The following is a 229017-nucleotide window of genomic DNA, read 5'->3' on the forward strand; positions in this document are numbered from 1 at the left end:
CGTCCTCCACCTGCACGGTGACGCCGTCGTCGTCGTAGTGCACGCGGACGGAGGCCTGCGCGGAGCCGGCGTGGCGGCGGGTGTTGGTGAGCGCCTCCTGCACGATCCGGTAGGCCGCGTGGTCGACGCTCGGGGGAAGCTCGCGCGGCACCCCGACGACCTGCAGGTCCACCGGCAGCCCCGCCGAACGGTTCTCGTCGAGCAGGTCGTCGAGCCGGGCGAGCCCGGACACCGGGCCGCGGGGCGGCGCCTCGTCCACTCCGCGCAGCACCCCGAGGGTTGCGCGCATCTCGCGGAGCAGTTGCCCGCTCGACTGCTTGATCGCCGCCAGCGCCGAGCGGGCCTGCTCCGGGTCGTCGTCCATGAGGTGCAGTGCCACCCCGGCCTGCACGTTGATGAGCGAGACGTGGTGGCCGAGCGCGTCGTGCAGGTCGCGGGCGATCCGCAGCCGCTCCTCGCTCCCGCGGCGGCGCGCCGCCTCCTCCTCCGTCAGCCGCAGCTGCGCGATCCGCTCCTGACGGGCCCGCCACCACTCGCACGCCGCGATCACGACCGCCAGCGACGACAGCCACCCGCCCGCGCCGAAGAGGGGGAGCGGCTGGCCGGGGTTGCGGAGCAGGTGCACCGCCAGCAGCAGCACGAACGCCGCTGCCGTCACGACGTAGGCGCCGAGCCGGTGGCCGGAGACCACCGAGCTGCACATGGCGACGATCCCGGCCAGGAACACCGGCCCGTAGGGGTAGCCGAGCGCGAGGTAGGCGCACGCGGTGAGCGCCGCGACCCCCAGCGCGGCCGGCGGGTACCACCGCCGTCCGACGAGCGCCGCGGAGCCGGCCAGCACGAGCACGACGCCGAGCGCGTCGAGCGGGCGGGCCTCCGGCTGGCCCCGGGAGGCGCCGAGCGTGCCGACGAGCGTGAACGCGGCGACCGCGAGGGGCATGACGAGCGTGGGCAGCGGACCCGCCCACCAGCCCGGCCGTCCCGCGGAGCGCATGGCGCCCACCGTAGGGCAGCTACCTCCGCCGGCGTATCCGTCCGGGCTGGGCTACTCCGGCGAGCGCACCACCACGGCCGCCCGCGCCCGGACGCGCCGCGCGGCTCCTGCCGCCACGATGGAGCGTCCAGACGAGGGGAGGACCGATGCAGACACCATCCGTGAGCGAGGAGGCCGTTGCCGGAGCCGATCCGGTACCGCCCGCCCGCGCGGGCAGCCGGATGCGGCCGCGCTTGCGCAAGGCCGTGCTGGTGGTCCACATCCTGAGCGCGGGCGCGTGGATCGGCCTCGACGTCATGCTCGGGATGCTGGTCTTCACGGCTCTCTTCACGAGCGACCCGGCCACCGCCGCGCTGTGCTACCAGGTGCTGTCGCTGCTCACCTGGCCGCTCGTGACGTCCGCGCTGGCCTGCCTGCTCAGCGGGGGCGTGCTCGGGCTGGGCACCCACTACGGGCTGGTCCGGTACTGGTGGGTGGCAGTCAAGCTCGCGCTCAACATCGTGCTGGCCCTGTTGGTCTGGTTCGCGCTGCGGCCCGGGCTCGACGCCGCTGCGGAGTACGGGCGGCAGCTGCTGAGCGGGGCGGCCCCGACGGCGGACGTTACCAACCTGGTCTTCCCGCCGATCGTCTCCACCATTGCTCTGGTGGTCGCGACCCTCCTGGCCGTCTACAAGCCGTGGGGCCGAGTACGGAGGTCGTGAGCGCACGTGGCACGTGATGCAAATTGGCACAACGTGTCATGTGGCGTAGAGTGACGTCATGCCGCTCGACTCTGCTTCCTCCGCCGTCCTCGTCACCGGCGCGAGCCGGGGCATCGGCCTCGCCACCGCCCGCCTGCTCGCGCAGCACGGCCACCGCGTCTTCGCCGGCGTACGCAAGCCCGACTCGATCGCCGCGCTCGTGGAGGAGTTCCCGGGCGCCGTCGTTCCGCTGACCGTCGACCTCAACGAGCCCGCGACCTACCGCGCGGCGGCGGGCGAGATCGCTGAGCAGGTAGGCGCGGCCGGACTCGCCGGTCTGGTCAACAACGCCGGCTACGCGGTGCCGGCGCCCCTGGAGTTCCTGCCGCTCGAAGAGCTGCGGGCACAGATGGAGGTCAACCTCGTCGGCCAGCTCGGCGTCACCCAGGCGGTCCTGCCGCTGCTGCGGGCCGCGCGCGGCCGCATCGTCAACGTGTCGTCCATCGGCGGGCTCGTCGCCGGGCCGATGCTCGGCGCGTACCACGTGTCCAAGTTCGGGCTCGAGGCGATGAGCGACTCGCTCCGGCGCGAGCTGCGGCACCTCGGCGTCGACGTCGTGGTCGTCGAGCCGGGCGCCGTCCGCACCGACATCTGGGCCACCGGCCGCAACCACGCCGACGCCCTGCTCGCGGTGCTGCCCTCGCAGGTCACCGAGCTGTACGGGCACCTCGTCGACCGCGTGCGGGCCGAGGCGACAGGCGCAAGCGAGCGTGGAGTGGCGCCCGAGGTCGCCGCGGCCACGATCGTCCGGGCGCTCACGCGGCGCCGGCCGCGGGCCCGCTACCTCGTAGGTCGCGAAGCGCGTGTCGCCCGGGTCGTCTCGCGCTTCCCCGCCCGGTTCGTCGACCGCCTCGTCGCGGCAGCACCCGACCCGGCACGGGCGGCCGTGTGACCCGGCCGTCGCTGCGGGAGCGCAAGGCGCAGCGCACGCGCGAGGCCATCGTGGCGGCCGCCGTCGAGCTCTTCGAGGAGCACGGCTACGACAGCACCTCGGTGGCGCAGATCGCCGAGCGCGCCGAGGTGGGCACCCGCACGTTCTTCCGCTACTTCGCCGACAAGGAGGACGTGCTGTTCGGCGGCCCGGACGCCGACGACGAGGTGCTCACCCTGATCCGCAGCTCGCTGGCCCCGGCCGGCGCCTCCGACTCGCCCCTTTCCGCCGCCGAGCGGTCGGCACGTGCCGTGCTGGACCGGCTGTGCGCGCAGGCCGGGCTGCTCCCGGCCAGGGAGCGGATCGTCGCGGCCACGCCGGCACTGCGGGCCCGGCAACTGCTCAAGCACGACCGGTACGTCACGGTCATCGAGGCCGAGCTTGCGCAGCGGCACGGGCTGCCTCCGGAACGGGCCGGGCTGCTCGGACGGGTGGTTTTCACGTGTGCGGTCCTCGCCTACGAGCGCTGGTGCGCCGACCCCTCCGCCGCAGCGGTGGGGGATCAGCTCGAGCGCACCTTGGCGGAGGCGGCGGCGGTCCTGGCGCCGTTCCAGGCCTAGCTCGAGGAGCCGGCGCTCGGGCCGGGTTCGGCCCAGCGTGTGACCCGCAGTTCATCGCCCACAGCCAGCTTCCCGGGGCGGGTCACCGAGAACTTGGCGCCGAACGTGACGCCTGCCGGGTCGCGGCGGTACTCGGCGAGCGTGCGCAGCGGTTCGGGGCCGGCGCGCTCGCCGGTGTCCTGGTCGATCGTCGTCACCGCGCAGCGCACGGCGAGCTTCGTGTAGCCCAGCTCGGCCCCCCCGACCTCCGCCCTGCGCACCCGGTCCTCGACGTGCGGCTCCGCCCAGCCGCTCAACACGATGTTCGGCCGGAACCGCGCCATCGCCACCGGCTCGCCGCCCCGTAGGGCGATCCGTTCGTTCAGCAGGTCCCACGATCCCCAGCTCGTGACAAGCACGGCCGAGCTGTCGGCGTACCCGGACGTGCCCGGCGTCTCGCCGTCGGTGACCCGGTGGTGGTCGGGGGGCACCCGCACGAGCCTGCTCTCGTGCCCGAGCACGTCCGAGAGCCACTCGGCGACAGCGCTGCCCTGGTCGATGCCGGTGTAGGGCGCGCCGAACAGCTCCACCGGGCGGCGCGGGCCTGTCACCTCGACGGCCACCGCCAGCGGTTCCCGGCTCGGCGCCCGGAGGGTCAGCACCTCACCTGCCGCGTCGATGTCGGGGTGGATCGTCGCGAGCACCGGGTGGCGCCGCTGGGTGCGGAACACCCCCTCCGGGCCCACCACGAGGAAGGACCGGTCGTGGGTGAGGCCGGCCGGCGTGAGCTCGGCCGCCGGGAGGGATATGCCCGCGCAGCCCTTCACGGGATAGCAGCGCAGCTCAGCGACCCGCGCCGCGGCGTCCACCGCGATCACGGGACCTGCGCGTGCACGAGGAACGCGCGCCGCGGCCGGTCGGGTTCTGCCGGCGGGCTGGTTGCCACCTGGACGTCCGCGAAGCCCGCGTCGAGCGCCAGCCGCGCGGCGTCCGCCGAGTCCGCGGGGATCGTCAGGTCGGCGGGCACGAGGTCCCGGAACGCCGGCGAGGGGCGGAAGTCCGCGGCCATCGGGATGCTGAACGCCACCACCCCACCCGGCCGCAGCACCCGCCGCCAGTCGTGCAGCGCGGCCGGGCCGAGGAAGTGCAGCGCCGACGTGCAGAGCACAACGTCCGCGGCGCCGTCGGGGAGCGCGAGCGGCACCGCAGGCGCGACCTGCCACTCGATGCGGCCGTCCGGGTCGGCGGCGCCGGCCTTGGCGATCGCCCGCTCGACCATCCGCGGCGAGATGTCCACGGCGACCACCCGGGCCGGGTCGAGCGCACGCAGGGCGGCGAAGGCGGCCACGCCGGTGCCGGTGGCCACGTCCACCACCAGGCCGGGGGCGTTCGCCGTACCGGGCAGGCCAGCGAGCAGCAGGTCGGTGATCAGCCCGTGGTGCGGGTCGGTGTCGTAGGCGTCGGCGGCGGAGTCGAAGAACGCGGCCGGGGAGTCCACGGCCGGGATGCTAACCGCAGACTGTCGGACCCCTGTGGTGCAGTGGACCGGGAGGTGATGGACGTGTCGTTCGTGCACGGGCACCCGCGCGCGGCCGGCTGGGTGAAGGGTCACCTCCGCAAGCCCACCCGGGCCGAGGAGGGTCAGCTGCCGCTGCTCATGCCGCTCCCGCGTTCGCCCGAGCCGGAGGCGGAGCCCGGCACTCAGTCCTGCACCTCCGCGCCCTTCACCTCTGCGCCGTTCACCTCCGCCAGGAAGTCGGCGATCACCCGCAGCTGAGCGGCGTCGCGCCTGCGCAGCACCGCGTTCAGGTGTTCACCTTGCTCCCGGTAGTGCTCCGCGATCGCGGCCATCGCCTCCGGCACCTGCGTCACCAGCACCTTCCGCCGGTCCGTCGCATCGCGCTCGCGGCGCACGTAGCCGCCGCGTTCGAGGCGGTCGATCACGCCGGTCACGGTGCCGGTGGTCAGGCCGCTCAGCTCGGCGAGCCGCCCGGGGGTGAGCGGGCCGTGCGTCCTGAGCAGCGAGAGGAACTGCGAGTCGCTGCCTCCCAGCCCCAGCTTCTGGGCCACCGCCTGGTTGTGCAGCACGACGCTCGCGATGAACCGGACCGTTGACGCGCCGATCTCCGCGCGCAGCTCGTCGGCGTCCACGCGTCCTCCTTGACAATCACTCGGGCTGCCAAGAGACTTGGAAGCCCGAGATACTTGGCTCTACGAGTGAGGATAGGCGATGACGACGGCATTGGTGATCGGAGCGGGCGTTGCCGGGCCCGTGGCGGCGATGGCCTTGCAGCGGGCAGGCGTCGACGCGACCGTGTACGAAGCGCACCCCGGCACAGCGGACGACGTCGGCGCGTTCCTGACGCTGCAGGTCAACGGGGTGTCGGCGCTGCGGGCCATCGGGGCGGGCGACGCCGTGGCGGGCCTCGGGGTCTCCACGCCGGCCATGAGGTTCCGCAGCGGGAGCGGGAAGTTGCTCGGCGAGGTCAGCACCGGCGCCGCGCTCGCCGACGGCACCGTGGGCGTCACGCTTCGCCGTTCCGATCTCTACCGGGCGCTCTGCGACGAGGCCAAGCGCCGGGGTATCCGCGTCGAGCACAACCGCCCGCTCGTGGACGCGCGCCCGGTGCCCGGCGGTGTGCTCGCGGAGTTCGCCGACGGGAGCACCGCCACGGCGGACCTGCTGGTCGGCGCCGACGGCCTGCGCTCCCGCGTCCGGCAGGCGATCGACCCGGCCGCGGCGCCGGCCCGCTACGTCCCGGTGCTGAACATCGGCGGCTACGCACCGCCGCAGGCCACGGACGCCCGGCCGGGCCAGTACGAGATGGTGTTCGGCAAGCGCGCGTTCTTCGGGTACCTCGTGGCCCCGGACGGCGCGGTGTGGTGGTTCGCCAACCCGCCGCGGCGCGACGAGCCTGCCCCGGGTGAGTTGGCTGCGATGACGACCGCGCAGTGGCGCTCGTGGCTGCTCGACCTGTTCGCCGTCGACAACACGCCTGCCTGCGCGATCATCGAGTCCACGCCGGGCGAGCTGAGCGGCTGGGCCACCTACGACATGCCGTCGGTCCGCCGCTGGCACCGCGACCGGATGATCGTGATCGGCGACGCAGCCCACGCCACGTCGCCGGCGTCGGGGCAGGGTGCGTCGATGGCGATCGAGGACGCCGTCGAACTCGGCCGGTGCCTGCGCGACCTGCCCGAGCCCGAAGCCGCCTTCGCCGCCTACGAGCGGCTGCGCCGGGCGCGGGTGGAGAAGGTCGTCGCGCAGGGCGCCCGGTCCAGCAACTCGAAGGCCGCCGGACCGGTCGCGCGGGTGCTGCGGGACGCGTTCCTGCCGCTCGTGCTGCGCAAGCAGGGAAAGAAGGTGATCGCCTGGCTGCACGAGTACCAGATCGACTGGGAGGCTCCCGTCGGCGTGAGCGCCTAGTCTAGGAGCGCCCTGAACAACTCGGCCCTACTGCGCGCCGCCCAGGCGGGCACCTAGCGGCGTTGGACGGTCGAGCCGATACAACAGCGGTATCGGCCCGACCGTCCGCCTTGCGATGCACCCACCTGGACGCCGCTCGCTACGGGCGGAGTTGTTCAGGACCCTCCTAGCCTGCGACCGTAGCCGCCTGCGGGGCCGGGAAGCCGCCTACTGCCTGCTCGAACGTGTGGGCCACCCGCAGCACGGTGGCGTCGTCGAACTGCTTCCCGACGATCATCATGCCCGTCGGGAGGCCGTTCACCAGGCCGGCGGGCACCGAGCACGCCGGGTGCCCGGACACGTCGAACGGGCAGCAGTTGCTGATCATCTCCAGCGCGCGGCCGATGATCTCCTCCCGCGGGGCGTCCGGCGCCGGGATCACCGACGCCTGGATCGGCGTGGTGGGCATGACCAGCACGTCGTACCGCGACAGCGCCTCGTCGTAGGCCGCGCGCAGCTGCGGGGCGAGGTTGCGGGCCATCGCGTAGTGCCTGCCCTGGTAGCCGTCGATCCCGTAGCGGCCGGCGAGCAGTACGAGCTTGACGGTCTCGGAGAACTGGCTGCCGTCGGCCCGCCACTTGGCGCCGTAGTGCGCGATCAGCTCGGGGTCGTAGAGGCCCTGCCAGCCCCGGCCGTAGCCGATGCCGTCCACCATCTGCCAGGCCGCGCCCTCGGTGGCGATCACGTCCCAGACCTTCGCCCCGTGCAGGTGCCAGGGGATCGACACCTCCTCCGCGGTGAGCCCGGCACCGGTGAGCGTGTCGACAGCGGCGCGGACGGCGTCGTTGACCTCTGGAGCGGAGTTGGCCTGGCCGAAGCCCTCGGTGACCACGCCGATGCGCAGCCCCTCGGCCGAGCGCTCGAGCGCCGCGACGTAGTCGTCGCCCGCGACGTCGGTGGGCTGGCGGGGGTCGTGGCCGTCGTACCCGGCGATCACGCCCAGCACGAGTGCGGCGTCGGCGACCGTGCGCGTCATCGGGCCGACGTGGTCGATGGTCTGCTCGATCGGGAACGCGCCCGTGTAGGGCACGAGCCCGTGGGTGGGCTTGTGCCCGACGATCCCGCTGAACGACGCGGGCATGCGGATCGAGCCGCCCTGGTCGCCGCCCGTGGCAATGTCGACGGCCCCGGACGCGACGAGCGCCGCGCTGCCGCTGGACGACCCGCCCGTCGTCCGGCTGGTGTCCCACGGGTTGAGAACCGGCCCGGTGCGCGAGGTGTGGGAGCCGCCCGAGAAGCAGAGGTCCTCGCAGACGGCCTTGCCGGCGATCGTCGCGCCGGCGGCGAGCATCCGGGAGACGATCGTGGCGTCCCGGGTCGGCACGAATCCCTCGACGGTGGCCGAGCCGTTCATCATCGGGACGCCGGCCACCGCCGTGTTGTCCTTGACGGCGACCGTGCGCCCGGCGAGCGGGCCCGCGCCGCCGTCGGTGACCTCGCAGGTGACGTACCAGGCGTTCAGCGGGTTGTCCTCGCCGGTGGGCCGGGTCCAAACGCGCTCCGGCGCGACGGGGGCCGTCCGGGCGTAGAGCTCCTCGACCGCGTCCCACGATCCGAGCAGGCCGTGCACCATCGGGCCGAACGAGGAGATGTCGGAGTCGCCGAGACCGAGACCGTAACCCTCCGCCACCTTCGTGAGCTCCGACGGGTTGGGGGGCTGGACGGGCATCACGGTCTCCTCTGATCGGAGGGGGGATCGAGTGTCGAAAGAGGACGCTAGCGATCCGCCGACGCAAGCGTCAACGAACAGTGGCGGATCAGCTGCGGCCCGTCACCGTTCAGCTCGCGCGGCTCACGGAGAAGCCGCCCGGCCGCGCCTCCGCGACGAAGAGCGACTGCCGGAACGTCTCGGGGCCGTCGACAGCGACGTCCCCGCGCGGGAAGGCATCGTGCCGGATGCTGCGCAGCTCCCGGGCGATGGCGGCCGGCGTGTCCTCGTCTGCGCGGCGGGCCGCGTGCGCGTAGAGGTGCAGGGCCTCGTAGACCGACTCCGAGATGCTCGACACGGGCGGCGCGAACCTCCCGTACATCTCCCGATAGCGGCGGACGAACGCCTCGTTGGCCTCGCCGGGCAGCTCCTCGAAGTACCCGGACGCACCGAACATGCCTGTGGAGGCGTCGTCACCGATGCGCTCGCGGGTGGGCTCGTCGATGGCGGGGGCGAGCGTGCGGCAGCGGTCGCGCACCCCCATCGCGAGGCACTGCCGCTCGAACTGCACCAGGTCGGCGCCCACGAACGCCGAGAGCACGACGTCGGCGCCGGAGCGGAGGATCTGCTCGATCAGCGGCGTGAAGTCGCGGGTGCCCAGCGGCTGGAAGCTCTCGCCGACCACCGTGCCCGCCTGCTCGGCGAGGACCCGCCGCGCTGCGGTGTGCACCACCCGCGGCCAGATGTAGGCGTTGCCCGCGAGGAACCAGCGGCGGCCGCCCGCCGCCTCCATCACCGGCCCGGCCGCGGCCCGCAGCTGGTCCTCGGGGCGCTCGCCGAGCTGTACCCGCAGCTCACCCCCGATGCCGCCCTCGTTCATGACGGTCTGGACCATCAGCACGCCGGAGTCGCGCAGCTCGTGCGCGGCGCGCGTGAACGTGGCCGACGTCGTGGTGGCCATGATCGTGCGGCACCCGGCCTTCACCAGCCGCCACGCCTCGAGCGCGCCCAGGTCGGGGTCCGTGCCGTCGTCGCCGACCACGAGCCGCACCGGCGTGCCCCGGATGCCGCCGTCGGCGTTGATCTCCTCGACGGCGAGCGCCGCGACGTGCTCCGTGGGCGAGGCGAAGACACTCGCCGGGCCCGACTTGCTGGTGAGCAGGCCGACCGGGTGCGTGCCGGCCAGCTCGCCGTCGGAGACGGCGAAACCGCGGCGGCGCATGAGCCAGTTGAGCCCGGCGCCGTCCAGGTCGGCGATCAGGCGCACGCGCGAACCGATGCCCGCTGAGTCGACGAGCACCCGCAGCCGCCCGCGCCACGGCTGGTCGTGCACGATCTCGATGCGGGACGGCGGGCGCAGCGCGGCGACCCGGCCGAGGATCTCCACGGGCTCGCCCGCGGCACCGAAGATCGGCGCCCGCAGGGTGACAGCGGCGCCCACGACGAGCCGGTCGCACGCGGCGTCGAAGACCCAGCCGGCCCCCGTGCCCGCTCCGAACAGGGCGAACACCGCCCCGGGAGGCGCGTCGACGTGCTGTTCGGCTGTCAGGGCCAGGCCGGCCATCACATGGCTCTGCGGCCTGGACGCTCTCGATCGACGGCGACCGCGGTGGCGCCGTTCTCTACCGCGACCTTGGCCGCGTCGAGCGATCCCTGGAAGAGCTCCTGCAGCTCGCGGATCACGTCCTGAACGGGTCCGGTCGGGTCCACCGAGTAGTAGCGGAAGCGGCCCGTGCGACGCTCGGCGATCAGCCCCGCAGTGCGCAGCACCCGGAGGTGGCTGGACACGGCGGTGCGCCCGACACGCCGGATGTAGGACGACAGCTCGCCCGCGCTCAGCTCGTCGCGCTCCGCGAGCACGCTGAGGATCTCACGGCGCACAGGGTCCGCGAGCGCGTCGTAGGCCAGGTCAGCAGCCACGTCGGTAGTCCCCTCCCCGATACCGCCGAGTCAACGCTCGGAGGCATGCCCGGCTGAGGATAGCGGGTCCACTGCTCCGATGGGTTGCAGCCCGACCACGCTCAGCAAAGACAGCGCCTCGGCCTCCGGTGTATCCGGTGCGGCGGAGTAGACCAGCAGGACCTGGTCGTCACCGTGCACCTCCAGCACATTGCAGTCCAGCGTCAGGTCGCCGAGCTCAGGGTGGCGGATGACCTTGCGGTCGCCGTGCCGCTCGTCTAGCTCGCGCAGCGTCCAGAGCCGCTCGAAGACCGGGCTCGCCGCGCGCAGATCGGCGACGAGCTGGCGCAGCGCGGGATCGTCGGGGTAGCGGGCGGCCGCCCGTCGCAGGTCGGAGACGAGGGCGCGGTCCAGGCGCTCGCGCTCCTCCGTGCCCACCTCGACGCGGCTGCCCGCGCCGATGAAGGCCTGCCGCGCGATATTTCGTTGGCCCGGCGGAATCGCGGACAGGTCGCCCAACAGCGCGGCGGCCATCGGGTTCCACGCGAGCACGTCGGACTTCGCGTCGAGCAGCAGCGCGGGCAGGTCGGTGAACCGGTCCATCAGCCGCAGCACGCTGGGGCGCACCCCGCTGCGGATCCGTCCCGGCAACGGGGGAGCGGCCCCGGCGAGGTGGAACAGGTGCTCGCGCTCGGCGTCGGTGACCCGTAGCGCGCGGGCCAGGGCACTCAGCACGCCCTCCGACGGCCGCGGCCCGCGGCCCTGCTCCAGCCGGGAGAGGTAATCGACCGACACCCCCGCGAGCCCCGCTACCTCCTCGCGGCGCAGGCCCGGCGTGCGGCGGCGCACCCCGGCGGGGAGCCCGACGTCGCCCGGGCGCAGGCGCTCGCGCCAGGTCCGCAAGGTAGTGCCGAGCTCGGTGCGGTCCATCTGCCCAGCATGCCGCCGCGGACGTCGCTCAGCCTGGTACAAGCGGTCCCAGGCTGAGCCGGACCTGGTCGGCGCTACCGCAGGGGGCGCACGGTCGAGGCATGACGGAATCGACGATCGCTCTGGTCACCGGGGCGAACAAGGGGATCGGCGCCACGGTCGTGCGGCGGCTCGCGGCGCTCGGCTGGACGGTGCTGCTGGGCTCTCGAGACCTGGAGCGCGGCGCCGAGACGGCGCGCGCCATGGAGGGTGACGTGGTGGTGCTCGGGCTGGACGTCACGAGCGACGAGTCCGTGGCCGCCGCGGCGAAGGAGGTGGCCGAGCGGTACGGGCGCCTCGACGTGCTGATCAACAACGCCGGAATCACCGGGCGGTGGGTCGACCCGCTCGAGACCGGGCCGGCCGACCTGCTCGCCTGCTACGACACGAACGTCTTCGGCCCGGTACGCGTGACCAGGGCGTTCGTGCCGCTGCTGCGCCGGTCGGCCGCGCCCCGGATCGTCATGGTGTCGAGTGGGAATGGCTCGATCGGCGTCACCAGCGACCCGCAGCGGCTCGAGCACGGGATCGTCTCCCTGACCTACCCGTCGTCGAAGACGGCGCTCAACATGATCACCACGCAGTACGCGAAGGCGCTGCCGGAGTTCCGCATCAATGCCGCCGACCCAGGCTTCACGGCCACGGACCTGAACCATCACAGCGGTCACCAGACGGTGGAGGAGGGCAGCGACGCGATCGTCGCCCTGGCGACGGTAGGGCCGGCCGGCCCGACAGGCACGTTCACGGACCGAAACGGCGAGGTCCCCTGGTAAGCGCCCCTCCCAGACCCCGACTCGCCCGCACCCAGACCCCGACTCGCCCGCACCCAGACCCCGACTCGCCCGCACCCAGACCCCGACTCGCCCGCACCCAGACCCCGACTCGCCCGCACCCAGACCCCGACTCGCGCGCACTTCTGCAGCGACTCGCGGGAGCCCCCGCGAGTCGCGGCGTGAGTGCGCGCGAGTCGCGGCGTGAGTGCGCGCGAGTTGTGGTCGGGGGTCAGGTCGTGGCGAGGAAGTCTGTGAAGACCTCCAGCCACTTCTCGCGGGCGTCCATGTGCGGGCCGTGGCCGGAGCCCGCGAACATCTCCATGCGCACCGAGCCGCCCCCCTCCGCGTACTGCTGAAGCACCGCGCGGATCTGCGCGACCATCGGCTGCGGCGGGAAGGCCTCCATCCCCGGCCAGCCTGGCACCGTGCCGGACGCGCCGAGGGTGCCCATCTCCAGCGGCGAGGTGTCGGCGATGACGAGGTCGGCGCTGCCGTGCGTCCACAGCACCGGCGGCTTGGGGTTGAGGTCGACGATCCCCGACCAGTTGCAGTACTTGGGCGACAGCGCGTTGAGGATGCCGCTGGTGCCGGGGGCGCTGCCCGGCCAGTTGCCCGACGTCCGCACGTCACCGGGGTAGTTCGCCTCGCCGGTCACGGTCTTGAGGATCTCGGCGACGAGCATGTCCTCGCGCTCGCGCGGTTCGCGGTGGGTCGGTGCGAAGTAGAAGGCGTTCATCACGTTGCGGATCGAGAAGGGGCTCTCGCCGGACGCGTCCCCCTCGGCGATGCGCCGCACGACCTCGGGGTTGACGGTGCCGGCACCCGAGCCCGCGAAGTCGGCGAAGCACGGCGCTCCATCGGGGAGCGTTCCGCCGTACCCGTAGGGCGAGACGGGGTCGAGGAACGTCAGCGACGCCACCGGCCGGTCCATCGCGTACCGGGCGATCGCCGCGCCTGCCGTCGACCAGCCCACGAGGTGCGGCGGTTCTTCGATCCCCAGGAACGTGAGCAGCGCGAACAGGTCGTCCGCCCAGTCGGCGAGGCCCCTGGTGGCGTCCAGAGGCGCCGGCTCGGATTCGCCGAAGCACCGCATGTCGGGGGCCAGCACGCGGTACTGCGGCAGGTCCGGCATGAGGTGCTCGAAGAACCGGGCGGTCGAGAGGTTGCCGTGCAGCAGCACCACGGGGGCGCCGTCCGCGGGGCCCGACTCCAGGTAGTGGGTGCGGAGCCGGTCGGTCTGGGCGAACGCGGAGCGGACGCCGGGCAGCAGGGGCACCTCGGTCATGTCCGGATGCTCGCGAGCGGGCGGGCCCCGGTCAATGGGGCACCACCCCACAGACGAGTCCGCCGAGGCGGTGCGGGAACACGTGCCGACATGCCGATTGACATGCTGAGTGCGCACTGATGGGCGGACGTGGAGGTGGCGGGTGTCGGAACGGCTCCGGGTCGCGGTGGTGACGCCGTTGCGCGAAGAGCTCTGCGAGCTGGTGGAGCAGCGGGAACCGCGCGTGGAGATGGTGCGCGACCAGTCGCTGCTCGCACCCGTCCGCTACCCGGCCGACCACCGCGGCGACCCGGCGTTCGTCCGCACCCCGGAGCAGCGGCAGCGCTTCGCCGAGATGATCGCGGGCGCCGACGCGCTCTTCGGGCTCCCCGACGACGACGCGCAGGAGCTGCGAAAGGCCGTTGCCGCCAACCCGGGGCTGCGCTGGGTGCACACGATGGCCGCCGGTGGCGGGGCCCACGTCAAGGCGGCGGGTCTGACGGACGAGGAGCTCAACCGCGTCACGTTCACGACGTCCGCGGGTGTGCACGGCGGTCCGCTGATGGAGTTCGCGCTGTTCGGGCTGCTCGCCGGCGCGAAGAACCTGCCGCGGCTGCAGGCCGACGCGGTGCGGCACGAGTGGCCCGAGCGGTGGCTGATGAACCAGCTCGGCGAGCAGACCGTGCTCGTGCTCGGGCTCGGCGGGATCGGGCGCGAGGTGGCCAGGGTCCTCGACGCCATGGGCACCCGCGTGATCGGCACGAGCCGCCGCGGGGAGCCGGTCGACGGCGTGAGCGAGCTGGTGCACCCCGACGACCTTGCCGAGGTCGTCGGCCGGGTGAACGGGATCGTCGTCACCCTGCCGGGCACCGCCGCCACCGAGAAGCTGGTGAGCGCCGCCGTGCTCGACGCCGTACGGCCCGGCACGACGCTCGTGAACGTCGGGCGGGGGTCCGTGATCGACGAGGACGCGCTGGTGGGCGCGCTGCGTGACGGACGCATCGGTTTCGCGGCGCTCGACGTCGTCGCGGTGGAGCCGCTCGACCGCGACAACCCGCTGTGGGACCTGCCGAACGTTCTGATCAGCCCGCACAACGCGACCCTCACCCCGGCGGAGGAGCAGCGGATCGCGGAGCTGTTCGCAGACAACGCCACCCGGCTCCTGGACGGGCGCGAGCTGCGCAACGTCGTCGACATCGTCGAGTTCTACTGACGAAATTCCCGCTCAGGCGGTCCTGCGTACCCGGCGCCAGATTCGCAACCGGAGGGGCGGGATCGATCAGGGGAAGTGGACGTACTCGTACTCGAAGGGCTTGTCGTTGATGCCGTTCGACGGCGGCGCGATCCAGCCTGCGATCTTGCCCGGCTCGTAGACCGGCCGCATCAGCGACCGGACGTGCACCTTGTCGGCCTCGCTCGGCAGCCAGGAGTCCTTCTTCGCGTCCCACACGTCCGGCCCGACCAGCCCGCCCTTCGGCGTCAGGTGGTGGCCGGCGAAGAGGCCGACCTCGCGGTTGAACCCGACGTGGGGCAGGTAGACGCGGCGGTCGATGCCCGCTTTGTCGAGCACCCGGTTCCAGCGTTTGACGCCGCTCTCGCAGTCGCTGACGTACTCGCGGCGCAGGTCGTGGTTGAGGGCGAGGAGCGCGGGCACCTCATTGGTGGTGATCTCGCCGTCGCGGACGAGGTCGATGTGCGCCGAGTCCTCGGTGAGAACGTGGTCGTCCTTGCGCCGCTCCTCCTGCCAGCGGCCCTTGAGCCCCGCGGAGAAGTAGTTGGCGGCGTTCGTGGACTGCTCGGAGCCGAACAGGTCGAGTGAGACGGAGTAATGGAAGTTGATGTACTTCTGGATCACGTCGAGCGGGATGCCGCCGTGCGGGGCGATGTCCTCGGTGTCGTGCTCGCGCATCAACTCGGCGGTGCGGGCCACCACGCGGTCGACACCCGTGGTGCCGACGAACATGTGGTGCGCCTCCTCCTTGAGCATGAACTCGCAGGTGCGCGACAGCGGGTCGAACGCCGACTCCTTCAGCGTGCCGAGCTGGTACTTCCCGTCGCGGTCGGTGAAGTAGGTGAACATGAAGAACGACAGCCAGTCCGGGGTCTCCTCGTTGAACGCGCCGAGGATGCGCGGGCTGTCGAGGTCACCGGAGTTGCGCTGCAGCAGCGCCTCGGCCTCGTCCCGCCCGTTGCGGCCGAAGTACGCGTGCAGCAGGTACACCATCGCCCAGAGGTGGCGGCCCTCCTCCACATTGACCTGGAAGAGGTTGCGCAGGTCGTACAGCGACGGCGCCGTCTCACCGAGGCGGCGCTGCTGCTCCACCGACGCGGGCTCGGTGTCGCCCTGGATGACGATCAGCCGCTGCAGGTCGGCGCGGTACTCGCCGGGCACCTGCTGCCAGACCGGCTCGCCTTTCTGCTCGCCGAACGCGATCCGCCGGTCGGTGTTGCGCTCGGCGAGGAACACACCCCAGCGGTACTCGTCCATGGCGACGTGGTCGAAGTGGGCCCACCCCTCGCGGCCGACGGCGACGGCGGTACGCAGGTAGACGTCCTCCGTCGGGACCGCGGGGCCCATCGTCTTCCACCAGGTGAGGAAGTTGGGTTGCCAGCTCTCGAGCGCGCGCTGGAGCTTGCGGTCGCCTGCCAGGTCGACGTTGTTCGGGATCTTCTCGCTGTAGTCGATCGACATCTGCCTCACACCCGCTTGTGGTCGAAGTCGGCCTTGCGCCCCGTGCCGTACTTGCGTAGCGCACCATCCGGGCCTGATGCGTTCGGTCGTACGAAGATCCAGTTCTGCCAGGCGGTGAGCCGTCCGAAGATCCGTGTCTCCATCGTCTCCGGGCCGACGAACCGGTGGTTGGCCTCCATGCCGGTGAGGGCGTCGGGGGAGAGCGACGCCCGCTCCTCCAGCATGATCCGGATCTCGTCCTCCCAGTCGATGTCGTCCAGGGCCTCGGTGACGAGCCCCAGCTCCATCGCGTCGGCGGCGCCGATCCGGCGACCGGTCTCCTGACGCAGCTTGGCGACGTGGTCGTCATCGCCGTAGAAACGCGACGCGAGCCGGGAGAGCCTGTTGCTCATCGGGAACGTCCCGAAGTTGCTCTCGCTCAGCACGAGCTGCGCGGGTTCGCCCTCCTGCGCGTCCTGCTCCAGGAACCCCTCGAGCATGTACTGCCGGTCGCAGGCCAGTGCCAGCTCCAGCAGCGCGCCCGCGAAGCATGACCCCGGCTCGATCAGCGCGATCAGCGACCGCGACGTGACGTCGAGCCGCTTGAGCACACGCTTGTAGTAGTGCCGGATCTCGTTGACCAGCCAGTCGTCCTTGGAGCGCTCGGCGATGACCCTCTCGAACGCGAGGGCGTCCTCGACGTCGCCGCGGGTGCGCACCACCCAGGTGCCCAGCTCCAGCTCGTTGGCGCGCAGCCGCAGGATCAGGTCGTCCAGCTCGCGGGTCATGGCGAGCGGCCAGAAGTCGGCGCCCAGCTCGTGCACCCGCTCCACCGTGTCCGGCACGTCGCCCTCGGGCCCGAGAACCGTGATCTCGACGAGCCCCCGCTCGCGGTCGAACCGAGCCTCGACGTGCCGGTAGCGGATGCCGTCGGCGGTCTCCGCACGCTCCAGCGGGGTGAGCGTGACGCCTAGAGCGTCGGCCGGCCGGTTCGAGCGGGCGGCCGCGGCAGCGGCACGCTCGGCCACCTTCTCGTCCCAATGACGCTTGGGAATGACCTCATCCACGAGCTTCCACTCGACGGCCTGCTTGCCGCGGATGCCTTCCGGTCGAGTGGCGAAGACGTCGGCGCGGTCCTTGCGCACCCTGCGCTTGTCGGTGACGCGGGTGAGGCCGCCGGTGCCGGGCAGGACGCCCAACAGCGGTACCTCGGGGAGCGACACGGCGGAGGAGTTGTCGTCGATGAGCAGGATCTCGTCGCACGCCAGCGCCAGCTCGTAGCCGCCGCCCGCCGCCGTTCCGTTGACGGCCGCAAGGTAGGTCTGGCCCGAGTTCGCCGCGGCGTCCTCGATGCCGCCCCGAGTCTCGTTGGTGAACTTGCAGAAGTTCACCTTCCACGGGTGGCTCGACCCGGCGAGCATCCGGATGTTCGCGCCGGCGCAGAAGTTGCGGTCCTTCGCGCTGGTGACGACGACCGCGCGCACCTCGGGGTGCTCGAAGCGCAGCCGCTGCGTGGCGTCGTAGAGCTCGATGTCGACGCCCAGGTCGTAGCTGTTCATCTTCAGCTCGTAGCCGGGCACCAGCCCGCCCGCCTCGTCGACGTCGAGCCGCAGGTAGGCCACGCCGGTCTCGGCACTGCCCTCGAGGTCGAGCGTCCAGTGCCGGTAGGTCGTGGGGTCGGCGTCGAACGAGACCGCAGGGATCGCGGCCTGGTCCGGGTCGGCGGTGACCGTCATGGGACCTCCTCGTGCGACGGACGCGGGCTATGGATGTAACTCTACAAGAATGAGCCGGGACGGCAAGTCGTTGTAGAACGTTGCTTGCCGGCCTGGCGGCGGGCGGCACGCCGCCGGACGGGATCCACCTTCTTGCGGAGCTCGCCCACACCCGTGGGAGAGAACCCGTGGGCGGTCAGCCAGCCCGTCACCGGCTCCGGGCCGGGGTCTCGCGGATCCACTCGGGTGCGGGCACGGTCAGCCCTTGGCCTCGGCCACGTCGGCCGCCGTCCCGGACGGGGGTGGGGAGGCCGTCGCCATCTGCCGCAGCCGGTAGCGCTGGATCTTCCCGGTGGCGGTCTTCGGCAGCTCGTCCAGCTCGATCACCAGGCGCGGCCGTTTGAACGCCGCGAGCCCGGCGCGGCAGAACGCCACCACCTCGTCCGGGTCGACGCTCGCCCCCTGCCGCGCGACGACGTAGGCCACCGGCTTGTCCAGCCCGTCCTCGTCCGGCACGCCGACGACCACGGCCTCGGCCAGCGCCGGGTGCTCCAGCAGCCGGGACTCGACCTCGGAGGGGCTCACCCAGATCCCGCCGACCTTCAGCACGTCGTCGGCGCGGCCCAGGCACGTGTAGCTGCCGTCCTCGCCGCGGACGTACTGGTCGCCGGTGCGCATCCACTCGCCCTGGAACACCGTGCGGTTGACGTCGGTGCGGCACCAGTAGCCCGTGCAGATCGACTCGCCCGCGATGTAGAGCATCCCGGGCTCGCCCGGCCCGTCGATCACCGTCCCGTCGGAGCGGCGCAGCTCCACGCGGTACCCGGGCACCGGGAACCCGGAGCTGCCGGGCACGACCTTGCCCGCCACGTTGGAGATGAAGATGTGCAAGGCCTCGGTCGAGCCGATGCCGTCGAGAATCTCGAAGCCGTACTGGTCGCGCACCCCGTGGAACATCCGGGGCGGGAGCGTCTCACCGGCCGACACCCCGTTGCGGAGGGTCGCGAACGTCTCCCGCGGCAGGTCGGCCGCCATGAGGGGACCCCAGAAGCTCGGGCCGCCGAAGAACAGTGTGACGCCGTGCTCGGCCACGCGGTCGGCGTAGAGCGCGGGGTTGGGCCGCGAGGGCTCCAGCACGGCCGTCGCGCCCGCGGACAGCGGGAAGAACAGCGAGTTGCCGATTCCGTAGGCGAAGAACAGCTTGGCCACCGACAGGCACACGTCATCGGGGCCGACGCCGAGCACCTTGGCGCCGTAGGTCTCGCAGACGTAGCGGATGTCGGTGTGCCGATGCATCGCGCCCTTGGGCGTGCCGGTGGTTCCGGAGGTGTAGAGCCAGAGTGCGGGTGACTCGTCCCACGTGGCGTAGGGCGCTGCGATGGGGGTGCCCTCGCCGGCGGCGAGCAGCTCGGACCAGGTGAGCGCGGCCGGACCGTCGACGTCGGGAGGTGTGTCGCCGGTGACCACCACGTGGCGGAGGTCGGGCGCCTCGGCCGCCGCGGCCGTCACCGACTGGGTGAACTGCGGGCTGCCGACCAGCACCCTGGCCCGGGAGTCGACCACCAGCTTGGCCAGCTCCCCGCCGGTCAGCATCGTCGAGCAGGGCACCGCGACCGCGCCGAGGTACATCGCCCCGAGGATCCCGGCGGCCAGCTCGACGTCGTCGGCCATGCAGAGCACCACTCGCTCCTCGGGCCGCACGCCGATGCCGGCGAGCCCCGCCGCCACCCGCCGGACGGCGGCCGTGAGCTGGGAGTATGTGTGGCTCCCGCCGGGGTGGCGCAGTGCCACCCGCTCTCCGTCGCCCGCCTCGACCCGGCGCTCGGTCAGGTACGCGGCGGCGTTGAACAGTTCCGTCATGGAGCGGCTCCGGTCCGGTATCGGCTGCGTCCGAACTCTACTGCTGGATCATTCCCCGTCAACGGTTTGTAGAAGATCACCGACGGTGTCCGTTCGGTCAGGTCAGAGTTCCCAATCCATGCACGCTTTGCTATGACGGTCTTGCTATGACGGGTCGCCGTGGCGCGGACCATGGCCGGTCCGTGGGCCCTCGACCTGACCGCGTTCAAAGGAGAACAGCGTGATGCAGAGCCGCGGAGCGATCATCCGGCAGGCGCCGGGCAAGTTCGAGGTCGTCGACCTGGAGGTCGACGACCCTCGCGACAACGAAGTGCAGGTCAAGCTGGTGGCATCGGGCCTGTGTCACTCCGACGACCACGTCGCCACCGGGGATATCCCGGTCGGGGTTTACCCGTTCGCCGGCGGTCACGAAGGCGCCGGAATCGTCACCAAGGCGGGTGTCAACACCAAGGGCCTGAAGGAAGGTGACCACGTCGTCTTCTCGTTCCTGCCGGCGTGCGGGCACTGCCGCTGGTGCGCCTCCGGCATGCAGAACCTGTGCGACCTCGGCGCCGGTCTCCTCGCCGGCTCGCGCTGGGGTGATCCCACCGACTTCCGGCTCAAGCTCGCCGACAGCGGCGAGCCCGTCGGCCAGATGTGCGGCGTCTCCACGTTCGTCGAGACCACCACCGTGTCCGCCGACTCGGCCGTCAAGGTCCCCGACGACATCCCGCTCGACAAGGCCTGCCTCGTGGGCTGCGGCGTGGGCACTGGATGGGGTTCGGCCGTGAACTCGGCCGAGGTCGGGCCCGGCCACACCGTGATCGTGATGGGCGTCGGAGGCATCGGGATCAACGCCGTGCAGGGCGCCGCCCACGCCGGCGCGTCCAACGTCATCGCCGTCGACCCGGTCGCGTTCAAGCGGGAGAAGGCGCAGGAGCTGGGCGCGACGCACGCCGTCGCGTCGATGGAGGAAGCCGCGGAGCTGGCCCGCCAGTTCACCAACGGCCAGGGCGCCGACTCGGCCATCGTCACCGTCGGTGTGACGACGGGCGACCACGTGGCGCAGGCGTTCGGCGCCATCCGCAAGGCCGGGACGTGTGTGGTGACGGGGCTCGGCGACATCGGCCAGGTCGGCGTGCCGATCGCGATCTCCGAGCTGACGTTGTTCCAGAAGCGGCTGCAGGGCGCGATGTTCGGCAACTGCAACCCGAACTGGGACATCCTGCACCAGCTGCAGCTCTACCGCGACGGAGTACTGAAGCTCGACGAGCTGGTCACGAACACGTACTCGCTCGAGGAGATCCAGCAGGGCTACCAGGACATGCACGACGGCAAGAACATCCGCGGAGTCATCGTCTACTGAGCGGAGCTCTGCGGAGCGACCAAAAGGTGTCGCCGGAGGTCGGCACGCTCGCGCTGACACGCGTGCTCACGTAGGGATTTGCGAACGTTGTACGCGAACAGCTAACGTTCGCGTACAACGTTCGCGAAGAGAGGCTGCACGTGGAACCAAACCTGCTCGATCCCGAGTTGATCGCCGATCCGCGCGGCGGGTACGGCCGCATGCGCGAGGTGGCACCGGTCCAGCTCGGCCGGATGTTCGACGGCAGCCCCACCTGGTACGTCACAGGTGCCGCGGAGGTCCGCACGGTGCTCGGCGACCCGCGCTTCGTCAACAGCGTGCTGTCCCTCCCCGCGACCGTCGACCGGGGGAGCATGCCGCTGGTGCCCGGCGTGGAGAAGGACCTCTCCAACCCGACGATCCTCGACACCGACGGTGCCGACCACACGCGGCTGCGCAAGCTCGTCTCCCGCGCGTTCACCGCACAGCGCATGGCCGACATGCGCCCGCGCATCGCGGCGATCGCCGGTGAACTGCTCGACGGTCTCGACCCCACGCGGCCGGTCGAGCTGCTGGACTCCTTCGCGTACCCGCTGCCGATCACGGTGATCTGCGAGCTGGTGGGCGTGCCGGAGGACGATCGCCCGGCGTGGCGGGCGTACTCGCGGGACCTGGTCTCGATGGACCCGGAGCGGATACAGAAGGGCTCGGCGGCGATGACCGCGCACGTCCACGACCTGGCGGGCCGCCGCCGGGCGGAGCCGGCCGACGACCTGCTCACGGTGCTGGTGCAGGCGCACGACGACGGGGACCGGCTCACCGAACGCGAGCTGACCACGATGGTCGTCGCCCTGGTGTTCGCCGGGCACGAGACCACCGCCAACCTGATCGCCAACTCGGTGGTGGCGCTGCTCGGCCGGCCGGAACAGCTCGACCGGCTGCGCCGCGACCCCGGCGCGTGGCCCGGCGCGGTGCACGAGCTGATGCGCCTGTGGTCGCCTGCGCAGTTCGTGCAAATGCGGTACGCCACCGAGGACCTGGAACTGGGCGGGAGGCGGATCCGCGCGGGGGAGTCCCTGCTGCCGATCCTCGTCGCGGCGAACTCCGACCCGCGCGAGCACCCCGACCCGGAGCGTTTCGACGTCACCCGGGGCCCGGGGCACCTCGGTTTCGGGCACGGCCCGCACTACTGCCTCGGCGCGGCGCTGGCCCGGCAGGAGGCCGAGGTGGCGCTCGCAGCGCTGTTCGAGCGGTTCCCGGCGCTCGCCCTGACCGGGGAGCCCGAGTGGGCGCCGATTCCGGGGATGCTGCGGCTGACGGAACTGCCGGTGCAGCTCGGCGCGTGACCGGCGTGCCGATCGCTACAGGCTCTGCACACATATACGCACCGGGTCGTCGCTTCCGGCCGTCGAGATGGACGTGAGAGCGGTTTGATCAAACAGCCCTGGCGTGCATGTCACGGCCCCGGACAAGTAGCTGGACGCGTATGTGTGTGCAGAGCCTGCGACCACGTCCAGTCGACCCCCGCACCCACAGGCTCTGCACACATCCACGCACCGGCCGTCGCCGTGAGATGAACATCAGAGCAGCCCAATCAAGATCCAACTGCCCTCGTGTGCACCTCACGGCCCACGGGCCAGCGGCTGGACGCGTATGTGTGTGCAGAGCCTGTAGCGGGGCGGTTGTTACGGCCTGACCGCCGCCGTGAACTCGGCCATCCGGCCGGCCGCGCCGTCCGCGGGGCCGAAATGTTCTGCCATATGGACGCCCGGATCGGCGCGCCGCAGCGCTCGCGCGGCGCCCTGGCGGCCTACCTGCGGTGACCCTGCGTACGTATACGCTCGCCGCCGTGGGCACCATCGTCTCCTTCCACGCACACCCCGATGACGAGTCGATCGGCTCCGCCGGCACGCTCGCCCGCGCCGCGGCGGCGGGCCACCGCGTGGTTCTGGTCTTCGCCACCCGCGGTGAGCTGGGCGAACCCGTGCCCGGGGTGCTCGAGCCGGGGGAGCAGCTCGCCATGCGGCGCTCCGCCGAGTGCTACGCCTCGGCGGGCGCGATCGGAGCGAAGCGCGTGGAGTTCCTCGGCTACACCGACTCGGGGATGATGGGCGAGCCCAGCAACGACGCCCCGTTCTGCTTCTGGCAGGCCGACATCGAGCACGCCGCCCGGCGCCTCGCCGTGATCCTCGACGAGGAGGAGCCGGACGTCCTCACGACCTACGACGACAACGGCGGCTACGGGCACCCGGACCACATCCAGGTGCACCGCGTCGGCAAGCGGGCCGCCGAGCTGTCCGTCGTGCCGGTGGTGGCGCAGGGCACGATCAACCGCGACTGGATGGTGCGCGGCGTCCGTGGGATGGCCGAGTCGGGCGGGCTCCCCGAAGGCTGGAGCCCGCCGAGCTTCGACGAGCCGACGTTCGGTAAGCCGGAGGCGGAGATCACCCACCGCGTCGACGCCGTCGACTTCGTCGAGCAGAAGAAGGCCTCGATGCGGGCGCACGCGAGCCAGATGGCACCCGACCACTTCCTCATCGCGATGCCGGACCCGCTGTTCGCGATGGGAATGGGTGTCGAGTTCTACATCGTCGACCCGGTGCCCAGCCCGGCCGCCACACCCGACCTGTTCGAGGAGCTCTTCACTCCGCTGCGCTGATGCGTCCACCCGGAGTGCAGCATCGGATCAGGCAGCTCCTCGACGATGAGTGGAATCACGTCCACTCACGTTCAGAGCGCGCGCTGCGGGCGAACCTCACCGACTTCATCGGGCTGTGCGCTTGTTCGAACTACATCGAGCGGGTCCCCTGGGGCTCGGCCATCGGGTCGTAACTCCGAGCATCATCACGTGCGCGGCATCGCACGCGCGGGCCTGCGCACCCACCCGCGGCACACCAGCTCCAGCATCGTCGCCACGGCCACCGTCTCCACCGCGAGCAGAAGCAGCAGCACGAGCACCTGCACCGCACCCGCCTCTATCGGGCTCGCCCCGCCGAGGAGCATCCCGACGAACGCGCCAGGGAGCGTGACGAGGCCGACGGTGCGGGTCTGATCCATGGCCGGTACAAGGGCGTGACCGGCGGACGGACGAGCGATCTCCATGCGGGCGTCCCGCTCGAGGAACCCGAGGGAGAGCGCGGCCTCGTACTCGCCGTGGCGCGCCTCCAGCTCGTCGTGGGCGCGGCGGCCGCCGAGCGCCGTTGCCGTCATCGTGCCGCCGATGAGGATCCCCGCCATCGGGATGACCGCGATCCCCTCGGGCGGGACGACGCCGCCGAGCACGAGCAGCGCTGTGACCGGCAAGGGCGCGACGGCGATCGGCAGGGCCGACCACCAGCCGGAGCGGTCCGGGGTGATGCGGCGCGCCGCGGTGTATGCGGCCACCACGATCATGACCAGCACGAACGCCGCGCTCAGCCACACCGACCCGACGATCGCCCCGATCAGCAGTGACACCGCGCCGAGCTGCGCGACTGCGCGCGCCGCCGCGACGACCGCGAGGCGGGAGGTGCCCAGGTGGGCCCATCGGGCCACGCCTGCGGCCAGGACCACCGCCAGCACCCCCGCGACGGCCAGCCCGGGCCCCAGCACGATTCCCGCCGATCCCATGCGCGGATCATCGCCCGCCGCGGCCGTCGCCGCGGGCCGGGAGGCCCTGCTGCCGGTGCCGGCCTTCGATGTGGCCAGGGCCACTCCTCCCCGGAGGGGACGTACCGGGCGCGTGTTGCGCAGGTCGGCGCGGCGTCTCCCGGTGCTCCTCGGCCTCCCGGCGCACCCTGCCCGGCCCCCGAGCCGCGCCTTCGACAGGGGGTAGAGCTACGATCCTCCGCGGGCCGAAACGCCCGCTGCCCAGAGGTAGAAGGCCAGTGCAGGAGGCACAGTGACAGCCGTTGCCCCGAAGCCGATCGCGGCGCGCCCGTACCAGGCGCGCCAGACGGCCAAGGGTTCGGTGTTCCTCAGGATGCTGCGGACCACCGACCCCAAGGACATCGCGATCCTCTACCTGGTGACGTCGTTCGGGTTCTTCCTGGCCGGCGGGGCGATGGCGCTGCTGATGCGCGCCGAGCTTGCAGTGCCGGGCACGCAGTTCCTGTCCAACGAGCAGTACAACCAGCTGTTCACCATGCACGGCACGATCATGCTGCTGCTGTACGCGACGCCGATCCTGTTCGGGTTCGCGAACTACATCGTGCCGCTGCAGATCGGCGCGCCGGACGTGGCGTTCCCGCGGTTGAACGCGTTCTCGTACTGGCTCTTCCTCTTCGGCGGGCTCACCGTGCTCTCCGGGTTCCTGACGCCCGGCGGCGCCGCCGACTTCGGGTGGTTCGCCTACACCCCGCTGTCGGACGCGGTGCACTCGCCGGGAGCAGGCGCCGACCTGTGGATCATGGGCCTGGTGCTGTCGGGCCTCGGCACGATCCTCGGTGGCGTCAACTTCATCACCACCGTCGTCTGCATGCGCGCCCCCGGCATGACGATGTTCCGGATGCCGATCTTCACCTGGAACATCCTGGTGACGGCGATCCTGGTCCTCATCGCCTTCCCGGTGCTCACCGCCGCGCTGCTCGGCCTGCTGGCCGACCGCCACTTCGGGGCCCACGTCTTCGACCCGGCCAACGGCGGCGTGATTCTCTGGCAGCACCTGTTCTGGTTCTTCGGGCACCCCGAGGTCTATATCGTGGCGCTGCCGTTCTTCGGCATCGTCTCCGAGATCTTCCCGGTGTTCGCCCGCAAGCCCATCTTCGGCTACAAGGGACTCATCTACGCGACGATCTCCATCGGGGCGCTCTCGGTCGCCGTGTGGGCGCACCACATGTACGCCACGGGCGCGGTGCTGCTGGCGTTCTTCTCGCTCACCACCTTCCTCATCGCGGTGCCCACGGGGATCAAGTTCGTCAACTGGATCGGCACGCTCTGGAAGGGCCAGCTCACCTTCGAGACGCCGATGCTCTTCGCGCTCGGCTTCCTGGTCACGTTCCTGTTCGGTGGCCTGACCGGCATCCTGCTGGCGTCGCCGCCGCTGGACTTCCACGTCTCGGACACCTACTTCGTGGTGGCGCACTTCCACTACGTGCTGTTCGGCACGATCGTGTTCGCCACCTACGCCGGCATCTACTTCTGGTTCCCGAAGATGACCGGCCGGATGATGGACGAGACGCTGGGCAAGGTGCACTTCTGGCTGACGTTCATCGGCTTCCACCTGACGTTCCTGGTGCAGCACTGGCTGGGCAACGAGGGCATGCCGCGCCGCTACATCGACTACCTGCCGATCGACGGGTTCACCGTGCTGAACTCGATCTCCTCGATCGGGGCGTTCGTGCTCGGTGCGTCGACGCTGCCGTTCATCTGGAACGTCTTCAAGAGCTACCGGTACGGCCGCGTCGTCACCGTCGACGACCCGTGGGGTTTCGCGAACTCGCTGGAGTGGGCCACGAGCTGCCCGCCGCCGCGGCACAACTTCACCGAGCTGCCGCGGATCCGCTCGGAGCGTCCGGCGTTCGAGCTGCACTACCCGCACCTCGTCGAGCGCTTCCGCCACGAGTCGCACGTCGGCGGCAAGCCGTCGCCGTACGAGGTGGCGGCGAAGGCCACGGCGGTCGACACGCTGCCCGACAGCGACCCGAAGTCCCGCTGACGAGTACCGTCCAGCGCTGATGGATCCGACGGGCACGGGCACCAGCGTCCTGATCACGGTCACCGGCCCCGACCGGCCCGGGGTGAGTTCGGTGTTGTTCGCCGCCCTCACGCGGCACGGCGTGGACCTGGTCGACGTCGAGCAGGTGGTGATCCGCGGCCGGCTCACCCTCGGGGTGGTCGTGGTGGCCCACCACGACCCGGAGGGGCTGCAGGAGGCCGTCGAGCAGGCGATGGCGAGCATCTCGATGCAGGTGCACACGTCGCTGGAGGTGCGCGACGACCCGGCCGTTCGCAGGCACTCCACGCACGTCGTCGTGGTGCTCGGACGGCCGATCACGGCCCGGGCGTTCGGGTCGGTGGCGGCCGCGCTGGCCGACGTGGGCGCGAACATCGACTCCATCCGCCGCGTCGCCGACTACCCGGTCACCGGCCTGGAGCTGATGGTCTCCCCTTCTCCCGGCCGGGGCAGCGAGCACTACCCGCCAGGCACCCTGCGCGCGCGGCTCGTCGAGGTCGCGCGGGCGGCCGGCGTCGACGTCGCCGTCGAGCGGGCGGGCCTCTCCAGGCGCAGCAAGCGGCTCATCGTCTTCGACGTGGACTCCACGCTCGTGCAGGGCGAGGTCATCGAGATGCTCGCGGCCAGGGCGGGTGCCGAGGACGAGGTCAGGGCCGTCACCGAGGCGGCCATGCGCGGCGAGCTGGACTTCGCCGAGTCGCTGCGCCGCCGCGTCGAGGTGCTCGAGGGACTCCCGGAGTCGGTGCTCGCCGAGGTCGCCGCCGAGATCGAGCTGACCCCCGGCGCGCGCACCACGATCCGCACGCTCAAGCGGCTCGGCTTCCGCTGCGGCGTGGTCTCCGGCGGTTTCACGCGGGTGGTCGCCGGGATCGTCGAGCAACTCGGGCTCGACTTCTGCGCCGCGAACGAGCTGGAGATCGTCGACGGGCGGCTGACCGGCCGGGTCGTCGGCGAGATCGTCGACCGGCCGGGCAAGGCCGTGGCCCTGCAGCGCTTCGCCGACACGTTCCGCGTGCCGCTGGAGCAGTGCGTGGCCGTCGGCGACGGGGCCAACGACATCGACATGCTCTCGACGGCGGGTCTCGGCATCGCGTTCAACGCCAAGCCCGCGCTGCGCGAGGTCGCCGACACCGCGCTCTCCCACCCCTACCTCGACGTCGTGCTGTTCGTCCTCGGGATCACCCGCGACGAGGTGGAGCGGGCCGACGCCGCTGAGGGCCTCCTGCGCCGGGTGCCCATCGCATGACAACGCTGCTTGATCCGCTCGCGGCCCGCTATGTGCGACCCGACCCGAGCCACCCGCTGGTGATCCCGCCGGAGCCGGACGGGGTGATCAGGGCGATGCCGGTGATCCTGCGCCTGGAGCGCCCGCCGCCCGCGCGCACGCCGGTGCTGGAGGCGGCGGCCGCCGCGGCGCTGGCCGTCTGCCTCGACCCCAGGGCCGAGCCGGGTGGCGAGTGGCACGACGCCGTGGCGATGTGGGTGGGCAACCGCATCCGCAAGATCGCCCGCCGGGCCCGCGGTGCGCACTGGGAGGCGGTGCAGGAGCTGCCCGGCGTCACGTGGGAGGTCGACGGCGCGCAAGCCCGCGCGCTGGTGCCCGGCCCGGTCACCGAGGTGTCGAAGACGGTGTCGCGGCTGCAGATCGGGGGCACCGAGCTGGAGCCGGACGACCCCGGCCCGCCCGCGCCCGGCGTGCCGGTGATCTGGGTGAACGCGAGACTGGAGATGACGGTCGGGAAGGCGGCAGCCCAGGTGGGGCACGCTTCGATGCTGTACGCGGCGGCGCACCGCCTCACCATGGTGCCGGCCTTCGCCGTGCGCGACGCCGACGGCGGGCAATGGGCGCAGCTGTGCCACGCGGCGGAGCGCGGCGAGGCGGTGGCCGTGCGGGACGCCGGGTTCACCGAGGTCGCGCCGGGCACCATCACCACGATCGTCCGCTGACGATGGACCGGTCCAGGCAGCGGGTCCTGTACGGTCGCGGCGCGCCCGAGCCGCTGGCCGAGAGCACGGAGGAGGCGCGGTACGAGGCGGCGTGGACCGCGTACTGCGACGTCGCGCGCGAGCGGGTGGCGGTCCCCGCCGAGGAGATGGTGCGGCTCGTGGCCGTCCGGCTCGGCCTCGACCCCGACGACCCCGGCAGCGGGCAGCTCGTCGAGGAGGTCGAGTCCGACCTCATCGGGGACCTGGCCGCTCCCGTGACGATCCTCGTCCCCGACGTCGTCGTGCACGCGCCCGCGCTGACCGACGGCATCGTGCTGACCCACCGGCTCTCGGCCGCGGAGCTGGCCGACGAGCACCTCGACCTCGACACCGACCTCGCCGGGTTCCTGCGCTACCCCGAACCGCACGTGGCGGCCGGGACGATGCACGTGGACGAGGCCGACGAGGACGAGCCGGCCCGGTGGGGCGGGCCGCAAGGTTGGCTGGCCGGGCTGCCGGCCGGCGCGCTCCTCGCCGTGCGCGCCACGCAGGACGGCGCCGTGACGATGTCCGTTCTGGAGACGGAGCCGTCCGCGGCCCCGGAACTGGTCGCGGCGCTGCGGGCGATCTACGAGGCGGAGCTGGACGATCACGGACTCCCGGTGCCCGCCGAGACGCTCGTGCTCGGCCTCCAGCACCGGGACCGCACGACCTTCGCCGAACCCCGCCCGCCGTTCACCGAGCTGGCCGTGGCGGCGGGTCTATTGCGGCGGGGCGACGAGTTCGCCCACGACGAGTTGGTGTGGACCAGGGCGGAGGAATCGGACCGGGCCTTCCGGCTGGTGACCCGGGTCGGCACGGTGGAGCAGGGCGAGGCCGCGTTGCGGGCGTTCGCGCTGCTCGCCGACCCTCGCGACCCCGCAGCGCTCCGCGAGGCGCTCGGCCTCATGGAGGACCCGGAGGTGCTCGCGTCCGTCGTCGAGGAGCTGCTGCGCGAGCCCGACGACGACGGGGAGAGGCTCGCCGCCGCGCTGGTGCTCGCCGACCGGCTGATCGCCGCGGCCGGGCGCTCCCCGCGGGAGGCGGTCGCCCGCTGGGTCGCCGCGGCCGCCGCCGAGCGGGCGGGCCGCGTCCTCGACGCCGAGTCGCACCTGCGTGCCGCCGCGCTCGCGGCCGAGGGCTGGCCCCTCGTCGAGGACCGGCTCGCGTGGTACGAGTCGGACCGGGGTGACGCCGCGGCGGCGGTCGCGCGCTGGCTCGCGATCGAACTGCCCGACGACGATCCGGACGTCGCCGCCGCCCGCCCGCATGCCGGCGCCGGGGGCCCCGAACCGGGGCGCAACGAGCCCTGCTGGTGCGGGTCGGGGCGCAAGTACAAGCAGTGCCACGTCGGACGGCCTGCGCGGGCGCCGCTGCCCGACCGCGCCGAGTGGCTCTACCGCAAGGCCGTCACCTACCTGGAGCGGCGGGGCGGCGCGGCAGCCACAGAGCTGGTGCGGTGGGCGGACGCCCTCGACGCTGTCGAGGTCGACGACCCTGAGGCCGTGGACGCCGCGCTGAGCGAGGGCGGCTGGTTCGCGATGTTCCTTGCCGAGCGCGGACCGCTGCTGCCTGTTGACGAGGCCGAGCTGGCAGCGTCGTGGTCGGCGGTGCGGCGCAGCGTGTACGAGGTGGAAGGGATCCGGTTCGGCGAGGGCGCGACGCTCCGGGACCTCCGCAGCGGCGACCGGGTCGACGTGCGGCTCCCGGCGGGCGAGCGCCCGGGAATGGGCGAGCTCGTGCTCGCGAGGGCGTTGCCTGATGGCTCGGGCTCGACGCACCTGCTCGTCGGGGCCATCGTCGTGCCGCGGGGCACCGAACGCGACCTGCTGGAGCAGCTCGACGCCACCTGAGCGACCGTCCAGAGATCAGGCTCCGCGCAGCCGCCGCAGCGCGGCGTGCACCTTCTCCCGGTCGTCCGTGGGCCAGAACGGCGGGAGGCTCGCGCGCAGGAACCCGCCGTAGCGGGCGGTCGCCAGGCGCGGGTCGAGGATCGCGACGACCCCGCGGTCGTCCATGCCGCGCAGCAGCCGCCCGGCGCCCTGCGCGAGCAGCAGCGCGGCGTGGGTGGCCGAGACCGTGAGGAAACCGTTGCCGCCACGGGCGTCCGTGGCGCGCTGACGGGCCGCGACCAGCGGGTCGTCCGGGCGCGGGAACGGGATCCGGTCGATGATCACGCACGACAGCGACGGGCCCGGCACGTCGACGCCCTGCCACAGCGAGAGGGTCCCGAACAGTGACGTGGCCTCGTCGTCGGCGAACTTCTTGACCAGCTGCATCGTGGAGTCCTCGCCTTGGCACAGCAGCGGGGTGTCGAGCCGGCCGCGCAGGGCCTCCGTGGCCTGCTTCGCCGCGCGCATCGACGAGAACAGCCCGAGCGTGCGCCCGCCCGCCGCCTCGACCAGGCCCGCGAGCTCGTCCAGGTACGACGGCGGCAGCCCGTCGCGCCCGGGCGGGGGGAGGCGCTTGGCGACGTAGAGGATGCCGCTGCGGGCGTGCACGAACGGCGACCCGACGTCCATGCCGGACCACTTCGGGGCGTCCGGGTCGGGAACCGGGTCGTTGTCGCCGCCTGCGTCGGCCGACTTCTCCGGCGGCAGGCCCCACTGGCGCGCCAGCGCGTCGAAGTTGCCGCCGAGGGCGAGCGTGGCGGAGGTCAGCACCACGGTCGAGCGCCCGAAGAGGCGCTCGCGCAGCAGCCCGCCCACCCACAGCGGGGCGACGTGGAGCACCTTGTGCCGGGCACCGTCGGGCCCCTGCTCGCCGAGCCACACGACGTCGAACCGCTTGGCCGGGTCGGGCTCGTCGAACGCTGCCAGCAGCCGGACGGCCGTGTCGGCCACCTCGTCGAGCGAGGCCTGGGCGATCTTCCGGCCCGTGGCCGCGTCGGGGTCCTCGCGGCGATCCGAGCCCAGTGCCTGCTTGCACGCCGCGGCGGCGTCGCGGACCGCGGACAGCACCCCGGCCGCGGCCTGGGGGAGCGAGTCCCAGCGGCCCGGGGGCATGTCCTCGAGCACCATCCCGAGGCCCTCACCCGCCTCGGCGAGCCGGTCGGCGGTCTCCTGGTCGACGAGCTTGCCGAGCCGCCGCGAGGTGATGCCCACGGTTCCGGGGGTCAGCTCGGCCGTCGCGACGCCCGTGACCCGATCGACGAGCTCGTGCGCCTCGTCGACGACCACGACGTCGTGCTCGGGCAGCACGGGGCGCCCCTCCAGCGCGTCGATGGCGAGCAGCGCGTGGTTGGTGACCACGATGTCGGCCTTCCCCGCCTCCGCGCGCGACTTCTCGGCGAAACACTCCTCGCCCACCGGGCACTTCGCGGCGCCGAGGCACTCCCGCGCGGTGACCGACACCTGCCGCCACGTGGCGTCCGGGACGCCGGGCACCAGCTCGTCGCGGTCGCCGGTCTGGGTCTTGTCGGCCCACTCGTGCAGCCGCTTGATCTGACGGCCCATCGCGGAGATCGCGAACGGGTCGAACAGCTCGTCGCCGGGGTCGGTCTCGTCACCCCCGTGCAGCTTGTTGAGGCAGAGGTAGTTGCGCCTGCCCTTGAGGATCGCGAATGTGGGGGCACGCCCGAGCAGCGGTTTGAGGGCCTTCGCCAGGCGTGGCAGGTCACGGTCGACGAGCTGGCGCTGCAGCGCGATCGTGGCCGTCGAGACCACGACCGTGGAGCCCTTCGCCACGGCATGGTGGATCGCGGGCACCAGGTAGGCGAGCGACTTCCCGGTGCCGGTGCCGGCCTGCACCGCCAGGTGCTCGCCCGTGGTGATGGCCTTGCGCACCGCCTGCACCATCGCGTCCTGGCCCTCGCGGCGCTGCCCACCCACGGCGGTGACGGCCGCCTCCAGCAGCTCCGCAACGCCGGGCAGCTTGGTCACGGTGGGCACTCCCGGAGGCTACCCGGAGCGCCCCCGGCGGCGGGGCCGAACACCCGGTCCCGGCGAGCATCGGGAGTGGCGTTCGCCCGTCACGCCGGAGGCAGGGTCCAGAGGCAGCGCGGATCGTGGTGGTCGAGGCCCCGCTGCGGCACGTGCCGGATCTCCGCCACGTGCGCCCACGCCTCGCGCTCGGTCGCGCCTCCGCATCGTCCACGGCCTGGCCCACGGGGAAACGCTCCGCAATCGGGGTGACGACGACTCCTGACGACACGCCGGTCCGTCGTATGGCTCACACGTGATCCATACCCGGAGTTCACCTGCGCCCTGGTTCGTGTCGCCATCATGGGCCGCGTGACGTCCACTCAACTCCGACTCGAACCGTCCTCCTACCCCGTGCTCATCGAGCACGCGGCCCGCTACAGCGATCTGGACCCGAGCCGACGCATTGGCCGGGACGCGCTGGTGCGCTGGTTCGAGGACGCCCGCGTCGCCGTCGAACGCGACGTGTTCGGCGCCGCGCTCGGTGCCCGCATGCGACTGCTGCTCGCCTCCGTCCGCGTGGACGTGATCGCCCCGCTGCGCATCAGCACCACCGGTTACCGGATCGGGCTCGGGGTCACCCACATCGGGACGTCGTCGTTCGCGTACTCCTACGGCGTGTTCGTCGGCGACGAGTGCGTCGCCACCGGGGAGTCGGTCAGCGTGCACGCCGACGCCGGCGGCCCGGCGCCGCTGCCCGAGGCGGTGCGCACCGCCCTGGTCGACCTGCGTGTGGCCGGCCCCGCGAGCGTCCGCGCCGAGCGTGACCCGGTGCGGCTCGTCCGCGAGGCGTACCCGTTCCGGCTCGACGTACGGACTCGTTTCGGCGACCTCGACACCAACCGCCACGTCAACAACGTGGCGCTCGCCGGCTGGTACCTCGACGGTCTCGCCGAGCTGCACACCGACGTGCTCGGCTACCCGACCGGCGGCCCGCTCGACGGGCTCTCGCCCAGCACGCTGCAGGTCGAGTACCTCGCCGAGGTGCGCTACCCCGGCATCTACCAGCTCCGGGTGGGTGTGCTCGACCTCGACGAGACGACCGTCCGCTACGCGTGCGGGCTGTTCGACGGGCCGCGCTGCATCGGCCTCGCGGACGCCGTCGGGACCCACCAGGTGCTCGACGAGGACGGTGTCGTCGGCGACCTGGGTGTGCTCCTGGAGCCGTTCCGGATGCGGGCGGTCTGAGAAGGCGGCTGCGATCCGGCCAGGGCCTTCTCCAGTGCCAGCCCCTAGAGGCCGACGTCCAGGACGTGCATCCCGCCCGGGCCGGGTGAAGTGATGTGACTTGGTCCCGTCATCATATCCGACGTGACGGTACCAAGTCGCATCACCTAGGCTGTCCCCATGGCTCGATGGGAATCGAACGCGCGGGAACGGCTGGTGCGCGCGGCACTCGACCTGTTCACCGAACAGGGTTTCGACGCCACCACCGTCAACGAGATCGCCGATCGAGCCGGCCTGACCAAGACCACCTTCTTGCGGCACTTCCCCGACAAGCGGGAAGTGCTGTTCGCCGGCCAGGACATGCACGCTCGGCTCCTCGCCGCCGCGATCACCGCGGCGCCCAGCCCGGCCACGCCACTCGAGGCGGTCGGCGCGGCCCTTGACGCGATCACGGCCACCTTCCCGGACGACCGCCGCGAGTTCAGCGCCAGGCTTCGCCCGGTCATCGCCGGCAACAGCGAACTGCAGGAGCGCGCCGCCTTCAAGCGCGGCGGACTCGCCGGAGCCATGACGGACGCACTCCACAGGCGCGGCGTACCGGAACCGACCGCGAGTCTCGCCGCCGAACTCGGCATCCGCGCCTTCTACCGCGCCTTCGACCAGTGGGCCGATCCGACCAGCCGGCAGACGTTCACCGAACTCGCACGCCACGCACTCGACGAACTCCGAGCCGCGACAGCCACGCTCGATCAGAGGGCCACGACCGTCAGGCCGGGAACGCCGTCGTAGTCACGGTCCTGGGTGACGAGCGGCAGGTCGTGCGCGATCGCGGTGGCGGCGATCCAGGAGTCGTTCGCTCCGAGCCGCCGTCCGGATTCGCGCAGTCTGATCCGCAGCTCGGCCCAGGCCGTGGCCACGTGGTCGTCGACAGGCAGCGGCTCGACCTCCATCGCCTTCGCCAGGCTGCGCAGGCGCTCCGCGCGGGTGGGCGAGTCGAGCGCGCTCAGCACCCCCGCCCTGAGCTCGCCAACCGTGATCATCGAGACCACGAGCCGTTGCGGCGGTTCGGTGCGGAGTGGGCGGTTGTTCTCGACCGCTATGAAGACCGAAGTGTCGCCTAGCGCGAGTGACGTTCCCACGGGTCCTTCATGTCATCGGTCGTCTCGTTGTCCATCAACTCGCGGAGGTCGTCGAGCAGCCCATGGTCAGCCTGATTGGCGGCGATCTCGTCCCACGTGAGGTACGGGCGTCGGCGGGGCAGTGGCACGAGTCGGGCGACGGCGCGGCCGTTCACCGTCACGTCGATCTCCTCGCCGTCCTCCACGCGCCGCAGCACCTCGCTGGTGTTGTTGCGCAGCTCGCGCAGCGCGATCTCGGTCACGCGGCAAGCGTAGCCGATGTGCTACGCGAGTTGCACCCGCGCCGCGCGCAGCTGGTCGAGCGCGCGCTCCGTGGTCTCCGGCGCCACCCCGGCGCACAGCTCCAGCAGCACCACGGTCGTGAAGCCCGCGGCCGCGGCGTCGAGCGCGGTGGCGCGGACGCAGTGGTCGGTGGCGATGCCCGCCACGTCCACCGTGTCGACGTGGTGGGCGCGCAGCCAGTCCGCCAGGCCGGCGCCGCCGGGCTCGGCGCCCTCGAAACCCGAGTACGCGGCCGCGTACTCGCCCTTGTCGAACACGGCCTCGATCCGGGCCACGTCCAGGTCGGGGTGGAAGGACGCGCCCGGCGTGCTGCGGCGGCAGTGGGGGGGCCAGGTGTCGACGAAGTCCGGGTTCGCCGAGAAATGCGCGCCGGGGTTTACATGGTGGTCGCGGGTGGCGACGACGTGGTCGTAGTCGGCCGTTCGCAGGTGCGCGGAGATCGCGGCGGCCACCGCCGCCCCGCCGGTGACGGCGAGCGAGCCGCCCTCGCAGAAGTCGTTCTGGACGTCGGCGACGATCAACGCGCGCACGGGCGTCAGGCTCCTTCGAAGACGGTGGGCAGGGCCGGTTCGCCGCGGGAGAGCTTGAGGCCCTCCCACGGCACCGACACCAGGGCGGCGCGCAGGTGGTCGCGGGACTGCTCCAGCGTCGGCTGGCCGGGCACCTGCTCGCCGCCGCGCACCAGCGGGACCGGCACGACCCGGTCGTGCGGCCCGACCTCGACGGAGGCCGTGACGGGGTGCACGACCTCCTCGATCGCCGTGCCCGTCGGCTTGTACCGCCGCACTGCGGACTTGCGCCCGCCGCGCGACTCCTTCGCCGCGCTGCGCTTGGCCACCGGCCGCCCGTCGACCTCGACCAGCTTGTAGACCATTCCGGCCGTGGGCGCCCCCGAGCCCGTGACGACCGACGTCCCGACCCCGTACGAGTCGACCGGCTCGGCGCGCAGCGCGGCGATCGCGTACTCGTCGAGGTCGCCGGACAGCACGATCTTCGTCTCCGTGGCGCCCAGCGCGTCGAGCTGGTCGCGGGCCTGGCGGGCGAGCTCGCCCAGGTCGCCGGAGTCGATGCGGATCGCCCCGAGGCCGGTGCCCGCGGCCTCCACGGCCAGCTCGACGCCACGGCGGATGTCGTAGGTGTCGACGAGCAGTGTGGTGTCCGGCCCGAGCGTCTTGACCTGGCTGGTGAACGCGGAGAGCTCGTCGTCGTGGAGCAGGACGAAGGCGTGCGCGGCGGTGCCCGTCGTCGGGATGCCGTGGCGCCGCTCGGCCTCCAGGTTCGAGGTGGCGACGAAGCCTGCCAGGTAGGTCGCCCGGGCGGCCGCGACGGCAGCGGCCTCGTGGGTGCGCCGCGACCCCATCTCGATGATCGGGCGGCCGGCCGCCGCCGTGACCATTCGGGCGGCGGCGGAGGCCACGGCACTGTCGTGGTTGAGGATCGAGAGCGACAGGGTCTCCAGCAGCACCGCGTCGGCGAACGTGCCGGAGACGGTGAGGACGGGCGAACCGGGGAAGTACAGCTCGCCCTCGGGGTAGCCGTCGATGTCGCCCGAGAAGCGGTAGTCGGCCAGCCAGTCGAGCGTGCCGGCGTCGACCACACCCTCGAGCCCGGCCAGCTCCTCCGAACCGAAACGGAACCGTTCGATCGACTCCAGCAGGCGCCCGACCCCCGCCACCACGCCGTAGCGGCGGCCGTCGGGCAGTCTGCGCGCGAACACCTCGAACACGCAGCGCCGATGCGCCGTGCCGTCGGCGAGCGCGGCCGCCGTCATCGTGAGCTCGTACCGGTCGGTGAAGAGGGCCGTGCTGACCCCGGCCGACGACGGACTGCCAGTCATGGACGGAGAGCCTATGTGCCGTGCAGACCGTACGGGGGAGGTGTCACCATGGACGCCATGGCCGCGCCGCTACCCGTACCCACGCGCCAGGTGGATCCGGACCTCGCCGAGGACTCGGTGGCCGACACGCCTTGGCAGGCGATCGTGTGGAACGACCCCGTCAACCTGATGTCGTACGTGACCTACGTGCTGCAGAAACTCTTCGGCTACCCCGAGCCGAAGGCCACAGCGCTCATGCTCGACGTGCACCACAAGGGAAAGGCAGCCGTGTCCTCCGGCGACAAGGAGAAGATCGAGGCCGACGTCGCGAAACTGCACGCCGCCGGGCTCTGGGCCACCATGCAGCGCGCATGAACGGCTGGAAGCGCTCGGGGCGCGGCAGCAAGGTCCGGCTCGTCGCGTCGCTCGAGGCGCAGGAGGCGGCGGTGCTCCGCGGCCTGGTCGGCGAGGTCCGGCAGATGCTCGCCGGACGCACCGACGACAACCCCGCCGACGAGCTGGCCGTCCTCACCGGCATCCGCACCGGCCCGTCCACCCGCCCGGACGACCGCGTGCTCGCCCGGCTGCTGCCCGACTTCACCACCGAGGACGCCGACCTCGCCGCAGGCCTCCGCTCCCTCCACGAGCCCGCGCTGATCGAGGCGAAGGACTCCGCCGCCACCGTTCTCCTGGAAACGCTCCCCGAATCCGGCGGCCGCATCGAGCTCACCCGCGAGCAGGCCGACGCGTGGCTCGCCGCGCTGAACGACGTCCGCCTCGCCCTGGGCACCGCCCTCGACGTCAGCGAGAACATGACGGACGACGACATCCCCCCGGACGACCCCCGCGCCGCCCACATCGGCGTCTACCAGTGGCTGACGTTCGTTCAGGACGCGCTCGTCCAGACCCGCATGCAGGTGCGCTAGCGGTTCGCCCGAACCATCCCCACGCGGCGCGGGAAGCTGCGACGATCACCGCATGACATCGGGGATCTGGTCGGGGAGGCCTGATCCGGAGGGCCCTCGCCGCGTGCTGGAGGTGATGGCCGCGCCGGGGCCGTTGGGTGGGGGTGGGGTCTTCACCATCGACCCGGAGCGGGCGGAGGAGTGCATCCGGACGCTGCGCAGCGTCGTTCAAGACCTGACAGCATCGATGCCGCTCGTGGATCAGGCCTACTTCCCTCCTCCTGGCGCAGACGCGGTGAGCGTGAACATGGCGAACCAAGCTGGCGTCATGGCGGGGCGGGCGGCCGCCTACATCGTGGCGTGGCGATCACAGCTGATCGACACAACTCTGGCCCTGGAGCAACAGCTTGCCGCTTATCAGAGCGCCGACGAGACGAACCGGGGTCGGCTGGCGTGATCCGACGGGTCCTCGTCGTTCTGCTGATGTTCGCTTCGGCTGGCTGTGCCACGAGTGGCCATCCGTCGCCGACACCCAGCACAGCATTTCCCACGCCCGGCGGCAGTTCCGATGCGACCGTGCCTGCGACATCGACGGTTGCGCCGCTCGCACCTCGGGTGCCGGTACCTCTGGATGCCCGCGGGGTCGGCGTGTGCGACCTGCTCACACCAGCCCAGCAGGCGGAGCTCCAGATCGATCCTGCATCGCAGACGACTGACCTTCCTGGAGCTGCCCCGCGCTGCCAATGGCGAACGCGGGATCAGAGCGGTGTCCTGACCGCGACGTCAGCGACCGACTTCGCGGTGGGGGGTCTCGAAGGGCTCTACCTCGTGCGCGGTACATACGGGGTCTTCGAGCCGGGCGACCTCGACGGCTTTCCCATGGTTCGTGCGGATCGACAGGACACCGGTGACCGGGACTGCACGATCTACGTGGGCGTGGCCGAGGACCAGCTCGTCTGGGCGGCGGCGGGCTTCCCGTTCGGTGATCGGTCGGCCTGCGCCGTGGCGCGCCAGATGGCCTCCTACATGATCTCCAACCTCCCGCCGCTGCGCTGAGGCCACGAGTTCTCCCATTCGGCCACGCGCTCTGTCCCCGTCGTTCACGATGCTGGGTGTGGCGAGCGACTACCTCACGACCGGCGTCCCGTTCGAGGCGATGCCGCTCGCCGAGATCCGTGACCCCGTGCTCGCCGGGCCCGGCCACGGGCCGATCGAGGCCGCCGTCGACACCTACCGCCAGCTCGCCGACCGGCTCCAGGCTGCCGGTGACGCCGTGCGGTCCGCGCTCCTGGCGGCACAGGCCGCTCACGAGGGCGCGGCGGGTGAGGCGAGCGCCCGACACATCTCGGCCGTGATCGCGCCAGGTGACGTCGGGGCGGCCCAGGCCCGGCTGGCGGCACGGGCGTTGGAGGACCAGGCCACCTACCACGTCCGCGCCCGCAACGAGCTGGGCGCGCTGCGGCCGGAGGACCTGTCGCCCAACTACGCCATCGGCGTCCGGCAGCCCGTGCCGGACCTGCGCAAGGAGCGGCTCCACGAGGAGGCCGTGGCGGCCGCCACCGTCTACCAGGACACCACCAACCACAACCTGACCTCGGCCTTCCAGCCGTTCCAGCCACCGGAACCGGTGACCGTCGGCCTCGCGGCGGCGCCCGCGCCGGTGGCGGGTGGTTCCGCGGCCGGCGCGCCGGCCGGGGCGATCGGGTCGGGCACCCCGGCGGGGGTGGTACCCCCTGCCGTCCCGCCACCGGTTGCGCCCGCGCTCCCCGTCGCGCCGGTCCCCGGAACCCCTCCACCGACCCGTGATGCGCCGCGGACCGACCCTGCCGGCACCGCCCCCGTCCGCACACCACCTCCCGGCGGCTCTGGACCCGGCGGGACGCCGTCCGTCCGCCCGCCCGGCACGCCGGGTGCTCCGGTGACGGAGCCACAGGCCGTGCCGCGGCTCCCGGGCGGGCGTGGCGGGCCGGTGCCGCCCCGCGCCGACGACGAGATCCTCCGAGACGTGCCGCCGCCGCCCGTGGGTGACGGGCTGATCTCCGGCGGACGGTCGTGGCCGCGGGTTGCCGCGCCGGAGCCGGTCGGGCGGGTCCCGCTCGTCCCAGGCGAGGTGGCACCCCCGCGAGGTGCCGTGGAGAGCGGCCAGCCGCGACCGGGGGCGCCGGCGGAGCCCGCGCGGCCCGCGAGTGCGCCCCGGCCCGCCGTCCCGCCCGGCTACGGCCACATGCCGTTCATGGGCGCACCGATGGGCGCGGCGCGGGACGAGGAGCGCGGGCGACCGTCCTGGCTGGTCGAGGACGACCCGGAGGCGGTGTGGTTCGGTGATCTGCCTCCGCACGTCGACCCCGTCATCGGTCCGGACAATCGGGTGTGAGGTCGCTCCGCGCGGAGTGCATCGGGGCAGCCTCGGGCCGTAGGCTTGACGCGTGCTGGTGATCCGAGCCGATCTCGTGGAAGAGATCGTCGCCCACGCCCGCCGGGACCATCCGGACGAGGCGTGCGGAGTCATCGCCGGACCCGAGGGGTCCGACCGGCCGGAGCGATTCATCCCGATGCTGAACTCGGCGCGTTCGCCCACGTTCTACGAGTTCGACTCCGGCGACCTGCTGCGGCTCTACCGCGACATGGACGCCCGCGACGAGGTGCCGGTGGTGATCTACCACTCGCACACCGCCACGGAGGCGCACCCGTCGCGCACCGACATCGGCCTCGCCCAGGAGCCGGACGCGCACTACGTGCTGGTGTCCACCCGGGATGACGCGGAGCCGAACCACACCGGCTACGAGTTCCGGTCGTTCCGGATTGTGGACGGCGTTGTCAGCGAGGAACAGGTCGAGGTCGTGGAGACTTACATGTTCGCGCACACAGGCGCCGACGACGTGCCGGACAACGGCTGACGAGCGTCTCCGCGCCCGCCGAACATACTGAACCGACCTGGAGCAACAGCATGGCCGTCACCGTTTCCATCCCCACGATCCTGCGTACCCACACCGGCGGTGAGAAGTCCGTCGAGGCGAAGGGCGCCACCGTGGCCGAGGTGATCGACGACCTGGAGTCCCGCCACAGCGGCATCGCAGGCCGTCTCGTCAACAACGGCTCGCTGCACCGCTTCGTCAACATCTACGTCGACGACGAGGACGTGCGTTTCGCCGGTGGCCTCGAGGCCCCCGTGGGCGAGAACTCCAACGTCACCATCCTCCCCGCCGTCGCGGGGGGCTGACACCCCGACATGGCCCGCTACGACTCCCTGCTGCAGGCCGTCGGAGACACCCCGCTCGTCGGCCTGCCGAACCTCTCGCCCGCGCCGGGCGTGCGGCTGTGGGCGAAGCTCGAGGACCGCAACCCCACGGGCTCGATCAAGGACCGCCCCGCGCTCGCGATGATCGAGAAGGCGGAGGCCGAAGGGCTGCTCACGCCCGGCTGCACGGTGCTCGAGCCCACGTCCGGCAACACCGGCATCTCGCTCGCGATGGCGTGCAAGCTCAAGGGCTACGGGCTGATCTGCGTGATGCCCGAGAACACGTCCATCGAGCGGCGCCAGCTGCTGGAGATGTACGGCGCGCAGATCATCTCCTCGCCCGCGGCAGGCGGGTCCAACCAGGCCGTGGCGATGGCGAAGGAGCTGGCGGCGCAGCACCCGGACTGGGTGATGCTCTACCAGTACGGCAACCCCGCCAACGCCGACGCGCACTACCGCACCACCGGCCCCGAGATCCTGCGCGACCTGCCGACCATCACGCACTTCGTCGCGGGCCTCGGCACCACGGGCACCCTGGTCGGCACGGGGCGGTACCTGCGCGAGCAGAAGCCCGACATCCAGATCATCGCGGCCGAGCCCCGCTACGGCGAGCTGGTCTACGGGCTGCGCAACCTCGACGAGGGCTTCGTCCCCGAGCTGTACGACCCCGAGGTGCTCACCGCGCGGTACTCCGTCGGATCCCGAGACGCGCTGCGCCGCACCCGGCAGCTCGTGGAGCAGGAGGGCATCTTCGCCGGTATTTCCAGCGGCGGCATCCTGCACGCGGCACTCGCCGTGGCCGAGAAGGCGGCGGGCGCGGGGGAGACGGCCGACATCGTCATCATCGTGGCGGACGCCGGCTGGAAGTATCTGTCCACCGGCGCCTACTCGGGCGAGCTGGACGATGCCGCCGAAGGCATCGAGGGCCAGCTCTGGGCGTGAGCTCGCCCGGGGAACGTCAGTCGAGCGGCGCATCCGCGGCCGGGTCGGCCAGCACGTGCGGGGCCTCCCGGGTCGCGCCGCGCCCCCGCTCGGTCGCCACCGGCCGGGTCGGGGTGAGCAGTTGTGATCTGGATCACCGAGGTGGGCTCGACAATCAAGATCCACCGCCGGGCCCCGGCTTCCGTACTCTGGGTCACATGGTCGCACCCGCACCCGCGCCCCGCCGGTCGATCGCCCGCGTGCTCCCGGCCGCCCCGATCCGCGCGATGCTGACGATGCTGGTGTTCACCGGCGTTCTGTACGGGGTCGAGGCCGCCGACCAGGTCACCGGCGGCGGCCTGGATAACGACGGGATCGTCGCGCGGCGGCTCGACGGGCTCGACGGAATCATCTGGGCGCCGCTCCTGCACGGCAGCTGGGCGCACCTGATCGCCAACACTCTGCCGTTCCTGATCTTCGGGTTCCTCGCCATGGCGGGCGGGATCCGGCAGTTCCTGCTGGTCACCGGCCTGATCTGGGTGATCAGCGGGCTGGGCGTCTGGCTGACAGGGCCAGACAACGTCCCGACGGTCGGCGCGTCCGGCGTCATCTTCGGCTGGCTGGTGTTCCTGCTGGTGCGCGGCTTCTTCGCCCGCAGCGGCCGGCAGATCGTGCTGGCCGTGGTGCTGTTCTTCTTCTGGGGCGGGATCCTGCTCGGGGTCCTGCCCGGCCAGGCGAACATCTCCTGGCAGGCGCACCTGTTCGGGGCGCTCGCCGGGCTGCTGGCCGCCCGCCTCGTCGCCTCGGCCGACCACCGGGCGCGGCAGCCCGCGTTGCCGGGCGCATAGGCTCCGGCGCGTGGCCCCGGATCTCGACGCCCCCATCGGTATCTTCGACTCGGGCGTCGGCGGCCTGACCGTCGCCAGGGCCGTGATCGACCAGCTCCCCGCCGAACGGGTCGTCTACGTCGGCGACACCGCCCACGGACCGTATGGGCCGCTGCGCATCGCCGACGTGCGCCGGCACGCGCTTGCCGTCGGCGACGCCCTGATGGAGCACGGGGTCAAGGCGATGGTCGTCGCCTGCAACACCGCGACCGCGGCCTGCCTGGCCGACATCCGCGAGCGCTACCCGGTGCCCGTCGTCGAGGTGCTGCGCCCGGCCGTCCGCCGCGCCGTCGCCGCCACGAGGACCGGGCGGATCGGGGTCATCGGCACCCGCGCGACGATCGCCTCCGGCGCCTACACCGACGCGTTCACCGCCGCCCGCGACGTCGAGGTCACGGCCGTGGCCTGCCCGCGGTTCGTCGACTTCGTCGAGCGGGGTATGACCAGCGGACGCCAGGTGCTCGGCCTCGCGCAAAGCTACCTCGAGCCGCTGCAGCGCGCGCACGTCGACACGCTCGTGCTCGGCTGCACCCACTACCCGCTGCTCGCCGGGATCCTGCAGATCGTGATCGGCCCGGAGGTCACGCTCGTGTCCAGCGCCGACGAGACCGCCAAGGAGCTCTTTCGCATGCTGATGGAGGCGGACCTCGCCCGGGATCCCGCCGGTCCCGCGCCCGGCCCGCACGCGTTCCTCGCGACGGGCGACCCGGAGCCGTTCCGCAGGCTCGGCCGCCGCTTCCTCGGCCCGGAGATCGCCACGGTCGCACCGCTGAGCGCACCGGTCGCCGCGGGCTGAGCACACGGGCGGGGTAGCCTCGCGGCCGTGATCGGCGCGCTGGTGGTCGTAGTGTTCGTGGCGCTCGCCGCCCTCGCCGTGTACGGCATCGTCATCACGGCCCTGAACCGGCCGCCCGACGCCTGGACGAAGCGCGCGGTGGGCGCCGTGGTCGCCCTGCTCGTGGTGCAGGCCGCCATCGCCGCCGTGCGGGTGTTCGGCGGGGTCACGCTGCCGGAGACGACCACCTTCCTCATCTACCTCGTCGTGTCGATCTGCGTGCTGCCGATCGCCACCCAGTTCGCCGCCGCCGAACCCACCCGCTGGGGCGGGGCCGTGGTCGCCGTGGGCGCGATCGCCACGGCCGTGGCCGTGTGGCGGCTCCAGGGGTTGTGGGCGGCGGCCGGTGTCTGAGGCGGCCCGGGCGACGTCCTCCGGGCCCGGACGGGTCCTGATCGCGGTCTATGGCGTGTTCGCGCTGTCCGCCACGGCGCGGGCCGGGGTGCAGATCGCCACCCGCTTCGGCGAGGCCCCGGTCGCGTACCTGCTGTCCGCGCTCGCAGGCGTCGTGTACATCCTCGCGACGATCGGGTTGGCCGGGCACAGCCCCGCGGCGCGCAGGCTCGGGTGGGCGGCGGTGTTGTTCGAGCTGATCGGTGTGCTGACCATCGGGACGATCACGGTGTTCGACACCGGCGACTTCCCCGACGACACCGTCTGGTCGGTCTACGGGCGCGGATACGGGTTCGTGCCGCTCGTGCTGCCGCTCGTCGGCCTCTGGTGGCTGCGGCACACCCGTGCGCGTTAACGTCCCCTCATGCGGCTCATCGTGCTCGGATGTTCGGGCAGCGGGCCCGGTCCGACATCCCCGGCGTCGGGGTACTTGGTCGAGGCCGGCGACACGCGGCTGACGCTGGACCTGGGCAACGGCACCTTCGGCCCGTTGCAGCGGCACACCGACCCGTGGGCCATCGACGGGGTCGTGTTCTCCCACCTGCACCCCGACCACTGCGCCGACTTCTCGGCGCTCGCCGTGCACCGCCGCTACCACCCGAGCCCGCCCTTCGACCCGCGGGCGCGGCGCCTGCCCGTGGTCGCCCCCGCAGAAGCGCCCGACCGATTCGCTGCGGCCTACGCGCCGTCGGCGGCCGAGCGCGCCGAGACCGACCTCACCGACGTCTTCGACTTCCGCCCGCTCGCCGACGGCAGCGAGGGCACCGTCGGCGGTGTCGCGTTCACCGCTCGGCGCGTCGACCACGTGTGCGAGGCGTACGGCGTGCGCGTGGAGCACGCGGGCCGCAGCCTCGTCTACAGCGGTGACACCGGGCCGTGCGAGTCGCTCGTGGAGCTGGCGCGGGGCGCCGACGCGCTGCTGTGCGAGGCCACCTGGCCGCATGTCACGCCGCACTGGCAGGAGCCCCCGCCCGGGGTGCACCTGTCCGGGCGGCAGGCGGGCGAGCACGCCGCCGCCGCGGGAGTGGGCCGGCTGCTCATCACGCACGTTGCGGCGTGGTTCGACGCCGATGAGGTGGTCGCCGAGGCGAAGATGGCCTTCGACGGCCCGGTGGAGCTGGTGGCCCCCGGCTGCGCCTACGAGATCTGAGCTGATCGCCGCGCCCCGGGTGGCGTCACTGCCCGATGCCCTGCCACACCACCGTGGCTCCGGCGTGGCCGATCCGTATCACGAGGTAGGTGACCGCGATGCCCGCCAGCGCGGCCAGCACCGAGAGGCCGGTCGCGACCTGCGAGCGGGTGGTGCTCGCCGGTGGGGCCGGGCCCGCCGCCGCCGGGACCAGGCTCGTCGAGAACTCGGCGGCCACCGCCAGCGCCAGCAGCGCGACGAACGCCACGGCGTACGGCAGGAGCGAGTTGCCCAGATCGGCATGCACCGCGAGCAGCGGGTTCGGCGGCAGGGCGTTCTCAAGCTGGTCACCTGTCGCCGTGGCGATCGGCACCGCGCCGCCACCGGCCAGGGCGAGAAGAAGCACCGGGACGCCGAGGGTCCGCCGCCACGAGCGCCGCAGCGCGATGACGATCGCGCCCAGCGCGGCCAGCGGCAGGAGCACGACGACGGCGTGCACGACCAACGGGTGGAGGGGAATTCCGTCGACCACGACCATGCCCACCACGACGTACGCCCGGTCCGCCCGGTTCAACCCGCCGACATAAGGTTGCCTGCGTGACGCGTGCAGACGGACGGTCCGACGACGAACTTCGCCCCGTGACGATCACCAGGGGCTTCCAGAAGCACCCGGCGGGCTCCGTGCTCGTCGAGTTCGGGGACACCAAAGTGCTATGCGCGGCGAGCGTCACAGAGGGTGTCCCGCGCTGGCGCAAGGGCTCCGGGCTGGGCTGGCTCACCGCCGAGTACGCGATGCTGCCATCGGCCACCAACACTCGCAGCGACCGCGAGTCGGTGAAGGGTCGCGTCGGCGGGCGCACCCACGAGATCAGCAGGCTGATCGGGCGCTCGCTGAGGGCATGCATCGACCTCGCCGCGCTCGGCGAGAACACCATCGCCGTGGACTGCGACGTCCTGCAGGCCGACGGGGGCACCCGCACCGCCGCGATCACCGGCGCCTATGTGGCCCTCGCCGATGCAGTGACCTGGCTCGGTGCCCGAGGCAGCCTGGCCGACCCGAAGCCGGTGTCGTGCCAGGTCGCCGCGGTCAGCGTCGGCGTGGTGGACGGGCGGGTGCGGCTCGACCTGCCGTACGAGGAGGACTCCCGCGCCGAGGTGGACACGAACGTCGTCGCCACCAACACCGGCACGCTCATCGAGGTGCAGGGCACCGGCGAGGGCGCCACGTTCACCCGTGGCACCCTCGACTCCATGCTCGATGTCGCACTCGCCGGCATCCGGACGCTCGCCGACCTCCAGGCCGCGGCGCTCGCCGAGCCCTACCCCGGCAGGCTCCCCTCGTGAAGGTCCTGCTCGCCACCCGCAACCCCGGCAAGCTCGCGGAGCTGCGGCGCATGCTGGCAGGCGGCCCGGTGGAGGTCCTCGGGCTTGCCGACGTCCCGGAGTTCCCGGACGCCCCCGAAACAGGTGCGACGTTCGCCGAGAACGCGCTCGCCAAGGCCCGGGACGCCGTTGCCGCGACCGGGCTCCCGTCCATCGCCGACGACTCCGGGCTCGCCGTCGACGCCCTCAACGGCATGCCGGGCGTGCTCTCCGCGCGCTGGTCGGGCCGGCACGGCGACGACGAGGCAAACCTGCGGCTGCTGCTCGGTCAGCTCGCCGACGTGCCCGATCCCCGCCGCGGCGCCGCGTTCGTGTGCGCGGCCGCGCTGGTCCTGCCCGGCGGCCCGGAGAGCGGCCTGGAGACCGTCGTGCACGGCGAGTGGCGTGGCCGGATCGTCCGCGAGCCGCGTGGCGCCAACGGATTCGGCTACGACCCGGTGTTCGTGCCGGACGGGGAGGAGCGGACCTCCGCCGAGCTCAGCCCTGACGAAAAGGACGCTGCCTCCCACCGTGGGCGGGCCATGCGCGCGCTCCTGCCGCACCTGCACGACCTCGGCTAACCCACGGCTAGCCCGCCCGGCTGCTCCTCGTTGAGGACCCGCCGCGCCACCGCGAACGCCGAATTGGCGGCCGGCACGCCGCAGTAGATGGCGGACTGCAGCAGCACCTCGACGATCTCCGCGCGGGTCAGCCCGTTGCGCAGCGCCGCGCGCAGGTGCAGCTCCAGCTCTGCGAGGTGGCCGTGCGCGACGAGCGCGGTCAGCGTGACGGCGCTGCGCATCCGGCGATCCAGCCCCGGCCGGGTCCAGATGTGGCCCCAGGCGTACTTCGTGATCATCTCCTGGAACTCGGCCGTGATGTCGTCGGCGCGGGCGATCGCCGCGTCGACGTGCTCCGGTCCGAGCACCTCGCGGCGCACGGCGAGGCCGTCCGGGTCGAGGTCGAGTTCGCGGTCGAGCGTCGGGGGAGCGGGTTCCTCGGTCGTCACGCAGCGCACCGTAACTGCCTTCGCGGTGAACGGGTGGTGGACTCCTGACCCCTTCTGCCCACCCGGCCCTCGCTCGTAGGTACGTTCGTTGACGTGAGGTGGAAGGCGGGGTGGGGATCGGTCGCCGTGGGCGCGGGAGCGCTCGCGGTCATTGCCGTCGCCGTCTTCTTCTTCCGCAACGGCCTCCCGGACATCCGGCACACGGTCACGGCAGCCGGCCTGTGGGCCCCGCTGCTGTTCGTGCTGCTGCACGGGGCCGTGGCGGTGACACCCATCCCGCGCACGGTCTTCACCGTGGCGGCCGGGGTGCTGTTCGGCTCCGTCACCGGGGTGGTGCTCGCCGTCACGGGCACGGCGCTCGCCGCCACGATGGCGTTCTGGCTGGTCCGGTTGCTCGGTGGCGGGTTCGTCGAGCGGCGGTTCGGCCACCGGCCGGCGGTGGTCTGGGTGCGGGCCCGGCTCGACCGCAGCGGGTTGCTGGCCATGGTGTCGCTGCGGCTGATCCCGGCTGTCCCGTTCTTCCTGATGAACTACGCCTCGGCGCTCGCCGGCGTGCGGTTCCTGCCCTACCTGGTGGGCACGGTGCTCGGGGTGCTGCCGGGCACGATCGGGATCGTGGTGCTCGGCGACGCCGCGGTGGGCGGCACCCCGCACCCCGCGATGCTGCTCATCTCGCTGACGGGGGGGCTGGTGGGGTTGACGGGCGCGCTGATCGCAGCGCGGCGCCCCCCGATCGAGGCGCCGCAGGTCGACGCCCCGGACGGGCCGGAGCCGGAGACGGGCAAGGCGGCTTGAGTAGGGTGCCGGCGGTGGGATTCGAACCCACACTTACAGGATCCTAGGGCCTGCGCCTCTGCCGTTGGGCTACGCCGGCCCGATTGCGCCCGCACCAGGTATCGGTGATGGCGTGGCAGTTCGGGCACAGAATACGGGGGTCTCGAGGCGATTGTCCGTGTGGTCCCCAATGACGTGGTCGAGGTGTAGTGGGAGCTTCTGGCCCTGCCACTCCGACAGGCCGCACCCGCTCACAGCGGGGCGGGCTTCAGTCCGGCCGCGATCAGCCTCGTCCGGATGTGGCCCGACCGGGTGGTCGATCCTTGACCTGCAGCTCAGGAGATGTCGGCGCGCGACGCCAGGCTCCCCTCCTGGGTCGTCCACGCCGCCACCACCCGCGGCGCGCTGCCCAACGGCCCGGTCAATCGCACCCTGAGGACGTGCTCCCCGGCGCCGGCCACCGTGGTGACGAGGCTGCCGGCCGTGCCCTCCGAGTCCCGGACGAACACCGACACCTCGCCGGCGGTCGTGCTGGCCAAGGTCACCTCGACGTCCCCGTCGACCACCCGGGCCGTGGTGAGCCAGCCGCTGGGGTCCGTCGGGAGTCCGGCGAGCGGCACGTCGATGCCAAGGGCCTGCTCGATGCTCTGCGGCGACGCGGAGCTGAGGAGTGGGTCGCTCGGGACCACCGGCTCGCGCACCTGGCCGCGACGCGCGGCGTAGGCCGGGAGGGTGGCGCGGCCCCAGCGGTACGGGTCGCCCTGCACGCCCTGCCATGTCGACCACCCGATGCGGGTCTGGCCGGTGCGGTCCTGGGTGTCGGAGTCGTAGACGAGCAGGTTGAGCCCCATGCGCTCCGGGTCGACGGGAGCGGGCAGCCCGGCCATCGGGATGGCGGCCTCCACCGTGTAGCCGCCCGGGGTCGCGGCACTCGCCACCTGCACGCCGTCCGCCTCGCCCTGGTGCTGGTCGGCGTCGCGGGCGGCGCAGGGTGGGCCCTCGGCCGTGGCCGGGAGCACCGCGAGCTTGTACGTGGACGCGGTGTTCTCGCTGGTGCCGGTCGGGTCGATCGCGATCTCGACGCTGTCGGTGCGCCAGTGCCGCTTGCAGTCCGCGGCCGGGAGCACGGCGCCGCGGGCCTCGTCCCGAACCTCGACGAACACAGCCAGGAGGTCGCCGACGCGGGACACGTGGCCCGTGGCCGAGCAGTCGTCGGCGGACGCGCAGTCGTCGCCCTCCCACACGCGTGTGAGGTCGAGCGCGGGGCCCGGGTACTCGCCCGGTGCGGCCGCCCCGTCGACCGCGACTCCTCCGACCGCCGGCACCGCGGTCGCCGGCACCAGTTCCACGGAGGGCTCGACGACCGAGACCGTGCCGGAGGCGGTGGTCACCGAGAGCCGGTACGGGATGTCCCCGCCTGTGTTCGACGTCGGCAGGGCCGGATCGGTGTTCGTGATCACGAACGGCACCGTGGCGGACGCACCCGGCGCGAGGTCGACGAAGGGGCGGGAGGGCGCGTCGGCGGTGAAGCCGGCGGGCAGAGCCACCTCGACCGTGCCCGACTGGGGCTGATTCGAATGGTTCGTGACGGTCATGGGGACCTCGCGGGACCCGCCGCTCGGCACGGTGAGCACGGGAGGCACGACGTCGCGGAGGTGTTCGGCGCCGACCGAGGGCGCCCAGGACCTGAACTCGGCGACCTGCGGCAGCGGCGCCTGCGCCACCCGCACGGGCGGGGCGACCTCGACCGGCTCGGCCGTGTACCCAGCCGAGGAGGTCGCGGTCAGGCGGACGCGGGTGCCGGGCGCCGCGTCGGCGGGCGGAATGACCACGTACGAGCCGCGCCCGCCGGTGACGGTCCAGCCGGTTGGCGCGGTGAGGGTGGCGTCCGCCGACACCGTGGCGTCGAACGGGACGCCGGCGGTCACGTCGTACGGGGCGCTGATCTCCAGGCGTCTCATGGCGTCGACCGCACCGTCGAGGGCGGCCGTGGGCGTGGCGGCCTTGCGGGTGTCCGGCGCGGGATACGGGGTGCGGGAGTCGACGAGGGTGAAGGTGTCGCAGCCGAGCTGCGCAGAGTCGGCCGGGACGTCGGGGAACACCGCCCAGCCCTGGGAGGCGTAGTGGCGCTGCGCCTCCCGCTCGACCGCGGCCCACGTGCGCCCGTCCGGGGCCGCCGCCCCGGACCAGACGGAGAACACGTCCTCAGCCGGGTCGGCGGGCGCGGCCGTCACGCAGCCGGGTCCGGTCGGCGCCGCGGCGCTCGTGCCCGTGCGCAGGATCCGGGCCGGTGCCCAGAGCCGCAGTCCCTCACCGGAGATCTGCTCGGGGAACGCCGCGGGGTCGGCGGCGGCGTGGTAGGCCTCGATCGCGAGCCGGGCCGCCTCCTGGTGGTGGCCGTGGTTGCCCGGTGACGGGGCCGGGTTCATCGTCAGCAGCACGTCCGGCCGGGTCTGACGGACGAGCCGCACCAGCCGAGAAAGCGTGTCCCGGGGCTCCCACACCTGCTGGGTGAGCGGCGCCGACACCGTGTAGAAGAAGTCGACCTCGTCGAGGTTGAACACGTCGGTCACCCCGGCCAGGCCGACCGCGCGGCGCTCCTCGTCCTCGCGCAGCAGCCCGAGCGCCGGCCCCTCCTCCGGCCCGACGGCGTTGCCACCGCCTTCGCCACGGGTGATCGTGACGACGCCGGAGCGGTACCCGGCCTGGGTCCACTGCCCGAGTGTGGACAGGGTGCTCGCCTCGTCGTCGGGATGGGCGCCGACGAACAGGACGTCGAGGTCGACCGGGTCGCCGGCGGACGTCGAGTCCGGCGGCGGTGGCCCGGACGGGACCGTCGCAGTGCAGGCGGTGAGCAGCCCGGCCACGACGACAGCGGCGAGCAGAGCGGTGCGCATCGTTCCTCCCCCGAGTCCGAACCCTCATTCCCGCACCGCGCCCTCCAGCATCCCGCGGATGAAATGGCGTTGCAGGAACAGGTAGACGATCAGAACCGGCGCGGCGACGATCACCGCGCCCGCCGCGAGCAGCGTGAACCCCGACGTGTACTGGCCCTGGAAGAACGCGAGCCCCAGCGGCGCCGTGCGCAGCGCCTGGTCGGTCGCCATCACCAGCGGGATCAGGAACTCGTTCCAGGTCCACAGATACGTCAGCACGACCATCGTGACGATCGCGGGCCGGGCGGGCGGCACGAGGATCCTCCAGAGGATCCGCCAGGTCCCGGCGCCGTCGAGCCGGCCCGCCTCGATCAGCGACGCGGGTTGCGACCGGAAGTAGGCCCGCATCCAGAACGTGCCGAAGGCGACCGACTGAGCCACCTGCGGCAGCGCGATCGCCCAGAACGTGTTGGTGAGCCCGAACGTGCGCAGATCGAAGTACAGCGGGACGACGATCACCTCGCCCGGCACCATGAGGCCGAGCAGGAACAGCGGGAACAGCACGGGCGCCCCCGGCACGCGCATGGTGCCGAACGCATAGCCGGCGAGCACGGAGAGCACCCCGGCGACGACGACCACGAACCCCGAGACGGCGACGCTCGTGAGCATCGACGGTCCGAAGCGGCCCTGCTCCCATGCGGCGGCGAAGTTCGCGAGCCCGCCCACGCCGCCCGCGTCGTCCGGGCCCAGGGCGGCGCCCAGCACGGTGCCGATCGGCCAGAGCGCGAACAGGGTGAAGACGAGCAGCACGGCGTAGTTGGCGGTGCGCTCCGTCGCGGAGATCACCGGCCGCCCCGCTCGCCGATGCGGGCCACCCCGAGGTTGATCACGAAAATGATCACGGTGAGCGTGACCCCGATGGCCGCGGCCGAGCCGACCTCGCCGAGCCGGAACGCCCGGTTGAACACCTCGAAGGCGGGCACCGACGTGCGGTTGCCGGGGCCGCCGCCGGTGGTGATGTAGATGAGGTCGAACGTCCGGAGCGCGGCGACCGCGGTGAGCGTGAGCGCGACGGCGAGCTCGGCGCGCACCGCGGGCAGGGTGATGGCGAAGAACTCGCGCACCGGCCCCGCCCCGTCCAGGCGGCAGGCCTCGTACAGCTCGCCGGGAATGCGGCTCATCCCGGCCATCAGCAGCACGGTGGCGAGTCCGGTCTGCACCCACGTGCCGACGATCCCGACGGCAGGCAGCGCCAGCACCGGGTCGCCCAGCCACGCCCGGCCGAGTGCGCCCAGCCCGACCGCCGCGAGCACGTCGTTGAGGGAGCCGTCGGGGGCGTAGATCCGCCGCCACGCGACCCCGACGACAACCATCGCCACGACCTGGGGCAGGAACACGATCATGCGGAAGAACGCCAGCCCCCGCACTTTCGCCCGGTTGAGGACGGCTGCGAGAACGATCCCGATCGCCGTGGGCAGCAGAGCGAAGAACACGATCAGTACGAGCGCGTGCCCGAACGCCGCCCGTAGCTGGTCGTCAGCGACGACGTCGACGTAGTTCCCGAGGCCCACGAACGTGGCCGGCGTCAGCCCGTCCCAGTCGAAGAGCGACAGGTGCACGGCCCGGCCGAGGGGGTAGAGCAGGAACACCGCGTAGACGACGAACGCCGGCGCGATGTAGGCGAGCGCCGTCCACGGCGACGGACCGAGCCCGCGGCGGCGCGGCTCGGGCGACGGACGCGCCGCGGGCGCCGTCGTGGCGGGCGTCGCGAGCCCGCCGCTGGCCATCCCGTCAGCCGTTCTGGTCGACGAACGCCGTGTAGTCGGCCTGCACCGTGGCCAGGAACTGCTCCGGCGTCTGCTGTCCGGCCAGCAGGTCCTGCAGCGCCGCGCCCATCGTGTCGGCCATCGTCGGGGTGGCGTAGTCGAGGTAGGGGAGCAGCTGCCCGCCGTCGGCCACGGCGGCGAACGCCGCGAAGACGTCCTGCGAGAGCCCGGCGGGCGGCTGCTGCTGGGCGGTGCCGGCCACCGGGAGGTTGCCGGTCTCGGTGAGCACCCGCATGGCGTCGGGGCTCGTGATGAAATCCAGGTACGCGGCCGCGGCGTCGGGTGCGTCGCTGCCGGTGGTGATCGAGAAGGGGAGGCCGGTGCCGCCCGTGGCCGACACCGGACGGCCCGCGGGCGGCGGGGGCGGCATGAACCGCACGTTCGGTCCCATCGCGGCCGCCAGGTCCGGGGCGAGCCAGGTGCCGCCGATCAGGAACGGCGACTCCCCGCGCGCGAACGCCTGCCAGGCCTGGTCGTTGTCGACGCCGTTGACGCCGTCGTTGAAGTAGCCCGCCCGCGCCCACTCGGCGATCTTCTGCGCGGCCTGGGTGTTCTCCGGCGTGGTCCAGGACGCGCCGTCGCGGCCGAAGGCGAGGTCGGTGACCTGCTCGGCCGGCACGAGCTGGTCCTGCACCGTGCCGAGCACGTGCAGCGCCGGCCAGCTCTCGAGGTTGCCGAGCTGCATCGGGACGGCGCCGGCGGCGCGGCCGGCGGCGAGTGCGGCCTCGAACTCCTCCCACGTCGACGGCACGGCGATGCCGAGGCGCTGCAGCTCGGCGGGGTTGTAGTAGATCCCGACGACCTCGCCCACCTGCGGGAGCCCGTAGACCTCGCCCTCGCCGAACACCTTGCCGTCGGGTGTGTAGCTCACGTACTGCCGCACGGACGCCGGGTAGCGCTCGTCCCAGCCGTAGGCCTGCGCCCACGGGCGCAGCGGCAGCAGCTGTCCGGCGGCGACGAAGGCGCCCATGTCGGCGCGCCCGTTGTTGGCCTGAACGACGTCAGGGGCGTCGTTGCCGGAGATCGCCAGCCGGAGGGTGGTGGCCAGGTCGTCGAAGGAGCGCGAGACGCGCTCGATCGTGACGTTCGGGTAGCGCTGGTGAAACGCCGCGTTGAGCTGTTCCATCTGCTCGTTCTGCCCGCCGCGGACCTCCTGGTCCCACACCGTCAGGGTGACGGGCCCGAGCGCGGCGACGTCGGTCTGCACGGCCCGGTCCGTGGGCGGCGGAGCTGCGGCGTTCTCCGATCCGGGTGTGCAGGCCGCGCTGAGCAGCGCCAGCGCCCCGACGAGCGCGGCGACGACGGAAGCGCGGAACCGGGTGGGCCTGGCCATGTGTGCTCCTCCGGAGGGTCAGGCGGGGCGGGTGAGATCAGCGTGGCGGGCGATCGTGGCCGCCGCCCGGCGGACGCCGCAGACGTGCCTGCGCGGCACGAGGTCCTCCAGGAACCCGTAGCGCTCGCGAAGGTCGAAGGCGATGGTGTTGCCGCCCTCCGCGCGGGTGCGGGTGCGCCGCCACCAGTCGCCGATGTCGCCCCAGCCCGGTGCCGCGAGCGACCCGCCGAACTCGTGGACGGCGAGCGCGGCGGACACCCCGGCGAACAGCAGCCGGTGCTCCAGCGGCCACCCGGCGATGGTGCCGAGCACGAGGCCGGCCCCGAAGACGTCGCCTGCGCCGGTGGGGTCGAGCGCGTCGACCGGCAGGGCGGGCACGCCGGCCTCCTCGCCGGTGGCGGCGTCGAGGGCCAGCGCGCCGTCGCCGCCGCACGTGACGACGGCCAGCGGGACGTGCTCCGCGAGCGCGTGCAGCGCGGCGCGGGGGCTGTCGGTGCGGGTATAGCTCATCGCCTCGACCGCGTTGGGCATGAACGCGTCGCACCCGGCGAGGCTCGTGAGCAGCGCTGGGTCCCAGGCGCCGGTGGGGTCCCACCCCGCGTCGGCGAAGATGAGTGCGCCCGCGCGGCGTGCCGTGCCCACCCATGACGGGAGAACGGGGTCGGCGGCGCCCTCGCCGATGCTGGTGATCACGGCGCGGGCCCGCGGCGGCGCGCCGATCAGGTCGTTGCTCGAGATCGGGAGCTCGTGGCCGTGGGTGACCATGCTGCGGTCGCGCTGCACGGCCATCGAGACGGTGACCGGGGTGTGCCACTGGGCGAACCGGCGGGAGCGGGAGAGGTCCACGCGCTCCTGGTCGGCCAGCGTCCGCCAGCAGAAGTCGGCGTAGACGTCGTCGCCGAACCCGGCGGCGAGGCTGGTGCGCAACCCGAGCCGGGCGGCGGCGGTGGCGAGGTTGGCGATGCCACCAGGGCAGGACGCCATCCCGGCAGCCCACACCTCGGTGCCCGCCGCCGGGATGGCCGGGAGCCCGGTGAACACGATGTCGAGGAAGACGGTGCCGGACATGAAGACATCGACGGTGGGGGCTTCGACGCCGCTCTGCAGTTCGGCGCTGCGCAGCTGGGCGAGCGGGTCCCACCAGCTCGGCTCGTGCATCGCGTCCTGCACCGTGCTGGTCACCGCCCGCCCCCTCCGGCCCGTCGCGGGCGATACTGCCTCCTCGGTTGCGCGGATGGCAACCGTTCATGCGCGGTTCTGCTCTGCCCTGCTCGTTCGTGCTCGTCTGCGCTGTTCGCCCGCGCACGGCTGCGTTACGGTTGCGCGGTGCTTCCGGCGCGGCGTCACGGGGAGATCATCCGCCTGGTGCGGGACTCCGGCGTGGTCTCCGTCGACACGCTGGCCGCGCAGCTCTGCGTGAGTCCGTCCACGATCCGTCGGGACCTGCAGTCGCTCGATGCCGAAGGTGCCCTGCGCCGCGTCCGGGGTGGGGCCGGTTGCCTCACCGGCCACGCCGCCGACGTCGTCATGGGTGCCGATCCGGTCCCGTTCGCCGAGGTCGCGGGGGTGGCTGCCGGCGACAAGGAGCGCATCGCCCGTAGCGCGGCCGGTCTGGTCGAGGACGGCGAGGTCGTGCTGATCGACATCGGTACCACCACCGCGTGCCTCGCGCACGCGCTGCGCGGGCGCCGGATCACCGTGATCACCTCCAGCCTCGCCGTCGTGGACGAGCTGCGCGACGACACGGACGTCGAGCTGCTCGTACTCGGCGGCATCCTGCGGCGCAACTACCTGTCGATGGTTGGCATGCTCACCGAGCAGGCGCTGCGCGAGATGCGCGCCCACCGGCTCTTCCTCGGCACCAGCGGGATCCGCCGCGACGGGCGCGTCATGGACTCGAGGCTCGTGGAACTGCCGGTGAAGCGCGCCATGATGAGCGCCGCCGAGCAGACGGTGGTGTTGGCCGACTGCGGGAAGTTCCCCGGCACCGGGTTGCTGCCGGTCTGCGGCCCCGAGGACGTGCACGTTCTCGTCACCAACGACGGCGCCGACCCCGCGACGCTGGCGGTGTGCGCCCGCGCCGGCGCCGAGATCCGATTGGCGTGAGGGATCGGATTCGCGTGAAGCTCACGATCCTGGGTGGCGGCGGGTTCCGCGTGCCGCTGGTCTACCAGGCACTCGCCGCGGGTTCGCCGATCAGCGAGGTCGTGCTGCACGACGTGGCGGCCGACCGGCTCGCCGCCATCGGCGCTGTGCTCGCCGAGATGGCCGCCGCCGCGCCGGGCGCGCCGCCCGTCCGCACCACGACCGACCTCGAGGCAGCGCTCGCCGGGGCCCGGTTCGTGTTCTCCGCGATCCGCGTCGATGGGCTCGCCGGGCGCACGGTGGACGAGCGGGTCGCCCTGGACTGCGGGGTGCTGGGCCAGGAGACCACCGGTCCGGGCGGGGTCGCCTACGGCCTGCGCACGGTGCCGGTCGCCCTGCACGTCGCGGAGCGGGTGGCGGCGGTGGCCCCGGAGGCGTGGTTGATCAACTTCACCAATCCGGCGGGGATGATCACCGAGGCCATGCAGCGGGTGCTCGGCGAGCGGGTGGTGGGCATCTGCGACTCGCCGGTCGGGCTCGTGAACCGGGCCGTCCGCGCGCTGGGGCTGGGGCGCGGCGAGCCGGTGGTCGACTACGTCGGGCTCAACCACCTCGGCTGGCTGCGCGGCCTGCGCGTGGACGGGGTGGACCGGCTCCCGGCGCTGCTCGCCGACGACGCCGCCCTGGACAGCATCGAGGAGGTGCGGCTGGTCGGCGCCGACTGGGTACGCACGATCGGGGCGCTGCCCAACGAGTACCTCTACTACTTCTACCGGTCCCGCGAGGCGGTCGCCGCGATCCGTTCGGCGGCGACCACGCGCGGGGAGTTCCTGCTCGGCCAGCAGGAGCGGTTCTATGCCGAGGGCGCAGGCCCCGACGCCCTGCGGCGGTGGAGCCGGGTGCGCGAGGAGCGCGACGCCACCTACATGGCGGAGAGCCGGGAGGCCAGCGGGGCGGGTGAGCGCGCGGCCGAGGACGTCGCGGCGGGCGGCTACCAGCAGGTTGCGCTCGACCTCATGGCCGCGCTGTCAGGTGGGCCGTCCCGCACGATGATCCTCAACGTCCGCAACGGCGCGGCGGTGCCCGGGCTGCCGGGCGAGGCGGTGGTGGAGGTGCCTTGCCTCGTGGGTCCGCACGGCATCACGCCGCTGGCCACGGCCCCGCTGCCGGGCGCGATGCTCGGCCTGCTGCAGCAGGTCAAGGCCGTCGAGCAGGACACGATCGAGGCCGCAGTCACCGGGTCGCGGGCGCTCGCGCTGCGGGCGTTCGCGCAGCACCCGCTGGTGGACTCGGTGGCGGTGGCCGAGCGGCTCCTCGACGGCTACCGCGCGCACCTGCCGGGCGTCGCGGCGGTGATCCGTTAGTCAGGAGAGCAGCCGGGTGCCGCGCCGCCAGACCGACCGCAGGTTGAGCGTATCCCTGATGGCTGTGGTGGGGTCGCCGTCGACCAGCAGTAGGTCCGCACGCATGCCGGGCGCGACGCGGCCCCGATCGGTGAGCGCGAACCGGCGTGCGGGAGTGGCGGTGGCGGCGCGCAGCGCCTCCACCGGAGTGAGGCCCGCTCGCACGAGGTACTGCAGCTCGTGATGGACGCTCGCGCCATGGGCGACGCCGCCGAGGAACGTCGCGGGGAATGACGCGTCGGTCCCGGCCACGATGTCGACGCCGGCGTCGTGCAGGGCCTTCACCGACGCGAGGACGTCGGTCAGCTCGCCCTGGGGGTAGCGGCCGTAGCAGGAGCGCAGTGTGCTCAACCAGGCGTCGTCGAGCCGGGAGGCCACCCGCGGGTCGGCCGCGAAGTCGGCGCCGGTCAGGCCCATCATGGAGGCGTCGAGCACGACGGCGGGCACGACGAACGCCCCGGACTGGGCGATCAGCTCGATGATCTCGTCCGTGTGCGGGACATCCATGAACAGGTGCGCGAGGCCGTCGATCCCGGCCTCGACCGCCATCCGGGTGGCGTCGAGGGTCAGCGCGTGGGCCACGGTGAGCATGCCGTGGCGGTGCGCTTCGGCCACCCCGGCCGCCACCGTCGCCTGGTCGAGCACGGGAAGTCCAGGGTGGCCCTCGACCGTGCCGTCGTCGATCATAAACTTGATGTAGTCCGAGCCGGACTCCACGAGCCGGGCGACTGCGGCGACGGCCTCGTGCGGCGTCGTGACGAACGGCATCACGATCCCGGCGGCCTCCGGGTTGTCGGCGTCGTCGACGGGCTCGCCGTCATCGCCGGGCCGGGCGTCGGCGGGGAAGAGCTCACTTGGGTGTCCGCCGGGCGGGGTGAGGCCGAAGCCCGCCGAGCGCACGTCGGCCCGGGAGTCATCCGTCGCGAGGCGCGCGCGTCGCGGCTTCGTCCAGGTGCCCTGCATCTCCAGCTCGGTGGTGACGCCGAAGCGCAGCGCCAGCGCGAGCCCCTGCTCCGAGGTGTGGACGTGGGCGTCGATGAGGCCGGGCAGCAGCGTGCCGCCGCTGCCGTCGATGACGTCGGCCCCCTTTGGGACCTCGCCCCCGACCGAGGTGATCTCGGGGCCGTCGATCACGACCGTGGTGGCGTCGCGGACGCGCTCCCCGTCGAAGACCCGCACGTTGCTGATCGCAGTGGTCACGATCGTCCGCCTTTCGCTCAGCTACTGATGACACCCACATATACATGACAGGCCACATGGATGTGCTGGCGGCACGCAAGTGTATGCTGGGTGCGTGACGGCGGAAGCGGGCGGGCCGGACAGCGAGGCGCTGCTGGACTCCATCGGGGCCACGCTCGGCAAACTCCGCCGGCGCACCCACCTGGTGAAGGTCGTGGACCCTCCGGTGGAGCGGAAGGACCTGTCCCGCAACCTCGTGATCAACATCGTGGACGAGGCAAACAGCGAGATCACGGTCGGCGGAGTGGCCGACCAACTCGGCATCGATCCGTCGGCGGCCAGCCGGATGGTCTCGGACCTGATCTCGCAGGGCCTCCTGGAGCGGCTGGCGTCCCAGCGGGACGGGCGACGCACCGTGCTCCGGCTGACGCCCGAGGGCACCGCAGCCCGCGACCGCTTCCGGCGCCAGCACCGTCAGGCCTTCGAACACATCACCCGTGACTGGCCGGCCCGTGAGCGGCTCGAGTTCGCGCGGCTGCTGCGCAAGTACGTCGACTCCGCCGACGACCTCTGAACGCGCACCGACCGACGGCGGGCGCGCGGCGTGCCTGCTTCGCTCAGACCTTGAGGTCCTTGCGCAGCTTTGCCACGTGGCCGGTCGCGCGGACGTTGTAAAGCGCCTGCTCGATCTTCCCCTCGGGGTCCACCACGAACGTCGAGCGGATCACGCCGGTGACCGTCTTGCCGTACATCTGCTTCTCGCCGAAGGCGCCCCACGCGTTGAGCACCTCCTTGTCGACGTCGGAGAGCAGCGGGAACGTGAGGCCCTCGGCGTCGCGGAACTTCACGAGCTTGGCCTGCTTGTCCGGCGAGATGCCGATGACGTCGAGCCCGGCGTCCCCCAGGTTCGCGAGGTTGTCGCGGAAGTCGCAGGCCTGCTTGGTGCAGCCGGGGGTGCTCGCGGCCGGGTAGAAGTAGACGATGACGCGCCTGCCGCGGTAGTCCGACAGCGACACCGGCTTGCCGTCGGCGTCGGGGAGCGTGAAGTCCGGGGCGGCGTCGCCGGGCGCCAGTCGGGTTGTCATGTCCGCGATCCTGGCACGATGGGCGCACCGACACGCGCCGGGCCGGGCCGTGGCGGGCCGGCGACTGATCTACGGTTGGCACCCCATCGGAGATTTCGGCAGGCAAGGAGGCGTCGTGGCGCGCGACCCGGACACCATCCAGCGTGAGATCGAGCAGGCGCGGGACGCGCTGGCGGAGAGCCTCGACGCCCTCGGCGAGCGGGCGAACCCGAAGCGGCTGGTCGACGAGGGCATGGAGAGCGTGCAGGCCCGGCTTTCGGATCCGCGGATCCGCTACGGCCTGATGGCGATGGGCGGGCTGATCCTGTTCGCGCTGATCCGTCGCCTGTTCCGCTGATTCCCTTGATCCCATCGACAGCTCAGAGCGATGCGGCCAGCGCCTTGGCCTCGTCGGCGGTCGCGCCCGCCGCCACCAGCGGCCGGTAGCGCGAGACGTAGCGCGCGGCGCCGAAGCCCGCCACCGCGACCAGCCGCTCGCCTTCGAGGTAGCCGGCCACGGTGCCCCGGACGTCGCCGCCGTCGAGGCCGGTGCCGTGCAACGGCATGACGTGGTCGGCATCGGCCAGTTCGGGGCGGCCGATGACCTGGATCTTGAGCCCGAACTGGTCGGACCAGAAGTAGGGCACCGCAGGCGGGGGTGGCGGGGCGCCGAGGATGTCGTGGGCCACCGCGGCGGCCTGATCGCCGGCGCTGGTCCAATGCTCGTGGCGGTGGGGCACGCCGTGCTCGGGGTCGTCCCAGGCCGACACGTCCCCGACCGCCCAGACCCCCCGCAGCCCGTGGACACGCCCCGTCGGGCTGCAGTGCAGCCCGCCCGCGGCGACCCTCTCGACCACCTCGGGTGGCAGCCAGTCGATGCACGGCACCCCGCCGACGCCGACGAGGCCGGCCTCGGCGCGCACCACGGTGCCGTCGGCCAGCTCGACGCCGACCCCGTCGGGGACGCCGGTGAACCCGGTGATCGTCACACCGGTGCGCAGGTCCACCCCTGCGGAGAAGTTCCGCGCGGCGAGCGCACCCAGCTCAGGGCCGAGCGCCCGCCCGAACGGCACGGGCATCGCCTCCAGCATGGTGACGGGGAGCCCCTCGCCCGTGGCGCAGCTCGCGACCTCCGCCCCGATGAACCCGCCTCCGACGATGAGCAGCGAGCCGACCCGGCCAAGTGTGTCGCGCAGCGCGAGAGCGTCCTCCAGCGTGCGGAGTGTGAGCATCTCGTCGGGCTGGCCGGGAAGCTTGCGGGCGGTTAGCCCGGTGGCGACCACGATCGCGTCCCCGTGCAGGGTGGACCCGTCGGCCAGCTCCAGCTCGTGGGCCGGGCGCCCGACGCCGCCGCCCGGCCGGAGCGCGACGGCGGGCAACCCGAGATGAGCCCGGACGCCGATCTCGTCGAGCGCGTCGAGTCCGGCCAGCACGATCCGCTCGGGATCCCAGCCGAGGGTGAGCAGCTGCTTCGACAGCGGCGGCCGGTCGTACGGCGGGTGCCGCTCCGCCCCGACGAGGCTGATCCGCCCCTGGAACCCGACCGAACGCAGCTGCTGGGCAGCGCGCAGCCCGCCGAGCCCGGCGCCGACGATGATCACGTGCTCCGGCTGACCGGTCATCATCCACCCCCTCCCAGCCACAATCCTGGCGGAGGTATCGAGGCCACTTCCCGCGGCCCCCGGATCGCGGACATCGAGCCCCAGAATCACGAAGCCCGGCGACCGGGTCCAGCGGAAGCGGCCTATCCCACTCTGGTCTCGGGGTCCAGGCGGCTGCGCAGCCGGTCGAGGGTCTGCGCGAGCAGCCGGGAGACGTGCATCTGCGAGATGCCGACGCGGTCGGCGATCTGGGTCTGCGTCATGTTGCCGAAGAACCGCAGCAGGACGATCGTGCGCTCGCGTTCGGCCAGCTCGGCGAGCACCGGGCGCAGGGCCTGCCGGAAGTCCACCCGGTCGAGCTCCGCGTCCGCCTCACCCACGAGCTCGCCGACGGTGGCGCTGCCCTGCTCGGACGACAGCATCTCGTCGAGCGACGAGCTGCGGTACGCCTCGGAGGCCTCCAGCCCTTCGAGCACCTCGGAGACGGGCACCCCGAGCTGTTCGGCGATCTCGGTGGGCTTGGGCGCCCGCCCGAGGCTCTGCGACAGCTCCGACACCGCTCCGTTGATGGAGACGTGCAGGTCCTTGAGCCTGCGCGGCACGCGCATCGACCAGCCGAGGTCACGGAAGTGCCTGCGCACCTCACCGCTGATCGTCGGCACGGCGAAGGAGAAGAAGTCGCTGCCGCGCTCCGGGGAATACCGGTCGATCGCGTTGATGAGCCCGACCGTCGCCACCTGCACCAGGTCGTCGAGGGGCTCGCCGCGGTTGGAGAAGCGCCGCGCGATGTGGTGGGCCACCGGCAGGAAACCGCGCACGAGCTCTTCGCGCAGCCGCTCGCGGTCCTGGTCGTCCTGGGGGAGGGTGGCGTAGCGCTCGAGCAGCGGGTAGAGGTGGCCGTACTCCGGGTCCGCTCGCGTCACCGCAGTACGTCGCTGGACCGCTTGTCCAGCCGGATGCTCACGGTGGGCGCCCTGCCGTCGCCACCGGGATCGTGGTGCACGCTCACGTCGTCGGCGAGGGTCTGCAGGACGCGCCAGCCGAACGTGTCGGTGGAGACGACCGTGTCGACGTGTTTGGTCTGGACCTGCGCGTTCACCTCGATGCGTTCGGGACGCACGAGGAACCTGCACAGCAGCGACGACGTGGGGGCCGCCACGTCGACGAGGGTCGCGCAGGCTTCGTCGACGGCCATCCGCAGGTCGGAGATGGCGTCGAGGTCGAAATCGGCCCGTGCCGCGAGGTCCGACGCGACGGCGCGGATCGTCGGGATCAGCGCGGCGCTCGCCGATGTCCGGACCTCCACGGTCGAAGCCCCGTCGAGCGTCTCGGCGGGGGAGGGGGAGTCCAGGTCGGACACGCTGCCGGGTCTCCTTCCGTTCGTTGCCGGTGGCCGGATGCAAGGGTCACCCATCTTGTACCCGCCAGGGGATGGATCAATCGCTGCAGGATATCGCGCTGCTCAGGTTGGGATGCAGGTCGAACAACTGGTCCGTGCCGGTGATCTCCAGCGGCCTGCGGACGGCGCGGGTGCAGACGACCAGCCGAAGCCGGGCGCCGCGCTCCTCTGCCCGGTTCGCGGCAGTGATCAGCACGGCGAGGCCGCTGGAGGCGAGGAACCGCACGCCGGACAGGTCGATGACGAGCGTCTCGTCAGGACCGGCCACCAGTTCGGTGGTGGCCGCGGTGAAGGCGGGCGCAGTGAGCGTGTCGATCTCGCCCTGCACCTCGAGCACAGCCGTGCCGGGATGCGGGCGGGTGATCGTGGCGTCGAGGAACTCCGCTGTGTCGGCGAAGTCGGGCACGTCATCACCTCCGGCACTTGTCGGAACAGTTTCGTCCCGGGCCGGTAGACCCATCCGGATCTCCGGACGGATCCGGGTCGGACGGCTGGGATCTCAACCGCTTCCGCATCGAAACCCTACAGTGCGCGTCCCGTCGCGGCTGGTGGCCCGCCGCCGGCCGCACCTACAGTGCTGGCGTGAGTGCTGGTGTGTGCACGGAACGTCCGGTCGAGGCCCTGCTCGCCGCCCTGCGTGAGCGGGTGCGCGCGGAGCCGCGGCTACTGGTGGCCTACTCGGGCGGCGTCGACTCCGCGCTGGTCGCCGCGGTGGCGGCCGAGGAGCTGGGCGATCGTGCGGTCGCCGTCACGGCAGTCTCGGCGAGCCTGCCCCGCAGCGAGCGAGCGGCGGCGCGCGCGTTCACGGCGTCGCATGGCATCGCTCACGTCGAGGTGGCGACCGACGAGCTGGAGCGGCCGGAGTACGTCGCGAACGGCGGCGACCGCTGCTTCCACTGCAAATCCGCGCTGTTCGACGCGCTGGAGCCGCTGGCGGCCATCTCCGGGGCCCGCATCGCGCTGGGCACCAACATCGATGACCTCGGTGACCACCGGCCGGGCCAGGCGGCGGCGGTCGCCCGCGGCGCGATCGCGCCGCTGCTCGACGCCGGGTTCGGGAAGGCCGAGGTGCGTGCGGTCAGCGCCGCCATGGGCCTGGTCACGGCGGACAAGCCGGCGGCGGCCTGCCTCGCGTCCCGCGTGGCGTACGGCGACCCGGTGACCGCTGAGTTGTTGCAGAAGGTGGAGCGGGCGGAGGAGGCGGTTCGCGGGCTCGGCTTCCCGGTCTGCCGGGTGCGCACCCACGGTGGCGGGGCCGTGGCCAGAGTCGAGGTGCCTGCCGGCGACGTGCTGCGCGCGGCCGGGCTACGCGCCGAGCTGGACGCGGGTGTGCGCACGGCCGGGTTCGAGTTCTGCGCCCTGGACCTGCAGGGGTTCGCCAGCGGCCGGATGAACGTGCTGCTGGGCATGCCGAGCAGGCCATGACCGGGTTCGAGGATCTGGGCTACGCGCGGCCCGATACCGACCGCGAGGCGCGGATGGGCGTGCCCGAGGTCGTGTACGGGCCGGGCAAGACCGTCGAGCAGATCGTCGGTGTGGTGCGGTCGCTGCTCGCAGCCAACGACGGCCCGGTGCTCGTCACACGCCTGGAGCCCGACGCCGCCGCGGCCGTGGCGGCGCAGGTGCCAGGCGGCACCTACGACCGGGTCGCCCGGCTTCTCGTGTGGCGGCCCGCGACGGGGCGGGAGTTCCGGCTGGTGGTGGCGTCGGCAGGCACGTCGGACCAGCCGGTGGCCGCCGAGGCCGCAGCCGTCGCCGCCGCGCTGGGTCTCGACGTGCACGAGTTGCGTGACGTCGGGGTGGCCGGGCTGCACCGGCTCCTCGCGGAGACCGGCGAGCTGCAGGCCGCCGACGCCGTGGTGTGCGTCGCCGGGATGGAGGGTGCGCTGCCCAGTGTGGTGGGCGGGCTCGTCGGCTGCCCGGTGATCGCCGTGCCCACGTCGGTCGGCTACGGCGCGGTGCTCGAGGGCGTCACGCCGCTGCTCGCGATGCTCAGCTCCTGTGCGTCCGGCGTGGTCGTCGTGAACATCGACTCGGGCTTCGGGGCGGCGATGGCCGCGCACCGGATGGCCCTGCGGCTCGCGCAGAGATGATCGTCCGGCGATGATCGTCTGGCTCAACCCGTTCAGCGGGATCTCCGGCGACATGCTGCTCGGGGCGTTGCTCGACCTCGGTGCCCCGCTCGACGGGGTCCGGACTGCGGTGACGGCCACCGGGCTGACCGGATGGGAGCTGTCCGCCGAGCGCGTGACGCGCGCGGGCATCGGCGCGACCCGGGCGGTCGTCACCGTGACCGACACTGCAACCGAGCGCCACGCCGCCGAGCTGCTGGCCCGGGTCGAACGGGCCGACACGGGCGTCGCCGCCCGCGCGGTGCGGGCGATCGCCGAGGTCGAGGCAGGCATCCACGGCGTCCCCGTCGGCGACGTGCACCTGCACGAGATCGGCGGGCTCGACACCGTCGTTGACACCGTCGGCGTGGCCGCCGCCCTGGAGTTGCTCGGGGTGACCGGGGTGCACTGCGGCCCGCTCGCCCTCGGCACCGGCACGGTCACCACCCGCCACGGCGTGCTGCCCGTACCCGCCCCCGCGACCGCGGCGCTGCTCGCCGCCGCGGGAGCCACGGTCACGGGCGCGGGTGTCGGCGAGACGGTCACGCCGACGGGCGCGGCCCTGCTCGTGGCGGCCGGGGCCCGGTTCGGCCCGGTACCGGCGATGGCGCTGCGTGGGGTGGGGTACGGCGCGGGCGGGCGCGACCCGGCGGACCGGGCCAACGTCCTGCAGGCTCTGCTCGGGGAGCCCGCCGGGCAGAGTTCCTCGATGGTTTCCTCGATGGCGCTGCTGGAGACCAACGTCGACGACGTCACCGGCGAGGTGCTCGGCCATCTCGTCGCGCGGCTGCTCGACGCCGGCGCCGCTGACGCCTGGCTCACGCCGATCGTCATGAAGAAGGGCCGGCCCGCGCACACCGTGCACGTGCTGGCCGCACCGGAACTCGCGGGGGAGTGCGAGCGGCTCCTGCTGAGCGAGACGGGGAGCCTCGGCCTGCGCCGCAGCACCGTCGACCGCACCGCGCTGCCCCGGCACACGACGACGGTCGACGTGGGCGGGCTCACGGTTCGGGTCAAACACGGGCCGTGGGGCGCGAAACCCGAGCACGACGACGTGGCGGCGGCTGCAGCCGCGCTCGGCCTCCCGCTACGCGAGGTCGCCCGCCGCGCCCTCTCGGCCGTGTCAGCCACTCAGGTCTGATATCAGAGAGGTTCGTTGACGCCGGAGAGCGCTCACACCTAGTGTCGGATGTAGCCGCTTGAAGGAGGTCCTCGTCGCCGTGGCCACCGCCGGTGTCCGCCGCCTGGCTGTCGTCGCGGACGACCTCACGGGCGCGGCTGACGCTGCTGCCCCCTTCGCCGTCCGCGGCCTGCGGGTCTCCGTCGCCCTCTCCGGCACCCCCGCGCCCGACGCCGAGGTGCTGGCGCTGCTCACCGACAATCGCACGTCACGCTCGCCCGCGGAGGCGGCGGCGCGCATGCGCGCCGCGGTCGGGCAGGTGCGCGAGTGGGCGCCCGGCATGCTGTTCGTCAAGATCGACTCGGTGCTGCGCGGCCAGGTGTACGCGGACGTCGGAGGCGCGCTGGCGGCCTGGCGGGTGAGCGGCGCGGTGGCCACCCCGGCTTTCCCAGCGCAGGGCCGCACGGTCCGCGACGGGGCGCTCCTCGTCCACGGCCGCGAAGCCGTGGACCGGGTGGTGGATCACTTCCCGGCGGGCGTCCGGGTCGTCGACGCCGAGACGCACGACGACCTCGTGGCGATCGCCCGCGGGATCGTCGAGAGCGGGTGCGTGGCCGTGGGCTCGGGTGGGCTCTCCCGCGCGCTCGCCACGGTGCTCGTCGACCCGCCGTTGCCGCAGACGCCGCCCCGGCAGACGGTGACGGGCGTGCTGGTCGTCGCCGGGACCCCGCACCCGGTCACCCGGACGCAGGTCGCGGACCTGGAGTCGGCGGGCGCCGAGCTCGTGCCGGACGGGCCGGACGCCGCGGCGGCCGCGACCACTGCGCTGACCGCGGGCCGCCGGGTGGTGCTGGCCTGTGAGCCGGACGACCATGTGGAGCCGGAGGGGCCCGCGGCCACCGCGCTCGCCGCGCAGCTCGCCCGGACCGTGGCGGCCGTGGTCGAGGCCGTCCCGTCGGTGGGGCTCGTGCTCACCGGCGGCACCACCGCGCTCGCCGTCGCCACGGCGCTGGGCGCGACCGAGCTGCGGCTGCTCGCCGAGGTGGCTGAGGGGTTGCCGCTCGGGGAACTGGTGACGGCGGAGCGACGGATATCGACGGTGACGAAGTCGGGCGGTTTCGGTACGCGAGACGCCCTGCGGCGCGCCGCGGAGGCTTTGGAAAAGGTTGTGGAGGCACAGGCATGACACCTTCTTTCACCCACCCCGCCGGCTCCGCCGGCGGCCGGCCCCCGGTGCTCGGCGTGACGGTCGGCGACCCGGCCGGAATCGGTCCCGAGGTGGTCCTCAAGGCGGCCCGCGACCCGCGAACGGCGGCGGCGCGGCTCGTGGCCATCGGGAGCGTCGCCGCGCTGCGGGCCGCCGCCGACGTGGTGCCCGACGCCCCCGCACTGCACGAGATCAGCGCGCCGGGCGAGGCCGCGTTCGAACCGGGGACGCTCGACGTGATCCCGGTGCCGTCCGATGTCGCAGTACCCGTCGGAGCGCTCTCGGCCGAGGCGGGGCAGATCGCGTTCGAGGGGGTGGCGCGGGCGGTCGAGCTTGCGCTCGCCGGTGACATCGACGGGATCGTCACCGCCCCCCTCAACAAGGAGGCGATCGCGCTCGCCGGCCACGCCTACCCGGGCCACACCGAGATCCTCGCGGAGCTCACCGGCACCCCGGACTTCGCGATGATGCTGACCGCGCTCAAGCTGCGCGTGGTGCACGTGACCACCCACGTAGGCATTCGCAAGATGCTCGACCGCGTCACGCGGGAGCGGGTGCTCACGACCATCCGGCTCGCCGACCGCGCGCTGCGTGACATGGGCTTCGAACGGCCGTCGGTTGGCGTCGCGGGTCTCAACCCGCACGCCGGGGAGGGCGGGCTCTTCGGCGACGAGGAGCAGCAGGTGATCATTCCCGCGATCGAGCAGGCGAAGGCGGAGGGGATCGACGCCACGGGGCCGTGGCCGGCCGACACGCTGTTCGGGCGGGCCGTCGCGGGCGACTTCGACGTGACGATCGCGATGTTCCACGACCAGGGCCACATCGCGGTGAAGGTGCTCGGCTTCGAGACCGGCGTGAACGCCACGATCGGGCTGCCGATCGTGCGGACGAGCGTCGACCACGGCACGGCGTTCGACATCGCGGGCACGGGCAAGGCGAGCGCCGACAGCCTCGTCGAGGCCGTGACCGTCGGGGCGGCGATGGCGGCGGCGCGGGCCGCCGCACGGACATAGGGGGTGTCATGACCACGGATCTCGGGCCGTTCGAGGCCGTGCGGGGGCTGGAGTTCGACGTCCCGTTCCCGCAGCTGCTGCCGGTGCGGCAGCGCTTCGACCCGGCGAAGGTCGCGGACGTCGCCGCGGCCACGGCCAAGGCGTTGGAGCCGCTGCGCTCGCGTATCCGGCCCGGGACGACCGTGGCGGTCACGGCGGGCAGCCGCGGCATCCACGACAAGCCCGCCGTGGTGCGTGCGGCGGGCGAGTGGCTGCGCGCGGCGGGCGCCGAGCCGTTCGTCGTGCCCGCGATGGGCTCACACGGCGGCGCGACCGCGGAGGGCCAGGTACAGCTGCTCGCGGACCTGGGCATCACCGAGGGATCCGTCGGGATGGCGATCCAGGCGACGATGGAGACCGTCGAGATCGACCGGCTCCCCGGCGGCCCGGCCGTGCACATGGACGCGAACGCGGCCAAGGCCGACATGGTGCTCGCGATCAACCGGGTCAAGGCGCACACGGATTTCAGCGGTGACGTCGAGAGCGGGCTTGCCAAGATCATTGCGATCGGCCTGGGCAAGCAGCGCGGTGCCGAGGGGATCCACCGGTTCGGACCGGCCAACCTGGCCGTCTGGGTTCCTGCGGTGGCGAAGCGGGTGGTCGAGACCGGGAAGATCCTCGGCGGCCTCGCGATCGTCGAGAACGCCCACGACCGCGCCGCCAGGATCGAGCTGGTGGAAGCGGGCGACATCGGCGGCCCGGTGGAGTCCGCGCTGCTCGCCGACGCCAAGCGCCGCATGGCGACGCTCCCGTTCGACGAGATCGACGTCGCCGTGATCGACGAGATGGGCAAGAACTTCTCCGGCGCCGGGATGGACACCAACGTCATCGGCCGGATGATGATCCGCGGCAGTGCCGAGTTCGACCGGCCGCGCATCCGCAACATCGCCGTCCTGGACGTCAGCGACGCCTCGCACGGCAACGCCGTCGGCCTCGGCCTCGCCGACTTCGTGCCGTTCCGGCTGCTGGAGCGCATCGACCTGCGCAGCGTCTACATCAACGCGATGACCTCGGGCCTCGGCGGCCCCCAGCGCGCGCAGATCCCGATGGCGATGGCCACCGAGCGGAGCGCGATCGCGGCCGCGGTTCAGACATGCGGGCAGGCCGACCCCGGCGCCGTCACGCTCGTGCGGATGCGCAACACACTCGACCTCGAGCACCTGCTGGTGTCCGAGTCGCTGCGCCCCGCCGTCGACGCCGACCCGGACCTGGAGATCACTGGTGACGCCGTCCCGATGGCGTTCGACGAGAAGGGACGGCTGCTGCCGTGGGAGTGACGCGTGTCAGCATCGAGCGGCGGGGTGAGCCGAGTGTCCGGCTGCATTCCGCCGACAACGTGGTGGTGGCCGCCCGGGCCCTCGCCGCGGGAACGACGGTGGACGGGGTGACCCTGCGCGCGGACGTGCCGAGCGGGCACAAGATCGCCGTCGCCGACATCCCCGCCGGGGAAGCCGTGCGCAAGTACAACCAGATCATCGGGTTCGCCTCGGAGTCGATCGCCCCCGGCGACCACGTCCACACCCACAACGTGGCGTTCCAGGCGTTCGAGCGTGACTACGCCGTGGGCGCCGACGTCACCGAGACGCAGTTCGTGCCGGAGTCGGAGCGGGCGACCTTCCAGGGCATCCGCCGGCCCGACGGGCGCGTCGCCACGCGCAACTACCTGGGCATCCTCACCTCGGTGAACTGCTCGGCCACGGCGGCCAAGATGATCGCCGACCAGTTCCGCAGGCCGGGGCTGCTCGACGACTTCCCGAACGTCGACGGGGTCGTGGCGCTCACGCACGGCAGCGGCTGCGGGATGGCAGGCGACGGCGAGGGCATCGCCGTGCTGCGCCGCACGCTTGCCGGGTACGCCGAGCACCCCAACTTCGCGGGGTTCCTGATGCTCGGGCTGGGCTGCGAGGTCAACCAGATCAAGGACGTGTCCGAGGGCTGGCGGCTGGACCCGTCCCGGCCGGTGGCGACGATGACGATCCAGGAGCAGGGCGGCACCGTCGCCACCGTGCGCGCGGGTGTGGAGGCGCTCAAGGCGATGCTGCCCGGCGCCGACGACGTGCGGCGCGAGACCGTCCCGGCGAGCGAGTTGGTGCTCGGACTCAACTGCGGGGGCTCCGACGCGTACTCCGGCATCACGGCGAACCCGGCGCTCGGCGCGGCCGTCGACATCCTGGTGCGGCACGGCGGCACGGCCGTGCTGGGCGAGACCCCGGAGATCTACGGCGCCGAGCACCTGCTCACTCGCAGGGCCGTGAGCCCCGAGGTCGCGGAGAAGCTCATCGGCCAGATCCGCTGGTGGGAGCGCTACACCGAGGTCAACCACGGATCGATGGACAACAACCCCTCCCCGGGCAACAAGGCGGGCGGGCTCACGACGATCCTGGAGAAGTCGCTCGGCGCCGTCGCGAAGGGCGGCACCACCAACCTCACCGGCGTGTACGGCTACGCGGAGCGGGTCACGGCCAAGGGCTTCACGTTCATGGACACGCCGGGCTACGACCCCGTGTCCGTCACCGGGATCGTCGCGGGCGGGGCCACCGTCATGTGCTTCACCACCGGGCGCGGCTCGGTGCTGGGGTGCAAGCCGACGCCGAGCCTCAAGCTCGCCACGAACACCCCGATGTACGAGCGGATGTCCGGGGACATGGACATCGACTGCGGTGTGGTGCTCTCGCGCGGCGAGTCCGTGCAGGCGGTGGGGGAGCGGCTGTTCCAACTCATCCTCGGCACCGCGTCGGGACGCAAGACGCTCAGCGAGGAGCTGGGCTTCGGACAGGAGGAGTTCGTCCCGTGGCAGCTCGGGGCGGTCATGTGATGGGGGAGAACATGCTCGACTTCAGTGTCGACCACAGGCTCGACTTCAGGGGCCAGGTCGTGCTCGTGACGGGCGCGGGCAGCGGGATCGGCGCCGCGGTCGCGGAGGCCTTCGGCATGCTCGGCGCGAAGGTCGTCGCGCACTACGGGCACAACCGCGAGGGCGCCGAGAAGGTCGTCGGCGCGATCCAGGAAGCAGGCGGGACGGCGTCGGCCGTGCAGGCGGACCTCGGCGACCCGGCGGCGGCGGCGCGGCTGGTCGACGACGTGGTGGCCGAGCACGGGCGCCTCGACGTCCTGGTCAACAACGCCGGTGACCTGCTGGGCCGCACCGCGATAGGCGATATGACCGACGAGCACTTCGCCCGGGTCATGGACCTCAACATGACCTCGGTGTTCGCGACGTGCCGCCAGGCCGTGGCGGCGATGCGCGGGCAGGGCTCAGGGGCGATAGTCAACGTCACGTCCGTGGCCGCGCGCACCGGCGGCGCCGGCGGGTCGGTCGCCTACGCCACCTCCAAGGGCGCGGTGAGCACGTTCACCCGCGGTCTGGCCAAGGAGGTCGCCACCGAGGGCATCCGGGTGAACGCGATCGCCCCCGGCATCATCACCACGCCATTCCATGAGCGGCACACGTCCGAGGCGCAGATGGCCGGGATGGTGTCGGGCATCCCGATGGCGCGCCCCGGCACGCCGGAGGAATGCGTGGGCAGCGTGCTCTTCCTTGCCTCCCCCGCGATGAGCGGGTACGTCACAGGACAGATCATCGAGATCAACGGCGGTCAGCTCACCCCATGACGGACACGGAGACCACCATCGGAGAGCGGCGCCTGCGCAGCCAGGCCTGGTTCGACAACCCCGAGAACCCCGGCATGACCGCCCTCTACATCGAGCGTTACATGAACTGGGGGCTCACCCGCGAGGAGCTCCAGTCCGGCAAGCCGGTGATCGGCATCGCCCAGACCGGGTCCGATCTCTCCCCGTGCAACCGCCACCATCTCGGGCTCGCCGACCGCGTGCGCGAGGGCATCCGCGAGATGGGCGGAATCGCCATCGAGTTCCCGGTGCACCCCATCCAGGAGACGGGCAAGCGGCCCACGGCGGCGCTCGACCGCAACCTCGCATACCTGGGGCTGGTCGAGGTGCTCTACGGCTACCCGATCGACGGGGTGGTGCTGACCACGGGCTGTGACAAGACCACACCCGCGTGCCTGATGGCAGCCGCTACCGTCAACATCCCGGCGATCGTGCTGTCCGGCGGCCCGATGCTCAACGGCTGGTACAACGGCGAGCGCACGGGCTCCGGCACGATCGTCTGGAAGGCCAGGGAGATGCTGGCCGCAGGCGAGATCGACGAGGCCGAGTTCGTGGAGCTGGTGGCGTCCTCGGCCCCTTCCCCGGGGCACTGCAACACGATGGGCACCGCGTCCACCATGAACGCGCTTGCCGAGTCGCTCGGCATGAGCCTGCCCGGCTGCTCCGCGATCCCGGCGGTGCACCGCGACCGCGCCCGCATGGCGTACCGGACGGGCAAGCGGATCGTCAAGATGGTGCACGAGGACCTCAAGCCGTCCGACATCTTGACGCGCGAGGCCTTCGAGAACGCGATCGTGGTCAACTCCGCGATCGGTGGCTCCACCAACGCGCCCATCCACATCACTGCCATCGCCCGGCACATGGGCGTCGAGCTGGAGATGGCGGACTGGCAGCGCCTCGGGCTCACCGTGCCGCTGATCGTGGACCTGCAGCCGGCCGGGAAGTACCTCGGCGAGGAGTTCCACCGCGCCGGGGGCGTGCCGGCCGTCGTCAACGAGTTGATGGCGCACGGGCTCGTCCGCGAGGACGCCCGCACCGTCAACGGAGCGACGATCGGCGAGAACTGCCGCGCGGCGGTCGCGACCGACCGGGACGTCATCCGCACGTTCGACGACGCGCTCGTCGACGACGCCGGGTTCCTCGTGCTGAGCGGCAACCTCTTCGACTGCGCGATCATGAAGACCAGCGTGATCTCGCGGGAGTTCCGAGAGCGCTACCTGTCCGACCCCGACCATCCGAACGTGCTGGAGGGGCGCGCGATCGTCTTCGACGGGCCGGAGGACTACCACCACCGCATCGAGGACCCCGAGCTCAAGATCGACGAGGACTGCCTGCTGTTCGTCCGCGGCGCCGGCCCGCTCGGCTACCCGGGCGCGGCGGAGGTCGTGAACATGCAGCCACCCGCCGAGCTGATCAAACGGGGCATCCACGCGCTGCCCTGCGTCGGCGACGGCCGTCAGTCCGGCACGTCCGGGTCGCCGTCGATCCTCAACGCCTCGCCGGAGGCGGCGGCGGGCGGCGGCCTCGCGCTGCTGCGCACGGGCGACCGCGTCCGCATCGACCTGACCCGCGGCACCGCCGACATGCTCCTGCCCGAGGAGGAGCTGGCGGCCCGCCGCGAGGCCTTGGTGGCGTCGGGCGGCTACCCGGTCCCGCCGTCGCAGACGCCGTGGCAGGAGATCCAGCGCTCGATGGTCGACCAGCTGTCGGGAGGCATGGTCCTGAAGCCGGCGGTGGAGTACCAGCGGGTGGCCCAGTCAAAGGGCCTCCCCCGCGACAACCACTAGCCGCATTCAGACCCCGACTCGCCTGCATTCAGACCCCGACTCGCGGGAATTGTCCGCGAGTCGGGGTCTGAATGCGCGCGAGTCGGGGTCTGAATGCGCGCGAGTCGGGGTCTGAATGCGCGCGAGTTGCTGTCAGTTGACGGGGGTGAGGGGCTTGCCCTTCGCGAACCAGTTCTCCAGGTTGTCCACCACCAGCTGGCCCATCGCGCGGCGGGTCGGTTCGCTGGCTGAGCCCACGTGCGGCAGGAGCACCGTGTTCTCCAGGTCGATCAGCTCCTGCGGGACGTTCGGTTCGTTCTCGTAGACGTCCAGCCCCGCGGCCTGGATCGTGCCCGTGCGCAGCGCCTCGATCAGCGCGGCCTCGTCCACCACCGTGCCGCGCCCGACGTTCACCAGCACGCCGTCCGGGCCGAGCGCTTCGAGCACCTCGGCGTCGACGAGGTGGTGGGTTGCTGCTCCGCCCGGCACGACGACCACCAGCGTGTCGACGTCCCGCGCCATCTCCAGCAGCGTGGGGTAGTAGCGATAGGGGACGTCCTTCTGGTTGCGGTTGTGGTAGCCGACGGTCATCCCGAATATCTCCGCGCGCCGCGCGATCTCCTCGCCGATCCGGCCGAGGCCCAGGATCCCGACGCGCCGGCCCGCCATCGTGGACTTCGTGAGCGGGTAGGGGCCTTCGGCGGGCCACTTCCCGGCCCGCAGGTACTGCTCGGCGCGGTTCAGCTCCCGGACGGTCATCAGCAGCAGGCCCATCGCGGTGTCGGTGACCTCGTCGTCGAGCACGCCGGGCGTGTTGGTGACGACGACCCCGCGCTCATTCGCCGCGTGCACGTCGACGCTGTCGTACCCGACGCCGAAGTTCGCGACGATCTGCACGTTCGGCAGCCGGTCCAGCAGCGGGCCGTCGACGCGCCGCTGCCCGCCGGTCGCGATCGCCAGCACGTCCGGGCCACGTGCGGCGAGCACGGCGTCCGGGTCGGCCGCCTCCCAGAGGCGCAACAGCTCGAAGCGCTCGTCGCAGCCCTCGATGACAACCTCGTGCATCGGCGCCGGCATCAGGACAGTCGGTCGGGTCATGCCCTCCACTCTCGTCGACGGCGTCACCCCGGCTGGCGTGGGGGCACCGCCACCGTCCCCGGTGGGGCCGGGCTGGCGAGGATCGTCTCCAGGAGCGCGCGGGCGGCCAGGGGGGTGTCGCGGTGCGGGTTCCAGAACACGCCCGCCGTGCGCCCGTCGCCGAGTTCGCCGACCTCCGCCACCGCCACCCCCGTCGTGTCGGACACGGCCATCGCGAGCGCGTTGGTGATCCCGACGCCGAGCCCGGTGCGCACGAAGTTGACCAGGGTCTGTGGCTGGTCGGTCTGCCAGGCGATCCTCGGCGACGTGCCGAGCCCCTGCAGGTCGAGCTGGCTGAGCGCGACGTGCGCCTCGTACCGGACGTCCCGGCCGGCCGACCCGCCGATCGTCACGAGCGGGTGCGCGACGAGCGCCGTGAGCGGCAGCGGCGTGGGCAGTTCGGCGAGGGGGTGGTCCGGTGGGAACACGGCGACGAGCGGCTCGCGCCACAGCGCCCGGAACGCGAGCCCGTCGGTGTGGTCGTGGGGCGCGAGCGGGCGCAGCGCCAGGTGGATCTGGCCGCTCTCCAGTGCCCCGGAGAGGTCGAGGGTCGTGCGCTCGGACAGGTCGACGCTCACCTGCGGGTGCCGGGCGGTGAACGCGCTGAGCACACCCGGCACGAACGCAGCGCTCGCGCTCGGGTAGCTCCCCAGCACAACATGGCCGCGGACCACGCCGAGCACCGCGTCGACCTCGGCCTGGGCGCGGTCGATGTCGGCGAGCACCGCGCGGGCGTGGGGCAGGAACGCCTCGCCGACGTCGGTCAGCACCACGGGGCGGTGCCGTCGGTCGAACAGTCGCGCGCCGAGGGCCTGCTCCAGCGAGGCCACGTGCGAGCTGACGCGCGACTGCGAGCGGTGTACCGATTCGGCGGCTGCGCTGAACCCGCCACTGTCGACCACGGCGACGAACGTCTCCAGCCAGTCGAGGTTCTCGACCCGTCCCACAGCGGCGCCCCCCGGCTCCTCTGATGAGTATTCGTTTCGCGGATAGACAGTAGCCGTAAGAGGCAATTGACCCGATCGGAGCGAGCTGGACATCATTCGCGCACTCACCGTCACCGCCGACCGGAGTAGTCATCGATGCCGCCGACCCGCAGCACGCGCCTCGCCGTCCTCTCCGCCGCGCTCGCTCTCGTGCTGGCCGCCTGCAGTGGCGGTAGCTCCGGGGCCCGGTCCGCACCCGACTCGCCGTGTGACACCGCCGCCGGCTTCCCGCGCAGGCCGATCGAGCTGATCGTCCCGTGGGCGGCGGGCGGCGGCACCGACAGCGTCGCCCGCTACGTCGGCACTGCGCTCGCCGAGCGGCTCGGCACCCAGGTCAACGTGGTCAACCGGACGGGCGGCGGCGGTGTGGTCGGGCACAGCGCGATCGCCACCGCACGCCCGGACGGCACCACGATCGGGCTCGCGACCGTCGAGATCACGATGATGCACTGGCAGGGGCTCACCGACCTGACCCACGAGCAGCTCACGCCGATCGCGCAGGTCAACGCGGACGCGGCGGGCGTCACGGTCGCCACCGACGCGCCGTACTCGGACGTGCAGCAGCTGATCCAGGCTGCGTCCGCCCAGCCCGGCGCGAAGACGGCGTCCGGGACCGGGCGCGGTGGGATCTGGGACCTGGCCAGGGCGGGGATGCTCCTGGAGTCCGGGCTCGCCCCCGATGCGATCCGCTGGGTGCCCAGCGAGGGCGCGGCGCCGGCGCTGCAGGAACTGGTGGCGGGCGGCATCGACGTCTCGACCGCGAGCCTCGTCGAGAACCAGACCATGATCCAGGCCGGGCGGGCGAAGGCGATCGGCGTGATGGCGCCGGAGCGGGACCCGAAGTTCCCCGACGTGCCCACACTGCGCGAGCAGGGCCTCGACTTCACGATGGCGGCCTGGCGCGGCGTCGCCGGCCCCGCGGGCATGCCCGCGGACGTCGTCTCGGAGCTGAGCTGCCACCTCGACGGGATCGTGCACAGCCCCGAGTACGAGGAGTTCATGGGCACCGCCGGCTTCGGGATCGAGTGGCGGGGCGCGCAGGAGTTCGGGGCGTTCATGGCCGAGCAGGACGCCCAGAAGGGCGAGATCATGCGGACCGCCGGGCTCGCCGGATGACGGCGGAGGAGGCCGTCGAGCCGGCTCCGGAGGCCCCCGGCGAGGTCGGCTGGCGCACGGACCTGGTCGGCGGCCTGCTGTCGGCGGCGCTCGGTGCCGCGGTGCTCCTCCACGTCCGGACCTTCCCGGAGCTTCCCGACGGGCAGCCGGGCCCTGCGCTCTTCCCCGGGCTCGTGGGGGCACTGCTCGTGGTGTTCGGGCTCGTGCTGGCCGTCCGCGCCCTGCGGGCCCGCGGGCGGGCCGTCGCTCCCGCCGCGCAGGTCGCGCCCCAGGGCGTCGTACGGGCGCTCGCCGTGCTCGGCTTCGTGGCCGCGTACCTCCTCCTGGCCGAGGCTGTCGGCTTCATCCTCACGATGGCCGTGCTGCTGTTCCTCCTGACGTGGCTGCTCGGCGTGCGGCCGCTGGTGGCCGCTGCCTCGGCCGTGGTCACGACCGGGGCGATCGTGCTGCTGTTCCGGGAGTTGCTGCTCGTGCCACTGCCCATCGGGTTGCTGGGGTAGCCGGCCGTGTCCGACCTCGGAGCGGCCTTCGGCCTCCTCGCAGACCCGACGCTCTGGATTGTCGTGTTCGCCTCGGCCGTCTACGGGCTCTTCATCGGTTCGATCCCCGGCCTGACCGCGACGCTCGCCACGGCGCTGCTCGTGCCCTTCGCGTTCTTCCTCGACCCGCTGCCCGCGATCGCCGCCGTGATCACGATGTCGGCGATGGCGATCTTCGCGGGCGACCTGCCGTCGGCGCTGGTGCGCATGCCCGGCACCCCGGCCAGCGCCGCCTACACCGAGGACGCCTACCGCCAGACGCAGGCCGGGAACGGCGCGCTCGTGCTCGGTGTGGGGCTCGTCGGGTCGGCGCTCGGGGGCATCGCCGGGGCCGTCGTGCTCATGGCGGCGGCGCCCGCACTGGCCGACTTCGCCGTGCAGTTCACGTCGTATGAGTACTTCTGGGTGGCCGTGCTCGGCCTGACGGCCTCGGTCATCATCTCCGACGGCTCGCAGGTGAAGGGCGCGATCTCCCTGCTCATCGGCGTGCTGCTCTCGACGGTGGGTATCGACATCGCGCTCGGCTACGCGCGTTTCACCTTCGGCAGCACCGACCTCCTGCAGGGGATCAGCTTCATCCCGGCGATGGTCGGGCTCTTCGGCCTCTCCGAGGTGCTGCGCAACCTGTTGCGCCCCGCTGGGCGGGTGACGCCGGTGCGCATGCACACGCGCGGGATGTTCCGCGACACCGCGCGGACGCTCCGCCGCTACTGGAAGGGCGTGATCAGCGGCAACGTGATCGGCAACGTGGTCGGGGTGCTGCCGGGTGCGGGCGGGGACGTCGCCGCCTGGGTGTCGTACGCCGCCACGAAGAACGCCTCTCCGGACGGTCACCGGTTCGGCAAGGGCGAGGGGCACATCGAGCCGATCGTCTCGGCGGGCTCGGCCAACAACGCCTCGCTCGCGTCCGCGTACGTCCCGACGCTCGTGTTCGGGATCCCCGGCGACACGATCACGGCGATCCTGCTCGGGGTGCTGCTGGTCAAGGGCGTGCAGCCGGGGCCGGAGCTGTTCGGCGCCGACGCGCCGCTGCTCTACGGCATCTACATGATCTTCATCATCGCCAACCTGCTCATGATCCCGCTCGGCTACCTGGCGATCCGGGCGAGCGGCACCTTGCTGCGCGTCCGCTCGACCGTCCTGATGCCGATCATCGTGGCGTTCTGCATCGTCGGCGCCTTCTCCACGAACAACGGCTATCTCGAGATCGGGATCATGCTCGCGGCAGGCGTGCTCGGCTACGTCATGGAGCGGACCGGCTTCCCCCTGGCGCCGATCGTGCTCGGGCTCGTGCTCGGACCGATCGTCGAGAAGAACTTCATGCAGAGCGTGATCAAGACGAACTGGGACCTCACGCAGTTCCTCACCCGGCCGATCAGCGCAGGGCTGATGGTGCTCACGGTGCTCGTCCTGGTCTATCCGCTGCTGCGGAACCTGCTTCCCGGGAGGAGGAGCGCCGATGCGCGTGCTGGTGTGGAACGGCCCGTGGGACGTGACCGTCGCGAACCGTGAGGACCCGGAGCCCGGGGAGAACAGCAGCCACAACCGAGAAGCACTGCCAGCCGGAGAAGCAACGGAGCGAGGGAGCGGCGGATGTCCGATACGACCGGGAAGGCGGCCGGCGCTGCGGCGACCGACCCCTACGCACTGACACCTGAGGGCATCAAGGAACCGCCCGTCGGCTGGCGGGCCAGCTTCCGCTACCTCGGGCCCGGCCTGATCATGAGCGCGTCGATCGTGGGGTCGGGCGAGCTGATCGCCACCACGGCGCTCGGTGCCCAGGCCGGGTTCGTGCTGCTGTGGCTCGTCATCATCAGCACGCTCGTCAAGGTCGCGGTGCAGGTGGAGCTCGCCCGCTGGACGATCGCCACCGGCGAACCCGCGCTCAGCGGCTACGACAAGGTCCCCCCGCGCATCGGGCGGATCGGCTGGGTGAACCTGCTCTGGATCGTGCTGGCGCTGTCGAAGCTGCTGCAGGTGGGCGGCATCATCGGCGGCACCGCGGCGGCGTTCAGTATCCTGCTGCCGCTCGGCGGGGACCCCCTCGGGTTCCCGTCGCTGACGATCTGGACCTGCATCCTCGCCGTCGGCAGCATCGCCCTGCTCTACTCCAACAGCTACACACTGATCGAGCGCGGCGCCGCCGTCCTCGTGGTGATCTTCACGGCCATCACCGTGCTGATCGCGCTCGGCCTGCCGCTCACACCGTTCTCGTACGGGGCGGGCGACCTGGTCGGCGGACTGGCCTTCCTCATCCCGGCGGGTGCGATCGGCGCCGCGGTGGCGATGTTCGGCATCACGGGAGTCGGCGCCGACGAGATCACCTTCTACACCTACTGGTGCCTGGAGAAGGGCTACGCGCGCTGGACCGGTCCGAACGACGGCAGCGAGGAGTGGGCCCGGCGCGCGAACGGCTGGATCCGCGTCATGTACAAGGACGCGTTCCTGTCCTGGGTGATCTACACGTTCGGCACGCTGGCCTTCTACCTGATGGGTGCGGCCGTGCTGCACCCGCAGGGCCTCGTGCCCTCGGGCAACGGGATGATCACCACGCTCTCGCGCATCTACACCGACACCCTCGGCGAGTGGGCGAGCGTCCTGTTCCTGATCGGCGCGATCGCCGTGCTCGGCTCCACGATGTGGGCGGCGATCCCCAGCTGGTCGCGGATGTACACCAACCTGCTCGCCACGCTCGGGGTGCTGGACTGGAAGGACCCGGTCGCCCGGCTGCGCTGGATCCGCATCTTCACCGTGGTGCTGCCGATCCTGTGGGCCGTCTGCTTCCTGGCGATCCAGTCGCCAGTGATCATGGTGCAGATCGGTGGCGTGACAACCGGCATCTTCCTCGTGGCCGCGGTGGTGGCCGTCTGGTACCTGCGGCGCACGGAGACCGACCCGCGCCTGCACGGCGGCCAGGGGTTCTCGGTGCTGCTCGTGGTGAGCAGCGCGGCGATCGCCCTGCTCGGCGTCTACACGCTGCTGTCGGTGTTCGGCCTCGAGATCGGCGGGTAGGTGCCGGGATGGGCTAGCCCGCGGGCCGCGACGCGGCCTGCGGGCTCAGGTACCGCTCCACGTCCTGCTCGGTCTGGTCCAGGTGTGCTTCCATCGCCGTCCTGGCCGCCTGCGGGTCGCCCGCCTCGACCGCCCGCAGGATGGCAGCGTGCCGGTCGAGCGCATGGCTGCGGAACTCCGCGATCGACGAGGTCTCCTCGCGCATCGCCCGGAGCACGGACGTCAGGGGCTCGAACAGCGCCTCGAGGAAGACGTTGTCGGCCGCGTCGAAGAGCGCCGCGTGGAAGGCGAAGTCGGCCTTCGCGGTGGCTTGCGCGTCGCCGCGGGAGTGGCCGTCGACCATGTCCTGGTGCAGCGCGCAGAGGCGTTCGAGCTGTGCGTCGGTGCGGCGCGCGGCGGCCAGCTCCACGATCGCCACCTCTACCGCGCGGCGGGCCTCGACCAGCCGTCGGGGCAGCAGCAGCGGGTCGCCGTCGACGCGGCTGCGGGCCAGCAACAGGCGCCCGTCCAGCGGCGACCAGCGGCTCGTAGGGTTGACCAGGCTGGATCGGCCCTGCTGCACGTCGATCACCCGGGTGGGTACGAGTGAGCGGATGGCCTCGCGGACCGTCAGCCTGCTGACCCCGAACCGCTGCGCCAGCTCGGACTCGCTGGGCAGCGCTCCCCCGACCGGGAACGTGCCGTCGAGGACGAGATCGAGCAACTGCTCGGCCACGACATCCGCTCGCCCCGGGCGCATCCCGGTAGCTTACCGGGCGCTGCCCGGGGCCGGATGAGCACCGACCCGTCTGCCGGGTGTCACCCGGATCGTTACGGCGTGGGGGGCCCCGAGTGCACTTACGCTGGGCGCGTGAGTGGGGGAGATGTCGCGCCCGCAGCCGCGGCGAGCAGCACCGCGGCGGTCCTGCCGCAGGTGCTGGCCGCCCCCGCGGCCGTGCTGGTCATCGACCTCGACCGGCGCCAGGTCGTGCACGCCAACGCGGGCGCTGTCGAGCTCACCGGCGAGCCGCTGCGCCTCCCGGTCGACATCGACGTCTGGAGCGACGCCGCGGGGCTCACCGACCTCGTCGGCACGCGGATGAGCGACACGAGCACGCCCCTGTCGCTCGTGGCGACCGGGGTGGCGGGGGTTCCGGTGACGGTGCACGGCGCCGCCTGCCGCGGCGGCATCTCCACGGACGCGCAGCGGGCCGCCACGGAGGGCAGGCCTCTGTGGGTCACGGGTTTCGCACTCTCCGACGTGGTCGTGCCGCCCGGGGGCACCGCCGGTTTCGAGCGGCGGGCGCTCGTGGTGTTCTTCCAGGTCTCCGGCGCCGAGCACGACGACCGCAGGCGGCTGGAGATGTTGCGCGACCGCGCCGTCATCGCCACGGAGATGTCGTTCACGATCACCGACCCCCGGCAGCCCGACGATCCGCTGATCTGGGTCAACCCGTCGTTCTGCACGCTCACGGGGTACCTGCACGACGACGTCGTCGGCCGGAACTGCCGCTTCCTGCAGGGCCCCAACACCGACTCGGCGGCTGTGCGCAGGATCGCCGAGGCGCTCCACCTCCGCCGGCCCATCACGGAGGTGCTGCTCAACTACAGACGTGATGGAACGGCGTTCTGGAACCAGGTGTCGATCTCGCCGGTGTTCGACGGCGGCGGACAGCTCGTCAACTTCGTCGGGGTCCAGAACGACGTCACCGAACGAGTGATCGTCGAGCAGGAGCGGCGGGCGGCGCTCGCCGAGGCCGAGGAGGCCCGCGGGCAGCTGCGCCTGCTCGCCGACGCCACCTCCCAGATGACCGGGGCGCTCGGGGTCACCGACGCGTGCCAGCGGCTGGCTCGCAGCCTGGTGCCGGCACTCGCGGACGCCTGTGCCGTGGACCTGCTCGACCCTCCGGGATCCGCCGCCCCGCAGCGGGTGGCCGTCGCGGCGCGCGACCCCGCCGACGAGGACCGGTTGCGGCGGCTCGCCGCGCTTCGCGGCTACCACACCGGCGACGGCAGCCGCACCGGAGACGTGCTGGCGGGCGAGCAGGCGCTGCTGGAGGCCGAGCTGCCGGAGCTGGGCGCCCACCGCTACCCGGACCACCCGGCCGCCGCCGCGGTCTACGACGAGCTGCGGCTGCGCTCGACCATGGTCGTCCCCGTGCGGGCGCGCGGCCACGTTCTCGGCACGCTCACGCTGGTCACCCAGCACCCGTACGGCCGCCGGTACACCCAGCGCGACCTGCACCTGGCCGCCGACATCGCCGGGCGCGCCGGGCTCACCGTCGACAACGCCCGCCTCTACGAGGTGGAACACGCCGCAGCCGTCACGCTGCAGCGCAGCCTGCTCCCGGTCGTGTCCGACGTCGACGGGGTACGGGTGGCGGCGCGCTACCTCGTCGGCGTCGATGGCAACCAGGTCGGCGGCGACTGGTACGACGTCCTCGACCTGCCCGACGGTGCGCTCGGGCTCGCGGTGGGCGACGTGGTGGGCCACGACCTGCGGGCCGCGGCGGCGATGGGGCAGCTGCGTGGCGTGCTGCGCTCCTACGCGTGGGACGGTGGCTTGCCCGGCTCGGTGCTCGACCGCTGTGACCAGCTCGTGCAGGGCCTGGAGATGGCCGCGATGGCGACGGCGGTGTACGCCCGGCTCGAACCGCCGGACCTCTCGGGGGAACGGGTGCTGCGCTACGCCAACGCAGGCCACCCCGCCCCGCTGCTCCTCGGCCCCGACGGGGCGCTGCTGACCCTCGACGAGCACCGGTCGCCGATGATCGGGGCGGTGCGGCGATTCGGGCGCCGCTCCGGTGCGGGGCGCACCGAGGCGGTGGTCCGGTGCATGCCCGGCTCCGTCCTGCTCTTCTACACCGACGGCCTCACCGACGTGGCAGGTGAGGATGCCGACGAGCGCACCGCACTGCTGGAGCAGACGCTGGCGGGCCTGCCGCCCCGCTCGGAGCCGGACAGGGTGGTGGAGGAGGTGCTGGCGGCCTGCAACGTGCCGCGCGTGCGCGACGACATCGCGCTCCTGGCCGTCCGGCTCGACGGGTAGCCGTCCCATCCGAGCTGCCGCCGTTATGTGTGGAGGCTCGTCAGCACCCTCCACGCGCCGAGTGGCGCCGCTCCGCGGATGCCCCCGAAGACGCAATATTGTATGCAGCCACTCACGGATCGACGGCCGCCGCTCGTCGTTAGAACCCGCTCTCACCAGCCACGACACCGCGATTGAGGGTTCACTCTGCGGCAGACCGGCAGGTTCCCGGGGGCGGGAATGCCGGCGCGTCGAGGGGAACGTTGCAGATGGTTGCAGTTCCGGAGATCAGAGTCTCCGCGCCGGTGGCGGTTCCCGCCATCGGTAGCTCTGCCGTTCCCGCGCACCGCCGGGTCGTCGCGGTGGCAGTGAGTCCGATGGAGCTGCTCCGTCCCGAGTCGGACCTGGCCCGGCTCGCCGAGGGGTTCCCGCAGGTCGACCTCCTGGTCGCAGGCGAGGACGTCCCGAGCACGGCCTACGGGCCCGCGGGCGGACACGACGGCGCGGACGACGACTACGACGACGACAACTACTACGACGACGACTGGTTCGACAGCACGGCCGCCGAGGTGCGGGCCGGCATCGCCCGCCTCGGGCTGCCCGGCCTGCAGCTCCACCGCCTGGGGTTGCGTACGCCTTACCCGATGACGGCCGCGGACGACTTGGTCGCCGCGATGAGCGAGCTGATCGGCTTCGACCCCGAGCCCGGGGTGTACTGCCTGGCGCCGGCGCCGACCCAGAGCGACCCGGCCCGTGCCATGGTCAACCGCGCGGCGCAGCGAATCGCGCAGGTGTACGGCATCCCATTGCTGCGTTACCGGTGCCTGGAGCTGTCGGTCGTCGGCAGCTGAGCCGCGGCCGCGCCGGGCCCACACACGACGGCGGGGCGGATCCGCAGAGGACCCGCCCCGCCGTACCTGTCGGTCGGTCAGCTCGCCATCGGGATGCCGCGTTGCTCCAGGATGATCCGGCGCTCCGCCTCGGCGAGCCCACCCCACACGCCGAACGGCTCCCGGGTCTGCAGCGCGAACTCCCGGCACTGCTCAATCACCGGACACCGGCGGCAGACCTCCTTCGCCTGCGCGGTGCGCCGCGCCCGGGACGGGTTGCGCTCCCCGTCCGGATGGAAGAAAACCCCGCTGTCCATGCCACGGCAGGAACCGAGGCGCTGCCACTGCCAAGCGTGGTCCATCGGGCCGGGAAGCCGGGAAACGTCGCTCATCGCCACCTCTTGTCACTCATGCCCGACGTTCCGGGCGATCGAGGTGCTCGTTCCCAGGTGGTTCAGGCGCCAAACGTCCCCGCCAACGTGTGACCCACATCACGCTACAGAGGGTTACCGTCAGGCCCTCCCACGGGAGATCAGGTGCTCGCCAGCGCCCGGTCGATGGTGTCGTGGATGTCGAACAGCGGGATGAGCCCGGCGATCGTGAGCGGCCGCAGGACCCGCCGCGCCGTGCACGCCAGCCGCAGCTCGACGCCTGCGGCGTGCGCCGCCTCCCGCATCTCGATCAGCACGGCGAGCCCGCTCGTGCCGAGGAACGTGACGCTGTCGAGGTCGAGCACCACCAACTCGACGCCTGCGCCGGCCGCGAACTGGTCGAGAACGGCCGAGCGCAGCTGTGGGGAGGTGAGCATGTCGACTTCACCACCCACGTCGATCACGACCTGGCCCGGGGCCGGGCTGCTCGTGGCGAGGGTGATCTGGTCGTCGGCGTCCCCGCTGCGTCGGATCGACGACGGCTCGGACGGCAGGTTTTCACGGGTCTCGGACATCGGAAGTCACGGTAGGGCTCGGCGCGGGACTCTGCCACTTCAAGCGCAACTTGGTGTCCCGCGCCGGAAGTCCACCACGTATCTCGACGGCCCAGCTCCCCGCTGGGCGCACCGGCGCACGGCCCGAGTACGCCCGGTACGAGGACCGCGCCCCGGCACACCCAGCGGAAACCTGGATCCGCCGATATACGCACCGGACTTCCGGCGCGGGACACGGTGTCCCACCGGCAGTCAGACGAGGCGGTGGCGGCCGTCGGTGGTGCGGAGCGTGCGTCCGGTCCTCGCGAGCAGCTCCAGCAATGGGACGGCAACGCGGCGGCTGGTGCCCAGCGCCTGCCGGGCGGCGCTGATCGTGAACTCCCCACCCAGGCCGGCGAGGACGTCGAGGGCGAGCCGGTCCGCGCCGGGCAGCAGCACCACCCCGTCGGCGATGCGCATCAGCTGCCCTGCCTTCACGAGCGAGGCGATCTGCCGAGGTCCGAGCCCCAGCTCGGCGAGCCGGGCCGCCTCCGGTGCGCCGAACGGGTCACGCTCCAGGTCGGTGCGCAGTGTGGCCATCGCGGCACGGACCGGGGCGGGTAGCGCGCGCTCCGCCGAGCGCACCACCCGGCCCTCGCGCAGCACCAGGTCGGTCACCGCGGATCGGAGCACGGCGTCCACCAGGCGCGGCTCCGGCAGGGATGCCGCGCGGCGGGCGGCCTCGACGGGCAGCCCGGGGTCGAGCGGGTCGGCGGTGTCGTGCGCGTCCACGGCGGCGGCCAGCACCGCCAGCAGCTCGCGCGCTCGGCCGGGGTCCACGAGCCAGCCCGCAGCGGCCGGCACGTCGCCGAGCGCACCGAGGCTGCCCGCCGGCACGCCCATCGCGAGCAGGTCGGCGCGGCGGGCGACACCCCGGCGCGCCAGCTCCCCGGCCGCCGACGCCACGCCATCCATCCCGGCGAGATCCGCGGCCCGGCGCGCGCCCGCCCCGCGACGGCGCAGCTCGGGCGGGGCCACGTCGAGCACGGTGAGCCCGGCGACCACCGCGTGGGCCCCGGCGTCGCGGAGGACGGCCCGGTCGCCGATGCGCAACGGGAGCGGCCCGCGCAGCCTGAGCCGGACCGTGTCGGGCCCGAGCGGCCGCAGCCGGGCGGGCGCGGCGGCGGCGCCGATGTGCAGGTTCAGCTCAGCCGGGAGCCCGGCCGGATCAGGGGCGGGCTCCCCAGAGCGCACCGCCCGCAGCCGGGCGTCGACCAGATCCGTGGCGAGCCACGCTCCCGGTGTGAGCAGCACGTCCCCGCGGGTCACGGCCTCGCGGGGGAGCCCGCGCAGGTTCACGGCAACCCGGGCCACCCCGTGCGCCTCCGCGACCGGTTCCCCGAGGCATTGCAGCCCGCGCACCGCTACCTTGCGCGCGCCCGACGCGGTCAGCAGCTCGAGCTCGTCGTCCAGCCGGAGCCGGCCCGCGCCGAGCGTGCCCGTCACCACCGTGCCGGCGCCGCGGATCGTGAAGGCGCGGTCGACCCACAGCCGGACGTCCGCGCCGGGGTCGGGGTCGGGGAGGCGGGACACGAGCGCGTCGAGGGCCGCGCGCAGGGCGGGCATACCGGCGCCCGTGGTGGCCGCGACGGCGACGGCGGGAACCTCTGCGAGCGGCGTACAGGCGAGGTGCTCGCGGGCGTCGGCAAGGGCGAGCTCGGGCTCCATCAGGTCGCTGCGGGTCACCACCAGGAGGCCGGTATCGACGCCGAGCGCGGACAGCGCGTCCACGTGCTCCGCGGACTGCGGCATCCAGCCCTCGTCGGCGGCCACGACGAGCACGACGGCCGGCACGGGGCCCACCCCGGCGAGCATCGTGCTGACGAACCGCTCGTGCCCGGGGACGTCGACGAACGCGACCGTGCGCCCCGACTCCAGGGTCGTCCAGGCGAAGCCGAGGTCGATCGTCATGCCGCGGCGGCGCTCCTCGGCCCACCGGTCCGGCTCCATTCCGGTCAGTGCACGGACCAGGGTGGACTTCCCGTGGTCGACGTGCCCGGCCGTGGCGAGGACGTGCATGTGCTCAGCCGCTGCAGGCGAGCACGGCAGTGGTCAGCGCGGCGTCGGCATCCGCGGGCAGAGCACGCAGGTCGAGCAGGCAGCGGCCATGCTCGACGCGGCCGAGCACCGGTGGGTCGCCGGCGCGCAGGGCGGCGGCGTAGTGCTCCGGGAGCGCGACGGCGGCGCTCGGCAGCGTGACCCCCGGGGCTCCGCCTCCGCCCACGGCGGCGGTGGAGTCGATGGCCGTGGCGTCCACCCCGGCTGCGGCGAGCGCGGCGGCGAGGCGCTCCGCCCTGGCCCGGATCTCTCGCGGGTCCGCGGCGAGCGCCGCGCGCACGGGTGGCAGCGGGCCGCGCAGGGTGGCTTCGAGGGCCGCGAGGGTGAGCTTGTCGGCGCGCACCGCCCTGGCGAGCGGGTGCCGCCGGACCCGCTGCACGAGCTCGGCGCCGACCCCCGGGGCGCCCAGCAGCAGCCCGGCCTGCGGGCCGCCGAGGAGCTTGTCGCCCGAGGCCGTCACGAGGTCGGCGCCCTGGGCGAGCACCGTGGCGGCGTCTGGCTCGTCGGGCAGCAGCGGGTGGGGGGCGAGCAGCCCGGAGCCTATGTCCGCCACAACCGGGACGCCGAGGCCGGTCAGCTCGCCGATCCCGACGGACTGGGTGAAACCGCTGACGACGAAGTTCGACGGGTGCACCTTGAGGATCAGCGCGGTGTCCTCACCGACCGCGCCCGCATAGTCGGCGCGGCTCGTGCGGTTGGTGGTGCCGACCTCGCGCAGCCGCACGCCGGCCGCGGTGAGCAGCTCCGGAATGCGGAAGCCGTCGCCGATCTCGACGAGCTCGCCGCGGGAGATGATCACCTCGCGGCCGGGGGCGAGGGCCGCGGCCACCATGGCGAGCGCAGCCGCCCCGTTGTTGACGACGTGTGCGGCGGCCGCCGTCGGGACGGCGTCGAGCAGAGCGGCGAGCAGGGTGGCCCCGCGCGGGCCGCGGGCGCCCGTGTGCAGGTCCAGCTCGACGTCGCAGGTGCCGGCGGCGACGTCCAGCGCGGCTCGGGCGGCGGGGGAGAGGGGGGCGCGGCCGAGGTTGGTGTGCAGCAGCACGCCGGTGGCGTTCAGCACGGGGCGCAGCCCGGTGGCCGCGGCCGGGAGGGCGTCGAGCGCCGCCTCGACCACGGCGTCGTGGTCGGGTGGGACCTCGCCGCAGCGAACGCGCTCCTGGGCCGCGGCGACGGCGGACTTGACGATGTCGCGGCCGAGCCGCTCGACGGCGGCGGCGATCCGCGGCTCGGCGAGCACCGCGTCGGTGCGCGGGATCAGGCGCCGCGGGTCGACGATGCTCACAGTCGAGCACCCTACGGGCGGGGCGCCGTACCCACAGCCGTCGTACCCACTGTCGGGCGCGCCGTCACGCATACAGCCGGGCACCCGAGCGGGTGCCCGGCCGTGGGGCGTGCAGTAGCCGGCGTCAGACCGACGAGCTCTCCAGCTGCGGGCGGGCGGAGCGCATCGGAAGCGCGCTGCGCTCGCTGACGTCACCGGTCTTGGCGGGACCGTCACCCAGCTCGGCGCCGAGGAGCTTGTGGAGCCGGGCCATCTCGTTGCGCACGCCCTCGTGCAGCGACCCGATGCGGCGCAGCTCCTGCTCAGCGGCCTCGCGGCGGCGCTTGAGATCCTGCTCGCTGCGCTGACGCACCTCGTCGGCGCGGTTCTGCGCCTCGGTGACCAGCGCGTCGGCGGCGTGCCGCGCGTCCTCCTGGATGCGCGCGGCGTCCTCGCGGGCGGCGGCGAGGGTGGCGGCGGCCTGCTGCTCGCGCTCCTGGATGGCCACGTTGCGCTGCGCGGCCTCCTGGTCCAGCTCGGCGGAGCGGGCGATGAGCTTCTGCTCGACCTCGTGGCGGTGGCGCTCGGCGTCGGCGCGCGCCTGCTCGACGAGGGCGGTGGCCTCATTGGCCGCGCGGTTGCGGACGTCGGCGGCCTCGTGCTCGGCGAGGCGGAGGATCTTCTCCGCGCGGAAGCCGAAGCTCTCCGCGGCAAGCGGCGCGTCGCCCTGCTGCTGGCGAGCGCGCAGCTCCTTCTCCGTGGCGCGCGCGTGCTGCTCCGCGGCCTGACGGCCGGCCTCAGCGGAGGCGAGGCGGTCGCGCAGTTCCCGCAGCTGCACGTCGACCTGGTCGCGGTCGTAACCACGACGGACGATGTCGAACGGACCGGTGGAGGACGGGAGGCCCCCAGTGGACTGAGCAGGGTTCTGTGGGGAGCTGATCGTCACGTTCGGTAGCTTGTTCGCCGGTTCGGGGTGAAACTACCGCCGATCGGCGGGCGGGCGCATTCATGCGGTCGGCGGTACCACGTGAACAGCCCGTGTCTGGTCGCTCCTTTTCCTAGCGGGTGGGTCGTAACGTCTGACCGATGACCGGCTCCGCCACCGCCCGGCGTCTCACGCAGTTCAGCCACGGCGCCGGGTGCGCCTGCAAACTCGCGCCCGGGTTGCTGGCCGAGGTGCTGAGCACGCTCACCCCGCCGCGCCACCCCGATCTCGTCGTCGGCACCGAGACCGGCGACGACGCCGCCGTGTGGCGCCTCGACGCCGACCGTGCGCTGGTGGCCACCACCGACTTCTTCACCCCGCTCGTCGACGATCCCCGCACCTGGGGCCGCATCGCCGCGCAGAACGCCGTCTCGGACGTGTACGCGATGGGCGGCCGGCCGCTCTTCGCCCTGAACCTCGTGGCATGGCCGTCGTCGGAGCTGCCGGTGTCGATGCTCGCCGAGGTGCTCGCCGGGGGTGCGGAGATCGGCGCCGAGGGCGGGTTCGCGGTTGTGGGCGGGCACAGCGTCGACGACCCGGAGCCGAAGTACGGGCTCGCCGTCGTCGGCGAGGTGCACCCGGACCGCGTGCTCACCAACACCGGGCTCCGTTACGGCGACGCGCTCGTGCTCACGAAGGCGCTCGGCGTCGGCGTGGCCACCACGGCGATCAAGGCAGGCACCGCGCCGCCTGGCGTCGAGGCGGCCGCCGTCGCGTCGATGACGGCGAGCAACGCAGCCGCATCGGCCGCCGCGCTCGCCGCCGGGGCGACCGGCTGCACCGACGTCACCGGGTTCGGTCTGCTCGGGCACCTGACCAAGATGGCCGCGGCGTCGGGCGTGGACGTCGAGCTGGACGTGGCCGCGGTGCCCTTCCTGCCCGGCACGAGGGCGCTCGCCGCAGCCGGGACGATCCCGGGCGGCACACGCCGCAACCGCGACTGGGTGGCCCCGCGCGTCGACGACGGCGACCTTCCCGAGCTGGAGGTCCTCCTGCTCGCCGACGCCCAGACCTCGGGCGGGCTCCTCTTCGGTGCGGCTCCCGAGCGTGCCGAGGAGGCGGTGGCCGGCCTGGGCGCACCGGCGGCGGTCATCGGCCGCGCGCGGGCGGGAACGGGCCGGGTGGTGCTGCGCTGAGCCGCGGCCGGGGGACGGCGCGCAGAGGAGTGCGTTGGCCCACCCCGCCCCGGCGTTCGGGAGGGGCGTGGGGCCGGCCGCTACCGTCTGGTTGTGTTCGAGCCGGTTGATCGCTCCTCAGGCCGCACCCGTGCCTGGGTCACCGAGGCGGTCCGCCGCGTCGAGGCCGACGCCAACCGCTCTGCCGACACCCACCTGCACCCCTTCCCCCTGCCGCCGGACTGGGGCATCGACGTCTATCTCAAGGACGAGTCGGTGCACCCGACGGGGAGCCTCAAGCACCGGCTGGCTCGGTCGCTCTTCCTCTATGCGCTGACGAGCGGCTGGATCGTCGAGGGCACCACGGTCGTCGAGGCGAGCTCCGGGTCGACCGCGGTGTCGGAGGCGTACTTCGCGCAGCTGGTCGGGGTGCCGTTCGTGACGGTCATGCCCCGATCCACGAGCCCGGAGAAGATCGCGCTGATCGAGCGGTACGGCGGGAAGTGCCACTTCGTGGACCGGCCTGCCGGCATGTACGCCGAGGCCGAGCGGCTCGCGGCGGAGACCCGCGGGCACTACATCGACCAGTTCACCTACGCCGAGCGGGCCACCGACTGGCGGGGCAACAACAACATCGCCGAGTCGATCTTCGACCAGCTGGCGATGGAGCGGTTCCCCGTGCCGGAGTGGGTCGTCGTGGGGGCCGGCACCGGCGGCACGTCCGCCACGATCGGGCGCTACCTGCGCTACCGCCGCCACCCCACGCGGCTCGCCGTGGTCGACCCGGAGAACTCGTCCTACTTCCCCGGCTGGACGCTCGACGTGCCGGACTACGGCACCGGAATGCCCTCGCGGATCGAGGGGATCGGCCGCCCGCGGACCGAGCCCAGCTTCGTCCCGAGTGTGATCGACCTGATGATCCCCGTGCCCGACGCGGCGAGCGTGGCTGCGGTGCGGCACCTGCGGGCCGTGACCGGGAGGTGGGCGGGTGGTTCGACGGGCACCAACCTCTGGGGTGTCTGGCAGCTCGTCGCGCGGATGCTCGCGTCCGGGGTGCGCGGCAGCGTGGTCACGCTCATCTGTGACGGCGGCGAGCGCTACCGGCACAGCTACTACGACGACGGCTGGGTGGCCCGGCAGGGGATGGATCTCGCCCCGTACACAGCCGCCATCGAGCAGTTCCTGCGTTCGGGCGAGTGGCTGCCGCCGAGCTGACGATCAAACCAGCTTGCATGCCGGATTCGTCCTATCAGGGCATCAACGGGTCCGCTTGGGTACCTCATCCGGATGTATTCCGTTCATCTTCCTGCCGCGTCCGTGGGACAGCGTGTGCCGACCACCACCCGGTCGGGTGAACCGATCGGTCACGAACGTCAGGGAGACACATCGATGACAGAGGGACTGTCCCGCCGGGGCTTCCTCCAGGCAGGCGCCGCAGCCGGAGCCGGGGTCGTGCTGCTGGGCGCGGCCGGCGACCTGCTGCTGACCGCCCCGAACGCGGCTGCCGCCCCCGCCGGCTCGGCCGGGTACGGGCCGCTCGTCCCCGACCCGGCGGGACGGCTCGCGCTCCCCGAGGGCTTCCGCTACGCGGTTGTCACCGAGGCCGGGGTGACCCGCCTCGAGTCGGGGGAGCCCACCCCGAGCAACCACGACGGCGCTGGTGCCTTCAAGACGAAGGGCGGCGGCACCGCGATCGTCTACAACCACGAGCTCAGCAGCCCGTTCGCGACCACCCCGCTCCCGGTGCCGCACCTCGAGGGCCTCGTCTACGACCCGGGCAGCGCCGGTGGCTGCACGGTCGTCGAGACCGACCGCGACGGCAACCGCCTCCGTGAGTACGTCGCCATCGCGGGCACCGTTCAGAACTGCGCCGGTGGCATCACGCCGTGGGACACCTGGCTCACGTGCGAGGAGACTGAGGTCCTCGCGGGTGCCGGCCGCACGAAGGACCACGGCTACGTCTTCGAGGTCGACCCGTTCGACATGGCGGCCAACCGCGACCCGCAGCCGATCAAGGCGCTCGGCCGGTTCGCGCACGAGGCCGCCGTGGTCGACCCGAAGAGCGGCGACATCCTCCTCACCGAGGACGCCGACACCCCCAACGGCCTGCTGTACCGCTGGGCGGCGCCGAAGGGCTTCAAGGGCGGCAAGGGTGCGCTGCGCAAGCTCGGCCCGACCGAGGGTGAGCTGGGTGCGATGCGCTGCACCGACGCGGCGGGCGTGTTCATCGACGACGTCTCCCGGGCCACCGCGATCGGCACCACCTACAAGGTCACCTGGACGCCGGTGCCCGACCGCGACGCGCGGACCACGTCCACCCGCAAGCAGTTCGGCCCGGACCAGGTGACCCGCGGGCGCAAGATCGAGGGCGCGTGGTGGGGCGACGGCGGCGCGTACGTCGTCGCCAGCTACGCGCGTACCGAGAGCCCGGGTGCCGCGCACGACGGCCAGGTGTGGTTCTACGACCCGAAGCGGTCCACCATCACCCTCAAGGTGCGGTTCGGGGTCAACCCGAACCCGGACCAGGATGGTGCGTTCGACGGGCCGGACAACATCACCGTCTCCCCGTGGGGCGGCCTGATCGTCGCCGAGGACGGCGAGGGTGTGCAGCACCTCGTCGGCGTCTCCGGCAAGGGCGAGCCGTTCGCGCTGGCCCGCAATGAGCTCGGCAACGGCAGCGAGTTCACGGGGCCGGTCTTCTCGCACGACAAGAAGGTGCTGTTCGGCAGCATCCAGACGCCCGGGATCATGTTCGCGATCACGGGTCCCTGGAAGAACCAGAAGTGATCCACCTGCGGTAGCCGCCGGCGGCGCTACGCATACACGCGTGGCGCCGCCGCGCCCGTCGCGGGGACCACCCGCCGTTCGAGGCGGGCCGCGGCGGTGAGGAGGGCGGCCTCGGAGCCGGGCCGTCCGACGATCTGCACGCCGATCGGGCGCCCGTCCACGAGTACCGGCGCTACCGCGGCGGGCAGCCCGGCGAGGTTCCACGCCTGGGTGCACGGCACCCGGGTGGCCGAGCTGACGAGGGTGGACCGGTAGCGGCGCCCGGCCATCGCTCCGGCACCGACGGGCGGGGCGGCGACGGCCGGGCTCACGAGGACGTCGAAGCCGCCCTCGTCCATCCACGCGAGGAACCGGTTGCGCCACGCCGCGGGCGCGCCCCCGCGAGGCGGTGTGAAGCGGAGCACCCGCCTGCCCTTGCGGACGACCGCGGCCGTCCGCGGCTCGACGAGGGAGAGATCGAGGCCTAGCGCGTCGGCGTCCTGCGCCACCCCGGCGAGCCAGCGGCGCATCCACTGGCCGGTCAGGCCCTGGGGATACGGCGGATCGGCCAGCGCGACCTCGGCGCCCCCGGGCCCGGCCCGCAGCCGGGCGGCCGCCCCGATGGCCGCGGCCTGCTGCTCGGCGTGCATCCGCGCGATCGGCGACGGGGTGCGCAGGGACAGGGCGACCCGAGTGGGGCCCGGCCGGTCGAGATCGACGGGCGCACCGCTCAGCACCCCCAGCATCAGCGTGGCGTCCGCGGCCGTTCGCGCGAGCGGCCCGGCCTCGCTCAGCCCGAACCAGTGCGCCTCCGCCCCGCCGGGGACCGGCACGACGCCCGGGCCGGGCTTGAGGCCCACCAGCCCGCAGTACGCGGCGGGGATGCGGATCGACCCGCCGCCGTCGGTGCCCAGCGCGAGCGCCGCCATCCCGGCCGCCACCGCGGCCGCGCTGCCGCCGCTGGAGCCGCCGGGGTCGAGGGACTCGTCGAGCGGGTTGCGGGTGACGCCGAGCGCGGAGTGCGTGAACCCCCAGATCGCCAGCTCGGGCAGCCGCGTCTTCCCGACGACCACTGCGCCGGCGGCGCGCAGCCGCTTGACCAGCTCGTCGTCGCGGCGGGCCGGCTCGGCGCAAACGGCGAGGGAGCCGAACCTCGTTCGGTAGCCGGCGACGTCGACGTTGTCCTTGACGGCGACGGGCACCCCGGCTAGCGGGAGCGCGAAGCGGTCCGGACGGGAGTCGACGCCGCCCGCCTCGGCGAGCACCCGCCCCGGGTCGTGCTCCTGAAACGCCCCGATGACCGGCTCGCGCTCGGCGATCCGGGCCAGGTGCGCGCGGGCGACGTCGACGGCGGTGCTGCGCCCGTCCCGCACACGCGACCCGATCTCGGCCGCGCTCAGCGCGGTGAGGTCGAGGCGGTCCACAGCTTCACCATCGCACCGAAGAGCTAGAACCGCCTCCCGCGACACGCTCCTAGAGGTAGATCGGTGCGTCGGGGTTCTTCCACGTCGGCTTCTTGAGGATGGGGTGCACGCCACCTCGCCCCGGGTGGTCGCCGTTCATGCGAGCCCCGCCCGGCCCCGGTAGTCGTCGACGAGGGCGCGTAGCTCAGGTCCGCGCGGGCGCCGCCCGGGGCGGATGTCGCAGGTGAGCACCTTGGACTCCTGGATGTGGACGTTGGGGTCGAGCGTGATCGACAACAGGTCGTTGGCGCTGTCACCGGTGGCGAGCCCGTTGGTGCCGTAGTGCCACGGCACGCCGATCTGGTGGGTCTCGTGCCCCTCCACCCGCAGCGGCACCATGCGTGCGGACACGAGCACCTTCAGCTCGATGGCGCTGCGCGCGGTGACGATGGTCGCCCAGCCGAGGTGGGTGAGCCCGCGCTCGCGCGCCAGCTCGGGGGAGACCTCGCAGAACGCCTCCGGCTGCAGCTCGGCCAGGTAGGGGACGAACCGGCTCATGCCGCCGCCGGTGTGGTGCTCGGTGAGCCGGTAGGTGGTGAGCACGAACGGGAACACCCGCGAACCCACGGGGTGGTGCGGGTTGTCAGTGCTGTCGTTGTTCTTCACCGCGGGGTTGCTGGTGTGGGCGGGGTACAGCAGGTTCCGGTAAGGCGTCTCCACCGGTTCGTAGTGCGTGGGCAGCGGGCCGTCCACGAGGCCGTTGGGCGCGAACAGCCACGCCTTCCCGTCGGTCTGCATGATGAACGGGTCGTCGCCCGCGAGCGCCTTGCCTGCTTTGGCGTCGGGCGGCGGCTGGTAGTCCGGCGGGGTGCCCGGCGGGAAGTCGGGGACGTCCCGGCCGGTCCACCGCTCCCCGTCCCACCAGATGAGGGCCTTGCGCTCACTCCAGGGTTTCCCGTCGGGGTCAGCGGAGGCGCGGTTGTAGAGCTGCCGTCGGTTCGCGGGCCACGCCCAGCCCCACTCGAGGGCGACCCAGTCCTGCTCCCGCGCCGGCTTGCGGCGCGCGGCCTGGTTCACGCCGTCGGCGTACACCCCGGTGTAGATCCAGCAGCCGCAGCGCGTGGAACCGTCGTCGCGGAGCTGGGTGTAGGCGTCGAGCAGCTCGCCGCCGGGGCCGTAGCCGTTGATCTCCTGCAGCACGTGGTCGCCCGACGGCTCGGCCTTCGGGCCATGCGCGCCGTAGTCCCACGTGAGCGCCTTGACGGGAGCGTCGCGCGGGTCGTCGGAGTCGGCGAGGCGCTCCTTGAGGATCCGGCCCAGGTGGTAGAAGAACCACAGGTCGCTGCGGGAGTCGCCGGGTGGCTCCACGGCCTTGTGCCGGTACTGCAGCAGCCGATGGGTGTTGGTGAACGTCCCGTCCTTCTCCACGTGGGACGCCGCTGGGAGGAAGAACACCTCGGTGTCGATGTCCTCGGTGCGCAGCTCCCCGCTCTCGATCTCCGGGGAGTCCTTCCAGAACGTGGCAGTCTCGACGCACGACATGTCTCGCACGACCACCCACTCGGCCGCGGCGAGCGCCTTGCGCTGCACACGTGCGTTCGCCCCTCCCACGGCCGGGTTCTCGCCCGCGATGATGTAGCCGGGCACCTTCCCCTCGACCATGTCGAGCACGGTGGCGTAGTTGTTGTGGTCGCCCGTGAGCCGCGGGAGCCAATCGAACCCGTAGTCGTTCTCGGCTGTGGCCGCGTCGCCGAACCATGCCTTGAGCAGGCTCACGATGTACTTGGGCATGTCGCCCCAGAACCCGGGCTTGCCCGCGTCGGGCTCGATGTAGTCGGCGAGCGAGGCGCCGCGCTTGCCCGCGGGCATCGGCAGGTAGCCGGGCAGCAGGTTGAACAGCGTCGGGATGTCCGTCGACCCCTGGATCGAGGCGTGCCCGCGCAGCGCGAGGACGCCGCCGCCGGGACGGCCGATGTTGCCCAGCAGCGCCTGCAGGATCGACGCGGCCCGGATGTACTGCACCCCGACGCTGTGCTGGGTCCAGCCCACCGCGTAGGACCAGTTGGTGGTGCGGTCCCGGCCGCTGTTCTCCGTGATCGCCCGCGCCAGCTCGTGGAACGTCTCCTGCGGGATCCCGCAGATCTCCTCGACGAACTCAGGCGTGTAGCGGGCGTAGTGCCGCTTGAGGATCTGGAACACGCACCGCGGGTCCTGCAGGGTCGGTTCGCGGCGCGGCTTGTGCGGCACCGGCGCGCCGCCGCTGCCGTACTTGTCGCCGCCCGCCGTCTCGCGCTGGTGCTCGCCGCCGTGTGTGGCGTGCTCCGGGCCGCGCTGCCCGTTCGCGTACGACCACGTCTCCGTGTCGTAGGTGTGGTTCTCCTCGTCCCATCCGCTGAAGAGCCCGTCGAGGTCCTCGGTGTCGCGGTACTCATCGTTGATGATCGCGGCGGCGTTGGTGTACGCGACGACGTACTCGCGGAACTCCTTGCCCTCGCTGAGCACGTAATTGATCAGGCCGCCGAGCAGGGCGATGTCCGTGCCCGCCCGGATCGGGACGTACAGGTCGGCGAGCGCGCTGGTGCGCGTGAACCGCGGGTCGACGTGGATGATCTTCGCGCCACGCGTCTTCGCGTCGATGACGTACTGGAAGCCGACGGGATGGCACTCGGCGAAGTTCGACCCCTGAATCACGATGCAGTCGCTCTTCGAGAGGTCCTGCATGAACGTCGTGGCGCCGCCGCGACCGAAGGACACCCCCAGACCGGGGACGGTGGAGCTGTGTCAAAGGCGCGCCTGGTTCTCCACCTGTATCGCGCCGAGCGCCGTGTACAGCTTCTTGATGAGGTAGTTCTCCTCGTTGTCCAGCGTGGCGCCGCCGAGATGGGCGATGCCCATCGTGCGGCGCAGTGGACGGCCCTCGTGGTCGGTGTCCTCCCACGTCCGCCGCCGGGTCTCCAGGACGCGGTCGGCGATCATCTGCATCGCCGTGTCGAGGTCGAGGTCCTCCCACTCGGTGCCGCCGGGCCTGCGGTACCGGACCTGGGTGATCCGGTCCGGGCGGGTGACGAGCTGCTTGGACGCGGCGCCCTTCGGGCAGAGCTTGCCGAGCGAGATGGGGGAGTCGGGGTCACCTTCGATATGGGTGACCTGTTCGTCCTTCACGAAGACGCGCTGCCCACAGCCCACGGCGCAGTACGGGCAGATAGACGGGACGACCCGGTCCGCTTCCTCGATCCGCGACCGCAGCCGCCCGGTGCGGGGAGACCGGGCCGCGTCCCCCCGTGCCGTGTGGTCGGCCCCTACCGCCTGCCGGACGACCGGCCAGCTCTCGATCCATTGACGAACTCCCACGGCGGGCCGTTCCCCCGTGGGCGGGCGATCAAACCTGAGTTTGGCGGAGGCGGACGGGAATCGAACCCGCCTGACCGAGATGCTCGGCCACGTCGGTTTTGAAGACCGCGAGGGCCACCAGGCGCCTTTACGCCTCCGAGCGCAGGCTATCCGCCCTGCTATCCTGCCGCCTCCAGCGCCTGCGGCACACCCTCGGCGATGTCGAAGAGCCCCAGCAGGCCGGTGGCCTCCAGCGCGCGCGTGACGATCCGCGAGCCGAGAACCAGCCGCAGCGTGTGCTGGCGGCGGTCGGCGTCGTCCTTCGCGGCGACGAGCACGGCGAGCCCTGCCGAACCGAGGAAGGTGACATCGGTCAGATCGAGGACCAGCAGCCGGGCCTCGGCGAGCTGCTCGCCCAGGCGCCCACGCAGTATCGGCGCGGTGAGGGTGTCGATCTCCCCGACGACGTGCAGGACGCGCGCGTTGTCGCCATGACCGATCACATCGAAACGAACGACCTCACCGATCTCCTCAGCGTCGCCCGTTCCCCCGCGCTCGGCTGGGAGATCGCCGCTCATGCGCACCGGCTCCTCGAATGTTGCGAGATGTGCGTGGACTCGTGGCGCGACTGTGGTCTCAACCGCCGTTCAACCCTACGGGCGCCCACATAGCGGCACAACATCACCCCCCGTCACCGGTTTGGTCCAATGTGACGTGGGGTACATCCGAGCTCCATGGATGTAGCCAGGGTGCCCAGAGGGAGGAACGTCGTGTACCGCAGGAACCCCCGCGCCGACGCTCAACGCGTCTCCCAGGTGCTGGCCGGGCTGGTCTACCCGGCTGCCAAGTGGCAGATCCTCATGCACGCCGAGAACTACGGCGCCGACGCCTACACGCGCGCCGAGCTGTGGGCCCTCTCGACCGGTGAGTACTGCGACCTCGACGCGGTGCTCAGGGCGCTGAGCTGCGACAGCCCCGCCGTGCGGCGGCAGCGCGCGTCCGACGTCGCGCGGTACCCCGCGTCGCCGCCGCGGCCGCCGCTGCACCCGGTGGGGCCGTTCCACCCCCAGCCCGCCCCCCAGGTGGCCGGGCGGATCCGCCCCACCCACTGACACGAGCGGGTGGGCGGCCGGCGGCGCCCGGTGTGGGCGATGCTGCCGTCATGGAAGGTCACTTCGCCGTGCGCATCGCGGTCCGCAGCTACGAGCTCGACGTCAACGGGCACGTGAACCACGCCAACTACCACCGCTACGGCGAGCACGCCCGTACCGAGCACCTGACCGCTGCCGGCTGCTCGATGACCAGGCTGGTCGAGAAGGGCATGGGCATCGTCCTGCTGGAGACCCACTGCCGGTTCCTGAGCGAGCTGCGCTACCGCGATCTGATCGAGGTCGGCTCGCGCATCAGGTTCGGTGAGGGGAAGACGTTCGAGTTCGCGCACACGCTGCGCCGCCGCGGCCGGGACGGTGCGGACGACGGCGAGGACGTCGTGGCCGCCGAGATCACCTGCCGGATGGGGTTGCTCGACGCCGCCGCGCGCAGGTTGCTGCCCGAGCCGCGGGAGCGGCTGCTGGGGCTGGCGACCGAGCCCGCACTGCTCGGCGCGGGATAGCCGCACCGGGCCGTCGGGTGGCGGCCGCACGGGGCATTCGGGGTGCTGGCCGCACGCGGGTTTCGGGGTGCTGGCCGCACCGTGTTCGACGGGTGAGCACGGTCGAGCCGGAAGCCTTTCAACCGCAGGCTTCTCGGCATGACGACGCCGACGATCCCGACCCTCCCCACCGTGCCCGCTGTGCCGTTCCAGCCGAGCCCGCCGATCCCCCCGATGCAGCGGGTGCCGCTGTTCGGCGACGGCCCCGCGACCACCGCGGCCAGCACACCCAAGCTCGGCCGCCGTGCGCTGCGTCGCGAACAGCTCATGACGCTGCACGCGGCCCCTCGGCGCTACGGAGCGCTCGCGCGGCTGCTGTTCGTCACGATGGACCTGATGTACGGGCGGCGCCGCACGCTGGAGAAGTTCCAGGTGCTCGAAATCGTGGCGCGGGTGCCCTACCAGATCTGGGAGAACGCCGCCTACCGCGCGATGACGCAATGGCACCGCGACGGTGGGCTCGCCCGCCGCATCCGCGAGCGGATCATCGAGACCCGCGAGCAGCAGGACAACGAGCAGTGGCACCTGCTGATCCTCACCGAGCTGGTGGCGGCCCGCGGTGGCGGCCGGTCCTGGCTGCGCTTTCGTGCACTGCCCTGGGTGCTCGCGGCGAGCTGGTACCACGTCTCCTGGCTGATGTTCCTGGTCTCGCCGCGCTGGAGCTACCGGCTCAACGCCGACTTCGAGGACCACGCCGAGCGCGAGTACGCGCGATTCGTCGAGGAGCACCCGGAGTTCGACACGCAGCCCCACGGCAGCGCGTTCGCCCGTGAGTACGGAGCGCTCCCGACGCTGGCCGACCTGCTGCGCCAGATCGGGCACGACGAGCGGATGCACAAGCAGGAGTCGGAGGCCTACGACGCCGCGGGCCGGTTGACGCGCCGGTGACACGGGCCGACACGGGCAGGCCCATCGGGCAGCCTGCGGACCCGGGCGCGGGGCAACGACGGAGGGCGGGTGGTCGCCGCCGGGACGCCGGCCGAGATCGCGGCGCAGCGCGCAGGCCGGACCGCCCCCTACCTCGCGGCGCGGCTGAAGCCCGCGGCCCTGGCGTCTGCGTGAGGCCGCAGCGACCGGCCGGTAACACGCGGCCGAACGCGGACGACTCTGCCCGCAGCGGTGGTGCCAGCACCACCGCTGCGAGTCGTGGCAGTGGGCCGGACCGCCGGATGGATCAGTTTCTAGGGTGGTTTGGTGTCGGAATCTGGGGCGGACCTGGTGGTCCGCGGGCTGCGCAAGTCGTTCCGGTCGCCGCCGGTGCGGGCGCTGCGCGGGGTGGATCTCACCGTCCGCCGCGGCGAGTTCGTGGCGCTGATGGGCCCGTCCGGGTGCGGCAAGTCCACGCTCCTGCACCTGCTCGCCGGGCTCGACGACGCCGACGAGGGCAGCATCAGCCTCGCCGGGGTGCGCACCGAGGAGCTGGGCGCGGCGCGCCTGGCCCGGCTGCGGCGCCGCCACGTCGGGCTCGTCTTCCAGTTCTTCCACCTCATCGAGCACATGTCCGCGCTGGAGAACGTGGCGCTGGCCGCGCTCGTCGGTGGGGCGCGGCCGGCGCAGGCCACCGCGCGGGCCCGCGACCTCCTCGACGGCCTCGGGCTCCTCGACGGTGCCGACGAGCTGCCGGGCGCGCTCTCCGGCGGCCAGCGCCAGCGCGTCGCCATCGCCAGGGCGCTCGCCAACCGGCCTACGCTGCTCCTGGCCGACGAGCCGACCGGCTCGCTCGACTCCGACGGCGAGGCCGAGGTGCTCGACCTGTTCTCCCGGCTGCACCGCGACGGCGCGACGATCCTCATGGTCACTCACAGCCGCGAGGTCGCGGGCGCCGCGCATCGGATCGTGCGGATGCGGGACGGCCGCATCGAGACGCCGGACTCCGGTGCACCTGCCACTACAGAGGAGCCCCTCACCGCGGGCGCCGGCCGTGGCTGACCGGCCCGGCCGCCGTGCCCGCCGTTCGCTGCTGCTGTCGGGCCTGCTGATCGCGGTCGCCGTCCTCGCGGTCGGAGCCACCGCCGTCGGGCTCGGCGCGCGCCGTCCGTCGCTGCCGGTCATCGAGGCCGTCGCCGCGGCCGCGCTGGTGCTCGGCGCCGTCGCCGGATGGGTGCCGGGACTGCGGCGGGGGAGCAGCCGCCTGCTCGTGACCTGCGCGGGTATCGCCGCCGTCGCGGGTGCGGTGGTGCTCGGGCTCGGCGCGCTGGTGCTCGTGCTCGGGCGGCTGCCGAATGTGGCCGAGGCCGCGCTCGTCGGGCCTGCGGTGGTCGCCGCTGTGATCGCGGCGCTGCTGGCGGGGCCGCTGGGGCGGCGCGCCGCCGGTTCCGTGCGCTCGGCGCTGCTGGGCGCCCGCCGCTCCCCCGACGAGCTGCTCGCCGACGTCGCCGAGCGGGCCGGCCGCGACGTCGCCATCGACGACGTGCTGCGCAGGCTGGCCGAGTCGATGCGCCGGGACTGGCGGCTCGCGCGCGTCGAGCTGTGGACGGACGACGGGACCGGCGCCGAGCTGCACCGGGGCCTGGTGGTCCCGCAACCGGTGGACACCGACCCCGACGCCGCGGCACCCGCCCCGCTGGGGCGCGCCGAGCAGGCCGCGCTCCAGCGCGCAGGCGTGGCCGGGCCCGGCTGGCTGCGGGTGTGGCTGCCCCGCCTGCTGGACCACCGGACAGCCGGACGGCAGCTGCGGCTTGCCCCGGCCGTGCATGCCGGCAAGGTGCTCGCGCTCGTGCTCATCGAGCGTGCCCCCGACGCCGACGTCTTCACCGGCGGCGACGAACGGGCGCTCGCCGAAGTGGCGCGGCGGCTGGCGATCGTCCTGCGCAACCGCGTGCTCGACGAGCAGCTGCAGGTCACGCTGGCCGACCTGCGCCGCACGAACGCCGACCTGCTGGCGTCCCGGCGGCGCCTCGTCGCCACCGCAGACGCCGAGCGCCGTCGCATCGAGCGCGACCTCCACGACGGCGCGCAGCAGCACCTCGTCGCGCTCGCGGTGGGGCTGCGGCTGGTGCGTGACGAGCTGCGTTCGGCCGGGAACGGGAACGGGAACGGGAGCGGAGAGTCCGAGCCTGCGCTGCTCGACGAGCTCGACCGCGGGGTCCGCGAGGCGATCGCCACCCTGCGCGACCTCGCCCACGGCATCTACCCGCCGCTCCTGCGCGACGGCGGGCTCACCGAGGCGCTCCGCGTGGCCGCCACCCGCGGCCGGGCGCAGTTCGTGACCGACGGCGTGGGGCGCTACCCGGAGCAGGTGGAAGCGGCCGTCTACTTCTGCTGCCTGGAGGCGCTGCAGAACGCCGCGAAGCACGCCCCCGGCGCGCACGTGGAGCTGCGCCTCGCCGCCGACGAGGACACGCTCCGGTTCACCGTCACGGACACCGGTCCGGGGTTCGTGGCAGGTGGGGTGCCCGGTGCGGGGCTGCAGAACATGGCCGACCGGGTCGGCGCGGTGGGGGGCAGCGTCGAGTGCCGGTCGGCGCCCGGCGCGGGGACCACGGTGGAGGGGAACGTCCCGGTGCCCGAGGAGTCGGTCGCGGCCACCGGGGTCGCGGCGCTCGGGGCGCGCTGAGGTGGCCAGACTCCGCTTCGGGGCCGTGAGCGCGCTGCACGCCGTTGCCCGCGCCGAGCTGCGGGCCGGCTGGCGCGGCCTGCTCGCCATGGGGCTGCTGTTCGGGCTGATGGGCGGTCTCGTGCTCGCGTCGGCGGCCGTGTCCGAGCGCACCCGCACGGCGTACCCGCGGCTCGTGCAGGCCGTCGGGCTCGACGACGCGCGGATGCTGGTGCCGACCGACCGGCCGGCGCTCATCGCCGCCGTGCCGACGCTGCCGGGTGTGGCCGAGAGCTGGTTCGTCGACGGCTGGGTGGCGCAGGTGGACGGGCCGGAGGTGCGCTACATCTCGGTGGGGGCCGGGGCGGGCCAGCCGCCCGACCTCGTCCGGCCGGTTGTGGTCGCGGGCCGGCCGCCCGCCGAGGATGCCGCGGACGAGCTGCTGGTCGGGGAACCGCTCGCCGAGAACCTCGGCCTGGGTGTCGGGAGCGAGCTGACGCTGCGGCTGCTCACCCCCGAGGAGATCGGGATGTTCGCCGTCGGGTTCGGCGAGCCCGACGGCGCGGTTGTGCGGATGCGCGTGGTCGGGATCGGGCGGATGCCGGCGTGGGGCAACGGGCTCTCCAACGCACTCGCCTCGCCCGCCTTCGCGGCGTCGCACGCAACGGGCGGGGCGGGCACGGCGCACGTGCGCCTCGTGGACGACACCCAGGCCACGCGGGACGCGTTCGCGGCCGGGCTCGCCGCCGCCGAGGCCGCCGACCCGACCGTCTCGGTGGTCGCCGACTACATGCCGCCGGGCCCGAGCTTCCCGACTTCTGAGACGGACCCGTCGGTCCAGACCGCCGAGCAGGTGCTGGTGGCCGGGCTCGCGGTGTTCGCCGCGGTGGTCGCACTCGGCGGGCTGTTGATCGTCGGGCAGGGCCTGGCGCGCCACCACGTCGCGCGCCGCGAGGCGCAGTGGATCGAGCAGGCGCTGGGGCTCACCGCGGTCGAGCGGGTGGCCGCCAGGGTGCTGGTCGGTGTCGTGGGTGCGGTGCTCGCCGGGGCCGTCGGTGCCGCCGTGGCCGTGGCAGCCGGGATGCTCGAGCCGCTCGGCAGCCAGGCCCGCTTCGAACCCGCTCCGGGCTTCCGCCCGTCGTGGCCGATCGCGGTGGCCGGCGGGATCGGCCTCGCCGTGCTCTTCGTGCTGCTGACGGCGGCGGCCGCCGCGCTCGCCGGCACCCGCGGCAGGGGCCGGACCAGACCGGTGCCGCAGGCCGCGTGGATTGGGCGGTGGCCCGCGCTGGTGCTGGGTGTGCGGATGGCATGGTCCGGGCGCGGCGGGGTGCCTGCCGTCACCACCGTGCTGGGCGTGGGGCTCGCCGTGGCCGGGATCGTCGCCACCGCGACGTTCGGGGCCGGGCTCGCGCGGCTCGTCGAGTCGCCTGCGCGCTACGGGGAGCCGGGTGACCTCATGGTCATCGACGCCAGAGCGCCCGACCTCGCCGCCCTGGTGGCCGAGCCCCGGGTCGCCGACGTCGACCTCGTGCACACCGCCCCCGTGCAGCTCGCGGGCGACTCCGCCGCCGTCGACGCCCTCGCCATCGAGTCGCTCAAGGGCGCGCTGCCCGTCGAGGTGGTGTCCGGGCGGGTGCCGTTAGGCTCGGGCGAGATCGCCGTCGGCCCGCGCTCGGCGCAGCGGCTCGGGCTGGTCGAGGGCGCGCGGGTCGAGGTGGCCGGGCCGGACGGGCCGGTGCCGCTGACCGTGACGGGGATCGTCGTCGTGCGGAGCGAGGAGCGCGCCCCGCTCGGCAGCGCGGTGCTCGTGGTGCCGGGGCAGCTCGCCTCGCTCGCCCTGAACACGCCGATCCTCGACGCGAACGTCGGGGCCGTGCCCGGTCACGCCGACGCGCTCTTCGGCGAGCTGTCGAGCCGGCTCGAGGTCTACCGGCCCGAGGTGCCCGACGAGGTGCGCAACCTCGGCGACCTGCGACTGCTGCCGGAACTGCTGGCGGCAGTGCTGGCCCTGGCCGCCGCAGCCGGGCTCGCGCACGTCCTGCTCACGGCCGGGCGGAGGCACGCCCGCGACGTCGCCGTGCTCGCCGTGCTCGGGGCCACGCCCGCTCAGGTGCGGGCGGCCGTCGCCGTGATGGCGGTGGCGACAGTGCTGCCCGCGGTGCTGATCGGCGTGCCGCTCGGGCTGGCGGGCGGGCGCGTGCTGTGGTGGCACGTCGCCACGGCCACGGGTGTGGCGGGGGACGTCGCGCTGCCGGGCCCGCTCCTGGTCGCCGTGACCCCGGTGGCGCTGCTCGTGGCGCTGGCGCTGGCGGCCGGGCCCGCGCTGAGGGTGACCCGCACGCCCCCGGCCGCCGTCCTCGCCGCGGAGTGAGGCCGCTCAGCCGCTGACGAGGTCGCCCTCATCATTGTCGGAGAACGAGTTGTCGTTCGCGGGCACCGCCGTCACGCCGCGCATCATCACGCCCGTCCGGCTGCCGAAGATCGTGTTGTCGGCGAGGTCGAACGACCCGTCGCTGTCGATGTAGACGCCGTAGCGGGTGTTCTCGCCGATCACGTTGCCGCGCACCGTCGTCCTGGCCGCCTCGCTCACCAGCCGCACACCGTCCTGCTGGTTGTTGCGGACGTGGTTCTGCTCCACCAGGTTGTCGTGTGCGGTCTGGGCGATGCCGATGCCGGACTCCTGGTTGTCGTAGACGATGTTCGCGCGGACGGTGTTGCCGGACGACTCGTTGACGTTGATGCCCTGCGCGACGTTTCCGAACACCTCGTTGCCCTCGATGACGTTCCGGTCGGAGCGCAGGTACAGCACGATCCCGTGGTGCTCGTTGTTGTAGACGACGTTCTGCCGGATCACGCTGTCGGTGCAGTCCTCGGCGAGGATGATCCCGTGCTTGCCGTTGTCGTGCACCACGTTGCGCTCGATGAGCAGGTCGTGTGAGCCGGTGTGCGGGTCGATTCCGTACAGCACGTTGTCGTGGAACTCGTTGTCCTGCACCGCCAGGCTTCCCACCTCGTAGGTGTAGAGGCCGTAGTAGAGATGTGACACCACGCTGTTGGTGATCTTGCCGGTGGTGCCCTCGGTGCGCCACGACAGCCCGTAGGACTCCACCTCCCCGTAGCCGAGGTAACGCAGCTCGGCCCGGTCGATGGTCATCGTCGCGCCGTCTCGGGCGAGCAGGAAGCCGCGGCCGTCGGCGTACTCGCTGTCCACGCGCCCCTGGCCCGAGTCCCATGACGTGATGCACGAGCCCTCGACGTGCAGGCCGCCGCCCAGCACCTTCAAGCTCACGAACCCGGCAGGGCCGCTGCTCAGCATCAGCCAGCGCACCGCGGGTGCGGTCACCTCCAGCGACGCCCCACCGAGCACCAGGAGGTTCGCGCCGAGCAGCCACTCGCCCGGTGCCGTCTCGCGCAGCGCGGCCGGGTCGTCCACGATCCGGGCCAGTTCCGGCAGCTGAACTCCATGACCGGCGGCCAGCGTGATCGTGTTCGCGGGGGCGTCGAAGCGGACTTTCGGAGCGGGCGGGGGAGGCTGCGGTCGAGGCGGGGGAGGAGCGGCCGGGTCGGCCGCCGCGGGAGCGACCGGGGCGGGCGGCGCCGCCGCGTACGCCGTGGCGTCCCGTCCGCACGGCCGCGCCGGATCGACCGCAGACGACACCGCCACGTCGCGGCGCACCAGCGGTTCCAACGGGGGTTGGGACCCCGCGGCCACCACGAACGAGGAAGCGCCCGCGAGCACGGCAAGGGTCGCCACGAGGAGCACAGCACGGCCGGGGGTCGTCGTGTTCATGGGGTTTCCGCTCGGTCGCAGCTGGTGTGGGATCGGCTCGTCACGGCGCGCTCGCGGCCTCATCCCGTGCTCACCGCCACCGAGGGCCCGGTGCGCTTGCGCCCGCGGAACCGGCGCAGCCGGACGGCGTGCGCCACCTCCAGCACGAAGGCCAGCAGGATCAGCGGCACGCCGATCGCACCCAGGAGGTTCAGCGGCGGGAGGCTGAGGTCGTTGACGCCCTCCTCGCCGACGTCACCGCGCACGGACTCCAGCGCGTGGACACGGGAGTCGCGCAGCACCAGGGGGCTGCCGTCGACGGCGTTGACACCGAGGGAGATCGCGTCGACGGTGACGCGTTCGATGCGCACCAGAGCGGCGGAGCGGGAGTGGATGCCCTCGTCCGCGCCAGTGATCGTGGTGCCGTCGATCGTGGCCGCGGCGCCGATGTCGAGCCCGGTGGTGCCACCCGTGATCTGGCCGCCGACGATCCGCATGTCCGGGCTGGAGGTCCGCACGGCATCGGACCGGACGTGGTTGGCCACGAGGTCCGAGACGATGACGTTGTGCGTGCCCGGCGTGGCGACCACACCGTCCTCGCCGCCGTCGACGATCAGGCCGTTGACCCTGATGTCGCTCGCGCCGCGCTCGATCCGGACGCCGGTGCGGGAGTCGGCGACGTGGACGGCGTCGAGGTCGACGTCCTGGCCGCCGAGCGACAGACCCGCGACCTGCGCGCCCTCGAACGTCGATCCGACGACGTCGAGACGGCGGGTGCTCTTCTCGGCCACCAACCCGCGCCGCCCGCCGGTGGTGTGCACCCTGTCGAGCACGATGCCGGTGCTGTTGACGTGGGTGAAGATGCCGATCGGCTGGTCGTCGGCCTTGAAGTCGGAGATGACGGTGTCGGTCGACCTGCTGACCCGCAGCCCGCCGGCCTCGTCCGCCGCGGTGGTGATCCCGTTGATGAGGGCCCCGGTCTGGCCGACGACGACCAGTCCGAACGCGCCGTTGCCGTTGGTGAAGATCCCGGTCACGGGCCTGCCGGAGTTCTCGCCCGCGACCACGACGCCGTTGCCGCCGTTGTCCACGGCGCGGATCCCGCTCATCGTCGTGGCGCGGTCTCCCCGCAACACCACGCCGTCGCCCGCCGAGCGGCCGGCGGTGACGTCCTCGAGGCGCACGCCCTGCGAGCGGGAGAGCTGCACGCCTGCGCTGTTGTGCAGAAGCGCCGTACGCACGAGCGAGCCGCTGCTGCCAGGGTTGAACTGCACCCCGGGGCGCCCGTCGCCGGCGCCCAGAGGGAGCGTGCCGAGGTCGCTGATCGCGGAGTCGACGCTGTCGAGCCGGCCGCCCGAGGAGACGACGATGAACGGGCGCCCGGCCGCCGCGGGAGCCACTGCCTGCTGTGACACGGGGTCGAGCGACGTGACTGCCACCCCGCGCAGGGCCAGCCGCCCGCTGCCGGTGTAGATGGAGGCGGCGTCGGACGGGTCCGGGCCGCCCAGGAGCTTGAGCGTGCGTACGCCGCTCACGTCCAGCGTGGCGCCGGGGGTGAGCACGACGGTCGCGGCGAGCACCGCAGTGCCGTCGGAGACGGTCAGCCACGGGCCGGGGAGGTATCGGTCGAGCGCGCCGAGCGTGAGCGGGCCTTGGCTGCGGGGCGTTCGGCGGGTGTGCCTGCCGTCGGTCACGACGTCGATCTGGAGTTCCCGGACGATGACCATCTGACGGGGCCTGCCGTGGCTCTCCCACGACGCGCGCGCCTTCTGGGCCGTCGCTGCGGCCTCGGCGGCCTGCTCGGCCGCCTGGGCCCGCTGCTTCTCCAGCCGGGCCTGCTCCCTGGCCTGCTCGGCGGCGCGCGCCCTGGCCGCCGCCTCCGGGTCGGGGCGCGGCTGGGGCGGTGGTACAGGGGCGGCGGAGCCGTCGCCGCCGGGACCGGGCTCGATCGTTCCGCCCGACCCGCCGCCGGGCGCCTGATCGCCCAGGCCGCCGCCGGGATCGGGTTCGGGGGTCGCCTGGGCAGGCAGCTGGGTGGACGCGGTGGGCTCCGGCGGGGCCGCCGAGGCCGTCGCCGTGGCGACCGCTGGGAGCGCGGCGATCGTGCAGCCCGCGAGGACGGCGGCGACCAGGCGCTGTTGCCTCATGCCGGCACCCCCTGCTGCGCGTGCTCGCCGGGCCGGCTCGACCTGTCCTGCCCCGACTCGTCCTCTGCGGTCTCGCCGCGCGTCGTCGTGCGGACGACCGTGCCGTTCTCGACAGCGACCTGCCGGGTGAGCCAGCGCTGCTTGCGGATGGTGCAGAGCGCGTGGAGCTTGATCAGCGCCATCACCCAGGACACGAACACGTAGCCGGGGATGTAGAAGAACGACGACGGCCTGCGCCGCAGGTGCGGGAGGAGTTTCGCCGACCGGCTGATCTGCCACCAGAGCGCCAGCACGCCTGCGAAGATCCAGTTCTGGTTGCCGAGCGCGATGATCATGAACGTCGGGCCGAGCAGCAGCGTGAACGAGCTGATGCCCTTGTCGATCATGGTGCAGGCGAGGAACGGGTGGCGCCAGACCCACTTGCGCGAGAGCGCGCGCAGGTCGGAACGCCAGGTGTTGCGGGCCCAGCGCAGCCGCTGCCGAAAGAAGATCTTCCACGTGTCCGGGAAGGTCGACCACACCTCGGCGGTGCGCTGCATGTAGGTCAGGTGCCCGCGCTCGAGGATGAGCGTCGTGAGCCGCTTGTCGTCACCGGAGAGGCACGGCACCCCCCAGAACGTCTCGTCCATGAAGTCGTCCTCGATCTCCAGCAGCAGCGCACGCCGGTAGACCGCGGTGCGCCCGGAGAGACACGAGACCGCCTTGCCGAGGAGGCTCTGGCTCGCGTTCTCGTCGAAGTACCGGTGGTCGAGGAACATGTCGGTGATGCGGGCGAAGAACCCGGAGGAGCCGTAGACGCTCTGCCGGGTGCCGACGCCGCCGATCCGCGGGTCCGCGAACGGCTTGCACACCTCTTCCGCCACATCGGGTGCCCAGATCGTGTCCGAGTCCACCAGCGCGACGAGCTCGGTCCTGGCCGCACGCCAGCCCCTCCGCAGCGCGTCCCGCTTCCCGGGCACGTCCGTGACGATGACGCGCACCGGGTAGCGGGAGGCGATCTCGCGGCACGCGGTGTCCGAGGCGTCGATGACCAGGATGACGTCGTCGACGTCGTTGGCCAGCCAGGACTCGATCGCCGCGGTGAAGACCTCCGGGTCCTCCTGGTACACGGGGACGACCACGCTCATCGGGAGCCGGAACTCGCCCCGCATCGGCCGGTACAAGACTGCGGGGATGCGGCGGACGAGCCAGCATCCCCAGCGGATCAACCCGAGCACGCCGAGCGGCGTGCCCAGGACGTAGTAGTAGAGGGGGAGCGTCATGCGAGCTCGACGCCTGGTGCCGTTCGTTCCGCGACGGCCTCGACCTCCCGCTTGACCACCGCTTCGAGCCGGTCGTTGGTCTCGACCACGGCTCGCAGCAGCGGCATGTCCACGCCGATGGCCGAGGCGTAGCCGAGGAACCCGCGGGTGTCCTTGGGCAGGCAGACGCCGCCGTAGGGCGCACCGCCGCGGATGCCGTACTGCGGGTTGATCGAGCCCTCCGCCGACTTGGCCACGGTGGCGGCGATCGGGTCCAGGTTGAGCCCGATCGCCTGCGCGACGAGCCACATCTCGTTCCAGAAGCTGATCTTCGCGGCGTTGAAGATGTTGTGCGCGCACTTCACGAACTCGGCCTCGGCCGGGTCGGAGAAGGTGCGCAGCTCGCCGCCGAAGGGCGAGAGGAGCTTGGCCAGGTCGTCGACGGTGCGCTGGTCGCGGCTCGCGATGACCGTCATCCACGGGTTGCGGAAGTCCTCGGCCGCCGAGACCGCGCGCAGGAACTCCGGGTTGGAGGCGAGGCGGAAGCCGATGCCTGCGGTCCTGCCGGAGTGCTGCTCGAGCACGTGCCGCACGAGGCCCTCGGTCGTTCCCGGCGACACGGTGGAGCGCACGACCACCGTGTGGGTGGCGGGCGAGCCGGCCAGGGCGCGGCCCACAGCGGCGGTGCCGGCGGTGAACGCCGTCAGGTCGTAGGTCCAGCTCTTGTTCGGCGTGGGCAGGGTCAGGAAAATGACGGAGTCCGGCGCGGCGGAGAGGTCCAGCTGGGGGCGCGCGTCGAGGCCGCGGTCCCGGAGCTCGCGCACCCGCGACATCGAGATGTCGATGAACGTCACGTCGTGACCGGCCGCCAGGAATCCCTCGCCCGTAGCTGTCCCGACTACGCCTGAACCCACGATGAAGATTCTCGAAAGCTGCATGGAATGTGCGCACCTTCCAGTGTGGATGATGAATCCGATCGCGTGGTACGCGATGGTTTCGCACCCGACAACCGCTCCTGCGTCGAGGGATACTGACTACGCAGAGCGATTACGTGATCAAGGAGCGTTAGTCCACTCAGGAAGAAAGTACCAGCTCAGAGGCGTTATTCCGAGTCACTCGGCAGGTGGACGACCCACTTCGCGGGTTCAGGGCCTTCAACTGTCTGTAACATCCGTTGTGATGTCCATCACACACAAATTACACACTAAATAGTGAACATCGACATTTCTGATGGTTCTTTTGGATCAAGGTTTGGCCAGCGGTGAACGGGAGGCTGCGGACCGCTCGCCGACCCATTCCTTCGTTCGAGCGCAGAACCGGGCGCGACCGCGCCGTTCACCGAACGGGGCGGGTGCAACCTGTACCCAGCGGGCCGCAGGGGCGTTTGTGCCGGCGACGCCAGCGGGAGCGGGCCGGGCCGTCTGGATAATCTTCGTTGAGCGTCCTGCTGCTGGTGGTTATCGGTTCTGCAGGTAGACCAGCACCGCACTCACACGCCGGTTGAGGTCGCGCTCCTCTGATAGCCCGAGCTTGGAGAAGATCGAGTTCGTGTGCTTCTCGATCGCCCGCTCGGAGAGCACCAGCGCCGCCGCGATGGCCGCGTTGCTCTTGCCCTGCGCCATCTCCCCGAGGACCTGCAGCTCACGGTTGGTGAGGCGGTCCAGCTCAGAGGGTGCGGCGCGGTTCGCCGCGACGAGGCTTTCGATCACCGTCGGGTCGATCACGGAGCCTCCGTCGGCGACGCGGCGGATCGCCTCGGTGAGTTCGTCGCCGTCGGCCACGCGCTCCTTGAGCAGGTACCCGCGCCGCGCAGTGCCCTCGGCCAGCAGCGCGAGTGCGTAGGCGGCCTCGGCGTACTGGCTGAGCAGCAGCACGCCGATCTCCGGGCGCTCGGTGCGCAGCCGGGCCGCCACGGAGATGCCCTCGTCGGTGTGGCTCGGGGGCATCCGGATGTCGGTGACCACGACGTCGGGCTTCGCGGTCTCGACCAGCGCCAGCAGCGCGGGCAGGTCGGCGGCCGTGCCGACCAGAGACAGATCACCCGCGGTCTCCACGAGCCGCGCGAGGCCCGCCCTCAGCAGCGCGTTGTCCTCGGCCAGCACCACCCGTGTTGTCACCCGCACACCGTAAAGGCATGACCATCCGTGCCGCCGGGGTGCTGCCCACACCACCGGTCCGCAAGGAGACACCGTCGAGCAGACGGCCTGACCAGCGCAGAGTCCTCGGTGTCAGCGAGCGGCCGGGCAGTCCGGCCCGGCCCACGACAGGAGAGACACGATGACCGCCACCACATCGGCCCCGATCCACACCGCCTCCGGCGACGTCCAGGTCGCTCCCGCCACCCGCTTCCGCCGCCAGGCCATCGGCACTGCCGGTGTGATCGGCGGGCTGCTCACGGCCGCCGGGTTCGCCACCACCGTGTGGGAGGTCGGCGAAGGCACTCAGGCCTACCACGACTCGCTGGTGGCCAACCCCTTCCGCAGCCAGGTGGCGGCGCTGCTGCTGCACTTCGGCTACTTCGGGATCGTTCCGGTGCTGCTGGCCCTCGGGATCATGACGCGCCGCCGGTGGACGGTCGTCGGGAACGTCGGCCTCGGGCTGAGCATGGGCGGCGCGCTCGCCCTGCCCGGGCTGCTCGTCACCGACTTCTACGACATCGCGATCCGGCAGTCGCTCCCCGCCGAGCAGGCGGCCGCGGTGTCCGATGCGGCGTCCGCGCTCCCGCTCGCCGGCTTCGTGGGCGGCCCGCTGATCATGGCTCTGTTCCTCGGACAGACGGTGCTCGGGTTCGCCGCGTGGCGGGCCGGGTTCTTCCACTGGATGTTCGTGCCGCTGGTCGCGATGTCCTTCGTGGTGCCGTTCGTGACGCCGATCGGTGCGCTGCAGGGGATCAGCCAGGGCGCCCTCCTGGCCCTGTTCATGATCGCTGCGGGCGTGGCGGCGTTCCGGATGACGGATGAGGAGTGGGTCAGCGGCGTCCGGGGAGCGGGGCGCAACCACGTCTGATCCGGCGAGAGGGTGGCCCGGGGGCTCATGCCCCCGGGCCACCCTGCGTCGCGCGCGCCCGGCCGGACACGAGCAGACCCGGGCGTGGCGGGGTCGAGGTCACCGACCCGGGTCGGCGCCGGCAGGGCGATCCAGGGCGATAACCGGCGCCTTCCATGAGCGGTGCTGGGGAGCGGAGCGGCCCCCACCGTAGGGGTGCATGTCGGGGACCGCTGGATGGTTCGTCCGTCTTGTCGCCAGTTGGTGTCCGCAACCCGGTGAGCGTCTGAGGCCACACTGAGAGTGCCCACCGATCGGGCAGGCGTCACGCCGCGTAAGCTGCCCCCGTGACAACGGCGCCGTCCAGTGCGGCTTTGCACGGCGACCGGGAGGTGCTCGACGTCATTCTCGACCGGTTGGCCGGCGGCACGGCCCCGGGAGCCCGGCAGGACGACCATCGTGTGGCACTCGTCATCGGGGGCGGCGGGATGCGCGGCGCGTACGTCGCAGGCATGCTGCGCGCGCTCGACCGGGCGGGTTTGGTGCCGGCGTTCGACGAGGTCTACGGCGCGTCCTCCGGCGGGTTCAGCGGTGCGGCGTTCCTCACCGGTGCCGCGGCCGCGTGCGCGGCGAGCTACCCCGAGGACCTCTCCACCGACGTCTTCATCAACATGCGCAGGCTCGGCTCCGGGCGCCCGGTGGTGGCTCTCGACCACCTCGTCCACGACGTGCTCGGCTCGCGCAAGCCGCTGGCCTGGCACGAGCTGGGACGCACCCCGGCGCCGCTGCGGGTGGTGGCCACCGACGCGACGGACCTGACCGCCCACACCCTCGAGGGGATGGAGACAGTCGCCGACTGGGAGTGCGCCCTGCGTGCGAGCGCGTCCATCCCGCTGCTCGCCGGCCCGCCTGTGAGCTACGGCGGCAGGCGATGGGTCGACGGCTCGGTGGCCGAGCCGCTAGCGATGGCGCGCGCCCTGCGGGGTGGGGCCACTCACGTGCTCGTGCTGCTGTGCCGGGGGGCCGACGACCTGCACCACGACGCCGACGCCGGGCTCTCGCTGTGGGCCAAGGCGCTGGACCGGCTGGTTCCGGGCCTCGGCACGGTCGCCCAGGGCTCCCGCCGCTACGGCGCCGACCTGCGGCTGGTCACCGACGCCGCGCACCCCGACCGCGGGCCGGGCCACCTGGCGGCGATCGGGCCCGTGCGTTCGGCCGGGATGGGCTCGCTGTGCGTCGACCCGGCCCGTGTGGCCGAGGCCGTGCGTATCGGCGACGAGTCCGCCGACGCCGCGCTCGTCGCTGCTGCGGTCTGATCCCGCATCTCTACCGAGTACAGCTAGCGTCGCTGTCATGGACGCAGGGGAGCGGGCGCGCGCGGCCGTCGTTGTCACCGGAAGCGAGCTGCTGACCGGGGTGATCTCCGACCGCAACGGCCCGTGGCTCGCCCACGAGCTGAGCGAGCTCGGTTTCGAGGTCGCCCACGTCCAGCTCGTCGGAGACCGGCTCGGCGATCTCGACCGAGCGCTGCGCTACGCGGCGGACGACGGATGCGTGCTGATCGTGACCAGCGGCGGCCTCGGCCCCACGGCCGACGACCTGACGGCCGAGGTGGTGGCCTCCTTCGCGGAGGCCGAGCTCGTGCTCGACGAGGAGATGCACACGCGCATCGGACAGATCCTCGAGGGTTTCGCCGCCCGCACCGGCTTCGGCGGCCCCGCGCTGGACGAGGCCACTCGCAAGCAGGCGATGGTGCCGCGCGGAGCGGTGGCGCTCCCGCCTGTCGGCACCGCTCCCGGGCTCGTCGTGCCGCGGCCCGGCGGCCCGCTCGTCGTGGTGCTGCCCGGCCCACCCCGGGAGCTGCAGGGCATGTGGCCTGCCGCGCTGGCCGCGGAGCCCGTCAAGGAGCTGCTCAGCGGGGTGCCCGGCACCGAGGCGCGGTCGCTGCGGTTCTTCGGGCTGCCGGAGTCGGAGATCGCGGCGACGCTGCGCGAGATCGGCGCCGAGCGGGACCTGTCGGGCGTCGAGGTCACGACGTGCCTGCGGCGTTCCGAACTGGAGGTGGACCTGCGCCCACGGCCCGGCGCGGCAGGCGTCGCCGACGCGCTGCACGGCGAGCTGGCCGCCCGGCACGCGAGACACCTGGTCAGCGCCGACGGCACCACCACGGACGAACTGCTGGCCGCCGCCCTGCTGGAGCGCGGCTGGATGGTTGCCACCGGCGAGTCCTGCACCGGCGGGATGCTCGCGAGCAGGCTCGTGGACCGGGCCGGCTCGTCGGCCTACGTGGCAGGCGGGGTGGTGGCCTACTCGAACGAGGCGAAGACGGCGCTGCTGGGCGTGCCCGCGGAGATGATCGCCGAGCACGGGGCGGTGTCCCCGGAGGTCGCGCGGGCGCTCGCGGACGGGGCCAGGGCGCGGTTCGGCGCCGACGTCGGTATCGGGATCACCGGCGTGGCCGGGCCGGACGGCGGCACCGAGGCGAAGCCGGTGGGCTACGTGTGCTTCTGCGTCACCACCGGCGACGGGCAGGTGATCGCCCGCGACCCGGTGCTGCCGGGCAGCCGGGCCGACATCCGGGAGCGCTCCACGGACGTCGGGATGCACCTGCTCCTGCGGGCCGCGCGCGGTTCGTGACCGGTCGAGTCGGCGGTGGCGTGCAGCCCTAGTTGCAAGTAGATTGCAAGAGCCGTCGGCTGGTGATCGTTCTGGCTGCTCGACGCCGCGGGGGTGCGGGCCCGGTCGTCGACGCTGACCGGCGGCCGGCCCGCGCGTCGTTGCCTGCGCTGTCAGTCGCGCCCGCGATATGCCGGGCAGCGGTACGGGGTGCCGGCAGCATCGAGTCGCGGGTTCGGAGGCGATCAGTCGGGCCAGGGTGGGGGCCAGCTTGCGACGTTCGACGAGCAGCCGGCGAGCTGACGCCCGAGTCACCGGGCATGCGCGCGCTCAGGCCCCGCTTCGCGCGCGCAGGCCCCGACTCGTGCGCACGCAGGCCCCGACTCGCGCGCACCCAGACCCCGACTCGCGCGCACTTCTGCAGCGACTCGCGGGGGGTCAGCGCAGCTTGCGGAAGAACGTGCGGAGCTCGTCCACGAAGATCTCCGGCTGCTCCATGGCCGCGAAATGGCCGCCCACCTCGGGTTCGTTCCAGTACCGAAGGTCGGTGAAGCGGCGCTCGACCCACGAGCGCGGGAGCCGCAAGATCTCGTGCGGGAACAGGGTCACCCCGGTCGGCACCGGCACCTCGTCCAGCCGGGGGCGCTTGTAGCTCTCCCAGTACAGCCGCGCCGAGGACGTCGCAGTGCCGGGGAGCCAGTAGAACATCACGTTGTCCAGCAGCCGGTCGCGCGTGATCACGTTCTCGGGGTGGCCCGCGCAGTCCGTCCAGTCCCAGAACTTCTCGGTGATCCACATGCACTGCCCGGATGGGGAGTCGGCGAGTCCGTAGCCGAGGGTCTGCGGGCGGGTGGACTGCTCGCTCGAGTAGCCCGTGCCGTCCTTCTGGAACGCCTTGGACGCGGCGAGTCCCTTCTGCTCGGGCTTCGTGAGCGGCGCCGCGTCCCGCTCTGCGGGGGCCGCGGCCATCGGCATCGTCAGGTGGATGCCGATGAGGTTCTCCGGCGCCCCGGTGCCCAGCGCGGAGGTGATCATGGAGCCCCAGTCCCCGCCCTGCGCCGCGTACCGGTCGTAGCCGAGCCGGTCCATCAGCTGCGCCCACGCCGTCGCGATCCGCTCGACGCCCCAGCCTGCGACGCCCGGCTTGCCGCTGAAGCCGAAGCCCGGCAGCGACGGGATCACGACGTGGAAGGCGTCCTGTGGGTCCGGCGGGTCGGTGAGCGCCTCGATGACTCCGAGGAACTCCACGATCGACCCCGGCCACCCGTGCGTGAGCAGCAGCGGCATCGCCGACGGGTGGCGTGAGCGGACATGGATCAGGTGCACGTCGACGGTGTCGTCGCCCCCGCCGTCGAGGCCCGTGCGGAACTGCGGGAGCGCGTTCAGCTGCGCTTCGCAGCGCCGCCAGTCGTACTGGCGGGCCCAGTAGTCGCACAGCTCGCGGGCGTAGTCGAGCGGCACCCCCTGGGTCCAGCCCCCCACGGTCGCCGCTTCGGGCCACCGCGTGCGCGCGAGGCGGTCACGCAGGTCGTCCAGCTCGGACTCGGGGACCTCGAGGCGGAACTCGCGCATACCTACAGCTGTACGCCGCGGGTGAGCGCGCCGTCCACGACGAGATGGGTGCCGGTGATGAACGAGGCGCGCGGGCTCGCGAGCATGATCACGCCGTACGCGATCTCCTCGGGCCTGCCCATCCGTCCTGTGGGGTTGAGGCCGAGCGCGGTGGCGTACAGGTCCGGGTTCCCCTCCTCGATGCCGTGCCAGACACCGCCCTCGAAGTAGGTGTTGCCGGGGGAGACGGCGTTGGCCCGCACCTTCCCGGCCTGCTGGTAGGCCAGCCCCGACGTGTAGTGCACCAGCGCGGCCTTCATCACGCCGTACGCGCCGGCGGCGAAGTCCACCTCCCGGCCCGACACGCTGGAGACCGCGACGACCGATCCCACGCCGCTGGCCACCAGGTGCGGGAGCGCCGCGTCGACCATCCGCACGGTGTGCATGAGGTCGACCTCGAAGCTGTTGCGCCAGTGGTCCGGGTCGGTGCCGATGGCCAGCGCGCTGACGTTGGCGACGACAACGTCTATGCCGCCGTAGTGCTCCGCGGACGCGGCCACCCAGCCGGTGAGCGCGTCGGCGTCGGCCACGTCGACGGCTGTGCCCGTGACGTCGTGGCCTGCGGCGCGCAGCTCGTCCTCGGCCTTCCGGACGTCGGTGTCGGTGCGGGCGCAGAAGGCGACCTTCGCTCCCTCGGCGGCGAGGCCCTCGACGACGGCCCGGCCGATGCCCTTGGTGCCGCCGGTGACGAGCGCCGTGCGCCCGGCGAGCTGCAGATCCATGCTCGGGGTTCTCCTTAGCTGAGGGCTGCGGCCTGCTCGCGCAGGTGGCGGTGCATGCCACCGTAGGCGTCCGCGCGGGGGAGCAGCGACTTCTCGATCTTCGTGACCGCGCTGTAGTTGGTGTCGCAGACGTTGGCCAGCGGCGACCGGCTCACCTGGGTGAGGAGCTGGTAGGCGTCCAGCGGGTCGAGACCGTACAGGTCCCTGAGCCAGTGGATCATGCCGACCTGGCTGGCCCGCCAGGCGTCCTCCAGCGGGCGCGACGAGCCGACGACGGCGTAGTCCTCGTCGTGCTCCAGGCGCGGCCACGCCGGCGCGCCGCCCTTGACCAGCTCCACGATGAGCGTGACGTCCATGGCGCCCTCGACGGCGGTGCCGCAGCTCTCGCCCTCACCCTGGCGGTAGTGCCCGTCGCCGACGGAGAAGAGCGCGCCAGGGACGTTGACGCCCAGGAAGACCGTGGTGCCCGCGCGCATCTCGGGGGTGTCCATGTTGCCGCCGAACGTGTCGGGCACGAGGCTCGACCGCACCTCGCGGCCGGGCGGGGCCACCCCGACGGTGCCGAGCATCGGTGCGATCGGCAGCTCGAGGCTGAGCTGTGAGCGCTGCGCCTCGAACAGCACGGTGCCCTTCGCGCGGTCGAGCTGGTAGATCCACGTCTGCTCCGGCAGCGGCTCGTTGAGCAGCGCGGTGCGGTCGGTGCCCGTGAGCGCGCCGAAGAACGGGATCGTGGATGAGGCCGCCCAGTCCCTCGCCGGTGTCAGGTCGACGATGTGCAGGGCGAGCGTGTCGCCCGGCTCTGCGCCCTCCACGTAGAACGGGCCGGTCTGGGGATTGACCTGGGTCATGTCCAACACCTGCGACGGCAGGTCGCTGGTGCGCTGGAGGCGGCCGGAGAACGCGTCCTCGGTCCACAGCTTCAGCGCGGTGCCTGGCGTGATCCGGTGGGTCGGGGCGACCCCACCGAACGTCCAGGCGTACTGGTCCGGCGTCGGCCGGAACTCGACGACATCCACACCCCGCATCGTCGTGTCAATAGTGACTGACGCGCAAGCCCGCGGTCCGAACGTCCCGGTGGAGGCACCGGCTCCCGGTCAGCGGGAGACCGGGTCCGGCGCGCCGAGCGCCCTGGAGATCCCGCGCGCGGCGGCCCGCACCACGGGCACGTACGCCCGCGCGTCCGACGTCTCGGCGGGCACCACCACCGACAGCGCCGCCACCACCTCGCCGCGCCTGCCCCGCACCGGCGCGGCCACCGACAGCGTGATCAGCTCGATCTGTCCGTCGCTGATCGCCACACCCGTCCGGCGGACGTCCGCCAGAGCGCGGCGCAGCACGTCCGGCCCGCAGATCGTCTTGGCCGTGTAGCGCTTGAGTGGTGCGGCGAGCACCTGCTCCTGCAGTTCGGCGTCGGCGTGGGCGAGCAGCACGAGCCCGACGCCTGTGGCATGCAGTGGGAGCCGCCCACCGATGCGTGTGATGATTTTGACCGCGCCGCGCCCGGAGAGCCGCTCCAGGTAGACGACCTCGGCGCCGTCGAGCACGGCGAGCTGCACGTTCTGCTTGGTGACCTCGTAGAGGTCCTCCAGGAACGGCATCGCCGACTCGCGCAGCCCGAGCCCACGCGGGGCGAGCGCGCCGACCTCCCAGAGTCGCAGCCCGACGCGGTAGCGGCCGTCCTCGGCGCGCTCCAGCGCACCCCATTGGGTGAGCTCCCGCACGAGCCGGTGGGTGGTGGTCAGAGGCAGCTCGGCCCGCCGGCTCAGCTCGGTGAGCGCCAGCTCGGGGCGGTCGGCGCTGAACGCAGCGAGCACCCGCAACACCCGCGCCGTCACGGTCTCTCCCATTACGGGACATACTGCTCTCAACTTCCGCCCACCGGAAGCGGAGTCGAGCATGCCCGATGTGTCCGTCAGGCTCTGGGCATGCGCACCCAGGTTGCCATCGTGGGGGCGGGACCAGCCGGGTTGCTGCTGTCACACCTGCTGGCCCGCGCCGGGATCGAGTCTGTCGTTCTGGAGGCGCGCAGCCGCGCCTACGTCGAGCAGCGCGTGCGCGCGGGGGTGCTGGAACACCCCACCGTCGAGCTGCTGCGCGAGGTCGGGCTGGCCGAGCGGCTCGACCGCGAGGGCATGCCGCATGAGGGGATCTCGCTGCGCTTCGAGGGCGGCGACCACCGGATCGACTTCGCCGGCCTCGTCGGTAAGGGCATCACCGTGTACGGGCAGCAGGAGGTCGTGAAGGACCTCATCGCGGCCCGGCTCGCCGACGGCGGCGACATCCGCTTCGAGGTCTCCGGCGTCGTGGTCGAGGGGATCGAGGGCGACGCCCCGGTGATCGGCTTCGTCGACGGCGACGGGCAGCGCCAGGAGCTGCGCTGTGACGTGGTGGCGGGCTGCGACGGTTTCCACGGGATCTGCCGGGGTGCGTTCACCCCGCAGGTGTTCGACCGCGAGTACCCCTACGCGTGGCTCGGGATCCTCGCGAAGGCCGCCCCGACCCACCACGAGCTCGTCTACGCCAGCCACGCCAACGGCTTCGCGCTCTACTCGATGCGCAGCCCCGAGATCACCAGGCTCTACCTGCAGGTGCCGCCGGAGACCGACGCAGGTGCCTGGTCGGACGCGCAGATCTGGGACGAGCTGGGCACCCGGCTCACCGCCGAGGGCTTCACCCTGAACGAGGGCCCGCTCATCGAGAAGGGCGTCACCGGGATGCGCAGCTTCGTGGCGGAGCCCATGCGCCACGGGCGGCTCTTCCTGGCCGGGGACGCCGCGCACATCGTGCCGCCGACCGGCGCGAAGGGCATGAACCTCGCCATCGCCGACGTCCGCGTGCTGGCAGAGGCTCTGACCGACCTGCTGGTTCACGGCGACGAACGCGGCGTCGACCGCTACTCCGACACGTGCCTTCGCCGGGTCTGGCGCGCGGAGCACTTCTCCTGGTGGATGACGTCGATGCTGCACGTCGCGCCGCACGGCGACCCGTTCGACCGGCGCCTGCAGCTCTCCCAGCTGCGCTACACGGTCGCCTCCCGCGCGGCGGCCACCAGCCTCGCCGAGAACTACGTCGGCCTGCCACATGCCGCACTTGATGGAGGACTGCGCACGTGACGATCCCGCACCCCGCTGGGTACCGCCTTCCCCCGGAGGGCACCCATCCGCCGCTGCTGTCCCCGGGCTACAAGAGCACCCTGCTCCGGGCCCCGTCCCAGGCGCCCGTGGTGCTGCGCCACCGCCTCACCGAGGTGACGGGCCCGCTGCTCACCGGCGACATCGGTCCCAACGACCACGACCTCACCGCCCAGCACGCCGGCGAGCCGATCGGCCAGCGGATCGTCGTGTTCGGGCAGGTGCGTGACAGCGACGGCCGGGCGGTGCCGGACGCGCTGGTCGAGGTGTGGCAGGCCAATGCCGCCGGCCGCTACCACCACGCGCGGGACAACTGGCCCGCGCCGCTCGACCCGAACTTCACCGGCGGCGGCCGCGTCGTCACCGACTCGCTCGGCAACTACTCGTTCACCACGATCAAGCCGGGCGCGTACCCGTGGGGCAACCACCGCAACGCCTGGCGCCCGGCCCACATCCACCTCTCGCTCTTCGGGCGCGCGTTCCCGCAGCGGCTGGTGACGCAGATGTACTTCCCGGACGACCCGCTCTTCGCGCAGGACCCGATCTTCAACTCCGTGCCGGACGAGAAGGCGCGCCGGCGGCTGGTCTCGACGTTCGACCTGGAGGCCACCCGCCCGGAGTGGGCGCTGGCCTACCGGTTCGACATCGTGCTGCGCGGGCGCGAGCAGACCCCCTTCGAGGCAGCGCACGATGAATGAGATGGCTATGAGTGACCTGCTGACCCCCTCGCAGACCGTCGGGCCGTTCCTGAGCCTCGGGCTCACCTGGCCCGCGGGGTACCAGGTGGTCCCGGAGGGCTCCCCAGGCGCGATCCGGATCACGGGGACCGTCACCGACGGCGCGGGCGAGCCGGTCACCGACGCGCTCGTCGAGACCTGGCAGGCCGACGCCGACGGCCGCTTCGACCACCCGGACGACCCGCGGGGCGCCTCCGGGTCGGGGTTCGCCGGGTTCGGGCGCTGCGCCACCGACGAGGACGGGTCCTTCCGGATCGTGACCGTCAAGCCGGGTGCCCTCGGCGACGGCCAGGCCCCGCACGTCGACGTCTCCGTGTTCGCGCGCGGCCTCCTCGACCGGGTCGTCACCCGCATCTACTTCCCGGACGAGGAGGCGGCCAACGCCGCCGACCCCCTGCTCTCCTCGCTTCCACCGGAGCGCGCCGCGACGCTGGTGGCGAAGGACGTGGGCGAGGACGGGCTGCGGTTCGACATCCGGCTGCGGGGTGCGGGCGAGACCGTCTTCCTGGTGGTCTGACCGCGCTGGCGGGGCCACCGGGAGCAGAGCACGCCGCCATCCGGCGGATCGCACCGTATTGCCTTGATCACTCTCAGTTTCGTCACAGCGAGTGCATGAGAGGGTTCTCCCGACGTAAAGCGCCCTCGCTCGTCCGGCCCAGCTCCCCGCACCGGACGGCTCACGCGCACGCAGTACCTGCCCGTAGTACTGCGAAGTGTGATCACGAGCGCCGGAGACTGCGATCGAACGGGTGATGGATGGCACGCGGAGTACCAGCAGACCCATCGACTGTGCCCGACTCACGCCTGGCGTGGGTCGACGCTGCGAAAGGCCTCTCGATCCTCCTCGTGGTGGTTCACCACACAGTGACCTACCTCCAGATGGCGGGGCTCGCCCCGGCTGCCGTGGTGGTAGGCAACGAGGCGCTCGCCTCGCTGCGCATGCCGTTGTTCTTCCTCGCCGCCGGGCTGTTCGTCGCAGGCCCGCTCGCCGCGCCGTGGCGGTCGCTGCTGCACAAGCGGGTCGCGTTCTTCCTCTACCTGTACCTGCTGTGGACGCTGATCCGGTTCACGTTCTTCGCCACGCTCGTGCCCCCTGCGGTGGATCCCAACGACTCGGCGAACCCCGAGTCGCTGATCTGGGCGTTGCTGCTGCCGGGGCCGAGCATGTGGTTCCTGTACGCGCTCGCCCTGTTCTCGGTGATCGGGAAGCTGGCGCGGCGGGTCCCGGCGGCGGTACAGCTCGGCCTGTCGGGTGTGCTCTCCGCGCTCACCGGCGCCGGACTGCTCGAGTTCGACTCCCGCTGGGCCTACATGGCGCGGTTCCTCTTCTTCTTCCTGCTGGGCTGGCACGCGAAGGTGCTCATCGAGCGGCTCGCGCGCTCCACCAGCCTGCTGAAGGTGGTCGCCGCCGCGGGTGCCTGCGTCCTGTGCGCGGTTGGCGCCGTCGCCTTGCAGGCCCGGCCGCTACCCGGCGTCGCCCTGGCGCTGAACTGCGTCGCCGTGGTCTTCGGGGTGCTGTTCACCGCGTGGATCTGCCGTTACCGGATCGGCTTGCCGTTGGTCCAGCTGGGCCAGCAGACCCTGCCGGTCTACCTGGTGCACATGCTGTGGCTGGCGGCGATCATGACGGGGCTGCGGCACGTCGAGGTGTCGCCAGTGGTCGGTTACGTGCTTCCGATCGTCCTGGCGGTGTTGCTGGTCGCGCTGTCGCTGCTGACCCACCGGGTGCTCGTGGTGCTGGGCGCGACGGCGCTGTTCGCACTGCCGTCCGCGCTCGCCGCACGCACCCGGTCACCCCGGCACCGGATGCCTGCCCAGCGCGGGGAGTCGAGCCGGCAGCCCGCGGTCGTGCGCGAGCCTGCGCCCGCGCTCATCGCGGCCCGGCATCGACGACCAGAATCCAGTCCCGGTCGTCCGGGGCGCTGAACGTCTCGCCGTCGTGGTTGTCTCCGGGCTGCGACTCGCCGGTTGGGCGCGGGCGTCGAGGTAGCGCCGGGCGTCCTCGCGGCCGGCGCGGTGGACCATCTCCCAGCCGGTGTCGGCGAGCCAGAAGAACGGTGCGCGCACCGCGTGACGATCGCCACCACAACCGGGGGGAGTGCGGGAAATGCGCGTGATCACCCGCACGTTGCAACAAGTAGGCGTGGGACGCGGGGATCGACTGGCGGGAGATCACAGCGTTCCCACAGGTGAAAGAAAGCGCGGTCACTGATCCGGGTGCGATAACGGGATCAGTGGTCTGCGACGCAGGAAAGGAACGTGGTCGAGGTGACGAGCGCATCGCCGCCGGTGACCGCACCGCCTGTCGAGGTGCCCCCGTCATGGCGGGCCAGGGTCCGGCTGCGGCATCCGCTGCTCGTGCAGCTCGTCCGCTACGCAATGGTCGGCGGTCTCGGCACGCTCGTCAACGCGCTCGTGTTCCTGCTGCTGCGCACCTGGTTGGACTCGGTTCCGGCGAACCTCGTCGCGCTCGTGGTGAGTACCGCCGTCAGCACCGAGGCCAACCGCCTCTTCACGTTCGGCGGGGCCGCCGTGCACCACTGGCGGGTCACTGTGCAGAACGGCGTCACGGTGCTCTTCTACGCGTTCTACAGCTCGGCGGTGCTGCTCATGCTGGGCTGGCTGGTCGACTCGCCGACACCGGTGCAGGAGTCGCTGGTCGTCGCGGCGGCGAGTGTGTTGGGCGGGATCTGCCGGTTCCTCGTGCTGCGGTACTGGGTCTTCGGCGCCGACGAGCACGACGCCGGCGCGGGCGGCCTGGCGCTGCAACGCTGATCGGCACCGCCCTGCGCGACCCGGCGGAATCTGGCAGGGTGATCATATGGGACGAAACGGCATCAACCGGACGGTTGCCGCGATCCTCGCGGCCGCCGCGGTCTTCCTGACGTCGGCCGCGTCGTGCAGTGGCGGCGACGACGACGATGACGACGGCAACCCCGGCGTCAGCCAGGAGGACGGCGGCGACGACGACTGACGCCCGCCCCTCGTGGCACCGTCGATGCCCGGCGCCGCGGCCCGACTCGACGTAACTTCGAGGACATGACAGCAACACAGCTCGCAACCGATGCGTTCGAGCGGGAACCGATCGCGTTGACCGAGCGGATCACCTCCGACGGATCGTCGCCGTGGCCGGTCGAGGCGGGGCGCTACCGCCTCGTGGTGGCCCGGGCGTGCCCGTGGGCCAACCGGAGCGTGATCGTGCGACGCCTGCTCGGTCTCGAGCCGGTCCTGTCGATGGGCATCGCCGGGCCGCTGCACGACGAGCGGAGCTGGCGCTTCCACCTCGACCCCGACAACCGCGACCCGGTTCTCGGCATCGAGTACCTCCGCGAGGCCTACGAGAAGGCCGACCCGGCCTTCGACAAGGGCGTCACGGTGCCGGCGGTGGTGGAGATCGCCACCGGCAGGGCGGTCACCAACAACTTCCAGCAACTGACACTCGACTTCTCGACCCAGTGGCGGGAGCTCCACCGCGAAGGCGCCCCCGATCTCTACCCGGAGGCCCACCGGGCCGAGATCGACGAGATCAACCAGGCCGTCTACGACGACGTCAACAACGGCGTATACAAGTGCGGCTTCGCGAAGGGGCAGCGCTCCTACGAGCGGGCCTACCGCGCGCTGTTCGCCAGGCTCGACGCGCTGTCCGAGCGCCTCTCCACCGCCGGTACCTGGTGGGCGACACGATCACCGAGGCCGACATCCGGCTGTGGGTCACGCTCGTGCGCTTCGACGCCGTCTACCACGGCCACTTCAAGTGCAACCGCCAGAAGCTCACCGAGATGCCGGTGCTGTGGGCGTACGCGCGCGACCTCTTCCAGACCCCAGGCTTCGGCGACACCATCGACTTCGAGCAGATCAAGCAGCACTACTACGGGGTGCACGCAGAGCTCAACCCGAGCGGGGTCGTGCCGCTGGGCCCCGACCCGCGCGGCTGGCTCACCTGCCATGGCCGCGAGGAGCTCGGCGGCCGCCCGTTCGGTGACGGCACGCCCCCGGGCCCGCCGCCGGAGGGGGAGCGCGTCTCGCCCGTAGGAGCGCGCTGAAAAGCTCGGGCCTACTGCGCGACGCCCAGGCGACCACCTCGCCGCGTTGTCGTCGGGCCCGATACAACAGCGGTATCAGGCCTCTCCTCCGCCTTGCGATGCGGCCACCTGGACGCCGCTCGCTACGGCCGGAGCTTTTCAGCACCCTCCTAGGGTGAGCGGGCGGCATCGGCGGGGGATGATGGCCGGGATGTCCCGCCCGTCTCGTGCCATCGTCCTCGCGCTCGTGGCCGCGCTGGCCGCGCTGCTCGGGCCCTCGATCGCCGGTGCGGCGCCCGCCGCAGCCCCGGCGCTGCTCACCGGCGAAACCCTCGGGCCCGACCGGCTGCCGCACTGCGCCGCGGTCGTCGCCGCGATGACACTGCGGGACCGGCTCGCGCAGCGGCTCATGGTCGGCGTGGACGCGAGTGACCCGGCTGCGGCGGCCGCCACGGTGCGGGCCACCCAGGTCGGCGGGATCTTCCTGCCGGGCAACGCCACCGCGCTGCTGAACAACCAGGCCTTGCGCGGGGTGCGGGCGATGGCCCGGATCCCGGTGGCCGTGGCCGTGGACGACGAAGGCGGCCGGGTCCAGCGCATCGACGAGCTCGACGGCAACCTGCCCAGCGCCCGCGCGATGGCCGCGCAGTTCACCCCCCAACAGGTGATGGAGCTCGCCCGGGAGCGCGGCCGGGCGCAGCTGGCGAGGGGGATCACGATGAACCTCGCCCCCACCGTCGACCTCGGGGGGCAACCGGCCCGTGCCGTGATCGGGGACCGCGCCTTCAGCGAGGACCCCGGCTGGGTCGTCTCCTACGCGGGCGCGTTCGCGGAGGGGGAGCGGGATGCGGGGATCTTCACAGTGCTCAAGCACTTCCCGGGGCACGGCCGCGCCAACGGCGACTCGCACCGTGGCCGCGTCACCACCCCGCCGGTTGACGACCTGCGTGCCCGCGACCTGCAGCCCTACGCCGTGCTGCTCGGCCCGGGCGGCCCGCTGGCCGACGGGAACACTGGGGTGCTCGTCGGGCACCTCGACGTACCGGGCCTGACCACGGACCTGCCCAGCTCACTGACGCCGGCGGTCTACGACCTCCTGCGTACCGAGTACAAGTTCGACGGGCTGGTGCTCACCGACGACCTGGGCGCGATGCGCGCGATCACGGGCACGTTCGGGCTGCCGGAGGCGGTCGAGCGGGCGCTCGCGGCGGGCGCGGACATGGCGCTGTGGTCGAGCGGCGGCGACGCGACGCCGGTGCTGGACCACCTGGAACAGGTCCTGAACGCAGGCGGGATCAGCCAGCAGGCGAACGACGAGGCGGTGATCCGAGTCCTGCGCGCAAAGCACACCTGCTCCTGAGCGTCCCCGGCCGGCTTTAGTACTCAGCGCTTGGTGCCTGCTCGCTCCATCCCCCGGAGTACCGCGTCCACCAGGTACGGGCGCAGGCCCCCTGCCGGGACGATCGTGTCCACCGAGCCCATCCGCTGGGCGCGTTCCACGCTGTGTGCTGCGTCGAACTCGTCGGCGACCTGGCCGAGCTTCTCCGACCGCACGCCCGGCCGCAGGGACGCCAGCTCGGAGGTGAGCCGCCCCGCCTCGGACTCCGCGCCGGACTGGCGGGCCTCGGCGATGCGGGCCTCCAGGTCGGCGACGCGCGGGTCGGCCGCGGTGCGCTTGTTGACCTCACCGGCGAATACGACGGCCGCGGCGGGCGCACCGCCGATCACCGAAGCGTAGGACCCCTCGACGGCCGCGACCTCCATGTTGTCGTTGAGGGTTCCGGAGAACACCACGAACGCGCCGCCGTGGTACCGGGAGACCACGCAGAACACGATCGGCCCGTCGAAGTTCACCACGGCACGCCCGATCTCGGCGCCGTACTCCAGTTGCAGCTGCCGCAGCGACTCCGGGGAGCCGTCGAAGCCGGAGAGGTTCGCGAGGATCACCAGCGGGCGGTTGCCGCTGGCCGCGTTGATCGCCCGCGCCATCTTCTTCGACGACTTCGGGAACAGCGTGCCCGCGGTGAACGTCGTGGGCCCGTCGACCGGCAGCCGTCCCCGCCGCGGCAGCGGTCGCGACTCGACGCCGATCAGGGCGATCGGCTGGCCGCCGAGGTGCGCGTCGAGGACCACCACGCTCTCGGCGTCGATCATGTCGATCCACCGCTCCAGCGTGGGGTGGTCGGCGTCGGCGACGGCGGCCAGCACCGAGCGGATGTCGAACGGCTTCTTGCGCTCCGGGTTGGCCGCGAACACCTCACCGACCTTGGCGAAGTCGCACCCCGCCCCGGAATGCGGCGAGTCGGCGATGTCGCGGTCGAGAGGGTCGGCGGTCGGCGCGGGCCGCGGGAACCGTTCGCCCGGCGCCCGATAGGTGTGCGCGTAGTGCGCGAGCAGCACGTCCACCGCCCCCGACAGGTCCGGCGCCCAGTACTGCGCCTGCCCGTTCGGGCCCATGATCCGGTCGTAGCCGCCGATGCCGAAGTTGTCCTCGGCCGAGACGCCACCGGAGTAGTCCAGCGACTGCTTGCCCGTGAGCACCATCGCGCTGTCGGGTGTCATCACCAGGATGCCCTTGGTGTGCATGAGCATCGTGGCCTCGGCGTTCCAATACGGCTGGGCGCCCACGTTGATGCCGGTGACGACGATGTTGATCTCGCCGCCGTCCTGCGTGAACTCGACGATCCCGCGCAGCGCCCGGGCGATCCAGTCCATGTTCTCGACGCCCGAGTCCATCGCGATCTTCGCGCCTGCCGACACCGCGAACCACTCGATCGGCGCGTCCAGCCGCCTGGCCAGCTCGATCGCGGCCAGCACGCGGGCACATTCCGGCTCGGCGAGCGCGCCGAGCGCCTTGGTCGGGTCGCCGATGAGCACGACCCGGGTCATGCCGTCCGGGTAGCGCTCGGTCTTCGTCGTGACGGTGCCGAGCACGATGTTGGCGGTGTTGCCGCCGGGCGGGCGCTCGACCACGACCGGGCCGCCGTCGGGCCCGATGTCGTACTCGGTGAACACGCCCGGTGCGCCCCCGCGGTCGGGGTTGCGCACGAGCATCGGCACCATCTCGTACGGGTAGACCGCGCCGCGCCGCCGGGCCCTGATCACCTTCTGCGCGTACGCGTCCAGCTCGCGCAGCGGCCCCGTCGGCGGCTCGGTGACCCGCAAGGTGAGCCCTGCGCCCGGCGGGCGGGACATGCGCAGGAGGAACTCCCGCGGCTCGTTCTCATCGTCGCCTGCGTACCGGAACTGGACGAGCACCTGCTCCAGCCCGAGCCCGACGGTCCGCGGGGCCAGCACCCGCACCACCGAGTCCAGCTCGTCGACCCCGACGTCCACCACCGGCCAGACGTAGAGCAGCACGCGGTTCCAGTCGAGCTTGGCATCTTCGCGGGTGGCTGCGCGCGCCGAGCGCAGCCCGTCCAGGCACGAGTCGAGCACGTGCTCCAGCTGCGGCAGCGCCCGGATCGTGCCCTGCTCGTCGCGCAGCACGGTGAGCTCGCGGACGTCCGACAGCGCGATGAGCCGCCGGTCGTCGGGCACCTCGCGGCCGACGGCGCGGAAGAGGTGCACGTCGATGGGGGAGGGCAGGCGAGTCAGCTCGAAACCGGCGAGCCGCCAGAGCCCGAGGCGCTCGGCGACCATGGGGTGCAGCCCGCGCAGCGTGCGGTCCTCCACGGGACGGCGGTCGATCCCCGGTACGAACGTGAACCAGGCCGAGCGCTCGTCGCCGTGCGGGCGGCGGACGGCCACGGCGACCCGCGCGAGCCGCTCAGGGAGCCTGCCCAGCATCGCCCGGATCTTCTCCGCGGATCGCTCCGGATCGGCGTCAGGAGCCTCGCCCGCGATGACGTAGAGGTCGAGCAGTGCCGTGCGGCCGGGCGGGAGCTGGGCGATGAGCCGCCGCAGGTCGCCCTGTACGGCCATGGGGTCGCCGGCGGACGGCGCGTCCGGGGCGGTGTGGACGGTGGTGGCCAGCACGATGTGCTCGGCGCTGTTGTGCTCGTACTCGGCGGTGAGCAGCGGTCGGCCGCCGCGGTCCTCGACGCGCACGTTCGACAGCGGCCGCACCCGGTAGTACCGGCGGGTCATCACCTCGAGCATCGCGGGGTGGTGGCGCTCGCCGAACACCCCGAGGATCGGCTCGGCGGCCGAGACGATCCTGTCGATCTGCGCCGACCGCTCGGCGGGGTCGTCGGAGAGCCGGTCCAGCTCGGCGCGCACCTCGGCCTGGCCCGCGGCGCGCTCTGCGGCGATCACCGGGGCGTCGAAGCAGGTGTAGCGGACGCGCCTGGCGTGCCCGCCGACGACCGGGTAGCGCAGCTGCGTGGCCGTGACGAGCCGGTCGAGGGTGCGCTGGTACTCGTCGCGGGCATCGGCGGGCAGCGAGTCCGGGTGCTGCAGCCGCCATTGCAGCAGTTCGAGCACCACCGGCACGTGCGCGGCGGCGCGGCGGTGCGCGAGGAACATGCGGTAGAGCGCGCTGCTCAGCGCGTCGGCGGCGACGCGGTCTGCGGGCTGGAGATCCGGCACCCCGTAGTGCGCCAGCGCCCCGCGCAGCTTCTCCCGGAACGACTCCGGTAGCCCTTCGGCGTCGGCGTCGCGCGAGCGCAGGTAGGCGTAGAGGTATTCCTGCGGGTTGCGGGCCTCCTCGCCTGCCGGATCGATCTGGTGGGTCTCGTCCTCGGGGCCCCGGCGGTTGCGGGAGAGCCCGCACAGGTCCGCGAAGATCCGCAGCACAGCGTTCTCCCTGGCCAGGACGGCCGGGTCGGCGGGGGAGAGGCCGGCACGGGCGGCGTCGAGGGCGGCGAGCAGCGGGCGGGCGTCGCGCTCGTCGATGTCGTAACCGAGCACGAGGAAGCGCAGCGAGGTCAGCGCGTCGGCCGCGACGGCCGCGGGTTCGGACCCGGCCACCGGCGGGCCGGACAGCGCGGCGAAGTCGGCGCGATCGCCGCTGCCCGCCGAGGCGGGGTCGGCGTCGGGCTCGAGGCGCACGATCTTCGTGCCGCCGTCCACCTGTGTGTTGGGTGCGACGAGCACCTCCTGCACGCGGCCCGCGACGGGCGCGCGCAGCGCCGTCTCGAGCTTCATGCTCTCGACGACGGCCACGACGTCACCGGCCTCGACCGTGTCGCCTGCCGAGACGGGGATGGCCACGACCATGGCCGGCGCCGGCGCCCGGACCAGCCCGGCCTCGCCGCCGGAGATGCGGTGCACGGCGCCGTCGACCTCGATCAGGAAGTCCGGGCCCTGCGGCACCGAGAGCACCGAGAACGACTGCGAGCCGACGGTGAGCTTGCGCTCGAACCGGCCGGTGCGCTCGGCGTCGACGTCGACGGCCTTGCCGTCGAGCTCCACGTGGTAACGGTTGCCGCGGGACTGGGCGACGCGCAGCCGGTAGGACTCGCCTGCCGCGCGGACGTCCACCTGGTACCAGGTCTCGTGCCCGACCTCGGGGCGCCCGCGCTCCGCGGAGGCGAAGAGGCGCTCGCGCTGGCGGGCCACGTGCGCGTCCTGCGCCTCGACGGCGGTGGCGAGCAGCGCGACGTCGAGGCGGCGGGGCGGGGTGTAGCCGTTGGCCATCATCGTGTCGAGCCACGTGGTGTCGGTGTTGCCCGAGCGGACCTCCTCCCGGTCCAGCAGGTCGAGCAGGAACGCCTTGTTGGTGGTGCCGCCATCGATCACCGCGGTGGTCTGCCCGAGCGCGCGGTGCAAGCGGGCGCGGGCCTCGCCGCGGTCGCGGCCCCATGCGATGACCTTGGCGATCATCGAGTCGAACTGCGGCGGGATGACGTCGCCGGTGGCGACACCGGTGTCGACACGGATGCCGGGCCCGCTGGGCAGCGCAAGGTGCTCGATCCGGCCGGGGGCGGGGGCGAAGCCCTGCTCGGGGTCCTCGGCGGTGAGGCGGGCCTCGATCGCGTGGCCGCGTGCGGCAGGGGTCTCCGGCGCGATCTCGGCGAGCTTCCCGCCTGCGGCGACGTGCAGCTGCAGCTTGACGATGTCGACGCCGGTGGTCGCCTCGGTGACCGGGTGCTCCACCTGCAGGCGCGTGTTGACCTCGAGGAACGACATGAGACGCGCACCGGGCTCGTACAGGAACTCGACGGTGCCCGCGTTGACGTAGCCGGCCGCGCGCACGAGCGCCGCAGCCGACGAGCGGAGCAGTTCCTCCTGCTCGTCGTCGAGGGCGGTGGAGGCGGACTCCTCGATCACCTTCTGGTTGCGCCGCTGCACGGAGCAATCACGCACGCCCAGGGTCCAGACGTCGCCGGCGGCGTCGGCGACCACCTGCACCTCGACGTGGCGCCCGCCGCGGATCGCGCGCTCCAGGAACACGGTGGCGTCCCCGGCGGTCTTCGACGCCTCCGAGCTCGCGCGGTCGAACGCCTCGGCGAGCTGGTCAGGGGAGTCGACGCGGCGGATGCCGCGCCCGCCGCCGCCCGCCGTGGCCTTGACCATCAGCGGGTAGCCGATGCGCTCCGCGTGCTCCCGGGCCGCGGCGACGTCGGGGACGGGGCCGCCGCTCCACGCCGCGAGCGGGACGCCGACCTCCTCGGCGAGCTCCTTCGCGGCGATCTTGTCGCCGAGCCGCTCCATCACCTCGGGCGACGGCCCGACGAACACGATCCCCAGCTCGCGGCACAGGCGCGCGAAGTCGGCCTTCTCCGACACGAAGCCCCAGCCCGGCCACACGGCGTCGGCGCGCGCCACCTGAAGCGCGCGGCGCAGCTCGGCGTAGTCGAGGTAGGGGCTGGCGGCGAACGCCTGGTCGGGGTCATCCGGGCCGATGAGCACGGCCTCGTCCGCCTCGCGGACGAACATCGCGTGCCGGTCGACGGCCGTGTGCAGCGCGATCGTGCGCAGTGGCGGGCGGCCTTCGGCGTTCCACTCGCGCACCGCGTGGATCAGCCGCATTGCGGGCTCACCCCGGTTGACGATGGCGACCCGCTGGAACGACTGCTCCGTCACGATCCTCTTCACTCCCCGTCAATCGCTTCCGCAATGCGGACCCGCAGCACCGTACTTCCCGCCCGAGTGCTCGTCCCCACCCAACTCGCCCCATCCAACTCGGCCCACCCAACTGGACACCCCGACGTCGCACAACCGGCGAGCGGGGGACGACACCCCGGCGCGGCATGATGGCCCTCATGCTGATGGCGACGAGGGACGGGCTCACCTTCGACGTGCACTCGTGGGGCCCGGCGGACGGCGACCCCGTGCTGCTGCTCCACGGCTTTCCGCAGAACGGCGGGTCCTGGGCGGAGGTAGCGACCCGGCTCGCCGACCGAGGCTACCGGGTGCTCGCGCCGGACCAGCGCGGCTACTCGCCGGGCGCGCGCCCGGAGGGCAGGCGGGCCTACGCGCTCGGTGCGCTCGTCGCCGACGCGCTCGCCGTCATGGACGAGCTGACCGGGCCGACCGCCCGGGTGCACCTCGTGGGCCACGACTGGGGCGCCGCCGTCGCGTGGCAGCTCGCCGCTCGCCACCCCGAACGCATCCGTTCCCTGACCGCGGTGTCGGTGCCGCCGCCGGCCGCGTACATGCGTTCGCTGGTGACGACCCGGCAGGGCCTGGCCTCCTGGTACGTCTACGCGTTCCAGCTCCCGGGTCTGCCGGAGCGCCTGCTCGCGGCGGGCGGCCGCCGGTTCTCGCCGCGGCTCGCCGCCGCGCTGCGGCGCACCGGGCAGTCCCGCGACGCGGCCGAGCGGGACGCGGCCGGGCTCGCGGAGCCGAGGGCGCTCACGGGCGCGATCAACTGGTACCGGGGGATGTTCGCCCAGCGCCGGGCTGACCGTGGGGCGGACCACCCGGTCACGGTGCCCACCCTCTTCGTCTGGAGCGACGGCGACACGGCTCTCACCCGGCAGTCCACCGAGCGGGTGCACCAGCACGTCGAGGGGCCGTTCCGCTATGCGGAGCTCCGGGGCGTGACCCACTGGATCCCCGACGAGGCGCCCGGCCAGCTCGCCGACCTCGTGTTGGAGCACATGGGCGAGTACCCGGCCTGACGCCGCCGGCCCACCTGACCACCGGCCGGGATGGCACCATTCGTGATCATGGTGACGTCCATGGCGGCCGCGCCCCCGGGCTGCGTTCCGCCCCGGCTGGACTTCGAGATCGCCCAGACCGCCGGGTTCTACTCGCAGCTCGCGGGGGTGCTCTCCGGGTTCGCGTTCGCCGCGCTGCTCTTCCTCGTCACCAGCAGCAGCCAGTGGGCCACCCGGGACGACGACCTGAAGCTCACGTTGCGGCTCGTCGTGGCGGTCTTCGTGAGCCTCGTCCTGACGAGCTTGTCCTACGCGATGCTCGCCGGCGACACCGCGAACGGCGGGCGGGCGGCGAGCATCCAGCTCGTTGTGGCGTCCGGCTTCATCAGCGCCGGCGTCGCCCTGCTGCTGCTGGTCTACCGGGTACTGGACGACCTCGAGGCCGCGCGGGTGGTCCCGAGCGAGGTGGGCGCGTCCACCCTCGGCGCGCTCCGTTTCCTGCTGGCGCACGCGCTGCCCGTCATCCTCATCGTCACGCTCCTGGGCGGGATCGGTGACTACTCCGACATCCACTTCGCCTGCCGGCCCGGGTCCTTGTTGAGCCGCCCGGAGCTGGAGTTGGTCGGCCGGCTCTGCGTGGTCGTCGTCATCGTGCTGCCGCTCTTCGCCTACGTGGACGGGTTCCGGTATCTGTCGAGCCGGCGGACGATCCTCGCGATCCAGTGGCTCGCGAGGTCGGCGGTCGGCCTCGGCGGGCTCGCCACGGCGCTCGGGTTCGTGCTGAGCGCCGTGCTCGCGCCGGAGGAGACCGTCCCGGAATGGGCGATCGTCCCGGCGGTGGTGACCCCGACCGTCTTCCTGCTCTGCGTCTCGGTCCACATGATCCGTACGCGCTGGCGGTACGTGAAGCGCACCTGAGCCGACGGGTGTCACGCAGCCTTCGCCGCTGCTGCCAGGTGCGGCGGGCTCGTGGCCTCCGGGGCGGGAGCGCGCGGGGTCAGGGCCGCGATCGTCGTAGCCGCCAGCGCCGCCCCCGCCGCGGCCAGGTAGGCCACGGTGTACGCCGTGCCGCTCGGCACCTCCTGCCCGTCGACGACCTGGATGAATCCGGTGCCGACCGCGGCCACGAACGCACTGCACGACGACGTGCCGAGCATCCTCATGAGGGTGTTGAGGCTGTTGGCCGCCGCTGTCTCGGTCGGCGGGACCGAGTCCATGATCAGCAGGGGCAGCGCGGAGTAGGCCAGCGCAGCGCCGATGGCCGTGGTGGTGGCGGCCGCGATCACGAGCGGGACCGATCCGGGCAGCGTCGCCATCAGGACGTTCCCGAGCGCGAGCACGACGGTGCCCAGCACGAGCGTGGTACGGGCGCCCCGGCGGCGGGACACGCCTGCCGACACGGGCGAGAAGACGATCATCGCGCCGCCGACGGGCAGCAGCGCCACCCCGGCCGCGACGAGCGACAGGCCGAACCCGTACCCGGTCGCCACGGAGGCCTGCAGAACCTGGATCGTCAGGATGAACCCGGCGAACATCCCGAAGCCGATCGCGATCGAGCCGATGTTCGTCCACAGCACGGTGGGCCGCACGGAGACCCGCAGGTCGACGAGCGGGCTGCGGGCCCGCAGCTCCCAGCAGACCCACACCGCGAAGAGCGCGACGGCCGCGGCCAGCAGCCCGAGCACGCGCGCGCTGGCCCAGCCCCACACCGAGCCCTGCGAGACCGCGAGCAGCAGGCACACCAGCGCCGCCGACAGGCCGATCGCGCCCGGCAGGTCGAAGTGCCCCCCGGAGCGCAGCGGCGACTCCTGCACCACCAGGCGGACCAGCACGAACTGCACCACCCCGAGCACCGCGGCCGCCGCGAAGAGCCACCGCCAGCTCGTGGCCTGCGCCACCAGCCCGGTGAGCGGGAGCCCGATCGCGCCCCCGATGCCCAGTGACGAGCTCATCAGCGCGATCCCGCTGCCCACCCGGCGCGACGGCAGCACGTCGCGCATGACGCTGATGCCCAGCGCGACCACGCCGAGCGCGGCGCCCTGGAGCGCCCTTGCCACTATCAGCACCGCGACGTTCGGCGCGGCGGCCCCCAGCGCCGACCCGATCGTCACCATCCCGAGCGCGACGAGCAGCATCCGGCGCTTGCCGTACATGTCGCCGAGCCGCCCCAGCACGGGCGCGCAGACCGCGCCCGCCACCAGCGTGGCCGTGACGAGCCAGGCGACCGTGGCGGGCGGGGCCGAGAGCAGCCGCGGGAACTGCGGCAGGAGCGGGATGACGAGGGTCTGCATCAGCGAGACGGCGAGCCCGCACGAGGCGAGCGCACCGACGACGAGCGCCGGCCGGGCGGCGGGGGATGGCACCCCAACAGGGTGACCAGAGGTGATTGTCATACACAAGCTTTTTGCGGGACCCACACATGAGTAGACCGGGCGGCGTTGTTCAGCACCCTCGCAGAGGAGCGCCCTGAACAACTCGGCCCTACTGCGCGACGCCCAGGCGGGCACCTCGCGGCGTTGGACGATCGGGCCGATACAACAGCGGTATCGGCCCTCCGCGTCAGGTGACCCGATGCGATGCACCCACCTGGACGCCGCTCGCTACGGGCGGAGTTGTTCAGGACCCTCCTAGCCATCCACCCGAAGGACGAGGCATGCTGGAACGGTCAAGAACGAAGGCCACCGTCCCCGGCGCCGCGGCGTGGTCATCGCGCCGCCTACGCAGGGAGCGCTGCCGTGAGCTCCGCCTTCTCCGACGACCACGAGGCTTCGGTCGTCGAACTGCACCGTTCGCAGCCGCCCGACCTCTCCATCGACACCCTCGGCCCGTGCCGCATCCCCTCGCCGATCGCGCACCTGCTCGAGGCGGTGCGCACCGGCGAGCACTACGTGGACGAGCGCGACCGCGTGCTCCTCGACGACACGCTCGAGGGCATCTCCGCGCGCGGGGTGGCCCCGCAGGACCTCCCCGGGATGGAGCCGTGCGGCCCGCGGCGCCAGATCTTCTTCGACCCGGCCAAGACGCGCGCGGCCATCGTCACCTGCGGCGGGCTGTGTCCCGGCCTCAACGACGTGATCGCCGGGCTGGTCCGGTCGCTCACCTACCACTACAAGGTGCGGCGGGTCGTGGGCATCCGCAACGGCTACCAGGGCTTCGTCCCCGAGTACGGCCACGACGTCGTCGACCTCACCCCCGAGACGGTGCGTGACATCGCCGTCGAGGGCGGCACCGTGCTCGGCACCTCCCGCGGCCACCAGGACCCCGAGAAGATCGTCGACTGCCTGGAGCGGCTGCACGTCAACGTGCTGTTCGTCGTGGGCGGCGACGGCTCGATGCGCGGCGCCATGGAGATCGCCCGGGTCTGCCGGGAGCGCGGACTCTTCATCGGGGTGGTCGGCGTCCCGAAGACGATCGACAACGACATCCCCTACATCGACCAGAGCTTCGGCTTCCAGACCGCGTTCTCCCACGCCAGTGACGCCATCAGGGCGGCGACCGTCGAGGCCAAGTCCACGGCCAACGGGATCGGCATGGTCAAGCTGATGGGCCGGCACTCCGGCTTCATCGCCTGCTACGCCGCGCTCGCCCGCAGTGACGCCGACGTCGTGCTGATCCCTGAGGTCCCCTTCGCGCTCGACGGCGAGGGGGGGCTGCTCGCCCACGTGCGCAGGCGGGTCGCGGAGCGCGGGCACGCCGTTGTCGTCGTGGCCGAGGGCGCAGGCCAGGAGCTGCTCGGGGACCACGGCGACCACCAGGACGGCGACCGCGACGCATCCGGCAACGCCCGCCTCCATGACATCGGCCCCTACCTGCGCAGACGCATCGCCGACCACTTCTCCGACGCGGGCATCGAGACCTCGATCCGCTACATCGACCCCAGCTACGCCATCCGCAGCGTGCCCGCAAACCCGTACGACTCGGTCTACTGCGTGCGGCTCTCGCAGGCGGCGGTGCACGCGGCGATGTCCGGGCGCACGGGCATGGTCGTGGGCCGCTACCGGCGCCGGTTCGTGCACATCCCGATGACGGTGGCCGTCAGCAGGCGCAACCAGGTCGACCCACACGGCGACCTGTGGATGGCCGTGCTGGAGTCCACGGGGCAGCCGGCGCGCTTCCGCTGACGGCGGGTACTACCTACCGTGCTCCCGTGCTCCCGCGCTGGCGCGCGCCCGCTTGCCGTACAGCATCGTGCCGCCGACCAGCAGCGCCAGCACGAGGTACGGGAGCGTGTTGTTGACCACGACCACGGCCCCGACGGGGAGCTGGAACGCCAGCTCGATCTGCAGCAGCGCCTCGACGAGGAGGCTCGCGCCGCTGCCCGAGCTCGCCCGCAGCCTGCGCTCCCACCTCGACCGGTTGCAGGCAGTGCTCGTCGACCCCGCGGAGCCCGCCGCAACGGCGGCGACCCTGCGCCGAATCGCCGGGCTGCTACAGGGCCCCTACGTGGACCTGATCCGTGACCCGGGGCTGCCGCCCGCGCTCCGACCCCCGGGATGGCCGGGGGAGGACCTGCGTGCTGCGATGGGTCACGTGCAGCAGCGCTACCTCCCGCCGGCCTCCCGTTACCTGCTCGACCGGCTCGCGAGCCTCACCACCGGGGGGCAGCGGTGAACCCCATGGACAGGGTCGAGTTCCTGCTCGGGCGCTGGGAGGGCACGGGCTGGCACCGGCACGGCGGCTCGCCGCCGCGGCGGTTCCGCCAGAGCGAGCACGTCCGCAGGCGGCTGGACGGCGAACTCGTCACCATCGAGGGCAGGGGATGGCGGGACGACGGCTCCGGCGACGTCGTGCACCGGGCCTTCGCACTGGTCTCCTACGACGCGGACCGGGAGTGCTACCGCTGGGAGGCGTTCAGCGGGGCGGTCGGGTGGAGACCGTCGTGGACCTCTCCGACGGCGGCTTCGCCTGGTCGCTCAGCCCGGCGCCCGACGTCACGATCCACTACCGCGGGCTCGTCACCCATGACACCTGGACCGAGACCGCGCAGCTGCACGCTGGGGAGGGTCTCGAACCTGCGACCGTCCTGGAGATGACGCTGCGGCGGGTCGGCTGACGTCCCCGAACGGGCGATCGCCCCACCCGCGATACTGATCCGGTGCATGCGCTGGCGATGCGCTTCCTCGGCCACTCCACCGTGCGGCTTGAGCTGGCCGGGCGGGTCGTCCTGACCGACCCGGTGCTCACGCCGCTGGTGGGTCCGCTGCGCCGCGTCGGGCCCGTCCCGGAGCAGGCGGACTACGCCGACACCGACCTCGTGCTCGTCTCGCACCTGCACAGCGACCACCTGCACCTGCCCTCGCTGCGCAGGCTGCCGCCCACCGCGCGGGTGGTGGTGCCGCGGGGCGCGGGAGCGTGGGTGCGCGCCCGCGGGGTGCGCAACGTCGAGGAGCTCGCGCCGGGCGAGGAGCTACGCGACGGCGGGCTGCGGGTGCGGGGCGTGCCGGCGACGCACAGCGGACACCGTTGGGGTCCGCGCTCGACCCGCGGCCCGCAGGCCCGGGCGATGGGCCACCTCGTCGAGGGGGCGGGGGTGCGCGTGTATGCAGCCGGGGACACGGACCTCTTCGACGGGATGGAAGACCTGGCTACCCCTGACATCGCGCTGCTGCCGGTCTGGGGCTGGGGGCCCTCGCTCGGGCCCGGCCACCTCGACCCGGCCCGCGCCGCGGAGGCCGTCCGGTTGCTGCGCCCGCGGATCGCGGTGCCCGTGCACTGGGGAAGCCTCGCGATCGCCGGCCTGCCCCGGACGCCCGGTCCCGCCGGAGCGCGGATGCGCAGGCTGCTTGTTGAGCCGCCCCAAGAGTTCGCTGCCCACGTCGCCGCGGGTGGCGCGGCCACGAAGGTGCTCGTGACGCCACCCGGCGCCGCCGTGGCCCTGCCCACCGAGCCGGTGGCGCAGTGACGGATTTCGACCCGTCCGCGATCGGCTATCCGGCCCTGTTCGGTGGGGTGCTCCTCGGCTCGCTCATCCCGGTCATCCCCACGGGCGCACTCGTCGGGGCGGCGGCCGCCATCGCTGTGACGACCGGCCACCTGTCGCTACCTCTGGTGCTCCTGTTATCGACGCTCGGCGCGCTGCTGGGTGACCTCGCGACGTTCGGTGTCGCGAAGGTCGGGAGCGCCACCGCAATGCGGTGGGTCGCGAAGGGCCAGTCGCAGGAGCGGCTGGACGCGGCCCGAGGGCAGTTCGCCGCCCGCGGAGGGCTGCTGGTCGTCATCGGGCGACTGGTGCCTGCCGGGCGCATCCCGGTGCTGCTCGCCGCGGGCACCCTCGGCTACCCGTGGCGACGGCTCGGCCCCGCCGCGCTCGTGGCCTGCGTGGTCTGGGCGATCGCGTACGCCGCGCTCGGCGTGCTGAGCGGCGGCCTGTTCGACAACCCGGTGGTCGCGACGCTGCTCGCGGCCGTGCTCGTGCTCGTGGTGGGCGCGGTGGTGTCGCTGCTCTCGGCGTGGCGCAGGCGCAGGCGGCTCGTCCGGGAGCACGCGGCGCACGGCCCCGGAACGCCCACGTGACGGCGGGTGGCCACGGCGCCGGCCCGCTGCTGCGTGGCGGCCGGTTCGTCGCGCGGCTGCTGCTCGTGTGGGTGCTCGTCGTTGCGGCGCTGCGGGTGCTCGATGCGGTGCTCGGCGGTTTCTCGATGCCCGAGTGGTGGCAACCGACCGTCTGCGCGCTGCTCTTCGGCGTGCTCAGCGCGGTGGTGTGGCCGTTGATCCTGCGGGTCGCGCTGCCGATCGCGGTGTTCACGCTCGGGATCGGCTCGTTCCTCCTGCTGGGCGCGGGCGTGCTCGCGATCTCCTTCGCGGTGCCGGGTGTCGTGATCGCCGATTTCGGCACGGCCGTGGTGGTTGCGGTTGCGTTGTCGGCGCTCGCGGCCGTCGCCAGTAGCCTGCTCGCGCTCGACGAGGACGAGCTGTTCTTCCGGCGCGCGGCCCGGCGGAGCCGCCGCGCGTCCGCCGGCACCGGCGAGATGCCGCCCGGCGTGCTGTTCCTGCAGGTCGACGGCCTCGGCATCGACACGCTTCGGCGCGCCGTGCGCAGCGGCGACATGCCGACGTTCGCCCGGCTGCTCGACGACGGCAGCCACCGGCTCATCGACTGGCACACGGACTGGAGCTCCCAGACCGGCGCGAGCGTCTGCGGCATCCTCCACGGCAGCAACGACGACATCCTCGGTTTCCGGTGGTACGAGAAGGACCGGGACCACGTCATGGCGTGCTCCAACCCCGAGGACGCGGCCGAGATCGAGCGGCGGCATTCCGACGGCCGCGGGCTGCTCGCCGTCGACGGCGCGGCGCGCGGCATCCTCTTCACCGGCGACGCCCCGCACGTCAGCCTCACGATGAGCGCCCTGCCGCTGCTCGGGAGGGCGGCGCGGCGGCGGAGCGACGCGCACGACGGGGTCGGGGCCGGCTACTACGCGTACTTCGCCGACCCCGCCAACGCGATCCGGACGCTCGTCGGCACGCTGGTCGACATCGCCCGCGAGATCTACGCAGCGGTCCGGCAGCGGCGCGCCGACGTGCGACCGCGGGTGAACCGGGGCGGCCTCTACCCGCTGGCCAGGGCAGGCACGACCGTCGTCGTCCGCGACGTCGTGGTGTCGGCGATCATCGAGGACATGCTGGCCGGGCGCGCTGCCGTGTTCGCCGACTTCCTCGGCTACGACGAGGTGGCCCACCACTCCGGCACCGAGCGGTTCGACGCGCTCGCCGTGCTGCGCTCGATCGACCAGCACATCGGGAGGCTGTACCGGGCCACGCAGATCGCGCCGCGGCGCTACCACATCGTGGCCCTGTCCGATCACGGGCAGACGCAGGGCTGGGCCTTCTCCGACCGGTTCGGCGAGTCGGTGGAGGCGCTGGTCGGACGGCTGTGCGGCACCCCGCAGCCGGACCCGCGCCGCGGCTCCCACTCCGATGCCGGGCGCACGGGCGAGGGCTGGCAGGTCGGCGCGGTGCTCGCGGAGGCCTCGTCCGGCGGTGGGCTGATCGCGCGCAGGCTGCGTGCCCGCGTGGAGCGGGTCGGCGCGGCGCCGGACCGGCCGCGGATGCCGAGTGGCGCGCCGGGTGCGGTCACGCGGGTGGCGCCGGGCGTGGTCGTGGTGGCGTCCGGCCACGTGGCGATGGTGTCGTTCACCGAGCACCCTGGCCGGGTCGAGCTGGAGACGATCGAGCGCGAGTTCCCCGAACTGCTGCCCTCGCTCGTCGACCACCCCGGCATCGGGTTCATGCTGGTCCGCAGCGCGGAGTTCGGCCCTGTCGTGCTCGGGCGCGACGGGCTGCACCGGCTCGCCTCCGGCGTCGTGATCGGGGACGACCCGCTCACGCCGTACGGGCCGCACGCGCTCGAGCTGGTGCGGCGCGTGGACACGTTCCCGCACTGCCCCGACATCATGATCAACAGCCGCTACGACCCGTCCCGCGACGAGGCCTCCCCGTTCGAACCGCACGTGGGGTCGCACGGCGGGATGGGCGGCCCGCAGTCGCGCGGGTTCGTGCTCCACCCCGCGGGCCTCCCGGAACCCGGTGAGATCGTGGGAGCCGAGGCCCTGCACCAGGTGCTGCGCGGCTGGCTCACGCACCTGGGCCACCCCGACCCGAGAGCAACGGAGGCACCGCTGCGCCGAGCAGCGACCTGAACCCCAACCCCCCGCGAGTCGGGGCCTGAATGCACGCGAGTCGCTGTAAAAGTGCGAGCGAGTTTCGTACTGCGGCGCGCTCGGCATCCACGACTTCCGACGGCCTCGCGGTGCTCGGGGCTGGCATGCTGCCGCAATGGCCGATCCGTTCGTGCTCGTGCACGGCGCCAACCACGGCGGATGGTGCTGGGCGCGCGTGGCGCCGCGGCTCCGCGCGGCAGGCCACGACGTCTTCACCCCCACGCTCACCGGGTTCGGCGAGCGCGCTCACCTACTCACGCCGGACGTCGGCCCGGAGACGCTCGTGCAGGACGTCGTGCGGATGATCGAGTGGGAGGAGCTGTCCGGGGTCGTGCTCGTCGGCCACAGCTTCGGCGCACTCGTGGCGCTGGCCGTCGCCGAGCGGGTGCCGGACCGGCTGCGCCGGATCGTGCTGCTCGACGGGCTGGTGGTCGAGCCGGGCGCCCCCGCCTTCGACGCGCTGCCGCCCGCGGCGGTGCAGGCGAGGACAGCGGCCGCCGAGGCGGCCAGCGGCGGTTTGGCCTACCCGCCACCGGGTGCCGCGGCGTTCGGGTTGACCGATCCGGACGACATCGCGTGGGTGGACCGGCGGCTCACGCCGCAACCGTTGCGCACCTACGCCGAGCCGTTCCCGCTGCACGCGCCGCTGGGAGCGGGCCTGCCGGTCACGTACGTCTGCTGCACCGACCCTGCATACCCGGCGGTCCACACCGCGCACCCCATCGTCCGGCGGGAGGGCTGGGAGTGGCGCGAGCTGGCCACCGGGCACGACGCGATGATCAGCGCCCCCGAAGCGACGGCCGCGGAACTGCTCCGGGCGCGAATCGATCCTTCAGCGGACGATCCGGCAGTAGAAAGTCGGTACTCTGACCTGTATGGACACGCGTAGTGCCGAGGAGATCCGGGCCGACCTCTCCTACCTGTTCGACAAGGCGAGCCAGGCGCTCGCCGCGCGGATGGCGGACTCGCTGGCCACGTTGCGCATCTCGCCGCGGGACTACTGCGTGCTGTCCAAGGCGGGATCCGCGGCGCTCACGCAGGGCGAGCTGGCCGAGCTGGCGCTGATGGACAAGACCACGATGGTCGTCACTCTCGATCGTCTCGAGGGTGACGGCCTCGCCCGCCGCACCCCCTCGCCCACGGACCGGCGGGCCCGAATTGTCGAGACCACCGATGCCGGCTACTCCACGGTGGCGCAGGCGCGCACGGTCATCGACAACCTCTACGCCGACGTGCTCGGGGTGCTCCCCGCCGAGCAGCGCGAGGTCTTCCTGGACGCACTCGTGACTCTCGTCGGTCCAGATGGGCCGCTGTCCGAGGTCGAGGCCACTCCCAACGCGCCCCGCCGCCGGGCCACCAGATCGTCCCGAACGCAGTGATCTGAATCGGAATCGTCTAGAACAAAACTATCTGCTACGGTCCTTCTGGTTGCTCACCCCAGGAGGTCCGCGATGAGTTCGACCGCAGCGGCTCACGCCGCCGCTCGCGCCACCCGCGCCACCCCGTCGCGCTGGACCGCCCTCGCGGTCCTGTGCGCGGGCATGCTCATGATCATTCTCGACGGCACGATCGTCAGCGTCGCGCTGCCGGCGATCGAGGCGGACCTGGGCTTCACGCCAGCCGGGCTCGCCTGGACCGTCAACGCCTATCTCGTGCCGCTCGGCGGCCTGCTCCTGCTCGCCGGCCGTCTCGGCGACCTCTACGGCAGGCGCCGGATGCTGCTCACCGGGCTCACGCTATTCGTGCTGGCCTCCCTGCTCTGCGGGCTCGCGACGAACGCCGCGATGCTCGTCGCCGCGCGGTTCGTCCAGGGTGTGGCCGCCGCGATGGCCTCGGCGGTGGTGCTCGGCATGGTCGTCGCGCTGTTCCCGGAGCGGGTCGAGCGGGCCAAGGCGATGGGCGTCTACGCGTTCGTCGGCGCGGCCGGGGCGTCGATCGGCCTCGTGCTCGGGGGTGTGCTCACGGCGACGGTGGGGTGGCGCTGGATCTTCCTCGTCAACATCCCGATCGGCGTCGCGGCCGTGCTGCTCTCCCTGTGGGCCGTGGCGGCAGACCGCCCGCGGGAGCGCGCGGCCCGGCCCGACGTCCTCGGCGGCGCTCTCGTCACGGCGGGGCTGGTGCTCGGCGTCTTCACGATCGTGACCACCTCGGAGCCGCCGCTCCGGATCGGGGTGGGGGCCGTCGCCGTGGCCCTGCTCGTCCTGTTCGTGGTGCGGCAACAGCGGGCGGCCGAGCCGCTCGTCCGGCTCTCGATCTTCCGCTCCCGCGCCGTGAGCGGCGGCAACGTCGTGCAGCTGCTGACGGTGGCCGGCATGCTCGGCTTCCAGTTCGTCATGGCCCTCTACCTGCAGCAGGCGTTGTCCTACTCCCCGGCGGCCACCGGTTTCGCGGTGCTCCCGATCTCGGTCGGCATCGCGCTGGTCTCGCTGACGCTGTCGGGGTGGCTGATCGCCAGGGCGGGCGCGCGTCGCGTGCTCCTCGTGGGCGAGCTGCTGCTCGTCGCGGGCCTGTTGCTGCTCGCACGGGAGCCGGTCGGGCTCTACGTCGTGGACGTCCTGCCGTCGGTGCTGCTGCTGGGCGCCGGCGCCGGCCTGGTGCTCCCGGCGGTCACGACGGTCATCATGTCCGACGCCACGCCCGAGGACTCCGGGCTCGCCTCCGGCCTGGCCAACACCAGCCAGCAGGTCGGCGGTGCGCTGGGCGTCGCGGTGCTGGCGGTGGTGGGAGCCGCCCACACCGATGCGGCCGCCGCAGCCGGTTCGACCGTGCAGGACGCGCTGGTCAGCGGCTACCACCTGGCGTTTCTCGTGAGCGCCGGACTCGTGGCCGCGGGGATCCCGCTGACGCTCACGGTTTTGCGCCGCGACCGGGTGTGACCAGCGTCCTCGTTCCGCTCGGCGCCTCCAGAACCTATCCTCGAAAACAGGCAGCGCTGACCGTTATCAGTGACCGTTACAGGGCGACAGGGGAGTCGGCATGCGGGACGCAGTGATCGTGGAGGCCGTGCGCACGCCGGTGGGCAAGCGCAACGGGGGGCTGTCCGGGGTGCACCCGGTGGACCTGTCCGCTTACGTGCTCAGCGCGCTGGCGCAGCGCAGCGGCATCGACCCCGCCGTCGTCGACGACGTGGTCTGGGGCTGCGTCTCGCAGGTGGGGGAGCAGACCTCCGACATCGGCCGCACGGCCGTGCTCGCGGCGGGGTGGCCGGAGTCGGTCACGGGGGTGACCGTCGACCGCCAGTGCGGCTCCTCGCAGCAGTCGGTGCACTTCGCGGCGGCAGGGCTGGTGGCAGGGCAGTACGACGTGGTCGTCGCGGGTGGCGTCGAGTCGATGAGCCGGGTGCCGATGGGTGCGGCGTCGCAGGGTGGCGACCCGTTCGGCGACCGGTTCCGCGCCCGCTACGGCGACACCCTGCCCAACCAGGGCGTCGGCGCTGAGATGATCGCCGAGCGCTGGGGCTTCTCGCGCACGCAGGTCGACGAGTACTCGGCCCTCTCGCACGAGAAGGCCGCCGCGGCGCAGGACGACGGGCGGTTCGACGCCCAACTTGCGCCCGTCACGACTGCCGAGGGCACGGTGGTGGCGAGGGACGAGGGCGTCCGGCGCGGCTCGTCGGTCGAGACGCTCGCCGGGCTCAAGACGGTGTTCAAGCCCGAGGGCGGCGTGATCACGGCCGGCAACTCGTCGCAGATCTCAGACGGCTCGGCCGCGCTGCTGATGACGACGAGTGAGAAGGCGCGCGAGCTGGGGCTCACCCCGATTGCGCGGGTGCACACCGCGGTGCTGGCCGGGGCCGACCCCGTGATCATGCTGACCGCACCGATCCCGGCCACGCAGAAGGCGCTGACCCGCAGCGGTCTGGGGATCCAGGAGATCGGGGTGTTCGAGGTCAACGAGGCCTTCGCGCCGGTCCCGCTGGCGTGGCTCGCGGAGCTGGGCGCGGACCCGAAGGCGCTCAACCCGAACGGTGGGGCGATCGCGCTCGGCCACCCGCTCGGCGCGAGCGGCGCCCGGCTGATGACCACACTCGTGCACCACATGCGGGACAACGGGATCCGCTACGGGCTGCAGACGATGTGCGAGGGCGGCGGCCAGGCCAACGCCACCATCCTCGAGCTTCTCTGACGCTCCGGCGACGGCGGAAGCCGCCGCACGGTGCGGTGCGGCGGCTTCCGGTGTCGGGACGCGGGGTCAGTTGCCTCCGCCGAAGGGGTTGGTCTGCCCGAACGGGTTCTGCTGCCCGAACGGGTTCTGCTGCCCGCGCGGGGACCGGCCGCCCGGGTTCGGGGTCTGATTCGCCCCGCCGACGCTGTCGGAGGCCGCCTTGTCGGGCTGGCTGCCGAGAGTGACGTTCATGGTGTGCGGGTTGCTCCCGTTGGCTTCGGTGACGGTCAGCGCGACCTGCGCGCCCGGCGCGTAGGACCCGATGCGGGCGATGAGGTCGGCGAAGTTCTGCACATCGGAGGTGCCGACCTTCGTGACGACCTCACCCGCGGTGAGCCCCGCGTTCGCGGCGGGCGAGCCCGGCGTGACCGCCGAGATCGGCGCGCCGTTCGTGGCGGTGTTGCCGTTGGGGTTGCTGGAGGTGCTGCCCTGCACGCCGAGCAGCGGCTTCGTGGCCGAGCCGGTGTTCAAGATCTCCTGGGCGACGCGGCGGGCCTGGTCGACCGGGATCGCGAAGCCCAGCCCGATGCTGCCGGTGCTCTGGGTGCTGCCGGTGTCGATGGCCGAGTTGATCCCGATCACCTGGCCGTCGAGGTTCACCAGCGGGCCACCCGAGTTGCCCTGGTTGATGGGCGCGTCGGTCTGCAGCCCGTTGTAGACGACGGGAGCACCCGTGTCGCCCTGCACCTCCACAGTGCGGTTGAGCGCGCTGACGATGCCGCTGGTCACCGTGCCAGTCAGGCCCTGGGGCGAGCCGATCGCGACGACCTGCTCCCCGACCTGGACGGAGCTGCTCTGGCCGAGCGTCGCGGGCGTGAGCCCGGAGACGCCCTGCAGCTTGAGCACGGCCAGGTCGTAGCTCGGCGAGGTGCCGACGACCGTGGCCTGGTGCTGGCTGCCGTCGGAGAGCGTGACCATGATGTTGCCGGTGCTGCCGGCCACCACGTGGTTGTTGGTGAGCACGTCGCCGTCGGCGGTGAGGACCACGCCGCTGCCCTCGGCCGTGCCATTGGCCAGCGCGACCTGGATGTCGACGGTGCTCGGCGACGCGGCCTGCGCCGCCGCGGTCACGGTTCCCGGCGCGGCGTTCATGGCGTTCGATGTCGTTGACGCCGCGCCGAGCACGATGCCCTGGCTGCCGCGGTCGAGCAGCGCGTACGCGCCCCCGAAGCCCGCGCCGCCCCCGACGAGGCCGGCGACGACCGCTGCGGCCACGATCCCGACCATGGCCCGCTGCTTGCGCGGCTTGCCGGGCATCGGCGCCCCGACGGGCGGGCCGGGGTAGGGGCCCTGGGGCGGCGGCGGAGGCAGGGGCGGGCCCGGGTACGGCCCGCTGACGGGCTGCTGGGCGGGGATCGTCTGGGTGGCGGCGCTCTCTGACTCGCTCTGCCCGGGGCCGGCCATGGCGTAGGACGGAACGGGCTGCTGCTCGGGTTGGGAGCGGTCGGCCGAGGCGCTCGCGTCTCGGCCCGCCTCCCTCTGCTCGTCGCTCATGTAGCCACGATGCGCCCGAATTCTGAACGCTCGCTGAGTATGACCTGGGAATTCCTGTGGTCTTCACCATGAAGCACAGGCGGTGCCCGCACGTGGGGGCAGAGTGGGCGCAGACGGGCCATGCAGGCACGGCCGACGGCTCGCATCCTGGTGATCGACAATGTGGATCACGGAATTCAGGAATTCGACCACGCCGGTTTCCGAGCGGAATGGCGATCGGTGATCGCGCACCCGCTCCGGCCGCATCACCGGCTCGTGTTCAGGCCAGCAGCGTGCGCAGGGCGGCCCTGGTGTCGCCCCCGGCCGCCGCCAGCGCCGCAGCCGCGGCGTCGTCGGACGCACCGGTGATCTCGACGAGGATGCGCTGCGCGCGCCTGCGGAGCTTCTCGTTGGTGGCGAGAACGTCGATCATCCACGGCCCGTGCGTACGGCCCCAGCGCACCATAGCCGCTGTCGAGAGCACGTTGAGCGCCACCTTCTGCGCGGTGCCCGCGGTCAGGCGGGTGGAGCCGGAGATCACCTCGGGCCCGGTCAGCAGCTCGACGGACACGTCGGCGCGCGCCGCGGCAGGACTGTCCGGGTTGTTGACGATCGCGACGGTTGTAGCGCCCACCGCCGCCGCCGCGTCGAGGGCGGCGAGGACGTAGGGCGTGCGGCCGGACGCGGTGATGACGACGACGAGATCGTCCGAGTCCACGGCGAGCGCAGTGAGGTCGCTCGCGCCGGCGGCGGCGTCGTCCTCGGCACCCTCGACCGCCATGTCGGCGGCCTCCTCACCACCCGCGAGCACGGCCCGCACAAGGTCGGCGGGCACCCCGAACGTCGGCACGCACTCGGCCGCGTCCAGCGCGGCGAGGCGGCCGGGTGTCCCGGCGCCGACGTAGATCAACCGGCCACCCGCGCGCAGCACCCGCTCCGCGGCCGTCACTGCCTCGGCCAGCGCGTCCCGCGCCGCGGCGACCACCGCGGGCACCGCCGCCTCGGCGGCCAGCAGTTCGTCCACGATCGCGGCGGGCGGCCGTTCGTTCAGATCCTCCAGGCCGGGCCGCACGCCCTCGGTGCCCAGCCGGTCGAGACCCGCGCTCGCACTCATACTCATCCCGGTCCCCTCAGCAGCTCGGCGGCCACGTCGGCCTGGGCACGCCCGTCGCCCCACAGGGTCAGGGACGGGCCCGGCGGCCGCCACCGGTCGGGCAGCCCCACGTGCACGGCGACCGCGTCCGGGCGCGCGGCGCGTACGGCGTCGAGCTCGGCGGACGGGCCGGCCACGACGACCACGAGCGGCCGGTCGACGGGTGCGTCCGGCCCGGTGGTGACGTCGACGCCCAGCGCCCGCATGGCGCCGACGAGCCGCGGCTCCCGCAGCCTGCCGGCGGCCATGTTCGCCGGGCCGGTGAGGTCGAGGACGTGCGCCCCGCGCGTGACACGCACGTCGCCGACCTGCTCGGCGACCTGGCGGACCGCCTGATGGCCGAGCCCTGGCTCGGCGACGGGAGCGTCCCCGGCGGCGCGGACCCAGGTGGCCAGCTCGGCGACCCGGCGCCCTGCGTCGGCGACCCGTGCCCGCGGGAGCGTGCCGTCGGCCACAGCCGCGAGCAGGGCGTCGCGCACCTCGCGGTAGCCGGTCTCGTCGTCGTAGCCGTTGAAGGGGCTGCCCACGCACACGAGGTCGACGCCGGCGGCCACGGCGGCGACCGCGCCCGGTCCCATCCCGACGGTCCCCGCGATCGCCTGCATGTCGAGGGCGTCGCTGATCACCACCCCGTCGAAGCCCAGCTCCGCGCGCAGCAGCCCGAGCAGCGGCGGGCTCATCGTGGCAGGCCGGTCGTCCAGGGCGGGGAACAGCACGTGCGCGGTCATGACGGTCCGCACGCCCGCCTGGATGGCGGCGGCGAACGGAGGGAGGTCGCGTTCGCGGAGCGTGGTGAGGTCGGCGTCGATGCGGGGGAGGGCCTTGTGCGAGTCGACGGTGGTGGAGCCGTGGCCGGGGAAGTGCTTCGCCGAGGCCGCGGTGCCCGCGCCCTGCATCCCGCGCACGAACGCGGCGGTGTGCCGGGCCACCAGGCCGGGGGTTGCGCCGAACGACCGGATGCCGATCACCGGGTTCTCCGGCTCGGCGTTCACGTCGGCGACCGGCGCGAGCGCGAGGTCGACCCCGGCGGCGCGGCACTGCGCGCCCATCGCGGCGGCAACGGCCTCCGTCACGGCGACGTCGTCGAGCCGCCCGAGCGCGCCGGCGCCCGGCCACGACGAGCCGGTGCGCTGTTCGAGCCGGGTGACCGCCCCGCCCTCCTCGTCGGAGGCGACGATGAAACCGGGCGCGCGGTCGTGCAGGGCGCGGGTCAGCGCCGGGAAGTCCACCCCCACGTTCGGGGCGAACACGCACACCCCGGCGAGCCCGTCGTCGGCCGCGCGCACCAGCCAGTCCGGCGGCACTGCGTCGCCGACGAACCCGGGCAGCAGCACCCCGTTCACCAAGCGCTCGTCGCCCGTCATCCCTTCACCGACCCCGCCACGAGGCCGTCGGTCAGCCGCCGCTGCGCGATCACGAAGAACACCATCACCGGCACCGTGATCAAGGTCGAAGCGGCCATCACAGCGCCCCAGTCCGTGCCGTACTGCCCGAAGAACCGCCGCAGCCCGACGGCGACGGTGAAGCCGTCCTGGTCGGACATGAATGTCAGCGCGAAGATGAACTCGTTCCACGCGGTGATGAAGGAGAACACGCTCGTGGCGACCAGCCCCGGCGCCACGAGCGGCAGCAGCACCGACCAGAACATGCGGCCCCACGACGCCCCGTCGAGGTAGGCCGCCTCCTCCAGCTCCACGGGGATCGCGGCGACGAACCCGCGCAGCGTCCAGATCGCGAACGGCAGCGAGAACGCCAGGTAGACGATGACGAGCCCGAACAGGCTGTCGAGCACACCGAGGCTGCGGGCCTGGATGAAGAGCGGGATGACCAGGGCCTCCACCGGCACCATCTGGATGACCAGGATCATCACCAGCACCGACGTGCGGAAGCGGAACCGGAACCGGGAGACGGCCACCGCGGCGAGCAGCGCCAGGAGGGCGCCGGCCAGCACCGTGCCGAGCGCGACCGTCAGGGAGTTGACCAGGTACTGGCCGAAGCCGCCCTCGCCGATCACGAACGTGAAGTTGTCGAGCGTCCACTCCTCGGGCCAGATGGTGCGGGACCCGGCGTTCGCCCGGCCGTTGAACGCCGTGGAGACCATCAGCCAGACCGGCAGCAGCGTGAAGACGAGGACTCCAGCGACCCCGAGCCAGAGGCCGAACCGACGCGCGATCACAGCTCGTCCTCCCGGAACAGCAGCCGCAGGTAGCCCACGGTGATCACCAGCAGCAGCGCGGTGAGCAGCACCGCGATCGCGGCACCGAGCCCGTAGCGGTTCTGCGCGAACGACTCCACGTACGACCAGGTGCCGAGGTTGAGCACGCTCCGGGTGACGCCGTCGCCGCCGGGCATGAGGTAGATCTGGGTGAACACCTTGAAGTCCCAGATCGTCGACAGCACGGTCACCACCGCGAACACGGGCCGCAGCATCGGGAACGTCACCGACCAGAACCGCCGCCACGCGTTCGCGCCGTCGACGGTGGCGGCCTCCGTGATCTCCTGCGGCACGGTCAGCAGGCCGGCGAGCACGGTGAGCGCGACGAACGGGAAGCCGTGGTGGACGACGTTGAGCGCGGCCACCGCGAAGAAGGAGAGCCGGTCGGTGAAGGGGTTGGCGGTGGCGGCGTCGACCAGGCCGAGAGCGTCGAGTGCCTGGATGGCGAGGCCGTCACCAGGGGTGAAGAGGAAGACCCAAACGTAGGTGCCGGTGACCGCGGGGATGGCCCAGGCCACCATGATCGCCGTGGTCACCACACCCCGGGCGACCGGGCCGAGGCGCACGAGCAGCAGCGCCACCAGCGTGCCGAGCACCACCGTGAGCGCCACCGTCGCCACTGCGAACACCACGGTGTTCGGCAGCGCCGTGCGCCACAGCTGCCCGTCGCCAAGCAGTTCGGCGTAGTTGTCGAAGCCGACCCAGTCGGTGCGCCCCGACACGAGCTCGCGCAGGCCGAAGTCCTGCAGCGAGATCACCGCGACCCGCAGCAGCGGGTAGAGCAGCAGCCCGCCCATCACGAGCAGCGCGGGCGCGAGCAGGAGCCATGGCCGGATGTTCTTGCGGGGATCCCGCCCGGGACGAGGGCCGGTGGTGACCGCCCCTCGTCCCGGCCGGGTGCGCTCCCGGACCGTGGTCACGGTCGGTTCACGCGCCACCAGCGAAGATCTGGTTCATCTCCGCGGCGGCGGTCGAGGTGGCCTGGTCGACGGTGGCCGCACCGGTGAGGATCGAGCTCATCATCGTCGAGATCGTCTTCTTGCCCTGCACCTGGCCGTAGAGCGGCGTGACCGGAACGCTGCGCCCGGCGTCGACCATCTGCTGGGCGAACGGGGCGACCAGCGGGTCGGACGACGCCGCGGCCTGGTTGAGCAGTTCGGTGGTGCCGGGGAAGAAGCTGGACTCCGTGCCCCACTTCTGCGCGAACTCACCGGTGCTCATCATCTGCACGAGCTGCCACGCGAGGTCCTGGTTCGCGCTGCCCTCGAAGATCGACAGGTGCGAGCCGCCGAGGAAGGACGGCGAGATGCCCCCGGTGGGGCCAGGGATCGGGAAGGCGCCGATCTTGCCCTGCAGCTCCGGCGCGGCCTCCAGGATCGCCTTCGGCGTCCAGCTCCCGGAGATGATCATCGCCGACTGCCCCTGGGCGAACGAGTCGCGCAGGTCCGTCTCCTTCCACGTGGCGGCGGCCGGTGTGGAGAGCCCGTGCACGGTGGAGAGCTCGGAGTAGAACTTGATGCCCTGGCGGGCCTGCGGCGATTCGAGAGCACTGGTCCAGGTGGTGCCGTTCTGCGTGGCGATCTCGCCGCCTGCGCCCCAGACGAACGGGTACACGCCGTATTCGTTGTCGCCCGCGATCGGGAACGGCACCATGTCCGGCTTCGCGGCCTTGATCGCCTGTCCGACCTGCACCAGCTCATCCCACGTGGTCGGCGGCTTCAGCCCGAGCTCGGCGAACACGTCGGTGCGGTAGACGATCGAGCGCACGCCCGCGTACCAGGGCATCCCGTAGAGCGCGTTGCCCACCGTGCCGGCCTCCACCAGGCCGTCGACCAGCCCGTTGCCCAGGCCTGCCTGCTGTACGCGCGGCGCGAGGTCGGCCAGGGCGCCCGCCTCGCCGAACTCGCCGGTCCAGGTGGTGCCGACCTCCGCGACGTCCGGCGTGGTGCCGCCCGCGATCGAGGTGACGAACCGGTCGTGCGCGGAGGCCCACGGCAGGAACTGCACGTCGAGCGACGCGCCGGTTTGGTTACGGAACGCGGTGGTCACCTCGTCGAAGAAGGGCCGGGCGTCCGGGTTGGTGCCCTCCATGATCCAGACGGTCAGCGTGCGGCCCTCGCCGCTGGCGGCGCCTCCGGTGTCTGGGCTGCTGCCACACCCTGCGACGGCCAGTGCCGACGCGGCGACGAGGGCGACGGCGGCGCGCCGCAGCCCCCGGGAACCGGGCTTCGACCACATGAGGGATCCCCTTCCAACGTGCACGCCAGACCGGTCTTCGAGACCAGAGGTCTAAGTTTTGGAGGACTGTAGCGTCGGTCACCCCGGCGCCGTCAAGGGGCGGTAACGGGGTGCAGCCGGGCCGTTACCTACCGGTCACGAAGGGAAGATGTCCACCATGATCCGGTACCGGTCGCCCCGGTAGACCGAACGGACGAACTCCGCCACTCGGCCCCCGTCGACGCGGCAGGTGCGCTCGAAGCAGAAGGCCGGCGCGCCGGCCGTCACCCCGAGCACCTCAGCGTCCTCCGGTGTGGTCAGCGCCGCCTCCGCCGTCTGGGTACCGGACGCGATGCGGTGGCCGTAGCGCCCGGCGAGCAGCTCGTAGTAGGAGTGGTCCTCCAGGTCTGCGCCGGTGAGGCCGGGTACGAGGTCGACCGGGACGTGGAGGTCCTCGACGGCCATCGGCTCGCCGTCCGCCAGGCGCAGCCGCCGGACGTGCAGAACGGGAGAGCCCGGCGGCACCTCGAGCAGCGCGGCGAGCATGACGCCTGCGGGGGAGTTGCTCGCCGTGAGCGTGCGGCTGCCGGGGCGAAGGCCGCGGGCCCGCATGTCGGCGGAGAACGAGTTGGCCGCGAGGCGGTGCGCCACCTTCGTCGGGGCGACGAACGTGCCGGCGCCCTGCCTGCGGACCAGCAGTGCGTCGGCGACCATGCCGTCCACGGCCCGGCGCAGCGTCATGCGGGCGACGCCCAGGGCGCGCGCGAGGTCGCGCTCGGCGGGCAGCGGCTCGCCTGGCGCCATCGCGGCGATCAGTTCGGCGAGTCGAGCGCGCAGCATGCGCTGCTTGTCGGTCTCCGTCGGCGGCGCGCTCATAGCCCATTGGTACACCAGCGATGCGGCTAGAGCTATCAGCGGTAGGTTTGTCAGGTGTCTCCTGACAGAATCGATTTGGTGGACCTTGCGCTGACCGTCGACGTCACAGCGGCGGCCGCCGCCGTGCAGGTCGTGGCCGTGACCGAGGCCGGCCGCCAGGCCGACGCCATCCTCGGCGAACCGCCCCTGCCAGGCAGCCTGGAGTGGCACGCGGAGGAGGGCACGGACGTCCCGGTGCAGCGGCAGCGGGCGTGGGAGCTGCTGCAGCTGAGGATCGGGCTGGGCGCAGGCCTCGACCCGCTCCCCACACTCGTCGGCCTGCGCCGGCACGGAGCGACGTGGGAGCAGATCGCGCAGGCGGCGGGCATCACCCGCCAGTCGGCCCACGAACGCTGGGCGGCGAAGGTGACGGTAATCCTCGAGCCCGACGCCGAGGCCTCCTGACCGCACCCCAACTCGCACGCAACTCGGACGCAACTCGGACGCACTGTTCCAGCGACTCGCGCGCACTTCCGCAGCGACTCGCGGGGGTGTCGCGCTCCATCCCCCGCGAGTCGCTCGATTGGTCCGCGCGGGTCGCTGGGATTCGTGCGAGTGAGTTGCTGCGGGCGTTAGGCGGGGCTAAGTGGATTTTGAAGTCCAGGCGGCGGCACGCGGGGCGATAGCGTCCGAGGCGCGAAGGGGAGTAGCTCCCAATGTCGCGGTCGACATACTGGCTCCCGCTCGGCGCGGGGCCCGGCCGCACGGCCTGCGCCATCAGGCGAGCGAGACCTTCGATCCGGTACGTCGACCGGTTCGGGGCGGGCTGCGCTCCGAACCGGCTGGAGATCGAAGGGCTTTCCCTGGTCATGGACGGTTTTCTAGTCGCGTTCGCGGTCAGTTTCGGGGTGGTCTTCGTCGCCGAGCTCGGCGACAAGTCCCAGCTCATGGCACTCACGTTCGCCACCCGCTACCGCACGCTCCCCGTGCTCGTCGGCATCACGCTGGCCACGGCGGTGGTGCACCTGGTCTCGGTGGCCGTCGGCTACGGTCTCGGCTCGGCGCTGCCCACCGGGTGGATCGCGCTGGTCGCCGCCGTCGCGTTCGTCGGCTTCGGCGCCTGGACGCTGCGCGGCGACAAGCTCACCGCCGAGGAGCGCACGAAAGCCGAGCGCTCGACGGGTTCCGCCGTGGTCGCCGCGTCCGTGGCGTTCTTCCTGGCCGAGCTGGGCGACAAGACGATGCTCGCCACGATCACACTCGCCACTCAGTACGGGTGGTTCGGTGTGTGGGTCGGCTCGACGCTCGGCATGGTCGCCGCCGACGCGCTCGCGATCCTGGTCGGCCGCCAGCTCGGACGGCGGCTGCCCGAACGCGCGGTGCAGATCGGCGCGGCGGTGCTGTTCTTCGTGTTCGGCGGCTGGCTGATCGTCGACGCCGTCGAGCAGCTCAGCGGGCAGCCGGCGTGGACGCTGGTCACCGCGGGCCTCGACCACCACACCGCGGGTTGGATCGCGCTGGCCATTGGCGGCGTCGCGACGGTGCTCGGCGCCATCGGCAGGCGGCGGATGCTGCGCGCCTCGCCGGGACGGCGGGCGTTCGGCCGTGCCGCCCAGGTGCCGGGCTCGGCGGGGTGGTGGGCACGTGGGATGTTCGTGCTATCCACGGTGCTCGGTCTCGGCGCGCCGCTGCTGGTCGCCGCCGACGTCATCCAGCCGATCTCGCTGTTCGAGAACCCCGGTGTGGTGGTCGTCGGCGCGGGGCTGGCGTTGCTCGGCATGGCCGTGGTGCTCGCGTCGCAGGCGCAGGTGGCCGCCGCCCGCGACGGCGACCCGCATCCGGTGCTCGCCACCCGCGGACTGCACGCCCGCATTCGCAACCCGGGGCTGACGGGGATGGTGGTCGCCACCGCCGGCACGCTGCTGATGGTGCCGACGCTCGTGGCCGTGCTGGGGGCGGTACTGCTCGTGGTGGCCGTGCAGATCCAGGCGAGGGCCGTGCGGGAGCCGATCCTGGCGCGGCTGCACGGCACCGACTACCTGGACTACGCCGCGCGCACCGGCCGGTTCCTGCCGCGCGTGCGCCTGACGCCGGACTCGCCGCCTCCGGGCATGGCCGACCGGAGCCGCCAGCGCATCGGGTGAGCCAGGCGGCGCCGGGCGCGCTACTGCTCGCGCGCCCAGGCGCCGCCCGACATCGCCGCGGACCGCACCCGGAACCCGGCCGTGCCCTCGATGATGTCGCGGCGGAGCTGAGTCTTCGTGCGGCCGGTTGCGTTGACGGTGGGGCCCAGCCCGCGGGCGATCTGCTTCAGCACCGGCACCGTGAACTGCGCGTCGTGCCGCTGCAGGTACTCGGCCACCTCGGCGGGGGTGGACATCCGGTTGATGTCGACCACCGCGGCGGCGACGTCGGCCGATGCCGGGTTGCGGGGCGCCACCTCGCGGCGGACAGGGCGCACCGGTCCGGGACGGTAGACGAGCTGCCCGTTGCCGGACGCGATGTCCTCGAGCTGCTCCCGGGTGAGCGTCTCCAGCAGCGCGACGGCCTTCTGCAGGGCCACCGCGAGCGGGACGGACGGGAGCGGCGAGTCGGGGAGCGAGGAGATGTCGATCGGGTCGTGCGAAGTCACGCGGCGATCCCCTCGAGACGGCCGGACAGTTCGGAGACCATGTCGCGCAGCTCGCGGGTCTGGGCCCGCCCCGTGCCGCCCAGGATCACCGGCACGCCGTGCTCGGGCGCCGGGCCGTAGACGGACTTGCTGTCGCGGATCGTCGTGGCGAACGTCGGCACCTCGCGGGCCTCGATCCGGCTGATGACGCTGCGCTGCGCCTCGATCGGGACGCCGTTCTGGTTCTGCACCATGGTGAACACCACGGCCGCAGCCGGGCGCTCCACCGGCACCGCCGAGTGCTCGTTGTACTCCTCGACGAACGACCGGATCTTCAGCCCGAGCGAGTCGATCCCGTTGGTCGAGAGGTAGTCCGGCTTGGTGGGGATCAGCAGCAGGTCGCTGGCGGCCACCGCGTTCTTGGCGATCAGCCCGAAGTTCGGCGCGCAGTCGATCAGCACTGTGTCGTACTCGGCGAAGTCCTTGTGCGAGAGCGCCTCCCGCAGCCGCCCGTGCAGCGCGGCGAACTGGTGCGGGTCGGAGATCAGCTCCGCGGCGAGGGCCGTCTCGACGTCCGTGAGGTCGCGGTGCGCGGCGATCAGGTCGAGCCGCCCGGTGCCGCGCGAGAGCTTGTCCTGGACCCGCGGCGGCGACGAGACCAGCTCGGCCGGGCTCACCATCGCGTCGTCGGTGCCGATGCCGTCGAACCAGTGCTTGATCGTGCGGCTGGGTAGCAGGTCGGCGGTCCACTCGCTCTGCGTGAAGAACGAGATGGTGAGGCTCGCCTGGGCGTCCAGGTCGATGACCAGCACCTTCTGTCCTCGCGCGGCGAAGCCGGCTCCGAGGTTCGCCGTAAGAGTGGTCTTACCTACGCCACCCTTGTGGTTGATGATCGCGACGACCTTCACCGATCTCCTCCCCGCCACCCGCGACGCGAACGATGCCATACGTCTGGATGACCCCCGCAGCTAGGCCATTGTCTACAACGGTCTGCTCCACCAGGTGGAAGCACTGCTTCACGGCTCGTGCGCGGAGCACAGCTTAAGCTCGTGGTCGTGGCGCCGAGCATGGGGACCCTGGCTGACGACCTCGCGGACCCGCGGCCGGGGGCGCCTGTGCCGGCGGCCGGTCAGCCGCGTTCGTAGTCGTCCGCGTCCGGGACCTCGGTGCGCTGCTCGGCGACGTCGGCCGGGTCGGCCTCGACCGGGATGTCGGGCTCGACGACCGACTCCTCCTCCTCGTCGTCCTCCAGCACGCTCGTGTGCTGCTCGGCCACGTCCGCGTCCGGGTCCTCGATACCCATGGTTCACCTCTCGCCGGGTGGGGTGCGGGCAGAGGATGCCCGCACCCGCGGGCGGTACACACCCGGGTCACCCGTCAGGCCGGGGCGGGGGTGTGCGTGCTCTGGGTGAGGATCGCCGCGGCGAGCGGCGAGATCACGGTGCGGTTGATCGCGTGGCCCATCCCGGGGATGCGGACCAGGCGCCCGCGGCCCAGCGACCTCGCCAGGTGCCCCGCGTTCGGCGGCGGATAGGCCGGATCCTCTGGCGCCTCGATCACGAGCGTCGGCACGGTCACGCCGGGCAGCTCGCTCCCACGCTCGATCCCGTCGGTGTCCATCCGCGCATGGGCGACGACCGCCTCGTGGCGGCCGCTGTGGGCGATGACCCGTTCCTCGAGCGCCCGGAACTCGGCGGCGTCGAACGCCGTGCCGGTGCCGTTGAGGAGCCGCCAGTGCTCTATCCGCCAGGCCAGCTCGCTCTCGAGGTCGCGCGGGTCGTCCATCTCGCCCCAGAGGCGCAGGAGGGCCGGGTCCGGGCCGGGGAGCTCGGGGCCGGAGCCGTCGGCTGTCGGGAGCGCACCCGTGCAGAACAGCGTCGCCGAGGCGAGTCGTTCGGGGTGGTCGAGCAGCAACAGCTGCACGAGGTAGCCGCCCATCGACATGCCGACGACGTGGGCGCGCGGGATGTCGAACGCGTCCAGCACGGCGATGGCGTCGGCCGCGAGGGCCGTGATGCCGTAGGGGTGCTCGTCGAAGGCTGCAGTGGAGCGTCCCGTGTCGCGGTGGTCGTACCGGATCACACGGTGGTGCTCGGCGAGCTGTGCGACGAGCACGTCCGGCCACACGAGCGCCGACGACCCGGCGCCCATCACGAGCAGCACCGGTTCACCGGGCTCAGGCCCGGTCGGAGCGATGTCCTCTGCCCACAACCGGACGTCCGGTGCTACATCGACGAAGCGATCCACATGTGAAGCCTGCCGGTAGGCGGTGGCGCCTGTCGAATCGGGTCACAGGTGGCGTCGTGCGCCACCGATCGCCACCCCGCCCGGCGCCGGCGCGAACGGCCGGGCACCGGGCGGCGGGTGTCACTTGAGCGCGTCGAGCAGCGCCTGGCGCTGGCGGTCCCCGAGGCCGGCCGCCCGGCGGGAGGCGTCGATGCCGGTCTGCTCAAGAAGTTGCGAGACCTTGGCGGGGCCGTAGCCCGGCAGGCTCTTGAGCAGGTCGGCGACCTTCGTCTTCCCGACGACCTGGTCGGACTTGGCGCGGTCGAGCACCGCTGGGATCGTCTCGTCGCCACGGGCGATCGCGTCGCGGAGCTCCTTGCGAGCCGTGCGGGCGGCCGCCGCCTTCTTCAGAGCCTCAGCGCGCTGCTCGGGAGTGAGCGTGGGTAGTGCCATGGCGTCTTGTCTCCTCTCCTTACGTCCATCCCAGGACGGGATGCGCAGGTCATCTTCACGGTCAAGCGTGACAGAACCGTGCAGCGCCACGCGCACAGCCCCCGTTCTGGCGCTGAGCGGTCACCTGCTGCACAGGGGAGAGTGCCCAGGTCAGGATGGGCCCACGCCTACTTCGGCTCCCGCGGTCGGCGCCGTCACGCCTTCCGGTTCGTCGTTGTCGAGCATCGTCGCCTCGTCGAACGGGTCCTGGCCGCTCAGCACGCGGTTCGCCTGGTCGCGGTCGAACTCGCCCACCCAGTGCCCGATGAGCACGGTCGCCACGGCGTTGCCCGCGAAGTTGGTGAGCGCGCGGGCCTCGGACATGAATCGGTCGATGCCGACGATGAGGCCGACGCCGTCCACGAGGTCAGGCCGGTGCGAGGCGAGCCCGCCTGCAAGCGTGGCGAGCCCGGCACCGGTGACGCCGGCCGCGCCCTTCGAAGCGATGATCATGAAGAGGAGCAGCCCGATCTGCTCGCCGATCGCCATCGGCCGCCCGAGTGCGTCGGCGATGAACAGCGAGGCCATGGTCAGGTAGATTGCGGTGCCGTCGAGGTTGAACGAGTAGCCCGTGGGCACCGTGATGCCCACGACCGGCCGGGAGACCCCGACGTGCTCCATCTTCGCGATCAGCCGGGGCAGGGCCGACTCCGACGAGGACGTGGAGACGATGAGCAGGAACTCCCGACCGAGGTAGCGCAGCAGCGAGAAGATGTTGATCCCGGCGCCGAACCGCAGCACCAGCCCCAGGAAACCGAAGACGAAGATCGCGCACGTGATGTAGAAGCCGGCCATCACCTGGAACAGGGCACCGATCCCGTTCCAACCGGTCTCGCCCACCACGGCGGCGATGGCGCCGAATGCACCGATCGGGGCGGCCCACATGATCATCGCGAGCACGCGGAAGACGAGCCGCTCGATGTGCTTCACGCCGCGCAGGATCGGCTCGCCGGATCGGCCGAGCGCTTGGACGCCGAATCCGACGAACAGCGCGACGAACAGCGTCGAGAGCACGCTGTTGCCGACCAGCGGCGAGAAGAGCGTGGTCGGGATGATCCCGAGCAGGAACTCCGTCGTCGACTCGGCCTCCGGCGCCTCGTAGTGTGCGAGTCCGGTGAGGTCCAGCCCGGTTCCCGGCTGGAGGACGTTGCCGACCACCAGCCCGATCACCAGCGCGATGGTCGACATCGAGAGGAAGTAGGCCAGTGCGAGCCCGCCGACGCGGCCGACCTTCGCGGCCTGCCGGATCGAACCGATCCCGAGCACGATCGTGCAGAAGATGACCGGCGAGATCATCATCTTGATGAGGTTCACGAAAGCGGTGCCGAGGGGCTTGAGAGCCTTCCCGAGCTCGGGGGAGGCCAGGCCGATCACCACGCCCGCGAACACCGCCACGATGACGGCGATGTAGAGGTAGTGCGTACGGTCCTTCTTCTGGGGCTGCGTGCCCTGGGCAGGGCTGGAAGGCGACATTGGTCCTCCGGTCCGACGTCGACGGCGGGGCGTTGCGCGGGTGCTCGTGACCCGCGACCATCGCGGCGAGCATGCAGCGCGGCGTGACGCCCGCCGCGCTTTCGTTCATTTCGTAGGGCTGGCATCTCGTAGGGCAGGTGGATCGGCACGATGCCGCGGGTCAGCGGGTGGAGCCTCGCCCGTCAGCTGTTCGCGCTGCAGGCGGCGATCATCGTGGTGGTGCTCGCGGGAGTCGCCCTTGCGACCTACCTCCAGCTCGACGAGACCAACCGCGAGGCCACCGCGGAGGAGATGCTCGGCATAGCGCACACCCTGGCCGCCGCACCTGACGTGCTGGCCGCGCTGGACGACCCCGACCCCAGCGCGGTGCTGCAGCCGCTCGCCGAGCGCGTCCGCATCGACACGGCCACCGACTTCGTCGTCGTGATGACCGTCGACGGCATCCGCTTCACCCACCCCAACCCCGCCGAGATCGGGCGCGAATTCCTGGGCACGATCCGGCCGGCGGCGAACGGCGAGACCCAGTTCACCGAGACCTACACCGGCACGCTCGGGCCGTCGGTGCGCGCCGTCGTCCCTGTGCTCAACGGCGGCCGCGTCGTCGCGCTCGTCTCCGTCGGCCGGTCGATCACCGCGGTGTCGCGCGAGCTGGAACGGCAGGTGCCGCTGGTGCTCGCCGCCGCCGCGCTCGCACTGCTGCTGGCGGCCGTGGGGTCGTGGCTGGTCAGCAGGTGGCTGCGGCGCAGCACCCACGACCTCGGCCCGGCCGAGCTGGCGCGCATGTACGAGTACTACGACGCAGTGCTGCACGCCGTGCGCGAAGGCCTGCTGCTGCTCGACCGGGAGGGCCGGGTGCAGTTGGCGAACGACGAGGCGCGGCGGCTGCTGCGGCTCCCGCCCGACGCCCAGGGCCGTCGTGTTGACGCCGTGGGTCTGCCGACCGCCCTGGGGGAGGCGCTCGCCACGGGGGACGCCCGCGACGACGAGATCCACCTGACCGCCGACCGGATCGTGGTGGTCAGCCAGAAGCCCGCCCGGTGGGGCGGGCGCCACCTCGGCACGGTGGTGACGCTGCGGGACCACACCGAGCTGCGTGAGCTGGTCACCGAGCTGCAGACGATCAAGGGGTTCGCCGACTCGCTGCACGCCCAGGCGCACGAGGCCGCCAACCAGCTCCACACCGTCGTCTCGCTGATCGAGCTGGGCCGCGCCGACGAGGCGCTGGAGTTCGCCACCAAGGAGTTGGCCGTCGCGCAGCACCTCACCGACGCCGTGATCGCCGGGATCGCGGTGCCCGAACTCGCGGCGCTCGTGGTCGGCAAGGCCGCCGAGGCGGGGGAGCGCGGCGTGGAGCTGCAGGTGGCAGAGGGAACGTTCGTGCCGGCCGGTGTGGCGGACCCGCGCGACCTCGTCACGATCGTCGGCAACCTCCTCGACAACGCGATCGACGCGGCCGAGGAGGCACCCGCGCCGCGCTGGGTGCGGCTCGCCGGGCGCGTCACGGACGAGGCGGTGGAGCTGCGTGTGAGCGACAGCGGCCCGGGCGTCGCCGCCGACGACGCCGAGCGCGCGTTCCAGCGCGGCTGGAGCACCAAGCCGGGCGCGAACAACGGCCTGGGCCGGGGCATCGGGCTTGCTCTGGTGCGCAGGGCGGCGCAGCGCCACGGCGGGGTCGTGCGGCTCGCCGGGCCCGCGGAGTTCGCGGTGCGGCTGCCGCTGGTGCGCACGTGATCCGCGTCCTTGTCGTCGAGGACGACCCCGTGGCCGCCGCCGCGCACGCGGACTACGTCGGCCGGGTGCCCGGGTTCGTGGTGGCCGCGACCGCCGCCACCGGGACGGAGGCACTGCGGAGCCTCGCGTCGGCGCCGGTCGACCTCGTGCTGCTCGACGTGCACCTGCCCGACGCGAGCGGGCTGGAGGTGCTGCGCCGGATGCGCGCCGCCGGGCAGCGCACCGACGTGATCATGGTCACCCGCGCGCGGGACGTCGACGTCGTCCGCGCGGCCATCTCGTTCGGCGCCACCCAGTACCTCGTCAAGCCGTTCACCTTCAGCTCGGTGCGCGCGAAGCTCGAGGGCTATCGCGAGTACCGGGAGCGGCTCGAGGCCGGCCCCGTCGTCGCACAGGACGACGTCGACGATCTGTTCGGCGCCCTCCGCGCCCCCGACGAGGGCGCAGCGCTGCCCAAGGGCGTCGGCCGGGAGTCGCTCGACGCGGTGGCCAGGGTGCTCGCAGGCGCCGAACCGGACGGGCGCACAGCGGCGGAGGTGGCCGAGGCGGTGGGGGCGTCCCGGGTGACTGCCCGGCGCTACCTTGAGCACCTGGTCGAGACGGGCCTCGCCGAGCGCACGGCCCGCTACGGCACCGGCCGCCCGCAGACGGAGTATCGGTGGCAGCAGCGCGGAGTGCGCACCTAGGCCAGGAGCGCCCTGACGCTGCTGGTGGTGCTCCTACAGGATCAGCCGCAGGTCGCCGCGAGCGACGTCGGAGAGGCGGCACTGGCCCCCGCTGCCTTCGGGGACGTCGTGCTCGGTGTTTGTGTTCGGCCGCCGGAGCCGCTGGCGGTCGACGGGGCTGCGCTGGTCGGGGCCGGCGTGCTGCCCGGCGGTGGCGGGGGCGGCGGCGGGGGCCGGTTGATGGCTTCCTGCACGACCCGGCGCATGAGGGGGAAGTTCGGGTCGCCGGTGCTGAAGTGCCCGTTGTCCTCGCTGGGGTCGGGCAGGTTCGGGTCGAACGAGATGCTCTCCAGCTGGATGCCGCCCTCCGCGCCGGCGAGCGACGCGAGCGCCGGAAGCACCTCCTGCGGGATGTTCGTCGAGATGCTGTTGGTGGTGGCCGCGGCGACGCCCTGGAAGTTGCTGAGCATGTCGGTCGGGCTCTTCTGCTGCAGGATGTACTGGAGCAGGCAGCGCTGCCGGCCCATCCGCGTGTAGTCGTCGGAGTCGGTGCGCGACCGCGCGAACGCCAGCGCCTGCTCCCCCGAGAGCTGCTGCATGCCGGGCGGGATGTAGCCGTCGGGCTTGACGTGCTGGCCGCTCGGGGTGATGCCACCGATCGGGAGCGGGTTGGGGCCGACGTCGACGCTCAGCCCACCCAGCGCGTCGATGATCGACGCGAACCCGGCCATGTTGACGTCGACGTAGTAGTCGAGCTGCAGCCCGAGCATGTAGCTGACGGTCTGGTGGAGCAGGTTGAGGCCGGGGTCGTCGGTGGGCTCTGCGGGCGCCATCTGCGGATGCTCGAGGCCCCACGCGTACACGGCGTTGAGCAGGTAGTTGCCCGACAGCGGGTCGCTCTCGTCGTGGAAGCCGCGCGGGAACTCCGCGGCCATGTCCGACCCCGGCGGGAACTGCGCGTGCTGGACGTTGCGGGGCAGGCCGAACAGCACCGTGCGTCCCGACTTGGTGTCGATGCTCGCCACCATCATCGTGTCGGTGCGGGCGCCCTTGCGGTCCGGGCCGGCATCGCTGCCGACCAGCAGGACATTGAGCCGCGGCTTCGTGATCGCCTCCGCTGCGGCCGTGCCGCCGCCCCCCGTGAACAGCGAGTCGAGCAGGCTGCGCTGGGAGTTGGCGAGGTTGGCGGCGAACCCGAGCGGCGCGGCCACCACGAGGCAGAGCGCCGCGACCGTCCCGACGCCGATCGCCTTCTTGGCGACGGCGAGGCCCGGCGGTCGGGCGATGAGGTACGTGTGGACGATCACGGCCATCCAGGCCAGCCCGCCGACGATGCATCCGACCGTGGTTGCCACGAGCACGTTGGCCGAGAGCGCGGTCTCGATGAGCTGCGCGCGGCCGGAGGAGAGCACGAGCGCGGCGAGCCCGCCCAGCACGAGCAGGAACACACCCAGGATGAGCGCGCCGGTGCGGGTGCGCTTGAGGATCAGGTGACCGCTGCCCGGCGCGATCGTGGCCGACGCGGTGGCGAGCAGCGCGCGGCCGAGGGTGCGCGGGGGACGTCGCCTGCTCGACCCCGCTGCCGTTCGCGTGGCAGGGCGGCCGCCCGCCGCCCGGCCCGTCCCCCGCGCGACGGAGGTGCGCGGGGTGGGTTGCTGCGACTCGGGACTCTCGGGCTCGCGGTGCACCGCGGTCCGCGGCGCCGGTGGCCGGGACGCCCCGGCCCGGCCGGCCGGAACCTCCCTGCCGGGAGGTGGCTTCGCGCCGGGTGGCCGGGGCGGGGCGGGCGCTGCCGCCGGCGGGGGTGTGGGCTTGCCTTCCCGCGACGCGCCGCGGCGCGGCGGGTCACCCGGTCGGCGGGGTTCGGCCGGAGGACGCCGGACGTCCGGAGCAGCCTTGGGCACCGGCCGGGTTGCGGGCTCGGGGCCCCGCGGTTGCTGCGGCCTGCGAGGCGGGACCGCGCGGGCGGGTCCGTCGGCGGGCGGGGCCGGGTGCCGGGGCGGTACGCCGTGCCGGGGCGGGGGCGCTGCGCGCTGGTCACGCTCCGGGCGCCGCGGCCGGGGTGGCGCGGGCGGCGGGGTGGGATTGCGCGCAGCTCCCTGTGGCGTCGCGCGCACTGGCCGAGGCGCAGTGGGCTTCGGCGGCGCCGGAGGAGGTTGCGTCGGCGGGACGCCATGACCGCGTCCGGGGACGCGCCAGCCGTCATCGTTCACCGGGTCCACCCCCTGCGGTCAATAGGAAGGACGACGACGTTCAGTACACGGTCTCGGCGTTGAAACCTGCCGGAGCCTACTGCGCGTGACCAGAGGCCGTGCGTAGTACCTCGTCAGTATGAGTTCGGAGCAGCTCAGACCGCATCGCTCAGCACTCTGACGTCACTATTCAGACCATACGGACCGGATCGGGTGAGCGGTGGCCGGTTCGGCGGGGCGGGCACACTGGGTCGGTGCAGCCACCCCACCCGGCCGCCGCCGCGGTCGTGCTCGCAGGCGGGAGCGGCACCCGCGTCGGGGCGGGACGCAACAAGGTGTACCTGCCCCTCGGCGGGCGGCCGGTGCTCGCCTGGTCGCTCGCCACCTTCGCCGGGATGCCGGAGGTGGGCACGGTCGTGCTCGTGGTCCGCGCCGAGGACCGCGAGCCGGCCGCCGAACTGCTCGCCGAGCACGGTCCGGGCGTCGCGGTCGTCACGGGTGGCAGCACCCGCCAGGAGTCGGAGCTGGCGGCTCTGCGGCACCTGGCTCCCCGCATCGCGGACGGCTCGATCGACGTCGTGCTCCTCCACGACGGAGCGCGTCCGCTCGCCAGCCGCACGCTCGCCGAGGAGGTGCTGCGGGTCGCGCGCGCGGACGGCGGTGCGGTGCCCGGCCTGCGTCGCCACGACCTGGCGGGGGCGGGCCCGGACGCCGACACCCTCGCGGGTCCCGCGCCGGAGGGGCTCGTGGCCGTGCAGACCCCGCAGGGCTTTCGCGCCGGCCCGCTGCTCGCCGCGTACGAGGAGGCCGCCCGCCACGGTTTCGCCGGCACTGACACCGCGTCGTGTCTGGAGCGATTTGCGCCCGGCGTCCCGATTCGCTGGGTGCCGGGCGAGGAACGGAACTTCAAGATCACCTACGCGCACGACCTCGTCGCTGCCGAGCACGCGCTGCGGGGGGAGATCTCGGGGGTGTGAGCGCCGTGACTTCCGATGTTCGTGTGATTGACCCGGCCGCAGGGTAACCCCCGCCGCGCGGGGTGCGCAGCCTGGCAACGGGGCCGGGCGGGACCGGTGGAGGTGAGCGGGGTGAGGTTCGACGGGGCGCAGCTGTCGGTGGAGGTGTTCTCCGCGCGGCTGCTGGTGGTGCGCATGGCGGGTGTCCTCGACGGGGTGACGCTGGTGCGGCTCGCGGCTCTGGTGCGGGCCCAGCTGGAGCGGCCCGGCTGTTGCGGCCACGTCGTCGTCGACCTGGGCGAGGTCGGCTTCTTCGGCACGAACGACGTCACTGCGCTGCTGGCTGTCCGAGACGAGGCCCGGGACCGCGACGTGCAGGTGCACGTGGCGGGGATCACCGCCCGCGAGGGCTTGCTGCCGGTCGCCATCACGGCAGCGTTCGCGCAGTTCTCCTCCTTTCCGACGTTGGAGAAGGCCGAGCTGGCGCTCGCGGGCGCGCGGGCCCGGGTCGGCGCCGGGGGCTAGAACTGCGCGAACGGAGCGCCATGGACAACTCGGCCCGACTGCGCGCCACGGGCGGAGTTGTTCAGAATCGCTAGTGCGGTGGCCACGAACGTTGCCGGGGTGATCGCGGGATCAGAACGGCGCCTCGCAAGGCGCCCCCGCACCCTCGTACCGGGCGTACTCGGGTGCGGGGGCAACGCGGCGAGGCGTCGTTCTGGCCCGCGAGGACCCGGTGGACGTTTGTGGCCACCGCACTAGGCGTCGAGGACGAGCACCCAGTCATCGTCGTCGGGCGCGGTGAACTCCGGGCCCGTGCCGGAACCCGGCATGGACTCGCCGGTGCGCGGGTTGAACCACGTGACCGCCCTGACCGGACCGGCGAGCGCCGAGAGATCGACTTCCGTGGAGCCTCCGTGGTGCAGGTAGACCATCGCCCACGTGCCCGACTCCGAGCGCGTCGCCCGCCCGTCGCCAGAGGTGACGAAGCCCTGGTCGGGGATCCGGTCGAAGTAGGAGCGCGACAGCATCAGCTCCTTCAGGTACCGCATCTGGCGCGCACCCTCGTGCTGCAGCGCCTCGTACCAGGCGTCGCGCACCTCGTACGGGGCGTCCATGCCCGGCTCCCAGAACTGATGGACCGCCCCGTCGCCGTACGTGTGGCCGAACGCGCCCGCGAACACCTGGTAGTAGGCCGCGCCCCTGGTGTCGCCGGCGACGTGCCAGCCGACGGCGGAGTCCCAGTTCACCGGGTGTTCCTCGTAGCGGGCCTCACCGTCGAAGACGGGAATGGCCGGCTCCTTCCGGTACACCTCGGCGAGCTGCTCGGCGATCGCCTCGAGCGGTTTCTCCTTGTGGCCGCTCTGGATCATGTTGAAGTCGAGCACCGTGTCGCCGTTGCTCCACATGTCCGTTGACGACTGCTCGCCCCACGGGTGGTAGGAGATCAGGTGGCCGGCGGTGCCCGTCGTGCGGATGCCCTTGGCGAGCGCGCCCCAGACCTCCGGCGTGTTGGCGCCCTCGCCGGCATCGCGGTCGCCGCCGAGCACGAAGATCACGTCTCGGTCGCTGTAGCGCGCGCCGAGGAACTCGCCGTACGTCCTGGCGTTTCCCTCGTCGAGCACTTCGGGCCCGTCGACGGCCATGGATCCCCATGCCACCCAGATAGCCACGAACATGCCCTTGGAGTTGGCGTAGTCGATCATGTAGTCGACGTCGTCCCAGTAGTCGTTGTCCGGGCCCGGCTCCACCGCGGGTCGCGCCGGGTCCTCGTCGACCAGGGGCAGGTGGCCCGCCGGCGTGGGGACGTCCAGCCCGCCCTTCTCCGCGAGCGCGACGGCCTGGATCACCGTGAACCCCTGCTCGGCGCGGGTGTCCAGGTAGCGGCGGGCGTCCTCGCGGCTGGCGCGGTGGAACAGCTCCCATCCGGTGTCGGCCAGATAGAAGAACGGCTCGCCGTTGGTGAACTGCAGGAACCGTCCGTTCGACGACACCTCGAGGGCGCCCAGGCCGCCCGCGGGCGCGGGGTCGGGTCTGTCGTCGGCGCGGGGGCGCGGGCCGAGCGGCTCGGCGCAGGACCCCGAAGCCAGCAGCGGCCCGCCGCATCGCGGCCCGGGGCCGCTGATCCACACAACCGCGAGGGTGAGCACCGCAACCGCGCTCAGCACCCCTGCGACGACGGCGACCGGCCGCAGGCGGCGCCGGGACGGCGACGGCGACGGCGGGGGCATGGGTGGGGCCGTCATGAGGCGCCCGGCACGGCGCAAGGATCAGCCGGTGCCCGATTTGTCGCGCTCACTCCGATGACCGTAGTCGGCGGCCCCGGGGAGGCCGCGACCGACGGTTACGAGCTGGACGGGGAGGCGTCGGCTGTCAGCTCCTTGCCCGGAAGCCATCCGGCACTGATGTCGGTGACTCGCCACCGGGCGACTCTGAGCTCGACCGCTTCCACCGGGCCGCCCTCGATGAGCTGCTTGACCAGCGGCTCCTTGCGCAGCAGCGCCGCGATCGTTTCCTCCTTGCCGGCCGCGTCACGCACGGTGGCCTGCGCGCGGGCCTGCAGGAACGGCTGGAACGGGCCGTTCGGCGCGATGACCACCGCGGCCGTCGGGTTCTCCGACAGGTTGCGCAACGTGGTGCCGCGTGACTCCAGAACCAGGGTCAGCGTGAACGGGTCCAGCTCGGCGTAGTACGCACCGGCATTCCAGACGTCCGCCGACGACGTGGCGACAGCCATCGTGCTGGTGGCCGCGAGCACCTCGACCAGCTTTTCGTGGACAGCGCGAGTCTCGTCATCCGACATGCTCGTTCTCCGATGTTCAGGGGTGCTGTCTGCAGCTACTGCGCTACTGGGCGCGGCGCACGCCGCCGAGAATCACGTGCTGGCCCACGGTTGGCGAGCGCCTCGACGATCACCCCCATCCGACAGCCCGGTGCACATGATCTTCGCCGCGGCCAGTGGCCGCAAGATCCGAAGGTCACGTGCGCGCGCTCATGCTCGCGCTGGCGGCGGTGTTGGCCTCCACCCGCTCACGGCGCAGCTCCTCGTAGACCGCGAACGCCGCAGCCGGGTCCGCCTCGTCCCGCAGCGCCCCGGCAAGCGCCACGGCGTCCTCCAGCGCCATGGAGGCACCCTGTCCCGTTGCGGGTGAGGCGGCGTGCGCCGCGTCGCCGATGACGATCGTGCGGTCGCGGTGCCAGGTGCGCACGTTGGCCAGGTCGTAGGCGTCGGTCACGAGCACCCGCTCGGTGCCGCGCACGATCGCGAGCAGCCCGGGATCGTCGCGCAGCAGCGCCGTGAGCTGGTCCTTCCATCCGTCCGTCGGGCCCGCCGCGATCCTGTCCCTTCCGAGCTCCTCGGCAGTGACCCGCGCGAACCACCACGTGCCCGCCTGCCGCGTCACGATGTAGCCGAACGCCGCCGCACCCCGCACGAACTGGAGGGTGCCGGGTTCTCCCGCGATGGCCGGGTCGGGGGAGTAGCCGTAGAAGACCCGCTGCCCGACGTAGCGGGGCGGGGCGGCGGCCGGGTCGAGGAGCCCGCGGACGGTCGAGCGCAGCCCGTCGGCGCCCACCAGCACGTCTCCCCGGGCGCGGCTTCCGTCGGCGAAGACAGCCGTCACGCCGCACGGGTCCGGTTCGAACCCGACGAGGCGCTCACCCCGCCGGATCTCGATCCCGCGCGCCTGCACCTCGTGCTGCAGCACCGCGCAGAGGCGCGCCCGGGTGAGGTACCGGTAGCCGGGCCCGCCCGGTTCGCCGAGCGGGGCCGTGGCGAGCTGCGTGCCGTCAGCGCTGCTCACCCGCATGCGGAGAAGCGGAGCGCTCGCGGCCGTCACCGGCCCGTCCGCGCCGAGCTGCGTCAATGCGCGCATCCCGTTCTCGGCGAGCGTGAGGAAGGCGCCGGCGTCCGCGCTGCTCTCCGGGTGGGCTTCGCGGACGGTGACCTGGATGCCCGCTTCGTGCAGTGGCAGTGCGAGGGCTGTGCCGGCGATGCCGGCCCCAGCGATGATGACCACCACTGTCCCGACGCTAGCGTCCCGCCGCGCATCCGTTACGAGCTCACCACCGTGGCGGTGCGGCCGGGCAGGAGGGTGAGTGCGGCGATCAGCGCGATCGACGCGCTCCCGACGGTCACGGCGAAAGCGGTGCGCAGCCCGTCGGTCTGCGCGACGAGCGGGTCGGCGGCGGGGTTCGCCAGGTGCACGGCCGTCGCCACCGAGACCGCGACCGACGTGGAGATCGCGATGCCGACGGCATTGCCGAGGTGGAACGAGGTGTCGACCAGCCCGGCGGCGAGGCCGGACTCGTCCTCGCGCACGCCCGTGAGCGCGGCGATCTGGCAGGCGAAGAACGCGGCGCCGACACCGGCTCCGAAGATCAGCATCGCAGGCAGGATGTGGGTGGCGAAGCCCCCGCCCACGGTCACGCCGGTGAGTAGCAGGCTCCCACCGATGATGAGCAGCGTGCCCACGACGGCGATCGGCCGCAGCCCGAACCGGGTGACCGTGGCCTGCCCCGCGAACGAGCCGAGGATCGACATGACGGTCATGACCGCCGTGGTCAGCCCGGCCTGCAGCGGTGAGTAGCCCAGTACCTGCTGCGTGTAGAGCATGAGCGGGAACAGCATCCCGTCCAGCGCGAGCCCGACGGCCAGGAGCACGACGTTCCCGCCGACGAGCGTCCGGAGCCGGAAGATCCGCAGCGGTACGAGCGGGCTCGCCACCCGCGTCTCGATCACCACGAACAGCGCGAGCAGGACGGCCGACCCGATGAGCAGCCCGATCGTGCGTGGGCTGCCCCAGCCGGCCTCCGGGGCGGTCACGATGGCGAAGACGAGCAGCACGAGGGAGGCGGTGACGGTCAGGGCGCCGCCGACGTCGAGGTTGCGCAGCGAGCCGCGGTCGCTACTCTCGCGCACCAGCAGCGGGCAGAGCACCATCAGCACGACGACGACCGGCACGTTGATCAGGAACACCGACTCCCAGCCGAGGCTTGCAGTCAGCAGCCCACCGATGAGCAGCCCGGCCGTCGCGCCGAACCCACCCAGCCCGCCCCAGACGGCGAGCGCCTTGTTGCGCTCGGGACCCTCCGGGAACGTCGTCATCACCAGCGCGAGCGCAGTAGGCGCCATGACGGCGGCCGCGAGTCCCTGCACCGCCCGCGCCGCGAGCAGCACGGCAGGCGTCCACGCCAGCCCGCAGACCAGCGACGAGAGCCCGAACAGCGCCAGCCCTGCGACGAAGACCCGGCGCCTGCCGAGGAGGTCGGCCACGCGCCCGCCGAGCAGCATCAGGCCGCCGAACGTCAGGGCGTAGCCGGTGAGCACCCCCTGCACGACCTCGACCGGCATACCCAGGTCGGCCTGCATCGACGGCACGGCCGTCAGCACGATCTCGGCGCCCCGGCAACCGACCCCGAGGCCCCGCTCGACCCGCCCCTTAGACGACCTGGCTCGAGCCCCTGCCCGACGCGCTGCACGCCGCACCGAGCGCCGACCCGGCCGCCATCGTGGCGGGGCGGGAGGGGCTGCGCCTGGCGATGGTGGCCGCCCTGCAGCACCTGCCGCCGCGGCAGCGGGCCGTGCTCCTGCTCCGCGACGTGCTGCGCTGGCGCGCGTCAGAAGTCGCCGACCTGCTGCAGACGAGCACCGCCGCCGTCAACAGCGCCCTGCAGCGCGCTCACGCCCGGCTCGCGGAGGTGGCGCCCGCCGAGGACGCCCAGGTCGCGCCGGTCGACACCCACCGTCGGGCGCTGCTGGAGCGGTACGTCGCGGCGTTCGAGAACGCGGACATGGCCGCGCTCACCCGGCTGCTGAGCCACGAGGCCACGTGGGAGATGCCCCCGTTCACCATGTGGGTGACCGGCCCCGACGCCATCGCCCGGCTGATCACGGCCCAGTGCCCGAGCGGCCCCGGTGACCACCGGTTCGTCGCCACCGCCGCCAACGGGCGGCCGGCGTTCGCGACGTACATGCGCGGGCCTGACGGGGTGCACCGGGCGCACTCCGTCCACGTGCTCCACCTCGCGCCGGACGGCGTGGCCGGCGTGGTCGCGTTCCTCGAACCGCGTCTCTTCGGCCTGTTCGGCATGCCGGAGGTGTGGTCCGTGCCGCACGCGGCTTGAATCCGGTACGCAGGTACTGGCTTACCGTCGTGCCATGACATGGATTCCCGAGGGTTGCACCCTCCCCACCGAGGAGCAGCCGCTGCGCTTGTCCGAGTTCGACGCGATCTTCGCGAGCGCGACCCGGGCGGCCGAGCGGCCGGACGCCACCTGGCTGCGCCTGCACCTGCCCGGCCCGGCCGCCGCGACGGCGGGCGACCTCGCGGCCCGCGAGACGGCCTGCTGCTCGTTCTTCTCATTCGACGTGCGGGTGACCGCAGGAACCGCCGTCCTCGACGTCCGCGTGCCGGCCGCGCGCGTCTCCGTGCTCGACGCGGTGCAGCGGCAGGCGGAAGCGGCCAGGACCCGGTGACCGCGGGCCTGCGGTCCGGGCAGCTCGCCGCCGCGGCCGGCGTGAACATCCAGACGCTGCGCTACTACGAGCGGCGCGGGCTGCTCCCCGAGCCGAGCCGGTCACTGGGCGGGCATCGCGAGTACGGGCCGGACGCGGTGACGGTGCTGCGGATCATCAAGGCCGTGCAGCGGCTCGGGTTCACCCTCGACGAGATCGACGAGCTGCTCGCCGTCGGCTCGCACCGCGGTCCGCGGCCGGGCCTGCGGGAGCGGGCGCAGAACAAGATCGCGGAGGTCGACGCGCGGATCGCGCAGCTTCAGGAGGTGCGGGATGCGCTGACCCTGGTGGTCGCCGCCGGGTGCAGCGACCTCGCCGCGTGCTCCTGCACGCCGGGATGTCCGATCCCCTTCACCGGTCTGCTGGAGTAGCCGACGCGCTGCAGGGCGTAACGGATGGGGGTCAACTCCGAGGAACAGGCGCCCCCAAGCGCACCCGGAGACTCGATGCCCCCGCCCCGCCTCGCCCCCGAGAACCCCACCATCGGACTTTTCTACATCCCCGGTGACCACGAGGTCGCCGTGACCGGCGAGGAACACCACCAACCGGTGCTCCAGCCGTACGCACCCCTGGCCGACGGCCGCGCGCGGCGGGTCGCCGTGGAGCTCGTGCCCGCCCCGATCGCCCGCGGCACGCACGCCGGGAAGCCGGGCATCGAGGTCCGGCTGGACGGGCTGCGGATCGGCGAGCTGACCCACCTCATGGCCGGGCGCTACGGGCCGCTTGTCGGCGAGGTGATGCGACGCGGCGCCCGGCCCTCCTGCATGGGGCTCGTCGACGACGGCAAGCGCGGCCTGCAGGTGGTCCTCCAGCTGCCTGATGTCCGAGCGGGTGCCGCGTCCCGCCCGGTCGCTGCGCCGGACCAGCCGACGACCGCATTGCCGAACCACGCGGCCCCGGCGGCTCCGCGTCCGCGGCGGCGCGCGCCGCTCCTGATCGGCGCCGGTGTCGTCACCCTGCTGGTGGTGATCGGGGCGAGCATCGGAGGCGGCGGCGCCGACCCCGAGCCGGCGGCCGGCAGCTTGCTCGTGGCGCCGCCGACCGTGACGGCACCGGCCACGCCTGCCCCGACGACCGCTGCGCCGACGACGACGGTGGCGCCTCCGCCTCCGCCTCCGCCGGTGACGCAGCGAGCCGTCGCACAGCCGCAGCCCCAGTCCCAGCCTCAACCACAGTCCCAGCCGCAGCCCCGACCGCAGCTGCAGCCGCAGCCCCAGCCCCAGCCCCAGCCCCAGCCCCAGCCGCAGCCGCAGCCCCGACCTCAGCCGGCGCCGCCGCCTGCCCCGGAACCACCTGCGTCCGACTGCAACTCGAACTACAGCGGCTGTGTCCCGAACGCCAGTGACGTCGACTGCGCAGGCGGGAGCGGCGACGGCCCGGCGTACCTCGAGGGCACGGTCAGCGTGATCGGCGACGACGTGTACGGCCTCGACCGGAACAAGGATGGGACGGCCTGCGAGTAGGACTGGGTACTCCTGTGCCGTGACCGACCAGCGCGACTGCCTCGCGACCTACCGTGCCAAACGCGACTTCGACGCGACCCCGGAACCGGCGGGTGGCGAGCAGGGAGCGGCGTCCGGGAGGTTCGTCGTGCAGCGGCACCGCGCCCGCCGCCTGCACTACGACCTGCGGCTGGAGCTGGACGGCGTGCTCGTGAGCTGGGCGGTGCCGGGCGGCCCGACACTCGACCCGAAGGCGCGCCGGCTCGCCGTCCACGTCGAGGATCACCCCGTCGAGTACGTGGACTTCGAGGGAGTGATCCCGCGCGGCGAGTACGGCGGCGGTGACGTCGTCGTGTGGGACCGCGGCACGTGGGAGCCGTCCGGCACCGACGATCCCGCCCAGGCGATCGCCGACGGCGAGCTGCACTTCGACCTGCACGGCGAGAAGCTCAAGGGCCGGTTCGTGCTGGTCCGCACCCGGGAAGACCGGTCGGGGAAGGAGCAGTGGCTGCTCCTGCACAAGAACGACGACGACGCCGTGCCCGGCTGGGATCCCGAGGAGCATCCCGAGTCGGTGAAGAGTGGCCGCACGAACGACGAGGTGGCGGCGGCCCCGGCGGCGATGTGGCGCAGTGACGTCCCCGCCGCGGAGGCGGCCGTCGCGCTGGACCGGGAAATCCCGGCCTGGGACCCGCCCACCCCCGACGAGCTGGCCGCGTTCAACGCCCTCGGCAGCGGTGGGCGCTGGGAGGTGCAAGGCCGCGAGCTGCGCCTGACCAACCTCGACAAGGTGCTCTTCCCCGCCCGGCCGGGGGAGGCGCCGGTGACGAAGCGCGACTTCGTCCGTTACCACGCGCAGATCGCGCCCTACATGCTGCGCTACCTCTACGACCGGCCCGTCAACATGCACCGCTACCCCCATGGCGTCGACAAGCCCGGGTTCTGGCACAAGGAGGTGCCCAGCCACGCGCCCGAGTGGCTCAGGCGGTGGCGCAACGAGGAGGCAGATCCCGGCGAGACCGTCTGCTACGCCGTGGTCGACAGCGTCCCCGCGCTGGTCTGGATGGCCAACTTCGGTGCGATCGAGCTGAACCCGTGGACGTCGCGGCTGCCGAACGTGCACGAGCCGACGTGGGCGCTGATCGACGTCGACCCGGGCGAGCAGACCTCGTTCGAGGAGGTGCTCGTGCTCGCCCGGCTGTACCGGAGCGCGCTGGAGCACCTGGGTGTGGTCGCGGCGGCGAAGGTCACCGGGAAGCGTGGTGTGCAGATCTGGGCGCCGGTGGGGCCGGGGTACTCGTTCGCCGACACCAGGGAGTGGGTGGAGAAGGTGTCGCGTGCGATCGGGCGCACCGTGCCCGACCTGGTGAGCTGGGAGTGGCACAAGGACCGGCGCGGCGGGCTCGCGCGGCTCGACTACACGCAGAACGCGATCAACAAGACCCTGATCTCGCCATTCAGCGCCCGGCCCGCGGCGGGCGCGCCGGTGTCGGTGCCGATCCGGTGGGAGGAGCTGGACGACCCGGAGCTGCGGCCGGACCGCTGGACCATCCGTACCGTCTTCGACCGGTTGCGTGAGGTGGGTGACCCGCTTGCACCGCTCGTCGGGCGGGCGCAGCAGCTCCCCGCCTTGTGACGGATCCGGCGCGGAGCGTTGAAAGAACCCGTGACCTGCGGTGTTGACGGGAAGTGGCGCCGGGTGGCCGTGATCGCCCGCACGGCTGTCGGCTATGGACGCCGCCCCGCCCGGCGTGATCACGTTGGACACATGACGGCGGATGTGGGGTTCGGCAAGCGTTCCCGACTGGTCGCGGATCTGACGGAACGCATCTGCTCCGGTCTGCTGGTGCACGGAGAGCGGTTGCCAGGGGAGAACACGCTTGCCCAGCGCTACCGGGTCAGCCGCGGCACCGTCCGGGGGGCGCTGTCGAAGCTGCAGCGGCGCAACCTGATCGCCACCGAGACCGGCGTCGACTCCTTCGTCACGTTCGACGGTGTGCCGCTCGACCGCACGGGCGGGTGGGCGCGTGCGCTCGCCGCGGCCGGTGCCGACGTCCGGGTCGAGGTGCTCGGCATCGAGGCCGGCGGCAGCCCGGAGCTGACCAAGCGCTACGGGCGGCTCGTCACCGTACGGCGGCTGTGCCGCGGCGGCGCCGGGCGTCCCGTCTCGCTGGAGACCGCGACCGTGCCCGGCACCGGTCTGCTCGCCGACCTGCCCAGCCGGGGCCTTGTCCGGGGATCGCTCACCGCCACGCTCCAGGCCGCCGGGCTGCACCCGGTGGGCGGGGAGCAGTGGATCTGCGTGTTGCCGCTCGATGCCGCAGCGGCCCGGCTGCTGGAGCGCCGTCCGGGCGAGATGTTCCTGCACGCCACCCGCACCACGCTCACCGCCGACGGCGAGCTCGTCGAGCGGGTCGAGAGCCTGCTCGACCCAGCGCGCTTCCGGTTCCATCTGGCGTTCGGCAGGCGATGACCGCACCGGTGTCAACGGAGCGGGACCGGGCCCACGGAGCGCTGGCCGGGCTCGCGCTCGGCGACGCGCTCGGAATGCCCACACAGTCGATGTCGCGGGAGCAGATCGCCGCGCGCTACGGGCCGGTGGCCACGCTGCTCGACGCGGCCCCCGACCAGCCGATCGCGCCGGGGATGCCGGCGGGATCGATCACCGACGACACGGAGCAGGCGCTCCTGCTCGCCCGGCTGCTCGTCGAGGGAGACGGCCGGGTGGACGCGATGGCGTTCGCCGAGGCGCTGGAGCGGTGGGAGGCCGACATGGTGCGGCGCGGCTCCGCGGACCTGCTCGGCCCGTCGACGAAACGGGCGCTGCTGCGGCTGCGAGCGGGCGAGTTACCCGACGAGTCGGGCCGGGACGGCACGACCAACGGCGCGGCGATGCGGGTGACCCCGGTCGGCATCGCGTTCCCAGTCGCCGACACCGGCCGGCTGCTCGACGCGGTGGTGCAGGCCAGCCGCGTCACCCACGGCACGACGATCGGCATCGCGGCGGCCGCCGCCGTGGCCGCCGCGGTCTCGGCGGGTGTCGCGGGCGCCGATCTGTCCGACGCGCTGGACGCTGCCGAGCACGCCGCCGCTGCCGGCGCCCGTCGGGGGCGCTGGAGCGCGGGCGGGGACGTGTCGGCGCGCTTGCGCTGGGCCCGCGGCTGGGTGCGCGGCATGCCGGACGCCGACCTGGGTGACGCGCTCGCGGACGTCGTGGGCACGTCGGTGGCAGCGCAGGAGTCCGTGGTCGCCGCGCTCGCGCTGGCCGAAGCACGCGGCTCGGACCCGCTCGCCGCACTCACGATGGCGGCGGGGATCGGCGGCGACACGGACACCGTGGCGGCGATGTGCGGCGCCGTGCTCGGCGCACGGCACGGGATCGCGGGGCTCCCCGCAGACCTGCTCGACACCCTGCGCCGGGTGAACCGGCTGGACCTGGAGCCCCTCGTCGACGAGCTGCTCACGCTCCGGCACCGGACCGCGCCGTGACCGGCCGGTTGGTGCACACCGGCCAGGTTGTCATCGACCTCGTGATGCGAGTGCCGCACCTGCCGCCGGAGGGCGGTGACGTGCTCGCGTCGGCCACCGACACGCTGCCGGGCGGCGGGTTCAACGTGATGCAGGCCGCCGCCCGGGCCGGGGCCGCCGTCGTCTACGCGGGCGGGCACGGGCGCGGGCGGTTCGGCGACACCGTGCGCGCCGCGCTGGCCGCCGAGGGCGTCACGGTGGCGCTGCCGCCCTCGGCCGCCGACACCGGCATCTGCGTGGTGCTGGTGGACGACTCCGGCGAGCGCACGTTCGTGACCAGCGCCGACATCGAACCCGCCGTGGACCCCACCGCGTTCGCCGCTGTGCCGATCACCGCGGCGGACCTGGTCTACGTGAGCGGCTACACCCTCCTCACCGGGGCGAAGGCGGCGGTGGTGCTCGACCGGCTGGAGCGGGACGACGGGCTGTGCGTGCTGGCCGACCCCGGCCCGCTCGGCGCGCAGGCCCCGGCCTGGGACCGGCTGCTCGCCCACACCCGGATCCTGAGCTGCAACGCCCGTGAGGCGCGCCACATGACCGGCATCGACGACCTGGTCGCCGCATCCGCGGCGCTCGCGGGGCGGCTCGTCCCCGGGGCGGCGGTCGTGGTCCGCGACGGCCCCGCCGGCTGCCTCCTCACTCACGACGGCCGCACCGACGCGGTGCCCGGGTTCCCGGCCGAGGTGGTCGACTCGACAGGGGCGGGCGACACGCACTGCGGCGTGCTGGCGGCGGAGAGGCTGCGCGGAGCCGACCTGAGGACGGCGGCGCTGCGCGCGAACGCGGCGGCGGCGATAGCGGTGTCGAGATCGGGTCCGGCGACAAGCCCGACGCGGGCAGAGGTGGACACGCTGCTGGCGGCCGACCCAGCCTGACGGGTGCGCCTACCGACTGGCTTCCAGATTGGCGATCACCTTGGCCGTCGTGGCGAGGAACGTCGCCACGACGGCGGGGGTGAGGCCGGTGGTGGCCTCGGTGTTGCCCTCCTGTGCGGCCGCGACGAGCTCGTCTTCGAGCGCGCGGCACGGGGCGTGAGGTGGACGAGGGAGCGGCGCCGGTCGTGCGGGTCGGGCACGCGCTCCACCAGGCCGTCGCGCTCCATGCGGGCCAGCGTGCTCGCCATCGTCGGCTGCTCGATGCGCGCCCGCGTGCACAGCTCGGCCGCAGGCTATGGGTTTACTCGGAAGCCAGCTCGACCTGCAGATCCAGCTGCGCCGTCGCGCCGATCAGGCCGGCGGCGCCCGGCCGAGCCAGCAGCTCGGCGATATCGGTCCGGGTGACCACCCCGCGCGCGTGCAGGCGGACCCGGCCGCCGCGCACGGCGGGTGGGGCCGTCAGCTCCAGGGCGAGCGGTCGGGCGCCGCGCGCGGTGCTGAGTGTGCCGGTGACGCGCCAGCGGCCCGTCGCGCCCGGCGGGTGCAGGGCGGCCGACCGGTACCGGATGGCAGGCCCGGCGGACGGGTCGACCAGGCCGGACGCGTCCAGCAACGCGTCGAGGCGGCGGCTCCCGCTGGTGAGCGACGCCGTCGAGACGGCGATGCGGATGCGGCTCGCCAGCTGGTCCGCCGCTACGTCGAGGTGGCCGGCCATCTGGGTGAACCGGCCCTGCACTCCCACCCTGCCGAGGACGCGCGCGTCCAGCGCCAGCCGCGATCGGGCGGGCACGACCGCCCAGCGGCCGGGGGCGAGTCCGTCGAGGCCGGGCGGCGCGGTGAGGGTGCTCGTCGTCATGCGGACAAGCCTCGGCGCAAGTGCCTCCACGGTCGTCCCTCCCGGGAGGGATCTCGCCCTACTGTGGGGGGAGTAGCGGCCCGGCGGGCCGGACCAGCCGGAAGAACGTGCGGACCTCCTCGACGAAGAGCGCCGGCTGCTCGAACGCCGCGAAGTGCCCGCCGGCCGCGGGCTCGTTCCAGTGGCGGATGTCGGTGTAGCGCCGCTGCGCCCACCGGCGAGACGGGCGCGGAACCTCTTTTGGGAAGACCGAGCAGCCCGTCGGGACGGTCACGGTGTCGGTGGTGCTGCGGGTGAACCACTCGGAGACCTCGGCGATGCTCTCCCAGTACAGCCGCGCGGAGGACGCCCCGGTGCCGGTGAACCAGTAGACGGAGATGTCGTCGAGCATCTCGTCGCGGGTGAGGACGTTCTCCGGGTGCCCGTCGCAGTCGGTCCATGCCCGGAATTTCTCCACGATCCACGCGCAGAGCAGGGCGGGGGAGTCGACGAGTCCGTAGCCGACGGTCTGCGGGCGGGTGCCCATCTGGCCGGAGTAGCCCGACTCCCATCGCGCCGAGTTCTCCAGCGCGTCGAGGGCGGCCTGCTCGGTGGCGGTGAGGTCGCCGAACGTTGATGGGTCCGGGGCGGCGATGGGCGGGTTGAGGTGGATGCCGACGAGCCGGTCGGGCGCCTGCTGGGCCATGCTCGTGGTGATGCTGGTGCCCCAGTCGCCGCCCTGCGCGCCGTAGCGGTCGTAGCCCAGCCGTGCCATCAGCTCGATCCACGCCCGCGCGATGCGCTGCACACCCCAGCCCACTCGGGTGGGGCGGTCGCTCCACCCGTAGCCGGGCAGCGATGGACACACGACGTGGAACGCGTCGGTCGCGGCACCCCCGTGCTTCGGCGGATCGACGAGCGGGCCGATCACCTTCAGGTACTCCACGACCGAGCCGGGCCACCCGTGCGTGACGACCAGGGGGAGCGCCTCCGGATGGGGCGACCGGACGTGCAGAAAGTGGATGCCGAGCCCGTCGATCTCGGTGCGGAACTGGGGAAAGGAGTTGAGCCGGGCCTCGGCCGCGCGCCAGTCGTAGCCGTCGGCCCAGTAGGTGCACAGCTCGCGCAGGTAGGCCAGCGGGACGCCCTGCGACCAGTCGTCGACGGTCGCGGGCTCCGGCCACCGGGTGCGGCGGAGGCGCTCGCGCAAGTCGTCGATCTCCGGCTGCGGCACGTGGACGTGAAATGGTGTGACGGCGGGGGTCTGGGTCACGGTGCCACTATGGACACGGTGTCCGACACAACCACGGCGAGCGCGAGCGAGGAGGCTCCGGTGACTCAGGTCCGGCCGGTGCGCAGGCAGGCGCGCGGTGAGCGCCGGATCGTCCAGATCCTCGACGCCGCCCTCGACCTGTTCGCCGAGGTCGGCTACGAGGCCGCCTCCACCAACCGCATCGCCGCGAAGGCGGGCATCTCACCCGGCTCGCTGTACCAGTTCTTCGCCAACAAGGAGGCCATCGCCGAGGCGCTGTCGGCCCGGCTGGCCGAGGCGATGCGCGCCGCCTACGCCCCCGCGTTCGACGACAACGCGATCGCGACCCTCCCCATCGACGAGATGCTCGACCGCGTCCTCGATCCGCTCGTCGAGTTCAACGTCCGCCATCCCGGCACGAAGGCGCTCGTCGGCGGACCGGACATGCCGCCGCAGCTCGCGGCGGCCACGCAGCCCCTGCAGGACGCGCTCAACGCCCGCGTCGTCGCGATGGTCGGCCTGCGGCTGCCCGATCTCTCCGCGGCGGAGCGCGACCGGGCGGCGTTCGTGATCCTGCAGATCGTCAGGGCGATGATGCCGTCGATCCTCGCCGCGGGCGGGGCCGAGCGCGCGGCGCTCACGGCCGAGCTGAAGAAGGCCCTGCGCGGCTATCTCGAGCCGTCCTGACCCGATGCCGGGGTTTCTGCGCTCATCGCTTGATATGATGTCCGCTTCGGACAGGAGTTTTTCTGGAGCGTGCGGATGGGTGTGGGCCGGCTCGACGACGAGGACTATCCGGCGGTCGCGATGGGCCAGGCGGCCGAGCTGCTCGAGGTGCAGCCCGCCTTCCTGCGCAGCCTCGACGCCGCGGGCGTCGTGCAGCCGGAGCGGTCCGGCGGCGGGCACCGGCGGTACTCCCGGCGTCAGCTCGCCCTTGCCGCGCGCATGCGTGCGCTGTTCGACGAGGGCCTCACGCTCGAGGCCGCCGCCCGCATCGTCCAGCTGCAGGACGAGCTCGACGCCGCCCGCACCCGGATCGTGGAGCTGGAGCGCGAGCTGTCGGAGGACCGCGCGACGCCCTAGAGGAGCGCCCTGAACAACTCGGGCCTACTGCGCGGCGTCCAGGCGGCGCCATCGCTGCGTTGTCGTCGGGCCCGATACAACAGCGGTATCGGGCCTCTCCTCCGCCTTGCGCTGCCACCACCTGGACGCCGCTCGCTACGGCCGGAGTTGTTCAGGACCCTCCTGGCGCCCGCCGGGTGTGCAGGCGCCCCGCGGGCTGAGCCCGCGGGGCGCGTTCGGATGTCTCGTCAGGTCTTCAGTTGTGGCGGGCCGAGTACTGATCGATCACCTCCTAGTCGAGCTCGCGGAACGGGTCGGTGCGCATGAGCATCGCGAGGGTTCCTTCGTGGTCGACAACAGGGGGCGATGCGCCGGGGCGGCCTCGGGGTGACCTGGGCCACTCCCAGATAGCTGCAATCGTAGCTACAAGTTTGTTGGTGTTCAAGCTGTCGTGCATATCGATTTGTGGCAGCATGAAGATTCAGTCGACAGAGGGAGAGCGCGATGAGCCTGAGCAACGCGTGGCTGCAGACCCAGGGTGACGGGCTCGTGCGCGCGGACCAGGTGGTCGGCATCGACGCCCACCAGACTCCCGCCCTCACGGGCAAGCCCGGGCGATGGTTGCTCGACGTCGTGCTCGCGACGCCCGTCGGCAGCGGGCAGCGCGGCGACTGGGGGATCGACGCGCTGCACCGCACCCTGGTGCAGACCTCGCAGCCACCGGAGGACGCACCGGCCGAGCTGGCCCGCCTCCTCTCCCAGCTCGACGCGATCAACGCCGCCGGGATCGTCACGGTCTCCACTCAGGGCAAGGCGGGCCGCGAACCGGCCGGCGCGGAGCTGAGTGCGGCGTCCTCGGGGGTGGAGATCCGGTTCACCCCGTTCGGCGGACCGCCACCGGACGACGACGCCGGGGCCGAGTACCTCTGAGCCGGCCTCAGCCCGCAGGGCGGGCAGGCCACCCGTCCTTCAACCGGAAGATCGGGACATATCCACTCCTCTGATGAGGCGAACTCGATCGCACACAGCACGCGAGTCGGTACAGACCGGTCGTTCGGCCACCCGGCAGATCGACTCCCGATGGCAGGCTCTCTGTCGTGAACGGTCTGCTCGACGCCCCGCTCCTGAGCGGTCCGCTGCCCTTGGCGGTGGGGACCGCAGGGGTCGTCGGTGGGCTGTACCTGCTCGGCAGGCGCTCGCGGCGGTGGTGGACCTTCGTCGTGCCCACGGTGCTCGTCGGGGCCACGGCGGTGACGGCGCTGCTCGCGTTCCTGATCGACAACGTGTGGCGGCCGTTCCCCGACCCGGTGCCGCTCACGGTGCTGCTCGCCATCGGCGGCGGGCTGGCGGGGATCGCGCTGGGCGTGGCCGCGTTGTCGCGCCGCCGCTGGCACGTCCGGATCGTGCGGGCGGTCGCCGTCGTGCTGGTGGTCGCCGCCGCGGCCCAGGGCGTGAACCTCGTCTACCGCGAGTACCCGACCCTGCGTACCGCGCTCGCGCTCCCGGCCGTCGACGAGATCCCGTTCACCCAGATCCCGCTGCGCGAGCAGGTGATAGGGGCCCGTTCCGGGCTGCCGCTGTCGGCGGTGTGGCGCCCGCCGGCCGGGATGCCGGCCACGGGTGCGGTCACCCAGATCGACATCCCGGCACCCGTCTCGGGGTTCGCCGCCCGTCCCGCGTGGCTGTATGTGCCGCCCGCCTACCTCTCCCGGCCACGAGCGCAGCTGCCCGTGCTCGTGCTGATGGCCGGCCAGCCCGGAGATCCGCGCAACTGGCTCGACGGGGGCCAGCTCGCCGCTCGCATGGACGCCTTCGCCGCCGCGCACAACGGGCTGGCGCCGGTGGTGGTGATCGTCGACCAACTCGGCTCGCCGCTCGCCAACCCGCTGTGCATGGACTCCCGGCTCGGGAAGGTCGCCACCTATCTGTCGGTCGACGTTCCCGCCTGGATTCGGAAGACCCTGCAGGTGGAGCCGTCCCCGTCGGAATGGGCGATCGGCGGCTTCTCCAACGGTGGTACGTGCGCGCTGCAGATGGCGGTGAACGAGCCCAAGTTGTATCCGACGTTCGTGGACATCTCGGGTGAGTCCGCGCCCACGCTCGGCGACCGCGCGCGCACTATGCAGGCCACTTTCGGAGGCGACCGCGCCGAGTTCGCGGCCGTGAACCCGCTCGACGTGCTGGCCACCAACCGGTTCCCGAACAGTGCGGGGTACCTCGTCGCAGGCCAGCAGGACCAGCAGTACCTTCCGGAGGCGCGGCAGGTACTGGCCGCGTGCCAGGCCGCAGGTATGGACGTCCAGCTGCACCTTCGGCCCGGCGGCCACAGCTTCGAGGTTTGGGGCCCTGGCCTCGACGAGGCGCTACCCTGGCTCGCGACGCGCCTGGGGATGATGCCGTGAACGTCTCAGGAGCGAACGTTGACACAGCGCCTGCGCGAAGCGCCGGCCGAACGTCGGGGGACGGCAGCCGGCGGGGTGGGTAGACGATGAGCCGCCTCGCGGGGGTGGCTCGCTCGCTCGTGCTGGTGGTCCGCCGGACGCCGCTGACCATCGCGATGGTCGTCCTGGTCTGGGCGTACGGGCTCGCGACGCGCACCCTCCCCGCCGGGCCCGCCCCGCGCCTGCTGGACCACATCGGCACCGGAGTCGGCGCGCTGGCGGGGGGTCGCTGGTGGACGCCGCTCTCGGCGATGCTGTGGTGGGGCAGCATCGGGGCCGCCGTCACGACCACCGCTGTGGTGCTGCTCGGCGGCGCGCTCGCCGAGCACCGGATCGGGGCAGCCCGCACCGCCGCGGTCATGGTCGGCACGCAGGTGCTCGGCACGCTGCTCGCCGTCGCGCTGATCGCGGCGCAGGCCAGGTTCGGCGGCGGCTGGGCGATCGACCTGTCCGCCCAGGTCGCCGTGGGGGCCGCGCCCGGCGCGGTCGGGCTGATCCTCGCCGTCAGCAGCACGCTGACGGCGCTGTGGCGGCGCCGGCTGCGGCTGCTCGTGCTCGCGGCACTGGTGATGCTCGTGGCGTACTCGGGCGAGCTGCCGGATGTGATGATGCTGTGCGCCGGGCTGGTTGGGCTGGCGGCCGGACCGCTGCTGCCCGGCAGGCCCGCCCGGCAGCCCGGGCCGTCCAGCCGTACCGAGGTGCGGGTGCTCGTCGCGCTGGTCGTCGCGGCCTCGGCCGTGGGCCCGATCGTCGCCGCGATCTCGCGCGCCCCGATCGGGCCGCTGTCGGTGCTCCAGTTCGTGGTGATGTCCCCGCTCCCGGACGCGGCCACCGTCCAGCAGATCTGCGCCGCGACGACCGCCGCCGTCGACTGCCGGGAGATGCAGGCTCAGCTGCGCATGTCGGGACTCGGCCCGGCGCTGGCGTCGATGATCCCGGTACTGCTGCTGCTCGTCGTCGCGGAGGGGTTGCGGCGCGGGCGGCGAGCGGCACTGGTCGTCGGGATCGTGCTGAACCTGGTACTCGCCGCGCTCGGCGTGCTGCTGGCCCTGCTGGTGGTGTCGACGCCGGAACAACAGCTGATGGTTTTCCAGGGCGCTCCGGGTGCACGGCGGTTCATGGCGCTCGTGCTGCCACCGTTGCTCCCGTTCGCCGTTGCGGTGCTGCTCTGGATCGGGCGCGGCCGGTTCGCGGTGCGGGCGCCCGCCGGCACCTACCGGCGCCTCGTCGACATGGCCGGTGCGGTGTTCCTGGCCGTCAGCGTGATCTACGTGCTCATCGGCGCGCTCGTCGCCGATCAGTTCGACCGGCCGCCCACCACCGTGGGGCTGTTGCTCGACCTGCCGCTGCGCTTCCTGCCGCCCGGCTACCTCGGCGAGGTCGAGCCGCAGTTCCTCCCGGTGGGCTTCCTCGCAACGCTGCTGTTCGAGTGGACCGGTGTGGTGTTCTGGCTCGTGGTGGCGGCCGGGCTGCTCGCGACCTTCCTCCGCCCGCGTGCCGACCCGGACGCCCACGACACCGCCAGCGCGCGGGCGCTGCTCCACCGAGGCGGGTCCAACCTCGGCTGGCTCACCACGTGGGAGGGCAACTCCTACTGGTTCGACCCGCGCGGGGAGTCGGCGGTGGCGTACCGCGTGAACGGCTCGGTGGCCCTCACCACGGCCGACCCCATCGGCACACCCTCCGACGACACCGTGGCCGGGTTCGCGCGCTACTGCCGGGAGCACGGCTGGACCCCCGCCTTCTACAGCGTCACGGAAGACACCCGGAAGGCGTGCGAGGCGCTGGGCTGGAGCTCGGTGTACGTGGCCGACGAGGCCGTGCTGTCGCTGCCGGAGCTGACCTTCACGGGCAAGAAGTGGCAGGACGTCCGGACCGCCCTGAACAAGGCGGGCAAGGCGGGTGTCACGGCGGAGTGGATCACCTACGCCCGCGCGCCGCTCGCGATCACCGACCAGGTACGGGCGATCAGCGAGGAGTGGGTGGCCGACAAGGGCCTCCCCGAGATGGGCTTCACGCTCGGCGGTGTCGACGAGATGGCCGACCCCGAGGTGCGCTGCCTGCTCGCCGTGGACGCCGACCGCACAGTGCACGGCGTCACGAGCTGGCTGCCGGTGTACCGCGACGGCGCCGTGGTCGGGTGGACGCTCGACTTCATGCGCCGCCGCGAGACCGGGCTCCGGGGTGTCATGGAGTTCCTGATCGCCTCGGCCGTGCAGCAGTTCCAGGCCGAGGACGCGCAGTTCCTGAGCCTGTCGGGAGCTCCACTCGCCCGCCTGGACCGCGGCGGGCAGCCGGCCGTCATCCAGCGCCTGCTCGACATCTCCGGCCGCGCGCTGAAACCCGTGTTCGGCTTCGGCTCCCTGCTCGCGTTCAAGGCCAAGTTCCAGCCTGAGTACCACCCGCTGTACCTCTGCTACCCCGACCCGGCCGCGCTGCCCTCCATCGGCCTGGCGATCGCTCGGGCGTACCTGCCCGACCTCACGGCCAGGCAGTCGGCGCGCCTGCTCAGCCACCTGCGCCGGGACGTCACACCGGGACGGCTCGACCGACCGGTTCCCGGGTAGCGCGCTCCTGGCCGGCGCCGGGACCTGCTCGCGCGCCGCCGAACCCGTCGCGGTACCCCTCCCGCGAGGCTCCCCTAAGCTCACCGCGAGCTGTTGTGGGGGGACATGATCACGGACAACGGGCCGGGTGACTCGGGCACTGTGGTGGCCGGGCGGTACCGGCTGCACGAGCTCGTCGGCGAGGGCGGCATGGGTTCGGTGTGGCGGGCCACCGACGAGCTGCTCCGCCGTGAGGTCGCGATCAAGCAGGTGCGGCTGGACCTGCAGCATGACGGTGAGACCGGCATGTCCCGCGAGCGGACGATGCGCGAGGCGCGGATCGCCGCGGCCCTGCACCACCCGAACGTCGTCACGATCTTCGACGTGGTCACCGACGGCGGCGAGCCGTGGCTGGTGCTGGAGTACCTGCCCTCGCGCAGCCTCGGCAGCGTCCTCGCCGAGCACCGGGCGCTGCACCCGGCGCACGTCGCCCAGATCGGCGCCCAGATAGCGGGGGCGCTGGCCGCGGCACATGCGGCCGGCGTCGTCCACCGGGACGTGAAGCCGGACAACATCCTGATCGCCCGCGGGCCGTCCGGCGAGGCCGGGCCCGGTTCGACGGCGAAGCTCACCGACTTCGGCATCTCGCACGCCGCGGCCACCCCGGCGCTCACGTCCACCGGGGTGCTCACCGGCACCCCCGCGTACTTCGCCCCCGAGACCGCGCGCGGCGAGGGCACCGACGCGCGCAGCGACGTCTACTCCCTCGGCGCCACCCTGTACGCCGCGGTCGAGGGCCGGCCGCCGTTCGGCATGGGCGAGAACAACGTCCTCGCGCTCCTCACCCGCATTGGGCAGGGCGGCGCACCCCCGCCGCAGCGCGCGGGCCCTCTTGGAGAGGTGCTGCGCCACCTCACCGCCGACGACCCCGCCGCCCGCCCGACGGCGCAGCAGGCGCAGTACGCGCTGCAGTCCGTCGCCGCGTGGCGGCCGGCGCCGCCCGGGGCTCAGCCGACGCAGCGGGCCGTCCCGCTCCCCGTCGCCCAGCCGGCCCCGCAGAAGTTCCGGTCGAGCTGGGGGATCCTCGCCGCCGTGCTCGCGCTCGTCCTCGTCGCGGGTGTGGTCACAGCCGTCGCGCTTTTCGGCGCCGAAACCGCCCGGACGGGGCAGCCGTCGGCGGCCGGGTCCACAGGCGCGCCCACGAGTGCCCCGGCCGCCAGCAGCGCCGCCGAGGTCCCCGCCCCGCTCTCCATCGGGGATCCGCGCACGGCCGACCCGTGCTCGCTCGTCGACCCGGCCGTGCTGAACCGGTACGGGGAGGCGGTGGTCGACCGGGAGAACACGGAGTTCTCCGCCTGCCGCACCGACCTGACCCTCCCGTCGGAGGCCGTCGTCACGTTCACCGTCGACTTCCTGTCCGACGCCGAGGTCAGCTCGCCGGATCCCGCGGCCGAGTTCGCGTACGAGGGAGAGCTCACGGTCGTGCGCCAGCCCCTCGACGGCAATCGTTGCGAGCGCCGCCTGGTGTTCCCGGACAAGACCGTCGTGGGAATTCAGGCGGAGCTCACCGACGCGGGCGCGACCGACCTGTGCGCCATCGCGGAGGCCGGCACCGACTTCGCGCTGCGGACCATCAAGGAGCGCGGTGTCGGCATCCGCACGCCGCTCGAGGACACCAGCCCGCTCGCCACGGTCGACGCCTGCACGCTGATCGAGCCGGGCGACCTGGCCGTGGTGCCGCCCGGCGACCCCGCCCCGCCGGAGGCCGAGTACGGCAACTGGGGGTGCATCTGGAACCCGGTGAGGTCCGAGCACCTTGTGCGCATCGACTTCTACCGCCGCTACGCGCTCGACGAGACCGACGGGCCGCCCACCGTCTTCGGTGACTTGCCTGGCGCCTACAAGTACGAGCCCGGCCGGTACTGCCTCGCCCAGATCAGCCAGCGCCAGTTCCCCGGCTCCGACGGGGCGCCGCACGCCGACATCGTCCGGGTCTTCGTGTTCGGCCCCGGGCAGGAGACCGACCAGTGCGGCTACGCGACAGCGCTGGCCCGCGCGGTGGCGCCGCGCCTCCCGGGCTGACAGTCCCCATACCAAGGGTCACCCGATGGCCCCGTGGGGGAGCACCGCGTGCACGCCCCACGTCTGGTTCGCCACCTGCGTGACGCGCAGGTCCACGGTGGGGCTCGCCAGGGCGAGAGCGGTGGCCTTGTCCAGGTCGTAGAGCGAGGTCATCCACACGAGCATCGCGTCGAGGGCATCGGCCATGGCCTCGTTGAGGTCGGTGTGGAAGCCGAACGTGATGCGGCCTGCGGGGGTCACAGCGTGGATGCCGGGCGCCGGCGGCTCCTCAACGAGGTCGAGCACCACCTCCGTGGTCATCGGGCACTCGATCGCGGTGCCGCTGACCTCGCCGTCGCCCTGGGCGGCGTGGCCGTCGCCCAGGAGCAGGTTCGCGCCCGGCACCGTCACCGGCAGGTACAGCGTGGAGCCCGCCACCAGCTCGCGGCAGTCGATGTTGCCACCGCCCGCGGTGCGCGGCGGGATCGTGGAGTGCGCGCCGCGCTCGGCGGGCGGCAGTCCGGTGACCCCGAGGAACGGGTTGAGCGCAACCGTGTGCCCGTGGTTGTCCGTGCCGAGCGCCTTCTCGGCGTCGAGCTCCCACAACAGCCATGACGGGGGGCCGTCGGCGAGCCCCAGCCGCCGCGTCAGCCAGTTGTCCTTCACAGCCGAACCCGTCCAGCCCCACTCACCGGGTCGCAGCGACTGCAGGTGCACCGCGAGCACGTTCCCCGGCTCGGCGCCGCGGACGGCGATCGGACCGGTCAGGCAGTGGCCCCGCCGGTCGGTGATCATCAGGGGCTTCTGCTCGCCCGGCGTTTCCTGCCGCTCCAGGTGCCCGGAGGCGTCCAGCGAGCGCACGACCACCGTGTCGCCCGGGTCGACGGTGAGGACCGCGGGTGTGTCCCGGTCGAAGACGTCGATCGTCGTCTCGGGAGTCGGGTCGAGCTCGTGCGCTGTCATGCGGTTCCTCTCGGGGGAGCGGCGGGTATTCGGGATGGTGGCAGGTGGCCGATCGGATCGGCTCGGACCCGGCGGCACGGCGGTAACGTCCGGACATGGGGAACACCGACGAGAGCCACGAGTCGTCCCTCCCCGCCGGTGCCATTTTTGTCCACACCGACGAGCGGTCCGGCGCGGTCCTGGTCGCCGTGGCGGGCGAGGTCGACCTCGTCACGGCGCCGCGGCTGCGCGCCGCGGTCGACGACGCCCTCGCCCGGCTCGCCGGCCGCACGCTGGTGCTCGACCTGTCCGGCGTCACCTTCTTCGGGTCGCCGGGGCTGCACATCCTCGCCGCCACCGCCACGCGCGTGCGGGAGGCGGGCGGGGCAGCCGGCCTGCGGGTGGTTGCCACGAGGGCTGCGCTCCGGCCGATCCAGATCACGGGCCTCGACGTGCTGATCCGGCTCTACGAGACGGCCGAGGAGACGCTCGACGACTGATCCGGGAGCCCGCTCCCGCGGCCGAGCACATGCGCTGCCGACAGATCGAGCGCGTCGGCCACGTCCAGCCCGCGCACTACATCGAGCAGCGCCTCAGCCACGATCGACGTGGGTTGCTGGTCGGCGGTGATCAGCCCGATCGTGGGGCGCGGCCGCACCTCCGGGAGCGGGATCGCGCGCAGTCCCGGCGGCACGCCCAGGGTGTGCAGCCAGGGGTGGGCGATGATCGTGGAACGGCGCCCGCTCGTGAGGTGGCCGTAGAGCGCCGCCACCGTGTCCGTCTCCACCACCGGTGCAAGCTGCGCGCCCGCGGCGCGTACGGCGTCGTCGAGAATGCGCCGGTTCTGCATCGAGGACACCAGGGTGCAGAGCGGCAGCTCGGCCGCCTCGGCCCACCCGACGCTCTGGCAGCCGGCGAGTGGGCCATCCTCCGGCGTGAGCAGGAAGTACCGCTCGCGGTACAGCTCCACGGCGGCAGGGGAGAGCGCGCCGTCGAGGTAGGTGAGCCCGGCGTCGAGGTCGAACTCGGCGAGGCGGCGGCCGATGTCCCGCGACGACAGCGCCTCGACCCGGACGCGGGCGTGCGGGTGCTGTTCGGTGAAGGCGTCGGTGAGCAGCGCCGTGGCCGGCACGGCGGTGGGGATGGCGCCGATGCGCAATGTGGCGGTGAGGCCCTGGCGCATCCGGCCGAGGTCGGTGCGCAGGGCGTCGCGCTCGGCCAGGATGCGGTGCGCCCAGCCGACCACCCGCGTGCCCTCCGGCGTGAAGCCCTCGAACCGCCGCCCGCGCAGGATGATCGTGACCCCGAGCGACTGCTCCAGCTTGCGCAGGGCAGCCGACAGCGCGGGCTGGCTCGCGTGGCAGACCGCGGCCGCGCGCCCGAAGTGCCGCTCGTGCGCGAGCGCGACGAGGTACTCCAGCTGCCGGATCTGGACATCGCCGGGCATTCGTACACGGTATACGGCACCCGTCGGCAGCAGGCGGGATGCAGGGCGGCGGCTGCGCTGTTGCGTTCTGTGTGGGCCGCCGCCGTCCCCGCCGTCCCGCTCCTGGAGGAGGAACCGTGCCACCACCCCTGCACCTGGCCGTCGAGCTGGACGGCGACGGCGCTCATCCCGCCGCCTGGCGCCGCTCCCGGCACACGCCCGAACAGTCCTTCGTCCCGGGGCGGGTGCGGCAGCTCGTGCAGCACGCCGAGAACGCGGGGTTCACGCTGGCGACGTTCGACGACTCGCTGCTCCCACCAGGTGGTGGGGTCGCGGGCCGGATCGGTGCGGTGGAGCGGGCCGCGTTCGCGGCGGCGAGCACGAGCGTGCTCGGTCTCGCCCCGGTGGTGGCGACCACCTACACGGAGCCGTTCCACGTCGCCTCGCAGCTCGCGTCGCTGGACTTCGTGAGCACCGGACGCGCCGGTTGGCTGGTGGTGACCAGCCCGGAGCCGGCGGTCGCCGCCGCGCTCGGGCGGCCCGTGGTCGGCGGGGAGGCCGCGCTGCGGCGCGAGGCCCGCGACGCGGTGCTGGTCAACCGCGACCTGTGGGACTCCTGGGAGGATGACGCCGCCATCCGCGACGTCGCGACCGGCCGCTACCTCGACCGCACCAAGCTGCACTACGTCGACTTCGTGGGCGAGACGTACTCGGTGAAGGGGCCCGCGATCGTGCCGCGCCCGCCACAGGGGCAGCTCGTGGTGTTCGCCCCGGCCGGGCTGCTGCCCACCGACCAGGTGGACGTCGAGCTGGTCACCGCCGCGGACGTGGCGGGTGTCGCCGCCGCAGGCACGGGCGCCGGGCTGCGTTTCGCGGAGGTCGAGGTCGCGCTCGACACCGCCGCGGCTGCCGCGCCCGACCGGCTCGGCGCCCTCGACGCGCACGCCGGCCGGCCGGCGACGGGCCGGCTGCGACACGTCGGGTCCGCCGCGGGGCTCGTCGCGCTGCTGACCGAGCTGGCCCGCGTTGCGGACGGGGTGCGGCTGCATCCACTCGTGCTCGACGACGACCTGCAGGAGCTGTCCGCGCGGGTGCTGCCCGCCCTGTTCGAGGCCGGCGTCGCGGCGCGCCCCGTGGCCGGGTCGACGCTGCGCTCGACGTTCGGCCTGCCCCGCCCGCAGAACCGTTTCGCCGCCGAGGAGGTCTCCGCATGACCGGTTCGACCGCCGACCTGCCCCGCCCGGACGCGCAGCTGCACCTCGGCGTGTTCTTCCAGGGCGTCAACCACTGGACGATCTGGTCGGAGCCCGAGAGCGGCTCCCAGATCGACTTCGCGTCGTTCCGACGTATGATCACCACGGCCGAGCGCGGGCTCTTCGACGCGTTCTTCCTCGGGGAGGGCCTGCGGCTGCGGGAGTCCGGCGGGCAGATCCACGAGCTGGACGTGGCGGGCCGGCCGGACGCGATCACCCAGCTCGCGGCGCTGGCGGCGCTGACCACCCGGATCGGGCTCGTCGCCACGCAGAACACGACCTTCAACGAGCCTGCCGACCTCGCCCGCAGGCTCTCGGGCCTCGACCTGCTCTCCGCAGGCCGCGCCGGGTGGAACGTCGTGACCACCGACAACGCCTGGACCGGCGAGAACTTCCGCCGCGGCGGCTTCCTCGACCACGCCGACCGGTACCTGCGCGCAGAGCAGTTCCTCGACGTCGCACGCGCGATGTGGGACTCGTGGTCCGGCGACTGGGCAGGCACCGCCGGCAGCTCGGCGTGGGCCCGGCCGGGGTCCATCACGCCGGTCCGGGCGACGACGGCGCAGTTCGACGTCGACATCGCCCCGACGCTGCCGCGCAGCCCCCAGGGCCACCCGGTGATCTTCCAGGCCGGTGACTCCGGGGAGGGCCGCGACTTCGCCGCCCGCAACGCCGAGGTGATCTTCTCCGCCCACGGCAGCGACTTCGACGACGCGCTCGCGTTCGCCACGGACATGCGCGCGCGGCTGCGGGCCGTGGGCCGCCCCGAGGACGACCTGAAGATCCTGCCCGGCACCGAGATCATCATCGGAGACACGGAGGAGGAGGCGGAGGAGAAGGCCCGCTGGATCCGGATGCGGCAGGTCACGCAGGCCACCGCGCTGGCCATCGCGGGCCAGGTGTGGGGCTTCGACCTCGCCGGCCGCGACGCCGACGGCCCGCTGCCCGCGGAGGACCCGGTTGTCGCCGAGCCGACCGGCACGATGGGCACGCGCCGCTGGACCGACCCGCGCACGATCGTCCAGCGTTGGCGCGACGTCGCCGAGGCCGAGAAGCTCACGCTGCGCGAGACCGTGATCCGGCTCGGCCCGCAACGCGGCCACGTCGGGACGCCGTCGGGTCTGGCCGACAAGTTCGCCCACTTCGCGCGGGCGGGGGCGCTCGACGGCTTCAACGTGTCGCCGTACTTCACCCCGGACGGGCTGGACGACATCGTCGACCGGCTGGTGCCGGAGCTGCAGGAGCGCGGGGTCTACCGGACCGCCTACACGGGCACCACGCTGCGCGAGCACCTCGGCCTTCGGGAGCCGCTCACCCGCCGCCCGTCGGTGTGACACCGCCGGATCTAGGCTAGGAGCGCCCTGAACAACTCGGCCCTACTGCGTGACGGGCGGAGTTGTTCAGGACCAAGGATCCCTAGACGGCAACCGCCCCCGCGGTCGAGGCTGGAGCGCATGACGACCACCCCGACCTCGCGCACCACGCCCACCGCGGAACCCGAGTCGCCGAGCCGCGGCGCCCGGCTCGCCGACCGGGCGATCAGCGCCCTCTGGCGGTTGCCACGCGGCTCCGGCTACACCGTGACGCGCGCGCTGCGCGTCCCGATGCGCGACGGGGTGGAGCTGCTGGCCGACCACTACGCCCCGGCGGGCACCGCCCACGGCACGGTGCTCGTCCGCGGGCCCTACGGGCGAACGGGGGTGAACAGCCTGTTCTCCGCCCGCGTCTACGCCGCCCGCGGCTACCACGTGCTGCTGCAGAGCTGCCGCGGCACGTTCGGCTCCGGCGACGACTTCCAGCCCATGGTCCGTGAGGTCGACGACGGTCAGGACACGGTCGCGTGGCTGCGCGAGCAGGAGTGGTTCGACGGGCGGCTCGCCACGATGGGCGGCTCCTACTTGGGCTTCACGCAATGGGCGCTGCTCATGGACCCGCCCCCCGAGCTGCGTACGGCGATCATCACTGTCGGCCCGCACGACTTCAACCGGGCCACCCACGGCCTCGGGGCGTTCTCGCTGCGCGACTTCCTGGGGTGGAGCGAGATGGTCGCCCACCAGGAGGAGCCGGGGATCGTCAACGGCCTGGTGCGGATGGCGACGGCGGACCGGCGACTGCGCCCCGGGCTCGACAGCCTCCCGCTCGCGGACGCGGGGGAGGGGGTGCTCGCCGGGCGCGCCCCCTGGTACCGCGACTGGGTGAGCCGGTCCGACCCCGGCGACCCGTTCTGGAAGCGCGCGCAGCTCGACGCGGCGCTCGACCGCGTGCAGGTGCCGCTGCTCCTCGTCGGCGGCTGGTACGACCTGTTCGCGGACCAGACCCTTGCCCAGTACGCCCACCTGCACCGGCGCGGACTCGACGTCGCGCTGACGATGGGCGCCTGGACGCACTTGGACACGGTCGGGAAGGCCGGTCCCGGTAGCGCGCACGAGGCGCTCGACTGGTTCGGCGAGCACCTCGCGGGCCGGCCCGGGCGCAAGCGGCCGGCGCCCGTCCGGATCGAGGTGACCGGGGCTGACGGCGGGTGGCGCGGCCTGCGCGAGTGGCCTCCGCCCGCTGCCGACCACGTGCTCTTCCCGAAGCAGGGCGGCGCGCTCGACACCACCCGACCGACGGACGGCTCCGTCGCGTTCACCTACGACCCCACCGACCCGACGCCCGCCGTCGGCGGCCGGGTCCTCTCGGGCGCGGCAGGCGTCAGGGACAACCGCGCTCTCGAGTCCCGCCCGGACGTCCGCACGTTCACCGGGGAGCCGCTCGCGGCCGATCTGGAGGTCGTGGGCGTCCCGGTCGTCGAGCTCGTGCACCGCAGCGACAACCCGCACGCCGACCTGTTCGTCCGGATCTGCGACGTCGACCCGAAGGGCCGCTCCCGCAACCTCGCGGACGGGTTCGTCCGGCTCACTGCGGCGGATGGGGACGGCGACGTCGTGCGGCTGGAGCTCGACGCGCTGGCGCACCGGTTCCCGGCCGGGCATCGCATCCGGCTGCAGGTCTCCGGCGGCGCGCACCCACGGCTCGCTCGCAACCTCGGGACCGGCGATCCCGCCGCGAGCGGCACGCGCACGCGGCCGTCGCACCGCGTGATCACCCTCGACGGACGCTCCCGCCTCGTGCTGCCGGTCGCGGCTCGCTAGGCCTATGGGCGGCGCAGGAGCACGTACGCCCGGCGTGTCGGGGCCTCGACCGCTGGATGCGGCTCGCGCTCCAGCACAGCCGCGACCTCGAACCCGGCCCCCTCCGCCGTGGCGGCGAGGGTGGCGGCCGGGATGTAGCGGAAGTCGAGCTCGACCGCGTGCCCCCAGAGGTCCTCGACTCGGGTGACGGCCGCGCCGGGGTGCTCGAGGTGCTCAGTGTGCACCGCGACGAGCACGAGCCCGCCGGCGCGGACCAGCCGGCACAGCTCGGCGAGTGCGCGGCGCATGTCGGTGTCGTCGAGGTGGATGAGGCTGTAGAACGCCACCGCTCCGGCCCAGGAGGCGTCCGCGGCGTCGACGTCGAGCACCGATCCGACGCTGAACCGCAGGCGCGGTTCGCGCCGCCGTGCCACGGCCACCATTCGCGGCGAGACGTCCAGGCCCGCCACGCCGAGTCCGCACCCGGCCAGGAACGCGGTCACGTGCCCCGGGCCGCAGCCGACGTCGACCACAACGCCGGGGGCGCCGGCCGCCACCTGCTCGGCGAACGCCCGCAGCAGCGCCCGGTCCAGGGGCTTGCCCGCGAGCTCGTCGCCGAGCCGCTCCGCGTAGGTCTCGGCGACCTCGTCGTAGTCGTCCGGCACGGCCATTCCGGGCGCTCCTAGCCCTCCGGGATCTCGCGCTGGATCTCCTCCAGCCAGATCCGCGCCGACATATCGGACGGGGCGCGCCAGTCGCCGCGCGGTGACAGTGACCCGCCGGCCGACACCTTCGGCCCGTTCGGCATGGCGGAGCGCTTGAACTGGGCGAAGCCGTAGTAGCGCTGCGCGAACACCTCGAGCCAGTGCCGGATCTCTCCGAGCGAGTAGCTGGGCCGCTTGTCCTCGGGGAATCCGGCGGGCCAGTCGCCGGTGTCCGGGTCGTGCCACGCGTGCCACGCGAGGAAGGCGATCTTCGAGGGCCGGAAGCCGTAACGCAGGACGTGGAAGAGGGAGAAGTCCTGCAGGTTGTACGGCCCGACCGTCGCCTCGCTGCTCTGCACCTGCTCGTCCTCGCCGGTGGGCACCAGCTCGGGGGTGATCTCGGTGCCGAGCACCGAACGCAGCACGTCGGAGACCTCGGGGTCGAACTGCTCGGACCCGGCCACCCAGCGGATGAGGTGCTGGATGAGGGTCTTGGGCACGCCGCCGTTGACGTTGTAGTGCGACATCTGGTCGCCGACGCCGTAGGTGGACCAGCCCAGGGCCAGCTCCGACAGGTCGCCGGTGCCGAGCACGATGCCGCCGCGCTGGTTGGCCGCCCGGAACAGGTAGTCGGTGCGCAGCCCGGCCTGCACGTTCTCGAACGTCACGTCGTATACGGGCTCGCCCTGGGCGAAGGGGTGCTGCAGGTTCGCCAGCATGAGCCGGGCGGTCTCGGTGATGTCGAGCTCGGTGAACGTGATCCCGAGCGCCTCGGCGAGGCGGGTGGCATTGCCCTTCGTGTGCTCGCCGGTGGCGAAGCCGGGCAGCGTGAAGCCGAGGATGTCGCTGCGCGGCCGGCCCTCCCGGTCCATCGCCTTCGCCGCGACGATCAGGGCGTGCGTCGAGTCGAGCCCGCCGGACACCCCGATGACGACCTTCGGGTGGCCGATCGCGCGCAGGCGCTGCTCCAGCCCGGAGACCTGGATGTTGTAGGCCTCGTAGCAGTCCTGCTCGAGGCGCGTCTCATCGGCGGGCACGAACGGGAAGCGCTCCACCTCCCGCAGCAGCCCGATGTCCCCGCCGGGCGGGTCGAGCCGGAACTCCACCCGCCGGAAGGAGTCGGTGCGGGCCGCGTGGTGGCGGCGGTTGTCGTCGAACGTGCCCATCCGGATCCGCTCGGCCCGCAGCAGGCCGAGGTCGACGTCTGCCACGGAGCGCCGCGCGCCCCGCGGGAACCGCTCGCTCTCGGCGAGCAGCACGCCGTTCTCGTAGATCATGGTCTGGCCGTCCCACGACAGGTCCGTGCTCGACTCGCCCTCACCCGCTGCGGCGTAGACGTAGGCGGCCAGGCAGCGCGACGACGCCGAGCGGCACAACAGCTTGCGCTCGTCCGCGCGGCCGACGGTGATCGGGCTCCCGGAGAGGTTCAGCAGCACGGTCGCGCCCGCGAGGGCGGCCTCGGCGCTGGGCGGCACCGGCACCCACATGTCCTCGCAGACCTCGACGTGCAGCACGAAGCCGGGCACGTCGTCGGCGGCGAACAGCAGGTCGGGGCCGAAGGGCACCTCAGCGCCGTCCGGTCCGCCGATGCGGATCGTCGTGCTCAGGTCGTCGCCGGGGGCCATCTGCCTGCGCTCGTAGAACTCGCGGTAGGTCGGCAGGTAGGACTTCGGGGCCACGCCGAGCACCCGGCCGCGGTGGACCACGACGGCGGTGTTGTAGACGCGGTGCCGGTAGCGAAGGGGAGCGCCGACGACGAGCACCGGAAGGAGATCGGCCGACGCGGCCACGACTTCGAGCAGCGCGTCCTCGACGGCGTCGAGAAGCGCCTCCTGCTGGAGGATGTCCTCGATCGAGTAGCCCGAGAGCGTCAGCTCAGGGAAGACGGCGAGCCCGACACCGTCTTCGTGGCACTCCCGGGCGACGGCGAGCACCGCGTCCGCGTTGGCGTCCGGCTGGGCGATCGACGTGCGGATCGTGCACGCGGCGACGCGCAGGAAGCCGTGGCGGTAGGGGGAGCGGAAGTCCATGGGCTCGCGGCGGACCCTTTCTCCTGCGCGTACGGCAGGCGCTTCCGAGTCTGCCCCACGAAAGGTGGACATAACCACCGGAGCCCCGAAGCCCCGGCCGACCTGGGGGTATGGAGCTGTTCACGCGAGAGGACCACCCGCCCGCAATAGCCGTTGCGTCCCCGATAGAGTGTTCCAGGCGACGTCGGCAGAACCGAAACGGACCCGGAGCGTTGTCAGCGGTGCAAGCCTCACTCTGTCGGTCGATCCAAGGTCAGGTTGTGCCATGAACGCTGGGGAATTCGATTTCGTCATCGTCGGGGGCGGTTCGGCCGGGAGCGTGCTCGCGAACCGGCTCAGCGCTGACCCGCGGACGAGCGTGCTGGTGCTGGAGGCGGGACGCGCGGATCACTGGTGGGACCTCGCGGTCCACCTGCCGATCGCGATGGGCTTCCCCGTCGGTAGCCCGTCCCATGACTGGTGCTACGAGACCGAGCCGGAGCCCGGCATGCAGTCTCGCCGGATGCGCCAGCCCCGGGGGAAGGTCCTCGGTGGCTCCAGCAGCATCAACGGGATGGTCTACCAGCGCGGCAACCCGGCCGACTTCGACGCCTGGGCCGCCGCGCCGGGGATGCAGAGCTGGGACTCCGCGCACTGCATGCCCTACTTCCGCAAGCTCGAGAACCGGCGCGACGAGCCGGGCGGCACCACCCGGGGCCGCTACGGCCCACACTCGCTCGAACGCGCTCCCGCCGAAGGCCCGCTGTTCGCCGCGTTCTTCGCGGCGGCGAGCCAAGCGGGCTACCAGGTGGTCCCCGACGTCAACGACGTCGAGCAAGAGGGCTTCGCGCAGCTCGACCAGGCCGTCCGGCACGGCAAGCGGGAGTCGGCAGCCGACGCCTACCTGAAGCCGGTCCGCTCGCGCCCCAACCTCGAGGTCCGCTGCCGAGCGCTGGTCTCCCAGATCGAGTTCGCCGGCACCCGGGCGGTCGGTGTCGTCTACCGCGGCGAGAACGGCGCGCCGGCGACGGTGCGGGCGCGTGAGGTGATCCTCTGCGGCGGCGCGATCAACACCCCGCAGGTCCTGCAGCTTTCCGGCGTCGGCGACGCCGGTCGGCTCCAGCATCTCGGCATTCCGGTGGTGCACCACCTGCCGGGCGTCGGGCAGAACCTGCAGGACCACCTCGCCGTGCACATGCAGCACGCGGCCTCCCAGCCGGTGTCGGCGGTGGGGGTGAAGAACAAGCGCAACTGGCCGCTGATCGTCACGCAGTCGCTCCTGTTCGGCACCGGCCCGGGCGCCAACAACCCGATGCAGGGCGTCGGGTTCGTGCGCAGCAGCGCGACAGAGCCCTACCCGGACCTCATGATGATGTTCGCCCCGATCGCCATGCACAGCGAGGAGAGCGCGCTCGACCCGCGGGCGCACGGCTACCAGTTGCACGTGGGGGTCATGCGGTCCGAGGCGCGCGGCTCCGTCGAGATCGTCTCCAGGTACCCCCGCCAGTACCCGGCGATCCGGTTCAACTACATGACGGGCGAGAACGACCGCGACCGATGGCTGTCGGCGGTACGCCAGAGCAGGGAGCTGCTCGCGCAGCCCGCGTTCGCACCGTACGACGCCGGCGAGATCCTGCCCGGGCCCGGGACGCAGTCCGACGACGAGGTGATCGACTGGGTGCAGCGGGTCGCGCAGACCGGGCTGCACCCGGCGTGCAGCGCGCGGATGGGCCTCGACGCCGACGCCGTGGTCGACCCCCGCACCATGCGCGTGCACGGCATCGAGGGGCTCCGCGTCGTCGACGCGTCGGTGATGCCGGTGCTCCCGAACTCCAACACCTACGCCCCGGTCATGATGATCGCCGAGAAGGCGGCCGACATGATCCTCGGCAACACGCCGCTGCCCGCAGAGCAGTGGGGTCGCACGATCCCGGCGCCGTCGGCGGGTACGCCTATGTGACGATCATCTTGCGGGAGGTGACGGACGGTCCGCCCGGCCCCCTCTCCGGGTGACCCGCCGCGGTTCCGGGGCGTGAACAGCCCGGGACGACGACACCCTGCTCCCGCACCCCGTGGTACGGACCACTTTTCCCGCCGCCCGAGATCGCCTGGCGGGCCCCGGCGCCGCATGCTCCGACGCGGATGACATCCTCGGTGCTATCTGACGGGTCTCGGATCCACCCGGGCACAGGTGGATCGAGAGGTGATCGCCCGCGTCCGCGCGGGCAGGGGGTTGGTGGGCGTGAGGGGCACGATGACCGAAGCCGGTTTCGACTTCGTGATCGTGGGAGGAGGTCCGGCGGGCTGCATCCTGGCCAACCGGTTGAGCGCGAACCCGTCCACACAGGTGCTGCTCCTGGAGGCGGGGCCGCCTGACTATTGGTGGGACCTCCGGCTGAAGCTCCCGCTGGCGATGGGGTTCCCGGTCGGCAACCCCCGATACGACTGGATGTACGAATCCGAGGCGGAGCCCGGCCTCGGCGCGCGCAAGCTGCACCATCCGCGGGGGAAGGTGCTGGGCGGGTCGAGCAGCATCAACGGGATGATCTACGAGCGCGGCGCGCGCGGCGACTACGACCGCTGGGGCGTCGAGGCCGGCTCGGCCTCGTGGAGCTACGCGAACTGTCTGCCGTACTTCGAGCGGCTCGAGGGGTGCATCGACGAGCCGCTGGGCACCACCCGCGGCCGCACCGGCCCCCAGACGCTGCACCGCGGCCCCGCTGAGGGCCCGATCTTCGACGCATTCTTCAAGGCCGCCGAGCAGGCCGGCTACCCCGTCGTCCCCGACTTCAACGACGATGTCGAGGAGGGCTTCTCCCCGCTGGACCAAGCCGTGCACGCGGGCAAGCGCGCGTCGGCTGCGCAGGCCTACCTGCACCCGGTGCAGGCGCGCGACAACCTCACGGTGCGCTGCCACGCACAGGCCACCCAGGTCGTGTTCGAGGGCACCCGCGCGGTGGGCGTGCGCTACCGCGGACGGGACGGCGCCGAGAAGGAGGTTCGCGCCGCCGAGGTGATCCTCTCCGGCGGTGCGGTCGGCACCCCGCAGCTGCTGCAGCTCTCCGGTGTCGGAGACCAGGAGCACCTCGCGGCCGTCGGGATCCCGCTGGTCCACCACCTGCCCGGCGTCGGTGAGTCTCTGCAGGACCACCTCGCCGTCCACGTGCAGCACAAGTGCTCGCTGCCGGTGTCGCTGTCCCCGATCCGCAACAAGGCCAAGTGGCCAGGCGTCGTGCTCGACGCCGTCCTGTTCGGGAAGGGCCCGGGCACCCGCAACCCGATGCAGGCAGGCGGTTTCGTCAAGAGCGACCACGCCGAGGACGAGCCCGACGTGATGTTCCTGCTGGCGCCGCTCGCGATGCACAGCGCCGAGGACTCGGTCGAGGTGAGTGCCCACGGGTACCAGATGCACGTCGGCGTGATGCAGTCCGACGCGCGCGGCACCGTGAAGATCGTCTCGCGGGACCCGCGTGAGCACCCCGAGATCGTCATCAACTTCCTGTCCGGCTCGAAGGACGAGGCGCGCTGGGTGGAGGCCATCCGGCGGGCGCGTGACCTGCTCTCGCAGCCGGCCTTCCGTCGCCTCGACGCGGGCGAGACGCTGCCCGGCCGCGGTGTCGAGACCGACGAGGAGATCGTCGACTGGGTGCGGCGCACCGGGCGCACCGGCTACCACCTGGCCTGCAGCGCGCGCATGGGCCGCGACGAGGGCGCCGTCGTCGACCCCGACACCATGCGGGTGCACGGGCTCGACGGGCTCCGGGTCATCGACGCCTCCGTCATGCCCTCGCTGACCAACGCCAACACGCTGGCGCCGACGATGATGATCGCCGAGAAGGCGGCCGACCTCATCCTCGGCAACGCCCCCCTGGCTCCTCTGGAGCGCGGCCGGCGCAGCAAACCGGCGAGCAGCAACCCGGCAAGCAACGGTCAGGTCAACGGTTCCGCGGGCATCGCGCACATCGACCGCAGCCGCGCCGGGTCCACCACTGAGCAGGGATGAGCAGCCTTCCCTTCATGACCGCGATCCAGCGGGCGACGGCGGTGCCGATGGAGAACCTGACCCTAGCGGCCGCCGCCATCCTGCTCGCGCAGTGGCGCTCCCGCTCCCGGCTCGCCGGCTGAAGCCTGGCGCCGACCCAAGGCACACCCGTCTGCCGCCGCAGCCGATCACCTGGCTGCGGCGGCGGTCGTGTTGCGGCCACGACGTCAGGATCCGGACAAAGCGTCCGATGATCATACAGGAGAGGAGTTCGGGCGAATCGGCACGGACCTCTCAGCAGGGCCACAGCCTCGGCCTGCCAGGGTTTCGGTAGATGTTCCCAAACCGCCCAGATCCGACAAGCATCCGACAAGCCGAGGTCTTTCCGTTGCGCTCTCCACGTCTCCTGGTCGCCGTCGTCGCGGCGCTCGCCGCGGCGCTGGTCGCCTGCTCCGGCCCGACGCCCGACGGCACCTCGTCGACCCCGTCCGCCGAGCCACTGCCGCCGGTCGAACTGGCGGGCGAGTGGATCTGGCAACAGCAGCGGAACCCGCTGGAGCTCGGCGTCACGCACACGCAGAAGAGCCTCGACCCCGATGATCCCGGAGGGGCGACCGCCCGCGGGACCGAGGTGCTCGCGGACAACGGCGGGATCTGGCAGAACCACCACCTGATGGGCTTCGGCACCCTCAACCCGGAGCCGTCGCCGGGCCAGTACGACTGGAGCGTCCTCGACCGCCGCATGCAGCTCACCGAGGAGACCGACGGCGGCACGGTCCTCACGCTGTGCTGCGCGCCGGACTGGATGAAGGGCGGAGCGCCCGGTGATACCGACTGGTCGAGGCTGGAGACCGAGCCCGAACCGGAGTTCTTCGACGACTACGCCCGCCTGTCGGCAGTCGCGGTGCAGCGCTACCCGCAGATCGACCGGGTGCTCGTGTGGAACGAGCTCAAGGGTTTCTACAACCACGACGAGAACCGCTGGGACCACGAGGGCTACACCGACTTCTACAACCAGGTGTACACCGCGGTGAAGGCCGTGCGCCCGGACGTGCAGATCGGCGGCCCCTACGTCGTGCTGACCAGCCTCGACCCCGGTTCGGAGGACTCGTCGGCCGTCAGCGGGACGTGGGGCGTGGCCGACCAGCGGGCGCTCGACGTCGTGGAGTACTGGCTGCAGAACAACGTGGGGGCCGACTTCCTCGTGGTCGACGGCGGCACCAGCACCAGGCAGGACACGCGGCCGGAGCAGGTCGACCTCGGCGCGCAGAAGTTCGCCGACCTGACGGCGTGGATCCGCGAGCGCACCGACCTGCCGGTCTGGTGGGCGGAGTTCTACCCCGACGTCCCGGAGTCCGACGCCGGGCAGGCCGGGCCGAACAGCCCGGCGAGCGCCGTCGCGACCCTGGCCGCGGTCGCCGCCTACGCGGAGTCGGGCGTCTCGGCCGCGCTGCTGTGGGGACCGCAGGGCCACGGCCTGGACTACGCCGCGCTGTGGACCGACAGCACCAAGCCCGACGGCGGCATGCCGACGCCGCTCACGGAGGCCTGGCAATGGCTGGTGCCGCGGCTGGCCAGCGGTGCGGTGGAGATCGGCCGCTCGCCCACAGTCCCGCTGCTGGCCTTCCGCGCCCTCGACGGTGTGGTGCTGGTCAACCTGACCGGCGACGCGGTCGCGATGGCGCCCGGCTCCGAGCCGCTGCAGCCGTGGACCATCACGGTGGGCAGCAGAACCGAGTAACTCCGTTGGTCAGGGCTTGCGCGCCCCCGTCGCCTTGGCATAGCCGCTCACTACCGCCTCCAGCTCCGCGGCGTCGATCACGTCCTCCAGCCGGCCGAAGCCGTCAGGGGCGCGGCGTTTACAGAGTTGCTTGTTCGCGCCGAATGGGCGCTGACCTGCGGTAAATGACACTCACTCGAACAGTTGTTCGAGTAGAATCAAGGTCGTGTCCACCGATCGCGTTGCCGCCGCGCACCGCCTCCTCGTCGAGGCGGTCGACGCGCTGGTCGCGGCTGCGGGGCCGGGCGCGGGGGATGACGAGTTGCTGTCGGTGCTGACCGTCTCCGAGGGCGTGGCCCGGCGGTTGGACCGGGTGGTGGTGGGTGCGGTGGCCGATCTGGAGCGGCGGGGTGTGTTCGCCGAGCGGGGTTACAAGTCGGCGGCGGGGGCGTTGGGGGACATGCTGGGGTGGGAGCGGTTCGAGGCCCGGCGGCGGGTTGTGGCCGCCGAGCAGGTGTGCCGGCGCACCGGCTTGGACGGTTCGCGGCTTCCGGCTCGGTTGCCGGTCACGGCGGAGGTGTTCGCGGCGGGTCGGGCGGGGCTGCGGCATGTCGAGGTGGTGGCTCGGGTGCTGGGGAGTCCTGCGGCCGAGCGGCTGGCCCCGGAGGTGTGGGCCGGGGCCGAGGTCCAGCTCGCGGCCAAGGCCGACGAGTACACGCCTTCGGAGCTGCTGGTGTGGGGCACCGCTTTGGTAGAGGCGTTGGATCAGGACGGGGTCGAGCCGGATGATCGGCCGCCGCCGCAGGTGAACGAGTTGCACCTGATCCGGCACCGCGGTCGCCCCGGCGGCACGGTGAAGGGCCGGTTCGATGACGCCGCCATGTTCGATGCGATCGCGGCGGTGGTGGATGCGAAGGCCAAGCCACTGACCGGTGAGGACGAGCGGAGTGCGGCGGTGCGGCAGGCCGAAGCGCTGGCCGAGGTGTGCGGGTTCGTGCTGGACCACGGCGACGTGCCGCACGCCGGTGGTGGGCGGCCGCATCTGAATGTGTTGGTGCGGTTGGAGGATCTGGAGAACCGGTGCCGGGCCGCGGTGCTCGATTTCGGTGGCACGGTCGCCCCGGAGTCGTTGCGGATGCTTGCTTGCGATGCGGCGGTGGTGCCGGTGGTGCTGGGCGGGAGGGGTCAGCCGCTGGATGTGGGCAGGTTGACGAGAACGATCCCGGATGGGCTGCGCCGCGCGGTAGTTGCGCGCGGGGGTGGGTGTGAGTTCCCGGGTTGTGGGCGGCCGCCGTCGTGGTCGGAGGTGCACCACATCGTCGGGTGGCAGGAGTGCGGGCCGACCGCGCTGCACAACTTGGCGATGTTGTGCCGCCTGCATCATCGGTTGCTGCACCACTCGGAGTGGATCGTGCGGATCCGCGATGGGCTACCGGAGTTCGTCCCGCCCGCGTGGATCGACCCGCAGCGAAGACCCCGCGCCGCACCGCGACCTCACGCCGTCGCCTAGACATCGGGCGTGGCTACTCGTCCACGTCCTCCCGCTCGCGCTGCTCCCGGAGCTGGGCCGTGACCTCGGACCATCGGAACCGGTAACGCCCGCCCGGCGTGGTCACGGCCGGGGTGAGCATCCCGCGATCCCCGCGCCGACGACCACAGCTCACATGGCGGTTCCCCCGATGATCCCCAGAGCCTCCAGGATGGCGGAGCTGGGCCGATCACAACACCGGCTATCGCCCGTGCGTGGCAGCGCTGCTGTACTCGGTGTACGTGTAGGGGTTGTCGAGGATCGTCGTCTCGGGAATGTCGGGGTTCATCCCCTTCTCCCACGCCTCCTCGCCGAGGGTGGCCCGCAGGTGCTCGACGGTCGCGTCCACATCACGTCGCACGGCCGCGAGGTCGACGCCCACCAGCGCGTGCTCGTGCTTGACCACCCGGCCGTCCACCAGCACCGTGTGCACGTCCCCGCGCTGGGCCTGGAACGCCACGTGCCCGTAGGGGTTGAGCAGTGGGAACGACACGGGGGACCGGTCGTTCTTGAGGAGCACGACGTCGGCCTTCTTGCCGGGTTCGAGGCTGCCCAGCTCGCGGTCGCGCCCCAGTGCCCGCGCCCCGCCACGAGTGGCCCACTCCACCACCTGCTCCGCCCGCAGCGTGCAGTGGGTGATCGTCTCGCCCTTGGCGTGGGCCTCGAAATGCTCCCGGGAGCGGTCGGCACCGAGGGTGGTGCGCATGGCGGAGAACAGGTCCCCGCTCCACCACACGCTCGTGTCCATCGACAGTGACACCGGGATGCCGTGCGCGCGCAGCGCCCACGTGGGCGGGTAGCCCTGGCCTGCGCTCTGCTCGCTCTCGGTGGAGACCGAGACGGAGCCGCCGGTGGCGGCGATGCGGTGGTAGGAGTCGGCCGTGAGCGTGGCGGCGTGGACGAACACGCTGGTCTCGTCGAGGAAGCCGGCCTCGTGGGCGAGCCGGATCCCGTCGTCGTTGGTGGCGCCCCACACGCCGGCGTGCGTGGTGACGGGCGCGCCGAGCTCGCGCGCCACCTCGTAGGCGGCCTTCTCCGGGAACGCCGGGTCGCCGGTGACGTCGAAGGCGAGCTGGAAGCCGAGCTTGTCGTCGGCGGCGTCGAGCAGGCGGCGGGCGAAGGCCTGGAAGTCGGCCGACGTCGACCATTCCCACGGCGCCTGCTGGATGTTGCCGTAGGCGAGCACGAACCGGCCCGGCACCGCCCGCAGCGCGTCGACGGCCGCCTCGGCGTGCTCCACGGTCTGCAGCCCGTGCGACCAGTCGACGGTGGTGGTGACCCCGGCGTCGATGGCCTCAACCGCGGCGAGCAGGTTGCCCGCCCGCACGTCCTGGGGCCGGAAGTGCCTGCCCGACTCCAGGTAGTACCAGACGAAGTACTGGGTGAGGGTCCAGTCGGCGCCGTAGCCGCGCATCGCCGTCTGCCACATGTGCCGGTGGGTGTCGATCATCCCCGGCATGACGATCCCGCCGGACGCGTCGATCTCGACGGTCCCTGCGGGCACGTCCAGGTTCCCGCCGACCGCGGCGATCCGGTCGCCGACGACCAGCACGTCGGCCCGGGGGAGCACTCGGTGCGCGTCGTCCAACGTGAGCACCAGCCCACCGCGCAGAACCACCGGGCGCTCGCCGTCGACGTCGCGAGGGTCGGTCATCGCAGTCGCTCCTTTGCGGACATGCGTCCGTGTACCGGTCACTTGATCGGCGTCACTCTTGTGCAGGGCCGTTGCACTGTCAATCCGCTCCTCGAGCGCAGCGGCCGACCCAGGCGCGCCTCAGGCTGTCCGCTCTTCGGACAGTGGTTACGCTGTCGCCGCGCTCCGGTACCGCCCGGCCGGGGCCACGTCGAGCTGGGAGCGAACCATGCCGCGCAGCGGGACCGGACCGGACTTCATCGAGGCGCTCGCGCGCGGCCTCGAGGTGATCGCGGCGTTCCGGCCGGGGCAGCAGGCGATGTCGCTCACCGAGGTGGCCACGGCCACCGGCCTCGCCCGCCCCACCGCGCGCCGGATCCTGCTCACCCTCGAGGAGCTCGGCTACGTCCGGTCGCACGGTGGCGGGCACACGCTCACCCCGCGGGTGCTGGACCTCGGGGTGGCCTACGTGCGCGCCACAGGGCTGTGGGAGGCGGCCCGCCCGCACATGGAGCGGCTCGTCGAGCGGACGCACGAGTCGTGCTCGATCGCGCAGCTCGACGGCTCCGACATCGTCTACGTCGCCAGGGTGGCGGTACCGAAGATCGTCGGGCTCTCAGTGCAGATCGGCACGCGGTTCCCGGCGCTGCCCACGTCGCTGGGCAAGGTACTGCTCGCGGCCCTGCCACCCGCGGAGCTGGAGAAGGTGCTCGCCGAGCCGTCGCGTTCCGGGCTGCAGGCGCGCTGGCAGCCGGATCGGGCCGAGCGCGACGGGGAGCTACGCGAGGTGCGGGCGCGCGGCTGGTCGCTCACCGACGAGCAGCTCGCGCTCGGGATCCGTTCGGTGGCCGCGCCGCTGCGCGACGGCGCCGGCCGCGTGGTCGCGAGCATCAACGTCAACACGCACGCTGCCGAGACCCCGGTGGAGCGGCTGGTCCACGAGCACCTGCCCCTGCTGTTGCACGCCGCGGGGGAGATCAGCGCCGATTTCGCCCGCCTGGACGCCGTGCCGCACGTGGTGCGACCGGCGTGACTGTCGATCGCCGATGTGTGAGGATGCCCGTATGACGGACGAACGTCCGGTAGTCGGACAGCCGGGTGCCGACGGAGGTTTGCCCGGCCCACTGTCCGGGGTGCTCGTCGCCGACTTCTCCCGCGTGCTCGCCGGCCCGTACGCCACGATGCTGCTCGCCGACCTGGGCGCCGAGGTCGTCAAGGTGGAGGGGCCGCAGGGCGACGAGACGCGCACCTGGATGCCCCCGGTGCGCGAGGGCGAGTCCACCTACTACCTCGGCATCAACCGGGGGAAGCGGTCGCTGGCGCTCGATCTGCGCGACGAGGGCGACGCCGTGCTCGGCCGCGAGCTGGCCCGCCGGGCCGACGTCCTGATCCAGAACTTCAAGCCCGGCGGGCTGGCGAAGTTCGGGCTCGACTTCGAGTCGGTCAGCGCGGCCAACCCGGGGATCGTATACGCCTCCATCAGCGGGTTCGGCTCCGGCGAGGGCGCTCACGTGCCCGGCTACGACCTCATGGTGCAGGCGATGTCCGGGCTCATGAGCCTCACCGGCGACCCGGCAGGCCCCGCCTACCGCGCGGGCATCTCGGTGTTCGACGTGATGGCCGGGAACCACGCGGTGATCGGGATCCTCGCCGCGCTGCGCCACCGCGACCTGACCGGGCAGGGCCAGCACGTGGAGGTCAACCTCCTGTCCTCGGCGCTCACCGGGCTCGTCAACCACAGCTCGGCCTTCGTCGCGGGCGGGGTGGTGCCCTACCGCATGGGCAATGCGCACCCGAGCGTCTTCCCGTACGAGCCTTTGCCCACGGCGGACGACGACCTCATCGTGGCCGCCGCCAACGACGGCCAGTTCCGCAGGCTGTGCGAGGTGCTCGGCGTCCCCGGGGTCGCCGACGACCCACGCTTCGCCCGCAACGCCGACCGCACTGCCAACCGGGAGGAGCTGCGGCCGATCCTCGTCGAGCGGCTCCGGCAGCGGGGTGCCACCGAGTGGTTCGAGGCGCTCGTCGCCGTCGGGGTGCCGTGCGGGCCGATCCAGACGATCGACGGCGGGTTCGCGATGGCGGAGCGGTTCGGGCTCGACCCGATCGTCGAGGTCGGGGAGGGCGAGCGGGCCATCCCCACCACGCGCCACCCGATCAGGTTCTCCGCCACCCCGGTGCAGTACCGGCTCCCGCCACCGCAGCTCGACGAGCACGGCGCCGAGCTGCGCAAGTGGCTCACGACGCCCGAGGACCCCCATGCCTGAGTACCCCACCGCGCTCGGGGCCTCCGACCCCACGTCGATCACGCTGCTGGGCAAGGACCTCGCCGCCGACGTGATGGGAGAGGTCGGCTTCGGCGAGCTGGCGTTCTGGCTCGCCACGCAGGAACGTCCGTCGCCGGGGCAGGTGCGGGTGTTCGAGGCGGTGCTCGCGGCGCTCGCCGACCACGGCTTCACACCCACGGCGATCGTCACGCGCCTGACCTACCTGTCCGCGCCCGACTCGATCCAGGGCGCACTCGCCGCCGGGCTGCTCGGTGGCGGCTCCCGGTTCCTCGGGGTCACGGAGGACTGCGGCCGGTTCCTGCACGGCGTGCTGGAGGGACTGGCCGAGCCGCCCACCGACGAGGCCGGGTGGGACGCGCTCGCGCTCGAGACCGTGCGCGCCGAGCGGGAGGCGAAGCGGTTCGTCCCCGGGCTCGGGCACCACGTGCACAAGGAGGGCGACCCGCGCACGCCGCGGCTCATGCAGATCGCCAGGGAGGAGGGGCAGTTCGGGCCGCACCTGGAACTCTTCGCCGCGATCGGACGGGTGCACCCGCAGGTGCTCGGGCGCACGCTCCCGCTCAACGGGGCAGGGGTCTGCGGCGCGGCGCTGGCCGACCTCGGCCTCCCGCTCCCGTTGCTGCGCGGGTTCGCGCTGCTCGCCCGCACCGCGGGGCTCATCGGCCAGCTCGCCGAGGAGCTGCGCCACCCGGTCGCGAACGACATCTTCCTGTCGGTCGACCTGAACAACCGCTCGGTGCCGCCCGACCCGTGGCCCTCCGGGGATCGGCCGTGAACGCGATGCGCGCGGCCATCGTCGAGGCGCCGGGGCAGGCGCCGCAGCTCGGCGAGCGCGCCCGGGCCGACGCGGGCGAGGGCGAGCTGCTCGTCGGCGTGCGCGCGGCACCGATCACGCCGCTCGACCTGCTCTGCGCGTCCGGCACGTCCTACTTCGGACGCCCCCAGACCCCGTACGTGCCAGGCGTGCAGGGCGTCGGCGTCGTGGAGCGCGGCACTGCCGCGATCCCGGCGGGCACGCTCGTCTGGTTCGCCACCTCGGCAGGCATGAAGCCGGGCGACGGCAGCATGCGCGCCACCGCTGCCGTGCCCGAGTCGGACGTGGTGGCTCTCCCGCGCGACGCCGACCCGGTGCTGGTGGCCGCGCTGGGCCTCTCGGCCGTGGCCGCGTGGATGGCCCTGACCTGGCGCGGCGAGTTGGAGCCCGGCGAGCAGGTGCTCGTGCTCGGCGCGGGCGGAGTCGTTGGGCAGGCGGGTGTGCAGCTCGCGCGGATCGCCGGGGCCGAGCGCGTGGTTGCGGCAGCCCGGTCCGCAGAGGCTCGCGAGCGAGCCGTACGGCTCGGCGCGGACGCGGTGGTGGAGCTGACCGCCGACGACACCGTCGAGGGGCTCGCCGATCGGATGCGCGCCGCGACCGGGGGTACCGTCGATCTGGTGCTCGACCCGCTCTTCGGTGTGCCTGCCGCCGCAGCGATGCGCACGCTGCGCCCCCACGGACGGCTCGTGAACCTAGGAAGCTCCGCGGGCGAGACGGCGCCGATCGACTCGTCGACGCTCCGCAGCCGCTCGCTGCGGATGCTCGGCTACACCAACAACGAGCTGACGCCTGCCGAGCGCCGCGAGGCCCTGACCCGTGTCGTCGAGGAGGCGGTCGCCGGGCGGCTCACCGTCGCCCACGAGCAGGTGCCGCTCGACGACGCCGCGCAGGCGTGGACCCGGCAGGCCGCGGGCCAGGCCGCCTGCCGGATCGTCCTCACACCCTGACCAGGAGGTCACATGACCCTCCCGTCGTTGCCGCTGCTGCCGTGATCGACCTGTCGACGCCGGAGGTGGAGACCCCGGAGACCGTGGCCGAGCGGGTGCGGCGCGCGTTCCGGTACCTGCCGCCGGAGCAGGTCGTGATCGCCCCGGACTGCGGGATGAAGTACCTGCCGCGGGAGGCCGCGGAAGGCAAGATGCGCGCGATGGCAGGCGCCGCCGCCCTGCTGCGCGCCGAGTTCACTGGAGGGCGCTGACGATGCAACTCGCCACCGAGGACAACATCACCGAGCTCGCCGCGGCGCGCTGGGCGACCGCGCACGACCCGCGCACAGCCGAGGTCCTGAGCGCGCTCGTGAAGCACCTGCACGCGTTCGCGCGCGAGGTGCGGCTCACCGAGGCCGAGTGGATGGCCGCGGTGCAGTGGCTCACCCGCACCGGGCAGGTCTGCGACGACAAGCGCGAGGAGTTCATCCTGGCCTCCGACGTGCTCGGGCTGTCGATGCTGGTGGTGCAGATGAACCACCGCCTCGACCCCGCCGCTACCCCGGCTACCGTGCTCGGCCCGTTCCACATCCCGGGCTCGCCCGGCCTGGAGTTCGGCGGCGACATGTCCGACGGTCTGCCGGGCACCCCGCTGTTCGTCCACGGCACCGTGCGCGACCTCGACGGGAAGCCGGTCGGCGGGGCGGTGCTCGACGTCTGGCAGGCCGACACCGACGGCCTCTACGAGAGCCAGGTCGCGGAGGCGGACGAGGCGCGGCTGCGCGCGAAGTACACGACGCGCGAGGACGGGACGTACTGCGTGCGCACGATCGCGCCGCTCGGCTACAGCATCCCCATGGACGGTCCGGTCGGCGAGCTGATCGACCGCACCGACATCAGCCAATTCCGCCCGGCGCACATCCACTTCCTGATCGACGAGCCCGGCTACGAGCCTCTCATCACGCACCTGTTCCAGGAGGGCGCCGACTACCTCGACAGCGACGTCGTGTTCGGCACCAAGCAGGAGCTGGTGGTCGCGTTCACCGAGCGGGAGCCGGGCCCGACGCCTGACGGCGGCGAGTCCGCGTCGCCGTTCCTCGTGGCGGAGTACGACTTCGTGCTGCAGCCCAAGGGGTGATTCGCGGGCCTCCCGGGTCCGATGTCGAGAGCGCGCGTTCGGGTTCGACCTGTTGTCGCACGGGACCGTTCGGGTCCCTCGACAACGGAGGTCGCACATGGCGACGCGCACGGAGACGAGCAGGTCGGCCTGGTGGGGGCTCGCGGTTCTCGCGCTGCCGACCCTGCTCAGCGCCGTGGACATCAACGTCCTGTTCCTCGCGCTGCCCCACCTCACACACGACCTCGGCGCCTCCGCCGTGGAGCAGCTGTGGATCACCGACATCTACGGCTTCGTGCTCGCCGGCCTCGTCCTCACGATGGGGACGCTGGGCGACCGCATCGGCAGGCGCCGGCTGCTGTTCGCCGGCGGGCTGGTGTTCGCGGTGACCTCGGTGGTGGCGGCCTACTCGGTCAGTCCCGAGATGCTGATCGCGTCCCGGGCCCTGCTCGGGATCGCGGGCGCCACCCTGATGCCGTCGACCCTTGCGCTGATCACCACGATGTTCCGGGACGGCCCTGAGCGCGGCCTCGCGATCTCGATCTGGGCGACCTGCCAGTTCTCGGGCGCCGCGCTTGGCCCGGTGGTGGGCGGCGTGCTGATCGACCACTTCTGGTGGGGGAGCGTGTTCCTGCTCGCGGTGCCGGTGATGGTGGTCCTGCTCGTGGTCGGGCCGTTCGTGCTGCCCGAGTGCGCGAGCGGCGAGCCTGGCCGCCTCGATCTCGTCAGCGTCGCGATGTCGCTGGTGGCCGTGCTGTCGGCCGTCTACGGCGTCAAGGCCCTCGCGACCGGCACGGCCGCGGCCGGTGTCGCCGTCACGGCCCTGGTGGTCGGTGGCGCGGTCGGCGCGCTGTTCGTGCGACGCCAGCTGCGGATGGAGCGCCCGCTGCTCGACCTGGGCCTGTTCCGGCTGAGCCGCGTCAGCATCGTCCTCGGCGCGCTGGTCGGCGCCGGGATCGCGATGGCGGGCGTCGGGATGCAGGTCACGCAGTACCTGCAGTCCGTGCTCGGCTACCCGCCCGTCGCGGCCGCGGCCTGGTTCGCGCCGATGGGCCTCGGCGTCGCGGCCGGGACGATGCTGACCCCGGCCCTGGTCCGCCGCGTCGCGGCGCCGGCGGCGGTCTCGGGCGGCCTCGTGGTCGCGGCCCTCGGGTCCGCGCTGCTCGTGCTCGTGCCGAGCGAGGGCGGCCCTGTCACGGCCGTCGTCGCCATCACGGTGCTCGCGATCGGCACCGGACCACTGTTCGCGCTGGGCACCGGGTACATCGTGGGTACGGTGCCCGTCGGACGGGCCGGCGCCGCGGCGTCGCTCGCGGAGACGGGTAACTACATCGGCGGCGCACTCGGCCTCGCCCTGCTCGGCACCCTCGCCACGGCGGCGTACCGCCTCCGGATGGATACCGTCGTCCCGGAGCAGGCGAGGGGCGTACTCGGCCAGGCGCGGGAGACGGTCAGCGGTGCGGCCGCCGCGGCGGGGGAGCTGCCGGCCGGGGACGGCGCGCGTCTCCTGCAAGCAGCGCACGAGGCCTTCACCGGCAGCCTCCACCTGCTCGGCATCGTGGGGGCGGGTCTGTTCGTCGTGCTCGCCGTGGGGACGAGCCGGATCCGGCTTGCCCACGATCGCTGATGCGCCTGTCAAGTGGCGGGCCCCGGCTCGAGGCCGGCGCGGCGGTGATGCAGGAAGGTCCGCTCGGTCTGGTTGGTGGCCAGTGCGATCGCCTCGTCGTAGGCGGCGAGGGCTTCTGCGATCCGTCCGAGCCGGGTCAGCAGGTCGGCCCGGGTTGCGGGGAGCAGGTGGTAGCCCGGCAGGTCCAGGTCCGCGATCGCGGCGAGGGCCGGCGCGGGCCCGTGCACCTCGGCGACGGCGACGGCCCGGTTGAGCGCGACGACGGGCGTCGGGGCGTGGAGGAGGAGCTGGTCGTAGAGGGCCAGCACCTGGTCCCAGTCGGTGGCGGGTCCGTCGGTGTGCACGGCGTTGATGGCGGCCTGGAGCTGGTAGGGGCCGGGCCGGTCCCGGCGCAGGCAGCGGCGGACGAGTTCGTGGCCTTCGCGGATCAGGTCCCGGTCCCAGCGTGAGCGGTCCTGCTCGGCGAGGGTCACGAGCTCACCCGAGGGCCCCACCCGCGCCGGCCGGCGGGCTTCGGTGAGCAGCAGCAGGGCGAGCAGCCCGAGTACCTCCGGCTCGTCGGGCATCAACGCGGCGAGCGCCCTGCCCAGGCGGACCGCCTCCAGGCACAGGTCGGTCCGCACCAGCGTCCCGGACGTCGAGGTGTAGCCCTCGTTGAAGATCAGGTAGAGCACGGTCAGCACGGGAGGTAGCCGGTCGGGCAGCTCGGCGGCGTCAGGTACTCGGTAGGGGATGGCGGCGTCGCGGATCTTCTTCTTGGCACGCACGATCCGCTGGGCGATGGTCGCCTCGGGTACGAGGTAGGCCCGGGCGATCTCCGGCACCTCGAGCCCACCGAGCAGGCGCAGGGTGAGCGCGGTCTGCGCAAGCGGTGAGAGCGCCGGGTGGCAGCAGGTGAAGATCAGCCGGAGCTGGTCGTCGCGCACCGGTCCCACCTCCGTGGGCTCGTCGGGTTGGTGCAGCAGCAGGGCCTGGGCCTGGCGAGCCTCGCGCGTCGATTCCCGGCGCAGCCGGTCGATCGCCCGGTTGCGGGCGGTGGTGACGATCCAGGCGCCGGGGTTGGGCGGCAGCCCATCCCCGTTCGGCAGGGCCCACTTCTCCAGGGCCACCGCAAACGCGTCCTGGACGGCTTCCTCGGCGAGGCCGATGTCGCCGAGGAGGCGGACGAGCGTCGCCACGCAACGGCCGTACTCCGCCTGGTAGACGCTCGCCATGTCCATGTCGGTTCCCCTGATTTCGGGCTCAGGCCTGGGGCTCGTCGTCGAAGGGCCGTACCTCGACCGGCTGCAGACACGCCTCTGCGCACTTCTCGGCCCAGACGAGCGCCTGGTCGAGGTCGTCGCACCGAATGACCCAGAACCCGCCGAGCTGCTCCTTCGTCTCGGCGAACGGTCCGTCGGTCACGGTGGTCCTGCCGCCCTCGACCCGGACGACGGTGGCACTGTCCGGCGGGCGCAGTCCTCCGCCGAAGACCCAGGCCCCCGCGAACTGCAACTCCGCGTTGACCACATCGACCCGGGCGAACTGGGTCTGCATGTCCTCGGTCGACGGCATCGGATCGCCCTCGACGGTGTGCACGGCAAGCAGGTACTGCATCGCGTTCCTCCTGGTGAGTGACGGATGGGCAGATGTCAGGCGGGGAGCCGGCGCGCGACGGCGGGGATGACGATCGCGGCGGCGACCACGTGGGTCAACATCAGCAGCGCCTTGGTGACCGGGGCGGCGTCCACGATCACGTCCGGCACGAGTGACAGCACGGTGAGCACCACCGTGGTCCGGATGAAGGTGCTGCGCGGGCGCCGCGCCGTGCGGGACAGGACAGCAGCGAGGGCCAGACCGACCAGCGAGAACCAGGCGGTCAGCACGGCGAACCCGAGGATCGCGATCGGTTCGCCCCACACGTCGAGGCTGATCCCCGCCGCATGGCCCGCGGCGGCGACGGCACTGGTGGCGCCGCTCGCGAGGACTGCGGCAGCGACACCGGTCCCGGTGAGCGAGCCGGTCTTCGTCGTGACGCTGGGGACGGCGGTGTTGGTGGCGGTCATCGTGGACTCCTGTGGTTGACGACCGGCTCGGTGCCGGTCTCTCACCAGGGCTACGAACGGGAGCGGCCCCAATCGACATGTCCGGTGGTCGCGACAGTGTCAAAATCCGAACCGGCCGCTCGTGGCGAAGGTGGAACCGGCAGAAGGAGTGAGGCGATGTCCTGATGAGGGATCCCAGGGAGCGCCGAGCGGCCGTCGGTGACCAGCCCGTTCACCCCGACGAGGTCGGGCGAGGGGCCACCGCCGCGCCGACGGGAGCGTCGTGTCCCGTCAGCCCTCGTTCCGGCGCCACCGCTGCTCGTAGCGGCGGGCCTGCTCCGCGCGCTCGGCCTCGCCTTCCTGCCCGCGGGTGGCTGCCGCGGTGCCCCGTGGGTACCCGGCCTTCATCGCCCGGTGCTCCGTGGTCTCGTACATGTAGGCGAAGGAGTAGAAGTAGCCGAGCAGCAGCCCGGCGAGCAGCGAGCACCCGCGGACCCAGGCCGGGCCGGGGATCAGCACGAAGAGCAGCACAGCCACCGGCAGGAGCTGGACGGTGGTGCGGAGCACGTGCCGCAGCACCCACGTGGGGGCGGTGACGTCGTGCAGCACCCACTCGCGGTACGCCAGCGGGAGCGGGCGCCCGAAGGCGTAGAGGAGCCACCGGAAGGGCCCGGGCCGACGCACGTCCGCTGGCATCTCCTGTCCCCCAACACTTGGTACGCCAATAGTCACTGCACCAACGGTACCCTGTTGTCATGCCCGGAAACGCCACCCGTGACGCAGTCGACCCCTCGCCGGCCGACGCCCTACCCAGCGAGCCACTGCCGATCGACCCGCTGCAGCTCGACCGGCAGGTCTGCTTCGCCCTGTCCATCGCGGCGCGCAGCGTGGTGGCGGTCTACCGCCCGCTGCTGGAGCCGATGGGCCTCACGCACCCGCAGTACCTGGTGATGCTCGCGTTGTGGGAACGCTCGCCGCGGTCGGTCAAGGATCTGAGCGGCGCGCTCGCGCTCGACCCGGGCACGCTGTCGCCGCTGCTCAAGCGGCTCGAGGCGGCGGGGCTGATCGAGCGGGGCCGGGTCCGCTCCGACGAGCGAACGCTGGCCGTCACGCTGACCGACGCCGGCCGGGCGCTGCGCGCGCAGGCGGAGGCCGTGCCGCCCGCCGTCGTGGCGCGCCTCGGCATGCCCATCCCCGAGCTGGAGGATCTGCACGCCGCGCTCACGCGGGTGATCGCCGCCGCTCGCGCTGTGCCGGACGAGGACGGCTGACGCCCGGGTCAAACCCGTTGTCCGAGGGCCGCGCCAGAGTGTTCGGTATGCCCCGTGATCATCAGACGTGAGAAGCCCGGCGACGAGCGCCCGATCAGCGACGTGCACACCGACGCGTTCGCGGCCCTGTATCCCGACGGGCATCCCGTCGAGCCGGGCCTCGTCGACGCGCTGCGCGGCAGCGACGCCTGGATCGGGGCGCTGTCGCTGGTCGCCGAGATCGACGGGACGGTCGCCGGGCACGTCTGCTGCACGCGGGCGACGCTCTTGCCCGGCGGGCAGCCGGTGCTCGGCCTTGGTCCGCTGGGGGTGCGGACGCAATACCAACGCCACGGCGTCGGCAGCGCGTTGATGCACGCCGTGCTCGCGGCCGCCGACGCGCTCGACGAGCCCCTCGTCGTGCTGCTCGGGCACCGCACCTACTACCCGCGATTCGGGTTCGTGCCCGCCGCCGACCTCGGCATCGAGCCTGAAGTGTCGGAGTGGGCGCCGGACTTCCAGGCCAGGCGGCTCACGCGGTACCGCCCCGGCCTGACCGGGCGTTTCCGGTACGCGAAGCCGTTCTACGACCTGTGAGCGGCGGAGCCCGGTCCGGGTACGGTAACCGGGTGGCGGCCGCCCAGGCGATCCTGCTCTCCCGGCACCTGCTGCGGGTGCGAGACTTGATCGACCGGGCCTATGCGGCGACGCTCGACGTGCCCGCGCTCGCCCGCAGTGCCCACGTCTCCCCGGCGTACTTCAGTCGCTCGTTCAAGGCTGCGTTCGGCGAGACGCCCCACCAGTACCTGCTGCGCAGGCGAATAGAGCGAGCCAAGGCACTGCTGCGCGCCGGCGAGCTGCCCGTCACCGAGGTCTGCCTCGCCGTCGGGTTCTCCAGCCTCGGGTCGTTCAGCACCCAGTTCCGGCGGTTCGTCGGCGAGAGCCCGACGGCCTACCGCGAGCGGGCGGGCCACGACAACCTGGCCGTCATCCCCGGCTGTCTGGTCCGCCGCTTCACGCGGCCCGTGGGTTGAGCAGGTTTCGAGAAGCAGGCCGGGTCGGCCGGCTCCTAGCGTCTCGCCCATGGAAACCGTGACCTCGGCAGACGGAACGACCATCGCCTTCGACCAGATCGGCACCGGAACCCCGCTGGTGCTCGTGGCGGGCGCCTCGTGCGACCGCGCCGTCGACGCAGGATTCGCGCACAGCCTCGCCGCGGACTTCACCGTGCTGAACTACGACCGCCGCGGCCGGGGCGACAGCACCGACACGCTGCCCTACGCCGTCGAACGCGAGGTCGAGGACCTGGAGATCCTGCTCGCCGCGGCGGGTGGGTCCGCGGTGGTCGTGGGCCTCTCGTCGGGAGCGGCTCTCGCCGCGCACGCGGCCGCGGCCGGCTTGCCGATCAGTCATCTCGTGATGTGGGAGCCACCGTTCCGGCTCGACGCGCCCGCGCAGCAGGCCGCGCGGGAGTACGGCGGGAAGACCCGCGCCCTGCTGGCCGAGGGCCGGCGCGGCGACGCCCTGGAGTTGTTCATGACGATCGTCGGCATGCCAGCCGAAATGATCACGGGCATGCGGCACTCGCCGTACTGGGCGCAGGGCGAGAAGCTGGCACCGACGCTCGCCTACGACGCCGCTGTGATGGGCGACGGGAGCGTCCCCGGCGAGCGCTTCGCCGCGATCACTGCCGCGACCGCGGTGTTCTCGGGCGGCGCAAGCCCCGACTGGTTCCGCGCCGCCTGCGAGGTCGTCGCGGACGTGATCCCCGGTGCGATCTATCGCGAGTTGGTGGGTCAGACCCACGACGTCGCACCCGACGTGCTCGCCGCGGCCGTTCGCGATTTCGTCAGCATGCGCGCGGCCTACGCTCGACAGCCATGATCACGGGATTCGGCCTTGTGTGCCTGAACGTGCTCGACCTCGACGAGGCCAGACGCTTTTACGTGGACGTGCTCGGCTTCGAGGTGGGAATCGACCGCGAGATGGATGGCTTCCGCTGGCTCACCGTGCACGCGCCGGGCCGCCCGGACATGCCGATGATGCTGGTCGTACCGCAGCCTCCTGTGGTCGAGGAGCCGATCGCCGGGCAGTTGCGCAGTCTGATCGCGCGCGGCTATCTAGGGATCGGGGCCCTCTCGACCGACGACTGCTGGGCGACCTACACGCAGCTGAAGGCCAAAGGCGTCGAGTTCACCGAGGAGCCGGAAGAGCGGTTCTACGGTATCGACGCCGCCTTCCGTGATCCCTTCGGCAACCATTGGCGGCTCACGCAGCCCAAGACCCTCGACCAGATCCGCGCTACCGAGTAGGTGCCGAGCGCGGCCGACGACCCGGCCACAGTCGTGGCCACCCGCGAGAGCATCCGGCTCGCGTTCGCGCTAGGCGTCACGGTGTGTCTCGGCCATGTCATCGATGGGTGACATAACCCCGGCGTTAAAAAGTGACATTCACACAGGAAGTGGGCACGTTCGGCCGTACGTATGACATCATCCCGGCCGTGCCAGGGCTCGATCGGAGCATTGGTACACGAACTGTCACTGTGAGTCATCGTTTCGGCTCGCGCCTGTACGCCACAAGGATGGCCTCGGTCATCGGGTTGCAGGCCGGGCAGTGCCACGCCGGGGAGGGCCCATGGCTATCAGGGCGCGTCACAACGCCGAGCAGAAGCTCAACGTGCACCACAGAAACTTCCGGGTTGAAAGCAACGGCATCAACGTCATCGGCGACGCCGAGCGGAAGGGCAACCCGCGTCAGCTCTTCTGGCCGTGGTTCGGAGCCAACATCTCCGTCCTCGGTCTGAGCTACGGGGCGTTCGCGCTCGGGTTCGGCATCTCGCTGACCCAGGCGATGGTCGCCGGCGCGTTCGGCGTCGTGTTCTCGTTCCTGCTGTGCGGGTACGTCGCGCTCGCCGGGAAGCGCGGGTCGGCACCGACGATGGTGCTGAGCCGGGCGGCGTTCGGCGTGCGGGGAAACCGGCTGCCCGCCGTCATCTCGTGGCTGCTGACGGTCGGCTGGGAGACCGTGCTGACGGTCCTCGCGACACTCGCGACGGCCACCGTCTTCGCGCGGCTCGGCTGGGGCGGCGGGTTCGGCACGCAGGTGATCGCGCTCGTCGTCGTCGCGACGCTGATCGTGACCGCCGGTGTGCTCGGCTTCGACGTCATCATGCGCCTACAGACCGTGATCACCGTGCTCACCGCGGTGCTGACCGTCGTCTACATGGTGCTGGTGGCGGAGACGATCGACTGGACCGCCGCGGCGTCGGTGCCGAGCGGGTCGGCCCAGGAGGTCATCGGCGCGCTGGTCTTCCTGATGACGGGGTTCGGCCTCGGCTGGGTCAACGTCGCGGCCGACTACTCGCGCTACCTGCCCCGCAGTTCGTCGAGCCGCGGGGTGATCGGCTGGACCACGGTGGGTGGGGCGCTCGCCCCGATCGTGCTGCTCGGGTTCGGGCTGCTGCTCGCCGCGTCCTCCCCCGACCTGAGCACGGCCATCTCCAGCGACCCCATCGGCGCGCTGGCCGAGGCGCTGCCCACGTGGTTCCTCGTGCCGTTCGCGCTGGTGGCGGTGCTGGGCCTGGTCGGTGGCGCGGTGCTCGACATCTACTCGTCGGGTCTCGCCCTGCTCGCCAGCGGGGTACGGGTGCCGCGGTACGTCGCGGCGCTCATCGACGGCGGCATCATGGTGCTCGGCACGATCTACGTGGTCTTCGTCAGCGGAGAGTTCCTCGCGCAGTTCAACGGGTTCCTGATCACCCTCGGCGTGCCGGTCGCGGCGTGGTGCGGCGTGATCCTCGCCGACATCGCCCTGCGCGGCCGTGACTACGACGAGGCCGACCTCTACCGGCCGTCCGGGCGCTACGGCGACGTCCGCGTCGTCCCGATCGCGATCGTCGGTGTGTGCACGGTGCTCGGCTGGGGCCTCGTCACGAACACGAACGCGGGCTGGCTGGCGTGGCAGGGCTACCTTCTCGGACCGGTCGGACTGGGTGGGCGCGACGGTGCGTGGGCGTATGCGAACCTCGGGGTGCTGGTCGCGCTCGGGGTGGCGTTCGTAGCGACGCTCTTCACCGCTCGCGCGGTGGTCCGCACACAGGAGTCCCGGATCCGATGACGCGCCGTTCCCGGACGACCGACACGCCGGCAAGCGCCGGCCGAGCAGGAGGTGGGCAGCGGGTGATACTGCCGAGCGACAGCTGGGAGAGCGGCCGGAGCCCACTGCTCGAGAAGTCGGCCGCGAAGATCTTCCTGATCCTGCACGACTCCTTCACGGGCAAGCCGGTCGTCCGCCTGAGCGCGATCAAACGCGCGATCATGGGCGCCGAGCTGGCCGACCTGATCATGGCGCGCCGGATCGGCATGGAGAACGACCAGATCGTGCTGGCCGACGAGGGCAGGCGGGGCGCCGACCACCTCTCCGCGTTCCTGGTCGAGACCATCCGCGGCCAGCCCGACGCGCACACGGTGCCGGTCTGGGTGGCCACCCTCGCCGACCGCGTGTTCGACCTCCTCGCCACGCTGCTGGTGACCGAGGGGATCGTGCGGCGGGAGTCGGGACTGCGGCTCATCGGCCGGTCAGCAGACCGCTTCCCGGCGCAGGACCTGCTCGCGGCCGTCGGGCCGCGGCTGCGCCTGGAGCACGCCATGCGCTCGGACGACGAGCTCGAGCTGCCCTTGCAGGTCGTCGCGGCGCTGATCGGCTCCATCGGCGCCGCCAAGGTGATCGACGCCGACGGCGACCGGGGGGCGATCCGCAGGCGTGTCGAGGAGATCACCAAGGCGCTGCGGCTCGACCTGCGCGACCTCATCATCGGCATGGAGGTCGCCCATGCCTCCGGCGAGCTCCCGCCGTCGCTGCGGCTGCGGACCACCGACAGCTGACGCGCACCCCTCCGGGCCCGGGATACTCGGGCTCTGGGTGCAAGCGGTGGAGGAGGGTGCTGTGGCAGACGCCGACACGACCCGCCGGACAATCCCGGCCGCCGCCGTCCCGGTGGGCGGCGGCACGATCGTCGCTGCGCACGGGGTGGTGGTGACACAGCCGAGCGCGGGGGTGTTCGTCGCGTTCAGCGCGACCTGCACCCACCTCGGCTGCACGGTGCGGGCCGTGGCGGGCGGCACGATCAACTGCTTCTGCCACGGGAGCCGGTTCCGCATCACCGACGGGTCGGTGGCGGGAGGCCCGGCGCCCCGGCCGCTGCCCCGCGTCACGCTCACCGTCGCCGACGGGCTGATCGAGCTGGGACCACCGCCGTCAGCCGCCCGCGCGGATCGCCCGGGGTGACCCGCCCAGCTCGCGCCGGCATGCCTTGTTGAACGCCTGCAGGTCGGTGATGCCGATCGAGGCGGCGATGCCGGGGATGGACATGGTGGTGGCGGTCAGCAGGTGGCGCGCCCTGGCCATCCGCCGCCTGCGGATGTAGCCGACCACCGGCACTCCGGTCTCGGCCCGGAAGAGGCGGGTCAGGTGGTTGTGCGACACCCCGGCCACCCGAGCCACTGCGGGGATCGACAGCGGCTGCGCGAGGTTCGCCTCGATGTGGGCGATGGCCGTGGCGACCGCCGGGTGCTTCGCGCTGGCCGCGTGCCGCGTGCTGCTCGTGGCCGGCTCCGGAAGCTGGGCGACCCGCCAGAGCGCGGCCCAGACCTCGGCGGCCACGCGAGGTGACGCGCCCGGCGAAACCGCGATCGCGGACCGGAGAAGGTCCGAAAGGCCTCCGGCGGCGGGGCCGGCGTCCTGGACGACGGGCACCCGCATGGCCTGGCCCCCCGCCGTGGTGCGGAAGTGCGCGAAGAGGTGCTCCGACCGCCCGGTGTAGTCGAAACGGACCTCGACACCGGGCGGCACGAGGCTGACCGACCCGGGACGGACCGGGTAGGCGCGCCCCCCGATGGTGAGCTGTGCCGAGTAGCCGTAGACGTGGAACTGCCACAGGTCGGGCAGGCGGAAGACGTCGTACAGGCTGCGGACGCCGTGCACGCCGACCCCGACGTTGACCGGCCCCGGCGGCTCGTCGAGGCGCAGCGGAACGCGCTCCACCTCGGCGGTCATGGTGAGAAATTACCACCAGTGGGGAACCAGACCCACGCGCTGAGGGCTCATCGCTTCATACGCTCGGCGAACCCGGACCAGTCGCCGGCGGCGAAGGAGAGAGATGTTCCGACCCCACCGCAAACACCTGCTCACGTCCGTGCAGATGGCCCGATTCATCACGCACGGGGCGCTGCGCATGGACGCCGTGGTTCCCGAGGAGATGAACGCCCAGGCCGTCGAGGTGCTTCAGAAGGGCATTCCGGCGGCGCCGTACGGGTCGACGCTGGCGGAGGCCTTCGAGGAGGGCTCGTTCGCCCAGCGCCTTGTCCGGCTGCCCGAGATCGCGGGTGCGATCTACAGCCTCGTCGGGCCGGACCCCACGGTGGACCACCACGCGGTGCACATCCGCAAGGCCCACGAGGGCACCGCGCAGAACCTGCACGGCGACGCGATCATCGACGTGCGGCCCGACGCGTTCGACGTTCAGCTCATGTACTACCCGCACGAGGTCACGCTCGACATGGGCGGCACGCTCTCCGTGCCGGGCAGCCACCTGCGCCGCACCAACGAGTCCGACACAGGTCGCTACCAGAACCTGCGCGGCCAGACCCGGCTCACCTGTCCCGCGGGCACGATCGTCTTCCTCCACCACGGCATCTGGCACGGCGGGCGGCGCAACGACAGCGACGTCGACCGCTACATGTTCAAGATCCGCTTCAACCCGACCGTCCGGCAGTTGCGGCTGTGGAACACCGACGACCTGTACGACCCGGCTGTCGCGGCGGAGCTCGGGCGGCGCTTCCCGTGGTACGAGCACGCGACCGGCCGCCTGGAGATCTACAACCGGGTGAAGCTCTGGCAGGCCCTCATCGGGGACGACAGCTACGACCCGGACTACTGGGTCACCCGCGTCACCAACCGCCCCACCCGGGCGGTGGCCCAGCGCAGCCTCAACCCGCACGCTCCCGCGATGATCGAGGAGAAGGCATGACCACCACGGAGACGGCTCCAGCGGCGGCGCCCGAGACGGGCTCGCAGGCGGGGCAGGCGGGTCTGCGGCAGCAGGTGCTCGTGCTCTACCTGTCGTCCTCGGCCCTTGACGCGACCGTCGTCGGGTGGTCGGTCTACGACGGCACCGGCCGGACGACGCCGACCACGGGAGACAGCGACGAGCCCCCGTACGAGAACGGTCTCGACGCCCTGAAGGACGGCTGGCGGCTCTTCCAGGCCGCGCAGCTCCTGCCTCCGCAGGCTGGTCACGAGTACGACATGTCGTTCCTCAAGCACGAGTTCTTCTTCGAGAAGTTCGCCTGATACAGCCCCGGCGGTCATCCGACATCCGATGTATCGCCAGGCAACCGCCGGGCCGACTGTGCCCCGTCCGTTTCGGGAGGTGAAGAGCCCGCGTTCGCGCGGCGACGTAGGGGTCCGATGAGGGCCCCGCGTCGTCGCGCGTTTCGGCGTGCCCGGAAAACGTTGTTTGGGCGCTATCCCCACGTCAGATGGCCTTCGATCGGGTTCGCCCGGTCGTGCCGGATCCCCTCCCATGCGCAGGCGCGGCGGGGCGCTGTTCGCGTCGTGCCCCCTTGACGAAACCGCGTCGCGACCGTCACAGTCCCCCGGAACATCGGATGTCTCCGCTCAGCGCCGAGGAGCACCATGACGGTTAACAACAGATGGAAGCGGGCCGCAGCTGCCGCAGCTGCCGCAACTCTCGCCCTGGTCCTGGCCGCGTGCGGCTCAGGCGGCGGCGGTGGCAGCACCACTGCGAACGGCCACACCACCCTCACCTGGAACATGTGGAGCGGCTCGACCAGCGAGGTCGACGCGTGGAACCACCTCTCCCAGATGGTCACCGCGAAGTACCCCGACACTTCGCTCGAGTTCCAGACCAGCAGCTTCAACGACTACTGGACCAAGCTCGCCGCGCAGGCGAGCGGCGGGAACACCGGCTGCATCCTGGGTGTGCAGTCCCTGCGGGCGCGCAGCATCGCCCCCCTGCTGGTGCCGCTCGACGACCTGCTTGCCAAGGCCGGAATCAACCCCGCGGACTACGACCAGTCGATCTGGAAGGGCCTGCAGGTGGACGGGCAGCAGCTCGCCATCCCGTATGACTTCGGGCCGCAGGTCATGTACTTCAACGTCGACCGGTTCCGCGAGGCCGGCGTCCCCGTGCCGTCCGTCAACTGGACGCAGCAGGACTTCCTCTCGGCGGCCCAGAAGCTCACCGCGGGCGGGAAGTACGGGTTCGCGCTCTACCCCACGATCGACACCGTCATCCCCTGGTCGCTCTCGCTGACCGGGACCGACCCGGTCACCCAGGACGGGAAGCTCGATCTGTCCCAGCAGGGCTTCGTCGACGCGGTGCAGTGGTACACGGACCTGGTCAACAAGCTGCACGTCGCGGCGCCGGTCGCGGCGTCGAGCGACCCGACGCCCGCCCTCAGCTCGTTCGTCGCAGGCGACGCGGCCATGGTCGTCGACGGTCCCTGGCAGCTGGTGAACCTGGTCAAGCAGGCGAACTTCGAGGTCGGCGTGCTCCCGATGCCGGCCGGGCCGTCCGGCTCGCACAGCCAGGTCGCGGGTTCGGGCTTCGGGATCTCGCAGACGTGTGCGGACCCGGAGAAGGCGCTGCAGGCCATCGCGGTGCTCACCGGACCGGATGCCCTGCAGTACCTCGCCGAGCAGGGCCGCGCCTACCCGGCGCGCACGGCCCAGCAGGACGCCTGGTTCAGCCCCCAGCTGGCGAACGCCAAGCCGGGTCTGCAGGCGGCGATCGCCAACAGCGCGGTCTCTCCCCCGACGGAGAACTACACGCAGGTCTCGCAGCTCTTCACCCAGTACGGCGTGCAGGCGGTGAACGGCCAGCAGTCCGTCCCGGACTTCCTCAGCTCGGTGCAGCAGCAGGCCAGATGACGACACCACGACCGGAGCGGACGCGCCGCGACTCGACGGAAGTGGCGCGTCCGCAGGGAGGCGGTTGCACGTGACGATTTCAGTTCCCGCTCCGCCGGTGGAGGTCCGGCGGCCGGAGGCCGGGCGCGGCGCGCGGCGCGGCGACGGACGTGCGGCGCTGGGGTTCCTCGCCCCGAGCACCACCGGGTTCCTGCTGTTCACCCTGATCCCGCTGGTCGGGTCGCTGGTGATCAGCTTCTTCGCCTGGCCGGTGCTGGGCCGGAAGAGGTTCATCGGGCTCGACAACTTCGTCCAGCTCATCGGCGACCCGATCTTCCGCCAGATCATGCTGAACACGCTGGTGTTCGTCGTGGTCTACGTGCCGCTCAACATCATCGTGTCGCTCGGGCTGGCGCTGTGGATCTCGCCGCGGATCCGCGGGCGCGGGCTCTACCGGCTGCTCTTCTTCATCCCGACCGTCACCCCGATGATCGCGAACGCGCTCGTGTGGCGGCTGCTCTACCAGCCGGGCGGGGTGATCGACCAGACCGTCCAGACGGTGTTCGGGGTTCCGGCGCCGAACTTCCTGGGCGACACCAACTGGGCGATGGCGGCGGTCATCCTGATGTCGGTGTGGCAGGGCTTCGGCTACAACATGCTGGTCTTCTCGGCCGGGCTCGACGCCATCCCGCAGAGCATCCAGGAGGCGGCCGCGATCGACGGCGCCGGGCCGCTGCGCCGGTTCTGGAGCATCACACTGCCGATGCTCTCGCCGTCGATGTTCTTCGCGATGATCATGACGCTGATCACCTCGTTCCAGGTGTTCGTCCAGCCCTACGTCCTCACCAGGGGTGGGCCGGGCGTGACGACGGAGACGATGGTGCTCAACCTCTACCGGCAGGGCTTCGAGCAGTTCGACCTCGGCACGGCGTCGACGATCGGCTGGTTCCTCTTCATGATCATCATGCTCGTGACCGCGCTGCAGTTCCTGGGCCAGAAGCGGTGGGTGCACTATGACGGTTGAGACGATCCCCCCGGGCACCGCCGGAGTCGCGAAGGCCCGCCCGGAGGAACCACCCGCAACTACGCCGCGCAGGCGCACGAGCCCGCGCACCGTGCTGTCGCAGGTGCTCCTGACCGCGGTGCTCGTGCTGTTCATGATGCCGTTCGTCTGGATGATCGCGAGCGCGCTCAAGCCGCCTGCCGAGGTGTTCGGCAGCGGCGCCGGGCTGATCGGGTCGGAGATCCGGTGGTCGAACTTCGCCGAGGCGTGGAGCTACCTGCCCTTCGGCCAGTTCATGCTCAACGGGCTCTTCGTCGCGGTGACGGGAACCGTCGTCGTGTGTGTGACGTCGGTGCTCTCGGCGTACGCGTTCGCTCGCCTGCGCTTCCGCTTCCGTGACCGCCTCTTCCTGGTCTTCCTCGCCACGCTGATGGTGCCGCAGGAGGTCACCGTCGTCCCGATGTTCATCCTCATGCAGCAGTTCGGCTGGGTGGACAGCTATGCGGCGCTGATCCTCCCGTGGGCCTTCACCGCGTTCGGCACGTTCCTGCTGCGCCAGTTCTTCCTCTCGATCCCGAACG

Annotated in this window: 214 protein-coding genes, 2 tRNA genes and 2 pseudogenes (2 of these 218 cut by a window edge); 130 read left to right on the forward strand and 88 right to left on the reverse strand. The window is 72.6% G+C overall.

Translation table 11 applies throughout. The features are described from left to right. Positions 1-994 carry the 5' portion of a sensor histidine kinase gene (locus tag ABD143_RS33495; RefSeq protein ID WP_343986180.1) on the reverse strand. Its footprint begins 194 nt before the window's first position, so the window shows 994 of its 1188 coding nt (coding positions 1-994); the start codon lies at positions 992-994; its stop codon lies off the left edge, out of view. A 146-nt stretch (positions 995-1140) separates the two neighbouring features. Here ABD143_RS33495 and ABD143_RS33500 point away from each other — a divergent pair, with 146 nt between their 5' ends. The 3 genes from ABD143_RS33500 to ABD143_RS33510 are packed head-to-tail and all read left to right on the forward strand — an operon-like array spanning position 1141 to position 3225. Continuing rightward, entirely contained in the window at positions 1141-1695 is a 555-nt protein-coding gene (locus tag ABD143_RS33500) for a hypothetical protein (protein WP_343986184.1), read from the forward strand. 58 nt (positions 1696-1753) lie between these two features. Next, the gene (locus ABD143_RS33505) at positions 1754-2626 is read left to right on the forward strand and encodes an SDR family oxidoreductase (protein ID WP_343986186.1); all 873 of its coding nucleotides are present in this window, start codon (positions 1754-1756) and stop codon (positions 2624-2626) included. Beyond that, positions 2623-3225, forward strand: a complete 603-nt coding sequence (locus ABD143_RS33510) for a TetR family transcriptional regulator (protein WP_343986188.1) — start codon at positions 2623-2625, stop codon at positions 3223-3225. Before ABD143_RS33505 ends, ABD143_RS33510 begins: the two co-directional genes overlap by 4 nt. Here the strand turns inward: ABD143_RS33510 and ABD143_RS33515 are convergent. The 3 genes from ABD143_RS33515 to ABD143_RS33525 all read right to left on the reverse strand — a co-directional run bounded on the left by ABD143_RS33515 (position 3222) and on the right by ABD143_RS33525 (position 5355). Next, positions 3222-4082, reverse strand: a complete 861-nt coding sequence (locus tag ABD143_RS33515) for an MOSC domain-containing protein (protein ID WP_343986191.1) — start codon at positions 4080-4082, stop codon at positions 3222-3224. The genes ABD143_RS33510 and ABD143_RS33515 overlap by 4 nt on opposite strands. Continuing rightward, positions 4079-4702 carry a class I SAM-dependent methyltransferase gene (locus tag ABD143_RS33520; protein ID WP_343986195.1) on the reverse strand — a complete coding sequence of 208 codons (624 nt, stop codon included), beginning with the start codon at positions 4700-4702 and terminating at the stop codon, positions 4079-4081. The genes ABD143_RS33515 and ABD143_RS33520 overlap by 4 nt, the downstream gene beginning before the upstream one ends. 203 nt (positions 4703-4905) lie before the next feature. Next, positions 4906-5355, reverse strand: a complete 450-nt coding sequence (locus ABD143_RS33525) for a MarR family winged helix-turn-helix transcriptional regulator (RefSeq protein ID WP_343986198.1) — start codon at positions 5353-5355, stop codon at positions 4906-4908. Positions 5356-5434: 79 nt separating this feature from the next. On the opposite strand from ABD143_RS33525, the gene ABD143_RS33530 reads away from it, so the two are divergent. Beyond that, positions 5435-6631 carry an FAD-dependent oxidoreductase gene (locus ABD143_RS33530; protein WP_343986201.1) on the forward strand — a complete coding sequence of 399 codons (1197 nt, stop codon included), beginning with the start codon at positions 5435-5437 and terminating at the stop codon, positions 6629-6631. A gap of 166 nt (positions 6632-6797) precedes the next feature. Here the strand turns inward: ABD143_RS33530 and ABD143_RS33535 are convergent, their stop codons facing one another. From ABD143_RS33535 to ABD143_RS33550, 4 genes are all read right to left on the reverse strand, one after another. Then, positions 6798-8339: an amidase gene (locus ABD143_RS33535; RefSeq protein ID WP_343986205.1), complete on the reverse strand. Its 1542-nt coding sequence runs from the start codon at positions 8337-8339 to the stop codon at positions 6798-6800. Between the two features lie 109 nt (positions 8340-8448). Then, on the reverse strand, positions 8449-9882 hold the full coding sequence (locus ABD143_RS33540; RefSeq protein ID WP_343986208.1) for a substrate-binding protein: 1434 nt from the start codon (positions 9880-9882) through the stop codon (positions 8449-8451). Beyond that, positions 9882-10238, reverse strand: coding sequence for a metalloregulator ArsR/SmtB family transcription factor (locus ABD143_RS33545; RefSeq protein WP_343986212.1), 357 nt, complete (start codon positions 10236-10238; stop codon positions 9882-9884). The genes ABD143_RS33540 and ABD143_RS33545 overlap by 1 nt, the downstream gene beginning before the upstream one ends. 30 nt (positions 10239-10268) lie before the next feature. Beyond that, entirely contained in the window at positions 10269-11147 is an 879-nt protein-coding gene (locus ABD143_RS33550; protein WP_343986214.1) for a helix-turn-helix transcriptional regulator, read from the reverse strand. A 101-nt stretch (positions 11148-11248) separates the two neighbouring features. On the opposite strand from ABD143_RS33550, the gene ABD143_RS33555 reads away from it, so the two are divergent. Further along, entirely contained in the window at positions 11249-11959 is a 711-nt protein-coding gene (locus ABD143_RS33555; protein ID WP_343986216.1) for an SDR family NAD(P)-dependent oxidoreductase, read from the forward strand. Positions 11960-12188: 229 nt separating this feature from the next. On the opposite strand, the gene ABD143_RS33560 is transcribed toward ABD143_RS33555, so the two are convergent. Then, the gene (locus ABD143_RS33560; RefSeq protein WP_343986218.1) at positions 12189-13244 is read right to left on the reverse strand and encodes an alpha/beta fold hydrolase; all 1056 of its coding nucleotides are present in this window, start codon (positions 13242-13244) and stop codon (positions 12189-12191) included. Positions 13245-13386: 142 nt separating this feature from the next. Between ABD143_RS33560 and ABD143_RS33565 the strand changes: the two genes are divergently transcribed. Then, positions 13387-14436: a D-2-hydroxyacid dehydrogenase gene (locus ABD143_RS33565; protein ID WP_343986220.1), complete on the forward strand. Its 1050-nt coding sequence runs from the start codon at positions 13387-13389 to the stop codon at positions 14434-14436. A 66-nt stretch (positions 14437-14502) separates the two neighbouring features. On the opposite strand, the gene boxB is transcribed toward ABD143_RS33565, so the two are convergent. The 3 genes from boxB to ABD143_RS33580 all read right to left on the reverse strand — a co-directional run bounded on the left by boxB (position 14503) and on the right by ABD143_RS33580 (position 19469). Next, complete coding sequence (boxB, locus tag ABD143_RS33570; RefSeq protein ID WP_343986222.1) at positions 14503-15915, reverse strand: benzoyl-CoA 2,3-epoxidase subunit BoxB; 1413 nt, start codon at positions 15913-15915, stop codon at positions 14503-14505. A 5-nt stretch (positions 15916-15920) separates the two neighbouring features. Next, positions 15921-17630 carry a 2,3-epoxybenzoyl-CoA dihydrolase gene (gene boxC, locus ABD143_RS33575; RefSeq protein ID WP_343986225.1) on the reverse strand — a complete coding sequence of 570 codons (1710 nt, stop codon included), beginning with the start codon at positions 17628-17630 and terminating at the stop codon, positions 15921-15923. Between the two features lie 237 nt (positions 17631-17867). After that, the gene (locus tag ABD143_RS33580; protein WP_343986229.1) at positions 17868-19469 is read right to left on the reverse strand and encodes a benzoate-CoA ligase family protein; all 1602 of its coding nucleotides are present in this window, start codon (positions 19467-19469) and stop codon (positions 17868-17870) included. Positions 19470-19692: 223 nt separating this feature from the next. Here ABD143_RS33580 and ABD143_RS33585 point away from each other — a divergent pair, with 223 nt between their 5' ends. From ABD143_RS33585 to ABD143_RS33595, 3 genes are all read left to right on the forward strand, one after another. Beyond that, entirely contained in the window at positions 19693-20814 is a 1122-nt protein-coding gene (locus ABD143_RS33585) for an NDMA-dependent alcohol dehydrogenase (RefSeq protein ID WP_343987173.1), read from the forward strand. A 140-nt stretch (positions 20815-20954) separates the two neighbouring features. After that, positions 20955-22139 carry a cytochrome P450 family protein gene (locus ABD143_RS33590; protein WP_343986233.1) on the forward strand — a complete coding sequence of 395 codons (1185 nt, stop codon included), beginning with the start codon at positions 20955-20957 and terminating at the stop codon, positions 22137-22139. Positions 22140-22642: 503 nt separating this feature from the next. Beyond that, entirely contained in the window at positions 22643-23452 is an 810-nt protein-coding gene (locus ABD143_RS33595) for a PIG-L family deacetylase (protein ID WP_343986236.1), read from the forward strand. Positions 23453-23637: 185 nt separating this feature from the next. Here ABD143_RS33595 and ABD143_RS33600 read toward each other — a convergent pair whose 3' ends face one another. Next, entirely contained in the window at positions 23638-24402 is a 765-nt protein-coding gene (locus ABD143_RS33600) for an ABC transporter permease (protein ID WP_343986239.1), read from the reverse strand. A 271-nt stretch (positions 24403-24673) separates the two neighbouring features. On the opposite strand from ABD143_RS33600, the gene ctaD reads away from it, so the two are divergent. Genes ctaD through ABD143_RS33620 form a run of 4 tightly spaced genes read left to right on the forward strand, consistent with a single transcriptional unit; the run spans position 24674 to position 30264 of the window. Next, positions 24674-26428, forward strand: coding sequence for an aa3-type cytochrome oxidase subunit I (ctaD, locus tag ABD143_RS33605; RefSeq protein ID WP_343986243.1), 1755 nt, complete (start codon positions 24674-24676; stop codon positions 26426-26428). Positions 26429-26447: 19 nt separating this feature from the next. Beyond that, on the forward strand, positions 26448-27692 hold the full coding sequence (gene serB, locus ABD143_RS33610; protein WP_343986247.1) for a phosphoserine phosphatase SerB: 1245 nt from the start codon (positions 26448-26450) through the stop codon (positions 27690-27692). After that, positions 27689-28393, forward strand: coding sequence for an aminoacyl-tRNA hydrolase (locus tag ABD143_RS33615; protein WP_343986251.1), 705 nt, complete (start codon positions 27689-27691; stop codon positions 28391-28393). Before serB ends, ABD143_RS33615 begins: the two co-directional genes overlap by 4 nt. 2 nt (positions 28394-28395) lie before the next feature. Further along, positions 28396-30264, forward strand: coding sequence for an SEC-C domain-containing protein (locus ABD143_RS33620; protein WP_343986254.1), 1869 nt, complete (start codon positions 28396-28398; stop codon positions 30262-30264). Positions 30265-30279: 15 nt separating this feature from the next. Here ABD143_RS33620 and ABD143_RS33625 read toward each other — a convergent pair whose 3' ends face one another. Beyond that, positions 30280-32301: an ATP-dependent DNA helicase gene (locus tag ABD143_RS33625; RefSeq protein WP_343986257.1), complete on the reverse strand. Its 2022-nt coding sequence runs from the start codon at positions 32299-32301 to the stop codon at positions 30280-30282. Between the two features lie 342 nt (positions 32302-32643). Here ABD143_RS33625 and ABD143_RS33630 point away from each other — a divergent pair, with 342 nt between their 5' ends. Together ABD143_RS33630 and ABD143_RS33635 are read left to right on the forward strand one after the other, a co-directional pair. Then, the gene (locus ABD143_RS33630) at positions 32644-33519 is read left to right on the forward strand and encodes an acyl-CoA thioesterase (protein WP_343986260.1); all 876 of its coding nucleotides are present in this window, start codon (positions 32644-32646) and stop codon (positions 33517-33519) included. Positions 33520-33678: 159 nt separating this feature from the next. Beyond that, the gene (locus ABD143_RS33635) at positions 33679-34287 is read left to right on the forward strand and encodes a TetR/AcrR family transcriptional regulator (protein ID WP_343986263.1); all 609 of its coding nucleotides are present in this window, start codon (positions 33679-33681) and stop codon (positions 34285-34287) included. On the opposite strand, the gene ABD143_RS33640 is transcribed toward ABD143_RS33635, so the two are convergent. From ABD143_RS33640 to ABD143_RS33655, 4 genes are read right to left on the reverse strand one after another with little or no spacing between them, the layout of a single operon-like run. Then, positions 34248-34637, reverse strand: coding sequence for a type II toxin-antitoxin system VapC family toxin (locus tag ABD143_RS33640; RefSeq protein ID WP_343986267.1), 390 nt, complete (start codon positions 34635-34637; stop codon positions 34248-34250). The two genes, ABD143_RS33635 and ABD143_RS33640, sit on opposite strands and share 40 nt — an antisense overlap. Next, a complete protein-coding gene (locus ABD143_RS33645; protein ID WP_343986270.1) occupies positions 34616-34879 on the reverse strand; it encodes a type II toxin-antitoxin system Phd/YefM family antitoxin in 264 nt (87 codons plus the stop codon). The genes ABD143_RS33640 and ABD143_RS33645 overlap by 22 nt, the downstream gene beginning before the upstream one ends. Before the next feature lie 21 nt (positions 34880-34900). Continuing rightward, positions 34901-35449 (reverse strand): isochorismatase family protein, encoded by a 549-nt coding sequence (locus tag ABD143_RS33650; RefSeq protein ID WP_343986273.1) that lies wholly within the window; start codon positions 35447-35449, stop codon positions 34901-34903. A gap of 5 nt (positions 35450-35454) precedes the next feature. Then, positions 35455-36756 carry a nicotinate phosphoribosyltransferase gene (locus ABD143_RS33655; protein WP_343986277.1) on the reverse strand — a complete coding sequence of 434 codons (1302 nt, stop codon included), beginning with the start codon at positions 36754-36756 and terminating at the stop codon, positions 35455-35457. 57 nt (positions 36757-36813) lie between these two features. Here ABD143_RS33655 and clpS point away from each other — a divergent pair, with 57 nt between their 5' ends. From clpS to ABD143_RS33720, 13 genes are all read left to right on the forward strand, one after another. Next, on the forward strand, positions 36814-37110 hold the full coding sequence (gene clpS, locus ABD143_RS33660) for an ATP-dependent Clp protease adapter ClpS (RefSeq protein ID WP_343987176.1): 297 nt from the start codon (positions 36814-36816) through the stop codon (positions 37108-37110). Next, positions 37107-37661 (forward strand): DUF2017 domain-containing protein, encoded by a 555-nt coding sequence (locus ABD143_RS33665; RefSeq protein ID WP_343986280.1) that lies wholly within the window; start codon positions 37107-37109, stop codon positions 37659-37661. Before clpS ends, ABD143_RS33665 begins: the two co-directional genes overlap by 4 nt. A gap of 103 nt (positions 37662-37764) precedes the next feature. After that, positions 37765-38097: a PE domain-containing protein gene (locus ABD143_RS33670; RefSeq protein ID WP_343986283.1), complete on the forward strand. Its 333-nt coding sequence runs from the start codon at positions 37765-37767 to the stop codon at positions 38095-38097. Positions 38098-38123: 26 nt separating this feature from the next. Next, a complete protein-coding gene (locus tag ABD143_RS33675; RefSeq protein ID WP_343987178.1) occupies positions 38124-38696 on the forward strand; it encodes a DUF3558 domain-containing protein in 573 nt (190 codons plus the stop codon). Between the two features lie 58 nt (positions 38697-38754). Continuing rightward, positions 38755-40014 carry a hypothetical protein gene (locus tag ABD143_RS33680; protein ID WP_343986286.1) on the forward strand — a complete coding sequence of 420 codons (1260 nt, stop codon included), beginning with the start codon at positions 38755-38757 and terminating at the stop codon, positions 40012-40014. A gap of 52 nt (positions 40015-40066) precedes the next feature. Beyond that, positions 40067-40537, forward strand: a complete 471-nt coding sequence (locus ABD143_RS33685; RefSeq protein WP_343986289.1) for a M67 family metallopeptidase — start codon at positions 40067-40069, stop codon at positions 40535-40537. A gap of 50 nt (positions 40538-40587) precedes the next feature. Continuing rightward, positions 40588-40860 carry a MoaD/ThiS family protein gene (locus ABD143_RS33690; RefSeq protein ID WP_343986292.1) on the forward strand — a complete coding sequence of 91 codons (273 nt, stop codon included), beginning with the start codon at positions 40588-40590 and terminating at the stop codon, positions 40858-40860. Positions 40861-40869: 9 nt separating this feature from the next. Then, positions 40870-41820 (forward strand): PLP-dependent cysteine synthase family protein, encoded by a 951-nt coding sequence (locus tag ABD143_RS33695; protein WP_343986296.1) that lies wholly within the window; start codon positions 40870-40872, stop codon positions 41818-41820. A 197-nt stretch (positions 41821-42017) separates the two neighbouring features. Beyond that, positions 42018-42647: a rhomboid family intramembrane serine protease gene (locus ABD143_RS33700; protein ID WP_343986299.1), complete on the forward strand. Its 630-nt coding sequence runs from the start codon at positions 42018-42020 to the stop codon at positions 42645-42647. 10 nt (positions 42648-42657) lie between these two features. Then, positions 42658-43482: a glutamate racemase gene (murI, locus tag ABD143_RS33705; RefSeq protein ID WP_343986302.1), complete on the forward strand. Its 825-nt coding sequence runs from the start codon at positions 42658-42660 to the stop codon at positions 43480-43482. Positions 43483-43509: 27 nt separating this feature from the next. Then, on the forward strand, positions 43510-43875 hold the full coding sequence (locus ABD143_RS33710) for a hypothetical protein (RefSeq protein WP_343986305.1): 366 nt from the start codon (positions 43510-43512) through the stop codon (positions 43873-43875). Beyond that, positions 43868-44269: a hypothetical protein gene (locus ABD143_RS33715; protein ID WP_343986309.1), complete on the forward strand. Its 402-nt coding sequence runs from the start codon at positions 43868-43870 to the stop codon at positions 44267-44269. Before ABD143_RS33710 ends, ABD143_RS33715 begins: the two co-directional genes overlap by 8 nt. A gap of 9 nt (positions 44270-44278) precedes the next feature. Further along, positions 44279-45064 (forward strand): MBL fold metallo-hydrolase, encoded by a 786-nt coding sequence (locus tag ABD143_RS33720; RefSeq protein ID WP_343986312.1) that lies wholly within the window; start codon positions 44279-44281, stop codon positions 45062-45064. Between the two features lie 25 nt (positions 45065-45089). Here ABD143_RS33720 and ABD143_RS33725 read toward each other — a convergent pair whose 3' ends face one another. Further along, positions 45090-45617 carry a DUF2231 domain-containing protein gene (locus ABD143_RS33725; protein ID WP_343986315.1) on the reverse strand — a complete coding sequence of 176 codons (528 nt, stop codon included), beginning with the start codon at positions 45615-45617 and terminating at the stop codon, positions 45090-45092. 23 nt (positions 45618-45640) lie between these two features. Between ABD143_RS33725 and rph the strand changes: the two genes are divergently transcribed. Then, a complete protein-coding gene (gene rph / locus ABD143_RS33730) occupies positions 45641-46387 on the forward strand; it encodes a ribonuclease PH (RefSeq protein ID WP_343986318.1) in 747 nt (248 codons plus the stop codon). A gap of 50 nt (positions 46388-46437) precedes the next feature. Continuing rightward, a complete protein-coding gene (gene rdgB, locus ABD143_RS33735; protein ID WP_343987182.1) occupies positions 46438-46986 on the forward strand; it encodes an RdgB/HAM1 family non-canonical purine NTP pyrophosphatase in 549 nt (182 codons plus the stop codon). Here rdgB and pcaC read toward each other — a convergent pair. Further along, entirely contained in the window at positions 46983-47414 is a 432-nt protein-coding gene (gene pcaC, locus ABD143_RS33740) for a 4-carboxymuconolactone decarboxylase (RefSeq protein WP_343986321.1), read from the reverse strand. The genes rdgB and pcaC overlap by 4 nt on opposite strands. A 93-nt stretch (positions 47415-47507) precedes the next feature. Between pcaC and ABD143_RS33745 the strand changes: the two genes are divergently transcribed. Next, a complete protein-coding gene (locus tag ABD143_RS33745) occupies positions 47508-48209 on the forward strand; it encodes a TVP38/TMEM64 family protein (RefSeq protein WP_343986325.1) in 702 nt (233 codons plus the stop codon). Positions 48210-48215: 6 nt separating this feature from the next. Here the strand turns inward: ABD143_RS33745 and ABD143_RS33750 are convergent. The 6 genes from ABD143_RS33750 to ABD143_RS33775 form a co-directional block, all read right to left on the reverse strand. Then, positions 48216-48288: transfer RNA gene (locus tag ABD143_RS33750), tRNA-Leu, on the reverse strand. A 235-nt stretch (positions 48289-48523) separates the two neighbouring features. Next, on the reverse strand, positions 48524-51085 hold the full coding sequence (locus ABD143_RS33755) for a sugar-binding protein (protein ID WP_343986329.1): 2562 nt from the start codon (positions 51083-51085) through the stop codon (positions 48524-48526). Between the two features lie 24 nt (positions 51086-51109). Beyond that, positions 51110-51910, reverse strand: coding sequence for a carbohydrate ABC transporter permease (locus ABD143_RS33760; protein WP_343986332.1), 801 nt, complete (start codon positions 51908-51910; stop codon positions 51110-51112). Continuing rightward, positions 51907-52851, reverse strand: a complete 945-nt coding sequence (locus ABD143_RS33765) for a carbohydrate ABC transporter permease (RefSeq protein WP_343986335.1) — start codon at positions 52849-52851, stop codon at positions 51907-51909. Before ABD143_RS33765 ends, ABD143_RS33760 begins: the two co-directional genes overlap by 4 nt. A 4-nt stretch (positions 52852-52855) precedes the next feature. Continuing rightward, entirely contained in the window at positions 52856-54223 is a 1368-nt protein-coding gene (locus ABD143_RS33770) for an extracellular solute-binding protein (protein ID WP_343986338.1), read from the reverse strand. Positions 54224-54241: 18 nt separating this feature from the next. Then, complete coding sequence (locus tag ABD143_RS33775) at positions 54242-55291, reverse strand: carbohydrate kinase family protein (RefSeq protein WP_343987185.1); 1050 nt, start codon at positions 55289-55291, stop codon at positions 54242-54244. 258 nt (positions 55292-55549) lie between these two features. On the opposite strand from ABD143_RS33775, the gene ABD143_RS33780 reads away from it, so the two are divergent. Beyond that, positions 55550-56329, forward strand: a complete 780-nt coding sequence (locus ABD143_RS33780; protein WP_343986340.1) for a DeoR/GlpR family DNA-binding transcription regulator — start codon at positions 55550-55552, stop codon at positions 56327-56329. 14 nt (positions 56330-56343) lie between these two features. Next, positions 56344-57672, forward strand: a complete 1329-nt coding sequence (locus tag ABD143_RS33785) for a 6-phospho-beta-glucosidase (protein WP_343986342.1) — start codon at positions 56344-56346, stop codon at positions 57670-57672. Here the strand turns inward: ABD143_RS33785 and ABD143_RS33790 are convergent, their stop codons facing one another. Beyond that, a complete protein-coding gene (locus tag ABD143_RS33790) occupies positions 57673-58911 on the reverse strand; it encodes a metal-dependent hydrolase family protein (protein WP_343986345.1) in 1239 nt (412 codons plus the stop codon). A gap of 94 nt (positions 58912-59005) precedes the next feature. Here ABD143_RS33790 and ABD143_RS33795 point away from each other — a divergent pair, with 94 nt between their 5' ends. Then, positions 59006-59464, forward strand: a complete 459-nt coding sequence (locus ABD143_RS33795) for a MarR family winged helix-turn-helix transcriptional regulator (protein WP_343986348.1) — start codon at positions 59006-59008, stop codon at positions 59462-59464. A 43-nt stretch (positions 59465-59507) separates the two neighbouring features. On the opposite strand, the gene bcp is transcribed toward ABD143_RS33795, so the two are convergent. Further along, the gene (gene bcp / locus ABD143_RS33800) at positions 59508-59975 is read right to left on the reverse strand and encodes a thioredoxin-dependent thiol peroxidase (RefSeq protein WP_343986352.1); all 468 of its coding nucleotides are present in this window, start codon (positions 59973-59975) and stop codon (positions 59508-59510) included. A gap of 115 nt (positions 59976-60090) precedes the next feature. Between bcp and ABD143_RS33805 the strand changes: the two genes are divergently transcribed. After that, positions 60091-60312: a DUF3618 domain-containing protein gene (locus tag ABD143_RS33805; protein ID WP_343986355.1), complete on the forward strand. Its 222-nt coding sequence runs from the start codon at positions 60091-60093 to the stop codon at positions 60310-60312. A 22-nt stretch (positions 60313-60334) separates the two neighbouring features. On the opposite strand, the gene ABD143_RS33810 is transcribed toward ABD143_RS33805, so the two are convergent. The 4 genes from ABD143_RS33810 to ABD143_RS33825 form a co-directional block, all read right to left on the reverse strand. Then, positions 60335-61579: an NAD(P)/FAD-dependent oxidoreductase gene (locus ABD143_RS33810; RefSeq protein ID WP_343986358.1), complete on the reverse strand. Its 1245-nt coding sequence runs from the start codon at positions 61577-61579 to the stop codon at positions 60335-60337. 119 nt (positions 61580-61698) lie between these two features. Beyond that, positions 61699-62478, reverse strand: coding sequence for a SigB/SigF/SigG family RNA polymerase sigma factor (locus ABD143_RS33815; RefSeq protein ID WP_343986361.1), 780 nt, complete (start codon positions 62476-62478; stop codon positions 61699-61701). After that, positions 62475-62915, reverse strand: a complete 441-nt coding sequence (locus ABD143_RS33820; RefSeq protein ID WP_343986363.1) for an ATP-binding protein — start codon at positions 62913-62915, stop codon at positions 62475-62477. Before ABD143_RS33820 ends, ABD143_RS33815 begins: the two co-directional genes overlap by 4 nt. A gap of 76 nt (positions 62916-62991) precedes the next feature. Beyond that, positions 62992-63360: an STAS domain-containing protein gene (locus ABD143_RS33825; protein ID WP_343986365.1), complete on the reverse strand. Its 369-nt coding sequence runs from the start codon at positions 63358-63360 to the stop codon at positions 62992-62994. 176 nt (positions 63361-63536) lie between these two features. Between ABD143_RS33825 and larE the strand changes: the two genes are divergently transcribed. Genes larE through ABD143_RS33870 form a run of 9 tightly spaced genes read left to right on the forward strand, consistent with a single transcriptional unit; the run spans position 63537 to position 73861 of the window. Then, positions 63537-64379, forward strand: a complete 843-nt coding sequence (gene larE / locus ABD143_RS33830) for an ATP-dependent sacrificial sulfur transferase LarE (protein ID WP_343986367.1) — start codon at positions 63537-63539, stop codon at positions 64377-64379. Further along, the gene (gene larB / locus ABD143_RS33835) at positions 64376-65047 is read left to right on the forward strand and encodes a nickel pincer cofactor biosynthesis protein LarB (RefSeq protein WP_343986370.1); all 672 of its coding nucleotides are present in this window, start codon (positions 64376-64378) and stop codon (positions 65045-65047) included. The genes larE and larB overlap by 4 nt, the downstream gene beginning before the upstream one ends. Positions 65048-65057: 10 nt before the next feature. Beyond that, positions 65058-66206: a nickel pincer cofactor biosynthesis protein LarC gene (gene larC / locus ABD143_RS33840; protein ID WP_343986373.1), complete on the forward strand. Its 1149-nt coding sequence runs from the start codon at positions 65058-65060 to the stop codon at positions 66204-66206. A gap of 58 nt (positions 66207-66264) precedes the next feature. Further along, positions 66265-67371, forward strand: a complete 1107-nt coding sequence (locus ABD143_RS33845) for a four-carbon acid sugar kinase family protein (protein ID WP_343986376.1) — start codon at positions 66265-66267, stop codon at positions 67369-67371. Continuing rightward, positions 67368-68405, forward strand: coding sequence for a 4-hydroxythreonine-4-phosphate dehydrogenase PdxA (pdxA, locus tag ABD143_RS33850; RefSeq protein WP_343986379.1), 1038 nt, complete (start codon positions 67368-67370; stop codon positions 68403-68405). Before ABD143_RS33845 ends, pdxA begins: the two co-directional genes overlap by 4 nt. Positions 68406-68413: 8 nt before the next feature. Further along, on the forward strand, positions 68414-69721 hold the full coding sequence (locus ABD143_RS33855) for a nickel pincer cofactor-dependent isomerase, group 22 (RefSeq protein ID WP_343986382.1): 1308 nt from the start codon (positions 68414-68416) through the stop codon (positions 69719-69721). Then, positions 69712-71259: a UxaA family hydrolase gene (locus tag ABD143_RS33860; RefSeq protein ID WP_343986385.1), complete on the forward strand. Its 1548-nt coding sequence runs from the start codon at positions 69712-69714 to the stop codon at positions 71257-71259. Before ABD143_RS33855 ends, ABD143_RS33860 begins: the two co-directional genes overlap by 10 nt. Next, the gene (locus ABD143_RS33865; RefSeq protein WP_343986387.1) at positions 71235-72056 is read left to right on the forward strand and encodes an SDR family NAD(P)-dependent oxidoreductase; all 822 of its coding nucleotides are present in this window, start codon (positions 71235-71237) and stop codon (positions 72054-72056) included. The genes ABD143_RS33860 and ABD143_RS33865 overlap by 25 nt, the downstream gene beginning before the upstream one ends. Then, positions 72053-73861 carry an IlvD/Edd family dehydratase gene (locus ABD143_RS33870; RefSeq protein WP_343986389.1) on the forward strand — a complete coding sequence of 603 codons (1809 nt, stop codon included), beginning with the start codon at positions 72053-72055 and terminating at the stop codon, positions 73859-73861. Before ABD143_RS33865 ends, ABD143_RS33870 begins: the two co-directional genes overlap by 4 nt. A 132-nt stretch (positions 73862-73993) precedes the next feature. Here ABD143_RS33870 and ABD143_RS33875 read toward each other — a convergent pair whose 3' ends face one another. Both ABD143_RS33875 and ABD143_RS33880 read right to left on the reverse strand, forming a co-directional pair. Beyond that, entirely contained in the window at positions 73994-74938 is a 945-nt protein-coding gene (locus ABD143_RS33875; protein ID WP_343986392.1) for a 2-hydroxyacid dehydrogenase, read from the reverse strand. A 23-nt stretch (positions 74939-74961) separates the two neighbouring features. Beyond that, a complete protein-coding gene (locus ABD143_RS33880) occupies positions 74962-75924 on the reverse strand; it encodes a LysR family transcriptional regulator (RefSeq protein WP_343986395.1) in 963 nt (320 codons plus the stop codon). Between the two features lie 135 nt (positions 75925-76059). Between ABD143_RS33880 and ABD143_RS33885 the strand changes: the two genes are divergently transcribed. The 4 genes from ABD143_RS33885 to ABD143_RS33900 all read left to right on the forward strand — a co-directional run bounded on the left by ABD143_RS33885 (position 76060) and on the right by ABD143_RS33900 (position 80630). Continuing rightward, a complete protein-coding gene (locus tag ABD143_RS33885) occupies positions 76060-77079 on the forward strand; it encodes a tripartite tricarboxylate transporter substrate binding protein (RefSeq protein WP_343986398.1) in 1020 nt (339 codons plus the stop codon). Further along, the gene (locus ABD143_RS33890) at positions 77076-77579 is read left to right on the forward strand and encodes a tripartite tricarboxylate transporter TctB family protein (RefSeq protein WP_343986401.1); all 504 of its coding nucleotides are present in this window, start codon (positions 77076-77078) and stop codon (positions 77577-77579) included. Before ABD143_RS33885 ends, ABD143_RS33890 begins: the two co-directional genes overlap by 4 nt. A 6-nt stretch (positions 77580-77585) precedes the next feature. Beyond that, positions 77586-79130, forward strand: coding sequence for a tripartite tricarboxylate transporter permease (locus ABD143_RS33895; RefSeq protein ID WP_343986404.1), 1545 nt, complete (start codon positions 77586-77588; stop codon positions 79128-79130). A gap of 81 nt (positions 79131-79211) precedes the next feature. Further along, complete coding sequence (locus ABD143_RS33900; protein WP_343986406.1) at positions 79212-80630, forward strand: Nramp family divalent metal transporter; 1419 nt, start codon at positions 79212-79214, stop codon at positions 80628-80630. Positions 80631-80643: 13 nt separating this feature from the next. Here ABD143_RS33900 and ABD143_RS33905 read toward each other — a convergent pair whose 3' ends face one another. Further along, on the reverse strand, positions 80644-81369 hold the full coding sequence (locus ABD143_RS33905) for a FadR/GntR family transcriptional regulator (protein WP_343986409.1): 726 nt from the start codon (positions 81367-81369) through the stop codon (positions 80644-80646). Between the two features lie 111 nt (positions 81370-81480). Here ABD143_RS33905 and ABD143_RS33910 point away from each other — a divergent pair, with 111 nt between their 5' ends. Continuing rightward, on the forward strand, positions 81481-83658 hold the full coding sequence (locus tag ABD143_RS33910; protein ID WP_343986412.1) for a SpoIIE family protein phosphatase: 2178 nt from the start codon (positions 81481-81483) through the stop codon (positions 83656-83658). A gap of 356 nt (positions 83659-84014) precedes the next feature. Then, entirely contained in the window at positions 84015-84488 is a 474-nt protein-coding gene (locus ABD143_RS33915; RefSeq protein WP_343986415.1) for a hypothetical protein, read from the forward strand. Positions 84489-84565: 77 nt separating this feature from the next. Here ABD143_RS33915 and ABD143_RS33920 read toward each other — a convergent pair whose 3' ends face one another. The 5 genes from ABD143_RS33920 to ABD143_RS33940 form a co-directional block, all read right to left on the reverse strand. Then, positions 84566-84859 carry a WhiB family transcriptional regulator gene (locus ABD143_RS33920; RefSeq protein ID WP_343986417.1) on the reverse strand — a complete coding sequence of 98 codons (294 nt, stop codon included), beginning with the start codon at positions 84857-84859 and terminating at the stop codon, positions 84566-84568. 140 nt (positions 84860-84999) lie between these two features. After that, positions 85000-85413 carry an STAS domain-containing protein gene (locus tag ABD143_RS33925; protein ID WP_343986420.1) on the reverse strand — a complete coding sequence of 138 codons (414 nt, stop codon included), beginning with the start codon at positions 85411-85413 and terminating at the stop codon, positions 85000-85002. A 231-nt stretch (positions 85414-85644) separates the two neighbouring features. Next, positions 85645-87450: a SelB domain-containing protein gene (locus ABD143_RS33930; RefSeq protein WP_343986423.1), complete on the reverse strand. Its 1806-nt coding sequence runs from the start codon at positions 87448-87450 to the stop codon at positions 85645-85647. Positions 87451-87454: 4 nt separating this feature from the next. Continuing rightward, positions 87455-88765, reverse strand: a complete 1311-nt coding sequence (selA, locus tag ABD143_RS33935; protein ID WP_343987188.1) for an L-seryl-tRNA(Sec) selenium transferase — start codon at positions 88763-88765, stop codon at positions 87455-87457. Positions 88766-88895: 130 nt separating this feature from the next. After that, the gene (locus ABD143_RS33940) at positions 88896-89696 is read right to left on the reverse strand and encodes a coiled-coil domain-containing protein (protein WP_343986426.1); all 801 of its coding nucleotides are present in this window, start codon (positions 89694-89696) and stop codon (positions 88896-88898) included. A 140-nt stretch (positions 89697-89836) separates the two neighbouring features. Between ABD143_RS33940 and selD the strand changes: the two genes are divergently transcribed. The 3 genes from selD to ABD143_RS33955 all read left to right on the forward strand — a co-directional run bounded on the left by selD (position 89837) and on the right by ABD143_RS33955 (position 93637). Continuing rightward, the gene (gene selD, locus ABD143_RS33945; protein ID WP_343986430.1) at positions 89837-90871 is read left to right on the forward strand and encodes a selenide, water dikinase SelD; all 1035 of its coding nucleotides are present in this window, start codon (positions 89837-89839) and stop codon (positions 90869-90871) included. A 93-nt stretch (positions 90872-90964) separates the two neighbouring features. Next, a complete protein-coding gene (gene cds1, locus ABD143_RS33950; protein WP_343986433.1) occupies positions 90965-92065 on the forward strand; it encodes an L-cysteine desulfhydrase Cds1 in 1101 nt (366 codons plus the stop codon). 174 nt (positions 92066-92239) lie between these two features. Continuing rightward, entirely contained in the window at positions 92240-93637 is a 1398-nt protein-coding gene (locus ABD143_RS33955; RefSeq protein ID WP_343986436.1) for an alkaline phosphatase PhoX, read from the forward strand. Positions 93638-93663: 26 nt separating this feature from the next. On the opposite strand, the gene ABD143_RS33960 is transcribed toward ABD143_RS33955, so the two are convergent. The 4 genes from ABD143_RS33960 to ABD143_RS33975 all read right to left on the reverse strand — a co-directional run bounded on the left by ABD143_RS33960 (position 93664) and on the right by ABD143_RS33975 (position 98927). Then, positions 93664-95040, reverse strand: a complete 1377-nt coding sequence (locus tag ABD143_RS33960; RefSeq protein ID WP_343986439.1) for an amidase — start codon at positions 95038-95040, stop codon at positions 93664-93666. A gap of 135 nt (positions 95041-95175) precedes the next feature. Next, positions 95176-98370 (reverse strand): formate dehydrogenase, encoded by a 3195-nt coding sequence (gene fdh, locus ABD143_RS33965; RefSeq protein ID WP_343986442.1) that lies wholly within the window; start codon positions 98368-98370, stop codon positions 95176-95178. A 41-nt stretch (positions 98371-98411) separates the two neighbouring features. Continuing rightward, positions 98412-98507, reverse strand: a tRNA-Sec gene (locus tag ABD143_RS33970). 21 nt (positions 98508-98528) lie between these two features. Beyond that, on the reverse strand, positions 98529-98927 hold the full coding sequence (locus ABD143_RS33975; protein WP_343986444.1) for an STAS domain-containing protein: 399 nt from the start codon (positions 98925-98927) through the stop codon (positions 98529-98531). Between the two features lie 192 nt (positions 98928-99119). Here ABD143_RS33975 and ABD143_RS33980 point away from each other — a divergent pair, with 192 nt between their 5' ends. The 6 genes from ABD143_RS33980 to ABD143_RS34005 all read left to right on the forward strand — a co-directional run bounded on the left by ABD143_RS33980 (position 99120) and on the right by ABD143_RS34005 (position 105906). Next, a complete protein-coding gene (locus ABD143_RS33980) occupies positions 99120-99461 on the forward strand; it encodes a DUF2795 domain-containing protein (RefSeq protein ID WP_343986446.1) in 342 nt (113 codons plus the stop codon). A 50-nt stretch (positions 99462-99511) separates the two neighbouring features. After that, on the forward strand, positions 99512-99961 hold the full coding sequence (locus ABD143_RS33985) for an acyl-CoA thioesterase (RefSeq protein ID WP_343986448.1): 450 nt from the start codon (positions 99512-99514) through the stop codon (positions 99959-99961). 138 nt (positions 99962-100099) lie between these two features. Then, entirely contained in the window at positions 100100-100888 is a 789-nt protein-coding gene (locus tag ABD143_RS33990) for an alternative oxidase (protein WP_343986450.1), read from the forward strand. A gap of 306 nt (positions 100889-101194) precedes the next feature. Continuing rightward, complete coding sequence (locus tag ABD143_RS33995; protein ID WP_343986452.1) at positions 101195-101929, forward strand: ABC transporter ATP-binding protein; 735 nt, start codon at positions 101195-101197, stop codon at positions 101927-101929. Next, positions 101922-103556 carry a sensor histidine kinase gene (locus ABD143_RS34000; RefSeq protein ID WP_343986455.1) on the forward strand — a complete coding sequence of 545 codons (1635 nt, stop codon included), beginning with the start codon at positions 101922-101924 and terminating at the stop codon, positions 103554-103556. Before ABD143_RS33995 ends, ABD143_RS34000 begins: the two co-directional genes overlap by 8 nt. 25 nt (positions 103557-103581) lie before the next feature. Continuing rightward, entirely contained in the window at positions 103582-105906 is a 2325-nt protein-coding gene (locus ABD143_RS34005; RefSeq protein WP_343986458.1) for an FtsX-like permease family protein, read from the forward strand. Between the two features lie 6 nt (positions 105907-105912). On the opposite strand, the gene ABD143_RS34010 is transcribed toward ABD143_RS34005, so the two are convergent. The 5 genes from ABD143_RS34010 to ABD143_RS34030 all read right to left on the reverse strand — a co-directional run bounded on the left by ABD143_RS34010 (position 105913) and on the right by ABD143_RS34030 (position 112809). Continuing rightward, complete coding sequence (locus ABD143_RS34010) at positions 105913-107325, reverse strand: right-handed parallel beta-helix repeat-containing protein (protein ID WP_343986461.1); 1413 nt, start codon at positions 107323-107325, stop codon at positions 105913-105915. Between the two features lie 59 nt (positions 107326-107384). Next, positions 107385-109451: a right-handed parallel beta-helix repeat-containing protein gene (locus tag ABD143_RS34015; RefSeq protein WP_343986463.1), complete on the reverse strand. Its 2067-nt coding sequence runs from the start codon at positions 109449-109451 to the stop codon at positions 107385-107387. Continuing rightward, a complete protein-coding gene (locus ABD143_RS34020) occupies positions 109448-110713 on the reverse strand; it encodes a glycosyltransferase (protein WP_343986466.1) in 1266 nt (421 codons plus the stop codon). The genes ABD143_RS34015 and ABD143_RS34020 overlap by 4 nt, the downstream gene beginning before the upstream one ends. Continuing rightward, on the reverse strand, positions 110710-111606 hold the full coding sequence (locus tag ABD143_RS34025) for a hypothetical protein (RefSeq protein WP_343986468.1): 897 nt from the start codon (positions 111604-111606) through the stop codon (positions 110710-110712). The genes ABD143_RS34020 and ABD143_RS34025 overlap by 4 nt, the downstream gene beginning before the upstream one ends. A gap of 543 nt (positions 111607-112149) precedes the next feature. Beyond that, on the reverse strand, positions 112150-112809 hold the full coding sequence (locus ABD143_RS34030) for a response regulator transcription factor (protein WP_343986470.1): 660 nt from the start codon (positions 112807-112809) through the stop codon (positions 112150-112152). 160 nt (positions 112810-112969) lie between these two features. Between ABD143_RS34030 and ABD143_RS34035 the strand changes: the two genes are divergently transcribed. From ABD143_RS34035 to ABD143_RS34045, 3 genes are all read left to right on the forward strand, one after another. Continuing rightward, entirely contained in the window at positions 112970-113698 is a 729-nt protein-coding gene (locus tag ABD143_RS34035) for a hypothetical protein (RefSeq protein ID WP_343986473.1), read from the forward strand. 326 nt (positions 113699-114024) lie between these two features. Continuing rightward, the gene (locus tag ABD143_RS34040; protein ID WP_343986475.1) at positions 114025-114993 is read left to right on the forward strand and encodes a patatin-like phospholipase family protein; all 969 of its coding nucleotides are present in this window, start codon (positions 114025-114027) and stop codon (positions 114991-114993) included. Positions 114994-115030: 37 nt separating this feature from the next. After that, positions 115031-116314 (forward strand): competence/damage-inducible protein A, encoded by a 1284-nt coding sequence (locus ABD143_RS34045; protein WP_343986477.1) that lies wholly within the window; start codon positions 115031-115033, stop codon positions 116312-116314. 417 nt (positions 116315-116731) lie between these two features. Here the strand turns inward: ABD143_RS34045 and ABD143_RS34050 are convergent, their stop codons facing one another. From ABD143_RS34050 to ABD143_RS34065, 4 genes are all read right to left on the reverse strand, one after another. Then, complete coding sequence (locus tag ABD143_RS34050; RefSeq protein WP_343986479.1) at positions 116732-117865, reverse strand: epoxide hydrolase family protein; 1134 nt, start codon at positions 117863-117865, stop codon at positions 116732-116734. Between the two features lie 2 nt (positions 117866-117867). Beyond that, positions 117868-118626 (reverse strand): SDR family NAD(P)-dependent oxidoreductase, encoded by a 759-nt coding sequence (locus ABD143_RS34055; protein ID WP_343986481.1) that lies wholly within the window; start codon positions 118624-118626, stop codon positions 117868-117870. A gap of 14 nt (positions 118627-118640) precedes the next feature. Continuing rightward, the gene (locus ABD143_RS34060; protein ID WP_343986483.1) at positions 118641-119642 is read right to left on the reverse strand and encodes an acetamidase/formamidase family protein; all 1002 of its coding nucleotides are present in this window, start codon (positions 119640-119642) and stop codon (positions 118641-118643) included. Between the two features lie 78 nt (positions 119643-119720). Continuing rightward, positions 119721-120473 (reverse strand): IclR family transcriptional regulator, encoded by a 753-nt coding sequence (locus ABD143_RS34065; RefSeq protein ID WP_343986486.1) that lies wholly within the window; start codon positions 120471-120473, stop codon positions 119721-119723. A gap of 78 nt (positions 120474-120551) precedes the next feature. On the opposite strand from ABD143_RS34065, the gene ABD143_RS34070 reads away from it, so the two are divergent. The 4 genes from ABD143_RS34070 (at position 120552) to ABD143_RS34085 (ending at position 124420) form a co-directional block, all read left to right on the forward strand. Continuing rightward, entirely contained in the window at positions 120552-121739 is a 1188-nt protein-coding gene (locus tag ABD143_RS34070; RefSeq protein ID WP_343986489.1) for a 4-hydroxybenzoate 3-monooxygenase, read from the forward strand. 2 nt (positions 121740-121741) lie between these two features. Beyond that, a complete protein-coding gene (gene pcaH / locus ABD143_RS34075) occupies positions 121742-122455 on the forward strand; it encodes a protocatechuate 3,4-dioxygenase subunit beta (protein WP_379659911.1) in 714 nt (237 codons plus the stop codon). Positions 122456-122462: 7 nt separating this feature from the next. Next, entirely contained in the window at positions 122463-123011 is a 549-nt protein-coding gene (gene pcaG / locus ABD143_RS34080) for a protocatechuate 3,4-dioxygenase subunit alpha (RefSeq protein ID WP_343986494.1), read from the forward strand. Between the two features lie 272 nt (positions 123012-123283). Beyond that, a complete protein-coding gene (locus ABD143_RS34085) occupies positions 123284-124420 on the forward strand; it encodes an acyltransferase family protein (RefSeq protein ID WP_343986498.1) in 1137 nt (378 codons plus the stop codon). Positions 124421-124474: 54 nt separating this feature from the next. On the opposite strand, the pseudogene ABD143_RS38405 reads toward ABD143_RS34085, so the two are convergent. Further along, positions 124475-124621: pseudogene (locus ABD143_RS38405) on the reverse strand (apiosidase-like domain-containing protein); the annotation flags it as partial. Between the two features lie 132 nt (positions 124622-124753). Between ABD143_RS38405 and ABD143_RS34090 the strand changes: the two are divergent. The 4 genes from ABD143_RS34090 to ABD143_RS34105 all read left to right on the forward strand — a co-directional run bounded on the left by ABD143_RS34090 (position 124754) and on the right by ABD143_RS34105 (position 127876). Next, entirely contained in the window at positions 124754-125269 is a 516-nt protein-coding gene (locus ABD143_RS34090; protein ID WP_343986502.1) for a GtrA family protein, read from the forward strand. A gap of 46 nt (positions 125270-125315) precedes the next feature. Then, on the forward strand, positions 125316-125468 hold the full coding sequence (locus ABD143_RS34095; protein ID WP_343986505.1) for a hypothetical protein: 153 nt from the start codon (positions 125316-125318) through the stop codon (positions 125466-125468). Positions 125469-126063: 595 nt separating this feature from the next. Beyond that, positions 126064-126537 (forward strand): glutathione S-transferase C-terminal domain-containing protein, encoded by a 474-nt coding sequence (locus ABD143_RS38485; RefSeq protein ID WP_486362830.1) that lies wholly within the window; start codon positions 126064-126066, stop codon positions 126535-126537. Between the two features lie 190 nt (positions 126538-126727). Beyond that, positions 126728-127876, forward strand: coding sequence for a glycoside hydrolase family 3 N-terminal domain-containing protein (locus ABD143_RS34105; RefSeq protein ID WP_343986507.1), 1149 nt, complete (start codon positions 126728-126730; stop codon positions 127874-127876). A 23-nt stretch (positions 127877-127899) separates the two neighbouring features. Here the strand turns inward: ABD143_RS34105 and ABD143_RS34110 are convergent, their stop codons facing one another. Further along, complete coding sequence (locus ABD143_RS34110; protein WP_343986510.1) at positions 127900-133485, reverse strand: ATP-binding protein; 5586 nt, start codon at positions 133483-133485, stop codon at positions 127900-127902. Positions 133486-133664: 179 nt separating this feature from the next. Here ABD143_RS34110 and ABD143_RS34115 point away from each other — a divergent pair, with 179 nt between their 5' ends. Together ABD143_RS34115 and ABD143_RS34120 are read left to right on the forward strand one after the other, a co-directional pair. Further along, a complete protein-coding gene (locus tag ABD143_RS34115; RefSeq protein ID WP_343986512.1) occupies positions 133665-134525 on the forward strand; it encodes an alpha/beta fold hydrolase in 861 nt (286 codons plus the stop codon). A 48-nt stretch (positions 134526-134573) separates the two neighbouring features. Then, positions 134574-135422 (forward strand): hypothetical protein, encoded by an 849-nt coding sequence (locus ABD143_RS34120; RefSeq protein ID WP_343986515.1) that lies wholly within the window; start codon positions 134574-134576, stop codon positions 135420-135422. A gap of 11 nt (positions 135423-135433) precedes the next feature. Here ABD143_RS34120 and ABD143_RS34125 read toward each other — a convergent pair whose 3' ends face one another. Then, complete coding sequence (locus ABD143_RS34125; protein WP_343986518.1) at positions 135434-136867, reverse strand: MFS transporter; 1434 nt, start codon at positions 136865-136867, stop codon at positions 135434-135436. A 417-nt stretch (positions 136868-137284) separates the two neighbouring features. Between ABD143_RS34125 and ABD143_RS34130 the strand changes: the two genes are divergently transcribed. From ABD143_RS34130 to ABD143_RS34175, 10 genes are all read left to right on the forward strand, one after another. Further along, the gene (locus ABD143_RS34130; RefSeq protein WP_343987191.1) at positions 137285-138625 is read left to right on the forward strand and encodes an ATP-dependent 6-phosphofructokinase; all 1341 of its coding nucleotides are present in this window, start codon (positions 137285-137287) and stop codon (positions 138623-138625) included. A 112-nt stretch (positions 138626-138737) separates the two neighbouring features. Beyond that, complete coding sequence (locus tag ABD143_RS34135; RefSeq protein ID WP_343986521.1) at positions 138738-139115, forward strand: PaaX family transcriptional regulator C-terminal domain-containing protein; 378 nt, start codon at positions 138738-138740, stop codon at positions 139113-139115. A gap of 268 nt (positions 139116-139383) precedes the next feature. Further along, complete coding sequence (locus tag ABD143_RS34140) at positions 139384-139557, forward strand: hypothetical protein (protein ID WP_343986524.1); 174 nt, start codon at positions 139384-139386, stop codon at positions 139555-139557. A gap of 42 nt (positions 139558-139599) precedes the next feature. Next, positions 139600-140406 (forward strand): MBL fold metallo-hydrolase, encoded by an 807-nt coding sequence (locus ABD143_RS34145; RefSeq protein ID WP_343986527.1) that lies wholly within the window; start codon positions 139600-139602, stop codon positions 140404-140406. After that, positions 140403-141017, forward strand: coding sequence for a DedA family protein (locus ABD143_RS34150; RefSeq protein ID WP_343986530.1), 615 nt, complete (start codon positions 140403-140405; stop codon positions 141015-141017). The genes ABD143_RS34145 and ABD143_RS34150 overlap by 4 nt, the downstream gene beginning before the upstream one ends. Continuing rightward, positions 141014-143143 (forward strand): phage holin family protein, encoded by a 2130-nt coding sequence (locus tag ABD143_RS34155; protein ID WP_343986533.1) that lies wholly within the window; start codon positions 141014-141016, stop codon positions 143141-143143. Before ABD143_RS34150 ends, ABD143_RS34155 begins: the two co-directional genes overlap by 4 nt. Positions 143144-143279: 136 nt before the next feature. Next, positions 143280-144053: an alpha/beta fold hydrolase gene (locus tag ABD143_RS34160; RefSeq protein WP_343986536.1), complete on the forward strand. Its 774-nt coding sequence runs from the start codon at positions 143280-143282 to the stop codon at positions 144051-144053. After that, entirely contained in the window at positions 144040-144543 is a 504-nt protein-coding gene (locus ABD143_RS34165; RefSeq protein WP_343986539.1) for a MarR family winged helix-turn-helix transcriptional regulator, read from the forward strand. Before ABD143_RS34160 ends, ABD143_RS34165 begins: the two co-directional genes overlap by 14 nt. A 72-nt stretch (positions 144544-144615) precedes the next feature. Further along, on the forward strand, positions 144616-146040 hold the full coding sequence (locus ABD143_RS34170) for an MFS transporter (protein WP_343986542.1): 1425 nt from the start codon (positions 144616-144618) through the stop codon (positions 146038-146040). 100 nt (positions 146041-146140) lie between these two features. Beyond that, positions 146141-147289 (forward strand): thiolase family protein, encoded by a 1149-nt coding sequence (locus ABD143_RS34175; RefSeq protein ID WP_343986545.1) that lies wholly within the window; start codon positions 146141-146143, stop codon positions 147287-147289. A gap of 66 nt (positions 147290-147355) precedes the next feature. On the opposite strand, the gene ABD143_RS34180 is transcribed toward ABD143_RS34175, so the two are convergent. The 7 genes from ABD143_RS34180 to ABD143_RS34210 all read right to left on the reverse strand — a co-directional run bounded on the left by ABD143_RS34180 (position 147356) and on the right by ABD143_RS34210 (position 155262). Continuing rightward, complete coding sequence (locus ABD143_RS34180; RefSeq protein ID WP_343986548.1) at positions 147356-148822, reverse strand: S1C family serine protease; 1467 nt, start codon at positions 148820-148822, stop codon at positions 147356-147358. 259 nt (positions 148823-149081) lie between these two features. Further along, positions 149082-149915: an N-acetylmuramic acid 6-phosphate etherase gene (locus ABD143_RS34185; RefSeq protein ID WP_343986552.1), complete on the reverse strand. Its 834-nt coding sequence runs from the start codon at positions 149913-149915 to the stop codon at positions 149082-149084. A gap of 2 nt (positions 149916-149917) precedes the next feature. Beyond that, positions 149918-151318: a glycoside hydrolase family 3 protein gene (locus tag ABD143_RS34190; protein WP_343986555.1), complete on the reverse strand. Its 1401-nt coding sequence runs from the start codon at positions 151316-151318 to the stop codon at positions 149918-149920. Further along, on the reverse strand, positions 151315-152127 hold the full coding sequence (locus tag ABD143_RS34195; protein ID WP_379659910.1) for a carbohydrate ABC transporter permease: 813 nt from the start codon (positions 152125-152127) through the stop codon (positions 151315-151317). Before ABD143_RS34195 ends, ABD143_RS34190 begins: the two co-directional genes overlap by 4 nt. After that, positions 152127-153089, reverse strand: coding sequence for a carbohydrate ABC transporter permease (locus ABD143_RS34200; protein ID WP_343986561.1), 963 nt, complete (start codon positions 153087-153089; stop codon positions 152127-152129). Before ABD143_RS34200 ends, ABD143_RS34195 begins: the two co-directional genes overlap by 1 nt. A gap of 7 nt (positions 153090-153096) precedes the next feature. Next, positions 153097-154407, reverse strand: a complete 1311-nt coding sequence (locus tag ABD143_RS34205; protein ID WP_343986564.1) for a sugar ABC transporter substrate-binding protein — start codon at positions 154405-154407, stop codon at positions 153097-153099. 135 nt (positions 154408-154542) lie between these two features. Next, positions 154543-155262 carry a GntR family transcriptional regulator gene (locus tag ABD143_RS34210; RefSeq protein ID WP_343986567.1) on the reverse strand — a complete coding sequence of 240 codons (720 nt, stop codon included), beginning with the start codon at positions 155260-155262 and terminating at the stop codon, positions 154543-154545. A 78-nt stretch (positions 155263-155340) separates the two neighbouring features. Here ABD143_RS34210 and ABD143_RS34215 point away from each other — a divergent pair, with 78 nt between their 5' ends. Together ABD143_RS34215 and ABD143_RS34220 are read left to right on the forward strand one after the other, a co-directional pair. Next, positions 155341-155706: a hypothetical protein gene (locus ABD143_RS34215; protein WP_343986570.1), complete on the forward strand. Its 366-nt coding sequence runs from the start codon at positions 155341-155343 to the stop codon at positions 155704-155706. Between the two features lie 251 nt (positions 155707-155957). Further along, positions 155958-157385 carry a TMEM165/GDT1 family protein gene (locus tag ABD143_RS34220; RefSeq protein ID WP_343986573.1) on the forward strand — a complete coding sequence of 476 codons (1428 nt, stop codon included), beginning with the start codon at positions 155958-155960 and terminating at the stop codon, positions 157383-157385. A gap of 20 nt (positions 157386-157405) precedes the next feature. Here the strand turns inward: ABD143_RS34220 and ABD143_RS34225 are convergent, their stop codons facing one another. The 6 genes from ABD143_RS34225 to ABD143_RS34250 all read right to left on the reverse strand — a co-directional run bounded on the left by ABD143_RS34225 (position 157406) and on the right by ABD143_RS34250 (position 162043). Then, a complete protein-coding gene (locus tag ABD143_RS34225; protein ID WP_343986576.1) occupies positions 157406-157873 on the reverse strand; it encodes a hypothetical protein in 468 nt (155 codons plus the stop codon). After that, a complete protein-coding gene (locus tag ABD143_RS34230) occupies positions 157870-158760 on the reverse strand; it encodes a ParA family protein (protein WP_343986579.1) in 891 nt (296 codons plus the stop codon). The genes ABD143_RS34225 and ABD143_RS34230 overlap by 4 nt, the downstream gene beginning before the upstream one ends. Before the next feature lie 221 nt (positions 158761-158981). Further along, the gene (locus tag ABD143_RS34235; protein ID WP_343986581.1) at positions 158982-159155 is read right to left on the reverse strand and encodes a hypothetical protein; all 174 of its coding nucleotides are present in this window, start codon (positions 159153-159155) and stop codon (positions 158982-158984) included. A 74-nt stretch (positions 159156-159229) separates the two neighbouring features. Continuing rightward, positions 159230-160099 carry an alpha/beta fold hydrolase gene (locus ABD143_RS34240; protein WP_343986583.1) on the reverse strand — a complete coding sequence of 290 codons (870 nt, stop codon included), beginning with the start codon at positions 160097-160099 and terminating at the stop codon, positions 159230-159232. Between the two features lie 120 nt (positions 160100-160219). Then, the gene (gene mihF, locus ABD143_RS34245) at positions 160220-160531 is read right to left on the reverse strand and encodes an integration host factor, actinobacterial type (protein WP_343986585.1); all 312 of its coding nucleotides are present in this window, start codon (positions 160529-160531) and stop codon (positions 160220-160222) included. Positions 160532-160681: 150 nt separating this feature from the next. Beyond that, positions 160682-162043, reverse strand: coding sequence for a cation:dicarboxylate symporter family transporter (locus ABD143_RS34250; protein WP_343986587.1), 1362 nt, complete (start codon positions 162041-162043; stop codon positions 160682-160684). A gap of 150 nt (positions 162044-162193) precedes the next feature. On the opposite strand from ABD143_RS34250, the gene ABD143_RS34255 reads away from it, so the two are divergent. Further along, positions 162194-163774, forward strand: a complete 1581-nt coding sequence (locus tag ABD143_RS34255) for a sensor histidine kinase (RefSeq protein WP_343986589.1) — start codon at positions 162194-162196, stop codon at positions 163772-163774. Beyond that, positions 163771-164460 carry a response regulator gene (locus tag ABD143_RS34260; protein ID WP_343986591.1) on the forward strand — a complete coding sequence of 230 codons (690 nt, stop codon included), beginning with the start codon at positions 163771-163773 and terminating at the stop codon, positions 164458-164460. Before ABD143_RS34255 ends, ABD143_RS34260 begins: the two co-directional genes overlap by 4 nt. A gap of 41 nt (positions 164461-164501) precedes the next feature. Here the strand turns inward: ABD143_RS34260 and ABD143_RS34265 are convergent, their stop codons facing one another. Continuing rightward, a complete protein-coding gene (locus ABD143_RS34265; protein WP_343986594.1) occupies positions 164502-166127 on the reverse strand; it encodes an LCP family protein in 1626 nt (541 codons plus the stop codon). A 758-nt stretch (positions 166128-166885) separates the two neighbouring features. Between ABD143_RS34265 and ABD143_RS34270 the strand changes: the two genes are divergently transcribed. Together ABD143_RS34270 and ABD143_RS34275 are read left to right on the forward strand one after the other, a co-directional pair. After that, a complete protein-coding gene (locus ABD143_RS34270) occupies positions 166886-167608 on the forward strand; it encodes an IspD/TarI family cytidylyltransferase (RefSeq protein WP_343986597.1) in 723 nt (240 codons plus the stop codon). A 111-nt stretch (positions 167609-167719) separates the two neighbouring features. After that, entirely contained in the window at positions 167720-168112 is a 393-nt protein-coding gene (locus ABD143_RS34275) for an STAS domain-containing protein (RefSeq protein WP_343986600.1), read from the forward strand. 233 nt (positions 168113-168345) lie between these two features. Here the strand turns inward: ABD143_RS34275 and ABD143_RS34280 are convergent, their stop codons facing one another. The 4 genes from ABD143_RS34280 to ABD143_RS34295 form a co-directional block, all read right to left on the reverse strand. After that, complete coding sequence (locus ABD143_RS34280; RefSeq protein WP_343986604.1) at positions 168346-169833, reverse strand: glycoside hydrolase family 140 protein; 1488 nt, start codon at positions 169831-169833, stop codon at positions 168346-168348. 98 nt (positions 169834-169931) lie between these two features. Continuing rightward, a complete protein-coding gene (locus ABD143_RS34285; RefSeq protein WP_343986607.1) occupies positions 169932-170390 on the reverse strand; it encodes a pyridoxamine 5'-phosphate oxidase family protein in 459 nt (152 codons plus the stop codon). 175 nt (positions 170391-170565) lie between these two features. Next, a complete protein-coding gene (locus tag ABD143_RS34290) occupies positions 170566-171609 on the reverse strand; it encodes an FAD-dependent monooxygenase (RefSeq protein WP_343986611.1) in 1044 nt (347 codons plus the stop codon). 32 nt (positions 171610-171641) lie between these two features. Further along, the gene (locus ABD143_RS34295; RefSeq protein ID WP_343986614.1) at positions 171642-172979 is read right to left on the reverse strand and encodes an MFS transporter; all 1338 of its coding nucleotides are present in this window, start codon (positions 172977-172979) and stop codon (positions 171642-171644) included. A 68-nt stretch (positions 172980-173047) separates the two neighbouring features. Here ABD143_RS34295 and ABD143_RS34300 point away from each other — a divergent pair. The 8 genes and pseudogenes from ABD143_RS34300 to ABD143_RS34335 form a co-directional block, all read left to right on the forward strand. Continuing rightward, positions 173048-173713 (forward strand): annotated as a pseudogene (locus ABD143_RS34300) (RNA polymerase subunit sigma-70); the annotation flags it as partial. Between the two features lie 34 nt (positions 173714-173747). Beyond that, positions 173748-174065 (forward strand): hypothetical protein, encoded by a 318-nt coding sequence (locus ABD143_RS34305; RefSeq protein ID WP_343986617.1) that lies wholly within the window; start codon positions 173748-173750, stop codon positions 174063-174065. Further along, entirely contained in the window at positions 174062-174475 is a 414-nt protein-coding gene (locus ABD143_RS34310; protein ID WP_343986619.1) for a MerR family transcriptional regulator, read from the forward strand. The genes ABD143_RS34305 and ABD143_RS34310 overlap by 4 nt, the downstream gene beginning before the upstream one ends. 75 nt (positions 174476-174550) lie before the next feature. Continuing rightward, positions 174551-175567 carry a hypothetical protein gene (locus tag ABD143_RS34315; protein WP_343986621.1) on the forward strand — a complete coding sequence of 339 codons (1017 nt, stop codon included), beginning with the start codon at positions 174551-174553 and terminating at the stop codon, positions 175565-175567. A 19-nt stretch (positions 175568-175586) separates the two neighbouring features. After that, a complete protein-coding gene (locus ABD143_RS34320; protein ID WP_379659904.1) occupies positions 175587-177182 on the forward strand; it encodes a non-homologous end-joining DNA ligase LigD in 1596 nt (531 codons plus the stop codon). 132 nt (positions 177183-177314) lie between these two features. After that, entirely contained in the window at positions 177315-178019 is a 705-nt protein-coding gene (locus ABD143_RS34325; protein ID WP_343986626.1) for a GntR family transcriptional regulator, read from the forward strand. Positions 178020-178027: 8 nt separating this feature from the next. Next, the gene (locus ABD143_RS34330) at positions 178028-179035 is read left to right on the forward strand and encodes an ADP-ribosylglycohydrolase family protein (protein ID WP_343986628.1); all 1008 of its coding nucleotides are present in this window, start codon (positions 178028-178030) and stop codon (positions 179033-179035) included. After that, positions 179032-179949: a PfkB family carbohydrate kinase gene (locus ABD143_RS34335; protein WP_343986632.1), complete on the forward strand. Its 918-nt coding sequence runs from the start codon at positions 179032-179034 to the stop codon at positions 179947-179949. Before ABD143_RS34330 ends, ABD143_RS34335 begins: the two co-directional genes overlap by 4 nt. Before the next feature lie 35 nt (positions 179950-179984). Here ABD143_RS34335 and ABD143_RS34340 read toward each other — a convergent pair whose 3' ends face one another. Genes ABD143_RS34340 through ABD143_RS34350 form a run of 3 tightly spaced genes read right to left on the reverse strand, consistent with a single transcriptional unit; the run spans position 179985 to position 182057 of the window. Next, positions 179985-180197 carry a winged helix DNA-binding protein gene (locus tag ABD143_RS34340; protein ID WP_343986635.1) on the reverse strand — a complete coding sequence of 71 codons (213 nt, stop codon included), beginning with the start codon at positions 180195-180197 and terminating at the stop codon, positions 179985-179987. A 53-nt stretch (positions 180198-180250) separates the two neighbouring features. Beyond that, positions 180251-180805: a YceI family protein gene (locus ABD143_RS34345; protein WP_343986637.1), complete on the reverse strand. Its 555-nt coding sequence runs from the start codon at positions 180803-180805 to the stop codon at positions 180251-180253. Positions 180806-180863: 58 nt separating this feature from the next. Then, positions 180864-182057 (reverse strand): epoxide hydrolase family protein, encoded by a 1194-nt coding sequence (locus tag ABD143_RS34350; protein ID WP_343986640.1) that lies wholly within the window; start codon positions 182055-182057, stop codon positions 180864-180866. A gap of 18 nt (positions 182058-182075) precedes the next feature. Here ABD143_RS34350 and ABD143_RS34355 point away from each other — a divergent pair, with 18 nt between their 5' ends. The 6 genes from ABD143_RS34355 (at position 182076) to ABD143_RS34380 (ending at position 190167) form a co-directional block, all read left to right on the forward strand. After that, the gene (locus tag ABD143_RS34355) at positions 182076-182723 is read left to right on the forward strand and encodes a TetR/AcrR family transcriptional regulator (RefSeq protein ID WP_343986643.1); all 648 of its coding nucleotides are present in this window, start codon (positions 182076-182078) and stop codon (positions 182721-182723) included. A gap of 75 nt (positions 182724-182798) precedes the next feature. Continuing rightward, entirely contained in the window at positions 182799-183119 is a 321-nt protein-coding gene (locus ABD143_RS34360; RefSeq protein WP_343986646.1) for a helix-turn-helix domain-containing protein, read from the forward strand. A gap of 483 nt (positions 183120-183602) precedes the next feature. After that, the gene (locus ABD143_RS34365; protein WP_343986650.1) at positions 183603-184028 is read left to right on the forward strand and encodes a hypothetical protein; all 426 of its coding nucleotides are present in this window, start codon (positions 183603-183605) and stop codon (positions 184026-184028) included. Positions 184029-184195: 167 nt separating this feature from the next. After that, positions 184196-185500, forward strand: a complete 1305-nt coding sequence (locus tag ABD143_RS34370) for an alpha/beta hydrolase (protein WP_343986653.1) — start codon at positions 184196-184198, stop codon at positions 185498-185500. Positions 185501-185586: 86 nt separating this feature from the next. Further along, positions 185587-188106, forward strand: a complete 2520-nt coding sequence (locus ABD143_RS34375; protein WP_343986656.1) for a bifunctional lysylphosphatidylglycerol flippase/synthetase MprF — start codon at positions 185587-185589, stop codon at positions 188104-188106. A 105-nt stretch (positions 188107-188211) separates the two neighbouring features. Further along, entirely contained in the window at positions 188212-190167 is a 1956-nt protein-coding gene (locus tag ABD143_RS34380; RefSeq protein WP_343986658.1) for a serine/threonine-protein kinase, read from the forward strand. 18 nt (positions 190168-190185) lie between these two features. Here ABD143_RS34380 and ABD143_RS34385 read toward each other — a convergent pair whose 3' ends face one another. Further along, positions 190186-191109 carry an acetamidase/formamidase family protein gene (locus tag ABD143_RS34385; RefSeq protein WP_343986661.1) on the reverse strand — a complete coding sequence of 308 codons (924 nt, stop codon included), beginning with the start codon at positions 191107-191109 and terminating at the stop codon, positions 190186-190188. A 95-nt stretch (positions 191110-191204) separates the two neighbouring features. Between ABD143_RS34385 and ABD143_RS34390 the strand changes: the two genes are divergently transcribed. Then, positions 191205-191588, forward strand: a complete 384-nt coding sequence (locus tag ABD143_RS34390; RefSeq protein ID WP_343986664.1) for an anti-sigma factor antagonist — start codon at positions 191205-191207, stop codon at positions 191586-191588. On the opposite strand, the gene ABD143_RS34395 is transcribed toward ABD143_RS34390, so the two are convergent. Beyond that, entirely contained in the window at positions 191555-192535 is a 981-nt protein-coding gene (locus tag ABD143_RS34395; protein ID WP_343986667.1) for a LysR family transcriptional regulator, read from the reverse strand. The genes ABD143_RS34390 and ABD143_RS34395 overlap by 34 nt on opposite strands. A 116-nt stretch (positions 192536-192651) precedes the next feature. Between ABD143_RS34395 and ABD143_RS34400 the strand changes: the two genes are divergently transcribed. The 3 genes from ABD143_RS34400 to ABD143_RS34410 all read left to right on the forward strand — a co-directional run bounded on the left by ABD143_RS34400 (position 192652) and on the right by ABD143_RS34410 (position 196901). Next, positions 192652-193728 carry an LLM class flavin-dependent oxidoreductase gene (locus ABD143_RS34400; protein WP_343986670.1) on the forward strand — a complete coding sequence of 359 codons (1077 nt, stop codon included), beginning with the start codon at positions 192652-192654 and terminating at the stop codon, positions 193726-193728. After that, the gene (locus tag ABD143_RS34405; RefSeq protein ID WP_343986673.1) at positions 193725-195101 is read left to right on the forward strand and encodes an NtaA/DmoA family FMN-dependent monooxygenase; all 1377 of its coding nucleotides are present in this window, start codon (positions 193725-193727) and stop codon (positions 195099-195101) included. Before ABD143_RS34400 ends, ABD143_RS34405 begins: the two co-directional genes overlap by 4 nt. A gap of 120 nt (positions 195102-195221) precedes the next feature. Next, positions 195222-196901, forward strand: coding sequence for a CocE/NonD family hydrolase (locus ABD143_RS34410; protein ID WP_343986675.1), 1680 nt, complete (start codon positions 195222-195224; stop codon positions 196899-196901). 2 nt (positions 196902-196903) lie between these two features. On the opposite strand, the gene ABD143_RS34415 is transcribed toward ABD143_RS34410, so the two are convergent. Together ABD143_RS34415 and ABD143_RS34420 are read right to left on the reverse strand one after the other, a co-directional pair. After that, positions 196904-197551 (reverse strand): class I SAM-dependent DNA methyltransferase, encoded by a 648-nt coding sequence (locus ABD143_RS34415; RefSeq protein ID WP_343986678.1) that lies wholly within the window; start codon positions 197549-197551, stop codon positions 196904-196906. 11 nt (positions 197552-197562) lie between these two features. Continuing rightward, positions 197563-199614, reverse strand: a complete 2052-nt coding sequence (locus ABD143_RS34420) for an NAD(+) synthase (RefSeq protein WP_343986681.1) — start codon at positions 199612-199614, stop codon at positions 197563-197565. Positions 199615-199879: 265 nt separating this feature from the next. Here ABD143_RS34420 and ABD143_RS34425 point away from each other — a divergent pair, with 265 nt between their 5' ends. From ABD143_RS34425 to ABD143_RS34435, 3 genes are all read left to right on the forward strand, one after another. Continuing rightward, a complete protein-coding gene (locus ABD143_RS34425) occupies positions 199880-201553 on the forward strand; it encodes a choline dehydrogenase (RefSeq protein ID WP_343986684.1) in 1674 nt (557 codons plus the stop codon). A 294-nt stretch (positions 201554-201847) separates the two neighbouring features. Continuing rightward, a complete protein-coding gene (locus ABD143_RS34430; protein ID WP_343986688.1) occupies positions 201848-203596 on the forward strand; it encodes a choline dehydrogenase in 1749 nt (582 codons plus the stop codon). A 367-nt stretch (positions 203597-203963) separates the two neighbouring features. Beyond that, positions 203964-205316 (forward strand): hypothetical protein, encoded by a 1353-nt coding sequence (locus ABD143_RS34435; protein WP_343986690.1) that lies wholly within the window; start codon positions 203964-203966, stop codon positions 205314-205316. A gap of 9 nt (positions 205317-205325) precedes the next feature. On the opposite strand, the gene ABD143_RS34440 is transcribed toward ABD143_RS34435, so the two are convergent. Continuing rightward, the gene (locus tag ABD143_RS34440) at positions 205326-205487 is read right to left on the reverse strand and encodes a hypothetical protein (protein WP_343986692.1); all 162 of its coding nucleotides are present in this window, start codon (positions 205485-205487) and stop codon (positions 205326-205328) included. A 34-nt stretch (positions 205488-205521) separates the two neighbouring features. On the opposite strand from ABD143_RS34440, the gene ABD143_RS34445 reads away from it, so the two are divergent. After that, on the forward strand, positions 205522-206805 hold the full coding sequence (locus ABD143_RS34445; RefSeq protein ID WP_343986695.1) for an HNH endonuclease signature motif containing protein: 1284 nt from the start codon (positions 205522-205524) through the stop codon (positions 206803-206805). A gap of 220 nt (positions 206806-207025) precedes the next feature. Here ABD143_RS34445 and ABD143_RS34450 read toward each other — a convergent pair whose 3' ends face one another. Then, positions 207026-208477: an amidohydrolase family protein gene (locus tag ABD143_RS34450; RefSeq protein ID WP_343986698.1), complete on the reverse strand. Its 1452-nt coding sequence runs from the start codon at positions 208475-208477 to the stop codon at positions 207026-207028. A gap of 208 nt (positions 208478-208685) precedes the next feature. Between ABD143_RS34450 and ABD143_RS34455 the strand changes: the two genes are divergently transcribed. The 7 genes from ABD143_RS34455 (at position 208686) to ABD143_RS34485 (ending at position 215228) form a co-directional block, all read left to right on the forward strand. Beyond that, positions 208686-209489: an IclR family transcriptional regulator domain-containing protein gene (locus ABD143_RS34455; protein ID WP_343986700.1), complete on the forward strand. Its 804-nt coding sequence runs from the start codon at positions 208686-208688 to the stop codon at positions 209487-209489. Between the two features lie 31 nt (positions 209490-209520). After that, positions 209521-210723, forward strand: coding sequence for a CaiB/BaiF CoA transferase family protein (locus tag ABD143_RS34460; protein ID WP_343986702.1), 1203 nt, complete (start codon positions 209521-209523; stop codon positions 210721-210723). Next, complete coding sequence (locus ABD143_RS34465; RefSeq protein ID WP_343986705.1) at positions 210716-211519, forward strand: citryl-CoA lyase; 804 nt, start codon at positions 210716-210718, stop codon at positions 211517-211519. Before ABD143_RS34460 ends, ABD143_RS34465 begins: the two co-directional genes overlap by 8 nt. Before the next feature lie 5 nt (positions 211520-211524). After that, positions 211525-212505 carry a quinone oxidoreductase family protein gene (locus ABD143_RS34470; protein ID WP_343987194.1) on the forward strand — a complete coding sequence of 327 codons (981 nt, stop codon included), beginning with the start codon at positions 211525-211527 and terminating at the stop codon, positions 212503-212505. A gap of 41 nt (positions 212506-212546) precedes the next feature. After that, positions 212547-212756 (forward strand): hypothetical protein, encoded by a 210-nt coding sequence (locus ABD143_RS34475; protein WP_343986708.1) that lies wholly within the window; start codon positions 212547-212549, stop codon positions 212754-212756. Between the two features lie 2 nt (positions 212757-212758). Next, entirely contained in the window at positions 212759-213622 is an 864-nt protein-coding gene (locus ABD143_RS34480; RefSeq protein ID WP_343986711.1) for a dioxygenase family protein, read from the forward strand. 97 nt (positions 213623-213719) lie between these two features. Beyond that, positions 213720-215228, forward strand: coding sequence for an MFS transporter (locus tag ABD143_RS34485; protein WP_343986714.1), 1509 nt, complete (start codon positions 213720-213722; stop codon positions 215226-215228). Between the two features lie 8 nt (positions 215229-215236). On the opposite strand, the gene ABD143_RS34490 is transcribed toward ABD143_RS34485, so the two are convergent. The 4 genes from ABD143_RS34490 to ABD143_RS34505 all read right to left on the reverse strand — a co-directional run bounded on the left by ABD143_RS34490 (position 215237) and on the right by ABD143_RS34505 (position 217948). After that, the gene (locus tag ABD143_RS34490) at positions 215237-216448 is read right to left on the reverse strand and encodes an RNA polymerase sigma factor (protein ID WP_343986717.1); all 1212 of its coding nucleotides are present in this window, start codon (positions 216446-216448) and stop codon (positions 215237-215239) included. A gap of 22 nt (positions 216449-216470) precedes the next feature. Next, on the reverse strand, positions 216471-216824 hold the full coding sequence (locus ABD143_RS34495; RefSeq protein WP_343986721.1) for a YciI family protein: 354 nt from the start codon (positions 216822-216824) through the stop codon (positions 216471-216473). 35 nt (positions 216825-216859) lie between these two features. Beyond that, positions 216860-217273, reverse strand: a complete 414-nt coding sequence (locus ABD143_RS34500; protein ID WP_343986724.1) for a DUF6069 family protein — start codon at positions 217271-217273, stop codon at positions 216860-216862. Between the two features lie 270 nt (positions 217274-217543). Next, positions 217544-217948, reverse strand: coding sequence for a DUF5313 family protein (locus ABD143_RS34505; RefSeq protein WP_343986727.1), 405 nt, complete (start codon positions 217946-217948; stop codon positions 217544-217546). Between the two features lie 59 nt (positions 217949-218007). Between ABD143_RS34505 and ABD143_RS34510 the strand changes: the two genes are divergently transcribed. From ABD143_RS34510 to ABD143_RS34545, 8 genes are all read left to right on the forward strand, one after another. Next, positions 218008-218523: a MarR family winged helix-turn-helix transcriptional regulator gene (locus ABD143_RS34510; RefSeq protein WP_343986730.1), complete on the forward strand. Its 516-nt coding sequence runs from the start codon at positions 218008-218010 to the stop codon at positions 218521-218523. Positions 218524-218577: 54 nt separating this feature from the next. After that, positions 218578-219099 carry a GNAT family N-acetyltransferase gene (locus tag ABD143_RS34515; RefSeq protein WP_343986733.1) on the forward strand — a complete coding sequence of 174 codons (522 nt, stop codon included), beginning with the start codon at positions 218578-218580 and terminating at the stop codon, positions 219097-219099. Between the two features lie 32 nt (positions 219100-219131). After that, entirely contained in the window at positions 219132-219536 is a 405-nt protein-coding gene (locus tag ABD143_RS34520; RefSeq protein ID WP_379659903.1) for a helix-turn-helix transcriptional regulator, read from the forward strand. Positions 219537-219585: 49 nt separating this feature from the next. Next, complete coding sequence (locus ABD143_RS34525; RefSeq protein WP_343986736.1) at positions 219586-220386, forward strand: alpha/beta fold hydrolase; 801 nt, start codon at positions 219586-219588, stop codon at positions 220384-220386. Then, positions 220383-220814: a VOC family protein gene (locus tag ABD143_RS34530; RefSeq protein WP_343986739.1), complete on the forward strand. Its 432-nt coding sequence runs from the start codon at positions 220383-220385 to the stop codon at positions 220812-220814. The genes ABD143_RS34525 and ABD143_RS34530 overlap by 4 nt, the downstream gene beginning before the upstream one ends. Before the next feature lie 322 nt (positions 220815-221136). Then, entirely contained in the window at positions 221137-222618 is a 1482-nt protein-coding gene (locus tag ABD143_RS34535) for a purine-cytosine permease family protein (RefSeq protein ID WP_343986742.1), read from the forward strand. Between the two features lie 62 nt (positions 222619-222680). Next, positions 222681-223385, forward strand: coding sequence for a GOLPH3/VPS74 family protein (locus tag ABD143_RS34540; protein ID WP_343986746.1), 705 nt, complete (start codon positions 222681-222683; stop codon positions 223383-223385). A 61-nt stretch (positions 223386-223446) separates the two neighbouring features. Then, on the forward strand, positions 223447-223788 hold the full coding sequence (locus tag ABD143_RS34545) for a Rieske (2Fe-2S) protein (protein ID WP_343986749.1): 342 nt from the start codon (positions 223447-223449) through the stop codon (positions 223786-223788). On the opposite strand, the gene ABD143_RS34550 is transcribed toward ABD143_RS34545, so the two are convergent. Next, positions 223759-224556 carry an AraC family transcriptional regulator gene (locus ABD143_RS34550; protein WP_343986752.1) on the reverse strand — a complete coding sequence of 266 codons (798 nt, stop codon included), beginning with the start codon at positions 224554-224556 and terminating at the stop codon, positions 223759-223761. The two genes, ABD143_RS34545 and ABD143_RS34550, sit on opposite strands and share 30 nt — an antisense overlap. Positions 224557-224659: 103 nt before the next feature. On the opposite strand from ABD143_RS34550, the gene ABD143_RS34555 reads away from it, so the two are divergent. From ABD143_RS34555 to ABD143_RS34575, 5 genes are all read left to right on the forward strand, one after another. Further along, entirely contained in the window at positions 224660-225529 is an 870-nt protein-coding gene (locus ABD143_RS34555; protein ID WP_343986755.1) for a phytanoyl-CoA dioxygenase family protein, read from the forward strand. Further along, positions 225526-225852, forward strand: a complete 327-nt coding sequence (locus ABD143_RS34560; protein ID WP_343986758.1) for a hypothetical protein — start codon at positions 225526-225528, stop codon at positions 225850-225852. The genes ABD143_RS34555 and ABD143_RS34560 overlap by 4 nt, the downstream gene beginning before the upstream one ends. Positions 225853-226197: 345 nt before the next feature. Beyond that, a complete protein-coding gene (locus ABD143_RS34565) occupies positions 226198-227454 on the forward strand; it encodes an ABC transporter substrate-binding protein (protein WP_343986761.1) in 1257 nt (418 codons plus the stop codon). 70 nt (positions 227455-227524) lie between these two features. Next, positions 227525-228457, forward strand: coding sequence for a carbohydrate ABC transporter permease (locus ABD143_RS34570; protein ID WP_343986764.1), 933 nt, complete (start codon positions 227525-227527; stop codon positions 228455-228457). Beyond that, positions 228447-229017: the 5' portion of a carbohydrate ABC transporter permease gene (locus ABD143_RS34575; RefSeq protein ID WP_343986767.1), read on the forward strand. The gene runs 335 nt beyond the window's last position; 571 of the gene's 906 nt are visible here — the first part of the coding sequence; it begins with the start codon at positions 228447-228449; the stop codon falls past the right edge of the window. Before ABD143_RS34570 ends, ABD143_RS34575 begins: the two co-directional genes overlap by 11 nt.

The organism is Pseudonocardia aurantiaca, from assembly GCF_039526725.1.
In the GTDB taxonomy this organism is placed as follows: Bacteria; Actinomycetota; Actinomycetes; order Mycobacteriales; family Pseudonocardiaceae; genus Pseudonocardia; species Pseudonocardia aurantiaca.

Excerpts from the sequence above, each read along its gene's own strand:
- ABD143_RS33500 (WP_343986184.1), top strand. The coding sequence starts at position 1,141 with ATGCAGACACCATCCGTGAGCGAGGAGGCCGTTGCCGGAGCCGATCCG.
- ABD143_RS33505 (WP_343986186.1), top strand. The coding sequence starts at position 1,754 with ATGCCGCTCGACTCTGCTTCCTCCGCCGTCCTCGTCACCGGCGCGAGC.
- ABD143_RS33530 (WP_343986201.1), top strand. The coding sequence starts at position 5,435 with ATGACGACGGCATTGGTGATCGGAGCGGGCGTTGCCGGGCCCGTGGCG.
- ABD143_RS33535 (WP_343986205.1), bottom strand. The coding sequence starts at position 8,339 with ATGCCCGTCCAGCCCCCCAACCCGTCGGAGCTCACGAAGGTGGCGGAG.
- ABD143_RS33540 (WP_343986208.1), bottom strand. The coding sequence starts at position 9,882 with ATGGCCGGCCTGGCCCTGACAGCCGAACAGCACGTCGACGCGCCTCCC.
- ABD143_RS33550 (WP_343986214.1), bottom strand. The coding sequence starts at position 11,147 with ATGGACCGCACCGAGCTCGGCACTACCTTGCGGACCTGGCGCGAGCGC.
- ABD143_RS33555 (WP_343986216.1), top strand. The coding sequence starts at position 11,249 with ATGACGGAATCGACGATCGCTCTGGTCACCGGGGCGAACAAGGGGATC.
- ABD143_RS33560 (WP_343986218.1), bottom strand. The coding sequence starts at position 13,244 with ATGACCGAGGTGCCCCTGCTGCCCGGCGTCCGCTCCGCGTTCGCCCAG.
- boxB (WP_343986222.1), bottom strand. The coding sequence starts at position 15,915 with ATGTCGATCGACTACAGCGAGAAGATCCCGAACAACGTCGACCTGGCA.
- boxC (WP_343986225.1), bottom strand. The coding sequence starts at position 17,630 with ATGACGGTCACCGCCGACCCGGACCAGGCCGCGATCCCTGCGGTCTCG.
- ABD143_RS33580 (WP_343986229.1), bottom strand. The coding sequence starts at position 19,469 with ATGACGGAACTGTTCAACGCCGCCGCGTACCTGACCGAGCGCCGGGTC.
- ABD143_RS33585 (WP_343987173.1), top strand. The coding sequence starts at position 19,693 with ATGCAGAGCCGCGGAGCGATCATCCGGCAGGCGCCGGGCAAGTTCGAG.
- ABD143_RS33600 (WP_343986239.1), bottom strand. The coding sequence starts at position 24,402 with ATGGGATCGGCGGGAATCGTGCTGGGGCCCGGGCTGGCCGTCGCGGGG.
- serB (WP_343986247.1), top strand. The coding sequence starts at position 26,448 with ATGGATCCGACGGGCACGGGCACCAGCGTCCTGATCACGGTCACCGGC.
- ABD143_RS33615 (WP_343986251.1), top strand. The coding sequence starts at position 27,689 with ATGACAACGCTGCTTGATCCGCTCGCGGCCCGCTATGTGCGACCCGAC.
- ABD143_RS33620 (WP_343986254.1), top strand. The coding sequence starts at position 28,396 with ATGGACCGGTCCAGGCAGCGGGTCCTGTACGGTCGCGGCGCGCCCGAG.
- ABD143_RS33635 (WP_343986263.1), top strand. The coding sequence starts at position 33,679 with ATGGCTCGATGGGAATCGAACGCGCGGGAACGGCTGGTGCGCGCGGCA.
- ABD143_RS33655 (WP_343986277.1), bottom strand. The coding sequence starts at position 36,756 with ATGACTGGCAGTCCGTCGTCGGCCGGGGTCAGCACGGCCCTCTTCACC.
- clpS (WP_343987176.1), top strand. The coding sequence starts at position 36,814 with ATGGCCGCGCCGCTACCCGTACCCACGCGCCAGGTGGATCCGGACCTC.
- ABD143_RS33665 (WP_343986280.1), top strand. The coding sequence starts at position 37,107 with ATGAACGGCTGGAAGCGCTCGGGGCGCGGCAGCAAGGTCCGGCTCGTC.
- ABD143_RS33675 (WP_343987178.1), top strand. The coding sequence starts at position 38,124 with ATGTTCGCTTCGGCTGGCTGTGCCACGAGTGGCCATCCGTCGCCGACA.
- ABD143_RS33690 (WP_343986292.1), top strand. The coding sequence starts at position 40,588 with ATGGCCGTCACCGTTTCCATCCCCACGATCCTGCGTACCCACACCGGC.
- ABD143_RS33695 (WP_343986296.1), top strand. The coding sequence starts at position 40,870 with ATGGCCCGCTACGACTCCCTGCTGCAGGCCGTCGGAGACACCCCGCTC.
- ABD143_RS33700 (WP_343986299.1), top strand. The coding sequence starts at position 42,018 with ATGGTCGCACCCGCACCCGCGCCCCGCCGGTCGATCGCCCGCGTGCTC.
- ABD143_RS33720 (WP_343986312.1), top strand. The coding sequence starts at position 44,279 with ATGCGGCTCATCGTGCTCGGATGTTCGGGCAGCGGGCCCGGTCCGACA.
- rdgB (WP_343987182.1), top strand. The coding sequence starts at position 46,438 with ATGCTGGCAGGCGGCCCGGTGGAGGTCCTCGGGCTTGCCGACGTCCCG.
- ABD143_RS33755 (WP_343986329.1), bottom strand. The coding sequence starts at position 51,085 with ATGCGCACCGCTCTGCTCGCCGCTGTCGTCGTGGCCGGGCTGCTCACC.
- ABD143_RS33765 (WP_343986335.1), bottom strand. The coding sequence starts at position 52,851 with ATGGCCAGCGGCGGGCTCGCGACGCCCGCCACGACGGCGCCCGCGGCG.
- ABD143_RS33770 (WP_343986338.1), bottom strand. The coding sequence starts at position 54,223 with ATGGCCAGGCCCACCCGGTTCCGCGCTTCCGTCGTCGCCGCGCTCGTC.
- ABD143_RS33775 (WP_343987185.1), bottom strand. The coding sequence starts at position 55,291 with ATGTCCGGCACCGTCTTCCTCGACATCGTGTTCACCGGGCTCCCGGCC.
- bcp (WP_343986352.1), bottom strand. The coding sequence starts at position 59,975 with ATGACAACCCGACTGGCGCCCGGCGACGCCGCCCCGGACTTCACGCTC.
- ABD143_RS33810 (WP_343986358.1), bottom strand. The coding sequence starts at position 61,579 with ATGATGACCGGTCAGCCGGAGCACGTGATCATCGTCGGCGCCGGGCTC.
- larB (WP_343986370.1), top strand. The coding sequence starts at position 64,376 with ATGACCGGGTTCGAGGATCTGGGCTACGCGCGGCCCGATACCGACCGC.
- larC (WP_343986373.1), top strand. The coding sequence starts at position 65,058 with ATGATCGTCTGGCTCAACCCGTTCAGCGGGATCTCCGGCGACATGCTG.
- pdxA (WP_343986379.1), top strand. The coding sequence starts at position 67,368 with ATGACACCTTCTTTCACCCACCCCGCCGGCTCCGCCGGCGGCCGGCCC.
- ABD143_RS33855 (WP_343986382.1), top strand. The coding sequence starts at position 68,414 with ATGACCACGGATCTCGGGCCGTTCGAGGCCGTGCGGGGGCTGGAGTTC.
- ABD143_RS33870 (WP_343986389.1), top strand. The coding sequence starts at position 72,053 with ATGACGGACACGGAGACCACCATCGGAGAGCGGCGCCTGCGCAGCCAG.
- ABD143_RS33875 (WP_343986392.1), bottom strand. The coding sequence starts at position 74,938 with ATGACCCGACCGACTGTCCTGATGCCGGCGCCGATGCACGAGGTTGTC.
- ABD143_RS33885 (WP_343986398.1), top strand. The coding sequence starts at position 76,060 with ATGCCGCCGACCCGCAGCACGCGCCTCGCCGTCCTCTCCGCCGCGCTC.
- ABD143_RS33890 (WP_343986401.1), top strand. The coding sequence starts at position 77,076 with ATGACGGCGGAGGAGGCCGTCGAGCCGGCTCCGGAGGCCCCCGGCGAG.
- ABD143_RS33900 (WP_343986406.1), top strand. The coding sequence starts at position 79,212 with ATGTCCGATACGACCGGGAAGGCGGCCGGCGCTGCGGCGACCGACCCC.
- ABD143_RS33905 (WP_343986409.1), bottom strand. The coding sequence starts at position 81,369 with ATGCGCCCGGGGCGAGCGGATGTCGTGGCCGAGCAGTTGCTCGATCTC.
- ABD143_RS33915 (WP_343986415.1), top strand. The coding sequence starts at position 84,015 with ATGGAGCTGCTCCGTCCCGAGTCGGACCTGGCCCGGCTCGCCGAGGGG.
- ABD143_RS33920 (WP_343986417.1), bottom strand. The coding sequence starts at position 84,859 with ATGAGCGACGTTTCCCGGCTTCCCGGCCCGATGGACCACGCTTGGCAG.
- ABD143_RS33925 (WP_343986420.1), bottom strand. The coding sequence starts at position 85,413 with ATGTCCGAGACCCGTGAAAACCTGCCGTCCGAGCCGTCGTCGATCCGA.
- ABD143_RS33930 (WP_343986423.1), bottom strand. The coding sequence starts at position 87,450 with ATGCACGTCCTCGCCACGGCCGGGCACGTCGACCACGGGAAGTCCACC.
- selD (WP_343986430.1), top strand. The coding sequence starts at position 89,837 with ATGACCGGCTCCGCCACCGCCCGGCGTCTCACGCAGTTCAGCCACGGC.
- ABD143_RS33955 (WP_343986436.1), top strand. The coding sequence starts at position 92,240 with ATGACAGAGGGACTGTCCCGCCGGGGCTTCCTCCAGGCAGGCGCCGCA.
- ABD143_RS33975 (WP_343986444.1), bottom strand. The coding sequence starts at position 98,927 with ATGAGCGGCGATCTCCCAGCCGAGCGCGGGGGAACGGGCGACGCTGAG.
- ABD143_RS33985 (WP_343986448.1), top strand. The coding sequence starts at position 99,512 with ATGGAAGGTCACTTCGCCGTGCGCATCGCGGTCCGCAGCTACGAGCTC.
- ABD143_RS33990 (WP_343986450.1), top strand. The coding sequence starts at position 100,100 with ATGACGACGCCGACGATCCCGACCCTCCCCACCGTGCCCGCTGTGCCG.
- ABD143_RS34010 (WP_343986461.1), bottom strand. The coding sequence starts at position 107,325 with ATGAACACGACGACCCCCGGCCGTGCTGTGCTCCTCGTGGCGACCCTT.
- ABD143_RS34015 (WP_343986463.1), bottom strand. The coding sequence starts at position 109,451 with ATGAGGCAACAGCGCCTGGTCGCCGCCGTCCTCGCGGGCTGCACGATC.
- ABD143_RS34020 (WP_343986466.1), bottom strand. The coding sequence starts at position 110,713 with ATGACGCTCCCCCTCTACTACTACGTCCTGGGCACGCCGCTCGGCGTG.
- ABD143_RS34035 (WP_343986473.1), top strand. The coding sequence starts at position 112,970 with ATGACCGCCACCACATCGGCCCCGATCCACACCGCCTCCGGCGACGTC.
- ABD143_RS34045 (WP_343986477.1), top strand. The coding sequence starts at position 115,031 with ATGGACGCAGGGGAGCGGGCGCGCGCGGCCGTCGTTGTCACCGGAAGC.
- ABD143_RS34050 (WP_343986479.1), bottom strand. The coding sequence starts at position 117,865 with ATGCGCGAGTTCCGCCTCGAGGTCCCCGAGTCCGAGCTGGACGACCTG.
- ABD143_RS34055 (WP_343986481.1), bottom strand. The coding sequence starts at position 118,626 with ATGGATCTGCAGCTCGCCGGGCGCACGGCGCTCGTCACCGGCGGCACC.
- ABD143_RS34065 (WP_343986486.1), bottom strand. The coding sequence starts at position 120,473 with ATGGGAGAGACCGTGACGGCGCGGGTGTTGCGGGTGCTCGCTGCGTTC.
- ABD143_RS34070 (WP_343986489.1), top strand. The coding sequence starts at position 120,552 with ATGCGCACCCAGGTTGCCATCGTGGGGGCGGGACCAGCCGGGTTGCTG.
- pcaG (WP_343986494.1), top strand. The coding sequence starts at position 122,463 with ATGAGTGACCTGCTGACCCCCTCGCAGACCGTCGGGCCGTTCCTGAGC.
- ABD143_RS34095 (WP_343986505.1), top strand. The coding sequence starts at position 125,316 with ATGGGACGAAACGGCATCAACCGGACGGTTGCCGCGATCCTCGCGGCC.
- ABD143_RS34105 (WP_343986507.1), top strand. The coding sequence starts at position 126,728 with ATGTCCCGCCCGTCTCGTGCCATCGTCCTCGCGCTCGTGGCCGCGCTG.
- ABD143_RS34115 (WP_343986512.1), top strand. The coding sequence starts at position 133,665 with ATGCTGATGGCGACGAGGGACGGGCTCACCTTCGACGTGCACTCGTGG.
- ABD143_RS34120 (WP_343986515.1), top strand. The coding sequence starts at position 134,574 with ATGGTGACGTCCATGGCGGCCGCGCCCCCGGGCTGCGTTCCGCCCCGG.
- ABD143_RS34160 (WP_343986536.1), top strand. The coding sequence starts at position 143,280 with ATGGCCGATCCGTTCGTGCTCGTGCACGGCGCCAACCACGGCGGATGG.
- ABD143_RS34165 (WP_343986539.1), top strand. The coding sequence starts at position 144,040 with ATGGACACGCGTAGTGCCGAGGAGATCCGGGCCGACCTCTCCTACCTG.
- ABD143_RS34170 (WP_343986542.1), top strand. The coding sequence starts at position 144,616 with ATGAGTTCGACCGCAGCGGCTCACGCCGCCGCTCGCGCCACCCGCGCC.
- ABD143_RS34175 (WP_343986545.1), top strand. The coding sequence starts at position 146,141 with ATGCGGGACGCAGTGATCGTGGAGGCCGTGCGCACGCCGGTGGGCAAG.
- ABD143_RS34180 (WP_343986548.1), bottom strand. The coding sequence starts at position 148,822 with ATGAGCGACGAGCAGAGGGAGGCGGGCCGAGACGCGAGCGCCTCGGCC.
- ABD143_RS34185 (WP_343986552.1), bottom strand. The coding sequence starts at position 149,915 with ATGAGTGCGAGCGCGGGTCTCGACCGGCTGGGCACCGAGGGCGTGCGG.
- ABD143_RS34190 (WP_343986555.1), bottom strand. The coding sequence starts at position 151,318 with ATGACGGGCGACGAGCGCTTGGTGAACGGGGTGCTGCTGCCCGGGTTC.
- ABD143_RS34205 (WP_343986564.1), bottom strand. The coding sequence starts at position 154,407 with ATGTGGTCGAAGCCCGGTTCCCGGGGGCTGCGGCGCGCCGCCGTCGCC.
- ABD143_RS34210 (WP_343986567.1), bottom strand. The coding sequence starts at position 155,262 with ATGAGCGCGCCGCCGACGGAGACCGACAAGCAGCGCATGCTGCGCGCT.
- ABD143_RS34220 (WP_343986573.1), top strand. The coding sequence starts at position 155,958 with ATGTCGCGGTCGACATACTGGCTCCCGCTCGGCGCGGGGCCCGGCCGC.
- ABD143_RS34235 (WP_343986581.1), bottom strand. The coding sequence starts at position 159,155 with ATGGGTATCGAGGACCCGGACGCGGACGTGGCCGAGCAGCACACGAGC.
- mihF (WP_343986585.1), bottom strand. The coding sequence starts at position 160,531 with ATGGCACTACCCACGCTCACTCCCGAGCAGCGCGCTGAGGCTCTGAAG.
- ABD143_RS34250 (WP_343986587.1), bottom strand. The coding sequence starts at position 162,043 with ATGTCGCCTTCCAGCCCTGCCCAGGGCACGCAGCCCCAGAAGAAGGAC.
- ABD143_RS34255 (WP_343986589.1), top strand. The coding sequence starts at position 162,194 with ATGCCGCGGGTCAGCGGGTGGAGCCTCGCCCGTCAGCTGTTCGCGCTG.
- ABD143_RS34280 (WP_343986604.1), bottom strand. The coding sequence starts at position 169,833 with ATGACGGCCCCACCCATGCCCCCGCCGTCGCCGTCGCCGTCCCGGCGC.
- ABD143_RS34285 (WP_343986607.1), bottom strand. The coding sequence starts at position 170,390 with ATGTCGGATGACGAGACTCGCGCTGTCCACGAAAAGCTGGTCGAGGTG.
- ABD143_RS34305 (WP_343986617.1), top strand. The coding sequence starts at position 173,748 with ATGACATGGATTCCCGAGGGTTGCACCCTCCCCACCGAGGAGCAGCCG.
- ABD143_RS34315 (WP_343986621.1), top strand. The coding sequence starts at position 174,551 with ATGCCCCCGCCCCGCCTCGCCCCCGAGAACCCCACCATCGGACTTTTC.
- ABD143_RS34325 (WP_343986626.1), top strand. The coding sequence starts at position 177,315 with ATGACGGCGGATGTGGGGTTCGGCAAGCGTTCCCGACTGGTCGCGGAT.
- ABD143_RS34340 (WP_343986635.1), bottom strand. The coding sequence starts at position 180,197 with ATGGCGAGCACGCTGGCCCGCATGGAGCGCGACGGCCTGGTGGAGCGC.
- ABD143_RS34345 (WP_343986637.1), bottom strand. The coding sequence starts at position 180,805 with ATGACGACGAGCACCCTCACCGCGCCGCCCGGCCTCGACGGACTCGCC.
- ABD143_RS34360 (WP_343986646.1), top strand. The coding sequence starts at position 182,799 with ATGGGTGTGGGCCGGCTCGACGACGAGGACTATCCGGCGGTCGCGATG.
- ABD143_RS34365 (WP_343986650.1), top strand. The coding sequence starts at position 183,603 with ATGAGCCTGAGCAACGCGTGGCTGCAGACCCAGGGTGACGGGCTCGTG.
- ABD143_RS34375 (WP_343986656.1), top strand. The coding sequence starts at position 185,587 with ATGAGCCGCCTCGCGGGGGTGGCTCGCTCGCTCGTGCTGGTGGTCCGC.
- ABD143_RS34380 (WP_343986658.1), top strand. The coding sequence starts at position 188,212 with ATGATCACGGACAACGGGCCGGGTGACTCGGGCACTGTGGTGGCCGGG.
- ABD143_RS34385 (WP_343986661.1), bottom strand. The coding sequence starts at position 191,109 with ATGACAGCGCACGAGCTCGACCCGACTCCCGAGACGACGATCGACGTC.
- ABD143_RS34390 (WP_343986664.1), top strand. The coding sequence starts at position 191,205 with ATGGGGAACACCGACGAGAGCCACGAGTCGTCCCTCCCCGCCGGTGCC.
- ABD143_RS34395 (WP_343986667.1), bottom strand. The coding sequence starts at position 192,535 with ATGCCCGGCGATGTCCAGATCCGGCAGCTGGAGTACCTCGTCGCGCTC.
- ABD143_RS34405 (WP_343986673.1), top strand. The coding sequence starts at position 193,725 with ATGACCGGTTCGACCGCCGACCTGCCCCGCCCGGACGCGCAGCTGCAC.
- ABD143_RS34410 (WP_343986675.1), top strand. The coding sequence starts at position 195,222 with ATGACGACCACCCCGACCTCGCGCACCACGCCCACCGCGGAACCCGAG.
- ABD143_RS34415 (WP_343986678.1), bottom strand. The coding sequence starts at position 197,551 with ATGGCCGTGCCGGACGACTACGACGAGGTCGCCGAGACCTACGCGGAG.
- ABD143_RS34420 (WP_343986681.1), bottom strand. The coding sequence starts at position 199,614 with ATGGACTTCCGCTCCCCCTACCGCCACGGCTTCCTGCGCGTCGCCGCG.
- ABD143_RS34425 (WP_343986684.1), top strand. The coding sequence starts at position 199,880 with ATGAACGCTGGGGAATTCGATTTCGTCATCGTCGGGGGCGGTTCGGCC.
- ABD143_RS34430 (WP_343986688.1), top strand. The coding sequence starts at position 201,848 with ATGACCGAAGCCGGTTTCGACTTCGTGATCGTGGGAGGAGGTCCGGCG.
- ABD143_RS34450 (WP_343986698.1), bottom strand. The coding sequence starts at position 208,477 with ATGACCGACCCTCGCGACGTCGACGGCGAGCGCCCGGTGGTTCTGCGC.
- ABD143_RS34455 (WP_343986700.1), top strand. The coding sequence starts at position 208,686 with ATGCCGCGCAGCGGGACCGGACCGGACTTCATCGAGGCGCTCGCGCGC.
- ABD143_RS34460 (WP_343986702.1), top strand. The coding sequence starts at position 209,521 with ATGACGGACGAACGTCCGGTAGTCGGACAGCCGGGTGCCGACGGAGGT.
- ABD143_RS34465 (WP_343986705.1), top strand. The coding sequence starts at position 210,716 with ATGCCTGAGTACCCCACCGCGCTCGGGGCCTCCGACCCCACGTCGATC.
- ABD143_RS34470 (WP_343987194.1), top strand. The coding sequence starts at position 211,525 with ATGCGCGCGGCCATCGTCGAGGCGCCGGGGCAGGCGCCGCAGCTCGGC.
- ABD143_RS34480 (WP_343986711.1), top strand. The coding sequence starts at position 212,759 with ATGCAACTCGCCACCGAGGACAACATCACCGAGCTCGCCGCGGCGCGC.
- ABD143_RS34485 (WP_343986714.1), top strand. The coding sequence starts at position 213,720 with ATGGCGACGCGCACGGAGACGAGCAGGTCGGCCTGGTGGGGGCTCGCG.
- ABD143_RS34490 (WP_343986717.1), bottom strand. The coding sequence starts at position 216,448 with ATGGACATGGCGAGCGTCTACCAGGCGGAGTACGGCCGTTGCGTGGCG.
- ABD143_RS34495 (WP_343986721.1), bottom strand. The coding sequence starts at position 216,824 with ATGCAGTACCTGCTTGCCGTGCACACCGTCGAGGGCGATCCGATGCCG.
- ABD143_RS34500 (WP_343986724.1), bottom strand. The coding sequence starts at position 217,273 with ATGACCGCCACCAACACCGCCGTCCCCAGCGTCACGACGAAGACCGGC.
- ABD143_RS34505 (WP_343986727.1), bottom strand. The coding sequence starts at position 217,948 with ATGCCAGCGGACGTGCGTCGGCCCGGGCCCTTCCGGTGGCTCCTCTAC.
- ABD143_RS34510 (WP_343986730.1), top strand. The coding sequence starts at position 218,008 with ATGCCCGGAAACGCCACCCGTGACGCAGTCGACCCCTCGCCGGCCGAC.
- ABD143_RS34525 (WP_343986736.1), top strand. The coding sequence starts at position 219,586 with ATGGAAACCGTGACCTCGGCAGACGGAACGACCATCGCCTTCGACCAG.
- ABD143_RS34530 (WP_343986739.1), top strand. The coding sequence starts at position 220,383 with ATGATCACGGGATTCGGCCTTGTGTGCCTGAACGTGCTCGACCTCGAC.
- ABD143_RS34535 (WP_343986742.1), top strand. The coding sequence starts at position 221,137 with ATGGCTATCAGGGCGCGTCACAACGCCGAGCAGAAGCTCAACGTGCAC.
- ABD143_RS34550 (WP_343986752.1), bottom strand. The coding sequence starts at position 224,556 with ATGACCGCCGAGGTGGAGCGCGTTCCGCTGCGCCTCGACGAGCCGCCG.
- ABD143_RS34555 (WP_343986755.1), top strand. The coding sequence starts at position 224,660 with ATGTTCCGACCCCACCGCAAACACCTGCTCACGTCCGTGCAGATGGCC.
- ABD143_RS34560 (WP_343986758.1), top strand. The coding sequence starts at position 225,526 with ATGACCACCACGGAGACGGCTCCAGCGGCGGCGCCCGAGACGGGCTCG.
- ABD143_RS34565 (WP_343986761.1), top strand. The coding sequence starts at position 226,198 with ATGACGGTTAACAACAGATGGAAGCGGGCCGCAGCTGCCGCAGCTGCC.